The sequence below is a fragment of the Streptomyces olivochromogenes genome (assembly GCF_001514115.1).
Lineage (GTDB): Bacteria > Actinomycetota > Actinomycetes > Streptomycetales > Streptomycetaceae > Streptomyces > Streptomyces olivochromogenes.
Genome location: NZ_KQ948451.1, coordinates 573,502 through 800,578, shown reverse-complemented (window position 1 = coordinate 800,578; position 227,077 = coordinate 573,502). Strand labels below are relative to the sequence as shown.

The window sequence follows — 227,077 nt, the reverse complement described above, 5'->3', positions numbered from 1 at the left end:
CACGCCTTCCTCGGTCTCGCCCACCGCAGGCGAGGCCGCCTCAGGGACGCCGAGACCACCCTGCGCGAGTCGCTGCGCATCGCCGAGCGGGTCGGGCGCGGGCTGCCCCTGTACTGGTCTGCCACCTGCGGCCTCGTCGACACACTGCTCGCCCGCGGGGACGTCCAGGAGGCCTGGGCGATCGCCGAGCAGTACGGCTTCGCACCGCCGTACCCGTCCACCATCGTGCTGCCCGACACCCGTTCCGTACGCGGACGGCTGCTGCTCGCCGTCGGCCGCGTCAAGGACGGCATCAACGAACTCGAGGCCGCCGAGAAGGCCGCCGCCGCGCGCGGCCACCACAACACGGTGATGGGACCCTGGGCGCTCGACCTCGCCCGCGCGCTCGCCTCCGACGACCCGGCCCGCGCCGCCGCACTGGCCACCGACGCCCGCCGCCAGGCCGAGCGCTTCGGCACGGACACCGCGATCGGTGAGGCACTGCGCTGCGCGGCGGCCCTCGAATCGGGCCAGCGTGCGGTACGCCTGGCCGCCCAGGCCGTCACCTACCTGGAGGCCTCGCCCTGCCAGTACGAACACGCGGCGGCCCGCGTCGAGTACGGCATCGCGGCGCGCTCGGTCTCGGAGCTCGGCAAGGGCCTGACGCTGGCGCGCTCGTGCGGGGCGGACGGGCTGGTGGCGAGGGCGGAGGAGGTCCTGGCGACAGGGCGAGGGCTGAGGTAGCCGCCAGGCCGTGCGCGAGGACGAGGTGGCCGGAGCGGACCGGCAGGGTCACCCTGTGCTGTCGTCGCCCTCCTCCTCGGCGAGCACCCGCTGAGCCGTCGCGAACGCCGAGTTCGCCGCCGGGACACCGCAGTACACGGCCGTCTGCAGCAGTACGGCGCCGATCTCCTCCGGGGTCAGCCCGTTGCGGCGCGCCGCCCGGACGTGCATGGCCAGCTCGTCGTAGTGACCATGTGCGACCAGCGCGGTCAGGGTGATCATGCTGCGCTCGCGGCGTGAGAGCGTCGGGTCGGTCCAGATCTCGCCCCAGGCGTAGCGCGAGATGAAGTCCTGGAAGCGGGCGGTGAAGGGGGTCTGCCGGGCCTGTGCCCGGTCCACATGGGCGTCGCCCAGCACCTCGCGCCGCACCTCCATGCCCCGCTTGGCGCCCCCGTCGAAGTGGGCCCGCAGCGCCGTCAGGACCGCCGCGGGACACTGCGCGGGCGCCAGGTGCGAGGCTCCCGGAAGCTCGACGAGCGTGGCGCTCGCCACCGCGTCCGCGATCTCCCGCAGATGGGCGGGCGGCGTCGCCGGGTCCTGGCGGCCCGCGATCAGCAGGGTGGGCACGGAGATCTCGGGGAGCCGCTCGCGCAGGTCGAAGGCGGCGAGCGCGTCACAGCAGGCGGCGTACGCCTCCGGGTCCGCGTTCCGGTGGTCCTCGATCAACCGCTGCACGGTGAAACCGGGCGTGAACCAACGGGAGTTCGCGTTCTCGGCGAGCGCGGCCAGCCCCTCCCCGCGTACCAGCTCCGCACGCTCCTCCCACGGCTTGGAGCCGTTGAAGTGCGCCGACGAGCAGATGACGGCGAGGGACGACACACGCTCCGGGTGGTGGACTGCGAGGTGCAGACCGACCGCGCCGCCGAGCGAGACGCCCGCGTAGGCGAAGCGTTCGATGCCGAGCGAGTCGGCGAGGCCGAGGACCAGGGCGGCGAGGTCGCCGACGGTGGCTCCCGGCCCGATCAGGTCCGGCGCCGACCCTCCGTGCCCCGGCAGATCCCAGCGAACCACCCGGTGACCGGCGGACAGTTCGGGCGCGACCTTGTCCCACAGGGCGTGGGAGGTGCCGAGCGAGGGCCCGAGGAGCAAGGGGGGAGCGGTCTCGGGGCCCTCGGTGAGGTGGTTGAGCAGGGTGCGGGTCACGTTCGCTCCAGAGCACGGTCGGTGAGGGCTCCCGCGGAGCCCGTGTAGCGGGTGGGGTCGGTGAGTTCCACGAGGTCGAGCTCCTTGAGCTCCGGCTCCTCGCCGAGTACGTCCACGAGGGGCCGGTTCTTCGCCACGGCCCGCTCGGCGGCCCGGCTCAGCAGCTCCTTGGCGCGGGCCCGCCCGAGCACCGGAGCGAGTTCGACGGCCAGGCGCTCGGAGACGATCAACCCATGGGTGAGAGCGAGGTGATCGCGCATGGCGTCCGCGTTCACCCGAAGCCCTTCGACCAGCTCGGCGGCGTTGTGGGCGGCGCCCGCGACCAGCCTCAGCAGTTCGCGCAACGGCTCCCACTCGGCGTGCCAGGCACCGGCCGGCCGCTCGTCCTCGGCGACCATCGACCCGTAGAGCGTGGCGGCGAGCCCCGGCGCGCGCCGCGCGCAGGCGGCGATCACGGTGGCCGCCACCGGGTTGGCCTTGTGCGGCATCGCGGACGAGCCGCCACCGCTCCCCTCCGCGACCTCGGCGATCTCCGTGCGGGAGAGGGTGAGCACATCGGCCGCCATCTTGCCGAGGGCCCCGGCCGTGAAGGCCAGGCCGCCGGCCAGGTCGGCGATCGGTGTCCGCAGGGTGTGCCAGGGCAACGCCGGTTCCGCGAGCCCGAGTTCACCTGCGTACGCCGCCACGAGCGCGCCCGGATCCTCGGCGCCGAAGGCCGCGAAGGCGGCCAACGTCCCGGCGGCGCCGCCCAGTTGGGCCGGGAGCCGGAGACCCGCGAGCCGGTCCCGAGCGTCCAGCACGAGCGACCGCCACCCCGCCGCCTTCAGCCCGAAGGTCGTCGGTACGGCGTGCTGCGTGAGGGTCCGCCCCGGCATCACCGTGTCCCGGTGCGCGGCGGCGAGCCGGCCCAGGGCCCGCGCCGTCCGCTCCAGATCCGCCAGGACCAGGTCCAGCGTGCGACGGGCGACCAGCATCAGCGCCGTGTCCAGGATGTCCTGGCTGGTCGCACCCCGGTGGACGTAGGGCCCGTACTCCTTGCCGACCGCCGCAGTCAGATCCGCGACCAGCGGAATCACCGGATTGCCGCCGCCTCGGGCGCGCAGCGCGATCGACCTGACGTCGAGGTCCGCCGCGGCCACGGCGGACACCGCCGACGCCGCCGAGTCCGGCGCGAGCCCGAGCCCCGCCTGAGCGCGGGTCAGCGCCGCCTCCGCGTCGAGGAGCGCCCCCAGAAACGCGCCGTCCGAGGTTACGGACGCCGCGGGGGAGCCCGCCCACCCGGGGGCGAGCAGCCCGGCCTCGGCCTCGGCATCGGACTCGGAACGGACCGGGCCGGCAGCTGTCACTGGAACTCCAGGAAGACCGTTTCGCCTTCGCCCTGAAGGCGGATGTCGAAACGGTACGTCCGGTTCGCGCCCTCGGCCGCGATCAGCGTGGCGCGCCGGTCGGCAGGGAGCGAGTCGAGCAGCGGGTCGGCGCCGTCGGCGAGGTACGCGCGGGTGAAGAGGTGGTGCACCAGACCGCGCGCGAACACACACACGCTGAGGTACGGAAGCCCGGCGTTGCCCGGCGGCAGGGTGTGCAGCGCGTACCGACCGTCGGCGTCCGTGGCGACCCGGCCGAAGCCCGTGAAGTCGACGCCGCCCCGGCCGAGGAAGCCGCCCGTCGACGGGTCGCGGCGCATCGAACCGGGGGCACCCTCGAGGGAGCCGTCGGGAGCCGCCTGCCAGAAGTCCAGGAGGGCGTCCGGGATCACCTCGCCCGCGCCGTCGAGCACGTACCCGTGCAGGGTGATCGCCTCGGGGTGGCCCTGCGGCGCGACCCGGCCGCCGTCGGGAAAGGGCAGCGCGTGGCCGTAGAAGGGGCCGATGGTGTGGGACGGGGTGGGGAGCAACCGCTCGGTCATGGTCAACGGCCTTCCTCGATCCAGGTGGCGGAGGGACCGTCGAGGACGATGTCCCACTCGTAGCCCATGGAGAACTCGGGCTGGGAGAGATCGTGCTGGTAGGTGGCGATCAGACGGTCGCGGGCCGCCTGGTCCGTCACGGACTGCAGGATCGGGTCGTAGCGGAACAGCGGGTCGCTCGGGAAGTACATCTGGGTGATCAGCCGCTGGGTGAACGCCGTACCGAAGACCGAGAAGTGGATGTGCGCGGGCCGCCACGCGTTCGTGTGGTTGCCCCACGGGTAGGGGCCCGGCTTGATCGTGGTGAACCTGTACCGGCCCTGATCGTTCGTCAGGGTCCGCCCGACACCGGTGAAGTTGGGGTCGAGCGGCGCCGGGTGCTGTTCGCGCAGATGGGCGTAACGACCGGCGGCGTTGGCCTGCCAGATCTCGATGAGCTGACCGCGCACGGGACGCCCGTCGCGGTCGAGCAGCCGGCCCGAGACGGTCATGCGTTCGCCGATCGGCTCGCCCCGGTGCTGGATGGTCAGGTCGCTGTCGTGCTCGGTGATGTCGGTGACGCCGAACACCGGACCCGACAGCTCGACCGTCTCGGGGTCGCCGCCGTCGACGGCGACCAGCGGCTGCTTGGGGTGGCGCAGCAGGGAGCTGCGGTACGGGGGGTAGTCGCGCGACGGGTGGTTTCGAACCAGCGCTCCGCCGGCGACCGCCTTGTCGTACGCGTCCTGGAGATCCTTGATCTCGACGTCGATGTCCGACTGGGTGAGGGCCATGGTCGACTTCCTATCGTTCGAGGACGAGGGCGAGGCCCTGGCCGACGCCGATGCAGAGGGTGGCGATGCCGGTGCCGGTGCCCTGACGGGCGAGCTGGTGGGCGACGGTGCCGGCGAGGCGGGCGCCGGAGGCGCCGAGGGGGTGGCCGAGGGCGATCGCGCCGCCCTGGGGGTTGAGGATCGCGGGGTCGAACTCGGGCCATTCGGCGAGGCACCCGAGGACCTGGGCGGCGAAGGCCTCGTTCAGTTCGAGGACGGACAGGTCCGCGAAGGTCTTGCCGGCTTTGGCCAGGGCGCGGGTGACGGCCTCGACGGGGGCGAGGCCGAAGTACTGGGGGTCGGTCGCGGAGACGCCGGTGGCTCGGATGCGGGCGAGAGGTTCACGGCCGGTGGCCTTGAGGCCTTCCTCGTCGGTCAGGAGGAGGGCGGCGGCGCCGTCGTTGAGGGGGGAGGCGTTGCCCGCGGTGACCGTGCCGTCGGTGGTGCGGAAGGAGGGCTTCAGCCTGGCCATGGCGCTGAGGGAGGCGTCGGGGCGGACGGATTCGTCGGCGGCGAGGACGACCGGGTCGCCCTTGCGCTGCGGGATCGGTACCGGGGTGATCTCGCCGTCGAACAGGCCGTTCGCCTGTGCGGTGGCGGCCTTGCGGTGGGAGGCGAGGGCGTATGCGTCCTGCTGCTCGCGGCTGATCTTGTGTTTGTCGGCGATGAGTTCGGCGGACTCGCCGAGCGGGACGGTCCACTGGGGGTCCATCCTCGGGTTGACCATGCGCCAGCCGAGGGTGGTGGAGTACAGCTCGGTGTGTCCGGCGGGGAAGGGCCGGTCGTTCTTGGGCAGGACGTAGGGGGCGCGGGTCATGGACTCCACGCCGCCGGCCAGGGCGATGTGGGCATCCCCGACGGCGATCGCGCGGGCGGCCTGGATGACGGCCTCGAGTCCGGAGGCGCACAGCCGGTTGACACTCACCCCGGGTACCGAGGTGGGCAGGCCGGCGAGCAGGGCGGCCATGCGGGCGACGTTGCGGTTCTCCTCACCGGCGCCGTTGGCGTTGCCGAGGTAGACGTCCTCGATCCGGGCGGGGTCCAGGTCGGGGGTGCGGGCCAGGAGTTCCCGGATGGCGTGGGCGGCGAGGTCGTCCGGGCGGACGGACGCCAACGCCCCGTTGTAGCGGCCGATGGGGGTTCGTACGGCGTCGACGATGTACACGGTGTTCACTGCGGGCCCTCCGCGACGGTCAGCTCGGCGTCGGTTTTGGCGATGATCTCCTCGACCGTGACGCCGGGCGCGGTCTCGATGAGCACCAGCCCCTCGTCGGTGACGTCGAGGACGCCGAGGTCGGTGATGATCCGGTTGACGCACGCCTTGCCGGTGAGCGGCAGCGCGCACTCCCGAAGGATCTTCGCGGTGCCGTCCTTGGCGGTGTGGGTCATGACGACGATGACGGTGCGGGCACCGTGGACCAGGTCCATCGCGCCGCCGATCCCGGTGATCATCTTCCCCGGGATCGCCCAGTTCGCCAGGTCACCGCCCGCGGACACCTGCATCGCGCCGAGCACGGCCACGTCGATGTGCCCGCCCCGGATCATCGAGAACGACAGCGCCGAGTCGAAGAAGGAGGCGCCCGGCAGGACCGTCACGGTCTCCTTGCCGGCGTTGATGAGGTCCGGGTCGACCTGGTCCTCGGTGGGGTAGGGGCCGGTGCCGAGGATCCCGTTCTCCGACTCCAGGATCACCTCGACGCCCGCCGGGAGGTAGTTGGGGATCAGCGTCGGCAGCCCGATGCCGAGATTGACGTACTGCCCGTCCTGGAGTTCGCGTGCCGCACGGGCCGCCATCTCCTCGCGTGTCCACGCCATCAGCCGCTCACCGTCCGCTTCTCGATCATCTTCGCGGTGGCCTGTTCGGGGGTGAGGGCCACCACCCGCTGCACGAAGATCCCCGGCAGATGCACCGCGTCCGGGTCGATCCCGCCGGGCTCGACCAGCTCCTCCACCTCGGCGATCGTCACCCTGCCCGCCATCGCCGCGAGGGGGTTGAAGTTCCGGGTGGACCTGTTGAAGACGAGGTTGCCGTGCCGGTCGCCCTTCGCCGCCCGGACCAGCGCGAAGTCGGTGCGGATGCCGCGCTCCAGCACGTACTCGGTGCCGTCGAACTCGCGCACCTCCTTCGGCGGCGACGCCAGCGCCACCCCGCCGGAGCCGTCGTAGCGCCAGGGCAGGCCGCCGTCCGCGACCTGGGTGCCGACCCCGGCCGGGGTGTAGAAGGCGGGGATCCCCGCACCACCCGCACGCAACCGCTCCGCGAGCGTGCCCTGGGGGATCATCTCCACCTCCAGCTCACCCGCCAGATACTGCCGCGCGAACTCCTTGTTCGCCCCGATGTAGGAGCCGGTCACCCGCGCGATCCGGCCGGCGGACAGCAGCACCGCGAGCCCGGACTCCATCGCCCCGCAGTTGTTGGACACCACGCCCAGACCGCCGACTCCGCGTTCGTACAGCGCCTCGATCAGCACGTTCGGCACACCGCTCAGCCCGAAACCGCCGACCGCCAGGGTCGCGCCGTCCGGCACATCGGCCACCGCCTCCAGGGCTGTGGCGACCACCTTGTCCATCCGTGAAGCCCCATCTCTTCCAAGCGTCCAGACCCTCAATTACTCAGGGCACTGATTATTTCTGCGAGGTTTCACTCACGCTGCCATCAGCGGCCCTAGTCGTCAAGACTTCCATGAGATCGGTGGGTGTACGGCCCTGGACGCGCTTGTATGCATCCCGGTGATGCGCGGTATCGTTCAGTGCACCAACGAAATGACGGACTCACCCAGGGGGAGCGCACATGGCCGCGGTGGACCTCACCACCCACCCCGGGCACCTCGCCCGGCGACTCCAGCAGGCGCACTATCTGCTGTGGAACACGATGGTCTCCGAGCAGATCACCTCACCGCAGTTCGCGGTCCTGAACGCGCTGGTCGCGGAGCCGGGACTGGATCAGCGCACGGTGGGGGAGCGGGTGGGCCTGGACCGGTCGACCATCGCCGAGGTCATCAGCCGGCTCAGTCGTCGGGGCCTGCTCGACAAGGTGCGCGATCCGCAGGACGGCCGCCGCTTCCTGCTGCGCCTCACCGACGAGGGGACGCGTACGCACCGCAAGCTGACCGTGCGCACGGCGCGTATGAACCAGGTCTTCCTGGCCCCGCTCTCCGCCGAGGAGCAGACCGTGTTCTTCGACCTCATCCAGCGTGTCTCGGACGCCGCGGAGGGGCTGCGCAATCCGACGGAACCCCTCACCACGCAATGCTAGGCGTTCCTTCATCAGACGGCATCAGACGGCATCAGGCGGCATCAGGCGACAGCAGGCGACTCCAGGCGACTCCAGGCGAAAACATCTGACAGATCACGGTCAGGGGCGCTAGGCTCCGCGCGATGACCACTCACTCTGTCGGCAGAATGGGGGTCCCATCCGCGCAAGGTGAGTGCTGATGCTCACTCAGACCGCGAATGGGCATTCCCGCCTTTCCTTCTGGCTGCCCGTGCGACAGTTCGCCGTGCCGCCCACCATGATCGAGACTGCGACCGCCCGCCGCCGTGCCGGGGACTGGGCGGGGGCGTGCGCCGCCGCAGGCATCGATATCGATCTCAACCTGCGTTCCGTGGCGCGTACTTACGGCCACGACCTCGCCGCTCGGGTCCGGGCCGATCTCCGCCAGCTGGCTCCCGACCTGCTGCGCTGGCACATGCCGAGGATCGCTCCGCACGGGCTGCTGCGCCCGGGTCTGACCATCGCGCTGGCACGCTACGACAACCAAGAGCGTGACGGCGTAGGCCCGGTGCACCTCGTCGTGCGGACTCCACCGGCCTGGGCGGACGGCGGTCAGCGGATCAGCCTCGCCATGTGGGCCGCACCGCACGCCGGACCCCGGGACGGATCTCGGGAGGGATCTCGGGACGGACCGCACGACGGATCTCACGACCGCTCCCACTTCGAGGCCGCTGTCCGCCGGCATCCGCACCCCCGTCCCAGCCGCCGCTTCCGCCTCGACCTGCACCGCCATCTGTGGGACGCGCGCAGGGCCGATGAGCTGCGCGTGCGGTCCGGGGCCGACCTGGTGCCCGCCGACGGCCGCCCCGAGAACCCGGATCCGCCGGGAATCGCGCTGCGGGGGCGCGGGTGTGCCGTGGAGCGCTGGGCGGCCGAGGCGGGGATTGTGCTCCAGGCCCAGGGGCGGACGACCGGTACCGTCGCCGTGCGGCTCGGGGCCCGGGACCGGCTGATCCTGGACGTGCTCGCGGACAGGGACGGCGTCGGTTTGCACGGTGTGCGGATCGCGGCGGCGCCCACGGACGGCAGCGTCTCCGCGCTGCCCGTCCTGCCCGACGCGGCCACCTGGCTGCTGCCCGACCTGGAACTGATCCGCACCGGTTCGATCGAGGTCGATCGGCTGCATCCGCTGGTCGCCTCGGCCCTGGTACCGGATCACTCGCCGACCGCTTCCACTCGGGCGCTGGAGCATGGCCCGGCCGGTCCCTCCCTGACACCGGGCGGGGCCGGGCAGCCGCGCCTGGTGGACTGCCGGGGAGCCCAGCACCGTATCGGCCAGGTCGACGGGGTGCTGGCGCCGCTGGACCACGACCCGGCCGAGATCCGCCGGGAGGAACTGCTGGTCGCGCTGACCGGTACGCCGCTTCCCTGCCTGCGGGCCATCGACGAGGCCCACCGTCGTCCGGACTGCCTCACCGGGGTCCGCGAACGCCTGATCCATGGCGACATCGCCGGTGCGCTGGACGTCGTCGAGGGACTGCTGGGTCCGGACGCGGTGCTGCGCAGCGGCCCGCTACGGGACGAGCTCGAGGCGGCCGCGCTACGGCGGATCACGTACGGCCTGTTCAGGGCGGGCATGACCGGCCCTGCCCCCGGATCCGGCCGTCTGCTCCCAGGCCTCGACCGCCCCCGTTGGCACCGAGCGCACCCGCGCCACACGGCCGCTCGCTGACTCGGGGACCTTCCCCCCTGCGCCCACCTGGCCACCCATCACACCCACCGAGCGCCCATCGGGCACCCACCAAGCACCCATCGGACCACCCACCAAGCACCCACCCACCCGTTCCACCACGACCCAAAGGTGATGAAATATGCAGACATATGCACCGCTTGTTCCGACCGGCACTCCTGCCGACCCGGCCCCCGCCTCCCAGATCGAGGTAGCCGGCGCGTTGCTGGCGCTGCTGCGTGACGCCGGCACCGAACCGCGCCCCGACATCCAGCTGGAGGCACTGACGCTGGCCGTGGCCGCCGACCTGCCCGTGCTCCTGTGGGGTGAGCCGGGGATCGGCAAGACCGCGGCCCTGACCCAGCTCGCCGCGGCCCTGGACCTTCCGCTGACCACCGTGATCGCCAGCGTGCACGAGCCGTCCGACTTCTCGGGACTGCCCATCGTCGGCGACGACCCCGCGCAGCAGGGTGTCCCGATGGCTCCGCCGGACTGGGCGGTGCGACTGGTACGGGCGGGCCGAGGGCTGCTGTTCCTGGACGAGCTGTCCACCGCGCCACCGGCCGTCCAGGCCGCCCTGCTCCGCCTCGTCCTGGAGCGGCGGATCGGCGCCCTTCAACTGCCGCCCGAGGTCCGGATCGTGGCTGCCGCCAATCCGCGGTCCTCGGCCGCCGACGGCTGGGAGCTGAGCCCGCCGCTGGCCAACCGGTTCGTGCATCTTCAGTGGACCCACGACCACGAGGTCGTGGTGCGCGGCCTCGGGGGCACATGGCCGCGGGCGACACTGCCCCGGCTCGACCCGGAGCGGTTGCCGGAGGCCGTGGACTTCGCCCGCCGCGCGGTGTGCGGGCTCCTCTCCGCCCGCCCCGGGCTCGTGCACCGGCTGCCCAGCAGCGAGACGCGCCGGGGCGGTCCCTGGCCGTCGCCCCGAAGCTGGGAGATGACTCTGGGCCTCATCGCCTTCGCCACCGCGGCCGGCTCCTCCCGTGAAGTGCTTTCCCTGCTGGTCAGGGGCACGGTGGGGGACGGTCCCGGGCTGGAACTGCTGGCAAGCCTGGACCGGATGGACCTCCCGGACCCCGAGACACTGCTCGCCGACCCGGCGGGTGCCGACCTGCCCGAGCGGGGGGACCTCCGCCAAGCCGTGCTCGACGGTGTGGTGGCCGCGGTCCGCGGGCGGCCGGAGAAGTCCCGTTGGGACGCGGCATGGGCGCTCCTGGTGCGGGCGCTGGAGACCGGAGCCCCGGACCTGGTGGTCGTCCCCGCGACCACACTCGCCTCGCTGCGCCAGGAGGACTGGGACGTTCCGGCAGCGATCGAGCGGCTGGCCGGCGCGGTGTCCCTGTCCCGGCGGGCGGACCGGGCGGCGGTCCGGACCGCGGCCGCCACGAAGGCCCGACGATGACCGCGCCCGCACCGGGGACTCTGGACCTCGACAAGCTCTTCGCCGCCCGGCTGCACGCCGCCCGGGTCCGGCCCTACCTGGCCACGGCGCTGTTCGCCCTGCACACCGTGGAGTCGCGGCGCGTACCGACGATGGCCGTCGACCGGCACTGGCGCTGCTACGCCTCGCCGGCATTCGTGGACCGGACCCCGGTGGAGGAACTGGCCGGGGTATGGGTGCACGAGGTGTCGCACCTCCTGCGCGACCACCACGGGCGCGGGGACAGGGTCGCGCGGGAGCGCGGACTGACCGGCCCGGGGGAACGGCTGCGTATGAACATCGCCGCGGACTGCGAGATCAACGACGACGCGTTCGGCGACGGACTGCTCCGGCCCGAAGGCGCCGTCACGCCAGGGTTCCTGAAGCTGCCCGAGGGACAGCTCATGGAGGACTACCTGCGCCAGTTCCACCTCGGGACGCTCACCCACAGCCTGGCCTGGCTGGACTGCGGAAGCGGCGCCGACGGACTCGAACGGGAGTGGGACCTCGGCCCGGACGGCGCCCACGGCCTCAGCCCGCAGGAACGGGACGCGGTGCGGTTCCGGGTGGCGCAGGGGATCACCGCCCGTCCGGGAGACACCCCGAACGGGTGGCGGCGGTGGGCGGACGAAGCGTTCCACCCGCCGCAGCCCTGGCGCGAGTTGCTGGGCGCGGCGGTCCGCTCGGCGGCCTCCAGCTCCGGCGTGGGCGAGGACTACACGTACGGACGTCCGTCGCGGCGCTCGGCCGGGGTGCCCGGCGCCGTGCTGCCGAGCCTGCGGCGCAGGCCGCCGCGGGTCTGCGTCGTCATCGACACCTCCGGGTCGGTCAGTGACGCCGAACTGGGCAGCGCGCTTCTCGAGGTCACCGCCATCTCCCGCGCCGTGGGCGGCCGCCGCGACCTGGTCACCGTGGTGCCCTGCGACGCGGCGGCCCCGGTCGCGCACGCGCTGTGCCGTGCCGAGGGAATACCGCTGGTGGGCGGCGGGGGCACGGACCTGCGCACGGGTTTCGCCAAGGCACTCCGGGCGCAGCCCCGACCGGACGTCGTCGTGGTCCTGACGGACGGGCAGACGCCGTGGCCGGACCGGCCACCGTGCCGGACGGTGGTGGGTCTGTTCCCCCGGGAGTCGGCAGCGGGGTCGGGGGACGAGGACGATCCCGACTACACACCGGACGCACCGCCCGCGTGGGCACGAGTGGTGGTCATCGGGTAGCCCCCGCCGCCCTTCGAGCCCGACGAGCCCGACAGCCTGATGAGCCTGACAAGTCCCGTCGCCCGCCGCGGTCACGGTTTCGTCGTCACGGTTTCGTCGTCACGGTTGCGTCGTCACGGGTTCGCCGTCATGGCTTCGTCGTCATGCCTTGGCGAAGACCACCCACACCTGCCCCTTCGCGAAGTTCATCGGCGCACCGTCGGTGGTCGTGAAGTTCGTGCCGCCGCCGGCGGTCGGGCGCTTCCAGTCGACGTCGAAGACCTTGCCGTCGCGCAGCACCTTCGCCGTCCCCGAGCCCACCGTCTCCGTGTACGGCGTGTTGTTGCCGAGGACGTCGTGGTACTTGGAGTTGTGCACCTTCACGTACTGCACGACCACGGTCGCGGGCGCCACCCGCTTCCCGTCCGTCGTCACCGTCGGTGTCCCGTCCATCGACACCAGCCAGCGGTGCTTGCTCGCCGACCAGGCGAAGGTGAAGCGGGCCGCGGGGAAGCGCACCGTGCGCGAGGTCTCCGGGCTGCCGCCCGCCGGGGCGGCACCGAAGTGGAACCCGGTGGTGAGGGCGGCGGCCCCCGGCGCGGAACGCATGAGCTGCTTCGGGTGCAGGAAGAGGTTGTGGGGGGCGACCTTGGAGGCACTGCGGTAATACGCGCTGGAGCCCTGATCGGCCGACACCGCATGCAGGGGTGCCTTGGCGATGACCGGCAGCAGCTTGTGCTGGGCACCCGAGAAGGCGAGCGTCGGCATGTCGAACTGGCGCAGCAGCTCAAGGTCCGACTCGCGCGCACTGCGCACCGGCCCGACGGCCTTGGGCAGCTTGCTCGCGTAGATGGCCATGAGCCGGCTCAGACCGCCCTCGACCTGCTCTGCGTAGACGACGTCCGCCGCGTCGAGACCCGTCTGAGGGCGTGCCGCGCTCACATTGTCGATCTTCACGGCGAGTACGGGACCGGCGCCGACGGTACTGGAGGGGCTCTGGGCCGGCCCCGTCTCCTGCCCTTGGCTGAGGCTCGGCGCCGGGGCGCGTCCGTCGTCGGTGGCACTGCTGCCCGAGGAGCAGCCCGTCATCACGGAGCCCGCCGCGGCGACGGTCAGCAGCGCCGCCGTCATCGCGCCGCGCCGCGTCCGCGCCATCTGTCGCATGCTCAACGTGCCACCCTGTCCCGTGCCATCGATTGTGCGCTCGTAGGTTCATCGGTGGCCATACCCGCCCACTTCTGCTCGCGCGTGCCGAGTTGAGCCGATCAGCCCACTTGTTGGACCGATCGGGCCGCGGGTCGGTTGTGCGGGTGACAGCGTCAGTTCTGCGGGCCGAGGATCTCCGCGAGGTCGTACCCGACGGGCTCGTCCAACTGGCTGTACGTGCAACTCTCCGCGGTGCGGTCCGGGCGCCAGCGGCGAAAGCGGGCCGTGTGCCGGAACCGCACGCCGTTCTCCATGTGGTCGTACGCCACCTCCGCAACCCGCTCGGGCCGCAGCGGCACCCAGGAGAAGTCCTTCTTCGTCGACCACCGACTGGGCGCGCCCGGCAGCCGCGCGGACTCGTGCGCCGACTCCTGCGACCAGGCCGCCCACGGATGCCGCTCGACGTCCTCCATGCGCAGCGGTTCCAGCTCCTCCACCAGCTGTGCCCGCTGTTTCATCGGGAAGGCGGCGCTCACCCCCACGTGCTGGAGGGTGCCCCCGTCGTCGTACAGACCGAGCAGCAGGGAACCGACGACGGGTCCGCTCTTGTGGAGGCGGTACCCCGCGACTACGACGTCCGCGGTGCGCTCGTGCTTGATCTTGAACATGGCCCGCTCGTCCTGCCGGTAGCGCAGGTTGAGCGGCTTGGCGATGACCCCGTCGAGGCCCGCGCCCTCGTACTGCTCGAACCACCGCTGTGCCACCTCGCGGTCCGTCGTCGCCGGTGCCACGTGAACCGGGGCCGTCACCCCGGACAGTGCCATCGTCAGCAGGGCCCGCCGGTCGCCGAGGGCCACGTCGAGCAGCGACTCGTCGGCCAGTGCCAGCAGATCGAAGGCCACGAAGGAGGCGGGAGTCTTCTCCGCCAGCATCCGCACCCGGGAGTCCGCGGGATGGATGCGCTCGGTGAGCGCGTCGAAGTCGAGCCGGCCCTCCCTGGCGATCACGATCTCGCCGTCCATCACACAGCGCTCCGGCAGCCGCTCCCGCAACGCCGCCACCAGCTCGGGGAAGTACCTGGTCAGCGTCTTGCCGGTACGGCTGCCGAGCTCGACCTCGTCGCCGTCGCGGAACACGATCGCGCGGAACCCGTCCCACTTCGCCTCGTACTGCATGTCCGGCGGGATCTTCGCCACGGACTTGGCGAGCATCGGCTTCACGGGCGGCATCACCGGCAGATCCATGCTTCGATTCTGCGGCGACACGATGCCTTTCGCCCGGTGTGCGAGGTGTGCGGGCTGGGCCTACCGTGGCTCGCATGGCCGATGCGGTGGAACTCGACGCAGCCGGGAGGACCGTACGTCTGTCCAGCCCGGGCAGGATCTTCTTTCCGGAGCGCGGCTTCACGAAGCTGGACCTCGCCCAGTACTACCTGTCCGTCGGCGAGGGCATCCTGCGCGCCCTGCGCAACCGCCCCACCACCCTGGAGCGGTACCCGGAGGGCGTCACGGGCGAGAGCTTCTTCCAGAAGCGGGCGCCCAAGAACATGCCCGACTGGATCCCGACCGCGCACATCACCTTCCCCAGCGGGCGCACCGCCGACGAGATGTGCCCCACCGAGGTCGCGGCCGTGGTGTGGGCCGCGCAGTACGGCACCCTCACCTTCCACCCGTGGCCGGTGCGCCGCGACGACGTCGACCACCCCGACGAGCTCCGCATCGACCTCGACCCACAGCCCGGCACGGACTACGAAGACGCCGTGCGCGCCGCCCATGAGCTGCGCGAGGTCCTGCACGAGTACGGCGATCTGCGCGGCTGGCCCAAGACGTCCGGCGGCCGAGGGCTGCACGTCTTCGTCCCGATCGCGCCGCGCTGGACCTTCACCCAGGTCCGCCGGGCCGCGATCGCCGCCGGGCGCGAACTCGAACGCCGGATGCCCGACCAGGTGACCACCGCCTGGTGGAAGGAGGAACGCGGCGAGAAGATCTTCGTCGATTACAACCAGACAGCGCGGGACCGCACGATCGCCTCCGCCTATTCGGTACGGCCCCGCCCGCACGCCCCCGTCTCCGCGCCCCTGCGCTGGGACGAGGTGGCCGAAGCGCGTCCCCGGGACTTCGACCTGGCGACCATGCCCAAGCGCTTCGCCGAACTCGGCGACGTGCACGCCGACATGGACGACCACGCCTTCTCCCTCGAAGCGCTCCTGGAGCTGGCCAGCCGCGACGAACACGACCACGGTCTCGGGGACCTGCCGTATCCCCCCGAGTACCCGAAGATGCCGGGCGAGCCCAAACGGGTACAACCGAGCCGGGCCAAGCGCGAGGACGGCTAGGGCACGGCTAGGGTCTGTCCGCCGGATCGTCACCCGCCTCGGGGGCGGTCGATGGCTGGGCGTGGTGGCGCCGTGTCACCCGTCGAGCGCCGCCACCAGCCGGCGACAGTCCCTCAGCAGGGCCTCGTCGGAGGCGACGTCGTAGCGCATGTTCCCTTGGGAGTTGTCGTTGCGGTGGCGGCGCGGCGATGCCAACTCCCGGCGTATGAGGGGCAGTGCCGGTGCCGCGGCCGGACCCATCTCGACCAGGCAGGCCGCCGTTTCCGGGCGGCCGGCAGGGGTCGCCGTCCATGCCTCGATCAGCACCCCGTCGGCGTCGCCGGTCACTCTCCACAGGGCGACGGCCGCAGGGGCACCGCCGGCACCGGCTGCCATCAGCTCCCGCAAGCGCGGTGTCAGCGGGGCGGCCGCCGGGCCGAGCGCGGCTATGATCCGCAGCGCCGCGGACCTCCCGGACCACCAGTCCAAGTCGAGTCCCTCGCGTACGACGGGCAGCACGGGTCCGGATTCGCCGCTCACCGCCCAGAGCGCCTCCGCCGCGTCCAGCCGGGCGTCGGCCGAGAGGGCGGCGTCGGTCACCAACTCCCGTATGCGCGGAATCGCTCCGTCAGCCGACCGTCCGTACCGCGCGAGAACACGTAGAGCTCGCCAGTGTGTCGTGCGGCCCGACTCCTCTTCCAGCATTCCGAGGAAGAGCGGCAACGCCTCGGGCGGCGCGAGCACACGCAGCGCGTCGATCAGACGGTCCTTCTCACGGCTCCACTCACCGGGCGGCAGAGCGGACAGCCTGCGGTGCAGCACCGGCTCCAGTGCTGCCGCCGTGTCGGAACCGATCGCCTCGATCCATCCGGCCAGATACTCCGGGACGTCGCCGCCCTCCTCCAGCACCTCGACCAGCGCCGGAACGGCCCGCGCATCCCCCTGCCGGGCCAATGCCTCGAGCGTCCTGCCGAAGAGCGTCCACTGCCACCCCACGGGCTCCCACTCGTCGGCCCACACCTCTGCGCACGCCGCGAGCATGTCCCCGACGACCTGGGCGATCGGCGCCACGTACCCCAGCTCGCTCAGCGCGCTCTTCGAGAGGTGGTCGTCCTCCTCGATGACCTGGCGCGCGAGCAGGAACACCGGAAGATCGTTCGGCGCGCGCCAGCCCGTCAGCAGCATTCCGCCCATCCGGACGGCCGCCATGCGCTGGCCCCAGTCCTGGCTGCACAACTGCTTGTTGAGCAGCTCGAAGCGTGTCTCCGTGCGGTCGCCGAGTGCCCGGTGCAGGTCCTCCAGGAGATCGTCGGCGACATCGGCGTCGATGCTCTCGCGATGACCGGCCTCCAGCTCCCGCAGATACGACACCATCGTGTCCGTACGCGGCCGCTCCGGCTCCGCCTCCGTTTCCGCGTCCCCGTCGGGGCCGTGCTTGGCCTCGCAGGCCAGCCGCATCACCTCCAACGCCAGCTCCGTGGTGTTCCGCGGCAGCGAGTCCGGTGCGCTGAGCGCCAGTTGGGCCAAGGCGGTCATGCGCAGCTCGGGATCGGACGTGCGGTCCACGAGGTCCCGCAGCACCGGTCCCGCCTCGGCGCCGAGCGTCCTCGCGTGATCGACGGACAGTCTGCCGAGCGCGCGAGCCAGGCAGCGTGCGGCCTCGGGGTTCTCCTCGACGGGCAGCCGCCCGCGCAGCGCCGCGAACACCCGCACCGGGTCGGAGTGCAGATGCGCCAGCGCGCCCGGAAGCGCCGCACGCAACTGCGGATCGGGGTCGTCCAGCAGTTCGAGGAAGAAGCCGGCGCGCCCGCGGATCAGCTCCGACGCCTCGATGAAGGGCCGGATCCACGCGGCGTCCTCCTCCTCGTCCTCGAAGACGCCGCCCAACTCCTCCGCGTCCGGCTCCTTCTCTCCCGCGATGCTGCGCAGCAGTCCGACGATCGAGCCCCGGTCGGCCACCGTCGGTGTGGCGACCAGCTCGAAGAGGAACGGCACGCACGCGACCGTGCTGTCGTACACATCCCCCTGGTGGTGCACCGCCCCGTACATCCCGTCCAGCGCGATGTCCCGCCGGGCAGGGTCGTCCGAGGCGAGACCCCACAGCAGCTCAGGGACGTCCGTCGCCGAGTCCGTATAGGCGTGTCCCATCGACGCCCAGTCGACATCCTCGATCCCCGTGAACACATGAACCTCCCCCGTGGTCAGTGGCGTACGGCTGCCACTGATCACAGCATGCCGCACGCCACTGACAACGGGTCCCGCGGAACCGGGAGGGCGCTTCAGATGACGCTGATGTCCAGCACCGCCCAGTCGCTGGAGGACTCGTTCCGCACGTAGAGACGCGGGCCCCGGCAGACGATCCGGTGGTGGCTGCCGAGGTCACCGCCGTCGGGGCGGAGCAGGCGGCCGTGGGCGACCTGTTCCACCGTCTTCTCGGTCAGACGGCAGTCGACGATCCGGTCGGGTTCGCCGTAGGGGCCGAGGAACACCACGCGGTCGGCATGGACGGCGAACGCGTGCGCGCCCCGCACCGGGTTCGCGCGGGCGCGCACCACGTGGTTGTCGCGGATCTCCAGGAGAGGGAAGTCGGTGTAGGGACAGGCCCAGACAGCCCGGGTGCCGACGTTCAGGGCGTAGCAGTCGCAGATCTCGTCGTGGTCGGGACCGGGCTTGTACGCCCAGAGCGGTTCGCCGGCGCTGCTCCAGCGTCGCAGGCCCGGTCGGCTCAACTCGTCGTCACCGAAGACGCCTTCGTCGAAGTAGCCGACCCAGATGTCACCGGCCTCGTCGACCAGGAGATCCTCGATGGCGTCGCCCACGCGGAAGGTGTGCGAGGTGCGACCCAGGACGTCGAACACCTGGACATGCTCCTCATCGCGCCGACTGCGGGCGTTCGCGAGGACGAAGCCGCCGTCCGGCAGCGCGTCGAACCGGGCGAACCGTGCTCGTACCGCACTGAGTTGTGTCTCGTACGGCCGCCCGCCCTCCTCGACCGTGACGACGAGCGCGTCGTACGGATTCTCGCGGAGGGGGTCGGGCGGTCGCTCGGTGAGCAGCCAGTGGACGCGTCCGTAGGCGTCGACCGTGCTGTGCAGGACATGCCGGTCCCGGTAGACACGCGGGAGACGGGCGTACGGAGCCAGGCGGGTGGCCGGGCGGTCAGGCGACATGGGCCTTTCTCATGGTCATGGCGTGATCCTCGCCCGGGGAAACTGCCCGCGCAATGGACTTTCGGCGGAGTGGACGTCGGTCGGGGAGCGCTCTCATCGCGTGCTGCCTGGGGCTATCCTTCATGGCAACCGCCGAGGAGGAGCCCTGAGGTGACCGAGACAGCGTCGCGCCCCACGCTGGAGGCCGTGGCCGCGCGGGCCGGGGTCTCACGGGCCACCGCCTCGCGCGTCGTCAACGGCGGCGACGGAGTGCGCGAACCGCTCGTCGAGCGGGTCAGACGGGCCGTCGAAGAGCTCGGTTACGTCCCCAACCAGGCCGCCCGAAGCCTGGTCACCCGGCGCCACGACGCCGTCGCCGTCGTCATCGCCGAACCGGAGACCCGGGTCTTCGCCGACCCCTTCTTCGCCCTTCAGCTCCGTGGCATCAGCAAGGAGCTGACCGCGCACGACTCGCAGCTCGTCCTGCTGCTCACCGAGGGCCGTGACGACCACGCGCGCGTCGGCCGCTATCTCGCCGGCGGCCATGTCGACGGCGCGCTCGTCTTCTCGCTGCACCTCGACGACCCGCTGCCGCAGCTGATCCACGGCGCGGGCGTGCCGACCGTGTTCGGCGGGCGGCCCGGCTGGGGCGACGGCGCGCGGCGGGCCGTCTACGTCGACAGCGACAACCGGGGCGGCGCCCGCGAGGCCGTGCGCCATCTCGTCGGACTCGGCCGCACCCGCGTCGCGCACATCACCGGCGCCCTCGACCAGACCTCCGCCGTCGACCGGCTCGACGGTTTCCGGGACGTCATGGGCGACGCCGATCCGGGGCTCGTCGTCGAGGGCGACTTCACGCCCGCGGGCGGCGAGCGTGCGATGCGGGAGCTGCTGGAGCGCTGCCCGGACGTCGACGCGGTGTTCGCGGCGAACGACCTGACGGCCTCGGGAGCCCTGCGGGTGCTGCGCGAGCGGGGGCGGCGGGTGCCGGACGACGTCGCCGTGATCGGGTTCGACGACATGCTGCCGGTCGCCGAACAGACGGACCCACCGCTCACGACGGTCCGTCAGGACATAGAGGAAATGGGCCGGTTGATGGCCCGACTGCTGCTGCGGGACCTCGGTCGCCGCACGGGCAAGCAGGGGGCGGACGGTGGCCCGGCCGGCGTGGTGCTGCCGACGACGTTGGTGCGACGGGTCTCCGCGTAGGACCGCTCCTGGGTTGCGCCCGCCTACCGCGGTTCGCCCCCGTTTACCTCCGTTCGCCTCCGTCAGTCCCGGTGCGGTCCCAAGTTGCCGAGGAACGTGCCGAGTTGGGGCGGGGTGAGCGAGGGCTCGGGCAGCGGGGCGGCGGTGGGGGAGGCGCGCAGTCCGTCGAGGAGGAGGGCGAGGGGGCGGCGCCAGGCGTCCGGGGCGGTGCTCGTGAGGGCCGGGACGGCGCGGCCGAGTACGGCCAGCGCGACGAGGAGGTCCTCGGTGGTGAGATCGTCGCGGACCGTGCCCTGTTCGCGGCCGCGGCGCAGGAGCACCTCCACCGTCTCCCGGTTGTGGGCGTGCACGGAGTCGAGGGAGTGGACGCCCTCCAGGTGGGTGGTCATCAGATCGTTGGCACCGCGGTCGGTGGCGAGGCCCTCGAAGACCTCTTCGACGTAGCCCAGCAGACCCGCCCAGGCGTCCTCGGCGGTGCGGGCCCGGTCTCCGGCGTCCATGGTCTGCGTGAGCGAGTCGCTGAAGACCGCGTCGACCAGCGCGGCGCGGCTGGGGAAGTGCCGGTAGAGCGTGGCGTTTCCGACACCGGCCCGGCGTGCGATCACATCGAGCGGCGCGTCCAGGCCCTGCGCGGCGAACACCTCGCGGGCCGCCTCGACCAGCAGCGCGCGGTTGCGCCGCGCGTCGCGCCGCCGCACCGGATCGGGCCCGTTCACGTCGACCTTCATCGTGTCGCCTCTCGGAAGTTCCGGGGAGTGCTCCCCGGAACTGATGATATCGTCGAACCGAGAACTGGGGAGTATTCCCCGTTTTCCGGGCGGAGTGCAGCGGAGCAGGGCAGGACTGGAGAGGGGATGGTGGGGCCCACGTGCAGGAGCCCCACCGGCCTCGCTCGTACGCTCAGCTCTCCCGAACCGCGCTCTTGATGACCGCGAAGCGTGCCCCGTACGGGTCGGCGAGCTTCGCCATGCGGCCGACGCCCTCCAGGTCCGTGGCGGGCATGCGGACCGTGCCGCCCAGCTCCTGGGCCTTGCGGACGGTGGCGTCCGTGTCGGTGACCTCGAAGTACGGCAGCCAGTACGCGCCCGACTGGGCCTCGGTCGGGTCGTCGGCCAGCGGCACGACGCCGCCGAACATGTCCGACTCCTCGGCCCCGGCGGGGTTGATACAGGTGTATGTGCCCCCGGGGAACGCGGTGGCCGAGGTCTCCCAGCCGAACACGGAGTTGTAGAACGCCGCGGCCGCCGGCTCGTCCGGGGTGTAGAGCTCGACCCAGCACAGCGAACCCGGGTCACCCGCCACGTCGATGCCCTTGGTCAGGCCGGGCTGCCAGATGCCGAAGGGCACACCCGCCTCGTCCCCGAGGATCGCCATGTGACCCTGGCTCATGACGTCCATGGGCTGGACGATCACACTGCCGCCGGCCTGCTCGGCCGCCTTGGCCGTGGCCTGCGCGTCGGGGCTCTGGAAGTACACCGTCCAGGAGGGCGGGCCCTGCTCCTCGGTGGTCTGCATACCGCCCGCGGCGGTCTTTCCGGCGAGCTGGAAGAAACCGTAGCCGCCGGCGTCGGGCCCTGCGGACTGGAACTGCCAGCCGAAGAGGCCGCCATAGAAGGATGAGGCGCCGTCGATGTCGGGGGTGCCGACATCGAGCCAGTTCGGAGCGCCGGTGACAAAACGGGTGGTGAGCATGTTGTGCCCTCCTTTGAGGGGTCCCGTTGCCTGTACTGCCGAGTCTGGCACCGCCCACTGACAATCGCTGCCAGGACTCCCACCACGGACAGGAGAGACCATGGTGATTACCCTGGGTGATCGGTTATGTTTGTTTTGTTTTCATGCGCTGCGGCGAGCCGCCTGGCACTTCGGAACGTGGCGTTGATCCCACGTTGATCGAACGTTTTTCGCCGCGCGGCACGATCCTCCACATGCACACCGACACCATGACCCCGGCCGACTCCGCCTGGCAGGAGCAGGCGTTGTGCGCGCAGACCGGGGCCGATTTCTTCTTTCCCGAGCCGGGCAGCTCGGTGCGTGAGGCAAAGCGCATCTGCGGGATGTGCGAGATGCGCTCCGCCTGCCTCGAGTACGCGCTGAACAACGACGAACGCTTCGGCGTCTGGGGCGGCCTGTCCGAGAAAGAACGGCTCAGCCTCCGGCGCTCGGACCAGAACTGACCCCTACGACGCCGAGAACGGCCCCGACGACGCCGGGCTCCGCACCGGACGCCGTGAACAGCCGCGTCCGGGCGGCGCCTTGTCCTGGTCCGGCGCCTCGCCCCGGTGACCTGCCCCCGGTCCGGTGTCCTGCCCGGTCCGGTGTCCTGCTCGGTCCGGGACCCTGCCGTAATTCGGTGGGGCGAACCGGTGGCGGTGGCTAGGATCGCCGTGGCGCACCCGGGCGTAGAGCAGAGGCAGACTCGCCGCCTTGCCAAGGCGGATACGCCGGTTCGAATCCGGTCGTCCGGGCTGCGTCCGGCCGGAATGGATCGGGCCGGAATGGATCGGGACAGCAGGGTCCTGTAGAGCAGAGGCAGACTCGCCGCCCTCTCAAGGCGGATACGCCGGTTCGAATCCGGTCAGGACCACGGCGGCGCACACGCGGGGCGGGGACACATGGGTGACGGCGGCGCGATCACACAGGACGAACTGGCGGCGTTCCACCGTACGGTCGGCAAACTGCGGGCACTGCCCGTCGACGACCCGGTGAGGCTGCGCGCCGAACAGGTCGCCGCGTCCTTCGCGCGAGACGGGCGGATGCGCAGGCGCAAGGTGCGCGGCGCCGAACTCTCCGCCGCCGACGCGGCCGTGATGGCCGCGACCGCGACAGGAGCGCTCGACCGGCGGGAGGACGCACCGCTCGCCCGCCCCGGAGGCGGCGGCCTCTTCGTGAAGCCCCGCTCCTGCTATGTCTGCAAGACGTCCTATCGACAGGTCGACGCCTTCTACCACCGGCTGTGCCCCGACTGCGCCGCCGACAACACCGCCCGGCGTGCGCTCACCACCGACCTGAGCGGCCGTCGCGCGCTGCTCACCGGAGGCCGGGTCAAGATCGGCTTCCAGCTGGCCCTGATGATGCTGCGCGACGGCGCCGAACTCCTCGTCACCAGCCGCTTTCCACACGACACCATGCGTCGCTTCCGCGCCGAACCGGGCAGCGCGAAGTGGCTGGACCGACTGACGGTGCTGGCGGTGGATCTCCGTGATCCGCGCCAGGTACTGGGGATCTGCGAGCAGTTGAGGCAGGAGGGTGAGCCCCTCGACATCCTGGTCAACAACGCCGCGCAGACGGTACGGCGGCCCGCCGACTCGTACGCGCTGCTGGCCGCCGGGGAGCGCGCCGGACTGCCCGAAGGGGCCCGGGAGGCACCGGGGTTCACGCCGATGCGGGCGCTGGCCGGTGGTGGTCCCTCGGCGCTCCCCGCGGCGCTGCGGGAGGCCGACGAGGCAGGGCTGCTGCCCGACCCCTCCCCGGAGAACTCCTGGTCGGCCCGGCTGGGCGCACTCGACCCGGCCGAGGTCCTGGAGACCCAGTTGGTCAACGCGCTCGCCCCGGCGCTGCTCTGCGACCGGCTGCTGCCCCTGCTGCTCGCCTCGCCCCACCCGCGGCGATATGTCGTCAACGTCACCGCCGTCGAGGGCCGCTTCGCCGTACGCAACAAGACGGCCGGCCATCCGCACACCAACATGGCCAAGGCCGCGCTCAACATGCTCACGCGCACCAGCGCCGCCGAACTCGCCGAACAGGGCGTGCACATGTGCGCCGTCGACACCGGCTGGATCACCGACGAGAACCCCGCTCCCAAGAAGGAGCGGATGGCGGGCGCGGGGTTCCGCACCCCCCTCGACATCGTGGACGGAGCGGCCCGGGTGTACGACCCGATCGTGCGGGGCGAGGCGGGCGCACCCGTGTCCGGGGTGTTCCTCAAGGACTACCGGGAGGCGGAATGGTGACCGAGCCGGAGCGGAAGCGGGACCCGCGGTTCGCGGGCGTACCGGCGGTCGTAGCGCGCCCATTGACCGAACTCGCCCCGCTGCTCGACTGGTTGCGCGACGGCCGTCCGGCCGGTGAGCGGCTCGACTTCACGGCCGGTACGGCGCTGCCCGACGGGCGCCTCGACCTGTGCAAGCAGGGACTCGGAGCGCGGGGCGCGGCGCTGGTCGCCGAGGCCCTCTCCGACCTGTCCGCCGTCTCGGACAAGCCTTCTCCCGTACGGCATTTGCTGCTCGGCACCGACGGGCTCGGCGACGAGGGTGCCGCCGCGGTCGCCGCGCGCGCCGAGGTCGAGACGCTGTACCTCGGCTGCAACGGGATCACCGCGGGCGGCGCCTGCCGCATCGCCGACAACCTGCGCGCCTCGCCGTGGGTCGTCACGGGCGTCTGGCTCAAACGCAACCCGCTGGGCAGCGGGGGAGGGCGGGCCGTGGCCGAACTCGTCGAGGCCGCACGGTCGTTGCGCACACTGGACCTCGTGCAGACCGGGCTCGACGCGACGGGCGCCGTGGTCCTCGCCGACGCCCTCCTCGCCGCGACGGAGAACGGCCGCCGCATCGAGCGGCTGTTCGTGGGCGGCAATCCGCTCGGAGCGGCGGGTGCGGTGCCGCTGTCCGCGCTCATCGCCGAGGGCGCGCTCGACGAACTCTACGTATCCGCAGCGGGGTTGGGCGACGCGGGCGCGCTGCGCCTCGCCGACGCGCTGGCGCGGGCGCCGCACGGACGGCTCACCCGGCTCTCCGTCGCCAGCAACGGCATCGGGCCGAGCGCCGCCGCCCGACTGGTGGCGGCGGCGACCGCGGCGGGGGTCACCCTGCTCGACCTCGGGCGGGTGCGGGCGGCCGCGGTGCTCGGCGCCGCCGACAACCACGTCGACCTCACGGCGGCCACCGACATCGCGCACACCCTCGCGAGCGCCGAACACCGCCTCACCCATCTCGTCCTCGCCCACACCGGCATGCGCAGCCGCGAGGCCCACCGTCTCCTCGACACCGCCCCGCGCGCCGCTACCGCCACCCGGTTCGTGCTGGGGCAGTCCATCGCGACCAGTGTGAAGCGGCGTCTGGACGCGCTCAGCGCGCACATCCCGATGCCGTCCGTCCCGGCCGACATCGCCGCCGTACGCAGCGTCCACCGCACGGCGCCGCTACGCTCGGACTCAAGGGCGGGGCCGTAGCGCAGAGGCAGGCGCACCTGGTCTCCAAAACCGGAACACGCTGGTTCGAATCCAGCCGCCCCGCCCCCTTCCCCTCACGGTTTCCGACGATGGCCCCGGTTCGCCGGAGCGCACCGGGAAACCAGTACGCCGCGCGCGCCTCAGCAGGGCACAATCCCCGCATGGATCGCACCCCGCAGCGGCACGCCGAAAGTCTGCTCAACGCCCTCGACCCGCTGCCCTTCCCCCAGCGCATGCGCGAACTCGCCCTGCGGGTGAAGGAGCAGGAGCCGCTGCGGCCCGTGCTGGAAGAACTCGAATCACGCGGACCGTACGAACGGGGGATCGCCGTCGTCGCGGCCGCCGTCGGCCGCGACACCGAGTGGATCGCGGACCGCATCGCCGACCGGGACGCCTTCGTGCGCGGACAGGCTCTCCGGGTCGCGGACAGCCTCCAAGTGCCCGACTCCGCCTACGAGTCGGCGCTCGCCGACGCCCCGGAGGCGGTCCGCAGGGAGCTGTTGCGCGCGATCGTCGCGGGACGGCGCACGGCACTGGCCGACCGGCTGCTGCCGGGGCTGCGGCGGGACTGGGGCGACGCCGAGGCGGCCCGGCTGCTGCCGGGCTGCGCGCCGGAGACGGTCGCCCGCCTGCTGCCCGAACTCTTCCACGCCGTCACCGGCTGGAAGACCCTCGCCAAGCGGCATCCCGGCACCCTTCTCGACGTCGCCGAAGGCGAACTGGCGGCGCTCCCCGAGGCCCTGCGGGACACCTGGTGGGGCCGGTACGTCCCAGGTGTGGCCGCCACGGTCGCGACGCAGCCCCTGCGCGTGCTCGACCTTTTTGAACGCTTCGGGCCCGCCACCCTGCCCCTCCCGCTGCACGACCACTTCCCGCGGTTCGCGGCGGCCGACCCGAGCGGGCTGTTGCGCCTGCTGCTCACCCCCACCGGATTCGCCGCGCGCCGCTACAGGGCCCTGAGGCCCACCGTGCTGCGCAGGCTGGCCCGTTCCGACGCGCCCGAACTCCTGGCATTCAGCCGGGTCCTGGCCGACTGGGGTGATCTCGCGCCGCTCGTCAAGGCGCTGCCGCCGGCGCGACGCCACGCCTTCTACCGGGCCGCGCTGGAAGGCCGAGGAGCCGGACACGCCACCGTCGACGTGTTCATCCTCGCGGTGCTGCCCCGCAGTTGTGTCGCCGAAGAGGCCCGACGCATGGCGGCCGTCGCACGCGAGCACGGCGCCCTCTGGAACTCCCTGCTGCTCGCCGAGTCCTTCCTGCCCGTCGCGGAAGCTCGCGAACGGCTCGTCGAGGCCACCCGCCGCCCGGCCGCCGAAGACCGCGCCGAAGCCTGGCCGTTGCTCATCCGCAACGCCGCCCGCTCCGGCGACCACGCCGCCGTCACCTCCGTCCTGGAGGAGATGGCCCGGCTGCGCAACGAACACGACCCGGTGCGCTCGGCCGCGCTCGGCGCACTGTCCGGGGTGCGGCCCGCGCTGTTCACCGAGGACGCCGAGCCGCACCTCGACCGCATCACCGCGGACGCCGTCGAGGCCCGCGACTCCTCGCCCGCCACCCGGCAGAATCTCAGCGACCTCGCCCTGTCCGTACTGCGCGAGCACGCGGCGGGCGGACGGCGTGAGCTGGTGAACTGGGCCCTGCGCACCCTGGTCCGGATCTCCGGCAACACCGGTCGCGCCGACCTCGGCCGTCTCGACACGGCCCTGCGGCGCGGCCAGGAGCACCAGGTGTACGAGGCCCTGCGCCCCTGGATCGAGGCGGGCGCCGAAAAGGCCGACTACAGCCTCGCCTTCACGATCGCCCGCGCGGTCGGGCGGCGCGCCGCCGGCATGCCCGAACTTCAGGAACTCCTCTGGCAGGCCATCCGGTACGGCAACGACGCGACCATGCGCCACGCGGTCGAACTGTGGCTCGAGCCCCCCGCGACCCGCGACGAACGGGTGGCCCGCGTCCTCGCGTTCGAACCGTCCGCGGGCGCGCTGTGGCCCGTCCTGCGGATCGTCACCCGACGCCGCACCGACCTGCTCGACCCGCTGCTCGCCGAGACTCCCCCCTACGGCCGCTTTCTGACCAAGGGCACCCCCTGGACCGTACCGGTGGACCGTGACGTACGGCGCTGGGTGCCACGCCAACAGCGCGCGGTGGCACGACAGCTGGCGGACCAGGCCGAGGACGCCGCGCTGCCGCTCTTCGAACGGGCCGCCGCCGTCGCGCAGTGCGCCCTCGTCCCGGGCCGCGGCACCGATCTCGTACGCCACTGGACCGGGTCCCCGGACGTGCTGCTCGCCGAGGCGGCGCTCGCCGCACTCGCCCGGACGGACCGGCCCGCCGACGCGCTGCCCGAGCTGCTGGCGCACGCGGATGGCGAGCGGGCCCGGGTCGCGGTCTACGCGGCCACGCAGGCGTCCCGGTACGTGGCACCCTCGCTCCTGGCCGCGCAACTGCGCGCGGTGCTCTTCGCGCCGCGCGCCAAGGTGACCAGCCGCAAGGAGGCCGCCCGGCTCGCCGCCGTACGGCTCCCGATGCCACGGGCGGCGGCGCTGCTGACCGAGGCGTACGCGGCGCCGGGCACCCATGTCGACGTCCGCGCCGCCATCGTGGCCTTCGCGGGCGGTCTGCTCGCCGAGGAACCGGTCTGGGGCATGCTGCGCGACGCCGCGGGCGCCGAGCCGGTCCTGCGCACCGCGATCCTGCGCGTCACCCCGCTGGACCTGCCCGAGCCCCAACGCGAGCGGTACGCCGGGCTGGTTCGCGAGGTGTCGTCCACCGAAGACCCCGAGACCGCCACCCTCGCCTTCGACGCTCTGGCCCGCTGGGCGCCCTGGTCCCCCGAGTCGCCGACGGTCCTCGCCGACGCCGTCACCGATCTGACGGGACGCATCAGCTGGCACGCGGCGGCCAATGGTCTGGTGACCGCGGCGGCGGGCTCACCACGCGGCGGCCGGGGCCTTCAGCAGGCGCTGCGGACGTTGGCGGAGGCGGAGACGGCCGCCGCGACGGAGGAGATCGGCCGCGCCGATGCCGGCGAGCGTCGCGACCGACCGGCCAGGCGGCGCGTCGACCACCTCGTCGTGTACCTCGCCCAGCGGGCCAGAACGGCCCCGCGGCCCATCCGGCCGGCGGCCCTCGCCGCCGGCGAGCTGCTCGCCGGGTACGACGCCTTCGTACCGCAGGCGGCCGCGATCACGGCGTTCCACCTGGACCTGGACGGGGAACCGGGGGACCTGGAGCGCCTGGCCGCGCTCACCGAGGGACGCCCGGCGCTGGCCGCACGGACGGCCCAGGAGCTCGGGGAGCGACTGCGACGGCGGGCGCACGAGGGGGATCCCGACGTCCTGCTGGAGGTGGTGCGGCGGTTGGGCGCGCACGGCGGGCACGGCCAGGGGCTGCTCGCGGCGGCCGTCACCGGGGCGATCGGCGCCCGCACGGGCTGGGCCACGCCCTGGCGGGAGCAGCTGAGAGCACTGCGCCGCCACCCGGTGGCCGACGTGCGGGACGCGGCGCTCGACCAGGTGACGGCGTACGAGTGAGGCGGCTTCGACCGGAGAGGGTCAGCCGGCGGCGCGCGCGGCCATCCGCGCCTTGCGGGCCGCGAGCTTCTCGTCGAACTTCGAGGCCTCCGCGTCCAGGCCGCCCATGAAGAAGCCGAGCTCCTCCTGGGCCTGCAGGCCCTCGGGGCCGAGGCCGTCCATCTCCAGGACCTTCAGGTGGCGCAGCACCGGCTGCAGCACGTCGTCGTGGTGGATGCGCATGTTGTAGACCTCGCCGATGGCCATCTGCGCGGCGGCGCGCTCGAAGCCGGGCATGCCGTGTCCGGGCATCCGGAAGTCGACGATGACGTCGCGCACGGACTGCATGGTCAGGTCGGGGGCCAGCTCGAACGCGGCCTTGAGCAGGTTCCGGTAGAAGACCATGTGCAGGTTCTCGTCGGTCGCGATGCGCGCCAGCATGCGGTCGCAGACCGGGTCGCCCGACTGGTGACCGGTGTTGCGGTGCGAGACGCGGGTCGCGAGCTCCTGGAAGGCGACGTACGCGACCGTGTGCAGCATCGAGTGGCGGTTGTCCGACTCGAAGCCCTCGTTCATGTGCAACATGCGGAACGCCTCGAGCTTGTCGGGGTCGACGGCGCGCGAGGCGAGCAGGTAGTCGCGCATCACGATGCCGTGCCGGCCCTCCTCGGCGGTCCAGCGGTGCACCCAGGTGCCCCAGGCGCCGTCACGGCCGAAGAGCGCGGCGATCTCGTGGTGGTAGCTCGGCAGGTTGTCCTCGGTCAGCAGGTTGACGACCAGCGCGATCCGGCCGATCTCCGTGACCTTGGACTGCTCCTTGTTCCAGGCCTCGCCGTCCTCGAAGAAGCCGGGGAAGTTCCGGGCGTCGCTGAACGGCACGTACTCGTGCGGCATCCAGTCCTTGGCCACCTTGAGATGGCGGTTGAGCTCGGTCTCGACCACTTCTTCCAACGCGTAGAGCAGCCGAGCGTCGGTCCAGGCGGTGGCCGGGCTGCCAAGGTGGGGAGAAGTGATCGTCACGGGTGCTCCAGGGGGACGTGAAAATACTGAGCGAGTTACTGAGCGAGTTACTGAGGGTGTTGCCGGGTGTGTTGCCGAGCGTGTTGCTCGGCGGGTCACCGAGCGGGAGACAAAACCTACGGCATCGTAGGCTACGTATCCGTAGGTTACGAAACCGTAGGTTAAGTTCGCTGTAAAGAGTGCCTGATCAGTGGGGGTCCCAGCGGGGAGCGGGAGTGCTCAGACGTACAGCTCCCGAAGCCGTACCGAGAGGCATGTCACACACCCCTCGAGCTTCTCGAACTCGCTGATGTCCACGAGAACCGGGTCGTGACCGAGGCCCGCGAGCAGCTCCGCCGTCTTCGGGGCGCTCGCTGCCATCAGCAGCTTCCCGCCGCCGAGCAGCACGACATGCCCCCCGGACTCCTCGGGCACCGGCAGGAAGCGCGGGAACAGCGAGGGCGTGTCCACCAGGGACTCATGGCCGATCACCGTCCCGTCGGGCAGCGCGGTGACCGCCGACTTCAGATGCAGCACCTTGTTCACGGGTACGGCCACGACCCGCGCCCCGAGCGGTTCGAGGGCCGCTCGCAGCTGCTGGACCCCGGCCGCGTTGGTGCGCCCGCCGCGGCCCACGTACACCGTGTCGCCGACCTTCAGGACGTCGCCGCCGTCCAGGGTGCCCGGTTCCCAGATCCAGTTCACCGAGCAGCCCAGTCGGGCCACTGCCTCCTCGACCCCGGCTGTCTCGGCGCGACGGGACTCGGCGCCGGGGCGGGAGATCAGCGCGACATTGCGGAAGACGACCACGGCGTCCTCGACGAACACCGAGTCGGGGCAGTCGTCGGCCGGATCGACCTCGACGGTCTCCCAGCCGTGCGTGCGCAGCGCCTCGGCATACGCCTCCCACTGTTCGACGGCCAGGTCGACGTCCACCTTCTCGCGCTCGATGTGCGTCACCAGTCCCTCGGCGAGACGGGGACTGGGCCTGCGGATGAGGGCTTTCTGGCTGGGCACTGCGGTCTCCGAATCGGCAGGGTGCATCGGCGCACATCATGCAGCGCCGTTCGCGCGCACAACAGCCCCCGACTCGGCACCCTTCGACCGGACGCCGGGTGGACCCGCGTCCGAACGTGACGCGGGGCGGTGCCCGAAAGCGACGTTAGTCAGCCTCCGGGCCCGGCGCTATGTCGGATACCCGACAGCTTCCGCCGTGGTTTCTTTCAGTTCTCCTCCTTCCAGCAGCAGCCGGCGTGTGATTCCGATCGACTCCAGGAACGGCAGGTCGTGGCTGGCGACGATCAGCGCGCCCTCGTAGGACTCGAGCGCCGTGGTGAGCTGGCGGACGCTCGCCAGGTCGAGGTTGTTGGTCGGCTCGTCGAGCATCAGGAGCTGCGGCGCGGGCTCGGCGAGCATGAGCGCCGCGAGCGTCGCCCGGAAGCGTTCGCCGCCGGAGAGCGTCGCCGCCTGCTGGTCGGCCTTCGCCCCCTTGAACAGGAAGCGGGCGAGCCGCGCCCGGACCCGGTTGTTGGTCGCGGCGGGCGCGAAACGGGCCACGTTCTCGGCCACGGTCCGCTCCCCGTCGAGCACATCGAGCCGCTGGGGCAGGAACCGCAGCGGCACATGAGCCAGCGCATGGCCGGACACGGCCTCCAGCTCCCCGGCGATCGTCCGCAGCAGCGTCGTCTTGCCCGCGCCGTTGCGCCCGATCAGCGCGATCCGCTCGGGCCCGCGCAGATCGAACACGCCGTTCACGCGCGCGCCGTATTTCAGCTCCAGGTTCTCCAGCGTGAGCACGGTGCGGCCCGGCGGTACGGCCGTGTACGGCAGGTCGACACGGATCTCGTCGTCGTCCCGTACGGCCTCCACCGCGTCGTCGAGCCGGTCCTTCGCCTCGGCGAGCTTCTCCTCGTGCATGATGCGGTGCTTGCCCGCCGACTCCTGGGCGGCCCGTTTGCGCGCACCCATGACGATCTTCGGCTCGCGCTTCTGCTCGAACAACTTCTGCCCGTAGCGCTTGCGACGGGCGAGCTTGACCTGCGCGTCGACCAGTTCGCGTTTCTGCTGCTTCAGATCGGCCTCGGCGACGCGCACCATGCGCTCCGCCGCCTCCTGCTCGCCGGCGAGGACCTCCTCGTACGCGGAGAAGTTGCCCCCGTACCAGGTGACCTCGCCCGAGCGCAGATCGGCGATCTGGTCGACCAGGTCCAGCAGTTCGCGGTCGTGGCTGACCACGACCATGACCCCGGACCAGGCCTCGACGGCCGCGTACAGCCGCCGGCGCGCGTACAGGTCGAGGTTGTTGGTGGGCTCGTCCAGCAGCAGGATGTCGGGTCGGCGCAGCAGTAGCGCGGCCAGGCGCAGCAGTACAGACTCGCCGCCCGAGACCTCGCCGATGGTGCGGTCCAACTCGACGTGCCCGAGTCCGAGTTCGCCGAGCATGGCGAGCGCCCGCTCCTCGACGTCCCAGTCGTCGCCGACGACGTCGAAGTGCTCCTCGGCCACGTCGCCCGCCTCGATGGCGTGCAGCGCGGCACGCGTGGCGGCGATGCCGAGCGCCTCGTCGACCCGCAGGGCGGTGTCGAGCGTGACGTTCTGCGGCAGATATCCGACCTCGCCGGCGACGCGGATCGTGCCGTCGGCCGGGGTCAGTTCGCCCGCGATCAGCTTCAACAGGGTGGACTTCCCTGATCCGTTGACGCCGACGAGCCCGGTCCTGCCAGGGCCGAAGGCGATCTGAAGGTCTTCGAAGACGGTGGTTCCGTCCGGCCAGGCGAAGGAGAGGGAGGTGCAGCTGAGGGAGGTGGGGAAAGAAGACATGAGGGCCTCGCGATTACTGGGTGCGGTCAGGGGCACGCGTTCGGGACACCGCGAGGTGACGACGATCCAGTCAGGAGGGCGGGCAAAAGGCCCCGTAGACCGGAGGACGGCTCATACGCCGAGGTCGCACGCTGCGCACACGGGGGCGACGAAAGCCCACTGTGTGACGCGGTGTCTCAGACCTCAGACGAGCAACGTCCTTCTCCAATCGACGACAACAGGACCGCTGTACACCGTAGGAACGGCCCTGAACGCTGTCAACGCATTAACGTGGCCCCGACCTCGACCCCGAAGGAGATCTCGTGCCCAACGGCTCGCTGTCGCTGCCCGCCCGGCTCTATCTGCTGGCCTGGGACACCACGAGGCTCAAGGTCACGGGGGCGACCCACCTCCACCATCTGGTGCGCGCCGGCGCCCTCACGGAGCTCGCCCAGCGCGGACTGCTCGCCGACGTGGACGGCATCGCCACACCGGTCGACGCCGACGCCCATACGGGGGACCTGGTCCTCGACGGGCTCCTGGAACTGGTGGAGGAGTCCCGGCCCCGGAAATGGAAGGCGTGGGTGACCCTGCGGGCACGCGTCACCCTGGACGCGGTCCGCGCGCAGCTCGCCGCCGAGGGATACCTGCGGGCCGAGAAGAAGCGGGTGCTCGGGCTCTTCCCGTCCGTGGAGTACGAGCTGGAGCGAGTGTCCGCGGTGGAGGCGCTGCGGGAGGAGGCACGGACCGTGCTGCAGGGGCCCCTGCCCGTCGAGGACGTCTCCGACCGCGACGCGGCCCTCGTCGCCCTCGCCGCCGCGGCCGAACTGCGCACGCTGGCGTCCGGCAAGGACCGCAAGCTCTACAGGCAGCGCATCGAGGAGCTGACGGACCGCAGCGGAGCGGCGGCCCCGGCGCTGAAGAAGGTCATCCAGGAGGTGCGCACCGCGATCGTCGTGGCGGCCACGGCGGCATCGACCTCGGGCGCGGCAACGGGGGGCTGAGGCGCCCGGGAAGGAGCGCGGAGAACTGCGCGAGCAACCTCCGGGCGAACCCGCACCCGACCGTGCTTCCCGGCCTCTCACGCACACGTCGCATTCCTGCCAGCCCCTGCCCCGCCACCGGTGATGGGATCGTCCCCATGACGAACCAGAACCCCACCCACGAAACCGCCCTCGTCTTCCGCGCCCTGCACACTCCCGGCCGCCCACTCGTCCTCCCGAACGTCTGGGACACGGCGAGTGCGCGCCTGGTCGAGGAGGCGGGCGCGGCCGCCGTGGCGACGACCAGCGCGGGGCTCGCCTGGGACCTGGGAACGGCCGACGGGGACCGGCTGGACAGGGACCGGGCCCTCGGCGCGGTCGCACGCGTCGCCGCCGTGGTCCGGGTCCCGGTGAGCGCTGACATCGAGAGCGGCTACGCGAAGGACGCCGCGGGCGTCGGGGACACGATCCGCGCGGTGCTCGCGGCCGGCGCCGTGGGCGTGAACATCGAGGACGCGCTGTACGACGGCGAGGGTGTCGGCGACGGCAACGGCGGCCGCGGTCCGCTGCGGCCGGTCGCCGAGCAGGCGGAGCGTATCGCCGCGGCCCGTGCCGCAGCCGATGCGGCGGGTGTCCCGCTGTTCATCAACGCGCGCATCGACACTGTTCTGAGGGGCGCGGGAGGGATCGAGGAGACCCTGCAGCGAGCCGCCGCCTTCCTTGCCGCCGGAGCCGACGGGATCTTCGTTCCCGGGGCCGTCGACCCGGGGACGGTGAAGTCGCTCGTGGCGGGTGTCGAGGGCCCGCTCAATGTGCTGGTCGGCCCCGGCGCACCGTCCGTCGCCGAGCTGGCCGCGCTCGGGGTCGCCCGGATCAGCACGGGCTCGAGCATCGCGCAGGCCGCGCACGCCGTGGTCCGCCGTGCCGCGCGGGAGCTGCTGAGCGCGGGGACCTACGACTCGCTGACCGGTGGACTCGACTACGCCGAGCTCAACACCCTGCTGGGCGGCGCTCGCTGAGGGCGGGGGCGCCGCTCAGCAGGTGCCCCGCATCAGCTCCTCCAGGTCGTGGTCCAGGTCGACCTGGAGATGCTCGAGTCCGACGGGTACCAGTTCGGTCGTGAGCTGGAGGAACTTCCGCACCTCGCCCGAGCGCACATGCACCACGGCGGTGCCCTCGGGGGCGTGGAACTCCAGAACGGTGCGGTCGTAGCCGTACGGCCGCACCCGTACGTCGCCGTACCCCACGGAGTCCTCCATGCCGGACGCGAGCAGCTCGCGCGCGAACGTCCAGCAGACCTCCACGCCCTCCAGCGTGGCCGGGGCGGGGAAGGTCATACGGACGGCGAAGGGGTCGCTCCGGTCGTAGTGGAGCGTTGCGGGAATGCTCGGCATCCGCGGGGCGGCGGCGACGAGGCGGGCCTCTACGGGCTGCTCGATGACGGTGGACAACGCCTTGCTCCCTTGTGACGGCTGGACGAACTCCGGGCGGATGAGGCCGGGCAATGTATGAGACGACGGAATGAGCCATTCAGTGCACCTGAAACGCAAGTGACCTCCGTCACCGAGTTCATTCACCTCGGTGACACGTAGTGATCCATTTCTCGTTCCGACATGCCCGCGATACCGGAGAGGACACCAACCGGGGCCCCCGGGTTCCCGCGGAGGGCATCTGGACGGCGCCCGGGGAGTGGGCTAGCTTCGCCCGCCATGAGGGGCTTGGGGAAGTCGAGACGTACGAGTCGGGCGGTCACCGTGGGACTGTGCGCGGCGGCGTTCGCCGCCGCGCTGACGGCGGCGCCCGCGCAGGCACACGAGGCGGGGAAGGCGGCCCACTGGGCGCTCAAGGACAGTGGCAGTGACGTGCGTTTCCGGGGGCTGTCGGCCGTCAGCCGGGACACCGCCTGGGTGGCCGGCGCCAAGGGCACCGTCCTGCGCACCACCGACGGCGGCGCGAGCTGGCGGAACGTCTCGCCGCCCGGCGCCGCCGACCTGGAGTTCCGCGACATCGAGGCGTTCGACGCGCGGCGCGCGGTGGTCCTCGCCATCGGTGAGGGCGAGGCCTCCCGGGTCTTCAGGACCGACGACGGCGGCGCGACCTGGACCGAGTCCTTCCGCAACACCGACGCGAAGGCCTTCTACGACTGTCTGACCTTCTTCGACCGGCGCCACGGCCTGGCGATGAGCGACCCCGTGGACGGCAGGTTCCGCATCCTGTCCACCAGCGACGGCGGACGGTCCTGGAAGGTGCTGCCCAGCGACGGGATGCCCGCCGCGCAGGACGGCGAGGCGGGCTTCGCCGCCAGTGGGCAGTGCCTCGTGAGCGCGGGATCGCACGATGCCTGGCTGGCCACCGGCGGGGGCGCACACGCGCGTGTGCTGCATTCCACCGACCGGGGACTGACCTGGAAGGCGGCCGAGACGCCGATTCCGGCGGGCGACCCGGCGCGTGGCGTCTTCGCCCTCGCCTTCCGGGACCGCGCCCACGGCCTCGCGGTCGGCGGCGACTACCGCGCCGACCAGGCATCGCCCCAGGCGGCCGCCCTCACCCCCGACGGCGGCCGCACCTGGGCCCCCGCCGCCCAGCCGCCGCCCGCCTACCGCTCCGGTGTCGCCTGGCTCCCGCACAGCCGCACCTCCGCGCTCGCGGTGGGCCCGACCGGCACCGACCTCACGACCGACGGCGGCCGCACCTGGCGCACCCTGGACACCGGCTCGTACGACACCGTGGACTGCACCCCCGACCTGGGCTGCTGGGCCTCCGGGGAGAAGGGCCGGGTGGCACGTCTGGAGCGCTGACCGCCGCGTGGCCCGTGGCGAGTGGGGTACCCGTGTCGCCGACGCGCAAGCGAGCGATCGGCGACACGGAAGGAAGTGAGCCGCCATGCCCCGTGGCTCCAGCCCCAAGCGCGAACGCCAGTACGAGCACATCAAGGAGAGCGCTCTCGACCGGGGAGAGAGCAGGGAGCGCGCCGAGGAGATCGCCGCGCGCACCGTCAACAAGGAGCGCGCCCGGGCCGGCGAGTCGAAGACCGCGAGCCGCACGTCCACCGAGGACATCTCCTCCGGCAGACGTGGCGGCCTGCGCTCCCACCAGGGCGCCCAGGGCCCCACGTACGACCAGCTGTACGAGGAGGCCAAGCGCCGCGACATCCACGGCCGGTCGGACATGAACAAGGAGGAGCTGAGGCGCGCGCTGGGCGACAAGTGACCGCCCCAAGGCCCCTTCCGGTGCTGTGGGCTTAGGCTCGTCGGCACCATGAACACCTCGTTGAACACCGTACCGATTCCCGCGGGTTGGCCCGCGACCGAGGAGCAGGCCCGCGCCGTGCAGGACGAACTGCGGGGGCGCGTGGTGCTCGACGAACCCGGGCCGCCGCCCGGCACCGGCAGGGTGACGGGCGTCGACGTGGCGTACGACGACGAGCGGGACGTCGTCGTGGCCGCGGCCGTCGTGCTCGACGCGGCGACCCTCGCCGTCGTCGCCGAGGCCACCGCCGTCGGACAGGTCTCCTTCCCCTACGTCCCCGGGCTGCTCGCCTTCCGTGAGATCCCGACCGTGCTGGCCGTGCTCGACGCGCTGCCGTGTCCGCCGGGCCTCGTGGTCTGCGACGGCTACGGTCTCGCCCACCCCCGGCGTTTCGGCCTCGCCAGCCACCTCGGCGTACTCACCGGGCTCTCCACGATCGGGGTGGCCAAGAACCCGTTCACCTTCTCCTACGAGGAGCCCGGCGCCCGGCGCGGCAGCGCCTCCCCGCTGCTCGCGGGCGAACCGACGGGCCCGGAGGAGGTCGGTCGGGCACTGCGCACCCAGGACGGCGTCAAGCCGGTCTTCGTCTCGGTCGGCCACCGGGTGAGCCTCGACAACGCCTGCGCGCACACCCTCGCGCTCACCCCGAAGTACCGCCTCCCGGAGACCACCCGCAGCGCGGACTCCCTGTGCCGACGGGCCCTGAAGGAGACAACTCCCTCAGGAGCCTCACCCGTTGACTGAGTGTGTGCCCTGAGTACGTGTTCTGAGTACCTGTACGGATGCGGGGGCGCCGTCATGATCGGCAGGCTGTTGCGCATGACGACGCACCGTTCCCCGAAGCCCGCCACCGGCGCCACCCAGCCCGTCGAGCGCACCGTGATGGCCGCGCTCGTCCTCTCCGTCCTCGCCGGGGTCGGCTGGATCGGCGGGATGATCTACACGGTGCTGGGCTGGCCGCTCTAGGGGGCGGACCTTCCGGACGGTCCTACCGGGACGCGGCCACCCTGAAGGTGATCCCCGCCCCGCGCAGCCGCTCGATGAGCGCGTCGCCCATCGCCACCGCCGTCGTGACCTGTCCGGCCGTTTCCGGCAGGTCGTCGAAGGCGAGGGACAGCGCGGACTCCGCGAACATCTTGGCGGTCTCGCCGTAGCCGGGGTCGCCGCCCGCGACCTCCGTGAACACGCGGCGCCCGCCGCCCTCGCCCACGAACCGCACCGAGAACCAGCTCTTCGCCCGCCGCGAGGCACTGGGTCCCTCGCCCGGCTTGATCCGGTCGGACAGCCAGCGCCGCGCGGGCGGCACCTGGGCCGCCGCGAACACCGCGCCGACGGCCGTGACCCCGCCCAGCGCGACCGGCAGCCGTTCGACGGCCGCGTAGTGGCGGTAGCGGAAGTCGGGCCCGTAGCGCTCCAGCACCCGCGCCGAACGCTGCACGATCTGGGCGTCGATGGTGGGCAGCGGCAGTGCCCATGCCCCGACCTCCTTGGCGAACCGCGGAGTGCTCAGCGGCGCGTGTGCCCGCCGCCCGACCAGCCGTGGTTCGTGCCGCCCGCGATCCCGCGCCGCGGCCAGGATGTGCCGCCCGCGCGCGAACTGGGTGAGCGCGGAGGCGAACGTGCCGCCCGAGAACATCGCCTGCGCGCGGACGAAACCGTCGACCCGCAGCGGCACGTCCTCGGGCAGCTGCCGCACCGTGAAGTAGGCGCCCAGGTCGTGCGGAATCGAGTCGAAGCCGCAGGCGTGCACCAGGCGGGCCCCGGTCTCCCGCGCGCGTGCGTCGTGCCGGACGTACATCAGGTCCACGAACTCGGGCTCGCCGGTGAGGTCCAGATAGTCGGTGCCCGCGTCGGCGCAGGCGGCGACCAGCTCCTCGCCGTGCAGTATGTACGGCCCTACGGTCGTCGCCACCACGCGCGCGCCGCGGGCGAGTTCACGCAGCGACGCCGGATCGGCGACATCCGCCAAGAGGATGTCGGGGGCGCCGGAGAGCCGCTCCCGCAGCCGCGCCAGCTTTGCCTCGTCGCGGCCCGCGATCGCCCAGCGCAGCCCCTCGGGCGCGTGGGCGGCGAGGTACTCCGCGGTGAGAGCCCCGACGAACCCGGTGGCTCCGAAGAGCACGATGTCGTACGTGCGAGCGGTCCCGTTCAGCCTGCTCATGACACCCCATCTGTCGTGCGCGAAGCGCCGTTGTCGGTGGCTGAGGCTAGCGTGAGGTACGAGCAGCCGAACGACGAGGTCGAATTAGAGGTCGGAGGTGGCCGTGGCCGTGCAGGGGAACGCGCGCCGGCCGTGCGGCGGCATACGCCGCTGACGTGCCCTGTTTCATGACGTTTCGGCATGATCCGACACCCGGGATTTAACTAAGCGCTTGCTCGCTGGGGGCTTGCCCGGCGTGGAACACGTTCTTAACATCTCTGATGTCACATCAGTGGTGTCACAGTGCTGGGGGCTCGATGGCAGTGGCAGGGACGCCGGCGTACGGCCCGCTGGCCGGAGTGCGGGTGGTGGAGCTGGCGGGCATCGGCCCCGGCCCGTTCGCCGCCATGCTCCTCGCCGACCTCGGCGCGGACGTCGTCCGCGTGGACCGGCCCGGCGGCACAGGGCTCGCCGTCAACCCGGAGTACGACATCACCAACCGCAACAAGCGGTCGGTCGTGATCGACCTGAAGGCCGAGGACGGCCCCGCCCGCGTCCTCGATCTGGTCGAACGCGCGGACATCCTCGTCGAGGGCTACCGCCCCGGCGTCGCCGAGCGTCTCGGCGTCGGCCCCGAGACCTGTCACGCCCGAAACCCCCGGCTCGTCTACGGCCGGATGACCGGCTGGGGCCAGCAGGGCCCGCTCGCCTCGCGTGCCGGGCACGACATCGCGTACATCGCGCTCACCGGCACCCTCGGCATGATCGGCAGGCCGGACGAGCCGCCCACGGTCCCCGCGAACCTCGTCGGCGACTACGCGGGCGGCTCGCTCTACCTCGTCGTCGGCGTCCTCGCCGCGCTCCACCACGCACGAGCCACCGGCGCAGGGCAGGTCGTGGACACGGCGATCGTCGACGGCGCCGCGCACCTCGCCTCGATGATCCACGGCATGCTCGCCGCGGGCGGCTGGCAGGACCGGCGCGGCGCCAACCTCCTGGACGGCGGCTGCCCGTACTACGGCACGTACGAGACGGCCGACGGGAAGTACATGGCGGTGGGCGCCCTGGAGAAGCAGTTCTACGCCGAGTTCGTGGAACTGCTCGGCATCGAGGAGTACGCCGACGCCCGCAAGGACCTGGCCCGCTGGGGCGAGCTGCGCGAGGCGGTCGCCGCCCGCTTCAAGACCCGCACCAGGGACGAGTGGACCGCGGTCTTCGAGGGCTCCGACGCCTGCGTGGCCCCCGTCCTGTCGCTGCGGGAGGCGCCGGCCCACCCCCACCTCGCCGCCCGCGGCACTTTCACCGACCACGGCGGCATCACCCAGCCCGCCCCCGCACCCCGTTTCTCCCTGACCCGCACCTCCGTCCGCACCGGCCCCGCCCTGCCGGGCGCCGACACCGCGGACGTGGCCCGCGACTGGGACGTACCACGGCTGACGCGGCACGACCTCGTGAAGGACGACTCGATGAAGGACGGCGACTGATGGAGCTCTCCCTCCCGCTCGACTACGCGGGCGACCCCCGGCAGGCCGCCGACGAGGTCGCCGCGCTGGAGTCCGCGGGTCTGGACGCCGTCTGGGTCGCGGAGGCCTACGGCTTCGACGCGCCCACGATCATGGGCTATCTGGCCGCCCGCACCGAGCGCATGAAGATCGGCTCCGGGATCCTCAACGTCTACTCGCGCACCCCGGCGCTGCTCGCGCAGACCGCCGCCGGACTCGACGCGATCTCGGGCGGCCGCGGCATGCTGGGGCTCGGTGCCTCGGGCCCGCAGGTCGTCGAGGGCTGGCACGGGAAGGCGTACGACAAGCCACTGGGCCGCACCCGCGAGGCCATCGAGCTGACCCGCCGCATCCTGCGCCGCGAGGTCATCGACCACCACGGCATCACCGACATGCCCCGCCCCGGCGGCCTGGGCAAGCCCCTGAAGCTCCTCACCAAGCCGGTGCGCCCCGACATCCCGCTGTACGTGGCGTCCCTGGGGCCCGCCAACGTCCGGATGACCGCCGAACTCGCCGACGGCTGGCTGCCCACCCTCTTCATCCCGGAGAAGGCCCACCAGATGTGGGGCGGCCCCCTCGCGGAGGGCGCCGCACTGCGGGACCCGGCGCTCGGCCCCTTGCGGACCGTCGCGGGCGGCCTGCTCGCCATCGGCGAGGACGCGGCGGCCGTACGGGAACTCGCGCGACCCAAAATCGCCCTCTACGTAGGCGGCATGGGCGCCCCCGGCAAGAACTTCTACAACGACCTCGCGGTGGCCTACGGCTACGAGAAGGAGGCCCGGCTCATCCAGGAGCTGTACCTCTCCGGTCGGAAGAAGGAGGCCGAGGCCGCCGTACCGGCCGAGCTCTGCGAGCTGATCTCGCTGTGCGGGCCGGAGAGCTATGTGCGCGAGCGTGTCGAGGCCTTCCGGGAGGCGGGGGTCGACATGCTCAACATCACTCCCGTGGGGCCGGAGCCGGCCCGACTGGTCGAGACCGTCAAGAGCTGGCTCTAGGAGGTCGTTCGCGCATGAAGCGGCAGATTTTCGGCGCCGAGCACGACGCGTTCCGGGCGACCGTGCGCACCTTCCTCGCCAAGGAGGTGACGCCGTACTACGAACAGTGGGAGAAGGACGGCATCGTCTCGCGCGAGGCCTGGCGCGCCGCCGGGAAACAGGGGCTGCTCGGCCTCGCCGTACCGGAGGAGTACGGGGGCGGCGGCAACGCCGACTTCCGCTACAGCGCCGTACTCGCCGAGGAGTTCACGCGCGCGGGGGCCGCCGGTCTCGCCCTCGGGCTGCACAACGACATCATCGGGCCATATCTGACGGACCTGGCCACCGAGGAGCAGAAGCGGCGCTGGCTGCCGGGGTTCTGCGACGGTTCGCTCATCACGGCGATCGCGATGACCGAGCCGGGCGCCGGATCCGACCTCCAGGGCATCAGGACGCACGCCGAGGACCGGGGCGACCACTGGCTGCTCAACGGCTCCAAGACCTTCATCTCGAACGGGATCCTCGCCGACCTGGTGATCGTCGTCGCGAAGACGACCCCGGAGGGCGGCGCCCACGGTCTGTCTCTGCTCGTCGTCGAGCGCGGCATGGCAGGCTTCGAGCGTGGCCGCAATCTCGACAAGATCGGGCAGAAGGCGCAGGACACGGCCGAGCTGTTCTTCCACGACGTACGCGTCCCCAAGGAGAACCTGCTCGGGGAGCTCAACGGCGCCTTCGTGCACCTCATGACGAACCTCGCGCAGGAACGCATGGGCATCGCCGTCGCCGGGATCGCGGCGGCCGAGTACCTGCTGGAGATCACCACCCAGTACGTCAAGGAGCGCGAGGCCTTCGGACGGCCGCTGTCCAAGCTCCAGCACATCCGCTTCGAGATAGCCGAGATGGCGACCGAGTGCGCCGTCACCCGTGCGTTCCTCGACCGCTGCGTCGTCGACCACACGAACGGCGAACTCGACGCCGTGCACGCCTCGATGGCCAAGTGGTGGGCCACCGAACTGCAAAAACGCGTCGCGGACCGCTGCCTCCAGCTGCACGGCGGCTACGGCTACATGACGGAGTACCGCGTCGCCAGGGCCTTCACGGACGGCCGCATCCAGACCATCTACGGCGGGACCACAGAGATCATGAAGGAGATCATCGGCCGCTCCCTGCTCGGCTGATCCTCCGCACCCTCCCCGAAAGGCTTATCAGTGAGCACCGAAGCGTACGTGTACGACGCGATCCGCACCCCGCGCGGGCGCGGCAAGGCGAACGGCGCCCTGCACGGCACCAAGCCCATCGACCTGGTCGTCGGCCTCATCCACGAGATCCAGCGCCGCCTGCCGGGCCTGGACCCGGCCGCGATCGACGACATCGTGCTCGGTGTCGTGGGCCCGGTCGGCGACCAGGGCTCCGACATCGCCCGTATCTCCGCGATCGCCGCCGGACTGCCCGACACGGTCGCAGGCGTCCAGGAGAACCGCTTCTGCGCCTCGGGCCTGGAAGCCGTCAACCTGGCCGCGATGAAGGTCCGCTCAGGCTGGGAGGACCTGGTGCTCGCGGGCGGCGTCGAGTCGATGTCCCGCGTGCCCATGGCCTCGGACGGCGGCGCCTGGTTCGCCGACCCGATGACCAACATCGCCACCAACTTCGTGCCGCAGGGCATCGGCGCCGACCTCATCGCCACCATCGAGGGCTTCTCCCGGCGGGACGTCGACGAGTACGCGGCCCTCTCCCAGGAGCGCGCGGCCGCCGCCTGGAAGGACGGCCGGTTCGAGAAGTCCGTCGTCCCCGTGAAGGACCGCAGCGGGCTCGTCGTCCTCGACCACGACGAGCACATGCGCCCCGGCACCACCGCCGACTCGCTCGGCAAGCTGAAGCCCTCGTTCGCGGACATCGGCGAGCTGGGCGGCTTCGACGCCGTGGCGCTGCAGAAGTACCACTGGGTCGAGGAGATCGACCACGTCCACCACGCGGGCAACTCCTCCGGCATCGTCGACGGCGCCTCCCTGGTCGCCATCGGCTCCAAGGAGGTCGGCGAGCGCCACGGCCTCACCCCCCGCGCGCGGATCGTCGCCGCCGCCGTCTCCGGCTCCGAGCCCACCATCATGCTCACCGGCCCCGCGCCCGCGACCCGCAAGGCGCTCGCCAAGGCCGGGCTGACCATCGACGACATCGACCTCGTGGAGATCAACGAGGCCTTCGCCGCGGTCGTCCTGCGCTTCGTGAAGGACATGGGCCTGTCCCTCGACAAGGTCAACGTCAACGGCGGCGCGATCGCGCTCGGCCATCCGCTCGGCGCCACCGGCGCGATGATCCTCGGCAGCCTCGTCGACGAACTGGAGCGCCAGGACAAGCGCTACGGCCTCGCCACGCTGTGCGTGGGCGGCGGCATGGGCATCGCGACCATCGTCGAGCGCCTGTAACCCCCGGCGGGACCCCCAGACTTCCACGGCTTAAACGGCTTCTACGGAGACCCTCCTCATGACCGAGAGCACCACCATCCGCTGGGAACAGGACGAGACCGGTGTCGTCACCCTCGTCCTCGACGACCCCAACCAGTCCGCCAACACCATGAACCAGGCCTTCAAGGACTCGATCGCGGCGATCGCCGAACGCGCCGAGGCCGAGAAGGACTCCATCCGGGGCATCATCTACACCTCCGCCAAGAAGACCTTCTTCGCGGGCGGCGACCTCAAGGACATGATCAAGGCGGGGCCGGAGAACGCCCAGGAGGCCTTCGACACCGGCACGGCCATCAAGTCCTCCCTGCGCCGCATCGAGACCCTGGGCAAGCCGGTCGTGGCCGCCATCAACGGCGCGGCCCTCGGCGGCGGCTACGAGATCGCCCTCGCCTCCCACCACCGCGTCGCCCTCGACGCCCCCGGCTCCAAGATCGGCCTGCCCGAGGTCACCCTCGGCCTGCTGCCCGCGGGCGGCGGCGTCACCCGCACCGTCCGCCTCATGGGCATCACCGACGCGCTGCTGAAGGTGCTCCTCCAGGGCACCCAGTACTCCCCGCAGCGGGCCCTGGAGAACGGGCTCGTCCACGAAGTGGCGGCCACCTCCGAGGAGATGCTCGCCAAGGCGCGCGCCTTCATCGACGCCAACCCCGAGTCGCGGCAGCCCTGGGACAAGCCCGGCTACAAGATCCCGGGCGGCACGCCGTCGAACCCGAAGTTCGCCGCCAACCTGCCCGCCTTCCCGGCCAACCTGAGGAAGCAGCTGAACGGCGCCCCCTACCCGGCCCCGCGCAACATCATGGCGGCCGCCGTCGAGGGCTCCCAGGTCGACTTCGAGACCGCGCTGGTCATCGAGGCCCGCTACTTCACCGAGCTGGTCACCGGGCAGACCTCGAAGAACATGATCCAGGCGTTCTTCTTCGACCTCCAGGCGGTCAACTCCGGCGCCAACCGCCCCCAGGGCATCGAGCCGCGCAAGGTCCGCAAGGTCGCCGTCCTCGGCGCCGGGATGATGGGCGCCGGCATCGCCTACTCGTGCGCCCGCGCGGGCATCGACGTCGTCCTGAAGGACGTGTCGGCGCAGGCGGCGGCCAAGGGCAAGGCCTACTCCGAGAAGCTCTGCGCGAAGGCCGTCTCCCGGGGCCGTACGACGCAGGAGAAGGCCGACGAGCTGCTCGCCCGCATCACGCCGACCGCCGACCCGAACGACCTGGCCGGCTGCGACGCCGTGATCGAGGCCGTCTTCGAGGACACGGCCCTCAAGCACAAGGTGTTCCAGGAGATCCAGAACATCGTCGAGCCCGACGCGCTGCTGTGCTCCAACACCTCGACCCTGCCGATCACCGTGCTCGCCGAGGGCGTGGAGCGGCAGGACGACTTCATCGGACTGCACTTCTTCTCGCCCGTCGACAAGATGCCGCTCGTCGAGATCATCAAGGGCGACCGGAGCGGCGACGAGGCACTGGCGCGCGCCTTCGACCTCGTACGGCAGATCAAGAAGACCCCGATCGTCGTCAACGACTCGCGCGGCTTCTTCACCTCCCGCGTCATCGGCCACTTCATCAACGAGGGCGTCGCGATGGTCGGCGAGGGCATCGAGCCCGCCTCCGTCGAGCAGGCGGCGGCCCAGGCGGGCTACCCGGCCAAGGTCCTCTCCCTGATGGACGAGCTGACGCTCACCCTGCCGCGCAAGATCCGCAAGGAGTCCAAGCAGGCCGTCGAGGAGGCGGGCGGCACCTGGCAGACGCACCCGGCGGAGGCGGTCATCGACCGCATGGTCGACGAGTTCGGCCGCACCGGGCGCAGCGGCGGCGCGGGCTTCTACGAGTACGGTGCGGACGGCAAGCGCGGCAAGCTCTGGCCCGGCCTGCGCGAGCACTACACCAAGCCCGGGCACGAGATCCCGTTCAAGGACATGCAGGAGCGCATGCTCTTCTCCGAGGCGCTGGACACCGTTCGGCTCCTGGAGGAGGGCGTGCTGACGTCCGTCGCCGACGCCAACATCGGATCCATCTTCGGGATCGGCTTCCCGGGCTGGACCGGCGGTGTGCTCCAGTACATCAACGGTTACGACGGAGGTCTGCCCGGATTCGTGGCACGCGCGCGTGAACTCGCCGAGCGCTACGGGGAGCGGTTCACGCCGCCCGCGCTGCTCGTCGAGAAGGCGCAGAAGGGCGAGAGGTTCAGCGACAGCTGACGTATCGCCGAGCAGGAGGCGTGCGGGTGTGGCCCAGGAGTCCTCAGCGGCTCAGGACTCCTTGAGCCACTCCCGCAGCTCCGCCTTCAGCGAGCGCTGGAACGTGGTCAGCAGCGCCTGCACCACCAGCGGCTGCATGTGGGCCGAGAGGGACTTCACCGCCGCCACCGACTCGTGCTCGCCCACCGCCTCGCGCAGCAACGCGGACAGCTCGCGTGCCGCCGCGCGGGAGTGCTCCAGCAGGACGCCGCGCGCGGCGAGGATCGACTCGTGCGCGAGCGGTACGTCGAGGAGCTGGACGCCGAGCGCCAGCAGCGCCGGGTCCACACGGAAGGAGTCCGAGGAGGCCAGGGACTCCGGGGACTCCGGGGAGGCCAGGGAGTCCGGAGAGTCCGAGCCGTCCAAGCTGCCGGATGTGCCCTCGGTCCGCTCGATGATGTTCATCGCGACCAGCCGCTCCAGGGCCTCCTCGCCCAGGGGGCGGCCGGCCCGCCGTTCCAGTTCCTCGCGTGTCACGTCCTCCGCCGCGTCCGGCGCCCAGGAGGCGACCACGGCACGGTGAAGGGCGAGATCCTGGGCGCTCAGGTCGGCCGGCAGCCGCTGAAGATGGCGCTCGATCGCGGCCAGCGTCATGCCCTGGCGCTGCAGCTCCTCGATGAGCGCGAGCCGGGCCAGATGCTCCTGGCTGTAGTGCCCCACCCGGCGGGGTCCGATCACGGGCGGCGGGAGCAGCCCCTTGGAACTGTAGAAGCGGACCGTACGGACCGTGACGCCCGCGCGTGCGGCCAGCTCGTCGACCGTGAGCGTCGGCTCCTCGGTGTCCGTCGTCATGGCAGGTCCTCGCCTCTTCGATGGTGCAGCGATGGTGCAGCGATCAGGTGCAACAGTATTGCTGTCTCACCGGTCCTGTGAAAGCGCTCTCGAAGAGTTCTGCACCCTTTGATCACCATGTGAGATGTTCCGCGGTGTGAGCTGTGCCATCGCATCCCGGGGATCCCTCGGGGAAGGTGGCTCCTTGGTCTGTGCCGCGTCAGGGGCGGTGCGGGCCGAGGCACATCCGGAAACCCGCGCACTCGGTGCGTGGGCGCACCAGAGAGTAGATCCACGCGTGAGCAAGGACGCCGTAGACACGGCCAAGGCCGCATCCCGCACCGACGCGGCCCGCACGCCCGCGGACGCGGGCGACGCCGGTTACAGCAAGGACCTCAAGGCCCGCCACGTCAACATGATCGCCATCGGCGGCGCGATCGGCACCGGGCTCTTCCTCGGCGCCGGCGGCCGCCTCCACAACGCGGGACCCGCGCTGGCGATCGCCTACCTCGTCTGCGGAGTCTTCGCCTTCTTCGTCGTGCGGGCGCTCGGCGAGCTGGTCCTCTACCGGCCCTCCTCCGGGTCCTTCGTGTCGTACGCGCGCGAGTTCCTCGGCGAGAAGGGTGCGTACGTCGCCGGGTGGATGTACTTCCTCAACTGGTCGACGACCGGTATCGCCGACATCACCGCGATCGCGCTCTACACGCACTACTGGAGCTTCTTCACCGACATCCCGCAGTGGGTGCTGGCGCTGATCGCCCTCGCGGTGGTCCTGGCCGTCAACCTGATCTCGGTGAAGATCTTCGGCGAGATGGAGTTCTGGTTCGCGATCGTCAAGGTCGCCACCCTCGTCTCCTTCATGCTGGTCGGCATCTTCCTGCTGGCCACGCACCACGACGTGGGCGGCCAGAAGCCCGGCCTGAGCGTCATCACGGACCACGGCGGTCTGCTCCCGCACGGGATCATGCCGGTCGTCCTGGTGATGCAGGGCGTGATCTTCGCGTACGCGGCCCTGGAACTGGTCGGCGTCGCCGCGGGCGAGACCGCCGAGCCGGAGAAGGTCGTCCCGCGCGCGGTGAACTCGATCATGTGGCGTGTGGGCCTGTTCTACGTCGGCTCGGTCGTCCTGCTCGCGCTGCTGCTGCCCGGGTCGGTCTACTCGGCCGACGAGAGCCCCTTCGTCACCGTCCTGTCGAAGATCGGCGTCCAGGGTGCCGGTGACGTCATGAACCTGGTCGTCCTCACCGCGGCCATGTCGTCCCTGAACTCCGGCCTGTACTCCACCGGCCGCATCCTGCGCTCCATGGCGATGGCGGGCTCCGCGCCCCGGTTCACCGCGAAGATGAACCGCAACCAGGTCCCGTACGGCGGCATTCTGCTCACCTGCGCGGTGTGTGTGCTCGGCGTCGGCCTGAACTACCTCATGCCCAGCCAGGCCTTCGAGATCGTCCTGAACGTGGCGTCCCTGGGCATCATCAGCACCTGGGTGATCATCATGGTCTGTCACCTGGTGTTCGTCCGCCGCGCCAAGGAGGGCCTGGTCAGCCGCCCGTCCTTCCGGCTCCCCGGCAGCCCCGTGACCGAGATCGTCACCATCGCCTTCCTGTTGGCCGTGCTCGGCCTGATGGGCAACGACCCCGAGGTCGGCCGCAAGACCCTGCTCCTCATCCCGGTGATCGCGGCCCTGCTGGTCGGCGGCTGGTTCGCGATCCGCCACCGGGTCTCGAAGACCACGGACCAGGAACTGAGCGAGCTGACGAAGTAGCAGGTCGGACGCTGTTGTCAGTGGCGGCGCCTACGGTGGCGTCATGTCGGAGATCACGTATGTCCGGGGTGACGCCACCGCTCCGTCGGTCAAGGGCGTCAAGCTGATCGCCCATGTCTGCAATGACATCGGGGGCTGGGGGAAGGGCTTCGTCCTCGCCCTGTCCCGCCGCTGGCCCGAGCCGGAGGCGGCGTACCGGGCATGGCACCGGGACCGGGCGCACAACGACTTCGGACTGGGCGCGACCCAGTTCGTCCAGGTCGAGAAGTACGTGTGGGTGGCGAACCTGATAGGCCAGCGGGGCATCAGGACGGGCAGCAAGGGGGTCCCCGTCCGCTACGAGGCGATCGACACGGGCCTCGCCCACCTGGCGACCAAGGCCGCCGAACTCGACGCGTCCGTCCACATGCCCCGCATCGGCTGCGGTCTGGCCGGTGGCAACTGGTCCCGGGTGGAGCCGCTCATCATGCGACGGCTGGTGGAGCGGGGGGTGGCGGTGACGGTGTACGACCACGGAGAGTGAGCGGGGCCCAAGGCTGGGCGCGCGCCTTCTCGCGCCGATGGCGGACCAGCGCGGTCGGTCAGAGGGGTCGGCCGGAGGGGCTGTTTTCGGTCAACTCTGGCGCAGATGCGCGTTGGTTCGCACGCATGAGCGGGTAAGTCACGGCCATGGAACTCATCCCCTACCCGATAGGTCCACTCAACCCGAAGGTTCAGGACCTGGGCTACGCCCTGGCGCTGTTCGCCTTCATCTACGTGCTCGTCGCCCGCGTGCTCCCGCGGATGAACCGGGCGCTCGAACTGCGGGACGACGCGATCAACGGCGCCAAGGAGCGCGCCGAAGCCGTGCGTGCCCGCGCCGAGAGTGAGCGTCTCGGAACCGAGGCCCTGTTGGCCGAGGCCCGCCACGAAGCCGCCCGCATCCGCCAGCAGGCCCTCGAACAGGGCTCCGCCCTGATCGCCGAGGCCCGCGCGGACGGGCAGCGTGAACGTGACGCCGTGGTGGCCGACGGTCGCGCCCGCATCGAGTCCGAGTGCGCGGCGGCCGACGCCGAACTCCGCATGTCCGTGTCGGAGTTGGCCTCGGAGCTGGCGAGCCGCATCGTGGGCGAGCGGATCGCGGCCCCGGTGGAGCAGGGCAACTGACGCCCGTACGTGAACGGCCCCCACTCGCCCGCCCCTGAAAGGGAGAGGGACGGGCGAGTGGGCGAGGGCCCCGCTCAGGGACCCGGGCTACCGGTTCAGCCGGAGTGGACGGAATCGGTCGCCGCGATCTTCTTCCACGACCGGGGTCGCGCCGGAGCCCCAGCCGTGGCCGGAGCCACCGCGATCGACGCACCCCGCGCCGCGGCCGTCGCCGGCTTCGACGGCTCGAACAGCCAGGTGTCGAAGAGCGTGGCGAGCGACTTGCCCGACACCTTCTCCGCGTACTTCTGGAAGTCCCCGACCGACGCGTTCCCGTACGCGTGCTCCCGCGGCCACCCCTTCAGGATGGCGAAGAACGTGTCGTCCCCGACCTCGTTGCGCAGCGCCTGCACCGCCACCGCCCCCCGGTCGTAGACCGCGGTGTCGAACTGGTTGTCCGGACCGGGGTCACCCGGCGCGACCTTCCAGAAGGCGTCGTCCGCCGGATGCAAGGCGTACACGTAGTCCGCGAGCTCCTGCGCCGTCCCCTCGCCCTCGTGCTCGGACCACAGCCACTGCGCGTACCGCGCGAAGCCCTCGTTGATCCAGATGTCCTTCCAGCCCTTCAGGGACACGTCGTCGCCGTACCACTGGTGCGCCAGCTCATGGACGACCACCGAGGTGTTGGAGCCGTTCGCGAACTGCCGGGGGCTGTAGTAGACGCGGGTCTGGGTCTCCAGCGCGTACCCGGTGGTGGTGTTCGGCACGTATCCGCCCACCGAGCTGAAGGGGTACGGGCCGAAGTAGCCGGTCAGCCAGTCGACGATCTCCCCGGTCCGCTCGACGCTCGCCCGCGCGGCCCCGTCGTTGTCGCCGAGGTCCTTGCTGTACGCGTTGACGACCGGGACGCCGCCGGCCGTCGTGCCCGTCGTGATGTCGAACTTTCCGATGGCGAGTGTGGCGAGATAGGTCGCCTGTGGCTTGTTGGACCGCCAGTTGTAGCGGGTCCAGCCGAGCCGTGAACTCGTGGACTGGAGCGTGCCGTTGGAGATCGCCTGCGTACCGTCCGGCACGGCCACCGAGACGTCGTACGTGGCCTTGTCGCTCGGATGGTCGTTGCTGGGGAACCACCACCAGGCCGACTCGGGCTCGTCCGCCGCGACGGCCCCGTCCGGAGTGCGGTGCCAGGTCGAGAAGCCGTACGCGCTCTTCGTCGAGGGCACCCCGCTGTAACGGACGACGACCGTGACGGGCGTGCCCTTGGGTAGCGGAGTCGCCGGGGTGATCTCCAGCTCGTGCTGGCCCGAGGTGGTGAAGGAGGCCTTCGCCCCGTTGACCCGCACCTCGCTCACGTCGAGCAGGAAGTCGAGGTCGAAGCGTGAGAGGTCCTGCGTGGTGGTGGCCAGGAGGGTCGCCGTTCCCTGCAACTCGTCGGTGGCCGGCTGGTACTGGAGCCGCAGGTCGTAGTGCGAGACGTCGTATCCGCCGTTGCCGTAGGCCGGGTAGTAGGGGTCGCCGATACCGGGCGCCCCGGGGGTGTAGTCCGCCGCCGATGCCGGGATCGCCAGCAGCAGGGAGGCGGCGAGCGCGCCCGGGGCGATGAGTCTGCGGTGCACGAAGAGCTCCAAGTCGTGGGGGAACGAGGACGGTTCGGAGCCTATTGACTCCCGGTGCCGTCACCCTGTCCATCGCCCCTCCTGTCACACGATCGCCATTCGGCCGACATGACCGATTCGGACCCGGCTGCCTCCACGGACCCTCTTTTGCACCGGAGTTGACCGGGGTACCTTCCGCGCATGCCGAAACCAGCGCGCCGTATGCGCTTCACGACCTGGAGATCGCTCGCGACGGCGGCCACCGCCGCCCTGGTGGCCGTCTTCCTCGCCCCCGCCGCCGCACACGGCGTGCCCCGGGAGAGCACCCCGGTCTACTCGTACGAGAACGCGATCCGTGAATCCGTCTGGGTGGACACCGGCCTCGACGGCGACGGCGACGGGAAGACCGACCGCGTCGCCGTCGACATCGTCCGGCCTCGCGAACTCGCCCAGCAGGGCCGCAAGGTTCCCGTGATCATGGACGCCAGCCCGTACTACTCCTGCTGCGGGCGCGGCAACGAGAGCCAGCTCAAGACGTACGACGCGAACGGCGACGTCGTCCAGATGCCGCTGTTCTACGACAACTACTTCGTGCCGCGCGGCTACGCCTTCGTCGGCGTCGACCTGGCCGGAACCAATCGCTCCGACGGCTGTGTGGACGTCGGCGGCCGCTCCGACATCCAGTCCGCGAAGGCCGTGGTCGACTGGCTCAACGGCCGGGCCAAGGGCTACACGACGCGCACCGGCGCGGACCGGGCCAAGGCGACCTGGACCAACGGCAGAACCGGCATGATCGGCAAGAGCTGGGACGGCACCATCGCCAACGGTGTGGCCGCGACCGGCGTCAAGGGCCTGAAGACCATCGTGCCGATCAGCGCCATCTCCTCCTGGTACGACTACTACTTCGCCAAGGGCGCCCCGCTCTACGACTCGGGCCCGGACTGGCTCTCCGGCTACGTCGACAGCCCCGAGGCCACCGCCAAGTGCGCCGCCGTGCAGCAGAAGATCGTCGACGGGGCCCCGCGCACCGGTGACTGGACCAAGTTCTGGACCGAGCGCGACTACGTGAAGGACGCGAGCAAGGTCAGGGCGAGCGTCTTCCTGGTGCACGGTATGCAGGACCTCAACGTCCGCACCAAGAACTTCGGCCAGTGGTGGAGTGCCCTCGCCAAGAACGGCGTCGAGCGCAAGATCTGGCTCTCCCAGACCGGACACGTCGACCCCTTCGACTTCCGCCGCGCCGCGTGGGTCGACACCCTGCACCGCTGGTTCGACCACGAACTCCTCGGCTACGACAACGGCATCGACGACGAGCCCATGGCCGACATCGAGCGCCACCCCGACCAGTGGGCCACCGCCGGCGTCTGGCCGCCCCGCGGGACGCAGACGACGACACTGCGCCCCGGCACCGGCACCCAGACGGGCGTCGGCACCCTCGGCCTGCGTACGGGCTCCGGAACCGAGGCCTTCACCGACGACCCGAAGCTGAGCGAGACCGACTGGGCCGCGCACATCGACCGGTCCACCCCCGAGAAGGCCGGGTTCGTCACCAAGCCGCTGACCCAGGACCTGCGTCTGTCCGGCTCCTCCAAGGTGACCGTCACCGCCACGCCGACCACCTCGACCGCCCACCTCTCCGCGGTCCTGGTCGACCTGGGCCCGGACACCATCCGCGACTACGCCGACGGCGGCGAGGGCATCACCACCCTCACCGACCGCACCTGCTGGGGTCCGAGCACGACCGGCGACAGCTCCTGCTACAAGGTCACCCAGGCGAAGAAGACCGACGTGGCCGCCACGGTCCTCAGCCGCGGCTGGGCCGACCTCGGCAACTACGCCTCCGACCTCAAGGGCGTCCCGCTCACCCCGGGCAAGGCGTACACGATCACGCTCGACCTGGCCGCCACCGACCACGTCGTCCCGGCGGGCCACCGGCTCGCCCTGATCGTCGCGGGCACCGACAAGGACCTCATCGACCCCCCGTCGACCACTCCGACCCTCACGCTGGACCTGTCCCGTACGTCGGCCCGCGTGCCGTTCGTCGGCGGCGCCAAGGCCTTCGCCAGGGCGACGGCGGGCTCCGCCGCCGCCGCGAGCACGGCCGGCCTCGACGGCGTACGCGATCCGAGCAGTGCCCTCCGGGTCCCGGGGGAGACCCGCTGATCCACTGACCCCCTTCAAGGGCGCACGGCGGCCGGTTCCTCGCCCAGCGCGAGCCCGGCCGCCTCCCGCGCACAGCCCCAGGCCACCGTGACGCCCGCGCCGCCATGGCCGTAGTGGTGCACCAACACCCGCCCGTCGGGCAGTACTTCACGCTCCAGCCGGACCGTGTCGCGCACCGGCCGCAGCCCCACCCGATGGCCCAGCACGCGCGCCCCGGCGATCTCCGGCCGCAGCGCCACACACCGTTCGACGATCGCCTCGGCCGCCGCCGGATCCGGCGTGAGCGACCAGTCATCGTCGTCGGTCGTGCCACCCAGCACGAGCCGGTCCGGGTGCGGGAAGACATAGGTGGTCGTCCCGGCGTCCGAGTCCGTCGACACGAGCCAGGTATGGACCCCGGGGTTCTCCACGATCACGAGCTGCCCGCGCACGGGCCGTACGGACGGATCCGGTACGAGCGTGTGGGCGCCAAGGCCCGTGCAGTTGACGACGACCGGCGCCTCGACCTCCGCGAGATCCGTCACCGTCCGTGTCTCGATCGTCCCGCCCGCCCGCAGAAACCGCTCGCGCAGCCAGCGCAGATGCACCGGCATGTCGATCAGCGGCAGCCGCGCCCACAGCCCCGTACCCGCGTACTCCTCGACCGTCGCCGCGCGCAGCCCGGGCACCCGGGCGGCCCACGGCTCCAGCGCGTCCAGTCGTGTCTCGCCCTGTACGCCCTCGACCACGCGTACGCCCGTTTCCCGGGGCCGGGCCGCCAACTCCTCGTACACGGAGAGTGATTGCAGGGCCCATTCGCCCGCGAGCGCCTTCGGCCGGATGCGGTACGGCCACCACAGCGCGCCGGCAACGGCCGAGGTGGTCAGCTCGCCGGACTCCCGCGCCCACACCCGTACCCGCCGGCCGCGCTCGGCCAGGACGAGCGCCGTCGTCAACCCGACGACACCGCTTCCGACCACGATCACGTCATCGCTGCGCGCGTTGTCCATGCCGGGACGTTAGCGGAATATGTCATGCCGTGCTCACATCACTCCCAGTCTGGGGATACTCACAGCATGTCTGCCGAGTACGCGACCTTCGGCCTGGCACCGGCGATGCGTGCCGGTGGAGTCCTCGCCAACGGTGACTACCAAGTGCACCGGGACTTCGTCGACTTCATCGTCGACGGCCGCCCGCTGCTGTACCAGCTCTCCGACCTCGACGCGGTGTCCCCGCTCGCCTCCGACGTACCACCCGCCATCTTCACCGCCCAGGTCCGAAGCCTCCTCCTGGAGGCCGAGGCGCCGCTCGACGACGGCCGCTACGTGATCTACGGCTGTCCCGAGTGCGAGGGCATCGAATGCGGTGCCGTGACCGCCGTCATCGAGAAGGACGACTCCTGCGACGACTACGTGTGGCGCGACTTCGCCTGGCAGACCGGCGAACACGCCGATCTGGAACTCAACGGCTATCACGGGATAGGGCCGTTCCGCTTCCAGGGCGCCGAGTACCGCAGCGCCCTGAACTCGCTGCTCCTCGGCGACCCCGGGGCGCGCCGCCGGGTCCTGCTCATCGGCGCCCGGGTCGCCGTGCTCGCCAAGCTCGCCGCCGCCCTGCGCTCCATCGGCATCGGCGCCGACATCACCCGCGACGCCACCGACGTCCCGGCCGAGGAACTCCGCGGGTACGGCGCGGTGGCCTTCGGGCGCGCCATCGGCGAACAGGAGCGCGCGGCCGTACGGCGGTCCTTCGAGCGGGCCGGGGTCGAGGTCGCCCACGTCGACGGACTGGCTCCGATCGTCCCGCTCCTCGTCGCGCAGATCGAGCACGCCCTGGACCGCAGTCCCCACGAGCTGCGCCGCCTCACCCGCCTGGTCGCCGCCGACGGCGAGGCGGGCATCGAGGTCACCTCCACCTGTCGGGTCCAGATCACCGCGTACCGCCTCGACCGGTTGTACCGCACGCATACACAGGAGGTCTTCGACGGGATTCTGGAGGCGGGCAGACACCGGATCACCCTGGACGCCAAGGCCGTGAAGGGGGAGTCGTTCCTCGTGGCCCGGACCTCGGGGAGTGTGCTGGTGGAGGCGATGGTCCACTGAGCGGGCCGCACCGGGACGGGGGTGCGGCCCCGCACGGAAACCGGGACGTGGCCCCGCAGGGAAACGGGGACGCAGCCGGGGCGGCCGGGCCGTTAGGATCGGCCTCCTGATGACTGCCACTCTCGTCGCCAAGAACCTCGCCGCCGGACACGGCGACCGCTCGCTCTTCTCCGGGCTCGACCTCGTGGTCGCGCCCGGCGATGTGATCGGACTCGTCGGTGCCAACGGCGCGGGCAAGTCCACCCTGCTGCGGATGCTCGCCGGACTGCTCACGCCCGAGGAGGGGGAGCTGCGGCTGTCCCCGCCGTCGGCGAGCGTCGGCCATCTGCCGCAGGAGCCGGAGCGGCGGGAGGGCGAGAGCGTCCGGGAGTTCCTGGCCCGGCGCACCGGTGTGGCCGAGGCCCAGCGCGTGATGGACGAGGCGACGCAGGCGCTCGTCGACGGCGCGCCGGGCGCGGACGACGCGTACGCGGAGAGCCTGGAGCGCTGGCTCGACCTCGGCGGCGCCGACCTCGACGAGCGCGCCGAGGAGGTCGCCGACACCCTCGGGCTCGGCGTCGACCTCGACCAGCCGATGACGTCCCTGTCCGGCGGCCAGGCGGCCCGCGCCGGACTCGCCTCCCTGCTCCTGTCCCGCTACGACGTCTTCCTCCTCGACGAGCCCACCAACGACCTGGACCTGGAAGGTCTGGAGCGGCTCGAACGCTTCGTCTCCGGGCTGCGCGCGGGCACCGTCGTCGTCAGCCACGACCGCGAGTTCCTGACCCGCACGGTCACCAAGGTGCTCGAACTCGACCTCGCCCAGCAGCAGATCACCCTCTACGGCGGCGGCTACGAGGCCTACCTGGAGGAGCGCGACACCGCCCGCCGGCACGCCCGCGACGACTACGAGGAGTACGCCGACAAGCGCTCCGCCCTCGAAGGCCGCGCCCAGATGCAGCGCTCCTGGATGGACAAGGGCGTGAAGAACGCCCGGCGCAAGGCGAACAACGACAACGACAAGATCGGCCGCAAGTTCCGCAGTGAGGCCAGCGAGAAGCAGGCGTCCAAGGCCCGGCAGACCCAGCGCATGATCGAGCGCTTGGACGTCGTCGACGAGCCGCGCAAGGAGTGGGAGCTGCGGATGGAGATCGCGGCCGCACCGCGCTCCGGCGCCGTCGTGGCCACCCTGCGTGACGCCGAGGTGCGGCGCGGTGACTTCACCTTCGGCCCCGCGACCCTCCAGATCGACTGGGCGGACCGGGTCGCCGTCACGGGCGCCAACGGCGCGGGCAAGTCGACCCTGCTCGGCGCCCTGCTCGGCCGCGTCCCGCTGGACGCCGGTCACGCCACCCTCGGCTCCGGCGTCGTCGTCGGCGAGGTCGACCAGGCCCGCAAACTCTTCCACGGCTCCGAGTCCCTGCTCGACGCGTTCAGCGCCGCCGTCCCCGACACCGAACCGGCCGAGGTCCGCACCCTGCTGGCCAAGTTCGGCCTCAAGGCGGAACACGTCCTGCGCCCGGCGGCCACCCTCTCTCCCGGCGAGCGCACCCGCTCGGCCCTCGCCCTCCTCCAGGGCCGTGGCGTCAACCTCCTCGTCCTCGACGAGCCGACCAACCACCTCGACCTCCCCGCGATCGAACAGCTGGAGGCGGCGCTCGACTCGTACGAGGGCACCCTGCTGCTCGTGACCCACGACCGCCGCATGCTCGACGCGGTCCACACCACGCGCCGGCTGGAAGTGGCGGCGGGCAAGGTGACGGAGCGCTGACCTACGCCGTGGCCAGCCGGCGGGCCATCGTGGGGTAGTCCACGACGTACCCCTCCGCGTCGAACTCCAGATCGCTGCGGTAGTCACCGGACGAGAAACGCACGCGCCCGCCGTCCCCGGTGCGCCCGAGATGTGTGTATGTCTGCTGTGACGCCCGCACGGCCAGGTCCGGCACCGACACCCAGGCCATCAGGAACTCCCGCTCACCCGGGCCGCGATGCAGCCCGTGGCGCAGCACCGGCATCGTGTTGGTGAGCGGGCACAGGCCCAGGTCGCAGTCGAGGGCGCCACCGAGGTCGGGCAGCCAGTCCCCGTCCGCCGTCCAGTGCCCCTCACCGTCGTGCCGCAGGTCCAGCGAGCGGGCGCCCGAGGCCGTCTCGGCGCTCACACACAGCCGCCGGGTCACGAACCCGTCTACGGTGTCGAGCTCGTACGAGATCCAGTACGGCTCGGGAACCGTCCCGACAGCACGCCCGCGCGCCCGCAGAGAGCGGGCGCCGGACGTGATCCAAGAGGTCTCGAGCCCCTTGCTCTCCGTGACTTCCCAGGTGATCACACGCGAGCCGACCATACGGACACTTTAGGGAGCGGGGCTCGTGCGGCGCCCCGAAAGGGGCGCGGGGCTGTGACATATATGCGGCTCCGCCGCGTGGGCGCGCTCAGCCACGAACGACCCGCAGTTCCCCGCGTACCTTCAGCCGCTCAGCGCCTGCCCTTCTTGGGATCGACAAGCCCGGCGCGCCTCAGCGCGTCGGCCATCGCACTGTTGGCCGGCGGCGGAGCGGCCTGCCGCGAACCGCCGCCACCACCGCCTCCGCCCGCCCCGCCCCGCGCCTGACGCTGCTGCTGGCGCTGCTGCGGAGGCCGCCCGCCTCGCTGCGGACGCCCACCCCCACCCTGCTGATCCGACGCAGTCGCCTCGTCGTCGAGCCGCAGCGTGAGAGAGATCCGCTTGCGCGGGATGTCGATCTCGAGCACCTTCACCTTGACGATGTCACCCGGCTTCACCACGTCGCGCGGGTCCTTCACGAACGTCTTCGACATCGCCGAGACATGCACCAGACCGTCCTGGTGGACGCCGATGTCCACGAAGGCCCCGAACGCGGCCACATTCGTGACGACCCCTTCGAGCACCATCCCGGAGGCCAGGTCGGCGATCTTCTCGACGCCCTCCTTGAAGGTGGCCGTCTTGAAGGCGGGCCGCGGGTCGCGCCCGGGCTTCTCCAGCTCCTTCAGGATGTCCGTGACGGTCGGCAGACCGAACGTCTCGTCCACGAAGTCGGTCGGCCTGAGCGAGCGCAGCACACCGGTGTTGCCCATCAGGGAGGCGACCTCGCTGCCCGCCGTCTTCACCATCCGCCGCACCACGGGGTACGCCTCCGGGTGCACGCTGGACGCGTCCAGCGGGTCGTCCCCGCCCCGGATGCGCAGGAAGCCCGCGCACTGCTCGTAGGCCTTCGGGCCGAGCCGCGCCACGTTCTTGAGGGTGGTACGGGACGTGAAGGGGCCGTTGGCGTCGCGGTGCGCCACGATGTTCTCCGCGAGCCCGGAGGTGATGCCGGAGACGCGGGCGAGCAGCGGGGCGGAGGCCGTGTTCACGTCCACGCCCACGCCGTTCACACAGTCCTCGACCACCGCGTCCAGGGACCGGGAGAGCTTCACCTCGGACAGGTCGTGCTGGTACTGCCCGACGCCGATGGACTTCGGGTCGATCTTCACCAGTTCGGCCAGCGGGTCCTGGAGGCGGCGCGCGATGGAGACGGCGCCGCGCAGCGACACGTCCATGTCGGGCAGCTCCTGCGAGGCGAACGCGGACGCCGAGTACACCGACGCCCCCGCCTCGGAGACCATCACCTTGGTGAGGTTCAACTCCGGGTGCTTGGTGATGAGTTCACCGGCGAGCTTGTCGGTCTCGCGGGACGCCGTGCCGTTGCCGATCGCGATCAGCTCGACCGCGTGCTCCTTGGCGAGGCGGGCGATCTTGGCGATGGCCTCGTCCCACCTGTTGGCCGGGACGTGCGGGTAGATGACGTCCGTCGCCACGACCTTGCCGGTCGCGTCGACCACGGCGACCTTGACACCCGTACGGAATCCGGGGTCGAGTCCGAGCGTCGCGCGGGTGCCCGCCGGGGCGGCGAGCAGCAGATCCCGCAGGTTCGCCGCGAAGACGTTCACCGCCTCGTCCTCGGCGGCCGTGCGCAGTCGGAGGCGCAGGTCGATGCCGAGGTGCACGAGGATGCGGGTCCGCCAGGCCCAGCGGACGGTGTCCGTGAGCCACTTGTCGCCGGGACGACCGCGGTCGGCGATCCGGAAGTGGTGGGCGACGATCCCCTCGTACGAGGAGGGACCGGGCTGCTCGGAGGGCTCCTCGGGCTCCAGGACGAGGTCGAGGACCTCCTCCTTCTCGCCGCGCAGCATGGCGAGGATGCGGTGCGAGGGCAGTGCCTTGAAGGGCTCGGCGAAGTCGAAGTAGTCGGCGAACTTGGCGCCCGCCTCCTCCTTGCCGTCCCGCACCTTGGCGGCCAGGCGCCCGCGCACCCACATGCGCTCGCGCAGCTCGCCGATCAGGTCGGCGTCCTCCGAGAACCGCTCGGTGAGGATCGACCGGGCGCCGTCCAGCGCGGCCTGCGGGTCGGCGACGCCCTTGTCCGCGTCGACGAACGCCGTCGCCGCGGCGAGCGGGTCGACCGACGGGTCGCCGAGCAGGCCCTCGGCCAGCGGCTCCAGGCCCGCCTCGCGCGCGATCTGCGCCTTCGTGCGCCGCTTCGGCTTGAACGGCAGATAGATGTCCTCGAGCCGCGCCTTCGTCTCGGCGCCCCGGATCTGCGCCTCGACCTCCTCGGTGAGCTTGCCCTGCTCGCGCACCGATTCGAGGATCGCCGTGCGCCGCTCCTCCAGCTCCCGCAGATAGCGCAGCCGCTCCTCGAGGGTGCGCAGCTGCGCATCGTCGAGCATCTCGGTCGCTTCCTTGCGGTAGCGGGCGATGAAGGGCACCGTCGACCCGCCGTCGAGCAAGTCGACGGCGGCCTTGACCTGCCGCTCCCGTACGCCGAGCTCCTCGGCGATCCTGCCTTCGATGGACCCTACGAGGGGTGTCGTCACGATCCCGTACCGCCTTCTCCACTGAGGTTGCGCGGCAATTGTGGCAGGTGACACCGACAACGGGGGATCAGGGCGCCGATCGGCGCTGTCAGCCCTTGCCGGTCATGCCCTCGGGGAACGCGCCCGCCGCCAGCGCCCGCATGAGGATGCCCCGGGCCAGCTCGGTGAGGCGCTCCACGCCCGCGGCGCCCAGATGCTCGTACGGGGCACGGTCCAGCCGGTCCGTGCGGCTCTCGATCTCCTGGCGCAGGGCCACTCCCGCCTCGGTCAACTCGCCCTCCGCGTCGAGCAGTCCGCGCTCGCGCAGCCGTTCGACCGCCGCGTCCCAGTGCGCCCGCGACCAGCCGCGCGTGCCCAGTGCCCACTTCGGGGCCATACCCTTGCCGGTCGCGGTGTGGCTCACCAGAGCCTCGACCGGGTCGAGCTCCGCGTCGAGCAGCGCCGCGAGGTGACCGTCGCCCCGGTGCTCGCGCAGCAGCGTGGCCCCGTGCCACAGGGCCAGGTGCGGCGCGTCGGGCACGGGCAGGTCGGCGTGCGCCGCGTACAGCGGCCGCGCGGTCCTGGTGCAGGCCTCCGCGGCCCGCAGGGCGAGCTCCGCCGCCTCGGCGACCTCCTTGGAGGCGAGGACGTCCTCGCCGAGGAGCCGTCGCCAGGTCGCGTCGACGGCACGCGCGCGTGCCGCGAGGACGGTCTCCGGGGAGGCCTTCTTCCACACCTCGGGCACATGCCGGGCCACCAGCTCGTGGCGGAAGTTGTAGAACGTCGCCGTCACCGTGCCGGGACCCACCGGCCCCATGGCGGCGGCCCGCACGGCGAAGTACGCGCCGTTGCTGTCCTCGATCCCGATGTCGGCCAGCTCCCGTCCCAGATCCGGCGAGAAGTAGTGCGTCGAGTGCAGGGGGTTGAGGACGTTGTGGCAGCGCCGCCCGGCGCGCTCCGGCAGAGGTGTGGTCATGCCCGAAGGTTACCGACTAGTCGGTACGCCGGGAAGGCGGGACGGGCGAGGGCACAGGAAAGGCGGGAGGGGCAATGGCAGGAAAGGTGGGGTACTCGTCATTGCGGCCATCACCCCGCCCGCCAAGAATCGAGACCATGCGAACCGTCCTGGTCGTTCTCTTCGACGATGTGCAGAGCCTCGACGTCACGGGCCCCGTGGAGGTCTTCGCGGGCGCCGAGGCCTTCCACGGCGGCTCGTACCGCATCCACACCGCCTCCCTGGACGGCGCACCCGTGCGTACCACCAGCGGCCTCACCCTCGTCCCGGACCACACCCTCGCCGACGCGCCCGCCCCGCACACCCTGCTGGTCCCGGGCGGCCGGGGCACCCGGCGCCCCGACCCCCGGCTGACCGACTGGCTGCGCGCGCACGGGCCGCGCGCCGAGCGCCTGGTCTCCGTCTGCACCGGCGCCATCCCGCTCGCCGAGGCGGGCCTCCTGGACGGCCGCCGCGCGACGACCCACTGGGCGTACTGCGACAAGCTCGCCCGCGACCACCCGGCCATCGAGGTCGACCCCGACCCCATCTACGTGCGGGACGGACAGGTGTCCACCTCGGCCGGCGTCACCTCCGGCATCGACCTCGCCCTCGCGCTCGTGGAGGAGGACCTCGGCCGCGAGGCCGCCCTGACGGTCGCCCGCCACCTCGTCGTCTTCCTGCGGCGCCCGGGCAACCAGGCCCAGTTCAGCGCCCAGCTGGCCGCGCAGACGGCACGGCGCGAACCGCTCCGCGAGGTCCAGCAGTGGATCACCGAGCACCCCGGCGGCGACCTGTCCGTCGAGTCGCTCGCCGTCCGCGCCCGGCTCTCGCCCCGGCACTTCGCCCGCGCCTTCCAGACCGAGACGGGCATGACCCCGGGCCGGTACGTCGACCGCGTCCGCCTCGAACACGCCCGGCGCCTCCTGGAGGACACCGCCGACGGAGTCGAGGAGATCTCCCGCGCCTGTGGCTACGGCACCCCCGAGGCGATGCGCCGTGCCTTCGTGAAGACGCTCGGCACGGGTCCGGCGGAGTACCGGCGCCGCTTCCGCCCCGCCCCCACCGGGTGACCGGCCTCCACCCGTCGACCAGCCCGTACCTGACGTCCCCGCCCCACCCAGCCCTGGAAAGGAACCCGATGCAGATCGCCATCGTCCTCTTCGACCGCTTCACCGCCCTGGACGCCGTGGGACCCTACGAGACCCTCGGCCGCCTGCCCGACGCGGAGACCGTCTTCGTCGCCGAGCACACCGGCCCCGTCCGCAACGAGAGCGGCAACCTGGCCTTGACCGCCGACAGGACCCTGGCCGAGGTGCCGCACCCGGACATCGTCGTGGTCCCCGGCGGGCCGGGCCAGACCCCGCAGATGGACAACCCGGTCCTGCTGGACTGGCTGCGCGCCGCCGACGCCACGAGCACCTGGACGACCTCCGTGTGCACCGGCTCCCTGCTGCTGGCCGCCGCGGGGCTGCTCGGGGGCCGCCGGGCCACCTCGCACTGGCTGGCCCTCGACCACCTCGAGCGGTTCGGTGCCGAGCCGACCGGGGAGCGGGTGGTGTTCGACGGGAAGTACGTGACCGCGGCCGGCGTGTCGTCCGGCATCGACATGGGGCTCGCTCTGCTCGGACGGATCGCGGGCGACGAACACGCACAGGCCGTACAGCTGCTGACGGAGTACGACCCGCAGCCGCCCTACGACGCCGGGTCCCCCCAGAAGGCTCCCGCACATCTCGTGGCGGAGTTCCGGGCGAAGAGCCGCTTCATCATGGAGTAGTCGCGGTGGACGGCGATTTAGTCGCGGTGGACGGCGGAGCGGTCGCGGTCGACGGCTCAGCGGTCGCGGTGGACGCCGGCGTGGTCCAGGTGAAGCGCGGCGGCCGGCGCTCCAGGAACGCGGCGACGCCCTCCGCGGTGTCGTCGCTCCCGCGCGCCTGCTCGGCCCAGTACGCGTCCCGATCGGTCCGCCCATGGGCGAATTCCTTGGCGGACGCCTGCGTCAGCAACGACCGCGCGGCCAGCACACGGGTGAACTCCCCGACCCGCTTGTCGAGTTCGCCCTCGGGCAGCACCTCGTCCACCAGACCCGTGCGCAGCGCCCGTTCGGTGTCGATCAGCTCGCCCGAGAACAGCAGGTACTTGGCGGTCGCCGGACCCACCAGCGACACCAGCCGCCGGGTGGCCGAGGCCGCGTAGACGATCCCCAGCTTCGCCGGCGTCACTCCGAACCGAGCACCCTCCTGCGCGAACCGCAGATCGCAGGCCGCCGCGAGCTGGGACCCGCCCCCGACGCAGTACCCGCGGATCGCCGCGAGCGTCGGTCTGGGGAACGCGGCGAGCGCCTCCTCGGCGTTCACGGCGAGCCCCTGCGCCTCGTCCGAGGAGCCCCGCAGCGTCGAGATGTCGGCCCCCGCGCAGAAGGTGCCGCCTTCACCGGTGAGCACGAGGACGCGGACGTCCGGGTCGGCGGCGAGCCCGTCGAGCAGGGGCGGCAGCGCCCTCCACATGTCGGCCGTCATGGCGTTGCGCTTGGCCGGGTGGTGAATGACGACGGTGGCGACCCCGTCGCCCACGCTGTGCAGCAGCTGCGGCTCCATACGCCGGATGCTATCCGCAACCCTCGAACGTACGATCAAGAAGGGGCCGGGCGCGAGGAGGCGCTGATGGCCAGGACCACAGACGGGGCGCCGAGCGACGCGACCACGAAACTGAACCGCGGCTTCAGCTGGACCGCCGCGTTCGGCGTGATCCTGGTGCTCGCGGGGCTCGTCGGGCTCGTCTACACCGGTGTCGCGACCCTGACCTCGATGATCCTGTTCGGCTGGCTGCTGCTGATCGGCGGCGCGGTCGGACTGCTGCACGCCGTGCAGGCCCGCGGCACCAACTTCTTCTGGCTCGGGGTGGTGGTCGCGGCCCTGAACATCGCGGCCGGAGTGGTGGTGATCCGCCGCCCGGACGCGGCGGCCGAGGCGCTCACCATGTTCGCGGCCCTGCTGTTCCTGACCGGCGGGGTGTTCCGGCTGGTCGGCAGCCTCGTGGTGCGCGGCGCGCAGTTCGGCTGGACCCTCCTGCAGGGCGCCTTCGACCTGCTCCTCGGCATCCTGGTGCTGGACAACTGGCCGAGCAGCAGCAAGTACGTGATCGGCTGCTTCTTCTCGCTCGCGCTGCTCTTCGACGGGCTGGGCCTGTTCGCCACCGGCTTCGGCGGGCGGCGCATCGTACATCTGGTCTCGGGGCGCGACCGCTGACGGACGAATCGGGCGAGCCCGGCGCCCAACCCGTACAACCCGAATAGTTCTCGAAACAGACACCACACGGACAGGAGTGGTCGCGCGGCCGACCGTGCCATGCGTCAACGGTCGGAAGCCGTCGATAGTCGCTGACTTCTGTTCAGGGATGCGGTCCGGACCAGTGCGTTACCAACACTCGACGTGTGGTGACAATCGAGCGCAAGGGTGGCGACCGGACGATGGAGAACCACGGGCGGGGGTTCGACTCCCGCCCTGAAGGCGCCGGGGATGTGCCTCCCGATCGGAGACCGCCGGGTCCGCTGCCGTACGAGGGGGTGTGGCGGTTCACCGCTCCCGCCATCGACGCCTCGGTTCCGCAGGCACGACACGCCGTTCGTGACCTGCTCTTCCGTCAACAAGTGCCCGTCTCGGACGACCTCGTCCACGGGCTTTTGCTGATCGTCTCCGAACTGGTCACGAACGCCGTGCGGCACGCGGCACTGCTGTCCCCGATGCTCGCCGTGGAGGTGGCCGTAGGAGCCGAGTGGGTGCGGGTCTCGGTGGAGGACAACCACCCCTACCGTCCCACCGCCCTGGAGGCCGACCACGGCCAGACCGGCGGCCGTGGGCTGCTGCTGGTGCGGGAGGTCGCCAGGGAGTCGGGCGGGGTGTGCGACGTCGAGCACACGGCGAGTGGCGGCAAGGTGATCTGGGCCGCCCTGCCGCTCACTGCGAGCATCGTCTAGGGCTTGGCGCTCTCGGGGAGTCTTCGCGGGGACGGGTCCGTCACCAGCCGGCGGACGGGCCCGTCAGCTCCCTGATCGCCGGACGGGCCGCGTCCAGGACCGTCAGGAACCACGCCGAGAAGGGGTCCTTCGCGTGCCGCTCCATGAGCTCGGCGGCGGTCACGAACGCGGTGTCCCCGACCTCCTCCGGATCGGGGTGCAGCGACGACTGCACCATGCCGACGAAGAGGTGGTTGTACTCCTGCTCCACCAGGCCCGACTCCGGGTCCGGGTGGTTGTAGCGGACCGTGCCCGCCTCCGCGAGCAGCGAGGGCGAGACGCCGAGCTCCTCGTACGTCCGCCGGGCCGCCGCCGCGAAGGGCGCCTCGGCGGGGTAGGGGTGGCCGCAGCAGGTGTTGGACCAGACACCGGGGGAGTGGTACTTGCCCAGGGCGCGCTGCTGGAGCAGCAGCCTGCCGTGCTCGTCGAAGAGGAACACGGAGAAGGCCCGGTGCAGTTGTCCCGGTGGCTGATGGGCGGCGAGCTTCTCCGCCGTGCCGATCGTGTTGCCGTCCTCGTCGACCAACTCGAGCAAGATCGCTTCAACGGTGCCGTTCGACGAACTGTGCGTCGCGGTGGCAGGTGTGATCGGCATACCCATCCTTCGCATCGGTCTTCGAGCCCCAAGTCTGCCGTACGAAACCGGCACTCCCGGCACTTCGCGGCTCCCCGCATGTCCCGCTCCGGGAGCCCGGAGCGGGACACGCGGCCGACGTCCGTCGGTCACCGAAAGCGGCCGGACACTTGATCGTGCCCGGTGCCACGGACGGGGAACCGTCCAGGACAGGGGCCATCAGATGTTCGCCCGGCGCCCCGGAGCCGGTGCTCGTCCGGCCCGCCGAACCCGGGCCGGATGCCGTAGTCCGCGGCCGGTTCACCGCGGTGCGCGGCGCACCCGCCGTACGGCGACGGACGCGCACCGGGGCGGACGGGACGCGTCAGGCGCCGACGGCGACCGGACGCAGGACATAGCCCACGTAGCCGTACTCCCTCCCGTGCTCGCGGCGCATGGCGATCTCCGCCCGGGCGCCCGCCACCGCCTCGGCCATGCCGGGCCGGGTGACATCGGCCACGTCGGCGTGGACGCCGAGCGCGTCGTAGTACTCGTCCCAGTCGGACTCCGGCTGGAGGTACACCCCCAGCACGGAGTACCCGGCGTCGCGCGCGACCCGGGTGTCCTGGTCGGTCGTGCGCAACGCGTCGTCCTCCCAGAACGCGCGGGCCTGGTCGGACGGCGTGTCGGTGGTCCACACGCAGTGGGTGAGGACCAGCGTGCCGCCGGGGGCGAGCAGTCGCCGCCAGTGGCGCAGGGCGGTGTCGAAACCGATCAGATAGGCCGAACCCTCGGCCCAGACCAGGTCGAACGAGCCGTCGGGGTGGGTGAGATCTCCCATGTCCCCGTTGACGGTGTCGATCGAGGCGGTGAGCCCTCGGGCCTCGGTGGCCGTCCGCAGCTCGTCGAGGAACGGTTCGTGCAGGTCGACGGCCGTCACCTCGGCCGCGGCCTCGGCGGCCAGGAGCAGCGCCGAGCGGCCGGGGCCGCAGCCCAGGTCGAGCACGCGGGGGCGGGCGGGCAGCGGGCCCGCGAGTGAGAGCAGGTGACGGGTGGTGGCGTCGGAGCCGGGGCTCTGCCTGGGCAGTCGGTGGCGCAGGCTGAAGAAGGCCTCGTGGCGGGCGTTGCGGTCGGACGAGTCGTGATGCTCGGACAACGTGGGAAACCTTTGGATGCGGGGGCCCGGGCCGCCGCGCACGCCGCTCGGCGTGGGTCAGCCGTGGACCCGGAGGATGGGGACGCACCTGTCGCCGCGCGCAGCGGCACCGAACACGACAGTCATCAACCCACCTCTTCCTGGAATCGGCGGCCACGTTAGCACCGGAGCCACCGACCGCACCCGCGAATTAAGAACCTGCTGTCTGCTGGATCAGGAGCCCCTTGAGAGCTCGCCGGATCCAGACCCTCTTGAGGGCCCACCGGATCACGAGCCTCCCCATGGAGCCTCTCAGTGGCAGAGCTTCGCCTCGTGTTCCGCGTGCCCGCTCGGTTCCAGCTGGAAGGTGCAGTGCTCCACGTCGAAGTGGTGGCCCAGACAGCCCTGGAGCTCGTGGAGCATCTTCTCGTGGCCGATGGCGTTCAGGACCTCGGAGCTGACGACCACATGGGCGGACAGGACCGGCATGCCCGACGTGATGGTCCAGGCGTGCAGGTCGTGCACGTCCTCGACGCCGGGCAGGGCCAGGATGTGGGCGCGCACCTCCGCCATGTCGACGTTCTTGGGCGCCGCCTCCAGGAGCACGTCGAGCGTCTCGTGGAGCAGCTTCCAGGTACGCGGGACGATCATGATGCTGATGAGGATCGAGGCGATCGGGTCGGCCGCCTGCCAGCCGGTGGTCATGATCACCACGGCGGAGATGATCACCGCCACCGAACCCAGCGCGTCCGCGACCACCTCCAGGAAGGCGCCGCGCACGTTCAGACTGTCCTTCTGACCGCGCAGCAGCAGCATGAGCGAGATCGTGTTCGCGACCAGACCGATCAGACCGAAGACGATGGTCAGACCGCCCTCGGTGTCCGCGGGTGTCACGAAGCGGTGGATCGCCTCGTACAGGACGTAGCCGCCGACACCGAGCAGCAGCAGACAGTTGGCCAGCGCGGCGAGGATCTCGGCCCGCGCGTAGCCGAAGGTGCGGTTGCCGCTGGGTGGGCGGTTGGCGAAGTGGATCGCGAGGAGCGCCATGCCCAGCCCCACCGCGTCCGTCGCCATGTGTGCCGCGTCGGCGACGAGCGCGAGGGAATCGGCCATGAGGCCGCCGATGATCTCGACCACCATCACGGTGAGCGTGATCGACAGCGCGACCCGCAGCCTCCCGCGGTACGCGGCTGCCGCCGTGCCGGTGGTGGGCGCGCCGTGGGCGTGCCCGTGATCGTGTCCAGCCCCCATGGAAACCCCCTCCTGTGCTCTGCCCGGGATCACAGTCAACTACGGGTGGGGGGTATCGGGCAACGCGGTACTGAACACCGTTGTCATATGCTCTGACCTGCGGAAACGATCCGCAGGTCAGAGCGCTCTCAAGATCATTAATCCTGTGCCCGAGGGTGATGCAGCACCCACCCCTGCCACGCCGACTCCACCATCTCCCGGACCCCGCGCCGCGCGCTCCAGTCGAGTTCCCGCGCGGCCAGGTCGGCCGAGGCGACCGCGCGCGGCGCGTCCCCCGGCCGGCGCGGCTCGACGACCGGCCGCCGGGCGTCCCCGCTGACCTCGCCGATCAGCGTGAGCAGTTCACGTACCGAGACGCCTTCGCCACGGCCGATGTTCGCCGTGAGGTCGCCCGTCGCGCCGCCGGCCAGCCGCCGGGCCGCCGCGAGGTGCGCCTCGGCGAGGTCGGCGACGTGGATGTAGTCACGGACGCAGGTGCCGTCCGGCGTCGGGTAGTCGTCGCCGAAGATCCGCGGGGCCTCGTCACGGGTGAGGCGGTCGAAGACCATCGGGATCACGTTGAACACGCCGGTGTCGGCCAGCTCGGGCGTGGCCGCACCCGCCACGTTGAAGTAGCGCAGGCACACGGTCGCGATGCCGTGGGCCCGGCCCGTCGCGCGGACCAGCCACTCCCCGGCGAGCTTCGTCTCGCCGTACGGGCTCATCGGCGCACAGGGGGTGTCCTCCGTGATGAGGTCCACATCCGGGTTGCCGTAGACGGCGGCGGACGAGGAGAAGACGAAGCGCTTGACGCCGGCCCCGGCGACCGCCTCCAGGAGCGTCGCGAGCCCGCCCACGTTCTCCTGGTAGTAGCGCGTCGGCTGGGCCACGGACTCGCCGACCTGCTTGCGCGCGGCGAGATGCACCACACCCGTCACCGCGTGCTCCGCGAGGACCCGCTTGAGCAGGTCCCCGTCCAGCGACGAACCCTGCACCAGCGGAATGCTCTCCGGAAGCCGGTTCGGAACCCCGGCCGAGAGGTCGTCGAGGGCGACGACGCGCTCCCCGGCCTCCGCCATCGCCCGCGCCACGTGTGCCCCGATGTATCCGGCCCCGCCTGTGATCAGCCATGTCATGGACGACCACCCTATGTCGGTCCGCCGCCGGTGACGCCGCCGCCGGCCACCGATCCGACCGTCCTGCCCCACTACGGGACGATCTGGAGGGGTGTCGCGATCAATGACGCGAATCATGCGTTCTGCGAGTGCGGGTTTGTGGCACGGCCCCCGGATCACCGATGATGATCGCGGCGGAGGCGGCATGCAGATGGGGTTGATCACGCAGTGAACGGGCGATGAACGCCTGCTTCTCATCATCCGATAGCCTCTGCCGACATGCCGCCCAGCGGCCTGAGCCCCCTCGGGCCTGGGGCCGGGGCCTTCCCACCACGTACACGCCCGGCGCGAGGCCGCGTCGGCACCCAGGGAGTGAGTTCGCTGTCGACCGCCATCCTCACCGGCCAGCCGGTCCCCGGATCGTCGCTCGAGGGCGATCTGCGGTCGCTCGGCTTCGACGTGCGGCTCGCCGGCGAAGCCGGTGACGCCGAGACACTGCTGGCCGCCGTACCGGCGGACCAGCGGGTCGCCGTCGTCGACGCCCGCTTCGTGGGGCACCTGCACGCACTGCGCCTCGGCCTCACGGACCCACGGTTCGCGGCCTCCGCGCTGCCCGGCGCCGTATCGGTACAGCCCGAGGCCCGCCGGGCGCTGACCCGTGCCGTGGCCCGTGAGAGCTCCGCCTCCGGCGGCCTCGCCGTCGCCACCGACAACCTCGCCGAACGCCTCACCGCGGCCCTCGACGCGGACGGCGTCGCCGTGTTCCGCCCCGAGCTCGGCACGCTCGTCGCCACGGTCCCCACCGACCCGCAGGAGCGCAACGAGGCCCGGCAGGCCGTCTCCGCCGTGGACGACGAGGCCGTACGCCTGCGCAGCGCGGTCAAGGCCCGTGACGGCTTCTTCACCACGTACTGCATCAGCCCGTACTCGCGCTACATCGCCCGCTGGTGCGCCCGCCGCGGCCTGACCCCGAACCAGGTCACCACCGCCTCCCTGCTCACCGCGCTGATCGCCGCGGGCTGCGCCGCCACCGGCACCCGCGCCGGATTCGTCGCGGCCGGGCTGCTGCTCCTGTTCTCCTTCGTCCTGGACTGCACGGACGGGCAGCTCGCCCGCTACTCGCTCCAGTACTCGACACTCGGCGCCTGGCTGGACGCGACCTTCGACCGCGCCAAGGAGTACGCCTACTACGCGGGCCTCGCCCTCGGAGCCGCCCGCGGCGGCGACGACGTATGGGCCCTGGCGCTCGGCGCGATGATCCTCCAGACCTGCCGGCACGTCGTGGACTTCTCCTTCAACGAGGCGAACCACGACGCCACCGCCAACACCAGCCCCACCGCCGCCCTCTCGGACAAGCTCGACAGCGTCGGCTGGACGGTCTGGGTGCGCCGGATGATAGTGCTGCCCATCGGCGAACGATGGGCGATGATCGCCGTCCTCACGGCGCTGACGACCCCCCGTATCACCTTCTACGCGCTGCTCGCCGGCTGCGCCTTCGCGGCGACGTACACCACGGCGGGCCGGGTACTGCGCTCGCTGACTCGCAAGGCGCGGCGGACCGACCGCGCGGCGCAGGCGCTGGCGGACCTGGCCGACTCGGGCCCCATCGCCGAGGCTGTGGCCTCGGGACCGGTCCGCCGGGCGAAGGCCCGCGCCTGGTCCGCGCCGCTCTGGGCCGCACTGGGCACCGTGATCCTGCTGGTCGACGTGTCGTTCCGGCCGTTCGGAAACTGGCAGTTGATCGTCGGAGCCCTCGTCTACGCGGCCTGCGCGGGTCGCGCGGTCGCGCGCCCTCTCAAGGGCCCCCTCGACTGGCTCGTGCCGCCACTCTTCCGGGCAGCGGAATACCTCACCGTGCTGATACTTGCCGCTCGCTCGGAGGTGAACGGGGCCTTGCCCGCGGCTTTCGGCCTGGTGGCCGCCGTCGCCTACCATCACTACGACACGGTGTACCGCATCCGCGGCAACGCCGGAGCCCCCCCGCACTGGCTGGTGCGGGCGATCGGCGGGCACGAAGGCAGGACTCTGCTGGTCACCGTCCTGGCCGTGCTGCTCACCGCCGCACAGTTCAAGGTCGCGCTCACGGCGCTCGCCGTGGCCGTGGCACTGCTGGTGCTCGTCGAGAGCATCCGCTTCTGGGTGTCCTCCGGGGCCCCCGCCGTACACGACGAAGGAGAACCCGCATGATCGGCCTCGTGCTGGCGGCCGGCGCCGGTCGGCGTCTGCGTCCCTACACCGACAGCCTCCCAAAGGCTCTCGTGCCGGTGGGCCCCGCGGGCATAGAGGACAGCATCACGGTCCTGGACCTGACCCTCGGCAACTTCGCCGAGATCGGTCTGACCGAGGTCGGGATCATCGTCGGCTACCGCAAGGAAGCCGTGTACGACCGCAAGGACGCCCTGGAGGCCAAGTACGGCCTCAAGATCACCCTCATCGACAACGACAAGGCCGAGGAGTGGAACAACGCCTACTCCCTGTGGTGCGGCCGTGACGCACTCAAGGACGGTGTGATCCTCGCCAACGGCGACACCGTGCACCCGGTCTCCGTCGAGAAGACGCTGCTGGCCGCCCGCGGCGACGGCAAGCGGATCATCCTCGCCCTCGACACGGTGAAGAAGCTCGCCGACGAGGAGATGAAGGTCGTCGTGGACCCCGACAAGGGCGTCCGGAAGATCACCAAGCTGATGGAGCCCGCCGAGGCCACCGGCGAGTACATCGGCGTCACCCTCATCGAGGGCGCCGCCGCCGCCGACCTGGCCGACGCGCTGAAGACGGTGTGGGAGACGGACCCGCAGCAGTTCTACGAGCACGGTTACCAGGAGCTCGTCAACCGCGGTTTCAAGATCGACGTGGCGCCGATCGGTGACGTCAAGTGGGTCGAGATCGACAACCACGACGACCTCGCCAAGGGACGGGAGATCGCGTGCCAGTACTGACAAGGCTCATTCCCTCACCGGTCGTCGTCGACATCCGCCCGGGTGCCCTGGACGACCTGGCGAGCGTGCTCTCCGACCAGCGGATCTCACACTCCGGCAAGCTGGCCGTCGCGGTGAGCAACGGCTCCGGCGCGAAGCTGCGCGAGCGGATCGCCCCGGCCCTGCCCGGCGCCACCTGGTACGAGGTCGGCGGCGGCACCCTCGACGACGCGATCCGGCTGGCCGGTGCCATCAAGGCCGGTCACTACGACGCGGTCGTGGGCCTGGGCGGCGGCAAGATCATCGACTGCGCGAAGTTCGCCGCGGCGCGCGTCGGCCTCCCACTGGTCGCCGTGCCCACCAACCTCGCGCACGACGGCCTGTGCTCGCCCGTCGCGACCCTCGACAACGACGCGGGCCGCGGCTCCTACGGTGTGCCGAACCCGATCGCGGTCGTCATCGACCTCCATGTGATCCGCGACGCCCCCGCGCGGTTCGTGCGCTCCGGCATCGGCGACGCCGTCTCCAACATCTCCGCGATCGCGGACTGGGAGCTGGCCAACCGCGTCAACGGCGAGAAGATCGACGGTCTCGCGGCCGCGATGGCACGCCAGGCCGGAGAGGCCGTACTGCGCCACCCCGGCGGCATCGGCGACAACGACTTCCTCCAGGTGCTCGCCGAGGCACTGGTCCTCAGCGGGATCGCCATGTCGGTGTCGGGCGACTCACGGCCCTCGTCGGGCGCCTGCCACGAGATCAACCACGCCTTCGACCTCCTCTTCCCCAAGCGCGCGGCCAGCCACGGCGAGCAGTGCGGTCTGGGCGCGGCCTTCGCGATGTACCTGCGGGGGGCGCACGAGGAGTCGGCGTACATGGCCGAGGTGCTGCACCGGCACGGGCTGCCGGTGCTGCCCGAGGAGATCGGGTTCACCGTGGACGAGTTCGTCCAGGTCGTGGAGTTCGCTCCGCAGACCCGGCCGGGCCGATACACGATCCTCGAACACCTCGACCTGAAAACCAACCAGATCAAGGACATCTACTCCGACTATGCCAAGGCCATCAGTAGCTGAACTCCGCCCCGTCGTTCATCCCGCAGGGGTGAAGGACCGGCGCAGCGGTGAGCATTGGGCGGGACGCCTGTACATGCGAGAGATCTCGCTGCGCTGCGACCGCTACCTGGTGAACACCAGGATCACGCCCAACCAGCTCACGTACCTGATGACTGTCTTCGGCGTGCTCGCCGCCCCGGCCCTGCTGGTGCCGGGGATCCCGGGCGCCGTGCTCGGCGTGCTCATGGTCCAGCTCTACCTGCTGCTCGACTGTGTCGACGGTGAGGTGGCGCGCTGGAAGAAGCAGTTCTCGCTCGGCGGGGTCTACCTGGACCGGGTCGGTGCCTATCTGACCGACGCCGCGGTGCTCGTGGGCTTCGGCCTGCGCGCCGCCGATCCCTGGGGTTCCGGGCGGATCGACTGGCTCTGGGCCTTCCTCGGCACCCTGGCGGCCCTCGGCGCGATCCTGATCAAGGCCGAGACCGACCTCGTCGGCGTCGCCCGTCACCAGGGCGGCCTGCCGCCGGTCAAGGAGTCGGCGTCCGAGCCGCGCTCCTCCGGCATGGCGCTGGCCCGCAAGGCCGCCGCCGCGCTGAAGTTCCACCGGCTCGTCCTCGGCATCGAGGCGTCCCTGCTGATCCTGGTGCTGGCCATCGTGGACTCGGTGCGCGGAGACCTGTTCTTCACCCGCCTCGGCGTCGCGGTCCTGGCCGGCATCGCCATCCTCCAGACCGTGCTGCACCTCGTGTCCATCCTCGCCTCCAGCAGGCTGAAGTGAGTACGGCGATGAAGGTCGGCGCGGTCATCATCACCATGGGCAACCGCCCCGACGAGCTCCGAGCCCTGCTGGACTCCGTCGCCAAGCAGGACGGCGACCGGGTCGAGGTGGTCGTGGTCGGCAACGGCTCGCCCGTCCCGGACGTCCCCCACGGCGTACGCACCGTAGAGCTGCCCGAGAACCTCGGCATACCGGGCGGCCGCAACGTGGGCATCGAGGCCTTCGGCCCCGGTGGCACGGACGTCGACATCCTGCTCTTCCTCGACGACGACGGCCTCCTCGCCACCCACGACACCGCCGAGCTGTGCCGCCTGGCCTTCGCCGCCGACCCCGAGCTCGGCATCATCAGCTTCCGGATCGCGGACCCCGAGACCAAGGAGACCCAGCGCCGTCACGTGCCGCGGCTGCGCGCCTCTGACCCGATGCGCTCCTCGCGCGTGACCACCTTCCTCGGTGGCGCCAACGCGGTCCGTACGAAGGTCTTCGCCGAGGTCGGCGGACTTCCGGACGAGTTCTTCTACGCCCACGAGGAAACCGACCTGGCATGGCGGGCCCTCGACGCGGGCTGGATGATCGACTACCGGTCCGACATGGTGCTGTACCACCCCACGACCGCCCCTTCGCGGCACGCGGTGTATCACCGCATGGTGGCCCGCAACCGTGTCTGGCTCGCGCGCCGAAACCTTCCCGCGCCGCTCGTCCCCGTCTACCTCGGCGTCTGGATGCTCCTGACCCTGGCCCGCCGCCCCTCGGGACCTGCACTCAAGGCGTGGTTCGGCGGTTTCAAGGAGGGCTGGACCAGTCCCTGCGGACCCCGGCGGCCCATGAAGTGGCGTACGGTGTGGCGGCTGACCCGCCTCGGTCGTCCTCCTGTCATCTGACAAGCGGCTACACCATCTGACAAGCTCGTTCCCGGGAGCACGTTCGCCGTACCCCGGTGTCCCGTGCCCTCAGCCCCTGCCCGACCAGGCCGTGCGCATCATGAAGACGAAAGTTTCCATTTGTGAGTGAGACAACGCATGACGGAACTGTCGCGCTGAGCGACCGTCCGTCCCCCGATGACGGGCTCTCCGCGGCCGACCTGGCCGACAAGTACGGGCTCGCGGTGAGCGGCGCCCGGCCCGGACTCGTCGAGTACGTGCGTCAGCTGTGGGGGCGGCGGCACTTCATCCTCGCCTTCTCGCAGGCGAAACTCACCGCGCAGTACAGCCAGGCCAAGCTCGGCCAGCTGTGGCAGGTGGCGACGCCGCTGCTGAACGCGGCCGTGTACTACTTCATCTTCGGCGTGATCCTCAAGGCCAGCCGGGGCATGTCGCACGACACCTACATCCCGTTCCTCGTGACCGGTGTGTTCGTCTTCACGTTCACGCAGAGCTCGATCATGGCGGGCGTCCGTGCGATCTCGGGCAACCTGGGGCTGGTGCGCGCGCTGCACTTCCCGCGCGCCTCGCTGCCCATCTCCTTCGCGCTCCAGCAGCTCCAGCAGCTGCTGTTCTCGATGATCGTGCTGTTCGTCGTGGTGATCGGTTTCGGCAGTGTGCCGGGTCTGTCCTGGCTGCTGATCGTCCCGGTGCTGGTGCTGCAGTTCCTCTTCAACACCGGCCTCGCGCTGATCGTGGCGCGCCTGGGCGCCAAGACTCCGGACCTCGCCCAGCTGATGCCGTTCATCCTGCGGACCTGGATGTACACCTCGGGCGTCATGTTCTCCATCAGCAACATGCTCGTCGGACGGCCCGAGTGGTTCATCCGCGCGCTCCAGGTGAACCCGGCCGCGATCTACATGGACCTGATGCGCTTCGCCCTCATCGACGGCTACGGCGCCTCGAACCTGCCGCCCCATGTGTGGGCCATCGCCACCTTCTGGGCCGTGGTCGTCGCCGCCGGCGGGTTCGTGTACTTCTGGAAGGCGGAAGAGAGGTACGGCCGTGGCTGAGCAGACATCCCACATCCCGACCGTGATCGCGGACGAGCTGCACATCGTCTACCGCGTGAACGGCGCCAAGACCGGCAAGGGCAGCGCCACCGCCGCCCTCAGCCGCATCATCAAGCGCGGCGAGGAGCGGGGCGTACGCAAGGTGCACGCCGTCAGGGGCGTCTCCTTCACGGCCTACCGCGGCGAGGCCATCGGCCTGATCGGCTCCAACGGCTCCGGCAAGTCCACGCTCCTGCGTGCCATCGCCGGTCTGCTGCCCGCCGAGAAGGGCAAGGTCTACACCGACGGTCAGCCCTCGCTGCTCGGCGTGAACGCGGCCCTGATGAACGACCTCACGGGCGAACGCAACGTCATATTGGGCGGGCTCGCGATGGGCATGTCCCGCGAGCAGATCAGGGAGCGTTACCAGGAGATCGTCGACTTCTCGGGCATCAACGAGAAGGGCGACTTCATCACCCTGCCGATGCGCACCTACTCCTCCGGCATGGCGGCGCGGCTGCGCTTCTCCATCGCGGCCGCCAAGGACCACGACGTCCTCATGATCGACGAGGCCCTCGCCACCGGCGACCGCTCCTTCCAGAGGCGCTCCGAACAGCGGATCCGCGAGCTGCGCAAGAGCGCGGGCACGGTGTTTCTGGTCAGCCACAACAACAAGTCGATCCGCGACACCTGCGACCGCGTGCTCTGGCTGGAGCGCGGTGAGCTGCGGATGGACGGTCCGACCGAAGAGGTCCTCAAGGAGTACGAGAAGTTCACGGGCAAGTAGCTCGTAGTCTCCAGGGCCCCGCCGCAACGATTCGGCGGGGCCCTGCGTCTGCAAAGGAAACGCCAACTCCTGCTGGCCTTAGGAATCTTGACACCAATCGGTGTGTTGTTGTGATGTGCAGGACACCCCGACGAACCTTGCTGCGTTGTACAACGTAAGCTGTACCGGTGCTGAATCGCGGCAAGTGGGGCGATACTGCGCGACACCCGGCACCGGCGCGCCGCGCGGAGTCCCGGGCGGCGTGTCCGAAATGGGCACTATTGGGTCGGCAGTGTAGAACGGGAGATGTGACGGCAATGGCTACGGAAACTCTCCAGCTCCGCGACGCGTGTGCCGTCCCCGCGCCGGGCGGCGAGCGGTGACCCAAGCCGGTACGGCGCGCACTGGTGAGACGGAGCGCGGAACGCTCGACAAGGCCGCGGGCGAGAACTTCCCCGTGGCACCCTTCTTCCTGCCCCAGGCCTGGCGCGACGATCTGATGGCCGTCTACGGCTTCGCCCGCCTCGTCGACGACATCGGTGACGGCGACCTCGCCCCGGGTGGCGCGGACGCCAGGCTGCTCGGCGTGTCGCCCGAAGAGGCCGAGGACCGTCTCGTACTCCTGGACGCCTTCGAGGCCGACCTGCACCGCGTGTTCGACTCGACGCCGCACCACCCGCTGCTGCGCCGCCTGCAGCCCACGGTCCGCCGCGCGGACCTCACCCCCGAACCCTTCCTCGGGCTGATCGCGGCCAACCGCCAGGACCAGCTGATCAAGCGTTACGAGACCTATGACGACCTCGTGGCCTACTGCGAGCTGTCCGCCAACCCCGTCGGCCGCCTGGTGCTGTCCGTCACCGGCACCTCCACGCCCGAGCGGATCCGCCACTCGGACGCGGTGTGCACGGCACTGCAGATCGTCGAGCACCTCCAGGACGTCGCCGAGGACCTCGGCCGCGACCGCATCTACCTGCCGGCCGAGGACATGAAGCGCTTCCATGTCCAGGAGGCGGATCTCGCCACGGCCACAGCGGGCGCATCGGTGCGCGCGCTGGTTGCATACGAAGCAGAACGCGCGCTCCACCTCCTGAATGAAGGCACCCCCCTCGTGGGTAGCGTCCACGGCAGGTTGAAGCTGCTGCTCGCGGGGTTCGTGGCAGGGGGAAGGGCGGCGATCCGCGCGATCGCCGCCGCCGAATACGACGTACTTCCCGGCCCGCCCAAGCCCGGCAAGCTCCAGTTGCTGCGCGAGGTGGGAGTGACTCTGCGAGGAGAGGGGTGATCCGGACCGTGGAGTCGGAACAACACGTGTCCGCACCGGTACTCGCCGCTTACAGCTACTGCGAGGCAGTGACCGGTCAGCAGGCTCGTAATTTCGCCTATGGCATCAGACTTCTGCCGACGCCCAAGCGTCGTGCGATGTCGGCGCTCTACGCGTTCTCACGGCGTGTCGACGACATCGGCGACGGCGCGCTGGCAACGGATGTGAAGGCGGCGCGGCTCGAGGACACCCGGGCTCTGCTCGCCCGGGTCCGCGAGGGCCGGGTGGACGAGGACGACACCGACCCGGTCGCGGTCGCCCTCAGCCACACCGCCGCGTACTTCCCGGTGCCGCTGGGCGGCCTCGACGAACTCATCGACGGCGTCCTGATGGACGTACGCGGTGAGACGTACGAGACCTGGGACGACCTGAAGGTGTACTGCCGGTGCGTGGCCGGGGCGATCGGGCGGCTCTCGCTCGGCGTGTTCGGTACGGAACCGGGGGCGCGCGGCGCCGAGCGCGCGCCGGAGTATGCGGACACGCTCGGGCTCGCGCTCCAGCTCACCAACATCCTTCGGGACGTACGGGAGGACGCCGCGGGCGGGCGCACCTATCTGCCCGCCGACGACCTCGCGAAGTTCGGCTGCTCGGCCGGGTTCAACGGCCCGACCCCGCCCGAGGGCTCCGACTTCGCGGGCCTCGTCCACTTCGAAGTACGACGGGCCCGCACCCTTTTCGCCGAGGGCTACCGGCTGCTGCCCATGCTCGACCGGCGCAGCGGCGCCTGTGTCGCGGCCATGGCCGGCATCTACCGGCGGCTTCTCGACCGCATCGAGCGCGAGCCGGAGGCCGTGCTGCGCGGCCGCGTCTCGCTGCCGGGGCGCGAGAAGGCGTACGTCGCCGTGCGCGGCCTCTCCGGTCTGGACGCCCGGCATGTCTCCCGGCGTACCGTCAGGAGGCGTACCTGATGGACAATATGGGCCAAGGTGATTCGACCGGAGAAAAGCGGCACGCAACCCTCCGGCGTCAGGTGGCGTCCCTGACTGCGATGGCCTGCCGTGCACCGTTCAATCACCGCGGCACGGCCGCTGGGGAGGGTGCACGATGAGCGAGGACACGCAGCCCACGGGGGCTTCGGGCCGCCCGGAAGGGGCCGGCGCCGTAGTGGTCGGCGGCGGGCTGGCCGGAATCACCGCCGCGCTCGCACTGGCCGACGCCGGGGTGCGTGTCACCCTGCTCGAAGGCCGGCCGCGGCTCGGCGGGCTCGCCTTCTCCTTCCAGCGCGGCGAACTCACCGTGGACAACGGACAGCATGTGTATCTGCGCTGCTGCACCGCCTACCGCTGGTTCCTCGACCGCATCGACGGGGCCTCGCTCGCGCCCCTGCAGGATCGTCTCGACGTGCCCGTTCTCGACGCCGAGGCGAAACCCGGGCGGCGGCTCGGCAGAATCGGCCGCACCGCGCTGCCCGTACCTCTGCATCTCGCGCGCAGCCTGGCGACCTATCAGCATCTGTCGCTCGCCGAGCGCGCCAAGGTCGGCCGTGCCGCACTGGCGCTCAAAGCGCTCGATCTCGACGATCCGGCCCTCGACGACCAGAACTTCGGCCAATGGCTCGCCGAACACGGTCAGTCGGAGCGTGCCGTCGAGGCACTGTGGGACCTGGTGGGGGTCGCCACCCTCAACGCGGTGGCCGGCGATTCCTCGCTCGGGCTCGCCGCGATGGTGTTCAAGACCGGTCTGCTGTCCGACCCGGGCGCGGCCGACATCGGTTGGGCACGCGTCCCGCTGGGCGAACTGCACGACACGCTGGCCCGCAAGGCGCTCGACTCCGCGGGCGTGCGTACCGAAGTCCGTACACGCGTCACCTCCATCTCCCCTAACGAGAACGGGCGTTGGAGCGTTCAGGTTCCCGGCGAGACGCTCGACGCCGACACCGTCGTCCTCGCCGTACCCCAGCGCGAGGCCCACGATCTGCTGCCCGAGGGAGCGCTCGACGCCCCCGAACGGCTGCTGGAGATCGGCACCGCGCCGATCCTCAACGTCCATGTCGTCTACGACCGGAAGGTGCTCGCGCGACCGTTCTTCGCCGCCCTCGGCTCCCCGGTGCAGTGGGTCTTCGACCGCACCGACGCGTCCGGGCTGCGGGAAGGGCAGTACCTCGCCCTGTCGCAGTCGGCCGCCCAGGACGAGATCGACGAACCTGTCGCCGTCCTGCGCGAGCGCTATCTGCCGGAGCTGGAGCGGCTGCTGCCCGCCGCGCGCGGCGCGGAGGTGAAGGACTTCTTCGTGACCAGGGAGCGCACCGCGACGTTCGCCCCCACCCCAGGCGTCGGGCGGCTGCGGCCCGGCGCTCGCACCAGAGCCCCCGGCCTGTATCTGGCCGGCGCGTGGACCGCCACAGGGTGGCCCGCGACCATGGAGAGTGCGGTCCGCAGCGGCGTCGGTGCGGCGCGAGCCGCACTGGGCGCCCTGGGCCGGCCCCGCGACCACCTCCTCACGTTCGAGGAGGCGGCCTGATGCTCGACGAGCGCGCGGCGGACCCCCGCACCCCCGGTACCGCAACAAGAGGAGAGACTGTGCCCACTGTGCCCCCGGCCGACAAGGCTGCCGACGCGGTGGACGTGACCGCGCTCCTGGAGCGCGGCCGGACCCTGGCCACACCGGTGCTGAAGGCGGCCGTCGACCGCCTGGCGTCGCCCATGGACACCGTCGCCGCCTACCACTTCGGCTGGATCGACGCCCAGGGCAACCCCGCGGACGGCGACGGCGGCAAGGCCGTGCGCCCCGCGCTGGCCGTGCTCTCCGCGCAGGCCGCCGGTGCCGCCCCCGAGGTCGGCGTGCCCGGCGCGGTCGCGGTCGAGCTGGTGCACAACTTCTCCCTGCTGCACGACGACCTGATGGACGGCGACGAACAGCGCCGCCACCGCGACACCGTCTGGAAGGTGCACGGCCCCGCCCAGGCGATCCTCGTCGGCGACGCCCTGTTCGCGCTGGCCAACGAGATCCTCCTCGAACTCGGCACCGTCGAGGCCGGCCGCGCCACCCGCCGCCTGACCAGCGCCACCCGCGCCCTCATCGACGGCCAGGCCCAGGACATCTCCTACGAGCACCGCGACCGCGTCAGCGTCGAGGAGTGCCTGGAGATGGAGGGCAACAAGACGGGCGCCCTGCTCGCCTGCGCCTGCTCCATCGGCGCGGTCCTCGGCGGCGCGGACGACCGCACCGCGGACACGCTGGAGAAGTACGGCTACCACCTCGGCCTGGCCTTCCAGGCCGTCGACGACCTCCTCGGCATCTGGGGCGACCCGGAGGCCACCGGCAAGCAGACCTGGAGCGATCTGCGCCAGCGCAAGAAGTCCCTGCCGGTCGTGGCGGCGCTCGCCGCGGGCGGGCCCGCCTCCGAGCGGCTCGGCGAACTGCTCGCCGAGGACGCCAAGGCCAGCGACTTCGAGAACTTCTCCGAGGAGGAGTTCGCGGTGCGCGCCGCGCTCATCGAGGAGGCGGGCGGCCGCGAGTGGACCGCCCAGGAGGCACGCCGCCAGCACACCATCGCCATCGAAGCACTGGACGCCGTGGAGATGCCCGACCAGGTGCGGGCCCAGCTCGTGGCGCTCGCCGACTTCGTCGTCGTACGGAAGAGATGATCACTATCGGTCGAATAAACCTCGCGTAGTCGCCGGCCGGTGCCGCGGAGGACACACGCACCGGCCGACGGCGGACCCAGCAGAGTCGTACCACTGCACGAAGGGGAAGCCATGACAGCGACGACCGACGGAAGCACCGGGGCACTGCCGCCCCGCGCTGCCGCGGCCAGCGAAATCCACCCAGAGACGACTCCCGTGGCGGCCGGGACAGTCGAGACCCGAGACGTCGCCACGCACGCCATGCAGCGCGCCACCGACTTCCTGCTCTCACGGCAGGACGCGGAGGGCTGGTGGAAGGGCGACCTCGAGACGAACGTCACGATGGACGCCGAGGACCTGCTCCTCCGTCAGTTCCTGGGAATCCGCGACGAGACGACCACACGCGCCGCAGGACTGTTCATCCGCGGCGAGCAGCGCGAGGACGGCACCTGGGCCACCTTCTACGGCGGCCCGGGCGAACTCTCCGCCACCATCGAGGCGTACGTCGCCTTGCGGCTGGCCGGGGACGGCCCGGACGAGCCGCACATGGCGAGGGCGGCCGCCTGGATCCGTGAGCGGGGCGGCATCGCCTCGGCCCGCGTCTTCACCCGGATCTGGCTCGCCCTGTTCGGCTGGTGGAAGTGGGACGACCTGCCCGAACTCCCGCCGGAACTCATCTACTTCCCGAAGTGGATGCCGCTCAACATCTACGACTTCGGCTGCTGGGCGCGGCAGACGATCGTGCCGCTGACCATCGTCTCGGCGAAGCGCCCGGTGCGGCCCGCGCCGTTCCCGCTCGACGAGCTGCACACCGACGCGGGCGACCCCAACCCGGTCAAACCCCTCGCTCCCGTGGCGAGTTGGGACGGGGCCTTCCAGCGTCTCGACAAGGCCCTGCACCAGTACCGCAAGGTCGTCCCGCGCAGGGTGCGCCGGGCCGCGATGAACACGGCGGCGCGCTGGATCATCGAACGGCAGGAGAACGACGGCTGCTGGGGCGGCATCCAGCCGCCCGCGGTGTACTCGGTCATCGCGCTGCACCTGCTCGGCTACGACCTCCAACACCCCGTGATGCGCGAGGGGTTGGCGTCGCTGGACCGGTTCGCCGTCTGGCGCGAGGACGGCGCCCGGATGATCGAGGCCTGTCAGTCGCCGGTCTGGGACACCTGCCTCGCCACCATCGCGCTCGCCGACGCGGGCCTGCCCGCCGACCATCCGCAGCTGGTGAAGGCCGCCGACTGGATGCTCGGCGAGGAGATCGTGCGGCCCGGGGACTGGGCGGTGAAGCGGCCCCACCTTCCGCCCGGGGGTTGGGCCTTCGAGTTCCACAACGACAACTACCCCGACATCGACGACACCGCAGAGGTCGCCCTCGCGCTGCGCCGCGTCCGCCACCACGACCCGGAGCGCGTCGAGCACGCCATCGGGCGCGGGGTGCGCTGGAACCTCGGTATGCAGTCCAAGGACGGCGGCTGGGGCGCCTTCGACGTCGACAACACCAGTGCCTTCCCCAACCGGCTCCCGTTCTGCGACTTCGGGGAGGTCATCGACCCGCCGTCCGCCGACGTCACCGCACATGTGGTGGAGATGCTCGCGGTCGAGGGGCTCTCGCACGACCCGCGCACCCGCCGGGGCATCGAGTGGCTGCTCGCCCACCAGGAGCCGGACGGCTCGTGGTTCGGGCGCTGGGGCGTCAACTACGTCTACGGAACGGGGTCGGTGCTCCCGGCGCTCGTGGCCGCCGGACTGCCCGCCTCGCATCCGGCGATCCGACGGGCCGTCGCCTGGCTGGAAACCGTCCAGAACGACGACGGCGGCTGGGGCGAGGACCTGCGCTCCTACCACGAGGCCGCCGAGTGGAGCGGACGCGGCGCCTCGACCGCCTCCCAGACCGGCTGGGCGCTGCTCGCCCTGCTGGCCGCGGGGGAGCGGGACTCCAAGGCGGTGGAACGCGGGATCGCCTGGCTCGCGGAGACCCAGCTGGCGGACGGCTCCTGGGACGAGCCGTACTTCACCGGCACCGGGTTCCCGTGGGACTTCTCGATCAACTACCACCTCTACCGGCAGGTCTTCCCGCTCACCGCGCTCGGCCGCTATGTCCACGGCGAACCGAGCTTCGTCCACGGCGAGTCGTTCGCCGAGGTCAAGGGGGGTTGATGAGCACAAAGCCCGACCCGGCCCCGCTGCTGATCGCCTGCGCGCTCGGCATCGAGCACCTCGCCCTGCGCATCGGCGACCGCACCGGGGCCGACGGGCCCGTCACCGTGCTGCGCACCGGCATGGGGCCCAAGGCCGCCGAACGCTCGCTCACCCGGATCCTGGCCGACCCGGCGCTGAGCGAGGCCGCCGTCCTGGCCACGGGTTTCTGCGCGGGGCTCGCCCCGGGCATGCACCCCGGTGACCTGGTGGTCGCCGAGGAGACCCGGGACCCACGCGGCAGCACCCCGTGCGTGGGCACCGAACTGCTCGTCAAGGAACTCGTGCGTACCGTGCCCGGGCGCACTGTCCACACCGGGCCACTCACCGGCTCCGATCACGTCGTCCGAGGTCACGAGCGGTCGGAGCTGCTCGCGACCGGCGCGATCGCGGTCGACATGGAATCCGCGGCCACGCTCCACAGCGCCGTGCGGGCGGGCCTGCGCCCGGTTGCGGCCGTACGGGTGGTCGTGGACGCTCCAGAACATGAACTCGTCCGAATCGGCACAGTGCGCGGTGGAATATCAGCTTTCCGTGTTCTTCGTGCCGTCCTTCCCGCTTTCTTTGAATGGCACCGTTCTTTGTTGCTCCCCCGGAGGTGAGCCAGATGGCCATGCCGCTTCGGCAGTCCATGAAGGTCGCTGCGTACCTGTTTGAACAGAAGCTCAGGAAGCGGGACAAGTTCGCGCTGCTGGTCGAGTTGGAACCCCTCTTCGCCTGCAACCTCAAATGCGAGGGCTGCGGCAAGATCCAGCACCCCGCGGGGGTGCTCAAGCAGCGCATGCCCGTTGCCCAAGCCGTGGGAGCGGTCCTCGAATCCGGCGCGCCGATGGTGTCCATCGCCGGCGGCGAGCCGCTGATGCACCCGCAGATCGATGAGATCGTGCGGCAGTTGGTGGCCAAGAAGAAGTTCGTCTTCCTGTGCACGAACGCGCTGTTGATGCGCAAGAAGATGGACAAGTTCAAGCCCTCGCCGTATTTCGCCTGGGCCGTGCACATCGACGGGCTGCGCGAGCGGCACGACGAGTCGGTGGCCAAGGAGGGCACCTTCGACGAGGCGGTCGCGGCCATCAAGGAGGCCAAGCGACGCGGCTTCCGGGTCACCACCAACTCGACCTTCTTCAACACCGACACCCCGCAGACCGTCATCGAGGTCCTCAACTTCCTCAATGACGACCTGAAGGTGGACGAGATGATGCTCTCGCCCGCCTACGCCTACGAGAAGGCGCCCGACCAGGAGCACTTCCTCGGCGTCCAGCAGACCCGGGAGCTGTTCAAGAAGGCCTTCTCGGGCGGCAACCGGCGCCGCTGGCGGCTCAACCAGAGCCCGCTCTTCCTGGACTTCCTGGAAGGCAAGGTCGACTTCCCGTGCACCGCGTGGGCGATCCCCAGCTACTCGCTGTTCGGCTGGCAGCGGCCCTGCTATCTGATGAGCGACGGGTACGTGCAGACGTACAGGCAGCTCCTGGAGGAAACCGACTGGGACTCCTACGGGCGCGGCAAGGACGAGCGGTGCGCGAACTGCATGGCGCACTGCGGCTACGAACCGACGGCTGTGCTCGCCACCATGGGCTCCCTCAAGGAGTCGATCAGGGCCGCCCGCGAGACCTTCACGGAAAGCCGCGGGTGACGACATGACCGCCGTTTCCTTGGGCCTCCCCGAGGTGCCGGTCCGACCGATCGCCGAACGCCGTGTCTCGCGGCGGATCCAGGTCGGAGCGGTGGCGGTCGGGGGCGGAGCACCCGTTTCGGTGCAGTCGATGACGACGACGCGTACGTCGGACATCGGTGCCACCCTGCAGCAGATCGCGGAACTCACCGCGTCCGGCTGCCAGATCGTCCGCGTCGCCTGCCCCACGCAGGACGACGCGGACGCTCTCGCGACCATCGCCCGCAAGTCCCAGATCCCGGTGATCGCGGACATCCACTTCCAGCCCAAGTACGTGTTCGCGGCCATCGACGCGGGCTGTGCGGCGGTGCGGGTGAACCCGGGCAACATCAAGCAGTTCGACGACAAGGTCCGCGAGATCGCGCGGGCCGCCTCGGACGCCGGGACCCCGATCCGGATCGGGGTCAACGCCGGGTCGCTCGACCGGCGGCTGCTGCAGAAGTACGGCAAGGCGACTCCCGAGGCGCTGGTCGAGTCGGCGTTGTGGGAGGCGTCCCTCTTCGAGGAGCACGGGTTCCGGGACATCAAGATCTCGGTGAAGCACAACGACCCGGTGGTGATGATCAACGCGTACCGGCAGCTCGCCGCCCAGTGCGACTATCCACTGCACCTCGGTGTGACGGAGGCCGGTCCGGCGTTCCAGGGCACGATCAAGTCCGCCGTCGCCTTCGGGGCGCTGCTCAGCGAGGGCATCGGGGACACCATCCGGGTCTCCCTGAGCGCCCCGCCCGCCGAGGAGGTCAAGGTCGGCCTCCAGATCCTGGAGTCGCTGAACCTGAAGCAGCGCCGCCTGGAGATCGTCTCGTGTCCGTCCTGCGGACGCGCCCAGGTCGACGTCTACAAGCTGGCCGACGAGGTCACGGCCGGTCTGGAGGGGATGGAGGTCCCGTTGCGCGTCGCGGTCATGGGCTGCGTCGTCAACGGCCCCGGCGAGGCGCGGGAGGCGGACCTGGGGGTCGCCTCCGGCAACGGCAAGGGGCAGATCTTCGTCAAGGGCGAGGTCATCAAGACCGTGCCCGAGTCGAAGATCGTCGAGACCCTCATCGAGGAAGCGATGAAGATCGCCGAGCAGATGGAGAAGGACGGCGTCGCCTCCGGCGAACCCGCCGTCACCGTGAGCTGATCAGCACGGACCGAGAGGGGGCCCGAGCGTGACGATTCTGGAGAGCATCCGGGGACCACGCGACCTGAAGGCGCTGTCCGAGGCGGACGTCGGTGAACTGGCGGATGAGGTCAGGGAGTTCCTGGTGCACGCGGTCGCCAGGACCGGCGGTCACCTCGGACCCAATCTGGGGGTGGTGGAACTATCCATCGCGCTCCACCGGGTCTTCGAGTCACCCGTCGACCGCATTCTGTGGGACACCGGCCACCAGAGCTACGTACACAAGCTGCTGACGGGACGCCAGGACTTCTCCAAGCTGCGCGGAAAGGGTGGCCTGTCCGGCTATCCCTCGCGTGAGGAGTCCGAGCACGACATCATCGAGAACAGCCACGCCTCCACGGCGCTCGGCTGGGCGGACGGGCTCGCCAAGGCCCGCCAGGTGCAGGGCGAGAAGGGCCATGTCGTCGCGGTCATCGGCGACGGCGCGCTGACCGGCGGCATGGCGTGGGAGGCGCTCAACAACATCGCCGCCGCCAAGGACCGCCCGCTGATCATCGTCGTCAACGACAACGAACGCTCGTACGCGCCGACCATCGGTGGCCTCGCCAACCACCTCGCGACCCTGCGGACGACCGACAGCTACGAGAAGGTCCTCGCCTGGGGCAAGGACGTACTGCTGCGCACCCCCGTCGTCGGACCCACGATCTACGAGTCGCTGCACGGCGCGAAGAAGGGGTTCAAGGACGCCTTCGCACCGCAGGGCATGTTCGAGGACCTGGGGCTCAAGTACGTCGGGCCGATCGACGGGCACGACCTCAGGGCCGTGGAGTCCGCGCTGCGCCGCGCGAAACGTTTCCACGGGCCGGTGCTGGTGCACTGCCTGACCGAGAAGGGGCGCGGTTATGAGCCCGCGCTCGCGCACGAGGAGGACCACTTCCACACGGTCGGTGTGATGGATCCGCTGACGTGCGAGCCGCTCGCGCCCTCGGGCGGGCCGTCCTGGACCTCGGTGTTCGGGGACGAGATCCTCCGGATCGGCGAGGAGCGGGACGACGTCGTGGCGATCACGGCGGCCATGCTGCACCCGGTGGGGCTCGGGAAGTTCGCCGAGCGGTTCCCCGACCGGGTGTGGGACGTCGGGATCGCCGAACAGCACGCCACGGTGTCGGCGGCCGGGCTCGCCACCGGCGGTCTCCACCCGGTCGTCGCCGTCTACGCGACCTTCCTCAACCGGGCCTTCGACCAGCTCCTCATGGACGTCGCGCTGCACCGCTGCGGAGTGACCTTCGTGCTGGACCGGGCGGGGGTCACCGGCGTCGACGGGGCCTCGCACAACGGCATGTGGGACATGTCGATCCTGCAGGTCGTGCCGGGCCTCAGGATCGCCGCGCCGCGCGACGCCGACCAGCTGCGGGCCCAGTTGCGGGAGGCGGTCGCCGTCGACGACGCGCCGACGCTGATCCGCTTCCCGAAGGAGTCGGTGGGCCCCGCGATCCCCGCGGTCGACCACCTGGGCGGACTCGACGTCCTGCACCGCTCCGACGACACCCCGCAGGTGCTCCTGGTCGCTGTCGGCGTCATGGCGCCGGTCTGCCTCCAGGCCGCCGAACTGCTGGAGGCCCGGGGGGTCGGCTGCACGGTCGTCGACCCGCGCTGGGTCAAACCCGTCGACCCCGCGCTGCCCGGCCTCGCAGCCGAGCACCGGCTCGTCGCGGTCGTCGAGGACAACAGCCGGGCGGCCGGCGTCGGCGCGGCGGTCGCGCTGGCGCTCGGGGACGCCGAGGTCGACGTACCCGTACGGCGCTTCGGCATCCCGGAGCAGTTCCTCGCGCACGCCAAGCGCGGGGAGGTGCTGGCCGACATAGGTCTCACGCCCGTCGAGATCGCCGGGCGGATCAGCGCCGGTCTGGCCGTCAAGGACGCGCTGTCGAAGGACGTGCCGTTCGAGGATGAGTTGTCCAAGGAGAAACAGGAATGACCGACCCTGCGGAGAAGGGGGAGTTCGACCTCGGCGCGCTCCTCGCCGAGCGCGGAGCCGAGCGCTACGAGCTGCACACCAAATACCTGAACCACCAGCTCCCGCGCATGCTGCACACCATCGGCTTCGACAAGGTGTACGAGAAGGCCGAGGGAGCGCACTTCTGGGACGCGGACGGCAACGACTACCTGGACATGCTCGCCGGGTTCGGGGTGATGGGGCTGGGCCGCCACCACCCCGTCGTCCGCAAGGCGCTGCACGACGTCCTGGACGCCTCGCTCGCCGACCTCACCCGCTTCGACTGCCAGCCGCTGCCCGGGCTCCTCGCCGAGAGGCTGCTCGCCCACAGTCCCCACCTGGACCGGGTGTTCTTCGGCAACAGCGGTACGGAGGCGGTGGAGACCGCGCTCAAGTTCGCCCGGTACGCCACCGGGAGGCCGAGGATCCTCTACTGCTCCCACGCCTTCCACGGGCTGACCACCGGCTCGCTGTCCGTGAACGGCGAGGACGGCTTCCGCGACGGCTTCGCCCCGCTGCTGCCCGACACCGCCGTTCCGCTCGGTGACCTGGACGCTCTGGCCCGGGAGCTGAAGAAGGGGGATGTCGCCGGGCTGATCGTCGAGCCCATCCAGGGCAAGGGCGTGCACGAGGCCCCACCCGGATATCTGCGTGCCGCGCAGGAGCTGCTGCACCGGCACAAGGCGCTGCTCATCGCGGACGAGGTGCAGACGGGCCTCGGGCGGACCGGGGACTTCTACGCCTACCAGCACGAGGAAGGCGTCGAACCGGACCTGGTGTGCGTGGCGAAGGCGCTGTCCGGCGGCTATGTGCCGGTCGGCGCGACGCTCGGCAAGGACTGGATCTTCAAGAAGGTCTACTCGTCCATGGACCGGGTCCTCGTGCACTCGGCGAGCTTCGGCTCGAACGCGCAGGCCATGGCGGCCGGCCTCGCCGTGCTCTCCGTGATGGAGAACGAACAGATCGTCGCGAACGCCCGGGCCACGGGAGAGCAGCTCAAGTCCCGGCTCGCGGCGCTCATCGACAAGTACGAGCTGCTGAGCGACGTACGCGGCCGGGGCCTGATGATCGGCATCGAGTTCGGTCGGCCCAAGTCGCTCAAGCTGCGCAGTCGTTGGACGATGCTGCAGGCCGCGCGCAAGGGCCTGTTCGCGCAGATGGTCGTCGTCCCGCTGCTCCAGCGGCACCGCATCCTCACCCAGGTCTCCGGCGACCACCTGGAGGTGATCAAGCTCATCCCGCCGCTGATCATCGGCGAACGGGATGTGGACCGGTTCGTGGAGGCCTTCACCGCCGTGATGGACGACGCGCACAGCGGCGGCGGCCTGATGTGGGACTTCGGAAAAACCCTGGTCAAGCAGGCGGTCGCCAACCGCTAGCCCCGCGGCACGAGGAGGTTGGGCGGGCTCGAAACAGGGGTCCGCCCGGATCGGGGCGGGTTCGAAGTACGGATCGGGGCGGGTTCGAAGTGCGGGCCCGCCTCGACCGGGCCCGCCGGTTTTGCCTCTGGGGCAAGAAATTTGCCCGAGAGGCAAGGGTGCGGCTCAATGGAGTGCATGAGCCCTGTCGAGTCGGGGGCGGCCGCCACGCCGCCCGAGTCCGCAGCAGCCGAGGCGCTGCCCGCCGTCGCACCGCAGCTACGTGCGCTGCGCCGCCGGGCCTCGCTGACCCTGGAGGCCGCGGCCCGCACCGCCGGCCTCTCGGCTGCCCACCTCTCCCGACTGGAGACGGGACAGCGCCAGCCCTCGCTGCCGATGCTGCTCGCACTCGCTCGTATCTACGGTACGACGGTCTCGGAGCTGCTGGGCGAGACGGTCGCCGAACGGGACGCGATCGTCCGGGCCGCCGACATGGAGCCGACGAAGGCGGGCGGCTGGACCTACTGGCAGGCCGGTTCCCCGGGCCGCGGAATGCAGGCCCTGCGGGTGCACGTCCCCTACGGCTCGCAGGGCGACATCGTGCGCGTCCACCCCGGCGAGGAGTGGCTCTACGTCCTCCAGGGGCGGCTGCGGCTGCGCCTCGGGGACACCGCCCAGGTGCTCGCGCCCGGGGACAGCGCGCACTTCGACTCGCTGACCCCGCACCGCATCGCGGCCGCCGATCAGGCGGGGGCCGAACTCCTCTTCGTACACACCCTGCTGCAGAGCCCCACCGCCGCGCTGTGCCTCGGCCCGGCGGCAGGGCACCCGACCATGGGAGAGCTGTCATGACGGAATCCACGCAACCCCCGGAGCCCACGGAATCCGCCGACCCCGCCACTCGGCGACGCATGGTCGAGAAGTTCCCCCGCGCCCTGTGGGTACGTCTCTTCATCTACATCGCCGTCGGCCACCTCTTCGCGGCCTTCATCTATCTGCTGTTCGAGCTGGGCGGGCAGAACCAGTAGCCCAGGGTGCAGGTCCCCAGGCCGGCCGCCGGGGTTCAGTCCAGCAGGCGCTCGCGCAGCAGCTCCCGCTGCTCGGGCGTGACCCCCAGCCCCCGCTCCAGGTAGGTGTCGATGCCGCCCCAGGTCTCCTCGATCGTCTCGAAGGCCGCGGTCAGATACTCGGCGCGGGCGTCGAACAGAGGGCTGAGCAGCTCCATGACCTCGGGGGAGCGGGCCGTTTCCGAGGAGCCGTTGCGGCGCACCTTGTAGCGGCGGTGCGTCGCGTTCGACTCCAGGTAGTCGGCCACGATCGCGTCGCGCTCGACGTCGAGGGCGAGGAGCGTCACGGCTATGGAGAGGCCCGCGCGGTCCTTGCCCGCCGCGCAGTGCATCAGCGCGGGCACGCTGTCCTCGGCCAGGGCGTGCAGCACGTGCGAGTGCTCGGCCGTGCGCTCCTTGACGATCGTGCGGTAGGAACCGATCATCCGGTTCGCCCCCTTGCCGTCGCCGAGGTGCCCGCGCAGCTGTTCGATGTCGCCGTCGCGGACCATCTTCCAGAACTCGCCGCCGTCGGCAGGGTCGGTGAGCGGAAGGTTCACGTTCCGTACACCCGGCAGCTCGACGTCCGGCCCCTCCAGCTTCTGGTCGGCGGCATTGCGGAAGTCGAAGATCGTGTGCAGCCCGAGAGAGGAGAGGAACGCGGCGTCCTCCTCCGTGGCGTGCGCGAGATGACCACTGCGGAACAGCCGTCCGTAGCGCACCCGCCGGCCGTCCACGGTGGGCAGGCCGCCCACGTCTCGGAAGTTGCGCACTCCGGCCAGCTCCGGCTCGGTCGACGGGACCTGCTGCGTCACGGGGGCTCCTCCCATTGGACCGCCGGCGCTGCTCGGCGACGCTCGCCGACGGGAATCGCGCTTTCGACGATACGACATGGGTTCCTCAGGCAATGAAGTTGTCCACAGCCGTTGCCTCCCGGGTGAGACGCCGTTGATGATGTTGGTGATTGAGCGCGGCTGTTCGAATCTGCGAGGGTTTGATGATCGAAATCGGCGAAGATGGTCGTACGTGGCTTCTTTCGGGTCCCACGAGCAGCTACGCACTACGGCTGACCGACCTCGACGAACTGCTCCATCTCCACTGGGGGCCGCGCATCACCCGCGCCGACGCCGAGTCGCTCGCCGCCCTGCCCGGCCCGCCGTACCGGCCCTTCGAGTCCCGGCTCGACGGGCGCGAGGAGTATCCCGTCGAGGGCGGCCCCCGCTTCGTGCGTCCGGCGCTGTCCGTACGGACGCAGGAGCGGCGCGGCACCGAATGGCGTTTCGAGGCGTACGAGGCCGACGGTGACGAACTGCGGCTGCGCTTCGCGGACGACGGGCTCGGCATCACCCTGCACTACCGGATGCGTGGCGACGTCGTCGAGCGCTGGGTGACCCTGGCCAACGAAGGACCTTCCCTGGAGCTGCTGCGCGCGGACTCCGCGACCTGGACGCTGCCCGAGCGCGACGGCTGGCTCCTCTCCCAGCTGCACGGGCGGTGGGCGGCCGAGTCCCGGCTCGCGCGCTCCCCCCTCACCTACGGTGAGAAGGTCATCGGCAGCCGCCGCGGGCACACCGGGCACCAGCACCTGCCATGGGTCGCGCTGGACAGCGGGGCGAATGAGGAGAGCGGCGAGGTCTACGGGTGCGCGCTCGGCTGGTCGGGCTCGTGGCGGATCTGCGTGGCCCAACTCCCCGACGCGCGCGTGCAGATCTCCGGCGGCGCGGGGTACGACGACTCCGGACTGTTGCGCCTGGAGCCGGGGGAGTCGTTCACCACCCCGGTCTTCGCGGGGCTGTGGAGCGACGGCGGCTTCGGCGCGGCGAGCCGGACATGGCACGCGTACCAGCGGGCGTACGTGATCCCGGACGCGGACCAGGACCGGCCGGTGCTCTTCAACTCCTGGGAGGCCACCCACTTCGACATCTCCGAGGAGCGGCAGCGGGAGCTGGCCCGGCGGGCCGCGGAGATGGGCGTCGAGCTGTTCGTGGTCGACGACGGCTGGTTCGGGGCGCGGACGAGCGACCGCGCCGGGCTCGGCGACTGGACCCCCAACCCGGAGCGCTTCCCGCAGGGACTGAAGCCGCTCGCCGACGACGTGCACGCGCTCGGCATGCAGTTCGGGATCTGGGTCGAGCCGGAGATGGTCAATCCGGACAGCGAGCTGTACCGCGCGCACCCCGACTGGGTGCAGTTCCAGCCGGGGCGGACCAGGACGGAGTTCCGCAACCAGCTCGTACTCAACCTCGCCCGCCCGGATGTCCAGGAGTACCTGTGGGAGCAGCTCGACGGTCTGCTCTCGAGCGCCCCGATCGACTATGTGAAGTGGGATTTCAACCGCTGCTTCACGGACGCCGGTTGGCCCGGTGAGCCGTACCCCCAGAAGCTGTGGGTCGAACATGTGGAGGCCCTGTACGGGCTCCTGGACCGGCTGCGCGCCGAGCACCCCGGGGTCGCCTTCGAGTCCTGCTCGGGCGGCGGCGGCCGGATCGACCTCGGCGTCATGGCGCGTACGGACCAGGTGTGGACCTCCGACAACACCGACCCGCTCGACCGGCTCGCCATCCAGCACGGCTTCAGCCAGATCCACCCGGCCCGGATCATGGCCGCCTGGGTCACGGACAGTCCGAACGCGCAGCTCAACGGGCGGATCAGCTCGCTGCGCTTCCGGTTCGTGAGCGCCATGGCCGGGGTACTCGGGGTCGGTGGTGACCTGGCCGACTGGAGCGAGGCGGAGCTCGTCGAGGCGCGGGAGTGGGTGGAGCTCTACAAGGAGATCCGGCCGGTCGTGCAGCGCGGCGACCTCTACCGGCTGCGGCCTCCGGAGGGCGGGCTGAGCGCGGTGCAGTACGTCCACGGCGACGAGACCGTCGTCCTGGCCCTGCTCCAGGCCCAGCATCACGGCGAGCCGGTCGCCCCGCTCCGGTTGCGCGGACTCGATCCGAGCGCCGCGTACGAATGCCGGGAAACGGGCGAAACTCATCGAGGTGCGGTGCTGTTGCATCACGGGTTGCGGACGGGGCTGCGCGGGGACTTCGATGCGGCAGTTGTCCGACTGCGTCGTATCTGAGCGTTCTGCCGGTATTGGTGCCTTAATTCCAACTGGCCCTGGAATAAGGGACCGTGGTGTGACGGGCGTGAGCAGCGTCATATTCGTGACGATGCGTTGCGGCCCCGCTTTCTCGATCCGCCCGAATTTCCGGGCGGATCGAGGGGCGGGGGAGATCATTGTCCACGGAGGGTGACCGGAATTCCGGCATGGATCACGAATGGAATGCGCAGAGAAAAGCCACATGGTTGGCGATGCGCCCCCATGTCGCTTACGTTCGCCCTCAATCCGGACGGACGCCCAATCCTGCCGCCGCCCGGTATCCGCACACCCACCGGTATCCGGCAGGAGCGGGGGACCCACAGGTACCACGCCTGTTCCGGTCTCCGGAACGGCTAGGGGTATAGCCGCGCAGCCGCGTGGCCGGGCATCTCCAGCCCGCACCCGACAGCTCACCTCGCAGGCGCCGGAGAGGAATTCTTCATGCCCGCGAAGGGTAAGCACCGCCGACCCAAGTCCCAGCGTTTCTCACGCTCGATCGCCGTGGCCGGAACCGGTGGCGCCGCGCTCGCGCTGCCGCTGATGGGGGCCGCCGGTGCCCATGCCGTGACGCCGACGGCCGCGGTTTCGTCCACTCCGGAAAAGACCGTGACGATTTCCGGCGCGACGGTTTCCGAAAAGACCGCGACGGTTTCGGAAAAGACCGCGACGGCCTCCATGGCCTCGACGAAGACCTATTCGGTGAAGGCCGGCGACTGGCTCGCCAGGATCGCCGAGCGGCAGCACCTCAGCGGCGGCTGGCAGAAGCTCTACTCCGACAACCGCCAGGTCATCGGCAGCGACCCCTCGCTGATCCACCCCGGCCTGAAGCTCACGATCGGCGAGAGGGCCACGTCGACCGACGACACGAAGCCGTCGACCAAGCCGTCCACGCAGTCGTCGGCCAAGACGTCCACGCGATCGTCGGCGCAGTCGGCCACCGGGTCGTCCGGCGCGGCGGAGGCGTCCAAGGCCCAGGCCACCGCCACCGGCTACACCCTGCCGGTCGAGGGCGCCACCATCGGCACCGGCTACAAGGTCGCCGGCAGCATGTGGTCCAGCGGCTACCACACCGGCGTGGACTTCGTGGTCCCGACCGGCACCACCATCAAGGCCGTCGCCGCCGGCACCGTCGTATCGGCCGGCTGGGGCGGCGCGTACGGCAACCAGGTCGTCATCCAGCACGCCGACGGCCGGTACTCGCAGTACGCCCACCTGTCCGCCCTGTCCGTCTCGGCGGGCCAGACCGTGACCCCTGGCCAGCAGATCGGCCTCTCCGGCGCGACCGGCAACGTCACCGGTCCGCACCTGCACTTCGAGATCCGCACCACCCCGAACTACGGCTCGGACATGGACCCGGTCGCGTACCTGCGCTCGCACGGTGTCGCCGTCGGCTGACGCCCGCCGCGCCTCTCACGTCTCCCAGGGCCGGACCCCGCGATCGCGGGGTCCGGCCCTGGGCGTTTCGCCACGCGTCCCGGCGTGGTCCTTTCATGATCGGCACATTGCGGTCTTGTGGCACCGGCGCACGAGGTCTCGACACGGTGCGGCAGTGGCTCCACAGTGATCTCCGTAAGCGCTTTCTATGTCTCGACGGCGGCATCGCGGCCGTCGTCGCCACCGCAAGGAGCACGCCATCGTGAGACCTCGAAGACTCGGCGTCGTCACCGCCGCCGTGCTGCTGGCCGGTCTGGTCGCCGCGCCCTCACGCGCCACCGAACAGCATCCGCCGCCGCGCCGGATCGTGGAGAACCTGGATCGCGGCCTGGTCGCCGTCCCCTCGGGCAAGGGCACCTTCCTGAGCTGGCGGTTACTCGGCACGGAGTACGCAAGGTACGGGGACGCGATCGCGTTCAACGTGTACAAGGGCGGACGGCGGCTCAATCAGGCGCCGGTCACCCGGTCGACCACGTACCAGGACGACAGCCGGGGCACCGGCACCTACGCCGTGCGTGCCGTCATCAACGGCCATGAACAGAAGCCGAGTTCGGCGGCGCTCGACTTCGCGCGGGGCTACGCCGAGATTCCGCTGGCCGCCGCCGACGGATACACCGTGCAACACGCCTGGCCCGGCGACCTCGACGGCGACGGACGCTACGAACTCGTCGTCAGCCGACTCGCGCAGACCCGCGACAAGCCCGACCTCCTGGAGGCGTACACGCTCACCGGCGCGCGGCTGTGGCGCGTCGACCTCGGCCCGGGCTCGTACACCCAGGTCGGCGGGAACGGCGCCAACGACCCCGCACCCGCCGCGATCAGCGGCTCGACGCCGATCGGCGGCTACCGCAACGACGACAACGTCACCGTGTACGACCTCGACGGCGACGGCAGGGCCGAGGTGCTGGTGCACACGGCCGACGGGACCACGTTCGCGGACGGCGCGAAGGTGACCGCCGACTCGCCCGCCGACCAGTTCATTTCGGTGATCGACGGGGAGACGGGCACCGAGCGCACCCGGCAGCCCGTGCCCGACGACCTCGTCGCCGACGGCCCCTCCGGCGGACACTTCGGCATCGCGTACCTCGACGGCGTACACCCCAGCCTCGTCACGAAGTTGGTCACCCGGGTCGGCGCCAAACGCGGAGCCTTCCGGATCCTCTTCCAGACCTGGGACTTCAACGGCACTGCTCTGAACCGGCGTTGGAAGTACGTCGTCCCGGCCGGCAGTGGCGCCACCAGCTTCCACCAGATCCGGACCGTCGACGTCGACCAGGACGGCAAGGACGAGATCGCCGACGGCAACTACGTCGTGGGCAGCGACGGCACGCTGCGCTATGTCGTCGACGGCGCCGGACACGGCGACCGTTTCGACATCGCCGACCTCGACCCCGACCGGCCCGGCCTGGAGGGCTTCGCGATCCAGCAGTCGGAACTGGGCGTCGTATCGAGGTTCCCCTGGTACTACTACGACGCCGACACCGGTCAGCGCCTGGTGACCGGCGAGCACCCGGCCGACCCGACGAGCGAATCCGACCTCGACGTCGGCAGGGGCAGCGCCGCCGACATCGACCCCGGCCACCCCGGCTACGAGTACTGGACCTCCACCGCCGACGTCGCCCGCCCCGGCGCGGGCGTCTTCAACGTCCAGGACGGAAAGGTCTCCACGACCACGCCCAGCGTCAACTTCCGTATCTGGTGGGACGGCGACAAGGGCGCCGAACTCCTCGACTACACGCATGTCGACAAGTGGGACCCGAAGGCCGAGACCAGCACGCGCCTCTTCGACCCGGCCGGTGTCGTCTCCGGCGCCCGCAACGCGACCCCGTTCTACGGCGACCTTCTCGGTGACTGGCGCGAGGAGATCCTCGCCGAGACCGGCGACCACACCGCGCTGCGCCTGTACACCACCACCGAACCGACGAAGACCCGTATCTACACGCTCGCCCAGAACCCCGGCTACCGCCTCGGCTGGACCGTGCGCGGCTATCTCCAGTCGACGTACACGGACTACTACCTGGGCACCGAGACCCGGCGGGTGCCGAAGCCCGCCATCACCACCGCCGCTCGCACGGAAGGAACCTCATGACCACCCGCAGAGCCTTCGCGACCCTCGCCGCCGGTGCCGCGCTGTCGACACTCGTCCCGGCCACCACCGCGAGCGCCTCGCCGCGCCACCGTCGTGGCCGGCTCATCGCCCGCGACGGCTTCCGCCGCGGTCTCGGTCAGTGGGTCACGGAACTGCAGGACGGCGGCACGGTCACCGCCTCGCACGGCGTCCTGGAGATCGACGTACCGAGCGGTGCGACGGTCTGGTTCAAGCAGCGCTTCGAAGGGCCCTACGTCATCGAGTACACCGCCACACCGGTCTCCGAGGGCGGCGTGAACGACCGGGTCTCCGACCTCAACAACTTCTGGAACGCCGTCGACGTCCGCTCCCCGGACGACCTCTTCGCCACACCCCGGGGCGGCGCCCTGGCCGAATACGACTACCTGAAGACGTACTACGTCGGATACGGCGCCAACACCAACACGACCACGCGGCTGCGCCGGTACGTGGGGGAGCCGGGCGTCCGCCCGCTCGTCTACGACTACACGGAGCCGCTGCTCACGGCCAACGAGCCGCACCGCGTCCGGATCGTCTCGGACGGCTCCACGGTCCGCTGGTGGAACAACGGACGGCTCGTTTTCGACTACGGCGACCCGGAGCCGTACACGAGCGGGCACTTCGCGTTCCGGACCACATGGAGCCACTTCCGGATCGAGGGCTTCCAGGCGTGGCGGCTGTTCAACCACTCCTGACAGGGCCTTATTCCGGGTTCGGTCACACTTTACGAGTGGCTTATCTCACCACCCGTCAACCCCTTCCTACGGTCGCGTAGCTCACATCGAAAGGTGAATCATGGGCCGATGTGGCAGACGATTCGAAGAGTGACAACAGATCAGTGATCGGGTCGTACGTGGCGGTGGGGGACAGCTTCACCGAAGGCGTCGGCGACCCCGGCCCCGACGGGGCCTTCGTCGGGTGGGCCGACCGGTTCGCGGTGCTCCTCGCCGACCGGCGGCCCGAAGGCGACTTCACCTACACCAACCTCGCCGTACGCGGAAAGCTGCTCGACCAGATAGTCGAGGACCAGCTCCGGGGGGCCAAGGAACTCGCCCCCGACCTGGTCTCCTTCTGCGCTGGCGGCAACGACATCATCCGGCCAGGCACCGACCCCGACGAGGTCGCCGAGCGCTTCGAGCGCGCGATCGCCGACCTCACCTCCGCCGTCGGCACCGTCATGGTGACGACCGGCTTCGACACCCGTACCGTCCCCGTGCTGAAGCATCTGCGCGGCAAGATCGCCACGTACAACGGGCACGTAAGGGCCATCGCGGACCGGTACGGCTGTCCGGTCCTCGACCTGTGGTCCCTGAAGACGATCCAGGACCGCCGCGCCTGGGACGGCGACCGCCTGCACCTCTCGCCCGAGGGCCACACCCGGGTCGCGCTGCGCGCCGGCCAGGTCCTCGGCCTCGAAGTGCCCGCGGACCCCGACCAGCCCTGGCCTCCACTGCCGCCCCGCGGCACGCTCGAGGTCCGGCGCGACGACATCCACTGGGCACGCGAGTACCTCGTCCCGTGGATCGGGCGCCGACTGCGCGGGGAGTCCTCCGGCGACCACGTGGCCGCCAAGGGCAGCCTCTCGCCGGACGACATCAAGATGCGGATCGAGTCCGTGGCCTGAACGACGGGTCTCCGACGTGCCGGTGGCTCGGAGGGACTGGGCGCGGGGGCCGGAGACGTGATGTGCGGGGAGCGGGGCCGTCGTCGGTGCCGCCTTCGCCTTCGCCCTCGTCTTTGGTGTGCGTGTGCGGGGGAGTCCGTGTCCGTTTTGTCGTCAGTGCGTCAGTGCGTCAGTGCGTCAGTGCGTCAGTGCGTCGGCAGCCGGCGGACCGGGCGGCGGGAGATGCCGCCGCTCACCGACCCGCCTCGACGGCGTGCCCGCCAGGCGGGTCCGGGCCGAACTCGCCGCCGCGCCTGCGGCCATCGCGGCGCGGCGGCGTCGTCGTGCGTCGACATGGCGCGGCGGCTGTCGCCGGGCCGCGTCGGGTCGGCGTGGTCGACTGAACTGTCCGGGCGTGCGCCGCGGCGCACGCCTCAGCGCACCGCGGCCGTCAACGCCTCCCGCGCGAGCCCCAGTTCCCGGGCGAGCGCCTCGTCCACCCACTCCTGGGCCCGCGCCCGCGACACCGCTCCCGTGTAGGCGGTCATCTGCACGGCGAGCCCGTCGAGCAGCGCCGTCAGCCGCAGGGCGGTGCCCGTGGGATCCGGGCACTCGAACTCGCCGCCCGCCACTCCCTCCGCGATCACCTCGGTGATCGCGGCCTTCCACTGCTTGTCGAGATCACGCGTGACCTCCTGAAGCGCGGGCTCGCGCAGGGCGGCCGCCCAGCCCTCGATCCACAGCCGCCAGCCCTTGGCCTGGCCGGTCGGCGCGTACCAGCGCACGGCGGCGCGCAGCCTGCGCAGCGCCGACGTACGACGGCCGAGCAGCTTGCGCAGATGGGCGAGGTCGTCCTCGGCCGCGTAGGTGAACGCGGCGGCGACCAGCTTCTCCTTGGTGGAGAAGTGGTACAGCACCAACGCGTTGCTCACGCCGAGCACCGAGGCCACGTCGGCGATCCGCACCGCCGCCACGCCCCGCGCCTCGATCTGCTCGATGGCGGCGCGCAGCAACTCCTCGCGCCGTTCCGCCACACTCAACCGCACCCTCGCCACGCGGTAACCCTAATGCTCGACGGGGTCAGTCGACGAACTGGTAGTCAAACCGGATGCGGCCGTCCTCGTCGAGGACCAGGAACTCCCGGCCACCGCCCGTGGCCCGTCCCTCCCCGGTGTGGAAGGACTCCCAGCGGAACGTGATGACGTCCCGCAGCTGTTGGGCGGGTTCCTGGATCCGGAAGACGTAGGTCCCCGGGGCGACGAATTCGTCGTGGGCACGGGTCACGCGCGTGTGCAGCTCGTCGTGGCCACGGGCCTCCAGGGCGGCGGTGGTGAAGCCGAGGCCCACCGCGGCGTCCCGCATCTGCTGGGGCGGCCGGAGGACGTGCAGACCGTCCTGAGCCCAGAGTTCGTCCACGGTCTTGCGGCGGATCTCGGGATCGGGCTCGTTCCAGACGCCGATGTAGCGCTCGATCAGGTCCTGCGGGTCGATGCTGGACATGGATGCTCCCGGTGCGAGTCGGACTTCGTGTGGGGAGGGGCGGTCACTCGCGCTCGCGCGCCCTCGCTGCACCGACTCTGCTGTCACCGGCCCCGCGCCTCAATTCCCCAGGAGGAATGACGGGAGGGCCACGAGGCGGGTGCCCGTCAGCGGTACCACCCGAACCGCTCCGCGATCACCGGCAGCCGGTCGGCGACGATGGCGTGCGCCGCGGCCCGTGGCGTCGTCCCGTCGGCCTCCGCGCGGGCCAGCATCCGGTCGATCAGGTCGCGCATGGAACGCCGGGTGTACGCGAACGCCTCGTCCGCGTCCGCGCCGATGTCGCCGAAGAGCGTCCACCACCACCAGGCGTTCGTCCCGGAGTTGACCACGACGTCCGGCAGCACGACGACCCCGCGCGCGGCGAGCAGTTCCTCCGCCTCGGGCAGTACGGGCATGTTGGCCGCCTCTACGATCCAGCGGGCGCCGATCTGCCGCTGGTTCTCGGTGTCGATGGCGTACGAGACCGCCGCGGGAACCAGCACCTCCGCGTCCATGGACAGCCAGGCATCGCCCGGGAGTTCCTGGTCGGCCGGGCGCAGCGCGCCGCGGTCGACCGTGCCGTAGGCGTCCCGCGCCGCGAGCAGCGCGTCGATGTCCAGCCCGTCCGGGTTCGCGATCGTGCCCTTGACGTCCGCGACGGCGACGATGGCGAGGCCCGCGCGGGAGAGGAAGCGGGCCGTGGCTCCGCCCATGGTGCCCAGGCCCTGCACGGCCACGCGCGTCCCCGCGTGTGCCACCCCGGCCCGGTCCAGGGCCGCGAGCACCGACTCGGCGACACCGCAGCCGCCGACCAGTTCGTCGAGCCCGATCCCGTCCACGTCGACCGCGAAGGCGTCCGCGAGCCGCCGACGGGCCGTCGTCTCGTCGTCGAGCAGCGGGTACACGGCCTGGATGGACGAGACGAGCCCCGCCTCCTCGGCGGCCCGGTCGACCAGGTCCTGGGTGAGCCCGAGGTCCTCACCCGTGGTCCAGAAGCTCTCGATGTAGGGGCGCATGGCGCGCAGGTAACGCACCAGCAGGCCGTACGCCGCCGGGTCCTGGGGATCGCAGTCGATGCCGCCCTTGGCGCCGCCCAGCGGGATGTAGCGGCCCTCGGGGTTGTAGTGCAGGGCCTCCTTCATCGTCATCCCGCGGGCGAGCCCGGCGACCTCGTCCAGGGTGCAGCCCGCGCGCATCCGCAGACCGCCGCTGGAGACGCCCCGGACGAGCCGGTCGACCACGAGATAGCCCGGTCTGCCCGTGACGTGGTCGGTCCAGGTGAGCGTGATCAGGGGCGCGGTCGAAGGCGGGGTGAGCGGCGCGGCCGACGGTGCGGCCGGGGGCGTGGTCATGGGCGTGGTCATCGGGTCTCCTCGGGGACGGCGATCAGGGTGGGACCAGGCGTGCGCAGCGCCTCGGTGAGCGCGAGGGCCAGCTCGTCGGGGTGGCACACGCGTGTGCCCTGTCCTCCGTAGGCGCGGGCCAGGGCGGGCAGATCGACCGGAGCGAGGTCCACCGCGGTCGGGCGGTCGCCACGGGCGGCCATCTCGTCGCGGATCTCCCCGTAGCCGCCGTTGTCGAACACCACGACGGGCAGCGGGAGTCGCAGCTGCGCGGCGGTCGCCAGCTCCTGCACCGTGAACTGGAGGCCGCCGTCCCCGCTCAGCGCCACCACCTGGCGCTCCGGGCACGCCACCTTGGCGCCGAGCGCCGCGGGCAGCGCGTAGCCGAGCGTGCCGAAGCCGGTCGGGTGAAGATAGCGTCCCGCGGGGCCCAGCGGGAGGTGCGGGAGCGCGCCGTAGTAGCAGCACTGGGCACTGTCCGAGGTGATGACCGCGTCGTCGGCCAGGACGGCGCGGATCGCCCGCAGGTACGGGATCCAGCGCGCGTCGCGCTCGGCACTCCCGGCGTACCGCGCGTCCCGCACCGCCGCGACCTCGTCGCCGTCGATGCCGCCTCGTGGGTCGGGGATGTCGTGTCGCACGCGCGCGTGGAGGCCCATGTCCGACAACAGCGCCTCCAGGCAGGCCCGCGCGTCGCCGACGAGCGCGATGTCCGTGGGCAGCCCGGAGTGCATCTGGTCCGGGTCGAGGTCGGCCCGGACGAGCGTGCCCCCGAGGGCGGTCGGCGGCGACCAGAAATCGGACTCGGCCAGCTCCGTGCCCACGGCGAGGACGACATCGCGACCCGCCAGCCACTTCTGCACCGACTCAGTGTGCAGCGAGACGCCGAGCGAGAGCGGATGCCGCTCGGGTACGACGCCCTTGCCGTTGGCGGTCGTCACGACGGGCGCGCCGCACGCCTCCGCGAGGGTGAGACAGGCGGTCGCGGCGCCGCGCGCGCCACCGCCGAGCACGAGTGCGGGCCGTCGCGCCTCCCGCAGGGCGCGCGCGGCCCGTCGTACGGCCTCGGCGTCCGGCAGGGTCGGCGCGGTGGCCGGGGCGAGCCGCACCGGGCCTGCGGTCTCGGCCGCCGTCAGCAGGTCCAGCGGCACCTCGAGGTGCACCGGCCGCGGTCGCCGCGTACGGAAGAGGGTGAACGCGCGCGCCACGGCGGCGCCGATCTCGGCCACCGAGGAGACCCGGTGGCTGAACGCGGCGACGCCCCGCAGCGCCTCGGTCTGGCTGCGCATCTCGTGCAGCAGCCCGGTCGACAGGCGGGGGTGGCGAAGCGGCATACCCGGGGAGACGACGAGCAGGGGCACGCTGTCCGAGTAGGCCTGCCCGACGGCGGCCGTGACGTTGAGGAGCGCGGGACCGGTGGTCGTGATCACGACACCGGGGCGGCCCGTCACGCGCGCGTACCCGTCGGCGGCGTACCCGGCGCCCTGTTCGTGGCGCGGGGTCGTGTGCCGGACGCCGTACGCCGCCAGGTGCCGGTAGATCTCCAGGTTGTGCGTGCCGGGGATGCCGAAGGCCTGCGTCACGTCGTGCGCGGCGAGCGCCCGGACGAGCGCCTCGCCACCGGTGAGCACGCCGGTGCGCGAGTCGGTGCGCCGGTCGGTGTGCCGGTCGGCCTCCATGGCGCCTCCAGGTGCGGAACGAGCGGCGCGACCGAAGACCCACCGGTATCTTTACTGAATCACCATTCAGTATCGGGAGCGACTCCGAAGTCTGTCAATTTACTGAACGGATCATCAGTAGTGGGTCTGCGGTGCACCGCCCGTCCGGCCCGCCGCACCCGCTCCACGGAAGCGGGTGCGCCCTGGGCGCGTTCGGCGCCGTCACCGGAATCGCGTCCGTCACGGGATCGGCCGGACAGCCCCGAGGCCGGCCCCTCGGGGTCCCCGCCGGTGTCCGCCAATTCGCCGGAGGCAGCCGGCGCGCGGCGGCCGGCGGGTCGCACGAGTCATTGAAGCCCTGGCTGGTCGGCCCGGTGCGGAGTTGATGCGCGAGCCCGGGTTCTCCGCCGCCACCATGGCCGTCGGTTCGACGAAGGCGGGCTCGCCCAGGCGGTCGCGCCCCCGGCCGGCCGGTTCGTCCGGCACCGCGGGCGGGGTGGCCGTCGATTGAAGGACGGAAAAGGTAGAAAGGACAGATCGGACCGCAGGACACGCGGGTTGTGGGCGAGCGCCCGGCCGGGGGCGAGGACCTTTCCGTAGGTGTGTTTCGAGTACCACACCATGACGCGGAAGAAGATCCTGCGTCGCGGGGTTAGGGAAACGCGGGCCATGGGGGTCACCCACGGACGTGACATCGGGTCCCGGGCGTGTCACCCCCAGACGTGACGCACCAGGGCCCGGACCTTGCGGTGTGTACCGGGGACATCGCGCTGTGACACCGTCGACCCGGCGCTGTCAGAGGGGCCGACCATAATGGGAGGCCTGACCGACTCCACTTGGAGGTACCGTGACCGGTTTCCGTACGTTGAGCTCCGGGCTCCGCGCGTTGCAGCCCGCCGCCTTCGGCGCGGACCCCGGCGGTGAGCGCCTGGAGCGCATCCGTAGATCGCCGAATTTCGCGGACGGTGTCTTCCAGAACCCGGTGAGTGCCCGGACCCGCCCCGACGGCTCCATGCTCGAGTTCGCGAAGGTCTTCTTCCGCAAGGAGGAGCGCGCCCACCGTGCCCCGGCGGGCACGGTGCCGGTGTACCCCACCACGCTGGCCGACCTCGCCAAGCCCGCGGCGAGCGGGTTGCGCATCACCTGGATGGGGCACTCCAGCGTGCTCGCCGAGATAGACGGGCACCGGGTGCTGTTCGACCCCGTATGGGGCGAGCGCTGTTCCCCCTTCAACTTCGTCGGGCCCAAGCGGCTGCACCCGGTGCCCCTGCCGATTGCCGCGCTCGGCCCGGTGGACGTCGTCGTCATCTCGCACGACCACTACGACCATCTCGACCTGCCCACCATCAAGGCCCTGGCCGACACGGACACGGTCTTCGCGGTGCCGCTCGGCGTCGGAGCCCACCTGGAACACTGGGGCGTCTCGCCCGACCGCGTGCGCGAGCTGGACTGGAACGAGAGCACCAAGGTCGGCGGCATCTCCCTGACCGCGACACCCGCCCGGCACTTCTGCGGCCGCGGCCTGCGCAACACCCAGCACACGCTCTGGGCCTCCTGGGTGGTGACGGGTGACGAGCACCGGATCTACCACAGCGGGGACACCGGCTACTTCGAGGGCTTCAAGGAGATCGGCGCCGAGCACGGCCCGTTCGACATCACGATGATCCAGATCGGGGCGTACAGCGAGTTCTGGCCCGATATCCACATGACGCCCGAGGAGGGCATGCGCACCCACCTGGACCTCCAGGGCGGGCGCCCCACCGGAGTGATGCTGCCCATCCACTGGGCCACGTTCAACCTGGCGACCCACCCGTGGGTGGAGCCCGGCGAGGGCACGATGGCAGCCGCGCACGCGGTGGGCGCCCGCGTCGCGCTGCCCCGCCCCGGCCAGCCCTTCGAGCCCACCACCGAGACCGTCCCGTCCGAGCCCTGGTGGCGCGGTGTGGCCGTGCCGCCGAAGGGTGGCTGGCCCGCCGTCGAGAATTCCGGAGCGGATGTCTCCGCTTCCAATACTCCGGGTGATGTCGTGGGTGAAGCTTCCGAAGGCACCGGAGAGCCGGAGACGGTGCCCGCGAGCTGAATTTCCTGAATGTCCGATCGACGGCGAGGGTCGGGGAGCGAGCTGCTCCCCGACCCTCGCCGTTTGTTCGCGACCGGTTCTGACCAGCTCTGATCGGATCGGTGACGCAAGGGAACGTGCGTCCGAAGGGGATATCGGTCTGTCGTGCGAGGCCTCATACCAGAGCGGGACGCCTTCCGGGGGAGTTTGTCAACTGCCCACCGCACATGATGGGTTGGCGACTACTGTCAGTTGCCGTCGGGCGACGCGGGGCCGAATTTTTCGGCTCTCTCGACCGGCATCGCGATGGCGCACGCCCGAGTCGCGCAGACCCGCGGGAGTCCCCGTGGCCCCCGACGCACCAGTACGAGGACGCAGATGTCTCACCTCCGCGCACCGGCCGCACGCGCAGACCGCCGTGAGGGCGGGCGGCACGGGCGGCCGGTCGCCCGCACGGTCCACCCGCAGCCCGAGACCCGCCTACGGCCCCAGTTGCTGCGCCTGGCGGTCCTGCCGCCGATCGCGGTGGCGCTCAGCGGCTGTGCGGCCGTGCTGTTCACCGTCCGCTCCACCGGCGTGCGCCCCGGCGTCGTCCTGTGGGCGGTGCTCGCCGGCGCCGGGTGCGTGGCCCTCTCGGGCATCCTGATCGCCGCCGTGGGCGCCGACCGGGCCGCCACGTCCGTGCGGGAACGCATCGGTGCCCTGCGCCGCGGCAGCGCCCGTACCGAGGCCGACCTGCGCGCTGTCGTCGAGGGCCTGCGCCGGGGCGAGAGCCCTCCCACGCCCAAGCCGCGCCAACGGCCCAAGCCGGACGCCGACGAGTTCGAGCTGCTCGCCGCCGACCTCTCCCGCGCGCACGACGGCGCCGTCACCGCCGTCGTGCAGGCGGCCCAGCTCTCCAGCCAGGCGGGCAGCGAGCAGAAGGTCGAGGTCTTCGTCAATCTCGCGCGGCGGCTTCAGTCCCTCGTGCACCGCGAGATCTCGATCCTCGACGAGCTGGAGAACGAGATCGAGGACCCGGACCTGCTCAAGGGCCTCTTCCACGTGGACCACCTCGCCACCCGCATCCGCCGGCACGCCGAGAACCTCGCCGTGCTCGGCGGCGCCGTCTCACGCCGCCAGTGGAGCAACCCCGTCTCCATGACCGAGGTGCTGCGGTCCGCGATCGCCGAGGTCGAGCAGTACTCGCGGGTCAAACTGGTGCCCCCGATCGACGGCACCCTGCGCGGGCACGCCGTCGCCGACGTGATCCACCTGCTGGCCGAACTCGTCGAGAACGCCACGGTGTTCTCCGCCCCGCACACCCAAGTCCTGCTGCGCGCCAACCTCGTCACCTCCGGCCTCGCGGTCGAGGTCGAGGACCGGGGCCTGGGCATGCCCCTGGGTGAACAGAACAAGATGAACGCGCTGCTCACCGACCCCGATCAGGTGAATGTCGCCAGCCTCCTCCAGGACGGCCGGATCGGTCTGTTCGTGGTGTCCCAGCTCGCCCGGCGGCACGGCATCCACGTACGGCTCCAGACCAACATCTACGGCGGTGTCCAGGCCGTACTCGTCGTACCGCAGGCGCTGTTGGGCGCGGCGCCGGGCGCCCCCGGCGACGTATCGGAAGCACAGGCACAGCAGGCACAGCAGGCACAGCAGCTCAAGGCCGGTGGCCCGCGTCCGCCCGCCGGGCCACCGGCAGGGCCGACCGCGCCCGTGCCGTCCGCCGGTGCGACGGTGGCCTCCGTGCCGCGGCAGGCGCAGCGGGACCAGATGCCGCCCGCCGCGCTCGGCACGGGCGCCGGCGGCCCGGCGCCGCTCCCCGTGCGCGGCGCCCGCGCGGAGCGGCCCAACCCGGCCGAGGCCCTGCCCGGTATCCGCCCCGACGACCGGCCCGTGGTCGCGGAGAACGCGGCCATGCCACCCACCCCCCGCAACGGCGCGGTGCGCGGCACCATGGGCAAGCCCCAGCTGCCCAAACGACGCGCCCAGGAGCACATCGCACCCCAACTGCGCGACGGGCCCGTGCCCCGCCAGGACTCGGAGCAGGTCGTCGGCCACGACCCCGGCCTGATGGCGGCGTTCCAGCGGGGGATCGGGCTCGCGGAGGCCCAGCATGCCGAGGAACGGCGCACGGAGGCACCGCGCGGCGGAGCACCGCACATGGAGCGGCCGCACCCCGATCTGCCGCACTCCGACCCGCCGTACCCGGACCTGCTGCACCGGGACCCGCCGCACCCGGATCTGCGGCACCTGGACCCGCTGCCGCCGCTCGATGTGATCCGCGTCGACCAGACCTCCACGGGCGCGCCCCGCATAGCCGACACCCCCACGGCGCACGCGCCCGCCCCGCACGAGGCGCCCGGGAGCCGCGACAACGCACCCGCGCCCGGACACGACCACACGGCCCGGCACGACGGGAGCACAACGGCCGGATGACCACCCCCCTGACGACCCCCACCCGCACGCCCTCCCACACCCCCACACCCTCCGCTCCGGCAGACCTTCGTACTTCAAGGAGTCGATCCACCATGGCGAGCGACGCGCCGACCGCCCACGCCCATGTATCCGATCTCGACTGGCTGATGAGCGGCCTCGTACAGCGCGTACCGCACACGAACAGCGCGGTACTCCTCTCCTGCGACGGACTCGTGAAGTCGGTCCACGGACTCGACCCGGACAGCGCCGACCACATGGCGGCGCTCGCCTCCGGCCTCTACTCGCTCGGCCGCAGCGCGGGCCTGCGCTTCGGCGACGGCGGTGACGTACGCCAGGTCGTCGTCGAACTCGACTCGACCCTGCTGTTCGTCTCCACCGCGGGCTCCGGCACCTGTCTCGCCGTGCTCGCCGGCCGCGAGGCCGACGCGGCGGTGCTCGGGTACGAGATGGCGATGCTGGTCAAGAGCGTCCGTCCGTATCTGATGACCGCGCCCCGGCAGGCCGCCGTGGAACCGCCGGCGATGAGGCCTTGAGCGTGGCCGCGGCCGGCGACGGGCCCTGGCTCGACGACGCGGCCGGACGGCTGGTGCGCCCCTACACGGTCAGCAACGGCCGGACCCGGCCGACCACCGCCCTCGACCTGCTGTCGCAGGTGATGGCCACCGGGGCAACACCTCTGGGCTACCTCGGCCCCGAGCACACCCAGGCACTCGAACTGTGCCGGGCGCCCGTCTCGGTCGCGGAGATCGCGGCACACCTGAAGCTGCCCGCGGCGGTCACCAAGGTGCTGCTCTCCGACCTCGTCGACTGCGGGGCACTGACCACCAAGCCGCCCGAGTTCCACCACAACCCCACTGACCGGTCTCTTCTGGAGGCAGTGCTCGATGGACTACGACGACAGCTCTGATCCCTTCCCCACCGCGCTGAAGATCCTGGTGGCCGGAGGGTTCGGGGTCGGCAAGACGACCTTCGTGGGCGCGGTGAGCGAGATCGCGCCGCTCAGCACGGAGGAGCTGCTCACCACGGTCAGCGCCGCGACCGACAATCTCGACGGCATCGAGAACAAGGTCGAGACCACCGTGGCGATGGACTTCGGCCGCATCACCCTCGATCCGGAACACGTCCTGTACCTGTTCGGCACACCCGGACAGCAGCGGTTCTGGTTCATGTGGGACGAGCTGTCCGAGGGCGCGCTCGGTGCGGTGATCCTCGCCGACACCCGTCGCCTGGAGGACTGTTTCGCGGCCGTCGACTTCTTCGAGCAGCGCGGTCTCGGCTTCATCGTCGCGGTCAACGAGTTCGACGGTGCCTACCGCTACGACCCCGAGGAGGTGCGCGCGGCCATCGACCTCGACCCCGAGATCCCCATCGTGCGCTGTGACGCCCGGATCTCCAGTTCGGGCGTGCAGACCCTGCTCACCCTGGTCCGCCACCTCCTCGCCCACGCACCGACGCACGCACCCATCCGCTGAGCCCGCACCCGGCGTACGCCTTCGACCGCTGAGCCCGCACCCGACCCACGTCCCCCGCCACGGAGCCCACACCATGACGCCCGCCCCACACCAGGGAGCCCGTAGATGAGTTACGACCCGCCGCGCCCGGCCGGTCGTCTGCTGCTGACGCCGGAGGACAAGGACGCCCCCGCCCGGGTCAGCCGGCTGCGCCGACTCGGCCTGGGGGAGCACACGGAACCCGCCTTCGACGCCTTCGCGGACCGGCTCGCCGAAGTCGCCGCGGTGCCGTATTCGATGGTCAACTTCATCGACGAGAACCGGCAGTTCTTCGCGGGCCTGCACACCCCGGACGGAAACGTCTCGGTCACCCGGCCGCTCCCGGCCGCCCCGGACGGCACGGTGAAGGTCGTCGGGCGCTACATGACCCGCGACTACGGTTTCTGCCCCCATGTGGTGGTCCGCCGCAGGGCGCTGGTCCTCGAAGACGTGTGCGACTACCCGCGTTTCGCCGGCAACCCGGTCGTCGACGAGATCGGCGTCCGTTCCTACCTGGGAGCCCCGCTCATCGACCACACCGGCATCGCCCTCGGGACGATCTGCGTCGTCGACCTCGAACCGCGCCCGTGGGGGAAGGCGGGCCTGGAGACCATCAAGTCGATGGCGGCGGAACTGGTCGAGCAGATCGAGCGCAGACAGGACACCGGGGGGATCTGACGCCCGCGGCCGCAGGCGTGAAGGAAAGCCCTGGCCGGAGGCGTGAAGGAAAGCTGCGGCCGCGCTTAAGAAATCCTCGATGGACCGATGGCGCACCCGTGCGGCAGATTTCTCCGGGAAATCACCCCTCTCCCCGGTACGGGCCCCTTCGGCGTGCCCTGCTCCGGGACCTCACCACGGGAGCCGTAGCTTGAAGGCGCTGGTCAAGGAGAAGGCGGAGCCCGGGCTCTGGCTGACGGACGTCCCGGAACCGGAGATCGGCCCCGGCGACGTACTGATCAAGGTCCTCAGGACCGGGATCTGCGGCACCGACCTGCACATCCGCAACTGGGACGGCTGGGCGCAGCAGGCCATCCGCACGCCGCTCGTCCTCGGCCACGAGTTCGTCGGAGAGGTCGTCGAGACCGGCCGCGACGTCGCCGACATCAAGGCGGGCGACCGCGTGAGCGGCGAGGGCCACCTCGTGTGCGGCAAGTGCCGCAACTGCCTGGCCGGGCGCCGCCACCTGTGCCGTGCCACCGTCGGCCTGGGCGTCGGCCGCGACGGCGCGTTCGCCGAGTACGTGGCCCTGCCCGCCGCCAACGTGTGGGTGCACCGCGTCCCGGTCGACCTCGACGTCGCCGCGATCTTCGACCCGTTCGGCAACGCCGTGCACACGGCGCTGTCCTTCCCTCTGGTCGGCGAGGACGTCCTCATCACGGGCGCGGGCCCGATCGGTCTGATGGCCGCGGCCGTGGCCCGGCACGCGGGTGCCCGCAACGTCGTCATCACCGACGTCAGCGAGGAGCGCCTCGACCTCGCCCGCAAGATCGGCGTCAGCCTCGCGCTGAACGTCGCGGAGTCGACCATCGCCGACGGGCAGCGCTCCCTCGGCCTGCGCGAGGGCTTCGACATCGGCCTGGAGATGTCCGGCCGTCCCGAGGCGATGCGCGACATGATCGCCAACATGACGCACGGCGGCCGGATCGCGATGCTCGGTCTGCCCGCCGAGGAGTTCGCGGTCGACTGGTCCCGGATCGTCACCTCCATGATCACGATCAAGGGCATCTACGGCCGTGAGATGTTCGAGACCTGGTACGCGATGTCCGTCCTCCTCGAAGGCGGCCTCGACCTCGCGCCGGTCATCACCGGCCGCTACGGCTACCGCGACTACGAGGCGGCCTTCGCGGACGCCGCGAGCGGCCGCGGCGGCAAGGTCATCCTCGACTGGAGCGCGTGAGCGTCCGCAAGAGCCACTCCGACCGCGTAACCCCCTAGGAGCCCTTCCATGTTCGACTCCGTGCGCGACGACCTCCGCACCACCCTCGACGAGATCCGCGCCGCCGGTCTGCACAAGCCCGAGCGCGTGATCGGCACCCCGCAGTCCGCGACCGTGAACGTCACCGCGGGCGGCCGCCCCGGCGAGGTCCTCAACTTCTGCGCCAACAACTACCTCGGCCTCGCCGACCACCCCGAGGTCGTCGCCGCCGCCCACGCGGCCCTCGACCGCTGGGGCTACGGCATGGCGTCCGTCCGCTTCATCTGCGGTACGCAGGAGGTGCACAAGGAGCTTGAGGCGCGGCTGTCCGCGTTCCTCGGACAGGAGGACACGATCCTCTACTCCTCCTGCTTCGACGCCAACGGCGGCGTCTTCGAGACCCTCCTCGGCGCCGAGGACGCGGTCATCTCCGACGCCCTCAACCACGCCTCGATCATCGACGGCATCCGCCTCTCCAAGGCGCGCCGCTTCCGGTACGCCAACCGCGACATGGCGGACCTGGAGGCACAGCTCAAGGACGCGTCCGACGCCCGCCGCCGTCTGATCGTCACCGACGGCGTCTTCTCGATGGACGGCTATGTCGCGCCCCTGAAGGAGATCTGTGACCTCGCCGACCGCTACGACGCCATGGTCATGGTCGACGACTCGCACGCCGTCGGCTTCGTCGGCCCCGGCGGCCGCGGCACCCCCGAGCTGCACGGTGTCATGGACCGCGTCGACATCATCACCGGCACCCTCGGCAAGGCGCTCGGCGGCGCCTCCGGCGGCTATGTCGCCGCCCGCGCCGAGATCGTCGCGCTGCTGCGCCAGCGCTCCCGCCCGTACCTGTTCTCGAACACGCTCGCCCCGGTGATCGCGGCGGCCTCCCTGAAGGTGCTCGACCTGCTGGAGTCGGCCGACGACCTGCGCATCCGCCTCGCCGAGAACACCGCGCTGTTCCGCTCCCGGATGACCGCGGAGGGCTTCGACATCCTCCCCGGTGACCACGCGATCGCCCCCGTCATGATCGGCGACGCGTCCGTCGCGGGACGCATGGCCGAGCTCCTCCTGGAGCGCGGCGTCTATGTGATCGGCTTCTCCTACCCGGTCGTCCCGCAGGGCCAGGCCCGGATCCGGGTCCAGCTCTCGGCCGCGCACTCGACGCAGGACGTGAACCGGGCGGTCGACGCGTTCGTGTCAGCCCGTGCGGAGCTCGAGGGCTGAAAGACGCCTGTGACCTGAGAGAATCGGTCACATGATCGAAGCGCGGCGGCTCCACATCCTCCGTGCGGTGGCCGACCACCGCACGGTCACGGCGGCGGCCGCCGCGCTCTATCTCACCCCCTCGGCCGTCTCCCAACAGCTGACCGCGCTGGAGCAGGAGACCGGCCACCGACTCGTCGAGCGCGGCGCCAAGGGCGTACGGCTGACTCCGGCCGGCGAGATCCTGCTCAGTCACACCAACGAGGTGCTGGCCCAACTGGAGCGCGCCGAGGCGGAGTTGGCCGCGTACAGTGCGGGCTCGGCGGGCACGGTCACCGTCGCCTCCTTCGCGACCGGCATCGGCCTGGTGGTGGCCCCCGCGCTGGCCCGCCTCGCCCGCACGGCACCCGGCATCCACGTCCGCGTCCAGGACGCCGAGGGCGACGCCAGTCTGCCGATGGTGCTCGACCGGCTGGTCGACATCGCGGTCGCCGTCGAGTACCGGGGCGCCCCGGACGCGGACGACCCGCGCCTGACCCCCGTAGCCCTGTACGCCGAGCCCTTCGACGCGGTCGTCCCGCTCGGACACCGGCTCGCCGACGCCACCGAGGTCCCGCTCGCCGAGCTGGCCAAGGACCCGTGGATCGGCCCGTACCCCGGCAACCCCTGCCATGACGTGGTCGTCCTGGCCTGCGAGAACGCCGGATTCCAACCCCGTCTCGAACACTCCTCTGACGACTTCCGGGCCGTCGTGGCCCTTGCCTCGGCCGACGCGGGTGTCGCCCTGGTACCCCGTTCCGCCCTGCGCGGGATGGATCTCACGGGCGTGCTGGTCCGACCGGTCGACGGCGTCGCGCCCACGCGCCGGGTCTTCGCGGCCGTACGCCGGGGCGCGGAGGGGCATCCGCTGATCCGCCCGGTGCTGGACGCGCTGGCGGAGGCCGCGACGGTGGACTGAGGTGAGTGGCGGGAGGGGGCGGCCGGCGGGGCACCCTGCTGTGTTCATATCTGGGATAGCATCCCGAATATGGGAAACAATGGGGAGCTCGATGTCGTCGATGTCCGGCTCGGGGCCCGGCTGGCCGAGCTGCGCTCCGAACGTGGCTGGTCCCTGGGGGAGTTGGCGGAGCGCAGCGGGGTCAGCCGCTCCACGCTGTCCCGTGCCGAGCGGGCCGAGATCAGCCCCACGGCCTCGCTCCTGAACCGGCTGTGCGCCGTGTACGGACGCACCATGTCGCAGCTGCTCAGCGAGGTCGAGGCGGAACCCGTTCCGGTGGTGCGGGCGGCCGACCAGACGGTCTGGGCCGACGAGGCCTCCGGATTCGTACGGCGATCGGTGTCCCCGCCGCACGCAGGGCTGCGCGGCGAACTGGTCGAGGGGCGGCTCAGGGCCGGCGCCGACCTCGCCTACGACCGGCCTCCCGTGCCCGGCCTGGAGCAGCACGTCTGGGTCCTCGACGGAACGCTGGAGGTGACCGCGCAGGACGTCGAACACCGGCTCGACGCCGGGGACTGTCTGCGGCTGCGGGTCTGGGGGCCCACCCGCTTCCGGTGTCCCGGCCCCGAGGACGTGCGGTACGCGCTGGTGGTGGTGCTGCCGTGACCACCGTCTCCCGGCTGGACGCCCAGCGCCTTCGGGCCTCGGCGGGCGAGTTGGCCGAACTGCTGGTCGACACCGTGGAGGGCGGGGCCTCGATCGGCTTCCTCGCCCCGTTGGAGCGGGCGAAGGCCGTCGCCTGGTGGGAGGAGCGCGTGGACTCGGTGTCGGCCGGACGCCTCGCCGTGTGGGTGGCGCACACCGCGGACCGGATCCTGGGCACCGTCAGCCTCGTCTTCCCCGACAAACCCAACAGCCGCCACCGCGCGGAGCTGGTGAAGCTGATGGTGCACCGCGACGGCCGCGGACAGGGCCTCGGCCGGGTCCTTTTGACCACCGCCGAGCACGCGGCCGCCACCGCCGGAATCACCCTCCTGCACCTGGACACCGAGACCGACAGCCCCGCCGAGTCCCTCTACCGCTCCGCGGGCTGGACCCGGCTCGGGGCGATACCCGACTACGCGGCGACTCCGTCGGGAGAGCTGTGCCCGACGACGATCTTCTACAAGCGGGTGGGAGCGACGGTCCCCGGCGCGTGACGAGCCGCCGCTCCCGCCGCGGCTACAGCAGGGAGGTCAGGTGGCGCAGCTCCTTCACGAGAGGCGGCCGGGGGAGCGGGACGATGCCGATCTCCGGGTGGTGCGGGCGGGCGATGTGCGGGTGGACGTGGTCGATGAACGCCGGATTGACCAACGGCGCGGTGACGCGGTCGCCGCACATGTAGGTGGGTTCGAAGTGCTCGCGCACCAGTTGGGTGCGCCAGTGGTCGGCGTCGTGGTACTCGCCGCTGTGCGCGTGTTCGAGGAACAGGCAGTACTCGGCGACCTGGTGGCCGACCCCCGCCGCGAAACGCCACCAGAAGCGTGCCCCGCTGCTGTCGCCCGCCACGTGCAGCAGGCACGCGAAGACCAGGGCGCCGGTCTTGTCCGCGTACTGGCTGTCGATGAACTCGCTCAGATGACGGTCGGCGTCCGGCCCGAACAGCACCAGCAGGCTCACGGCGTTCAGGTCCCACCAGGCGCGGTCCGCGTCCGGGGTGCGGTCGTCCTCTGGGGTGGTCCACACGGCTCGGACGAGCGCGGCATCGGGGTTGCGCGGGCGGTGCCGGGCCGCCTGACGGCTGCGCAGACGGGCTTCGGAGGCCGCGAGGTCGTAGTCGGCGTAACGATCCCGCGTACGCGCTTTGGCCAACAGTTCGTCGATGGTGCGGCGGTCGGACGGCAGGGTGCTCATCAGGGGTTCTTCCCGTCGGAGTGCTCCGGGCAGCGGAGTTTGAGCAGGGTGGCGAGGCGCCGCCGGCCGGTACGGAGCTGGGAGCGGACGGTGGCCTCCTCGTTGCCCATGAGTACGGCGGCTTCGGCGGCCGTGAAACCTATGCCGTAGTAGAGGAGGATCGCGTCCCGCTGCCGCTCGCTCAGGGAGCCGACCGCGACGTACAGGGCGATGGCGTCGGTGAGCGTGTCGTACGGATCCTCGGCCGGATCGGCGAGCGCCGCCTCGAAGGCGGCGATCTCCATCAGCTCCGGGCGGCGTCGGCGCTTGCGGTGCATGTCGATGATGCGGCGCTTGAGGATCGTCCAGGCGTAGCCCTCCAGGTTCTCCATCCGCAGCATCCGCGGCCAGCGGTCCATGACCTGGTCGAAGGTCAGGTCCACGGCCTCCTCCGCGTCGGCGTCGGAGCCGAGCTGGAGATAGGCGTAGCGCATGTAGTCCTGGCGGCGCTGATGGTGGAACCCCCAGTACGCCATCTGCACGGTGGGGTCCCACTGGTCGATGGGCACCACCCGCGGTGTGCCGACGGCCCCGCCGGTCTCCTCCGGCCCGCCGTCGCCGTTCACGGGACGTCCCGGGTCGACTCGGCGGAGCGGGACGGGGCGCGGGTGCCGGTCAGTCCGGTGATGCCGATCCGTACGCCGGCCGTCAGCAGCCGACGGCAGCCACGGACGACGTCCGGGCCGAACACCCTCATGCCAAGCGCGATCTCGAACAACCACGCGGCAGCGCTCTGCTGCACGGGGTCCTCCCCTGTACCTGTGCTGATCGAAGGTGCCGTGTCCCCACCCCGGCACCAGAGGCACCATCCGCCTCCACCCATGAAGCGTCCGGGGCGACCCGAACGTGCAGCCGGTGCTCGAAAAATATTACGTTCAGTATCGATCCGATTGCAGCTGGTTCAATCATCGACCATCTCGGGCGGGGAGCCGGGAGCGACCGAACCCGCCGACGCCTGTCGATGTCAGTGCCTTTGGCTACCGTGCCTCCCATGCCGGATGCCGACGACGTACGCCGTACCGCCCTCTCCCTGCCGGACACCACGGAGAAGATCGCCTGGAGCATGCCCACCTTCCGGGTCGCGGGGAAGATGTTCGCCACGCTGCCCGAGGAGGAGACGTCCATCGCGGTGCGCTGCCCGAAGGAGGAGCGCGACGAACTCGTCCAGGCGGAGCCCGGCAAGTTCTGGATCGCCGACCACGAGGCGGGTTTCGCCTGGGTCAGGGTCCGGCTCGCCGCCCTGGAGGACGGCGACGAACTCCGTGACATCCTGGCCGACTCCTGGCGCCAGGCGGCTCCGCCCCGGCTGCTCGACGCCTACCCGGAGCTGGGCCTTCCGAAGGCCGACTGACACGCGGGTCCGCGCGGGTCCGCGCGGGGCGGACTCAGGGGCGCGGTCGGCCCGAGGCGCTCAGGAAGCCGCCGATCCGCTCCCGCAGGGATCCCGCGTCGAGGCCGTGCGCGGTCAGGTGCTCGTCGACGGTTCCGTACCGGCGCAGCTCACGCCGGCGGACGCCGAGGCCGAGGACACGGTGGGGTACGTCGGCGAGCGCGTCGCCCGCGGCGGCCGTGGACGTACCGGCCAGATACGGCTCGACGAGGACGACGTCGGTGCCCGCGGCCTCCGTGGCGCGGCGCAGGGCCTGCCCGTCGAAGGGCCTCACGGTGGCCGCGTACAGGACGGTGACGTCGAGTCCCTCCGTGGCGGCGAGTACGGCGTCGAGCATCGGCCCGACGGCGACGACGACCCCTGCGCGCCCTTCCCGGACGGTACGGAAACGGGCCCCGTCGACCGGCAGACCCTGCGCGTTGGACTGCACGGACAACCGCACGTACACCTTGTCGTCCCCGGCGGCGACCGCCTGCCGCAGCAGCTCCTCGGCCTCGTCCGGATGGCCGGGAACGTGCACGGTCCAGCCGTCCAGCGTGTCGAGCAGGGCCACATCGCCGGGTGCCATGTGGGTGAAGCCCCCGGCGGGCCAGTCGAAGGACGCGGCCGCGCTCACCAGCACCGCGCCCACGTCCTGGTGTCCGAGGTCCAGCTTGACCTGCTCGAACGGCCGCTCGACGAGGAAGCTGGCGAAGGTGTGCACGACGGGCCGCAGACCGGTCAGTGCCAGGCCCGCGCCCGCCCCGACCAGGAGCTGTTCGCGGATCCCGATGTTGATCACCCGATCGGGATGCCTGCGCCGGGCTTCCGTGAAACCGTCCTTGCCGATCTCGGCGAGGACGACAGCGACCCGGGGGTCCTCGTCGAGCAGCCGCGTCATGACGGGGGCGAAACGATCACGCATGGTGTCCACGGAAGGGGGTCCTTTCAGGGGCGTACGGGATGAGGAGACGGGGTGAGGGGAGGGGGAGCGTCCGGAGCCGCAGATGCCTTACGTGCCTCGGATGCCTCAGGTATCTCAGGTACCTCAGAAGGCGCATATGCCTCAGATGCCTCGGGTGTCTCAGGCGGACTTGGGCTCGACCCGGGCGACCACCACGTGCGGGCGACCCGGGTGGGGCGCGGTGAAGGCGGCGTACAGCGCCTCGTGGTCACGGCCGTCGACGGTCAGGGCGGACCAGCCCGCGGCCTCGAACCGGGCGGCGATACCGCCGGGCCGGGCATGGCTGGCGGAGGAGTTGTCGATCACCACGGTGTGCAGCCGGTCGAGACCGGCCGGCCCGGCGTACGCGATCGCCTCGTGGTTGCTGCCCTCGTCCAGCTCCGCGTCGCCGATCAGCACCCACACACGGGGCTCGCCCAGCCCCTGCGCGCGCAGGCCGAGCGCGGTGCCGACAGCGATCGGCAGCCCGTGCCCCAGCGACCCGCTGCCGATCTCGGCGCCGGGTACCAGCACCCGGTCCGGGTGGTGTCCGAGCGGCGAGTCGTACGCGCCGAAGTCCGGCAGCCACTCCACGGGCACGAAGCCCTTGGCCGCGAGCACCGCGTAGTACGCCATGGGCCCGTGACCCTTGGAGAGCAGGAACCGGTCCCGCTCCGGATCGTCCATCCGCTCGGGCCCGACCCGCAGCACCCGGTCGTAGAGCACCCACAGCGCGTCCAGCGTGGACGTCGCCGCGGGTCCGTGCTTCTCGTCGCCGGTCATCAGCCCCATCAGGCGGGGCAGGTCCTGGTACTGGTGGTGGCGTTCCGCCTCGATGATCGTCATGCCGACGATCGTGCAACCTCAATCAAACTTCAGGTCAAGTGTCGCCTCGAAGTCTTCCCCCGCGCGGCCCCGTGGCCCGCGCCCCGGTCGGCCCCGAATAAACGGATGCGCGACCATCGCCCCGAGTGCGGTATTGTTTCCGTGCGCGTTCAGCCAGGGGAAACCCCAGGTCAGACGGGCAACGGGACGTGGCGCAGCTTGGTAGCGCACTTGACTGGGGGTCAAGGGGTCGCAGGTTCAAATCCTGTCGTCCCGACCAGCTTCACAGCAGGTCGGAGGCCGTCTTCTCGGCGATGAGAAGACGGCTTTTTCGTGTCCGCTCCTTTGCGGACCTCCAGGAGCTACCAGGTGACGGGCAGCGCGTAGATGCCGTACGCCTGCGAGTCCTCCTTGAACTTCAGCTCCGAGACGTCGACCGCGAGCCGCGGGGTCGGCACCCGACGGAACGGCGTGCTGAACACGATGTGGAGTTCGCTACGGGCCAGCGGCAGGCAGGGCCGCGAGCTGGTCGGGGTTCCGGAGCAGCAGCGCGGTGCCCGGAGTGATCATGTTGGCGCTGGTGTCGTGGCCGGCGACGAGCAGGATGTGCTCCAGGGGAGCGGCCTCCGCCAGGCTGAGATCGCCTCCTTGACGCGCGCGCCGAGGTCGGACAGGACGTCCTCGGCGGGGTCGTCCATCTTGGCCTCGATGAGCCCGGAGACGTAGCGGCGCAGCTCCCTCGTCGTCGCGGCGGCCGCTTGCGGTGTCTTGAACCGCGCGTTGGTGACGCCGGCGTGCTCCTGGAAGAACTCGTGGTCCTCGTAGGGCACTCCGAGGATGGTTCACACCGGCCGACGCCGTGTCATGGACGGCGGGAACAGGGGGTCGGCGACCCGGCGCTCGACGAGCACGAAGGCGACCAGTGTGATCAGCGCCCCGGCGATACAGGCGGCGAACCTGGCACTGACCGAGCCCCACTGCGATCCCTCGCCGACGGCCGGGACGATCGCCGTGATCCCTCCGCCGAGTAGGAGTCCGCCGCCCCAGTCCGTCCGGCCGCCCGCCTCACGGACCGGGCTCCCCGGCACGAAGGCGGCCACCAGCACGAAGCTCGCGGCGGTGCTGATGGCCATGAACCACAGCACACCGCGGAATCCGTAACTGTCCAGGAGCCAGCCGGCCAGGAACGGCCCGCCGAAGGCGACGAGGCCGACCCCGCCGGCCAGGAGCCCGCTGGCGAGTCCCACCCAGCGGCGGGGGAACACGTCCCGGGTGATCGCGTAGGCGATCGGGGCGGTGGCCGCGTAGACACCCGCGATGCCGCGCCTGATCAGCAGCGCGCGGTAGTCGGTGGCGACGAGCAGGACGCGCTTCGTGCCGAAGAGGGCCGGGGCCTTGACCGCGAAGGGCAGGAAGAAGGTCCCGGTCAGCAGGGTCATCAGGGTGAACCGGGTGATGTCCGTGGTCCGGAAGTGGATGGCGATGTCGGCCCGTGCGATGCCGGACAACGCGGGGACGAGTGCGACCAGTTGGCCGGTCCACACGAGCGCGACGACGACGAGCACGTTGCGCGTGGTGGAGCGGGATCTCTCGTGGGCCTGCGGGGGAATTGCGCGGACAGAGACCGCGCGGAAAGAGACGCCCGGGCGCATCGAGGCGGGGGTGATCGGGCTGCCTCGGCTCAGGGGCACACGCCTGTTCGGCTGGGGTCGCGCAAGCGTGCGACGTGCGCCGTTGGCCGATAAAAACGCTTGGACTGCGCGGGAGCCCTCGCGGGACACTGCGATTCCTGGCCCGCCGTACTCGCACGTGGGTGTCGCCGCGGGCCCGTCGTCGTACCCCGCCCATCGGAGGACGACCCGAGCGAACGCGCTCACTCGAAACCGAAGCTCCACACGGCCACTGAGGCAACGGAAACTCCCCGGAGAAGCACGCGGCAGGCTGCCGCACGACCACACAGGGTTGGGATGGGATCGCCTGAATCGCGCGAGGGTTCACCGGGCAAAGGCTCGGTGCTCCTCGCCCTTCGCTATTACGGACGGGAGTTGGCCCGGCTCCGACGGCTGACCGCCCCCGCGATGCTGCTGCCGGCGCTCGGCAACATCGGCATCAACTACATCGCGCCTCTGATCATCGCGAAGCTCGTCGGCCGGATCGCCGGCGACGTCGGCGTCTCCATCGGTTCGACGCTGCCGTACGTCCTCGGCTTCGCCGGCGTCCTGCTGCTCGCGGAGATGCTGTGGCGCCTCGGCCTGCACTGCCTGAACCGTCTCGACGCCCTCGGCATCGAGCAGTTGTACGTCATCGGCATGGACGAGCTGTTCGCCAAGGACGCCGCGTTCTTCCACGACAACTTCGCCGGGTCACTGACCAAGCGGGTGCTGAGCTTCGCCTCCCGCTTCGAGGAGTTCGTCGACACGATGACGTTCCAGGTCGTGGGCAGCTTCGTGCCGCTGGTGTTCGGGGCGGTGGTGCTGTGGCGCTACGAACCGCTGCTCGTCGTCGGACTCCTGGCCATGATCGCACTGACGGGGCTGTGCGTGCTGCCCCTCATCCGCCGCCGTCAGGCGCTCGTCGCTCAGCGCGAGGAGGCGATCGCCCGGGTGTCGGGCCATGTCGCCGACAGCCTGATGAACATGGACACGGTCCGGGCGTTCGCCGCCGAGGAGCGCGAGGCCGCCGAGCACCGGTCGCGCGTCGCGGCCTCGCGGCGGCTCATGCTGAGGTCGTGGGACTACGGCAACCTGCGCATCGACACACTGGTCGCGCCGATGTCCGTACTGACCAACGCGCTGGGCCTGCTGCTCGCGGTCGCGCTCGGCGGAGGCAGCCACGGCGTCGAGGCGGTCGTGGTCGCCTTCACGTACTACAGCAACGCGACGCGGATCATGTTCGAGTTCAACCAGATCTACCGTCGCCTGGAGAGCTCGATGACGGAGGCCGCGCAGTTCACCGAACTGCTGCTGAAGCCGCCGACCGTGCTCGACCCGAAGGCGCCGGAAGCGCTGCTGTCCCGGGCCGCCGACGTCCGCTTCGAGCAGGTGACCTTCGCCCACGCGGGCGCGCAGCCGCTCTTCGAGGGACTCGACCTGGCGGTGCCCAGCGGGGCGAAGATCGGTCTCGTCGGCCGGTCCGGCGGGGGCAAGACCACGCTGGCCCGGCTGCTGCTGAGGATGACGGACATCGACTCCGGCCGCATCCTGATCGGAGGGCAGGACATCAGCAGGCTGCGCCAGGCCGACCTGCGCGGCCTGATGGCCTACGTGCCGCAGGACCCGGCGATGTTCCACCGCACCTTGCGGGACAACATCGCCTTCGCCCGGCCGGACGCCACCGAGGCCGAGATCCGTCGCGCGGCCGAGGCGGCGCATGTCACGGAGTTCGCCGACGCGCTGTCGGACGGCTTCGACACCATGGTGGGCGAGCGCGGGGTCAAGCTGTCCGGCGGACAGCGCCAGCGGGTCGCACTCGCCAGGGCGATCCTGCGCGACGCACCGATCCTGCTGCTCGACGAGGCGACCAGCGCGCTGGACTCCGAGAGCGAGATCCTCGTACAAGAGGCGCTGTGGCGGCTCATGGAGGGCCGGACGGCGCTCGTCGTGGCGCACCGGCTGAGCACGGTCGCCACCATGGACCAGCTCGTCGTCCTCGACCGCGGACGAATCATCGAGCAGGGCACGCATCAGGAACTGCTCGCGTCGGAAGGCGCCTACGCGAAGCTGTGGCAGCACCAGTCGGGCGGTTTCCTCGACGACAGCCAGGAGCCGGCCGACCTGCACTGAACGCGAGCCCGGCGGGCGTGGGGTCCCCCCGCGCCCGCTCGGCGGCACCCGCTCCCCGATGTCCACTCCGGGCACTGATTGACGAAAGCCGCAGAGCCCCCTTTTCGGATGTCGTTGAGGATCTGACTACTCATCAATGTTCGCAAGTACTCCCCATATTGATGGTCCGTCATGAGATGTGGCGATGATACGATCGCCGCACTTGCCGAGCGGGCTATGTGCACAAAACGACTCTTCCGGCCAAACGACTCTTCTGGCCAACTGTCCGGCCCGGACGGTAAACCCTGCGCAGTGGGCTGTCGGCCCACCGCGCTGACGGAATTCAGTAGCTGGCTGTCAGTCGCTTGAAGAGAGTCTTATGACGCAATACATGCAGGACCCGGCTCTCTGGGCTCTTATCGCTGGTACTCCGCTTGCAGCTACCGCCATTATTCGCGGAAAGCGGTCTGCGCGGAGTTTAAGGCAGGGAAATCAAGAACTCAGGGATCACTACGCTGAGCTTGAGAATCAATATTCGGCCTCGGTGAAGAAGGCTCAGGAGCAAGCCGAAGAAGCAACGAGAACCGCGCTCAAATCGGCGATGCGGACGCTTCAGGGTCTCGCCGCCGAACAGCAGTTGGCCATTTCCAAACTGCAGAGCAAGTATGGCGAGTCGGTGATTCTCCAGGACCTCCTGGAAATCGACCACATGAACTCGCAGTTCGGGCGGCGCGCCCAGTCCATCGCGGTGCTCTGCGAAGGCTGGCTGGGACGGCAGCGTGACGTCGCGTCGGTTTACGACGTGGTCCGCAGCGCGCAGGGCAGGATCCGGCACTTCCAGCGGGTCGAAATTCTTTCCCAGGTCGATTTCGCGGTCACCAACCGGGCCGTCGAACCGGTCGCGCTGGCCCTTGCCGAACTGCTCGACAACGCCACGAGCTACTCGGCACCGGAAACCAGTGTCGAGATCAATGTCCGTGCCGTACCCAAGGGCATCTGCATCGTCGTCGACGACGCCGGTGTCGGCATGAACGAGGAGGAGAAGGCCCGAGCGGCGAAACTCCTTTCGAGTGAGCGGGCCTCGGGTGTCTCCGGGCTCGGCAATCCTCCGCAGTTCGGCTTCGCGGTGATCGGTGTGCTCTGTGAGCGCTACGGCTTCACGGTGTCCGTCGACTCGACCTCTCCCTACGGGGGTGTGCGAGCGGTGGTCCTGCTGCCGGACGAGCTGCTCACCAGCATGCCGCAACCAAAGGAGCGAGCACAGACTGTGAGCACTGTTCCCTCGCTGAACCCCAGCGGCCCGGAACCCGCCGCGGCCGCGTCCACGACCGCCGACGGTCTTCCCAAGCGCCGCCGCAGGCGGGCCATGGCCATCGTGCCGCCGAGTTCCGAAACCACGGGCGCCCCCATGACCACGGGCACCCCGATCCGCTCCGAGGAGGAGACCGCCTCGATCATGGGTGCCTTCCAGCGCGGCACGCAGTCCGGTCGAGCCGCGCTCCCGGAGCCCGCGGGCCGCACGAGCAACGCACATGACGCAAGCAGCGAAGGGCATGAGGTTTCGTGAACAACGATCTGTCATGGATGCTTGACGGCGTCCTGGAGATTCCCGGGGCTCTGCACGCGGTCCTGGTCTCCGCCGACGGGCTCTTGATGGCGTCCTCGAAGGGGGTCGGGAGGGACCACGCGGACACCGTCGCCGCCGCGATGAGCGGTGTGCAGTCACTGAGCCGCTCGATCGGGTTCTTCTGCGACGGGTCCGATCTGAAGTGGCGGCAGACGCTCGTCGAGTTCGACGGTGGCTGGGTCTTCCTGATCTCCGCCGGTGACGGCGCGTACCTCGCGGTCTCGGCCTCTCCCGACGTCGAGATGGGGGAGATCACCTTCCGTATGCAGCAGCTCGTCGGCCAGCTGGGCAAGGCGCTGACGACTCCGCCGCGCGAGAACATCGGCGCACGCCAGTGACCGATTCCGAGCGGCAGGAGCCCGAGGCCGCGGAGTTAGTGCGGCCCTACGTCATCACCAATGGCCGGGACCTTCCCGACGGCGACCAGTTCTCCCTGATCACGCTGGTCACGGCGGCCGCCGACCACCAGCAGCGGCCGGCCCGGCTCTCCCCGGAGGAACAGAGCCTGCTGGAGATGTGCTCCGGCGGCTACCTCTCGGTCGCCGAGATCGCGGGACACCTGCGCCTGCCCATGGGCGTGGTGAAGATCCTTCTCAATGCCCTCGCCGAAGGCGGTTACCTCATCACGCGCGCGCCGGTGGCGCGCGCCCGCCTGGTCGACGAGCAGATTCTTCAGGAGGTGCTGGATGGTCTCCGGGCCCGTTTTGGATGAGAAGGCGTACGTCCGTGGTGGAGCGGCGCAGACCGCCGTGAAGATCCTGATCGTCGGGCACTTCGCGGTGGGCAAGACCACCTTCGTCGGGACGATGTCCGAGATTCCTCCGCTGACCACGGAGGAGACGATGACGCAGGCCGGCGAGGACATCGACGACCTCAAGGGCGTCCGCGGCAAGACCACCACCACGGTGGCCATGGACTTCGGACGCCTCACGATCAGTGATCACGTCGTGCTGTACCTGTTCGGTACGCCGGGCCAGCAGCGGTTCGTGCAGATGTGGGAGGACATGGCGCGCGGCGCTCTCGGGGCGCTCGTGCTGGTCGACCCCGAGCGGCTGGCGGATTCCTTCGCCGTCATCGACCTGATCGAGCAGTACGGACTCGCCTACGCCATTGCCGTGAACCACTTCGACGGCACGCCGATTCGTGGCGAAGAGGCGCTGCGTGAGGCGCTGGACCTGCTCCCCGACACCCCGGTCGTCACCTGCGACGCTCGCGACGAGAATTCATCAGCAAGCGCCCTGATCACCCTCGTTCACTATTTGCAGGACCGTGTCCGCTAGGAGCAAGCATGAACACTGAATCCACCGCCCCCGTGCCACCACCCGGCTGCCCGGCTCATGCCACGGGCGAGCCGGTGCCGTTGCACGGGGCGGAGTTCGCGGCCGATCCGCAAGCCTATTACGAGTACATGCGTCACTACGGGCCGACCGCTCCGGTCGAACTCGCCCCCGGTGTCGAGGCGACTCTTGTCACGGATTACTCGGCGGCGCTCCAGCTGCTCCAGAACGCGGGTGCCTTCCGGAAGGACTCGCGCCGCTGGCGGGATTTCAACGAAGGTGAGATCAGTCCGGACAGTCCGGTGCTTCCGCTTCTGGTGTACCGGCCCAACGCCATGTTCACTGACGGGGCCGACCACATGCGGCTGCGGCAGGCGATCACGGACAGCTTCGCGCGTGTCGATTCGCATTGGCTGAGCCAGAGCGCCGAGCGGGTCTCCAATTACCTCATCGCCCAGTTCCACACCCGTGGTTCGGCCGATCTGCTCAACGACTACGCCAAGCTGCTGCCGCTTTTCGTGTTCAACGAACTCTTCGGCTGCCCCGCGGAGATCGGCGACCGGGTCCTCTTCGGTATATCCGGCATTTTCGACGGTGTGAATGCCGAGAAGGCGAACGAGGTACTGGGTCAGGCCGTGGGCGAGCTGGTGGCCCTCAAGCGGTCCCGGCCCGGCGACGACGTCACCTCCTGGCTGATGCAGCATCAGGCGCGCCTGACCAACGAGGAGATGGCCCACCAGCTCGTCCTGCTCCTGGGCGCCGGTGCGGAGCCGCTGCGCAACCTCATCTCCAACACCCTGCACCTGCTGCTGACCAACGACCGTTACGCGGCAGGCGGGTTGATCGAAGAGGCCATCGACACCACGCTGTGGAAGAACCCGCCCATGGCGAACTACGCGCCGCACTACCCGGCGGCCGACATGGAGTTCGGGGGACAGAAGCTGGCGGCGGGCGACCTCGTGCTGGTCAGCTTCGCGGCCGCCAACACCGACCCGGCGCTCGCGGCGTCCCGTCACGCGTCGAGCAACCGCTCCCACCTGGCGTGGAGCGCGGGACCGCACGCCTGCCCGGCCAAGGACCCCGCCCGGCTCATCACCGTGACGGCCATCGAGAACCTCTTCAACCGGCTGCCCGACGTCGAACTGGCCGTACCCGAGGACAGTCTGACCTGGCGTCCGGGTCCCTTCAACCGGGCGCTGGCCGCGCTTCCGGCCCGTTTCACCCCCGTACGGGCCGCCCGGCAGCCCGACCCGCAGCACCGCCCGGAGACCACGGCGCGCAGCGACCAAGGAGGTGGGCAGGGCCGGCAGCAGGAGCGTGGCGGGCTGTGGAGTTCGTTCCTGTCCTGGTGGAAAGCGTGAGATACGCAACAGCCGCCAACATCCTCGCACTGCATCAATATTCAACCGGGGGGGTAGGGAAGAGCGCGGCAATCGTGTTGATCACAAGTTAAGGAGGTGTCGTGGAGCCCTCGACCACAGACGCCACTTCAGCACAGCACTCCGCAGCCACGCTCCGCCCCCGACGGCAGACCTCCCAAGGGAGCTTCGACCCCCGCGCCATACCCGTCGCACCACACAAGCCGGATGGCGAGATACCCGCCCGCACAGGCGGGTATCTTTTTGCCCTCCTTCCCGGGCCCACCCGCCGGGAGGGCCGATGATCACCTCCCGTACTGGGGGTGGACCGGTCACGGAAACGCAACCGCTCGGCGGTTACGTGGCCGACCAGTTACTCCGACTGTGCCAAGCCACGGGTCTCGAACCGTCCGACGGCGAGATCTACGCGCGTGTCCTGACCGACTGTCTCGGTCCCGTCGCGGAGCGTCCGTTGGACGAACCGCCGACCTACCCGAGTTTCCTGTCCGACGACCACACGCCGGTGGAGTACTCCCTCGCCTTCGTGCCGGACGCGCCCCCGAACCTGCGCGTGCTGCTGGAACCGGGGTACGGCGCGGAAGGCCTGGCGGAGAACGGGCGCGTCGGACTGCGTGTGGTCCGGGCCATGGCGGACCGCTGGGGCTTCGCCACCGACCAACTCGACCGGCTGGAGGACCTGTTCTTCCCGCCGGTACCCGAGGGCCCGCTGGCGCTGTGGCTGGCCCTGGAGTTGCGGCCCGGCGGAGTCCCCAAGGTCAAGGTCTATCTGAACCCGGCGGCGTCCGGGGTGGACCGGGCCGCCGAGACGGTGCGTGAGGCACTGGACAGGCTCGGACACCGGCAGGCGTTCGCCGCGCTGCCCCGGGCCGACGGCTATCCGTTCTTCGCCCTCGACCTCGGGGACTGGGAGACACCCCGGGTGAAGGTCTACGTCACCCATCGGAACCTGGCCGCCGCCGACGCGGGTGAACTGCCCCGCACGGACCCCGGGCCACGGCCCGAGACCGTACGGGAGTTCCTGCGGATCGCGGCGGGTCTCGACAGCTCGCCGCAACACTCCGGCGCCGGGAAAGGCGTACGGCTGGAGGGGCGCCCCGTGCTCTCCTGCCACTCCTTCACGGAGTCCGGGACCGGCCTGCCGAGCGGTTTCACCCTCCACGTGCCGGTCAGGGACTACGTCCGGCACGACGGGGAGGCCTATGCGCGAGCGGTGGCCGTGCTGCGCCGACACGGCATGGACACCGCGGCGCTCGACCGGTCGCTGGCCACCGTCACCTCACGGCTGCTGCACGACGGCGTGGGGCTCATCGCCTATCTGGCGCTGGTGTACGAGCGGGGCCGACCGCCCCGTGTGACCGCGTACATCTCCTCGGAGGCGTACGCGGTACGGCCGCCGCTGCCGGCCCAGCCGCCCCCTCAGACGTTCTTCCCCCATCGCACGGCGGGTACCGAGCCGTGCGAGACCCTCCACTCAGTAGGAAACGGAAAGGCAGGAGCAGAAATCAGGATGGAGCCGTACAGGATCAAGGTCGTCGAACCAATCCCGCTCACGACCCCCCAGCAGCGCAAGGCGGCACTCGAACGAGTGCACTACAACCTGTTCGATCTGCGCGCGGAAGAGGTGACCATCGATCTGCTGAGCGACTCGGGGACCGGTGCGCTGTCCTCGGCGCAGCTCGCCGTGGGCATGGCCGGTGACGAGTCCTACGCGGGCTCGCGATCCTTCTACCGTTTCCGGGACACGGTGGCGGAACTGACCGGCTTCAGCCACATCCTGCCGGCCCACCAGGGGCGTGCGGCGGAACGACTCCTGTTCTCCAACCTCCTCAAGCCCGGCGACACCGTCCTGTCCAACACGCACTTCGACACCACCCGCGCCAACGTGGAGCTGGCGGGCTGTGTGGCCCGCGACCTGCCCTGCGCCGAGGCGCGGAACCTGGACAGCTCGGAGCCCTTCAAGGGGAACATCGACCTCGAGGCCCTGGAGCGGGGACTGACCGAGACGACCGGCTCGCGTGTCGCCGCGGTCGTCATGACCATCACCAACAACGGCGGTGGCGGTCAGCCCGTCTCCATGGAGAACCTGAAGCGGACCTCCGAACTCTGCCGCCGGCACGGTGTCCCCCTGATCCTGGACGCCGCCCGGTTCGCCGAGAACGCCTGGCTGGTCACCCGGCACGAGGCGGCCTACAAGGACCGCACCCCGCGCCAGGTCGCCGAAGAAGCGTTCCGTCTGGCCGACGGCTGTGTGATGAGCGCCAAGAAGGACGGCATCGTCCACATCGGCGGCTTCATCGGACTGAACGATTCGGAACTCGCCCAGAAGTGTGAACTCCTCCTCATCGCCACCGAGGGGTTCCCCACCTACGGGGGGCTGGCCGGACGTGACCTCGACATGATCGCCCAGGGCCTCCAGGAGGTGACCGAACCTTCTTACCTCGCCGAGCGGGCGGAGAGCGCCGACCACCTGGCCCAGCGGGTCCGCGCAGCCGGCGTGGACATCCTCGAGCCGCCCGGTCTGCACGCCATCTACCTCAACGCGGGCCGGCTGCTGCCCCACATACCGCCCCACCAGTACCCCGGCCACGCCCTCGCGTGCCGGCTCTACCTGGAGGGCGGCATCCGGTCGGCCGAACTGGGGTCGCTGTACCTCGGCGAGGAGGACGAGGACGGGAACCCCGTGAAGAGCCCGCCGTACGAGCTGGTGAGGCTGGCGCTGCCGCGGCGCGTCTACACGCGCAGCCATTACGACCACGTCGGCAGAACCCTGGAGACCATCGCCAAGAACGCGGAGTCCGTGCACGGCTACCGGATCGTGGAACAGTCCCCGATCCTGCGGCACTTCCGCGCCAAGCTCCAGCCGGTGACCGTCTAGCGGGCGGGGGAAACGCCGTCCTGAGGCCGCTGCCCGGTCACGTCGTTCACGACGCGACCGGGCAGCGGCTCGTCGTAGGCCCTGTCGTCACATTCCCGTCCGCCCCGCGACGCCATGCACGCGCCCCCAAGTTCTCGGCTTCGCTCGAACAGGGAGGGACCCCCTTCGCCGCACCGGGCACAGACCCAAGTACATCCAGTACGAGGGCCTGTGCCCGGCACGCCGAGAGCACGCTCCCCCAAGCTCTCGACTCCGCTCGAGCAGGGGGGGACCCCCATGACGCCGCAGGGCCCGCCCTCCGGGCGGACGACGGGAATTTGACGACAGGACCTAGCCGAAGTGGCTGTCGGTGATCTCCCCGTCCTCCGTGGCCGCGTGGGCGACACAGCGGAAGGCGCGCAGTCCGTCGGACCACTGCTGGGCGGTCGGCGGCAGGATGTCCGTGCTCCACCGGCCGGTGACGGCCCGTCCGGTGGCCGTCCTGGACTTCAGCATGACCTCCTGCGAGCACAGCGCCTTGACGGTGGGGTGCTTGATCAGGTCCCGGGCGTTGTTCGTCATCCCGTCCTTGGGCAGCGGGGCGATGGCGAAGGTCTCCCACACGTGCTTCACCCGGCAGTCCGCGAGGCTGACGGTGATCGTCCCCGAGATGTCGGTGATGCCGCTCCAGCACTCGGGGGTCGTGACGCACCGGCCGCCCGAGCCGTCGACCTCGGCGCCGGGGCAGTCCCGGGTGGTGGTCGACACCCCACCGAACCCCGTGTTCACGGCGGACGGGGTGACGGACGGCCGGGACGCGGTCGAGGGGGACTTGGGGGTGCCGGACCCCCCGTCCCGGTAGGTGATCACGGCGACCGAGACGCTCACCGAGACCGCCACCGCCGCCACCGCGGCGATCAGTCGGGGGCGCCGCGTCTTCTTCTCCCGGTCCCGCGGCGCCGGGGCGGTGGTCGTGCCCGGCGGACCGGGCTCGGGCGGCGGCGTGGTGTCCCGCCACGCGGGGACGGTGGTGGTCCGGCCGGCGGGTACGGGACCGGAGCCGACCCGGTCGGCGCTGTCCACGTCGACGGCGGCGAGCGCGTCACGCAGCGCCCCGGCGTCGGACAGCCGGCGCGCCGGGTCCGCCACCAGGGCCCGCCCGAGCACCTCGTTGAGGGCCGTAGGCACTCCCGGCAGGTCGGGGTAGGGCCAGGTGTGCCGCACGATGAGTTCCGCGAGACTGAGCTGGGTGCCGTCCTCGGGGAAGTGCGGCGGGCGGCCCCGCAGCAGGGCGTAGACCGTGGCGGCGAGCGAGTACACATCGCCGGCCGGGGTCGGCTCGGCCAGGTGGAACGCCTCGGGCGGAGCGTAAGCGGGGGTCAACGCCTCCCGGGTGACCGACAGTTCCCGGTCCGGCCGGGGCATGGCCGCGAGGCCGAAGTCGGCGAGCGCGACACCGCCGTACCGGTTGATCAGGATGTTGCCGGGTTTGATGTCCCGGTGCAGCACCCCGGCGGTGTGCGCCGCGGCCACCGCGTCGGCTATGCCCACGCCGATGTCGCGGGCCTCCTTCACGGACAGGGGGCCCTGGAGGTGCAGACGATCACCCAGGGAGCCGCCGGGGCACAGTTCCAGCACCATGTACGGGCGGTTGTCGCCGAATACCCCGGCGTCGTACACCGGGACCACGTGCGGATGCCCGGACAGCTGCCCGGCGGCGGTGACCTCCCGCATGAACCGCTGCCGGTCGCGGGGCGAGTCGAGCACCCTGCTGTCCACCTTGAGCGCCACCTCGCGGCCCACGGCCAGCTGTCGCGCCCGGTACACCGTGGCGAACCCGCCCTGGCCCAGGACCTCCTGGATCTCGTACCCGGCCAGTTGCATCCGCTCGAACCGCATCGTGCCCGTCATCCCCCAGCGCAGGACCACCCCCGCGGCAGCAGGTCTGACCGGGGACGGCGCCGACTCTAGCGGAGGCCTTCGTCAGGACAGCCGGCCCACATGGGCCAGGGCCTGCTTGAGGAGGGCTCCGTGGCCGCCCGGCATCTCGCCCAGGACCGCCGGCGACGAGGCCTCCTCGGGGCTGAACCAGACCAGGTCGAGGGCGTCCTGCCGGGGGCGGCAGTCGCCGGTCACCGGGACGATGTAGGCGAGCGAGACCGCGTGCTGGCGGGGGTCGTGGAACGGCGTGACGCCCACCGTGGGGAAGTACTCGGCGACGGTGAAGGGCTGGAGCGAGGTCGGGATGCGGGGGAGCGCCACCGGGCCGAGGTCCTTCTCCAGGTGGCGTAGGAGGGCGTCCCTGACCCGTTCGTGGTGCAGCACCCGGCCCGAGACGACGGTGCGGCTGACCGTCCCGTCCGGCCCTATGCGCAGCAGCAGTCCGATGCTGGTGACTTCGCCGTTGTCGTCGACGCGGACCGGCACGGCCTCGACGTACAGGATCGGCATGCGTGCGCGCGCGCTTTCGAGTTCGTCGGGCGTCAGCCAGCCCGGCGTGGTCTCGGTCATGTCAGACATTGGGTGATCATACTTTCAACCCTTCCGGATCCGCGCGCAGTGCTCGCCGTGGAGTCTGGTGGCCATTGTCATCACCCACAACGTGCGCGCGGTGGAACGGATACGCCGACTGGCCGGATCGTTAGGGAAGGCCGTCGGATGAGCAGGGCAGCCGTCGGATCAGGAGGGCAGCCGTCGCGTCAGTAGGGCAGCAGGCGACCCGACGGTGTCCTGCGGTCGATCGTCACCTCGCGCCCGGTGGCGGGGCGACGGCTGGGGCGAATGCGGATCTGGCGGTTCATGGCGGCCTCCTCGGACTCGTACAACCAGCTTCCACGCCGCCGCGCTCACGCGCGTCGTGCTCACGGGTCACCCGCACCTCTCCCTGAGGAGCAGACGCGCGACCCGGTCGTACTACCAAGGAGGGATGCCGACCCTGGGGCACGGTCCGGCGCGATGCCGTGCTCTCCGGGCTTATCCCCATTCCGTCTTCGCGTACTCCGTCGTCACGCCACCGGCGAAGTCGCGGCCGGTGAGGTGGACGCACCCGAGGTGGCCGCGAGGTCCGCCAGGCGCCGCCATCCGAGTGAAGGCGCTCTCCCGTGCGCCCCGGGTGAACCTCGTCCGTGCGCCCCACGTGAACGTCGTCGAGGGTTAACCCTCGATTGCCTCCGGTCTGCATGACATGTCTAGGTCAAGCTGCCATTCTTCTTCCTCACCTGCCGGACAGGCCTCACACGGTCTGCGCAGGGGCCCCGCACTGCTCAGCTCGTCCCGGTCAGCACATCCCGTCTGCCCGGGTCTGTCACCGGCCGTCGACGCGCGGCCGCAGCAGTAGGAGTACGAGTGAGACGAATACCCCGTCAGGCGGTCGCGGCCGGAGCGCTGGCGGCCACCGCCGCGTTCCTGGCCGTCGGCATACAGGCGGTCCCCGCGACCGCCAAGCCTGCCGCCCCCCACCCCAGTCCGCTGCGCGCCGGAGGCCTGGAGGCCAAGCTCACCCCTGCCCAGCACTCGGCACTGCTGAAGAGCGCGGCACAGAAGACCACGGCGACCGCCGGCACCCTGGGCCTCGGGGCCAAGGAGAAGCTGGTCGTCAAGGACGTCGTCAAGGACCAGGACGGCACGCTCCACACCCGCTACGAGCGCACCTACGCCGGCCTGCCGGTGCTGGGCGGCGACGTGATCGTCCACACCCCGCCGGCCTCCCTCGCCGCCGGCACGGTGAGCAGCACCTTCAACAACAAGCGGACCATCAAGGTCGCCTCCACCACCGCGACCTTCACCAAGTCCGCCGCCGCGAGCAAGGCGCTGAAGGCCGCCAAGTCCCTGGCCGCCGAGAAGCCCACCACCGACAGTGCCCGCAAGGTGATCTGGGCCGGCAGCGGCACCCCCAAGCTTGCCTGGGAGACCGTGATCGGCGGCCTCCAGGACGACGGCACCCCGAGCCAGCTGCACGTCATCACCGACGCCACCAGCGGTCAGGAGCTCTACCGCTACCAGGGCATCAAGACCGGCACGGGCAACACGCAGTACAGCGGCACGGTCACGCTGAACACCACGTTGTCCGGATCGACGTACCAGCTGTACGACACCACGCGCGGCGGCCACAAGACGTACAGCCTCAACAACGGCACGTCGGGCACGGGCACGTTGATGACCGACTCCGACGACACGTGGGGCACCGGATCCGGCTCGAACACCCAGACCGCCGGCGCGGACGCCGCCTACGGCGCCCAGGAGACCTGGGACTTCTACAAGAACACCTTCGGCCGCAGCGGCATCAAGAACGACGGCGTCGCCGCCTACTCGCGCGTCCACTACAGCACGGCGTACGTCAACGCCTTCTGGGACGACGACTGCTTCTGCATGACGTACGGCGACGGCACCAGCAGCACCCATGCCCTGACCTCGCTCGACGTCGCAGGGCACGAGATGAGCCACGGCGTCACCTCGAACACCGCGGGCCTGGACTACACCGGTGAGTCCGGCGGCCTGAACGAGGCCACGTCCGACATCTTCGGCACCGGCGTGGAGTTCTACGCCAACAACTCCAGCGACGTCGGCGACTACCTCATCGGCGAGAAGATCGACATCAACGGCGACGGCACGCCGCTGCGTTACATGGACAAGCCGAGCAAGGACGGCGGCTCCGCGGACAGTTGGTACTCCGGCGTCGGCAACCTGGACGTCCACTACTCCTCGGGCCCGGCGAACCACATGTTCTACCTGCTCTCCGAGGGCAGCGGCACCAAGGTCATCAACGGCGTCACGTACACCAGCACGACCTCCGACGGAGTCGCCGTCGCGGGCATCGGCCGGGCCGCGGCCCTGCAGATCTGGTACAAGGCGCTGACGTCGTACATGACGTCCAGCACCAACTACGCGGGCGCCCGCACCGCCGCCCTGAACGCGGCCACCGCCCTGTACGGTGCCAGCTCCACCCAGTACGCGGGGGTGGCGAACGCCTTCGCGGGCATCAACGTCGGCAGCCATGTCACGCCGCCGTCGAGCGGGGTGACCGTCACCAACCCGGGCAGCCAGTCCTCCACCGTCGGCACCGCGGTGAGCCTGCAGATCTCCGCCAGCAGCACCAACACCGGCACGCTGACCTACGCCGCGACCGGGCTGCCCACCGGCCTGTCGATCAGCAGCTCCACCGGAGCGATCACCGGGACGCCGACCACCGCCGGGACGTACAGCAGCACGGTCACCGTCACGGACAGCACCGGAGCCACCGGAACGGCGTCCTTCACCTGGACCGTCAGCTCCTCCGGAGGCGGCGGCACCTGCACCTCGACCCAGCTGCTCGGCAACCCGGGCTTCGAGTCGGGCAGCACCACCTGGACCGCGACCAGCGGCGTCATCACCAACTCCAGCAGCCAGGCGGCGCACGCCGGTTCGTACAAGGCCTGGCTGGACGGCTACGGCTCGACGCACACCGACACGCTCTCCCAGTCGGTGACGATCCCGTCCGGCTGCAAGGCCAGCTTCACCTTCTACCTGCACATCGACAGCGCCGAGACGACCACCAGCACCGCGTACGACAAGCTGACGGTCACCGCGGGCACCACCACGCTGGCGACGTACTCCAACCTCAACAAGGCCACGGGGTACACACAGAAGACCTTCGACCTGTCCTCGTTCGCCGGTACCACCGTCGCCCTGAAGTTCAGCGGGGTCGAGGACTCCTCGCTCCAGACCAGCTTCGTCGTCGACGACACCGCCGTCACGACCAGCTGACCGATCCGATCGACACCGTCTGACGCCTCCCCGGCAACAGCCGCGACGTGGGTCACCCGCCAGGGTGGCCCACGTCGCGTCGGTGTGTCGTCGTTCCCGAGATGTCCGTCGTTCCTGTGAAGTCGTCGTTTCCGTGAAGTCGTCGTTCCTGTGGTGTCGTCGTTCCCGTGCCGGCTCAGGCGAGGGCGAGGAAGAGCTTCTCGAGTTCGGCCTCGGACATCGGGGGCGTCTCGCCGTCGGCCGCGGCCATGCACTGGCGCATCCCGCTGGCGACGATCTTGAATCCGGCGCGGTCGAGAGCGCGGGAGACGGCGGCGAGTTGGGTGACCACGTCCTTGCAGTCGCGGCCGGCCTCGATCATGGCGATGACGCCGGCGAGCTGCCCCTGGGCGCGGCGCAGGCGGTTGAGGATCGCGGTACTGGCTTCCTCGTCGACGGACATGGCCATGGGGTGGGTCCTCCTCGGGGTGGTGCTGTTCAGTTTACCCCCTGGGGTATCAGTGGGGCGGCTGTCCGATCGCCTCCACCCGTCGGCCCGCCCGGTCCGATGACCTTCTTTATCGCGGGATCGTCAACCGGGCGGTTCGCGCGGGCGACCGCTGGGGGGCGCCGCCGAGGGGGGCGAGGGCGTCGAGCCCGGCGGCGAGAACGAGCCAGGCGGCCGCGACGACTTTCGGGGTGGCGGTAGCCCCTCGCGGCGGCCCGGCCCGTGCCCGGGCCCTCACCGTGGTCCGAGGTCGGCCCCGGGTGTCCGTCCGCGGTCGGGGAATTTGGCGCGATCGCCCCCCGTGCCGCTGAAACGGATGTGATTTCGGCCCCCTTTTGATGCGGCCCCGCTCATGGCGTGACGTTTCCGCAGACGTGAGGTGCCGCAGATGCATCCATGAAATGTGTAGCACGGTATGGGGTACGCCGGAACGCAGTCCTCCGTTTTCCATGCGGATGAGTGGTCCGTATTCCCTATGGTTTGTTGGTGTGTTGACTCGGAAAAGAACCTTCGCGACGGGTGGGGATAAGCCGTGCGAATATTCCGATTCGCACCAGGGAATCAAGCTCGGGGTCATGAATCACAGGGAATTGCTAGACCACTTAGATGAGCGCGGAATCGGCGATCCAGGGATTGATCGAGCGGGCCGCGAGTCCCAGGAAGAGGTGCGGCGCGAGTTCTCCTGGGGTGTGATCGCCAGTCACCGGGAGCGACTGATGAGGCTGGTCCGCCGCCGGCTGCCGAATGCCCAGGACGCGGAGGACTGCGTTCAGGAAGCGATGCTCAGAGCGGCGGCCCACGGCAATCTCGACCAGGACCGGATCGGTCCCTTTCTGACCTCGGTCGCCCTGCGTCTTTGTGTGGACCACTACCGCGAACTGGAGCGGAGACGGCGACTGTTGCGCCGCGCGGCGGACGTCGGCGGACCCGAGCTGCCGGACGAAGGCGTGTGTGACCAGGACTTCGGGCGCTGGCTGCTCGGCCAGGTGCACCTGCTGCGGGGCCGGGAGCGACAGGTGGTCCTCGCCCGCGCCCATGGGATCTCCACGCTGGAATTCGCCCGCATGCACCAGATCTCGGTCAAGGCGGCCGAAGGCGCGTTCACCCGGGGGCGGGCTCGGCTGCGGCTGGTCTGCGCCAGGGCCCTCGACGGCGCCGCGGCATAACGGATTTCCGCCTTCCTCCCGCGTCCGGCGCAGGCCGGGAGCGGGGACGAAAACGGCTCCCGAATTCCGGGAGTGCGGATGAGATGGAAAGGGTAGTGACCGTGAGCAAGAATAACACCCAGGACACCATCAAGGATTTCATCGGTGATATCGCCGACAGCACCAAGAAGGCATTCGACGAAATTCTCGACCGGAAAGGCGATGATTCGCATTCCTCGGACTGGCTCACCCCGGGGAATCCGTATCAGGCGCTGAACGGGCTCCCCGGCGATGTGCTGCGGACGGTCAGCGCGCTGTCCGCCCTCGGCGGTGTGGCCAACCCCGTGGCCGCACTCGCCAACGCGGCCAACGCCGCGGCCGGCCTCGGCGCCGCCAACCCGCTCGCCGCTCTCGCCGGCGCGGCCCCCAACCCGCTGGCCGCACTGGGCGGTGGGGCGCCCAATCCACTCGCGGCCCTGACCGGCGGCGGCGCGAACCCGCTCGGCGCCCTCGGCGGTGCCAATCCGCTGGGCGCGCTCGGACAGGTCGCCGGCGGGGCGGCCTCGGCCGTCACGGGCGCGGCCGACATGGCGGAGGGCCTGGCCGCGCTGCCCCGGCAGATCGCCCAGCTCTCCGAGCTCGTCGCCTCCCTGGTGAACGTGCTGGAGGGCGTCCAGGGGGTGGCCGGCGCCATGGCGGGCGCCGGGCGGGCACCGGCGGCGAGGAAGAGCGGCTGATCCGCCGCTGAACCGGGGCTCACCGGGCGCGTACCGCCTCACCTCGGGTGAGTGATCGCGCCGCATGACCCACGTGCGTGGGCGATCGCACGGATGACCGACGGAACTCGTCAGGCACAGGAGGTTGTGACACATGGGTGCCATGCTCGGCAGTCGGCTCCGGCTGGTTGTGAAGGTGCTGGGAAGCCTCGTCGCCGACGAGGTCGGCCAGGTGACGCGGGAGCGCCGGCGGTCCCGGCACGACGCGAACTCCCCGGCGGAAGGCGAGACCTCCGCCGGGGACGGGACCACCTCCGTGGACGGGGCACGCCGTGCGAAGGCGGTGCGGCACGCCCTGGAAAGCCTCGGCCCGTTCTATGTGAAGCTCGGCCAGATCCTCTCCACCCGGCCCGACATGGTGCCCGCCTCCATGATCGGCGAACTGCAGAACCTCCACGACCAGGTCGACGTCCAGCCCTTCGCCCTCTTCGAGCCCGTGCTCCAGGAGGAGCTGGGACTGGACTGGAAGCGCCGCTTCGACGACATCGAGACGGTCCGCCCGCTCGGGGCGGCCTCGCTGGCCCAGGTCTACCGGGTGACCCTGCCCGGCGGCCGGTCCGCCGTGGTGAAGATCCAGCGGCCCGGGATCCGGGACACCGTCCGCGCGGACATGGCCCTGATGCGCAAGGCGTCCCGGATCGTCGCCCGTACCGCACCCCGATTCAACGAGGTCATCGACGTCGAGGCGATGCTCGGCTCCATCTTCGACGCGATGGAACCCGAACTGGACTTCACCGGCGAGGCCCGCAACATGGACGAGGCCCGCGAGAACATCCGCCGCTACCCGTCGCTCTCCGTGCCCCGGGTCGTCCACGCCACCCCCAAGGTGCTGATCCAGTCACTGGCACCGGGCACCTCCGTGCGCCATCTCGACCGCCGCTCGTTCAGCGACCGGGAGCGCACGGACATCGGCAAGGACCTGCTGCGCTTCATGTACCGCGGGTACTTCGTCGACCGGATGTTCCACGCCGACCCGCACGCGGGCAACGTCTTCGCACTGCCCGGCGGCCCGGCCACCCTCATCGACTGGGGCATGGTCGGCCGCCTCGACCGGCGCACCAGCCTCCAGCTGCTGCCTCTGCTCATGGCCATCGCGCAGAACGACGGCCACGGTCTCGCCCACGCGTGGGCCGACATGGGCCGGGTCACCGCCTGGTCGAACCTGCCCGCGTTCGCCGCCGACATGGCCGCGCTGGTCCCCAAGGTCGCCACCGCCTCCCTGGAGGACATCAACTTCGGGGTGTCCCTGACCACCGTCCTGGAGAAGGCGACCCGGCGGGGCATCGGCTCGGCGCCCGCCATCTCCCTGCTCGGCAAGTCCTTCGCGAACCTGGAGGGTTCGGTGCGCTGTCTCGCGCCGGACATCGCCCTCGCGGAGGTCTTCAAGGCGGAGGCGCGCGGGATCATCCTGGCCCTGATCCGCGAGTACTTCTCCGTGGACCAGGCCGCCCGCAACACGATGGACCTCCTCTCGGCCGCCGCGTCCGCCCCCGAACAGTGGCGCGGGCTGCTCTCCGACGCGGCCAACCGCCAGTTCGCGCTCCAGCTCCACGAGCCGCACACGCCCTCGTCCATGGGCGGACAGCGGCCCTGGTCACCCTCGCGCGGGCTCATGGCGCTGGGCGCCGCGGCCCTGTTCCTCGACCGCCGCCGCACGCCCCGCTGACCCGCCCGCCATCCGATCCACCCTCAGCGATCCGCCCCATCCACAGCCCATGTCAACCGCACGCACAAAGGAATCACCCATGCCCATGCAGCAACACGACGCTCAGCGCGAAGCGGCTCCCGGCGCCCTGGACGGGGTCTCGGAGACGGCCCTGTGGACCGTCCGCATGCGGGCCCATGAATCCACGCGGGCGGACGCCCTCTTCGACGACCGGCTCGCGGGCGAGTTCCTGAACGCCGCCGGGGCGGCCGGCGCCCCGCCGGGAGCCGGCGTCCTGCAGAAGGTGCTGCCCGACTGGCTGGCCGTCCGCACCCGCTTCTTCGACGACCACCTGCTCGCCACGACCCGGGAGGGACGCGCGCAGGTCGTCCTGCTGGGAGCGGGGCTCGACACCCGTGCCTTCCGGCTCGACTGGCCCGCCGGAACCCATGTCTTCGAGGTCGACCTGCCGGCCGTACAGACCTTCAAGGCACGGGTCGTCGACGGACGTACGCCGGACACCGCCCGGCGCACCACGGTCGCCGCCGACCTGCTGGGCGACTGGCGCGGCGCGCTGCTCGCCGCCGGGTTCGACCCCGGCAGGCCCACCGCCTGGCTGTGCGAGGGGCTGCTCTTCTACCTGGCACCGGAGGCGGTGGAGCGACTGATCGGCACGGTGAGCGCGCTCTCCGCACCGGGCAGCAGCCTCGGCGCCGAGTGTCTCAACGCCGACACCGCCGACTCGCCCTTCGTGAAGCCCTGGCTGGAGGCCCTGTCCGGCACGGGGACACCCTGGGTGTGGCACCTCGCGGACGCGGAGCGGTGGTGGAGCGGCTACGGCTGGCAGGCGCGCGTCGCGGACCTGCTGGCCCTGCCGTACGCCGTCGAGCGCTTCGCCCCGCATCTGGCCGCGTTCTCGGGGGGCGAGAAGGACAGCATGATCCTGGTCACCGCGACGATTCCGGACGGCGGCGCGACCTCGGACGGCGGGGTGACCCCGGACGACGGGACGGCCTCGGACGGCGGGACGAACCCGGTCGGCGGGCGGTGACCGTGGACGGCCACAATCTCTGCCAGACCCCCACCACCTACCGGCTGCTGCGCCTGGAATACCTGCTCGGGCTCCTGGTGGCCGCGGGATTCTTCCTCGCGCACCTGGCCGAGGTGCGCTGGTGGGTCGCCGTCGTCCTGTTCGTCTACGTCGACGTCATCGGCTATCTGCCGGGCGCGCTCGCCTACCACCGCAGTCCCGACCAGCAGGTCTCCCGCGTCTACTACGTGCTCTACAACACCATGCACAGCCTGAGCGTGCAGGGCGCGGTCCTCGGTGCCTGGGTCCTGGCGTACGGCTGGGAGTGGGCGCTGCTGGTCCTGCCCATCCATCTCTTCGGGGACCGGGCGCTGTTCGGCAACTTCGCCAAGTCCTTCACGGTGTCCTTCGAGCCGGTTCCGCACCCCGCCGTGCAGGGACCGCTGCGGGACTTCGCCACCGTCCCCTGGCACCAGGCGGCGGTGCGGTGAGCGCCGCACAGGCGCCGGCCGACACGGAGGCGTACGAGATGCTGCGCCGGTACGGCAGCCACAGCAGCGCCTTCCTCGCGATGAACAGCGGGAACCGCCGCTTCCGCACGGACGGTGTCGACGGCTTCGTCCCGTACCGGCAGGCCGGCCGACGGCACCTGTTCCAACTGGGCGGGCCCGTATGCGCGGTGGAGGACCGGCCGAGCCTGCTGACCGCGCTGCTCGCACGGGCCGGCCGCGAGCGACGCCGGGTCGCCGCCGTCCAGCTCTCCCGCCCGCAGGCCGAACTGCACGCCGGACACGGCTTCGTCGTCAACCAGTTCGGCGCCTCCTTCAGCATCGCGCTCGACGGATACAGCCTCGGCGGACAGCGCATGGTCAAGGTGCGCAACATGGTCAACCGGGCCCGCAGAGAAGGGGTTTCGGTCACCGAGGTGCCCGCCGAGGAGCGGGACGGCGCGAAGGTCACCGCGGCCCTCGACGCCGTGGACACCGCCTGGCTGCGCGCCAAGGGCCGGCACGTCAAGGAACTCGAGTTCCTGATCGGCGAACGCGGCGGCCCCGGCGCACCGCACCGGCGCCTGTTCACCGCCGTCCACGAGGGACGGACGGTCGGCTACGTGTCGTACTCACCGGTCTTCGGCGAACACGCCGGCTGGCTGTACGACCTCACACGAAGGCTCCCGGACGCACCGCCCGGCACGGTGGAGCTGCTGTTCGCCACCGCCCTGCGCCAGTTCCAGGACGAGGGCTGCGGCTGGCTGCACCTCGGCTTCACCCCGTTCGTCCAGCTCGGCCCGGACACGGCCGCACCCGGCCCGACCAGCGCCTTCCTGCACCGCTGCGTCGAGGTGCTGGCGGCCAAGGGGCGCGCCGTCTATCCGGCGGCCGCCCAGGAGTCCTTCAAGCTCAAATGGCGCCCACAGCTCATCGAACCGGAGTACCTGGCCTTCCAGGGCCGGGTGAGCCCCGGCGCCGTCTGGCAGCTGATGCGCCTCACCAAGTCGGTCTGACCCGCTCCAGGGTCCCGGCCGTTCCCCATGACTCAGAAAGGCTGAAATGACCACATCCGTTGAGAAGTTCCCGGTGGAGGCCGACCGGCACCGCGCCCCGGGTCTCCTGGAAGGCGCGCTGCGCACCGAACTGACACCGGAGGGCTGCGACCTCGGCTACTGGTTCCGCGCCGTACCGGAAGGCACCCTCGGCGGCGATCCCCTGGGCCGCTCCGCGGACGTGCCGGTGCCGGACCACATGATGGTGGACGGGCCGTTGCGCCAGGCCGTCATGCAGGAGCTCGCCTTCCGCTCGATGGCGGAGGAGAAGGCGGCCCGCGCCATCTCCTTCCTCGTCGCGTACGCCCCCGACCTCGCCGGGATGGACTTCTACACCTCCCAGCTGATGGACGAGGCCCGCCACGCCTACGCCTTCCGCGGCCACCTGCTCGAACTGGGCGTACCACAGGACGAGTTGGCGGCCACCATGGAGTCGCTCGCCGGGGTCGACCGGGACGCCGTCCTGAACCCCCTGGAGGAGTTCGGGCTCGCCGTCATGGAGAAGGAACGCGACTACATCGGCGGCGTGATCACCCTCACCGTCCTGGTGGAGGGGGTCCTCGCGCCCACCGCGGAGCTGAGTGAGCGCAAATGGCGGCCCTTCGACGCGCCCGCCGCCGAGATCGAACGCGCCGCGGGCATCGACGAGATCCGGCATCTGTCCGTGGGCACCACGATCGTCCGCCGTCACGTCCGGCGACACCCCGAGGACCTGGAGCGGATCGGCGAACTCGTCGCGCGCGGGATGCGGTTGTGGTCCGAGCTTCCGGTGCAGCAGATGACCTTCCGCCGCGAACGGCTCTATCAGCAGGGGCTGGACCAGCACCGCGACCTCGTCGGCGACTACGAGCTGTGGCCGGGCCGCCGCCTGGTCGACACCACCGCCGAGGAACGGATGCTCGCCGCCGCGGAATGGTCGCGCGTCACCCAGGAAGCGCGCCTCACCGACATGGGTCTGACCCCGTGAACAGGCCGCGCACACCCGCCCGCATCGCGGGCGTCCAACAACGGAAGGGTCGGTGGCACACCGATGACCGACAGCCCGGCAGTCAACTCCTCACCGTATGAACCGGCCGCGCAGGACGAGGACTTCCGCGAACTGACCCGGCGCGTCCAGGCCGCCGGGCTCATGCGGCCCCGCACGGGCCAGTACGTGACCGGGATCGCGGTGGTCTGGCTGATGAACGCCCTCGGCTGGGCCGCGCTCGCGTACTCCGGCGGCTCCTGGTGGAAGGTGGTCCTGGCCGCGGTCTGGCTCGCCGTCTGGCACGAGCAGCTCGCCTTCATCGTGCACGACGCGGGACACCGTCAGATCACCCGGTCCCGCAAGGTCATCCAGGCCCTCGGCCTGGTCCATGGCAACCTGATGCTCGGGGTCTGCTTCGGCTGGTGGGTGCAGCACCACAACCGGCACCACAACCACCCCAACCACCTGGAGCTCGACCCCGACATCCTGCGGCGCGTGGCCGTCTTCGCGCCCGAACAGGCCCAGGACCGCAAGGGATTCGCCCGCTTCCTCGCGGCCAACCAGCGCTATCTGTTCTTCCCGCTGCTGGGCCTCGAAGCCCTGGTGCTGCGGATCGCCGGCGTCATCGCCCTGCGCCGCCGGGCGCTGCGCAAGCCGCTCCTGGAGGGCGGCCTGATGGTGCTGCACGCGGTGCTGTTCTTCGGCGGGCTCTTCGTGCTCCTGCCCTGGCCGTCCGTCCTGCTCTTCCTCGCCGTCCACCAGGTCCTCCTCGGGTATCTGCTCGGCCTCGGTTTCGCCGTCAACCACAAGGGCCTGCCGACCCGCGTGGGCAAGGAGTGGAGCTGGCTGGAGCGCCAGGTCCTCACCTCGCGCACCCTGCCCACCGGATACATCGGCGACTTCTTCTACGGCGGCCTCAACTACCAGATCGAGCACCACCTCTTCCCCGGCATGCCCAGGGCGGCGCTGCGCCGCGCCTATCCGCTCGTCAAGCAGTTCTGCGTCGAGCGGGAGATCCCTTACGTCGAGACGGGCGTCCTGGAGTCGTACCGCGACCTCGCCGAGCATCTCGGCTCCGCGAGCGAAGTTCTCCGTGGAACCACGGCCACGGCCTGAAGGAAAGGAAACCGGACGCAATGACGTTCTCAGCCAAGACGAAATCGAAGATGTCCCCGCTGTCCCGCCTCGCCAGGAGGTCGGTGCCGGCCGCCGCCCTCCTGGCGGGCACGGCCCTGGCCGCCCCCACCGCCCAGGCCGAACCGGCCGCGGTACGGGCGGCACCGGTCCCCGACCTCGTGTGCCGCCTCGACGCCGAGGTGAACTTCAGCCCGCCGCTCAGTGTGCGGGTCAAGGAGGCCGAGGTGACCGGGCACATCGGATACCTGGACTGCCGCTCGCCCAGCGGAGCGGCGCCGGAGCTGACCGACATCGTCTTCGGTGTCGACGGCACCGGAAGATTCGGTGTGCTCCCGCCGACCTTCTCCGTGGAGGGCAACGGCGTGGGCACCTGGAACACGGGTGAGGTCGGAAGTCTCTACTTCAAGGGAGATCTCAAGCAGGGCAGCCCCGTGCCGGACCGCACCGTGACGAGCGGACCGCTCGCCGGCGACGGAATCAACGGGCTGCAGATCCCCACCCCCCGGCTCGACAAGATCACCCCGGACGGGGTCGCGGGCTTCGACGTCATCGGCCAGGTCTGCTTCTGGCCCGGTGAGAAGGGCCGCTGCACGGCGTTCTGAGCCGACCACATGAGGGAGGGGGTGGTGCGGGCCCGGTCGGCCCGCACCACCCCCTCCCTCGCGTCCTCTCCTTCGCCGTACGGGCACTTCGTCGTCGTACGGGACTCAGCCGGCCAGCGCCTTGAGCGTCTCCCGCACCACGAGCGGGTCGTACGGCATGGCCAGGTGGGTGGTCCGGTTCTGCGGGGCGAGAAGCTGTAAGCAGGTGTTGGTGACCGGGTGTTCCGGCCGGGCGGGCTTCAGCTGCTGGGCTTCCGGAGGCTGGACCAGCTCGTCCCGGGTCGACCAGATGACGGTGTAGTCGACCCCGTCCACCGTGTCCCCCGGAGCCACCAGCTCCCCCACGAACTCCGAGTCGTGCAGCAGCTGGGTGAAGGCCGGGCTGATCCGGAAGAGCACCTTGTCCTCCACGACCGCCTGCACGCCCGGGACTTGGCGGACCAGCTTCGTCAGGCCCGCCACCTCGACCCCGTGGTTGCTGGGCGCGATCCCGACGACACGGCGCACCTTCCCCGTCCCGCCGAGGTACTTGAGGTAGTAGTGCGGGAGCATCCCGCCCTGCGAGTGGCCCACGAGGTCCACCTTCGACGCCTTGGTGTCCACCAGCACCCGGTCCACGAACTCCGCGAGTTCCTGGGAGGACTTCCGCAGGTCCCCGAGACCGTACAGACGGGGGAGCGTGGGCAGTTCCCCGTAGTTGAGGCGGAAGACGCGGTGCCCGGCCGTCCTGAGGGCGGGCGCCAGCGTCCGCCAGACGGACTCCCGGTCGCCGAGCGTGCCGTGCACGAGGACGACCGGGTGAGGACGCTCCGGTGTCGGGGGCAGGCCCCAGTCGTCCGTCTCGGGGTCGCCGTCGAGTCCGGCGACCAGCCGGTGCGCGGTGGACTGGGTGTTGCCGGCCAGCCGCTCGGGCGTCCTGAGCAGTTCGGCCGCGGCGCTCTCGGAGTTCACGCCGGGAATGCGGGGCAGGGACATGGGGCCTCCTTGGCCTCGGTTGTGTGTAGGGAGTGGTACGGAGTGGTCGTGGATACGAGGGAGGCCCGGCCGGGGCGAACCCCGGCCGGGCCTCCGTCCTGACTTCTGGTGGGCTCAGTCGGTGGTCGCCGTGGGCAGCGCGTGGAATGCCCGGTCGTGCCAGAGCAGCGGCCGTCCGCCGTTCACCTCCACCGCCATCACCCGTCCGACGACGGCGTGGTGATCCCCGTACGGTCGTACGTCCTCGACCAGGCACACCGACCACGCGAGCGCGTCGGCGAGGACCGGCAGGCCGAGCACCCGGCGCACCGGGCTGTTTTCGAACCGCCTGGCGGGCGGCACGGAGGTGTCGGCGAAGAGTTCCGCGACCGACCGCTGATGATCCGTCAGGAGACTTACGGCGAAGGCACCTTGTTGCTTCAGGGCGGTCAGCGTGCGGGAGGTGCCGCGCAGACACGCGAGGACCAGCGGCGGGCGCGCCGACAGGGACGTGAGCGCGGAGACCGTCATCCCGGTCGGCTGGCCCGTTCCGTCCAGTGCCGTGACGACCGTGACGCCGGCCGTCAGCTTGGCGTAGAGGCCGAGACAGCGGACCGTGTCGGGGCCGGGCTCGTCCCGCAGGGTGTCCCAGCCCGCGGTGGACGGGCCGTCGGGACGGGGCTGGCGGGGCACGAGGGTGAGGTCAGCCATGCGCGGGGGCGACGCTGTCGGCGAGTTGGGCCGGGGCGGGCGTGACCCTGCCGAGCAGCCCGCGCAGGATGCGCTCGATATTGCTGCGCAGCGTCGAGTCGGCGACCGGGTCGAGGAGTTCCGCCAGCGTGGGGATCCCGAGGTCGAAGACGGCGTCGAAGGTCACCGCCGTACCGTCCTCGCCGGACGCGCACCGCCAGGTGCCCTCGAACAGCTCGAAGTCGCCCGTGAGCTGGGTGAAACCGATGGTCCGCGTCTGCGGGAAGAACGCGTCCCGTTCCGACCAGCGCATCAGACCGTTCCTGAAGCGCACGGTCCAGTCCGACACCACCGTGCCGTCGTCATGGGGTGGATGGACCACGACCTCGCGGACGGTCTCGGTGACTTCGGGATACCGGCGGAAATCACGGATCCGCTGGTAGGCGGTCTCGGGGTCGACGTCGTGGGCGGTCAGCCGTACGGTCACGTGACGCATGGGAGGTGTTGCCTTTCCACGGTAGGGACGGGTCGGCGATGGCGGACGGGTCAGCCGAGGCGGGTCGCGACGACGCGCAGCGCCTCGGCCAGGGCGGTGAGGAACAGCCGTAGCTCCTCCTCGCCGACGATCGCGGGCGGTGTCAGCCGCAGTACCCGGGTGGCGTTGAGGGAGTGGTTCACCAGGACGCCGCGCCCGACCAGCTCGAGGATCAGTTCACCCACGGCCTGCTCCTCGGTGAACTCCAGGCCGATCAGCAGCCCCCGCCCGCGCACCTCGCGCACCAGGCCGCCGGCGTACGGGGCGCAGGCGGCCCGGACGCCCGCGAGCAGCCGCTCGCCCAGGGCCTTGGCACGCGGGACGACGCCCTCCCGGTCCAGGGCCTCGACCGCGGCGAGCGCGGCGGCGCAGGCGATCGGGGAGGCCGCGAAGGTGGAGGTGTGCAGATAGGGGTCGCGGGAGAAAGGTCCGTAGGCCGCCGCGGTCGCGACCATCGCCGCGACGGGCACGACACCGCCGCTGAGTCCCTTTCCGACGAGCAGTACGTCGGGCTGTGGCGGCGGGCCGTCCTGGGCGTCGGCGTCCATGCCCCACCACGAACCCAGCCGGCCCAGGCCCGTCTGGATCTCGTCGACGATCAGGAAGGCCCCGTACGTCCGGCACAGCCGGCTCACCTCCGCCAGATGGCCCGGCGGTGGAATGCGTACGCCGCCCTCGCCCTGCACCGGCTCGACGATCACGCAGGCCCGGCGGCCGAGTTCGGCGAGCGTGGCGTCCAGCGCGGCCGTGTCCCCGTACGGGATCGCCGTGCTGTCCGGCAGCAGCGGCTGGAAGGGCTGCTGGTACTTCGGGTTGGCGGTGGCGGTCAGCGCGCCCAGGGTCTTGCCGTGGTAGCCGCCGAGGGTGGAGACGAGGGCGGTGTGGCCGTGCGCCCGGGCCAGTTTCAGACCGGCCTCGGTGGCCTCCGCGCCGGAGTTCACGAAGTGGACGTGGTCGAGGCCCGGTGGGGTCCGTGCGGCCAGTGCCTCGGCGGCGAGGGCCGCGACGGGCTCGAGGAAGACCCGCCCGGCCAGCGGATGGGTGTCCACCTGGCGGTGCACCGCCGCGGTCACGTGGGGATGCCGGTGACCGAGGATGAAGACCCCGTAACCGCCGAAGTCGAGGTAGCGGCGGCCGTCCTCGGTGAACACCCACGCGCCGTCGGACGCCGTCTCCAGCATGCCGCCGAGCACCGTGCCGAGGACGGAGCGGCCGGAGGAGAGGTGCTCGCGGTAGAGCCGGGCGATGTGCGCACGGTCCGTGGCGGGGTCGGCGACCGGTGCCACGGATCCGGCGGCCGGTGTCGCGGTTCCGTTGATCGGTGTCGCGGTTGCGGTGTCCGGCGTCTCGACAGGGGCGGGGGCGGGGGCCGCGGTCATGAGGCCAGTTCCTGGGTGTGCGTGGCCGGCGAAGGCTGGGACCTCGCCGCCGTGTCCTGCGCGGTCCCCGGACGCAGGCGGGTGCGCATGCCGCCGCGCCCGGTGGACCAGGCTGCCAGGTTGCGTACGAGCGCCCGCCGGAGGTCGTCCTTCGAGGGGGCCGTGCCGCAGTGCGGCGACCCGAGGGACGATTCGAAGGGGAGGGCCCGCTGGAAGACCAGCAGCAGTTCCGCGTACGTCTGGAAGCGGCGGCGCAGTGACTCCGGGAACGTGGGGCCCTCGATCAGCGGCAGCAGCAGCCGGTGCACCGACTCCAGCGGGATGAGCCGGGGCGGATGCGGCCGCGGTCCCCACTGGTCGGCGAACTCCAGGCAGGTGTCCACCACTTCACGCTGGAGCAGCGCCTCGGTGCCGGCCGTCAGCCAGTACTCGCCGCCCGTGACACCGGCCCTCATCAGGTCACCCACCGCGCGCGCGACGATGTCCTGGGGCACCATGTCGATCCGTGCGTCCGGCGTTCCCGGCAGCACCGGCACCTGCCCCTTCACGATGGAGCCCAGTGCCCGCGTCAGCCCCTGCATCCCGGCGATCCGACCGGTGACGGAGTCTCCCATCACCACCGACGGGCGCATGATCACGCCCGGCACCGGGGCGTCGCGCACGACCTGTTCGGCCGCCGTCTTGGAGGCGAGGTACGCGGCGGCACCCGGGAAGCGCTCCTGCTCCTCCGGCGCCAGCGGGTTGGCGACGAAAGCGGTGCTCATGTGGAAGAACGGAGCCTCGGCACGGGCGGCGAGGCCGAGCATCGCGATCGTGCCGTCGAGGTTGGCCCGCCGGATCTGGGCGGGCTCCGCCTTCCAGTTGGTGGCGGCGGCGGAGTGCACCACCAGGTCCACTTCGGCGATGAGCCGGGTGAAGTCCGCCCGGGTCAGGCCGAGTCCGGGTTCCAGCAGATCGGCGCGGACCTCACGGACCCGGTGGTCGTTCACCGGCGTGCGGTGGCGCAGGCAGACGATTCCGAAATCCGGCGACAGCTCCTCGATCAGGGCTCTGCCGAGTACCCCGGCGCCGCCGGTGAGCAGAATCGTGGGGCGTTTCGCGGGCGGTTGCGAGCTGGTCGGAGCGCTGGGCCGGGGCCGGGACAGAGGCATGGCGGTGATCCCCTCGGTCGAGTGAGCGTAGGTGTTGCCGGACGGACGGGCGGGCGGGTGTCCGGGCGGGTGGGTGTTGGGGTGCTGGGGTTTTGCGCGTGCGGGGCGCCTATGAGCTCGGTTCTTGTTGTGCGGCGGCGACTGCGGGTTGTCTGTGGCTTGTCGCGCCGTTCCTCGCGCACCCTTCGGGGCGCTCGCGCCGGCTGGGGTTACGCGATGGTCAGCGGCTCGTCGGCGAGGTATGCGGACAGTGGGCCGGTCATCCGTGAGCGCGACGGCGGGTGCAGGGCGAGACCGTTGGCGCAGGCGGCGAGGTATCCGACCTCGTCCGAGGACATGAAGTTGAGGCCGCCGAGCAGTTCGACGGACCGGGGCACGATCCGGGCGAGTGCGTCCTGCACGGTGTAGCGCGCGTAGAGCGAGTCGGCGAGCGCGGACTCGTCGGGCACGCCCTCGTCCACCCGGCGGGCGAGGCCCTCGACCGCCGCCGTCGCGCCCTCGATCTCCACCAGCAGCCGGACCCGTTCGGCGTCGGGCACCCGGTCGTTGAGCAGCACCCGCTCGACGAGGGCGCTCGCGGCGCCGAGGTAGCTGCCGGTCATCAGCAGCTCGAACCAGACCAGGCCGGCGGTCTGCACCTCGTCGAGGCGGGCCCCGGCCGGCGAGGCCGTGCGCACCAGGAGTTCCTTGGGAACCAGTACGTTGTCCAGCGTCACCTGGTCGCTCTCGGCGCCCGCCAGGAAGGTGCTCGACCAGAAGCCGCTGACGCTCAGCCCCTCGCTCTCGGCGGGAACCAGCGCCACGGCCAGCTCCTCTCCTTCGCCCTCCTCGCACGGCACCATCACGCTGGCGGTGAGCAGATCCATGGAACGGGCCAGGCTGCACGGCCGTTTCACACCGGTGATCCGCACCCCTTCGGGCGTCACCGTGGCGGACATGGAGGGCGACAGGATGCCGGTGCCGCTTCGCCCCTCGGCGAAGCCGGACGCCATCAGCCGGTTCTCGGACGCGACGCCCTGCACGAGCATCCACTCCAGCCCCTCGCCGGAGTCGCTCAGCCCGACCAGCGTGGCCATCGAGAAGTGGTGCATCGTCGTCGCCACCGCGAGCGACGGCGAACGACTGCCCAGCGCGCGCTGCACCCGCAGGGTCTCCAACGCGGTGGCGCCCCGGCCCTGGAAGGCGGTCGGGGCCAGCAGACCCGGCCCGCCCGCCTCCCGGAACAGCCCGATGCCGGGGCTTTTCGGCCCCTCCAGTGTCATCAGCGGTACGGCCCTCAGACTCTCGTCGAGGCCGGGCAGCAGTTTGGCGAGGGCCGCGCGCTCACGCTCCAGGAATCTCATGTCGTCCCCTGCTCCTTGATCCTCAGGTGTCGCCGGCAGCGTCGTTTCTGTTTACGCGCGAACCGGCGGAACCCCTCGGGGCAAAAAGGATGTTGGAACGTTCGACGGTCAGCGGTTCGGCTGCCGGGCCGAGTCCCGTACGACGACGAGGCGGGTGGGTCTGGCCTGGGTCAGTTCCACCCAGCGGGCGAGCTCCTGCTCATGCGAACCGCTGCGCGTCGCCCGCGCCACGACGGTCGCCGCCGCGTCGTCGGGGCGGCCGTCGCGGGTCAGGAGACTGAGCGGCCAGGCGGGTTCGGAGGGCTCCTGACCGTCGAACGGATGCCAGTCCCACGGCGCGTCGAACCGCCAGGCGCGCCCCGCGGCGTCCGCGACCTCGTCACCCGCCACGAGGCAGGCGTACGGGCGGAACAGCAGGTCGAGAGCGATCGGGATCCCGTCGTCGGGAGCGATCCCGTAGCCCTGCCACTCCAGGTCGGGATCGTGCGACTGCCCCGTGCGCAGCACCATCACCTGCGTCTCCAGACGAGGGAGACGTCCTGTCTCCAGCGGTGGATCCATCCGTTCGACGCTCATCACATGCACCACCGTGGGAGGGATGCCGACCTTGCACACCGCGCCGACCTCGAGGTGCCGGGGCGGCGGCTCGGTGCGGAACAGCTCCAAGTCCCAGTCGTACGAGGCCGGATCGCCGGCCAGGGCCACCTGGCCGTTCCACTCGATCCAGTCGCAGTCCGGGTCCACCTCCCACCACGGCCACTCGACGACCACTTCCCGTCGGGTGAGACGGGTGACCCGTGCGTCGGTGTACGGGCACGAGACCAACAGGACATCCCCCACACGGTGATCCGCTCCCACAGCCCGCCTCCCGCTTCCCCGGTCGCCACCGCCCGCACGGTACAAGCTCAAGGTCAGCGGCGGTCTATCGGGTGGGGTGGTCGCGGACGCCGGCTGCACCGCGGGTTCCTTCAGGCCTCAACCCGTCGGCGAGGAACAGAAGTTGATCCTGGTCCCCGCCGAGCGGGTCGGCCCGCGCGAGCGGCGGGCCGGGACCTGGGCGCGATGGCCGAGTGCCTCAGGAACGGGGGGGCTTGAAACCGACCGCGCCGTACAGCGGGACGGGCGCGTCACCGATCTCGTCCTCGTCCAGCGCGAGCTCGGGATGCCACTTCGACAGCGACACCACCCCGGGGTCGACGAGGTCGAGTCCCCGGAAGAAGTGGCTGACCTCGCTGTGCGAGCGGGCCACGAGGGTCACACCGCCCGCCGCGTACGCCGCGATACCGGTCGCGACCGTCACGGGGTCGTAGTCGCCGGTCAGCGCGGACAGCACCAGACAACTGCCCGGCGCCAGGGCGTCGACCAAGGTGTCCACCAGGTCGTACGCACCGTCCTCCTCGGCTATGAAGTGCATCAGCGCGATCAGCGACAGCGCGACGGGCCGGTCGAAGTCGAGAACCTGGGCGGCCTGTTCGAGTATCTTCCCCGGTTCCCGCGCGTCGGCCTGCACGTACTCCGTCACACCCTCGGGGGTGCCGCGCAGCAGGGCCTCGGCGTGGGCCAGGACGATCGGGTCGTTGTCCACGTAGACGACCCGCGCGTCCGGGACGGCGGCCTGGGCGATCTGGTGGAGGTTCGGCTCCGTGGGGATGCCGGTGCCGATGTCGAGGAACTGGCGGATGCCGGTCTCCCGGACCAGCCAGCGGGTGGCGCGCTGCATGAACCAGCGGTTGCTGCGGGCCGAGCGGGGGGCGCTCGGGTCCGTGGACATGATCCGCCGCCCGAGCTCCTCGTCGACCGGGTAGTTGTCCTTGCCGCCGAGGAACCAGTCGTACATCCGTGCCGGGTGCGGCCTGCTGGTGTCGATCCGCTGGGCGGAAGGCCCGGTCGCGGTCATGCGGCACTCCTCTGCTCACGCTCGTGTTGATGTTCGAGCAGTCTGCCACGGGAGTTGGGCCGGGCGGGGGCATTCTCCGAGGCCCCGATCCACGGGCCCACCCGCCGCCGCAGGGGTCACCTGGCGAGACGGTCCTTACGCCGGGACATGCGTGCGCCTAGCATCGGTTCCCGCATGAACACGATGACGCTCTGGCACATATCCATCTGGGAGTTCGCGGCGCTCGCCGCCGCGGCCCTGCTCGTCGGCTTCTCGAAGACCGCCGTGAGCGGCGCCAACACGGTCAGCCTGGCGATTTTCGCCGCCGTGCTGCCCGCCCGCGCCTCGACCGGCGTGCTTCTGCCCCTCCTCATCGTCGGGGACGTGCTCGCCGTGCTCACCTACCGGCGGCACGCCCACTGGCCCACGCTGTGGCGGCTGTTCCCGGCGGTCGCCGCGGGCGTCGTCTTCGGCACGCTGTTCCTGGTGTGGGCCGACGACGGGATGGTACGGACCTCCATCGGCGCGATCCTGCTGCTGATGGCGGCGGTGACGATGTGGCGCCGCCGGGCCGCCGCCCAGGACGAGGAACCCGACTCGGTCTCGACCCGGGCCGGCCGGGTCAAGGCCCGCTCGTACGGCGTCCTCGGCGGCTTCACCACGATGGTCGCCAACGCGGGCGGCCCGGTGATGTCGATGTACCTCCTGTCGGCCGGCTTCCGCAAACTCGGCTTCCTGGGCACCTCGGCCTTCTTCTTCCTGATCGTGAACGTCTCCAAGGTGCCCTTCAGCGTGGGCCTCGGTCTCATCGACTGGCATTCGCTGCTCCTGGACGCGGCACTCGCGATCTTCGTCGTACCGGGGGCGTTCCTCGGGAAATGGGCCGTGCACCGCATCAACCAGATCCTGTTCGAGCGGCTGGTCATCGGGGCGACTGTGGTGGGCGGGGTGCAGCTCCTGCTGCGCTGACCGCCTCGTAGGCTCGACGCCATGTCCTCCCACGTCCTGGTCCTCGGCGGCACCACCGAGGCACGCCGACTCGCCGCCGAACTGGTGGCGCGCCCCGGTGTCCGCGTGACGACCTCCCTGGCGGGACGCGTCTCCCGGCCGGGAGCGCTCGACGGGGACGTCCGCGTCGGGGGCTTCGGCGGGGCGGACGGGCTGGCGCGGTGGCTGCGCGAGCACCGCGTGGACGCCGTGGTCGACGCCACCCACCCCTTCGCCGCCGCGATCACGGCGAACGCGGCGCGCGCCGCCGCGGCCACGGGAATCCCGGCCGTGGTGCTGCGCCGGCCCGGCTGGACCCCCGGTCCCGACGACCGCTGGCACTGGGTCGACTCCCTCCCCGAGGCCGCCGCGCTCCTCCCGTCCCTGGGCCGCCGTGTCTTCCTCACCACGGGCCGCCTGGGCCTTGCGGCCTTCGCCCACCTCTCCGAGCTCCACTTCCTCGTCCGCACGGTGGAGCCCCCCGAGCCGCCGATGCCCCAGGACATGGAAGTGCTGCTCACCCGGGGACCCTTCGCACCGGACGACGAGCGGACCCTGCTGCGCGCACACCGGGTCGACGTGCTGGTGACCAAGGACAGCGGAGGAGAGGCGACAGCCGCCAAACTGACCGCCGCACGCGACCTCGCCCTCCCCGTGGTCGTCGTACGCCGCCCCCCGCTCCCCGCGGACGTGACCACCGCGCCGGACGTGCCGTCGGCCCTGGCCCTGCTGGATCTCGGCCCCTGCTAGCCGCGCGGATGTCTGCGCAGCAGATACGTGTCCATGATCCAGCCCTTGCGATCCCGTGCCTCGGCCCGCAGCCGCTCGATGCGCGGTGCCGTCTCGGCGATCGGACCGGAGGCCAGGATCTCGTCGGGCGTACCGATGTAGGCGCCCCAGTAGATGTCGATGTCCTCGTCGGCGTACTGCCGGAAGGTCTGATGGGCGTCGAGCATCACGACCACGTCGTCGACCCCCTCGGGGAAGCCCTCCGCGAGCCGCCGCCCCGTGGTGATCTGGACGGGACGTGCCACCCGGTTCAGCCCGGTCCGATGGCGGGCGACCAGCGCGGAGACGCTGCTGATGCCGGGCACGACCTCGTACGTGAACGCCACCGCGCCCCGCTCCAGGATCTCCTCCAGGATTCCGAGCGTGCTGTCGTACAGCGCGGGATCCCCCCACACCAGGAACGCGCCGCTCTCGTCCTCGCCCAGCTCCTCCGCGATCAGCCGCTGGTAGATGTCGGCGCGGGCACTGCGCCAGTCCCCGACGGCGGGGGAGTAGGCGGCGCCCCCGGCGGCCCGGTCGCGGTCCGGGTCGCGCGCCTCGACCAGGCGGTAGGACCCCTCCGGTATGTGTGCGTCGAGGATGTCACGGCGCAGCTGGACGAGGTCCGACTTCACCTCGCCCTTGTCCAGGATGAAGAACACGTCCGTGCTCCTCAGCGCCTTGACCGCCTGCAAGGTGAGCTGGTCGGGGTCGCCCGCGCCGATGCCGATGACATGAATCTTTCGCACACCCCGAGTCTGCCGCACGCCACTGACAGCGCACGCACCGCACCCGTCAGTCCCGGCGCCCCCGCAGCCGGGGCGCCCATGCCACCGCGCTGATCGCGGCGCCCTCACGCTCCACGACCGATGCCAGCTCACGCGCCCAGGAGGCGAGTTCGGCGAGGTCCAGCTCATGCGGACGGGTCCGGCCGGCCGCCCCCGCCGCCCACTCCTCGACCGCCCCGGCCCCGCGCCGCAGCAGCCGGGCACCGCCCGTCGTGTTCCCACGGGCCGCGTGGGTGAGCCCCACCGCGAGCTGTGCCAGGCCCCGCCAGAGCGTGCGCTCACCCTCGGGGCCCGACTTCCAGGCGTCCTCGAAGACCTCGTGCGCGTGGAACGGCTTCCCCGCGTCCAACAGCGCCTGCGCCTCGGTGACCGTCTCCCCGGGGCTGCGGACGAGTCCCTCCGGCTGCCGCTCCACGCCGTCGGCGCCGTACGGCAGCGGCCGTCCCAGTCCGTCCCGCGGCCGGGCGTTCCGCGCCCGCCCCGTCGTGTCCCGATCCCGCCCGTCGCCCCGCCGACCTCCGGATGCTGCGTTCATGCCCCGATTGTCGCGCGCCCCGCGCCCCCTTCGGAGCAGCCCCCGACGTGGGGTAAAGTTCTGTTCGCACGATCACGCGGAACACCGCGGGTGAACGCACCGGGACGTGGCGCAGCTTGGTAGCGCACTTGACTGGGGGTCAAGGGGTCGCAGGTTCAAATCCTGTCGTCCCGACTGGAGACAGTCGCAGGTCAGGGCCGGTTTCGGAGGTATCCGAAACCGGCCCTTGACCGTTCTTGGGGACCAGTTGGGGGACCAGCCTCCTTGACTGAGGTCAGCGGGTCACGACGATCGGACTCGGCAGCGTGCGCGGTGCGCGCAGCTCGCTGAAGTGTGCGGAGAGCGCCGCCCCGGCGGCCGTGATCTTGTGTACGTCCGGGTGCAGGTAGCGCTGGGTGGTGGTCAGCGACCCGTGGCCGGCGATCCTGTGTAGAACGTGCACTTGGACTCCGGCGTCGGCGAACCAGGTCGGTCCGGTGTGCCGGAGGTCATGGCGGCGCAGGTGCTCGTAGCCGAGTTTGGTGACCACGTCGTCCCAGTGTGTGGCGTCGCGCAGGACGGCGGTGGGGCTGCGTCCGTCGCGCGGGCCGGTGAACAGGCGGGCGTCGGGATTGGGGCCGACGGACAGGATGCGCTGGGCGACGAGGGGGCGGATCTCCTCGACGATGGGAACCTTGCGGGCCCGCTTGCCCTTGGTGGCGTTGTCGGTCAGCCCGTCGGGTGCGGGTGTGGTCTGGCGCCGCACGGTCCAGATCCACTGGGTGGTGTCGATGTCTTCGACGCGGCAGCCTGAGACCTTGCCGATGCGTGCGGCGGTGCACGCGGCGAAGATGACCACGTCTCCCCAGCCGCGGTACTGGTCGTGGGAGGCGGCCACGAGCGCGTGGGCCAGTGCGACGAGGGTCTCCCAGTCGGGCAGGGCCAGCGCGCGTGGGGCGAGGAGTTCGTCCTCGGCCTGCTTGCGGAGTTTCTGCCGGCCGGTCACCCGGGCGGGGTTGACCTTATCTACCAGCCCACGATCTTGCGGCTGAACGCGTCCAGGACCGCCGCGCAGTACACCCACCCTTCTCTGGTGCGGTGTTGCGTGATGTCGGTGACCCACAGCTCGTTGGGACGCAGCCGATGGAACTTCCGGTTGACCAGGTCATCGGCGGTGACGACACCCCGCAGGCGCTTGATCCACACCGGTCCGGGCAGTCCGTAGATCCCGGCCTGTGTCATCAGCACCGACACAGTCCTCGAGCACACCTGGATGCCCATGCCCAGGGTGAGCTCGGCGTGGACGCGGCGGTAGCCGTAGGTGCCGCGTGAGGCGACGTGGACCTCCCGGATCAGCCCGGTCAGCCACTTCCGTCGCAGCTGCCGCGGTGTGGTCGGGGTGCGCTTGTGTTTGTAGTAGTTCTGCCGGGCGACCCCGAGGATCCGGCAGCATCGGTCGACCGGTGTCCCGGCATCGACGAGACGGGCGATCACCGGGTAGAGCCTTTTGGGGCCGGCTTGTCCTCGCCGAGGAACTTGGCGGCCTTGCGGACGATCTCGAGCTCGGTTTCCAACTCGCGGATCCGCCGCCGTGCTGCACGCAGCTCTGCGGACTCCTCCGAGACCCTGCCGGGCCGTCGACCGTTGTCGATGTCGTCCTGGCGTAACCACTTCGACAACGTGACCGGATGGATGCCGAGGTCAACGGCGGTCTGCTTCTGTTCTTTTCCTGCCCGCACCAGCGCGATGGCGCGGGCGCGGAACTCAGCGGGGTAGGCGCGGGGCATGTCCGGCAGCCTTCCAGGACGGGCGTCTGGAAGTCTTCGCACGCGGGGCGAACGACTGGCTGTTCCACAAGTGGCAGCAAATGTGACCCTGTTGAAAGGTCGCAGGACGGACGCACGAGTGCGCCGCACGAAGGTGAATCAGTGAGCCTCCGCCAACTTGAAGTCGCAGGTTAAAGGGCTGGTGTGACCGGTACTCAGGGTGCTCACGCTGGTCGTGGGCGGGAGCCTGTGGAGTAGATCGTCTGTCAGCGGTTGACTTCGAGGTTCGTCAGAACGACCAAGGCTCGCAGGAGGCGGGTGGCGCGGGGGTCGGTGCGGAGCTTCGTGAGGGTCCGCCAGTTCTTGAGGTGCGCGAAGCCGTGTTCGACTGGCGCGCGTCCGACGGCGAGGACGCGGTTGGCGTCCTTCTGGCCTGGGGTGAGCTTGTGGGTGCGGCTGGCGTGGAAGCCGGTGACGATCACGGGGTCGAGTACGTCGTTGTCCAGGCGGGTTGAGGTGCGGTAGTAGCCGCATCCGCAGGTGGCGCAGGCTGCCAGGCCTTGCAGTAGGGCGGGGACCTTGGTGTTGCGGGAGGCGAAGCGTTTGTTGTCCGCCAGTCGGCCCGCGACGCGTTCGAAGGTCGCGGGGTGATGAGCGCGGGAACGGGGATGGCGATCCATTCCTCGCGGGGCCTGTCGATGGTCTTGACCGGGCGCGGGGTGGCTCGGCCTTCCAGGCGTGACCGGCGGTTGTGGCGGTCAGCCCGGCGATGGAGGCGCCCTCGTCGGCATAGCGGCGGAAGAGCCCCGCATCCCGACACGCATCCAGACCACAAGACGCCGAAATCGGATAGGCGAGGACGGACCTCGCGCATCTCCTCAGGTGTCACACCTGATACAGGATCACACGCTGCCCGATGGAGGGAAGTCGGGGTACCCGACGAGGCCCAACTAGTAACTCCTAATTTAGGAATTATTATTGACGCCTGTCGGCAACCGCTGCAAGATCCTGGAAACAAACAGCAGGCGCACAGGCATTGCCTGGTCCGAAGACCGACCGCCGCACCCTCCGCGAGGGAGAGGCGCCTCAGACTCGCGACCAGGACGGGTCGGCACGCCTGATCGATCGGACAGCGAAGGTCCCGATGTGAAACGACATCTCACCGTCCTCCTCGCCCTCCTGACCGGCTTGCTGGTCGTGCCGGCATCCGCCCACGCCAGCCCAGCGGCCGGCACTGCCGCCGTCACGGCGCCAGCACCTCAGGAGGCGCTGAGCCCGACGCCGTACATGGGCTGGAACACCTACTACGCGCTGGGTGGCGACCCGACCGAGGCCGAGGTCAAGTCAGTAGCCGACTACCTGGTCAGCAGCGGCCTGCGCGACGCCGGCTACCAGTACGTCTGGATCGACGGCAACTGGGCGGCGCCGACCCCGCGCAGCTCGGCCGGCGACCTGGTGCCCAACCCCGACCAGTTTCCGAACGGGCTGAAGCCGCTGGTCGACTACATCCACTCCAAGGGACTGAAGGCCGGCATCTACACCGACGCCGGCCCGTACATCCCGGGCAAGTGCGGTCTCGGCAGCCACGGCTACTACCAGCGCGACGCGGACCAGTTCGCCTCCTGGAAGTTCGACGCGGTCAAGGCGGACTACCTCTGCGGGATCGCCGCGAACCTCGACCCGAAGACCGTCTACACCGAGTTCGCGCAGGCGTTGCGGAACAACGCCAGCAAGCGCCCCATGATCTTCAACCTCTGCAACCCGGTGACCTCCCCGGACTGGGGCAACTACCCCGAGGAGCAGCAGTCGACGCACTCCTGGACCTATGCACCGGCGATCGCGCAGTCCTGGCGGACGTACACGGATGTGGGTTTCGTCGGCGAGATCAAGTACAAGGACGTGCTGCGGAACTACGACGCGAACGCGCGGCACCCCGAGGCCGCCGGGCCGGGGCACTTCAACGACCCGGACTACCTCGGACCTGAGCTGGGGATGACCGACGAGGAGTTCCGTACCCAGATGACGCTCTGGTCGGTGGCGGCCGCGCCGCTGATGATCGGCAGCGACGTCCGCAAGCTCAGCAAGACCTCGCTCGACATTCTCGAGGACCGCGACGTCGTCGCGATCAACCAGGACTCCGCCGGTGTCCAGGCCGTCCGCGTCGGGCCCGCCGGTACGACGGAGACCTGGGTGAAGCGTCTTGCCAACGGTGACCGTGCCGTGGTGCTGCTGAACCGGGGCGACAGCCCGGCGACCCTCACCACGAAGGCGTCGTCGGTCGGGCTGTCCGGCCACCGGTTCACCCTGAAGAACGCCTGGACCGACCAGGTCACCGAGAGCGCCGGCACCATCAGTGCCGCCGTCCCCGCCCACGGCGCGGCCCTGTTCCGGGTCCGACCGGCCACGGGCAAGCCCGGTGTTCCGCACGTCGTCGCCGGCCTGCCGCAGGTGACGCAGGTCGGTGGCGACGCGGTGCCGGCCGGCACCGCCCCGCTCGTCGCCGGCGGCGACCAGGCCCGGGTCGAGGTCACCGTCCGCAACGACGGTGCGCAGCCGGTCTTCGCGCCGCGGGTCGAGCTGACGGTGCCCGACGGCTGGACGGCCCGTCCGCTCGGCAAGGCGCCGAAGCTGCTGAGCTCCAACCACTCCGCGACCTTCGCCTTCACCGTGACCCTGCCCGGCACCGCCGCGCCGGGAAGCGCCGCGCTGACCGCCAGCACGTCGTACGAGGTGATCGGCAAGAGACGGCTGCGGCAGGAGACGACCACGGCGGTAGTTGTCGCGCCGGCGGCGCCGGACGGCGACGTCGTACTGTCGCACCACCAGTGGATCAGCGGCACCAGCGGGTGGATGAGCCCGACGGTCGACCAGAGCGTCGGTGGCTGGTCGCCGATCAGCATGCTCGGCAAGGTCTACCCGACCGGTATCGGGGTCGCCTCGCCCTCCACGGTCCGCTACTACCTTGGCGACCAGTGCAGCCGGCTGACCGCGACCGTCGGCATCGACGACGCGGTGCGCAACGTCGGCCCGGAGGGCGGCACGTCGGCCTTCCAGGTGATCGGTGACGGCCAGGTGCTGTTCGACAGCGGTGTGCTGACCCGCGACGACATCCGCCAGGTCGACATCGACCTGACCGGTGTCCGGGTGCTCGACCTGGTGGTCGGCGACGCCGGCGACGGCGGCTACAACGACCGTGCCAACTGGGCCGGTCTGAACGCAACCTGCTGATTCGGCTCGGCCGCACTCGGGTGACACCTCACCTGAGTGCGGCCGATTCGCCAAGACTGTCGGACATACCGAAACGGCCTCTTCCTCGTTTCAGGGGGTCGGACGGGAACTCAGCGGTAGTAGGAGGCGACGGCCGGCTGGCCCGTGTAGTTGGGGCCGGCGTGCGGGTCGGCGCCGAGGTAGGCGAAGGGCAGCGTGACGGGGCGGCCGCCCCGCAGGCTGAGGCGGTGGTGGCGGGCCGCGTACTGGAAGCCGGCGGCCCGCAGTGCCGCCAGGACCGGTCGGGACGCGTCGCTGCCGTCCGGGCGCCGCAGCGTCGAGGGATCGAGATGGGCGACCAGCAGGCCGGTGCCGGTGAGCCAGGAGGCGGCCCGCTCCAGCAGGGCGAGCCGGTCGCCGATGTAGTGCAGTCCGTGGACGCAGGTGATGAGGTCGTAGCGGCGATCCGGCGACCACCGGCCGAGGTCCGCGGTGACGAGTTCGAGGCCGTCGGGCAGGGCCGTCCGCAGCAGCGGGCCGACCAGGTCCACGCCCGTGATGACGGCCTGCGGGAGTTGCCGCGCCGCCTCGCGGAGGGCGAGTCCCTCTCCGCTGCACAGGTCCAGCCAGGACGGGTCGGGTCCGTGGTCGTGCAGGAACTCGGCGGGGGAGAAGCCGAGTTCGCGGGCGTAGCTGTTGACGCCCGTCAGGACACGTTCGCGGTTCATGGTGCTGTTGGCCACCACGACATGGCCGGTCAGCTCGTCGTCTTCGACCAACTCGGGTGGCGGTGGGGCGGTTGTCGGCGAAGTACCGTCGATCATCGCCCCATTGTGCGACAGGTCGGACGCGCGGTGGGGCCGCGCGGACGGATGCGCCGGCTTCGAACTCCGGGCCACCGGCGCGTACCGGCCCGTCGTGGCCGGACGTTTCGAGCGTCGTCGAAAGAAGTTCCGTCCCCGGGTGTCGACCCGGCAGGGTGGGCCCGGGCGTGACCGGGTGGGTCGCACGGCCCGGCCCGGGAACACGTCCGGACTCCACCACGGGGAAGGACCGTATGACCATGAGGATGAGGACCAAGGCGTTCGCCACGGCGGGGGTCGGCGCGCTGGCCACCGGACTGCTGCTGACCGGCGCGGCCGGGGCGCAGGCCGCGGCGGCGGGACTGCCGTACGCCGTCACGCCGTATGTGAACGTCAACGTCCGCTCCGGGCCCTGGACCACCACCGACATCACCGGGCACGTCGCCGCCGGGCAGCCGCGCGGCGCCTCCTGCTGGACCCACGGCGAGACCATCCGCGACAACGGCTACGTCAACGACGTCTGGGTGCGACTGGCCGAAGGCTATGTGAGCGCCGTCTACCTCAAGGGCGACCAGTACGGCGGCCTTCCGGCCTCCGCCACCTGCTGACCGACCCACACGCGGTGCCCGACCCCGATCCGGGGTCGGGCACCGCGTCGCGTTCAGGCCACCGTCGACCGCTCGAGGTGCCGAAGGATCTCCCACCGGGTAGAGATCGAGTGGGGCCTCGGGTATGGAGTCGCGGATCAGCATGATGGTGGGATGCCACAGGGCGCGGGCCCTGCGAGCGGAGGCGTCGGCGTGCGGGAGCACGGCGCCGCCGGTCTCCTGGTTCCCGGCCACCGCGCCCAACCGGACGCTCGGTCCCGTCGATTTCGACGGCTGCCGTGGCACGTGTCATGTCCCCGATCGCCTGCGTCCGCCGGGCCGTCACTCCGGTCCCCGTCCGCCGCCTTCGTCGCGTGCCGACGGTATCCTGCACCACACGACCCGGAGTGCCCCATGAACACACCCTCACTCGCGGTGCGCGACCGCATCCTGACCCTGCCGCCCACGGAACTTCCCGCTTATGTGTACGACTTGGCGGCACTGCGCGCACACGCCGCGTCGGTGCGGGCCGCACTGCCCGAGCGCGTCGAGCTGTACTACGCGACCCAGGCCAACCGGGAACCGGAGATCCTGACCGCGCTCGCCCCGTACGTCGACGGCTACAAGGTCTCCACCGACAGCGAACTGGCCCACGTCACCCGGGCGGCGCCGGAGCATCCACTGGCCTTCGGCGGCCAGGACAAGACTCCGACGGAGCTCCTGGACGCGCTGGAGCGGGGCGTGACGCGTTTCCTCGTGGAGAGCGAGTACGAGCTGTACATGCTGGCCGGGCTGGCCCAGCGGCACGCTCCGGACGGCCGGGTGGCGGTCCTGCCGCGCTTCGACCTCCGGGTGGCCGACCACCTGCTCACCGACGGCGACCGTGCCCGCAGTACCTCCGGCCTCGCCCCGGCACAGGCGGACACGATCGTCGGTCTGCTCACCGACGGCAGCTACCCGAACCTCGAACTGCGCGGTGTGTACGCCCACTTGGCCAACGGCCTGCAGGCCCCCGAACACCTCGCGGTCGCCGAGAGCGTCGTCGCCTGGACGGGGGAACTCGCCGCGCGACACGGCCTGCGCCTCACCGAGGTGGACGTCGGGGGCGGCATGGCGGTGGACTACGAACACCCCGAACGCCGTTTCGACTGGCAGTCGTACGGCGAGGGACTCGCCCGACTCGTCGCCGCGCACCCGGAACTGACCCTGAGTATCGAGCCCGGTCGCGCGCTGACGGCGTACTGCGGCTGGTACGCGAGCGAGGTGCTGGACGTCGAGCACGGCGCAAGCGAGGACTTCGCCGTCGTCCGCGGTGGCGGGGTGAACCTGCGCACATCGGCGTCCAGGAGGCCCGACCAGCCGTGGCCCGACCAGCCCTGGTCCGTACTCGAGGTGGACGTGTGGCCCTACTCCTGGCCGCGGCCCGTGGTACGCCGCGAACGGGTCACGCTCACCGGCCAGTTGAGCACCTCCAGGGACATCCTGGTCCGGGACGTCCGGGCGCCGGGGCTGCGGGCCGGCGACCGCGTGGTGTCCTCCCTCGCGGGTGCCTACACCTCGTCCGTGCCCCACCGGGCGTTCGCCAGGTTTCCCGAGCCCGGCTTCCACTTCGTGGACCCGGGCGCCGACGGCGATCAGTCCCGATAGCACCACGAGGAGCGGCATGACAGACGAACCCAACCGTTCGACGACGGCCGATGCCACGGCCGATGCCACGGTCGAGGCCCCGACCGACTTCACGCACGGCATCACCGACGCCGTCGTCGACAGTTTGCGCGGCACGGCCGATCCGCGTCTGCGTGAACTGCTCGGCGCGCTCACCCGCCATCTGCACGATTTCGTGCGCGAGACGGAGCCGACGATGGCGGAATGGGAACGCGCGATCGGATTCCTGACCGCGACCGGGCAGCGGTGCACCGACACCCGTCAGGAGTTCATCCTGCTGTCGGACGTGCTCGGCGTCTCCATGCTCGTGGAGACCCTGGGCGGCCACCGCGACCCGGGCGCCACCGAGTCGACGGTCCTCGGCCCGTTCCACCTGACCAGATCGCCGATCCGCGCACTCGGCGCGAACATCGATCTGGTGGGCAGGGGCGAGCCGTGCGTGGTCAGCGGCCGGGTACTGGGCAAGGGGGGCACCCCGCTGCCGGGCGCGGTCCTCGACGTGTGGCAGGCCGACTCCGAGGGCTACTACGACGTACAGCAGCCGGACGTCCAGCCGGCCGGCAACGGTCGGGGACTGTTCACCGCCGACGCCGACGGCCGCTTCTGGTTCCGCACCTGCGTACCGAGCCCGTACCCGATCCCCACCGACGGCCCGGTCGGCGAACTGCTGCGCGCCACGGCCCGGCACCCCTACCGCCCCGCCCACATCCACTTCATCGCCTCGGCCGAGGGCCACGCCCCGGTCACCACGCACATCTTCGTCGCGGGCAGCGACTACCTCGACTCCGACGCGGTGTTCGCGGTCAAGAAGAGCCTGGTCCAGGACTTCACGGAGACCGACGACCCGTCCCTGGCAAGGGAGTTCGGCCTCCCGAACCCCTTCCGCCACGCCCGCTTCGACCTCGTACTCGAACCGGAATGAGCACCATGACCGACACGAACACCCCGCTCGACTTCTCGTACGAGACCCAGCCCGCGCGGATCGTCTTCCGGCCCGGCGCCGCCGTCTCCGCGACCCCCGACGAGGCCGCCCGGCTCGGGCTGCGCAGGGTGCTGGTGGTCTGCGGCAGCAGGGGCGAGGGCACGGCACGCGCGGTCGCGGACGCCCTGGGCGAGGCCTGCGCGGGGCTGCACGCCGAGGCCCGGATGCACGTACCCGTCGAGGTCGCCGACCGGGCCGTCGAGGCGGCGCGCGCGGCCGGCGCCGACGGGTGTGTCGCGGTCGGCGGCGGCTCGGCGATCGGCCTGGGCAAGGCGATCGCGCTGCGCACCGGCCTGCCCCTGATCGCCGTGCCCTCCACCTACTCAGGCTCCGAGATGACCCCGGTCTGGGGACTCACCGAGCACGGCGCCAAGCGCACCGGCCGCGACCCCGCCGTCCAGCCCCGCAGCGTCGTCTACGACCCCGAACTCACCCTCTCGCTCCCCGTCCCCCTCACCGTCACCAGCGGCGTCAACGCGCTCGCCCACGCCGTCGAGGCCCTCTACGCGCCCGACGCCTCGCCCCTCGTCTCGCTCATGGCCGAGGAGGGCGTACGGGCGATGACGCAGGCCCTGCCGCTGGTGGCCGCCGCCCCCGGCGACCTCGACGCGCGCGGCTGGGCCTTGTACGGCGCCTGGCTCTGCGGCGCCTGCCTCGGCGCCACCACCATGGGCCTGCACCACAAGCTGTGCCACGTCCTCGGCGGGACCTTCGGCCTGCCGCACGCCGAGACGCACACGGTGGTCCTCCCGTACGCCCTCGCCTACAACGCGCCCGCCGCGCCCCGGGCCCTCACAGCGCTCGCGCGCGCCCAGGGCGGCGCCGAAGACGTCCCCCATGCCCTGTGGGCCCTGGCCGGAAGCCTCGGCGCCCCCCGGAGCCTCGCCGAACTCGGCCTCAAGGAGACCGACCTGGCGGTGGCCGCCGAGCAGGCCGCCGGGCAGCCGTACCCGAATCCGCGCGAGGTCACCGCGGACGGTGTACTGGCGCTGCTGACGGCGGCGTACGAGGGCAGGGAGCCGAGCGTCGACGCGTAGCCACGGGGCCGTACGGCCCCGCGCGGACCCCTCCCCCTGGGGCAGACCGCGCCCGCCGGGCTATCCTGACCGCCGAACCGGACACGGGGTGCCCCGCACGAGGGCTGAGATCACACCCGTCGAACCTGAACCAGTTAGGACTGGCGGAGGGATGTCTCATGTCGTTGCCGTATGCCCGTAACGCTCGCGGCGAGGTGGCCGTCGGAGGCCCGCAGGGCGTTTTCGACGGGCGGATGCCCACCGCCCCGGGGGATCTGCACGTCGAGGCGCGCGGAATCGCCCCGGTTCCGGAGGACCACCGCTATGGCGGCCCCGGCCGCCTGTTCACCGTGTGGTTCGCCCCCAACCTGACCATGACCGGCGTGTTCACCGGCACCGTCGGCATCGCGCTCGGCCTGGACTTCTCCACCGCGCTCGTCGCCGTCGTGCTGGGCACCCTCCTGGGGGCGGTACCGACCGCGTACCTCGGCACCTGGGGGAGCCAGACCGGCGCCGGACAGCTGCCGCTCGCCCGCCTCGCGTTCGGCCGGGCCGTGGTCGTCCCCGGCGCCCTGCAGTGGCTGTCGTCCATCGCCTGGGACGCGCTGATCGGCCTCTTCGGCGGGGACGCGCTGGCCCAGCTGTGCGGCTGGCCGTTCTGGCTGGGCGTGCTCGTCATGATGGCGGCGCAGGGGGCGCTCGGCATCCTCGGCTACGAGGTGATCCACCGGCTCCAGACCGTGATGACCTTCGCTCTCGCCGCCGCGTTCGTGGCCCTGACCGTGAAGCTCCTGAGCGGTGCCCACACCACCCCCGCCGCCACCGCGCACGGCGCCGACCGGGTCGGGGCCTTCGTCCTGACCTGCACGATCGCACTCAGCCTCGCGCTGTCGTGGGCGCCGTACGCGAGCGACTTCAGCCGCTATCTGCCGCGTACGGCGTCCCGCCCGCGCATGTTCTGGTACACCCTGGCCGGCATCGGCGTGTCCTTCGTGGCCGTCCAGGCCCTCGGACTGTGGGGCGCGGCCGTCTTCACCGACCAGACCGCCCGAGGCGTCGACACCCTGCTCGGCGGCGGCGCCCTCGGCGCGTTCGGCCTGCTCGCCGTGGCGCTCGCCGCGCTGAGCAGCAACGCCATGAACGACTACAGCGGCTCGCTCGCCCTGCAGACCATGGGCGTACGGCTGCCGCGCCCGGCCGCCGCCGCGCTGGCCGCCGTCCTCGGCTTCCCGCTCGTGCTGTGGATGCACGCCGCCGATACCACGGCCCGCTTCCAGAACGTCCTGCTGTTCGTCGGCTACTGGATTCCCGGGTTCGTCGCGATCGTCGCCGTCGACTGGCGCGCCCGGGCCAGGGCCCGCGGCGGCGCACCCGTCGACCTGGCCGCCGAGAGCGCCCGCCGGTATCCGTGGTGGCCCGCGCTCGTGGCGTTCGCCGCCGCCTTCGCCGCCGCGGTGCCGTTCATGAGCACCAGCCTGTACGTCGGCCCGGTCGCGCACGCCCTGCACGGCGCCGACACCGCCTACGGCGTGGCGTTCCTCGCGGCCCTGCTGGTCTACGCCCCGCTGCGCCTGCGCCGCTGACCCCGCCCCCCCACTCACCCCCTTCGTACGGAGTGACACCCACCATGCCCGCGAACACGCCGACCACCCCGCCCCGTGTCCTGACCATCGCCGGATCGGACTCCGGGGGCGGCGCCGGCATCCAGGCCGACCTGAAGACCATGCTCGCGCTGGGCGCGCACGGGATGAGCGTGCTCACCGCCGTCACCGCGCAGAACTCCCTCGGCGTACAGGGAGCCTGGGAGCTTCCCGCCGAGGCGGTGCGCGCGCAGTACCGCAGCGTCGTGGACGACATCGGTGTGCAGGCCGTGAAGACCGGCATGCTCGCCTCGCCCCTGCTGGTCGAGACCGTCGCCGAACTGCTCTCGGACGTCGGCGCGCCCGTGGTGGTGGACCCGGTGAGCGTCTCCAAGCACGGCGACCGGCTGCTGGCGGACGACGCGCTGGACGCCGTACGGACCGCCCTGCTGCCGCTCGCGACGGTGGCCACCCCGAATCTCGACGAGACCGCCGAGCTGACCGGGATCAAGGCCACCGGCGAGCGCGACATGTGCCGGGCCGCGGAACAACTGCTGTCGTACGGGCCCCGCTGGGTCCTGGTGAAGGGCGGCCACCTGCCCGGCGAGGCCGTCGACCTGCTGACCGACGGCACCGAACAACACTGGTTCCGGGCCCCGCGCCACGACAACCGCCATACGCACGGCACCGGCTGCACCCTGGCCTCGGCCATCGCGGTGGGTCTGGCGCAGGGGCGGGCGGTGCCGGAAGCGGTGCGGCTGGCGAAGGAGTACGTCACCGGCGCGATCGCCGCGGGATTCGCCCTGGGCGCGGGTCTCGGACCGGTCGACCACGGCTGGCGGACGCGCGCCTGAACCCCGCGGATCCGTCCGCACGGCGGACGAGGCCGCCGTCCGCCGCGACTGACGGGGAACCCGGACGTCAGCCGGCCGGTGCGATCGTTGTCTTCAGGAAGTCCGCCAAGGCCGTGGTGGGTCGGCCGAGCAGGCGGCCCAGCGTGGGGTCGACCGGCGTGAACTGTCCCTGCCGGCTCGCGGCGAACAGGCCGAGGAACAGGTCGGCGCCCGCCTCGGGCAGACCACGGGCGAGCAGGCTGGCGCGGTAGTCGGCGTCGGAGACGACCACCTGGCGGACTTCGCGGCCCGTGAGCCGCGTGGCGATCGCCGCGATGTCGGCCAGGTCGAGCGCCTCGGGGCCGGTGAGCGCGGGTGTCGTCCCGTCGAGGCCCTCGCCGGTGAGCGCGAGCGCCGCCGCCTCGGCGAGGTCGGCGTGGGCCGTTCCAGGCGACCGGTCCGTCCTCCGGTGCGGCCAGTTCGCCCGTCTGGAGCGCGTGGCCCAGCAGCATCGCGACCGAGGAGGCGTAGAAGCCGTTGCGCAGTGCGGTGAACGGGACCCCGGACTCCCGGAGCGCCGCCTCGGTCGCGGCGTGGTCGCGCATCGGAGCGAAGGGGGAGGACGGGTTCGAGCCCATGTGGCTGGTGTAGAGGATGCGCTTGGCTCCGGCGCCGATCCGCTCGGAGGGGACGCGCTCCAGCAGCCGCTCGGTGATCAGCCGGCCGAGTCCGCCGTTGGCTCCGGTGACGCTGACCAGCAAGACCGCCCGGAAACCCACCGATGACCCGGTCGAGGACCATCGTGCCGGCTGGGATCTGCACGTAGGCCTCGGCCTGGCCAACCCGGCGCTGTACACCCTGATGTACGGCCGGTACCGCCCCGGCACGCCCTCGCCCGCGGCGCTCGCCGCCTTCGAGGTCCTCGCCGAACACGTACGGCGTATCGCCGAGGCGGGCCGGCTGCGGTACGACGCTCACGCTCATCGCCACCCCCGAGGACCGCCGGGACCAGGAGCTGTCCCGCACCGCCCGCGAGGCGGTCATCGCGGCGATCGCCACGGACGTCCCTGCCGTGCCCGCTCCCGGGCCCGTCGCGGCCGCCGTCACCCTCCGGGCCGTACTCCCGCAGACCGACGCCCTGACGGCGCCGGAACGCGGTCTCATGGAGCAGTGGCTCAACCGAATCGCCGATCCGGGCCGAGGGTGACCCAGGCCGAGGGGGGCTCGGCCTGAGGCCGGTTCGGTCTGAGGGTGGCTCGGTCGGGTGGGGGTGGTCGCCCCCGTGCCTACGCGGAATCGGGTACGACGGCCCACCGCATCCGAGTACGCGTACTCATGATCGATTTCCTTGTCTCGCGCAGGCTGGTCCCACAAGCCGTCCAGAGGGAGCCATCGTGCGTATGACAAGCCGAGTTCACCGACCGTCGTCCGTGATCAGCGGGGGCCCGTCGCGGTCCGTCCTGGGCCTCGCGCTGGCCTGCGTGACCCTCGCGATGCTGACCGGCTGCTCCATCGAGGACGCGAGCTGCGGTGGTGGCGAGTACCCGGTCATGACGGTGGGTGGCACCGGCAGCGCCTGCGTGTCCAACGGCGACGAACCGCCGAAGGGGTACGTCCGCTATCCCGAAGGGAAAGTCCCGCAGCACGTCGGCGACAAGTGGGACACCTACTGGAGCACCCACACCATCGACGAGAACGGCAAGATCATCAAGGCTCCCGACGCCGGGATGTGACCGCCGGCTGCGCGCGTGACGAGTGGCCGTGCGCTGGAAATCGAACACGTGCTTGAATTCGGGTATGACGTACCCACACTTCCAGGGCCGGGATGCAGGCCGGGACCGGAGAGGCGAGGCTGGATCCATGTCCGAACCGTTGCCTGTCATCGTGGCTCCGCCGAGTGACACCGGTGGCCGCCGAGTCCGAGTGCACGGCGAGAACCTCGGGTTGGCCTACAACCTGGAGGACCTGTCCGAATTCCTGCGACGCGCGGGTCTCGACGTGGACCCCGTGACCGCGGCCGTGTCCCCCCTCATCGACTGGCGCGGTCTGGGCCCGGAGTACTGGGGGCCCGAGACCCGCGGATGAGGGGGCCCCTGTGGCCGTCCTCTGTGGCCGCCCCGCGCGGACGGCCGCTCGTGCCACCGTCGTGCGTCCGTCCGACGGCGCTCAGCGGTGCCGTCGATCGCGCGTCCTGTCGTGCCGATCGGTGACCGCTACAGCGGAGGTGACCGGTACAACGGGAGCGTGACCGACCCGTTCGCGCCACCCCCGGAGACGGGGTCCACCACCGTCACGTGGGAACGGCGGCGGTGGACCAAGGAGTCGGCCGGGGGCTTCTTCGCGGCCACCGCCGCCTTCGTGGTCGTGCAGGCCCTGGTCCTCGAACCCGTCAGCCGGTCGCTTCCCGACTACGCGCCCCGTGTCACCGCCCTGGCGGGAATCCCGGCCGCGACGCTCGCCCACCCACTCGCCACCCGGTGGCTCAAACGCCTGCCCTCGTCGGCTCCGCCGAGGTGACGTCCGGGGCGTAGCCGTGTCCGCGGGGGCGCCTTCGAGCAAGACGTGCTGGGTGCGGCCGATTTGGTGTTGATCGGTTGGTTGGTCGGTCGGAGCGGCGCTCGATCGCGGGTACTCACCGGGCTCAGGTCCCGTGAGGCAGTCGCCGTGCAGCTGCCGTGCTGCCATCGGGTGGCCTTGCAGTAGGCGTCCTGCGCGCCCTACCCGCAACGCCGATTCCTCGCGCGCGCCTCGCGTCCCGGCGGCCGGGCGGGGAGCCGTCGCTCAACTCGGCCTCAGTATCCGATGGTTGGCCCTTCATCATTCATCACTCGGACACCCCCTGACGCATGCGTTGTCGACGAGAAGGGGAATGGTGATCTGGGCATGCCAAATCGACCGGGTGTGCCCTGCCCACCCCCACATCGCGGTCGATCAGGAGGACGCAGTGAAGAGAAGCTCGCGCATCCGCAAGGTCTCGCTCATCCTCGGCAGTGCGGTCGCCCTTGTCGTCGCCTTCCCCGGCAGCGCCCTCGCCGCTCCGCCCCAGGCCCTGCCCGCCAACGCGGACGGACTGGAGCAGACGTTCCAGCCGGCCTTCGACTACGACACGGACGGCTGCTACCCCACCCCCGCCATCGGCCCCGACGGGACGATCAACCCCGGCCTCAACCCGTCCGGCGCCCTCAACGGCCAATGCCACGACGCGTCGGACCTCGACAACACCAACGGCTACTCACGCGAGAAGTGCAACAACGGCTGGTGCGCCATCATGTACGGCCTCTACTTCGAGAAGGACCAGGCCGTGCTCGGCAGCGGCCTCGGCGGGCACCGCAACGACTGGGAACACGTCGTGGTGTGGGTGCAGAACAACGAGGCGCAGTACGTCTCCACCTCCGCCCACGGAAACTTCAACATCTACGGCCGTGACCAGATCCGTTGGGACGGCACCCACCCCAAGGTCGTCTATCACAAGGACGGTCTGAGCACCCACTGCTTCCGCCCCGCGAACTCGAACGACGAACCGCCGGAGAACCACTACCACGCCTGGCAGTTCCCCGACCTGGTCGGCTGGAACGGCTACCCCGCCGGTCTGCGCGACAAGCTGAGCGCCTACGACTTCGGCAGTGCCGTCTTCGGTCTCAAGGACGGCAACTTCAACTACCACCTGGAGAAGGCGAAGCCGGCCGGCATCCCGTTCGACCCCAACGCGTGATGCTTCATCAAATGACGTGACGTTCACGCGAGTTGGTGGGGCCGTTGGCGGCTCTCGACGCGTGATCGTGGCGTACATCACCCTGGAGGGGGTGGAAACGTGAAGCAGCGCTTCACGTCTTCATGGCATGCTCACATCTAGTTACTCGCTGGTAATCGCATGCCACCCCCACCCCCCTCAGGACTGATCTTGCGCATCCGCAAGCGGCCCTCGCGCGCCCTCGTGCCCGCGCTCGCCGCCTCCGCCCTCTTCCTCGCCGCCGGCTGCTCCGCGGACCCCGGCCAGAGCTCCGCCGCCGCACGGACCCCGGACGCCGGCACATCCGCGACCGCGACCGCGAACGGCGACCAACCGCTCGCTGTCGCCGCCGCCCCCGCGGCGGCTGCCACCTCGACCGCCGTCGCGCGCCCCGGTTCGGCCGGCGCGAAGGCCCGCAAGAGCTCGCTCAAGGTGAAGTCGTACGACAGCCACACCCGACGAGCCGTCATATCCACGGTCGGCAAGGGGACTTCGTCGCCGTCCCCGACCGGGACCCCGACCCCCGCAGGCACCGCGACGCCGGGCCGTACCGCCGTCGGCGACGTCATCGCCAGTGCCCCCGCGCCCGGCGCCCCTGACGGACTCCTCGCCAAGGTCACCAAGGTGATCGGTGAGACGGCCGACGGCACCGAGGTCCAGACCGCGCCGACGACCCTGGACGCGCTGCTGGGCGACGACGACGCGAAGGGCACCGTCCCGGTCGACCCCGCCTCCTTCGACGTCGAGCGGCTGCTGCCCGACGTGAAGGTCTCCTGGGCGAAGACGGGAGACATCCACTCCGGTCCCGAGGGGACGAAGGTCCCGCTGGGCAGCCTGCGGGTCGATGTCGCGACGAAGGTCGCCACGGCCGAGGGGGCACCGGCCTCGGCGGCCGCATCCGTGTCCGGCTTCGTCCAGGTCAAGCCCGAGGTGGACTTCTCCTACGGAGGCGGAGCCTCCGCCGCCTCGACGACCTCGACCGCCTCGACCGGTTCCACCGCTTCCACCGCTTCCACCGCTTCCGGACCGGGGGCGGCCTACCTCGGTGTCTCCGGCGACTGGACCTCGCAGTGGGCGCTCAAGGGGCGTGCCGGTGCCACCGCCAAGCCGGTCCGGCTGCCGTTCGCGAAGCTGCACGCCGACCCGGTCCTGCAGGTCGGCCCCGTCCCCGTCGTCGTGAACCTCGACCTGACCTGCTACTTCGAGATCAGCGGCGACGGCCGGGTCACCGTCGACGTCGAACAGGACCTCAAGGGCGACTTCAAGGCGGGCGGCACCTTCGGCACGGCGGCCGGCTGGACACCGGTCAACGAGTCCCACATGGACAGCTCTCCGGTCCGTACGTCCGTCACGACCGCCGGAAGCGTGAAGGCGGCCCTCGGCGCACAGGCCACCGTCGGCCTGTACGGCGCCGTGGGCGTCACCGCCGACCTGGCCCCCTACCTGCGCGGTGAGGCCGCGGGCACGGTCACCGCGACCACCCCGGTCGGCTCCGGAGCCAAGTCCGACGTCGCGGCGAGTGGTTCCTGGGCCCTCTACGGCGGCCTCGACCTGAGCGGCACCCTCCAGATCCAGCTGGCCATTTTCGGCACCCCCGTCATCCAGCACGCCATCCCCCTGGGCACACTGCACCGGGAGTGGAAGCTCGCCGACGGCAAGATGTAGGTCCGGCGAACGCGGCGCGCACCGCGCCCGGCACCCCCGCACCCGCCGTACCTCCACGTGTGCGGGCCCGCCCCCTCACGTGCGGTAGGGTTTACCTGCAGGATCACGCGGAACACCGCGGGTGAACGCACCGGGACGTGGCGCAGCTTGGTAGCGCACTTGACTGGGGGTCAAGGGGTCGCAGGTTCAAATCCTGTCGTCCCGACGGTGCGAAGGGTCTTCGCAGGCGAGAGCCTGTGGGGGCCCTTTTCGCGTGGAATTCTCCGGCTTCGGGTCGAGCGTGCCGCTCATCGGCACGGTGCTGCACCGCCTTGAGCTGCTGGCGGAGCAGAGCCTCCAGCTCGCCGACGGTACGGACGGCCGGCACGCCCGTTTCGTCCTCGCAGCGGATCCATGCCGGCTGTGCGCCACCGTCGTCTGTCACACGAGCCTGCCCCGCCCTGTCTATGTGGTGTCGACCCATGTGGTGTCGACCAACAGGCAGAGGGAATCATGCGTGAGATTGTGATCATCGGTGGCGGCTACGCGGGCTTCTACACGGCATGGGGTCTGGAGAAGAGGCTGCGCGCGGGTGAGGCTCGGGTGACGGTTGTCGATCCCCGTCCCTACATGACCTATCAGCCCTTTCTGCCGGAGGTGACGGCCGGATCGGTCGAAGCGCGTCATGCCGCGGTGTCCTTGCGGCGGCATCTGCGCCACACCCGGCTGATCGCGGGGAGCGCGATCGAGATCCGTGACGCGGACCGGAAGGTCGTCGTCCGACCTGCGAACGGAGCCGACCACGAACTGAGTTACGACATCCTCGTGGTCACCGCCGGCGCCGTGACCCGCACCTTCCCCATCCCCGGGCTTGCACAGCAGGCGATCGGCCTGAAGCACGTGGAGGAGGCGGTGGCCATCCGCGATCGCCTCATGACGGCATTCGATCAAGCAGCGTCACTGCAGCCCGGCGCCGAGCGGCGGAGGCTGCTCACCGTCACGTTCGTGGGCGGCGGGTTCTCCGGCGTCGAAGGCTTCGGTGAACTGCTGTCCCTGGCGACGGCGATGCTCAGGTCGTATCCGGAGCTGAGCATCGACGACCTGTCCTTCCACTTGGTGGAGGCTCGCGGCCGCATCCTTCCCGAGGTGGGCGACAAGCCCGGCGCTTGGGTGGTGCGCTCCTTGGAACGCCGTGGCGCGCACGTCCACCTGAACACACAACTGGTCTCCGCCGCAGACGGGCACGTCGTGCTCTCCAACGGCGAGGAGTTCGACTCGGCGCTGATCGTCTGGGCTGCCGGCAACGCCTCGAACCCCGTCGTGCACAACCACACCGATCTCCCGGTCGACGAGCGGGGACTGCTCGTGGTCCGGCCCGACCTTCGAGTCGGCACCGACAGCGAGCCTGTGCCGGATGTGTGGGCGGCCGGTGACGACGCGGCCGTTCCCGATCTGGCCTCGCCCGTGCCGGAGGCTCGCACGGTACCGAACGCCCAGCATGCCGTGCGGCAGGGCAGGCTCCTTGCCAAGAACATCGCGGCCGACCTGCACGGGGGAAGGATCCGAAACTACCGCCACAGCAGTCTCGGAGTGGTGGCGACACTGGGGCTGGGGCAGGGCGTCTTCCAGTACAAGAGCCTTGTCGTCAAGGGACTTCCCGCCTGGCTGATGCACCGGGGCTATCACGTCCTGGCCGTGCCTTCCTGGGAGCGCAAGATCCGGGTTCTCACGGTCTGGCTCACCGCTGCCGTGTTCGGCCGGGATCTTGTCTCCCTCGCCTCCGTGCAGCACCCCCGGGACGCGTTCGTCACGAGCGCGAATCCGGAGCGTTCCGGCGAGAGCCGGGCGAGTGACAACGCGGCCGTATGAAGGAACAACGGGCCGTTGATCGAACGGCTCCCAACGGCGGATGTCACAGATGGATGAGCTGTCCCGTCCATGTGAAGTGACGGCAGCAAGAGGGAAAGAGTCCCCCATGAAGGTGTCGTGGTCGACGACGGTGGGCGCATGGGGGTCGAGACCGCTGCAAGGGTCAGAGACCACGGGCACGAGGCCGCCGTCGTGTACTCACCGACTCCCGCGTGTATCGCGCGTCCACTACTGGGATTGGCGCAACCACCTGCCCGACTCCGTATCGCGGTGACTGGTCCTCTTAACCCTCTTCTGGAGGTACGCCATGGACGCGAGCAAGGCGGCCGCACGCGGTCTGAACGACATCGAAAACTTCCTCTACCGACAGGCGCATCTCGAAGCGGCTCATCGGCGCGTGGCAGATTTCACCGCGCGAACGGAGGGGCTGACCGATGGGCAGAAGAGGGATATCGAGCGGTGGTATCTCGAAGAGCAAAAATACGTTGCCGGCATGGTGACTGATCACATTGCCGCTCGCATCAGCGTGGTGGAAGGGCAACATCACATCCGCTTCGGCCGATGGCTGCGGGGAACGCTGATAGCCATGGTCCTGGTCACCGTGGCAATGACCACGGTGTGCGTCGCCGTGATCTTGGGGACGTCGGGCTGACCACCGCCGCCCTGCGCTGCGACCCGCGGGACACCGCTCAGGAACGCGGGGCGCGGTAGAGGCCTCGGCCGGTTCGCTGGACGCGGTACGTGCCGACAAGGCGATCGAGTGTGCTGCGGACCGCGTTGATGCTCCCGCTGTCGCTGTCGCTGTCGCTGTCACGGCCGAGAGCCGCGGCGACATCGCGGGCCCGCACGTCGCGGTCGCCGACTTCGGTGAAGTACTCCATGATCTGTTCGGTGAGCTTGCCGTACTGCTTCGGCCCGTCCGTGTCCGTGTCGGTATCGGTGGAAACGGGACGTTCGGTGGTCTTGCCGCTCCTGGCCTTCCGAGCGGTGGGTGCCGCGGAGGGGGTCGCGGCGTCCGTGGACTCGGGGGAGGGGACGGCTGCCTGCGGGGCGGCCGGGGCACGCAGCAGCGGCTCGAAGGCGCTGAGGGTCCGCCGCACCGAGCCGAGATGCGCCACGACCGCGGCCAATTCCCTTTCCAACGCCTCCTTCTGAAGCTCCAGGCGGGCCAGTTCCTCTTGAAGTCCCTCAGCGGTGATCTCGATGTTGAGCGCCGCGTGGGTTTGATCACACGGTTGTGTCATGGGCCGCGAAAGCACCGTGTCTCCACCCGAGGCCGGCTGCTCCGACATCGGCCGGCCGGTATTTCCCTGCCCAGTCCTGTCACAGGGACGGGCTCACCTCGGTCTATGAAGGGGATGCGATGGGAGCAGTCGTGACCTGCGACAGCCACGTGGCCCCGACAGTGGACAGCCGCAGGCGGAGGAACGGAGACCGAGGATCATGCAAGACGAGCCGTCCCCCAGGGCCAGTGACCTTGACGAGGCTGTTTCGGTCTTTGTGCAGCACAGGGCACGTCTCTTCGGTATCGCCTACCGTGTACTCGGCAGCGCGGCCGAGGCCGAGGACGTGGTCCAGGAAGTGTGGCTGCGTTGGCAGAGGACCGAGCGCTCGGTGGTGGTGAGCCCGGTGGCCTTCCTGTCGAGCACTGCGACCCGACTGGCCATCAACGTCGCGCAGTCGGCGCGCGTGCGGCGGGAGACCTACATCGGACCGTGGCTGCCGGAGCCCATCGACACGAGCTCGGACCCGGAGGTGGGCGCGCAGCGCGCCGAGGCCCTGGAACTGGCTCTGCTGCTGGTGTTGGAGAAGCTGAACCCCACCGAGCGTGCCGCATACGTACTGCGCGAGGCATTCGACTACAGCTATCCCGAGATCGCTCACATGCTTCAGCTCAGTCTCGTCAATGTACGGAAGATCGTGAGCCGTGCTCGCAGGCATCTGTCGGACGAGCAGCGGGAGAGCGTGGACACGGTCGAGCACCGGCGTCTTCTGAACGCCTTCGTCTCCGCGGCTCGAACGGGGGACGTGGCGTCGCTGGAAGCTCTGCTCACCCCCGATGCAGTCAGTCTGTCGGACGGGAACGGTATCCGGGGCGTCGCTCGTGTGCCCCTGCTGGGCCGTGCCCGCGTGGCCAATCTGGCGACCGCGTATCCGCGGTTCTGGGGGAACGTGGGTGTCGAGTTCGTCGCTGCCAACGGCCGTATGGGCGCGATGATCCACCGAGAGGGCGAGCCCTCCACGTTCATGACCATAGCGGCGGAGAGGGAAGGCATCTACAAGGTGATGTGGGTGTTCAACCCAGGAAAGATCGCCGCGTTCCTCAGTTCACGGTCCCGCTCCACAACTCCCCTCAGGCCTGCGCCGGGTGGAGTGTGAGTGCGGCAACCGCATGGCTCAAGGCCGGTTCCAGGAGCGTAGTTTGTCGGGGTTGAGGATGACCCACACCTGTACGACACAGTGGTCGGCTACGTCGAGGCTGATGACCGCGGCGACCTGACGGCCGTAACGGGCGACCAGGCCGGTACGACCGTTGACGGACTGAGCCGTCAGAGCGAGGCGCGGCCGGCGGGCCAGCAACGTCACCAGACTCCGCGCCACCTGCCGACTCCCGTGCACCGGCCTGGTCAACGCCCGCAACTTGCCTCCGCCGTCGAAGAACGCCGTGACGTCCGGACACAACAGTGACATCAAATGCCCGGTATCTCCGCCGAGGCAGGCCCGACCCACCCCGCGGACCAGGACATCGTGCTCCCACGGCGCTACGGGATCCGAACGCCGCACCCGAAGGCTGGCGCGGGCCCGCTCGTCCGGCGACAGGCAACCCAACGCGTCCAGCAGAACCCGACTCACCTCCACCCCCACGTCCGCCTCGACCTCCTCGGCCCCCGCCTCGAAAGCGGTGTCACCGGACCGCTCGACCAGGGCAAGCCGGGTCAGGCAACTCCTGCCCGTACTCCTCGCAAGCCAGGACCGTGGCCGCGCGATCTCCCGGCGCGCCGCACCCGACAACCCGTACCACCGGCGGTAGACCTCATCGACCACACACTCCGCCTCACCGGCACTTCCCAACATCCAGAAAGCCACATCCAGGAGATATCGACGCTCGTCCAGCAACTCCGCGATCGACACCACGTCGGCCTCGTCCATACGTCATCCCTCCTCCCACGCAACCCCGGCCGATCGAGCCTTTCGTCGTCTCGACTCATTCCGATTGACCAGGCACACAAGGGTCTTGTGACAGCGCGCTCCTGTGGATCACGACCTGCAGTGACGGCTGAACTCGGCGGCGTGTCACACACGCGCCGGTTGTCCGGTCTTATGTGACAGCGTCCGGTACCACTCTTCACGTACTCGGAGGTGTTCTTTCCATGACCGCTGAACGAGGAGGCCCACCGTGTATTGGCATGAACGGGCAGCTTGCCTACGTGTGGACCCTGATCTGTTCTTCCCCGTAGGCAACAGCGGCCCGACGCTTGTGCAGATCGACGAGGCCAAGGCCGTCTGTGGCCGTTGCCCTGTCGCGCAGCAGTGCCTCAGCTGGGCCGTGCAGACGGGACAGGTGGACGGCATCTGGGGTGGCATGACGGAGAGCGAACGCCGGGCGGTGAGCCGACGCGAGGTCCGTCGGACGAAGGACACGGTCGTCACGGCGGCATGACACGGGCAGACCGAAGCGGCTCTTTCGGACAATTCAAGGAATGGTGGTAGGGGTGTGGGTGGCGCGAGTCAGGAAAACGAAGTACGGCCACGACATAAAGGCGAGCGGATAGCGGAATGGGCTGATGGGCGCCTGGGTCTCTACGGTCTGGTGAGGGAAAAGGCGCGAAGAGCGTTTCCGGACCACTGGTCGTTCACGCTGGGAGAGATCAGCCTCTACAGCTTCGTCATCGTCATCGTCACGGGTATATATCTGACGCTGTTCTTCCACCCATCCATGAACGTGGTGGAGTACAACGGCAGCTACTCACCGCTGCGCGGTCAAAGGGTGTCGGAGGCATTCAATTCGACGATGCGCATCTCCTTCGATGTCCGTGGCGGCCTCCTGATCCGGCAGGCCCACCACTGGGCCGCGCTGGTCTTTGTCGCCGCCATGCTCGTCCACATGATGCGTGTGTTCTTCACAGGTGCCTTCCGTAAGCCTCGCGAACTCAACTGGATCTTCGGATTCCTGCTGCTGATCCTCGGGATGTTCGGTGGTCTGACGGGGTACGACCTTCCGGATGACCTGTTGTCCGGGACCGGACTCGCGGTCGTGAACGGAACGATCCTTTCCGTCCCGATCGTCGGAACGTACCTTTCCTTGTTCCTCTTCGGAGGCGAGTTCCCGGGAGAGGATCTGGTGGCGCGCTTCAACACCATCCACGTTCTGCTCATCCCCGCCCTCATGGTGGGACTGCTTGCCGCTCACCTGATCCTGGCCCTCCACCACAGGCACACGCAGTATCCAGGTCCGGGGCGGAGCAACAAGAACGTCGTGGGTCTGCCGCTCAAGGTGCGTGCCGTGAAGTCCACAGGATTCTTCTTCCTGGTCGCCGGCGTCATCTTCGCCGCCGCGGCGGTCGCACAGATCAACCCCGTCTGGCGGTACGGCCCCTACCGGGCCGACCAGGTTTCGGCCGGATCGCAGCCCGACTGGTACATGGGCGTTGCGGACGGTCTCTTGCGGGTCATGCCCGGCTGGGAAATCACCTTCTGGGGCCACACTCTGGCTCTGGACAACCTGATCCCGCTGTCGGTGGGCGTGGGTCTCTTCCTCGCCATGGGCGTGTATCCGTTCGTCGAAGCCTGGGTGACCGGTGACGGCCGCGAGCAGTACCTTCTCGACAGACCGCGCAACCGCCCGGTGCGAACGGCACTTGGTGTCTCGTGGATCAGTTTCTATCTGGTGGCTTTGATCGGCGCCGCGAACGACATCATCGCCATCCGCTTCCATGTCTCGGTCGAATCAGTGACGTGGGCCGTGCGCGTCAGTCTTGTCATCGTGCCTCCCACGGCTTATGTCATAACGAAGCGGTGGGCACTCGGCCTGCAGCGGCAAGACCGGGACAAAGTGCTGCACGGCCGTGAGACCGGCATCATCAAGCGTTTGCCGAACGGCGCATTCATCGAGGTGCACGAGCCGCTCGGTCAAGACCGACTCCACGTCCTCACACAGCACGAGCAATACCAGGCGATCGGTCCCGGTCCCGCGGCCGACGGGGAAGGCCCGGACGGCGGATTCCGCTTCGCGCGCCGCCTGCGTGCCGTGCTCAGCCGGAACTTCTACGGCGAGGGCACGCAGATCACCAAGCCGACCGCGCGTGAGTACCAGGAGATCACCAGCAGTCACCGGCCCTGATACGCGTACAGGCGTTCTTGAACCGGAAGCGCAGAAGCTCGCGGACGCGACGAGCAACCCGCTGTTCCTCTACGCACTCGGCCCGGAGGGTGCCCGGAAGGTCCTGGACGACCTGCAGGCGGCGCCCGTGGAAAAGCCCGACGTGGACGAGAAGTGGATCACGGTGACCGCCGAGGTCGGCGATGCGCGGGTACGCATCGTCAAGCCCGTCGGCAGCCGGGGCACGCTGCCGGTTGTCCTCTACGTGCACGGCGGCGGTCGGGTCGTCGGCAATGCCGGCACTCACGACCGCCCGGTGCGCGAGCCGGCCGTCAGGGCGAATGCCGCTGTGGTGTTCGTCGAGTACGCCCGTTCGCCCGAGGCCCGGTACCCCGTCGCCATCGAGCAGGCGTACGCGACCGCTCGCTGGATCACCGCGAAGGGTGCGGAGGAAGGTCTGGACGCCTCCCGTCCGGCCGTCGCGGGTGACTCCGTCGGCGGCACCGGCACCATGACCGCGGCGCTGACACTCATGGCCAAGGCGATGGCCTGGTTCTGGGACTGCCGCCCGCGCTCGTCATCGTCGACGAGAACGACGTGCTGCGGGACGAGGGTGAGGTGTATGCCCGCAAGCTGACCCAGGTCGGCGTTCCCACCACGAGTATCCGCGTCAACGGCACCCCGCACGACTTCATGATGCTCACCCCCATCCGGCCCGCGCAGTCCCCAACCGCCGCGGTCGAGCAGGTCATTCACGCCCTGCGTACCGCCCTCCGCGGCGACTGGGAGTTCAGACGGTTCGAGGGAGTCGCTCGCGGCGAGCCCCGCGACGAGCAGTTCGGGAAGGCCGGCAAGAACCTCGCCGGAAGTGGGCTGACGGCGAAGACCAGCACGGTCGATTCCGCGAGCAGGCTCAACGCGGCCACGCCCACGAGGAACCGATCAGGCGCATCGCCGCTTTGCGGCCCGAACGCCGTGCAGTGGGCGTCGCGTTGAGGCCCGGGAAGACTGCGCAGATACTCGGAAACGCGAGCGACGCCGAAGACGTCATCCAGGAGACCTGGCTGCGGTGGCAGGGTACGGACCGCACGGTCGTGCTGCGCCCGTTGGCGCTGCTCGGGACGACAACCGTTCGTCGGGCCATCAATGTGGTCCAGTCCGCCCGGAGGTGTCGAGAGTCCGGCGCCGGTCCCTGGCTCCCGGAATCGGTGGACAGCCGCGCGACCCCGGAAGCGGTGTCCGAGGAGCAGGACGCTGTCTGCTCCATTCGAGGTTCTTGATCCGAAGGTGTCCGGCCATACGGAACCGGTCGTCGCCGCAGTGCCGGACTTCCATGAAGGAGCCGAATCGCCATGTTGAGTCGCGCAGAAATCGCGGCTCCCGTGCTTCCTGTCGTGAACGCGGAAGCCGGGCCCGTGACCCGTGACCCGTGGCCGGAGAAAAGAGGTGGCCCCCGCCCGCTGACAGGGGCCACCAGTGGGACCTACTGCTGCTGTGCGAGCCAGTCGGTGAAACGGGTTTCGGCGATGTGCGCGTCGGGGCCCGGCAGAAGCGTGGTCTCCTCCAGTGCGACACCCCAGTACGTCGCGTGCGCGTCCGTGACCACCGCGCGGGGATCGTTCGTGGCGGCGAGCCCCGTGCGGATGAACTCCTCGAGCTGGAACGCCTCGGGGCCCGCGACCTCCACCACGCCGTTGACCGGAGTGCCGACGGCGGTGCGGCCGACGGCAGCGGCCACGTCGCCGGAGTAGATGGGCTGGATCTTGCCGGGAGAAAGACGCACGGTGTCGCCGTCAGTGGCCGAGTCGGCGATCCCCTTCATGAACTCGAAGAACTGGGTGGCGTGGACGATGGAGAAGGGGGCGCCGGACGCCTTGATCAGCTCCTCCTGGACCTGCTTGGCGCGGAAGTAGCCACTGTCCTGGAGACGCTCGGTGCCGACCACGGACAGCGCCACGTGGTGCTGCACGCCGGCGTCGGCCTCCGCCTTCAGGAGGTTGGCCGTGGAGGTGCGGAAGAAGTCCATGACGGCCTCGTCCTCGAAGGAGGGGGAGTTGGACACGTCGACGACGACCGAGGCGCCCTCCAGGACCTCGGCCAGACCCTCGCCCGTCAGGGTGTTGACACCGGTGTTGGGCGAGGCCGCGACCGCGTCGTGCCCGTGCTCGTTGAGCTTGCCGACCAGATGCGAGCCGATGAGCCCGGTTCCACCGATCACTACGACCTTCATGACGGATCCTCTCGGAAGTCTTCCTGGTGCGGCGCGCACCCTGTGACGAGCTGCTCACCGGCACCCGAACAAATTTCGTCTGCATCAGAAGAGACAGGGCAGCGGCTCTCTTTGTGACAGCTGGTTCGGAGGAATCGAGAAGATTGCCCCTGTCAGCCCTCAGCGGCCCGGTTGGACGGGGCCGGTCATTCGGCAAGCTTTCCGTCGGTCGAGACCTCCTCCATCAGCGCGGAAATCTCGTCCGGGACGGCCGGAATGCTTTCGCGAGTGATGCCCGTCGTCGGGGACCACACGAGATTGACCTGCAGGGCGGGATCCTGTTCGGGGTAGTCGCTGCGGTTGTGACAGCCACGCGTCTCACGACGTTCCAGAGCCGCCTCGAGAGTGGCCCGGGCCGCCAGGGCGGCGGATTTGAGATCAAAGGTGTGCGCGAGGTCCTGATAGCCGGCGATGTCCGGGTGGACGCCGATGTCCGCCATCCTCTTCTCGATCACCGAGAGCTCCGCCAGCCCGGCGCGCAGGCCCTCTTCGTCGCGTACGACTCCCGCATGCTCGGTCATGGTGTTGCGGATGGCGCGCTGCAGGGCACGGACGTTCTCCGGTCCGTCGGCGGCGAGAAGATCGTCGATCTCCGCGCGGGCCTCCGCGATGGCCGACGCCGACCGCGGCTGTGCGGTCAGCGACTGAGAGTAGGCGGCCGCCGCCCGGCCCGTGATGCGGCCGAAGACCAGCAGCTCGATGAGACTGTTCCCGCCGAGGCGATTGGCGCCGTGCAGCCCGCTCGACGCCTCACCGATGGCGTACAGGCCACGCACATCGGTGCTGTGGTCCTCCGGACGTACCCACACCCCGCCCATCGAGTAGTGCGCGGTGGGAGCGATCTCGATCGGTTCGCGGGTGATGTCCAGCATTTGCAGGTCCAGAAGCGTCTGGTAGACCCGGGGCAGCCGCGTCATGATCGTCTGCCGTGGCAGGTGCGAGACGTCGAGCCACACGCCTCCCTTGGGCGTGCCGCGCCCTTCCTTGATCTCCGTGTAGGAGGCCAGCGCCACGCGGTCGCGGGTGGACAGCTCCATCCGGACGGGGTCGTAACGGCTCATGAACCGTTCCCCGAGCGCGTTGCGCAGGATCCCGCCCTCACCCCGGGCGGCCTCGCTGACCAGGGTTCCGGCCGCGTTCTCCGGCTCGATGATCCCTGAAGGATGGAACTGCACCAGCTCGGCGTCGCGCAGGCGGGCTCCGGCCTCCACCGCCAGGCGGAAGGAATCACCCGTGTTCTCGTCGCGCCGTGAGGAGGTACGCCGCCAGATACGCGTATGGCCGCCCGCGGCAAGAATGACCGCGTCCGCGTGGATCAGGTAGCGCTTTCCGTTCGCGAGGTCGAACCCGTAGGCGCCGAAGACAGTGCCGTCGTGTACCAGGAGCCGGGTGATGTAGACGCCGTCGAGCACCGGAATGTCGAGCTGGTCCGCCCGCCTGAGCAGCGTGCGCTGGATCTCCAGACCGGTGTAGTCACCGGCGAAGGCGGTCCGCCGGAACTTGTGCGCGCCGAAGAAGCGCTGGGAGATCCGGCCGTCCTCTTCCCGGGCGAAGGCCATGCCGTAGCGGTCCAGGTCCTCGATGCCTCGGGCGGCGCCCTGGGTGACGATCTCGACCGTGCGAGGGTCGGCCAGCAGATAACTCTCCTTGAGAGTGTCGGCGGCGTGCTGCTGCCAGCTGTCCTCGGGATCCATGGTGGCCAGCGCCGCATTGATTCCCCCGGCTGCGAGCGCGGTATGCGCGTCCTCCTTCGGACGCTTGCCGACCGCCAGGACGTCGACGCCGGCCTCAGCCAGCTCGATCGCCGCTCGCAGCCCGGCTCCTCCGGTGCCGATCACCAGCACCATGGTGGCAAGACGTTGTTCGGTGATAGCCACGGTCTACTCCGATCGCCAAGGTTGTCACTCACTACGACCGGGGCGCCGAGGTATCTGTGACACGCTCGGCGCCATCGAGATGTCATGGCGGGACGCGGTCCAGAACCATGTCCGAGTCGCATCGAACCGGTCGCCCACCAGAACGCGCGGCGGCTGTCACAACACCATGGGTCTCTTGGTCATATCTCCTGCCGGAAGACGGCACGCCGCAAGTCGGCCGAGCGCTGATCTACGAGGGCAATGAGACGCTGTACGTCAACCCCACGGAGTGGCGAACCCCTGGTCATCGAGGGCGATCACCGTCTGGTCGTTCAGCTGCCGCCAGCGTGATGGTGGTCGGCGTTCCCTGCCGTGCCATCCTCGCGTAGGGGCACAGCGAATCCGCCTTCTCCAGAACGGGAGCGGCGACCTCGGGATCGATGTCCGGCCATGTGACCACCAGGTCGACATGCAGCACATAGCCGCCGTCTTCCGGATCCCGCCCGAACGCCACGGTCGCCTCGACGGAGATCGGGGTGGGGTCGAGCGCGGCCTGTCGTGCCACGAGGGTGACGGCGCCATGGAAGCAGGCCGCGAAGCCGGCGGCGAACAACTGCTCGGGATTCGTTCCGTGGTCGTCTCCGCCCAGTTCGGCAGGCATGCGCAGGTCGAGATCCAGGACTCCGTCGTCCGAGCGGGCCCTCCCGGAGGCTCGGCCATGAGCCGCTGTCCCACCGCTCACCGTGACCGTCGTGGTGTAGAGCGGTGCGAAGGAATCGCCCTCGAAGTCCTTGTCGGTGGACAGACCGGGCAACCGGAACTGGTCGTTCACCACGCGACTCCGTCAGTGCTCCAGGACAGGGACGGGCGGGGAGAGGCAACTGCGGAAAGCGTCATGTTGGTGAGCTACCTTCGCGTCTCAGAGAATCCGAGATTCCGGACAACGAGTTGACCGACAAGTCGCTCCTCTTGTGACGCCTGCGGGCAGTCCAGGCGCAGCACGGACCGCCGAGTTGCCTCAGCTGTCCAGCGAGGCCACGTAGGGTTCCAGTTTCGCCGGATTCATGACCCACATGAGGCGTTCGATGCCGCGCTCCGACACATCGACGCACAGCAGAGCCACGCTGTGTCCATCGGCCGAGACAAGGACGGCCGGCATGCCGTTGGCCTCCACCCAGCGAACGTCCGCCTGAGGCCAGAAGCGTGGGGCGAAGGCGGCGAGGTACCTGGAGACATGAGAACGTCCGACGACCGGAATCCTGGATGCTCCGCGAATCCCTCCGCCGTCGCTGTAGCTGACCACGTCCTCAGTGAGAACGTCCTCGAGGACCGACAGGTTGCCGGTCTGCGCTGCGGAGAGGAACACCTCCAGCAGCCGCCGGTGAGCGGCAGGACTCACGGGCTCCTTGCGTTCCGCCGACAGACGTTTCCGGGCACGGCTCACCAACTGGCGCGTATTGGCTTCGCTCGTCTCCAACATGTCCGCGATCTGCTTGTACGGGTAGTCGAAGGCTTCCCGCAGAACGTAGGCAGCTCGTTCCACAGGGTTCAATCTCTCCATGAGGTGAAGAACCGCCAGGTCGAGCGCCTCCGCTCGTTCCGCACCCAGCTGCGGATCCACACGTGTGTCGACCGGCTCCGGCAGCCACGGCCCGACGTACGACTCACGGCGCTTCGGTGCCGACTGGGCCAGGTTGATCGCCAGACGGGAAGTGACCGTGGCCAGAAACGCGGTCGGCTCCACGATGTCGGCACGGTCGGTGTTCTGCCAGCGCAGCCACGCGTCCTGGACGATGTCCTCGGCTTCGACGACACTCCCCAGCACGCGGTAGGCGATGCCGAAGAGGTGGGGACGCGCCGCCATGAATTCCCTCGTTGCCTGGTCGAGAGAGTCTGCGTCATCCCGGGCGCGCATAGGTGTCCTCCAGAAGTGCAGCACCATGCTACAAGCTGCCGCAGCGGTGCGCGCCTCCTCCGGAGGATCTTGAGCGAGGGGAGAGTGGCTGCCGACCTCGGGCGATGGTCACCGCTGTCGCGCGCATCGGCGCCCGTGCCGTACGGCCAGGACGGCGGGCTCGGCCTGCTTTGCCCTCGAGGTGGTACTCCTCCAGGCCGGCGACCTCGAGCACGCCGAACAGCGGCACTCCCAGGGCGACATGAGCGAGCGCGGCGATGTCGTCCGTCGACACAGATCGCATCAGTACGGGCGCAACATGCACGCCCTCGCCGTACGTCGCCGATCGCGACATGTCCTCCACCGACTCGAAGAACGGTGTGACCCGCACGACGGAGTAGGGGACTCACTACACCTAGGACAGCGTTGGCGCCGATGTTGTGACACCGCTCGACAACCTCCGTCCGCCGAGCGGTCCTCCCGAGGGTCGGATACGGTCGCTCATGTCACAGATCCACCGTGCGTCTGGTCATGTCTGGTCATCAGTTGGGAAACGGCCATGGGACCTGGATGCGCGAAAACGCGTCGGCCCGACGGTATGCCGATCCCATGGCGTGATGGATGCGTGGAGGTGCACCACAGTGTCGAACCAGGACTCAGCGCACGGGACCGGCCGGCGGACACCGTCGGAGGGGTGGAAGACGGCGGTGACGATGCTGCAGGACGCCGCGCCGATCTCCGTCCCGGAGGGTGCCTCGGCGATGACCATTTACGTCGAGTGGGAGCCCGGAGACCCGGGAACTCCGCCGCACCGCCACTCGGGGCCGGCGTTCGGGTACGTCATCGAGGGCGCGGTCCGTTTCGAGCTCGAGGGCGAGCCCGAGCGCGTGGTCGAGGCCGGTGGGACGTTCTGGGAACCGGGTGGTGACCCGATCCACTACCAGGACGGCAACGCGCTGGCCGATGCGCGGACCCGGTTCGTCGTGACCATGATGTGCGCGCCGGGCAAGCCCATGCTCGAACTGGTCGACGAGGAGGAATTGGAGAAGCGGGCCCACCTGCGGGCCCCGCGCCCCACCGACTGACCTGCCGCCTGCCAGCCGTACGCGGCCGACATGGCCGCGACAGCAACGTGTGCCACGGCGGGCACTACGAACGGGGCACTTACTTCACGCGCGGTGCGCCCGGGGTGAACGTCACGCTCATCGGCTGAACAATTCGAAGACGACGGCCGGCTCCCCGCCGAACCGCGCACTGTGCTCGCCGGTGCTGTCCATCAGGAAGCGGCGCGCGTACGTCTCGGGATCCTCGTCGCTCAATGCCTCGATGTACGTACGGTGCTGAAGCAGCGACAGCACCGCCTGTTCGAGGCCTCGGTCCGCACGTACCGCGTGGGTGGGGTTCGGGGAGTTGGCGACGGCGACCCATCGCACGCCGTTCCAGGGCCGCAGCTCCTGCTCGGCCAGTTCCGGGAAGATCCAGCGGTTGCCCGCGTCCGCCGCCGCGTCAAGGGCGGCGCGCCCGACGGCCACGTGATCCGGGGTGTTCCAGACACCCGAACCCCAGGTCGCGTGGTGGTTCAAAGTGATCAGCAGCTCGGGCCGGTGACGGCGGACGGCAGCGGCGATGTCGCGGCGCAGGGAGATGCCGTACTCGATGGTGCCGTCCCGGTGGTCGAGGAACTCCACTGTGGAGACCCCGACGGCGGCGGCACTGGAACGCTGCTCCCGTTCCCTCAGCGGTCCGGCTTCGGCCGGTGCCAGCGTGTCGATGCCCGCTTCGCCGCGGGTGGCGAGGACATAGGCGATCTCACGGCCGTCCTGGATCCAGGACGCGACAGCGGCCGAGCACCCGTACTCGAGATCATCAGGATGGGCCACCACGGCCAGTGCACGGTGCCAGTCGGTCGGCATCGGCCGCAGTTGCGCGAGAGGCGAATCGGTCACAGCGCCTGCTTTCATGGATGGTTCCCGTGGTTGAAGAACCCGCCCAAACCCGCAGAGACGCAGAGGGCGATCCGGTTTGCCAGGAAGGGCTCCGCCGACGCCCAGGAGCAGGCCCGCGGTGGCGGTCCGTCTCCGCGCCCATGGGTCGGGGTGCGCGGAGGCGGACTGTGCGGGGCGGGGGTCGGTCAGCCGAACTGGCCGGGCTGGTAGTCGCCGGCCGGCTGCTGGACGATGACATTCACACGGTTGTAGGCGTTGATGACAGCGATGAGGGAAACCAGCGCGGCGAGCTGATCCTCGTCGAAGTGCTTGGCGGCGTTCTCCCACGCGTCGTCCGTGACCCCACCGGCCGCGTCGGCGATGCGGGTGCCCTGTTCCGTCAGCTCCAGGGCGGCGCGCTCGGCGTCGGTGAACACCTTGGCCTCCCGCCAGGCCGCGACCAGGTTGAGGCGCTGCGGGGTCTCCCCGGCGTGCGTGGCGTCCTTGGTGTGCATGTCGGTGCAGAACCCGCAGCCGTTGATCTGGCTGGCGCGGATCTTCACCAGCTCCTGGGTCGCGACCGGCAGTGTCGAGTCCGCAATCACCTTGTTGGCAGAGTTGATGTGCTTCAGCACCTTCCCCGCGAGAGGGTGGCCGAAGAAGTTGAGACGCGATTCCACGGTGATCTCCTTGCTGTGTTGTGGATACACAACCATTGACCGGGGTGACCGAAGACGTGTGACAGCGCCCCCGCGTGACCTGGGTCTCATCCGTTCGGTTGTGGACAGCCGCGGCCGCGTCGCCGCGGAGCACATGCCACTCTCGCTGGCGGCAGCACACCTCGCGTTGTTGATCAGCAGGTCGACCGGCCTGCCTTCTGTCAGCAGCGTGTCAAGTGTGCGCGCTGAGGAACAGGCGGGCGCCGATGTCCCGCTTGGTGAGGTGTGCAGCCGACCGCTGCGCTCCGAGGCAACGATGCGCTCCATGCGGACGTGGGCCGCGGCACGTGCCGCCGTGTGGTCCAAGAGAGCGGTCTTGCCGACGTGGGCCGCGCCGGAGACGACCAGCGCGCCGCGCACGGCCATGCCACCGCCCGCGCCAAGGCTCGTAGCACCCAACGGGGGGGCTTCACCGGCGCGTTCGAGGACACGGAGTCGAGGGTGTTGCGCGGGGTGGTCGGCGGGGACCTGGAGGGTGTGTCGGGGTGGAGCGTGCGCCCGCACGGGACCGGCAGCCGGGCGGTCCTCGAGCAGGACATGGTGGCGCGCAAGGCACTCATCCGCCGGCTCGAGGTGCCGTTTCGCCCGCTGTTCCGCGCCAACCACTATCTCCTGACGTACCGGGGACACCGTGGTCTGAAGGCATGGCTGGACGGCGGTCAGGAGGCTCACCGCGCACGCGAGGAGGACCGGCGGTCCGGTACCCGTTCCGAGTGAGAGCCTCGGCTCGCCCGAAACGGGTACCGGCGCGCCGCGCCGACGCGGACGTCGGGATCACGGTGTGACCGGAGCCGTCAGCCCCGGTCCAGGATCGCCGTGAGTGCCTCCCTCAGTGCCGTCTCGGGGCTCGCCGACGGACCCTCGGAGCGCCAGGCGACGAATCCGTCGGGGCGGACCAGCACCGCTCCGTCCTCGGTGACCCCGTGCACCTCCGCCCAGTCCGTGTCGCTCGCGGGGGAGAGCTCCGCGTCGGCGCCGCTGCCGATCCGGTACGCGTCGAGCGGGACGGACAGCCGCTGGGCGACGTCCTTCGCCGCGCTGTGCCACTTGTCCGACGAGGTCAGGAGCACCATGGACCGCTCGTACAGGTCGAGGGTGGAAACCCGGGTGCCGGCGCGGTTCAGCCACATGTGCGGTGCCCGGCTGCCGGGCTCGCCGGTCAGGCGCATGCCGTCGGGGACGATCGGCGCCGACTGGTCGGCACCCAGGACCGCGCCGCGCGGATAGCGGTAGGCCAGCGCCACGTTGAGGATCCCGCCCTTCTTGCCACCGGGGCCGGCGGCTCCAGGGGCGGGGATGTACCCGGGGTGGCTGTGCTCGACCGAACGCGACGAGGCGCGGGCGCTGGTCGCCTCCGCGACCGGGCGGCGCTCGGCGTCGTAGGACTTCAGCAGTCCGGGGCCGGCCCAGCCGCCCAGCACGGCGGCCAGTTTCCAGGCGAGGTTGTGCCCGTCCTGGATACCGGTGTTGGAGCCGAACGCACCGGTGGGGGACATCTCGTGGGCCGAGTCGCCGGCCAGGAACACCCTGCCGTCCGAGTAGCGTTCGGCGACCCGCTCGGCGGCGTGCCAGGCGGCCCTGCCGGTGATCTGCACATCGAGATCGGCCACGCCCACGGCGCGTCGGATGTGGTCCGCGCACCGCTCGTCGGTGAACTCCTCCAGGGTTTCGCCGTGTTCGGGGTGCCAGGGCGCGTGGAAGACCCAGTGCTCCTTGTTGTCGACCGGCAGGAGCGCCCCGTCGGCCTCCGGATCGGTCAGGTAGCAGACGATGAAGCGCCGGTCACCGACGACGTCGGCGAGAGCCCGCGAGGTGAACGTGACGCTCACGTTGTGGAACAGGTCGCCCGGGCCGCTCTGCCCGATGGCGAGCCGCTCGCGGATCGGGCTGCGCGGGCCGTCGGCCGCGACCAGGTAGTCCGCGCGGACGGTGCTGTGCTCGCCCGTCTCCCGGCTCTTGAGCTGCGCGGTGATCCCCTGCGCGTCCTGCTCGAACGACAGCATCTCGGTGGAGAAGCGCAGGTCTCCGCCCAGCTCCCGGGCGCTCTTCAGCAGCACCGGCTCCAGGTCGTTCTGGCTGCACAGGCACCACGCACCGGGGCTGAAGCGGGCGAGCCCGCCGCCCGGGTCGATCTCCTTGAACAGCCACTCACCGGCGTCGCCCACCAGTGTCGGGGTCTGCATGATGCCGTGGTTCTCCGCCAGGACCGAAGCGGCCTCCTCGATGCGCCGCTGCACTCCGGCCACCCGGAACAGCTCCATCGTGCGCACGTTGTTGCCGCGCCCACGCGGATGGATCGAGGTGCCCGAATGGCGTTCGACCAGCAGGTGCGGCACACCGAGTCGGCCCAGGAACAGCGAGGTGGACAGGCCCACCAGGGAGCCGCCGACGATGAGGACCGGCGTGTGCTGACCGACCTCGCCGGCCTCTTCCAATCGGTTCATTGATTGCCTCCAGCGTCACCCGCGAGGTGAGTCAGGTATGGGATGCCGGCCGCTTTGAACGGCCATCAGTTTCCATGCCCTGTGCGGAGCGGATCGCGCGCTTCGGGCACCCGGATGGCACACAGTTCACTCGTCCGCACCGGCGGGCTCGCGCGCCTCGGGGGTCGAGTCAACGATCGGCACATGGCGACCCCGGTCTTTGGGACACGGCGGTCGTTCCTGACCTTCCGTGAAGAAGAGAAGAGGTGTGCCGGATGACTACTTCGGGACGTATATCGCAATCGGCCTTCGACGGTTCCAGGCTTCGGGTGATCCTGCTGCTCGACCTGTACGAAGGAGCCCAGGAGCAGTTCCTCGACGCGTACGAGCACATGCGCAATCAGGTCGCGTCCGTCCCCGGACACATCAGCGACCAGCTGTGCCAGTCGATCGAGAACCCCTCGCAGTGGCTCATCACCAGCGAATGGGAGAGCGCCCCGCCCTTCCTCGCATGGGTGAACAGCGAGGAGCACGTCGAGACGGTCCGGCCGATGCACAACTGCGTCCGGGACACCCGCTCGATGCGCTACAGCATCCTTCGGGAGACCAGCCCCGCCCAGCCGCACGCCCAGAAGTCGGCCAAGGCGGGTATGCAGGTCGAGGCCCGGGTGGGCGAAGGTGTGGCACGCCATGCCCTCACCTTCACCGTCAAGCCGGGTACCGAGTCGAAGGTCGCCGAGATCCTCGCCGGGTACGAGTCCCCCCAGGCCCAGGTCGACGACACCACGCGGCTGCGGCGCACCTCCCTCTTCATGCACGGCAACCGTGTCGTGCGTGCGGTGGAGGTGGAGGGCGACCTCATGGCGGCACTGCGTCACGTCGCCCGTCAGCCCGAGGTACGGGCGGTCGAGGAGGCCATCAACCCGTACCTGGAGCAGGACCGGGACCTGAGGGACCCCGACTCGGCGCGGGTCTTCTTCACCCGGGCCGCGCTGCCGTCCGTGCACCACGTGACGTCCGGCCGCAAGGAACCCGAGGACGTGCGCCGCCACGCGCTCTACTACCCGGCCAAGCCAGGCCGTGGGATGGAGCTGGCCAGATTGCTCGCCCACCAGGACGAAGCCGCGGCGGAGGACCCGAAGAGCCCGGTGTACCGGAGCACGGTCTTCCAGCGTGACGACATCGTGGTGCGTCTCATCGACGTGACGGGCGAGCTGGACGCGGACCCCGTCGCCGCGCTCGGAGTCAAGGGCGCGAAGAAGGCCGCGGAGCTGGAGCGTCTCCTCGACGGCGCCGCGATCGGCGTCGAGGGCTCCCTGGAGACGGAACGCAACATCAACCGCCTCCTGTCGCACGTCGACATGATGCCCGTCACCGACCGCTCGGCGGATTCCTGACAGAGGGCCGCGGCTCCGTCCGCGGCCCTCCCTCCCCGGACGTCACTGCCCCACCCGGAGGTATCAAGCATGTTCAAGAAGCATCCACGCATCGTGGACCTGAGCGAGACGGAACCCAACCGCAGGCGCGGAGGCGACATCCGGGCCATGCTCACGCCCGCCACCGCGGGGTCCACCAGCGGCTTCATGGGCCTGGCCCTCATCCAGCCCGGCGAGCGCATCGGTGAGCACTACCACCCGTACTCCGAGGAGTTCGTGTACGTCGTCAACGGCGCCCTCGAAGTGGACCTGGACGGCGACTCCTTCGCCCTGCGGCCCGATCAGGGTCTGCTGATCCCGATCAACATGCGGCACCGCTTCCGCAACGTCGGCGACACGGAAGCCCGCATGGTCTTCCACCTGGGCCCGCTCGCTCCGCGTCCGAGCCTCGGCCACGTCGACACGGAGGTGACCGACGACACCGCGCCCGGCCCCGAGTTCGCCACCGCCGGGGCGGACCTGTCCGCGCCGGACCACGGACAGCCGTCCGAGCGAAGTGGGGCCATAAAGTGACCCGGCGGGTGGCCGTCACCGGTATCGGTGTGGTCGCTCCGGGCGGCACCGGGGCGACGGCGTTCTGGGACCTCCTGTCCAACGGCCGCACCGCGACCCGCGGCATCTCGCTGTTCGACCCGGCGGGCCTGCGTTCCCGCATAGCCGCCGAATGCGACTTCGACCCGCTCGCACACGGCCTCGACCCGGAGCTGAGCCGGCACGCCGATCGGTACATCCAGTTCGCCGTGGTCGCGGCCGGGGAAGCCGTCCGCGACTCCGGACTCGACACCGGCAAGGAGGACCCCTGGCGGGTCGCGGTCTCCCTGGGCAGCGCCGTCGGCGGCACCACCCGCCTGGAACACGACTACGTCCAGGTCAGCGAACGGGGCCGGCGGTGGGACGTGGACCACCGCGCGGCCGACCCGCAGCTGCACCTGGCGTTCTCGCCCAGCACGCTGGCCTCGGTCGTCGCCGAGGAGTTCGGTGCCCAGGGACCCGTGCAGACCGTATCCACCGGCTGCACCTCCGGACTCGACGCGGTCGGCTACGCCTTCCACACCATCGAGGAGGGCCGGGCGGACGTCTGCATAGCCGGGGCGTCGGACTCTCCGATATCCCCGATCACCATGGCCTGCTTCGACGCCATCAAGGCCACCTCACCCGACAACGACGACCCCGAGCACGCCTCCCGGCCCTTCGACGTCCACCGCAACGGCTTCGTCATGGGCGAGGGCGGCGCGGTACTGGTCCTGGAGGAGTACGAGCACGCCCGAGCCCGCGGCGCGCACATCTACTGCGAGATAAGCGGCTACGCCACCTACGGCAACGCCTACCACATGACCGGTCTGACCAGCGAGGGGCTGGAGATGGCCCGGGCGATCGACACCACGCTCGACCAGGCACGCCTCGACCCCACCCTGATCGACTACGTCAACGCGCACGGCTCGGGCACCCGACAGAACGACCGGCACGAGACCGCCGCGGTCAAGCGGTCCCTGGGCGAGCACGCCTACAAGACGCCCATGAGCTCCATCAAGTCCATGGTGGGGCACTCGCTGGGCGCGATCGGCGCGATCGAGGTCGTCGCCTGCGTCCTCGCCCTGAAGCACCAAGTGGTGCCGCCCACGGCGAACTACGAAACTCCCGACCCCGAGTGCGACCTGGACTACGTGCCGCGCACCGCACGCCCGCGGAAGCTGAACAACGTGCTCTCCGTGGGCAGCGGATTCGGCGGATTCCAGTCCGCGGTGCTCCTGACCGGGCCGGGTGGGAGGAACCGATGACCACTCAGCGCACTCAGCGCCCCCGGCGCGCGGCCATCACCGGCATCGGTGTGATCGCGCCCAACGGACTGCGCGCCGACGCGTACTGGAAGTCCGTCAGAGAAGGCCTCGTCGTCCTGGACCGGATCACCCGCGAGGGATGCGAGCATTTGCCGCTTCGTATCGCGGGCGAGGTCCGGGCCTTCGACGCCGCGGCCCTCATCGAGGAGCGGTTCCTCGTCCAGACGGACCGCTTCAGCCACTTCGCGATGGCAGCGACCGTGCTCGCCCTCGACGACGCCGGCCTCGGCCACGGTGACCCCGCGGACCCGTACGACATCGGCGTGATCACCGCCGCCGGATCAGGTGGCGGCGAGTTCGGACAGCGCGAGCTCCAGAAGCTGTGGGGCCAGGGATCCCGGTACGTGGGCCCGTACCAGTCCATCGCCTGGTTCTACGCCGCCAGCACCGGCCAGATCTCCATCCGGGGCGGCTTCAAGGGACCGTGTGGCGTGGTCGCGAGCGACGAGGCGGGTGGCCTGGACTCCATCGCGCTCGCCGCCCGGGGTGTACGGCGCGGCACCGGCGCGGTGGTCGTCGGATCCGCGGAGGCCCCCCTCGCCCCGTACTCGATGGTGTGCCAGCTCGGATACCCCGAGATCAGCACCGCCGAGGATCCCGGTCAGGCCTATCGGCCCTTCACCGCGGGAGCCTGCGGCTTCGCTCCCGCGGAGGGGGGAGCCATGCTCGTCGTGGAGGACGAGACCCGCGCCCGTGAGCGCGGGGCGGCCGTCCGGGCCACCGTGGCCGGCCATGGGGCCACGTTCACCGGAGCCTCCCGTTGGGAGCGGTCCAGAGAGGGTCTCGCCCACGCGATCCGTGGCGCCCTCGACGAGGCCGGCTGCGCTCCGGAGGAGATCGACGTCGTGTTCGCCGACGCCCTGGGCGTTCCGGAGGCGGACCGCGCCGAAGCCCTGGCCATTGCCGACGCCCTCGGCAAGCACGGCACCCGGGTCCCCGTCACGGCGCCCAAGACGGGCATCGGACGGGCCTACTGCGGGGCACCCGTGCTGGACACCGCGGCCGCGGTGCTCGCCATGGAGAACGGTCAGGTACCCCCCACCCCCAACGTGTTCGACATCTGCCACGACCTCGACCTGGTGATGTCGAGCGCTCGCCCCGCCGAGCTGCAGACGGCCCTGGTCCTCAGCAGGGGACTGATGGGCTCCAACGCGGCGCTGGTAGTGCGCCGCGGCGGTGACTCCGCCCGATAGGACCGGGCGGGAAGGAGAACAGATCCATGATCACCACCGAAGTGACCCTCATCGAACTGGCCTCGCTGATGAAGAAGGCGGCCGGTGTCTCCGTCGATCCCAAGGACCTCGAGAAGTCGTCGGACTCCCCGTTCGGCACCCTCGGCCTCGACTCCCTCGGCCTGCTCGGCATCGTCGGTGAGCTGGAGAACCGGTACAGCCACCCGCTGCCCCCCGACGCCGAGCGCTGCAAGACCCCCCGTGAGTTCCTCGACCTCGTCAACAACACCCTCAAGTCTGGAGCCTGAAGTGGCAGGACACACCGAGAACAGCATCACCATCGACGCCCCTCTCGACCTCGTCTGGGACATGACCAACGACATCGAGAACTGGCCTCAGCTCTTCAGCGAGTACGCGTCCCTGGAGGTGCTCTCCCGCGACGGCGACACGACGAAGTTCCGCCTGACCATGCACCCGGACGAGAACGGCAAGGTCTGGAGCTGGGTCTCGGAGCGGACCGTGGACCGTGTCAGGCGGACGGTCCGCGCCCGCCGCGTCGAGACGGGCCCCTTCGACCACATGAACATCCGGTGGGAGTACGAGGAGACCCCCGAGGGCACCCACATGCACTGGGTGCAGGATTTCGCGATGAAGCCCGAGGCCCCGGTCGACGACGCCTGGATGACGGACAACATCAACCGCAACTCCCGCGTCCAGATGGAGCTCATCCGGGACCGGATCGAGAAGGTCGCCCGCGACCGTCAGAACGCGCCGTTGCCCGGCTGACAGCCGGAGCTCAGGAAGGACATCCGATGCACCACGCCCTCATCGTCGCGCGCATGGCGCCCGACTCGGCCCCGGCGATCGCCGATGTGTTCGCCGCCTCCGACCGCGGTGAACTGCCGCACCTGATCGGCGTCAAGCGGCGCAGCCTCTTCCAGTTCGGTGATGTGTACATGCACCTCATCGAAGCCGACAAGGACCCGGCGCCCGCCATCGCGAAGGTGGTCGGGCACCCCGAGTTCCGGAGCGTCAGCGAGCAGCTGTCGGCGTACGTCAGCGCGTACGACCCGCAGACGTGGCGCAGCCCCAAGGACGCCATGGCCCAGTGCTTCTACCGCTGGGAGCGGGACGCCATCTCCTGAGGCGAACGCCCGGACACAACCCGAGGCCGCCGACCCCGCGATGGACGCGGAGCCGGCGGCCTCGGGTTTTTCCCGGTGCGCCGGAAAGGCCGGATCAGCTGGGGATCGTGCACTCGAAGGCGTGCAGATACGCGTTGACCGGACGGAACTCGTTGATGACGAGCCCCGCGTCCGTCAGCCGGTCGACCATGCTCTGCCGGGTGTGCTTCGCACCGCCGACATTGAGGAGCAGCAGCAGGTCCATGGCCGTGGTGAACCGCATCGACGGGGTGTCGTCCACGAGGTTCTCGATGACGACGACGCGGGCACCGGGCCGCGCCGCCTTGCGGATGTTGGCCAGCGCCCTGCGGGTGCTGTCGTCGTCCCACTCCAGGATGTTCTTGATGATGTACAGGTCCGCCTGGACCGGGATGTCCTCACGGCAGTCCCCGGCCACGACGCGCACCCGCTCGGCCAGCGAACCGCCGCCGTGCAGCCGGGGATCGGCGTTCTGCACCACTCCCGGCAGGTCGAGCAGCGTGCCGTGCATCCCGGGGTGCTTCTCCAGCAGGCTGACCAGGACCTGGCCCTGACCGCCGCCGATGTCCGCGACCGAGGACACGCCTCGCAGATCGAGCAGGTTCGCCACGTCCCGCGCCGACTGCTCGCTGGACGTCGTCATGGCCCGGTTGAACACGTACGCCGATTCCGGAGCCTCTTCGTTGAGGTAGTCGAAGAACTCCCGCTCGTACACGTCCTCGAAGACGTTGCGGCCGGAGCGCACCGCCTCGTCGAGCTTCGGCCAGACGTTCCACGTCCACGGCTCGGTGCACCACAGGGCGATGTAGCGGAGGCTGTGCGGGTCGTCCTCGCGCAGCAGCCGGGACATCTCCGTGTGCGCGAAGGTGCCGTCCGGGAGTTCGGTGAAGACCCCCTGGCAGGACAGCGCGCGCAGCAGCCGCCGCAGGGTCTTCGGCTGGGCCTTCACCGTCGCCGCCAGGTCCTCCACGCGCGTGGGCGTGTCGCCCAGGGCGTCCGCCACGCCCAGGCGGGCGGCCGCGCGTACGGCGGCGGCGCACGCGGCTCCGAAGGCGAGCTCCCGCAGCCGCATGGACGGTGGCGGGGGAGCCGGATCGACCGTGGTCGGGGGAGCCGGATCAACAGTGGTCATGGTGGTGCCTCGCTTCTGGGGTCGTGCTGGTGGGGGGAGGGGGGTCAGCACAGTCCGGCGGGCTCGGAGTGTGCGCAGGTGTTGTCGTGGAAGGTGTTGCCCTTGCCCTTGACGCGGTCGCGGTTGGCGAGGTCGGCCTTGCCGTTGCGCTGCACGACGTTGTCGCGGATCTCGTTGTCCTTGTTGACGGCTCCCACGAAGCTCTTGTAGAGCACGATGCCGCCGGACAGCGGGGAGGTGCCCACGTTGTCCTCGACCCTGTTCTCCGCCACCAGTGTCTTCTCGGCGCCGGTGAGGACGATCCCGGAGCCCTGCAGGAAGGGCAGACGGGGGGTCTTGGGGCAGTACTTGTTGTTGGCGTGGACGTAGTTGCGGACCACGCTCAGCGCCCCGACGCGCGGCTTGTTCTCGTCGCCCACGACGAACACCGCGGCGCAGTTGCCGGTCGCCTCGTTGTGATCGACGGTCAGGTTCCGCAGCCGTCGGACCGTGACGCCGATCCGGTTGCCGGCCAGACGGTTGTGACTGACGACCGTCCCCAGGGTGTCCCGGGCGCCCTCCTCGGTGCTGACCGTGTTGGACAGGAACAGTCCGGCGTCGCCGTTGTTCTGGGCGACGTTGTTGCGGAACACCCCGCGCACGGAGCGCTCCTGGGCGATGCCCCACTGGCCGTTCTTCTCGGCGACCACTCCCTGGACCGTCAGCCGGTCGGTGCCCGACGCCCACAGCCCCTGCTTGGCGAAGCCTCTGAGGGTCAGTGAGCTGACGGTGACGCCCTTGACGCGCTTGCTGTCCGTTCCGGTGACACAGATGCCGTTGCCGGCCTTGGCGCAGCTGCTTGCGGAGGCCTTGCCCGGCACGATGACGGTGGAACGGGCACTGGAGCCGCGCAGCGTCAGGTTCGCCACCGTGACGCGGACGCTCTCGTGGTACGTGCCGGGGGAGAGGAGGACGGTGTCCCCCGGGTGTGCGGAATTCACGGCCTTCTGGATCGACTCGCCGGGGTGGACCCGGTGCACCGAACGGTGGTCGGCGGACGGGGCGGCACCCAGCACCGACGCCGTGACGGCCGCGGTGCAGGCGAGGTAGGCCATTTGTCGTTTCGTCATAGGCCGAAGCTAAGAGCGGGTGTTCCGGCCCGCCACCGGTGATCACCCAGGTGGACCGCCGATGTCACCTGCCTGCGCGCGTAAGGGTGAGCCGTCGCAGGCAGCGGCGTCGGCGGACACGCGACCGCCCCGGCCGGAGAACCCGGCCGGGGCGGTGCGGTGGTGACGCGTGGGCGCCGACGGTGTGTCAGGCGAGGGTCGCGAGCGTCGCGTTCCAGGTGGCCGAGGGGCGCATGACGGTCGCGGCCTTGGCCGGGTCGGGCTGGTAGTAGCCGCCGATGTCGGCGGGCTTGCCCTGGACCGCGAGCAGCTCGTCGACGATCGTCCGCTCCTGCGCGGTCAGCGTCTCGGCGAGCGGGGCGAACGCCTTGGCGAGGTCCGCGTCGTCGGTCTGCTTGGCCAACTCCTGCGCCCAGTACAGGCCCAGGTAGAAGTGGCTGCCGCGGTTGTCGATGCCGCCGACGCGACGGGTCGGCGACTTGTCCTCGTTGAGGAAGGTCGCCGTCGCGCGGTCGAGGGTGTCGGCGAGCACCTGGGCGCGCGCGTTGCCCGTGCTCTGCGCGAGGTGCTCGAAGCTGGCCGCGAGGGCGAAGAACTCGCCCAGGCTGTCCCAGCGCAGGTAGTTCTCCTTGACCAGCTGCTGGACGTGCTTCGGGGCGGAGCCGCCGGCACCCGTCTCGAAGAGGCCGCCACCCGCCATCAGCGGAACGACGGAGAGCATCTTGGCGCTGGTGCCCAGCTCCAGGATCGGGAACAGGTCGGTCAGGTAGTCACGCAGGACGTTGCCGGTGACCGAGATGGTGTTCAGGCCCTTGCGGATGCGCTCCAGGGAGAACTTCGTCGCCTCGACCGGGGACAGGATCTTGATGTCCAGGCCCTCGGTGTCGTGCTCCGGCAGGTACGCCTTGACCTTCTCGATCAGCTGCGTGTCGTGGGCGCGGGTCTCGTCCAGCCAGAACACCGCCGGGTCGCCGGTGGCGCGGGCGCGGGTGACGGCCAGCTTCACCCAGTCCTTGATCGGGTCGTCCTTGGTCTGGCAGGCGCGGAAGATGTCGCCCGCGCCGACGGCCTGCTCCAGGACCACGTTGCCGGCCTGGTCGACGAGGCGGACCGTGCCGGTGGTGGGGATCTCGAAGGTCTTGTCGTGGCTGCCGTACTCCTCGGCCTTCTGCGCCATGAGACCGACGTTCGGCACCGAGCCCATGGTGGACGGGTCGAAGGCGCCGTGGGCGCGGCAGTCGTCGAGGACGACCTGGTAGACGCCGGAGTAGCTGCTGTCCGGGAGGACGGCGAGGGTGTCGGCCTCCTGGCCGTCCGGACCCCACATGTGGCCGGAGGTGCGGATCATCGCCGGCATGGAGGCGTCGACGATCACGTCGGAGGGGACGTGCAGGTTGGTGATGCCCTTGTCCGAGTCGACCATCGCGAGGGCCGGGCCCTCGGCGAGCTCGGCGTCGAAGGACGCCTTGATCTCGGCGCCCTCGGGCAGCGCCTCCAGGCCCTTGAAGATGCCGCCCAGACCGTCGTTCGGGGTCAGACCGGCGGCGGCGAACGTCTCGCCGTACTTCGCGAACGTCTTGGGGAAGAAGGCGCGCACGACGTGGCCGAAGACGATCGGGTCGGAGACCTTCATCATCGTGGCCTTGAGGTGCACGGAGAACAGCACGTCCTCGGCCTTGGCGCGGGCGATCTGCGCCGTGAGGAACTCGCGCAGCGGCGCGACGTGCATGACGGACGCGTCGACGACCTCGCCCGCGAGGACGGGTACGGACTCGCGCAGCACGGTGGTGGAGCCGTCGTCGCCCGCCAGCTCGATGCGGAGCGAGCCCGCCTCGGAGATCACCGTGGACTTCTCGGTGGAGCGGAAGTCGTCGGCGCCCATGGTGGCGACGTTGGTCTTGGACTCGGGGGTCCAGGCGCCCATGCGGTGCGGGTGGGTCTTGGCGTAGTTCTTGACCGACGCGGGGGCCCGGCGGTCGGAGTTGCCCTCGCGCAGGACCGGGTTCACGGCGGAGCCCTTGACCTTGTCGTAACGGGCGCGGATGTCGCGCTCCTCGTCCGACTTCGGGTCGTCCGGGTAGGCCGGGAGCGCGTAGCCCTGCTCCTGGAGCTCGGCGATCGCGGCCTTCAGCTGCGGGATCGAGGCCGAGACGTTCGGCAGCTTGATGATGTTGGCCTCGGGCGTCTTGGCCAGGTCACCGAGCTCGGCGAGGGCGTCGGGAACGCGCTGACCCTCCTCGAGGAACTCGGGGAAGAGCGCGAGGATGCGCCCGGCCAGCGAGATGTCACGGGTCTCCACAGTGACACCCGCCTGCGAGGCGTACGCCTGGACCACCGGCAGGAACGAATACGTCGCCAGGGCCGGGGCCTCGTCAGTGTGCGTGTAAATGATGGTCGAGTCAGTCACCGGGTGCTCCGCTCCACGTCTGCAACATTGCTCGACATCAAGATATCTCGTGAGCGACCCCGACTCGACAGGGGTCCGCCCGCCATCGTCGTGAACAAGAGGTGGCGCGCCGCAGGCACCCGCCTCGACGCCCTCGCACTCCTGCCGGACGAACGCCCACCTGGACCGGCCCGTCCTTCCGAACGACCGCGAATCATGGGATATCGCACGAGAGTGACGGCCTCCGCGGCCGCGTCGGTCGACGTCACCGCGATCCGCACATGGGTGAAAAGTTGCGGGTCGCCCCGGCGCGCCCGCTGCCGGAGCACGCCCGGGTGACCGTCCGTGTCGAGTGCTCCGCCGAGTGTCACCGGGGCTCCTCCGTGAGCACCGAGGACCACATCGCCTCAGCCTCCGAGGTCTCGGGGCAGGGCTACCTCCCCGACGTGGCCTCGCGCTGGTGCGGTATGCCCGCCTCCAGCAGCTCCGCCCCGCCCGGCTGCAGCGCCACCGTCCGCGTGGGCGCCGGAATCCGGATGCCCTCGTCCCGGTACCGCTTGTGCAGGCGCTTGATGAACTCGTGCTTGATCCGGTACTGGTCGCTGAACTCGCCGACACCGAGGATGACGCTGAAGCTGATGCGGGAGTCGCCGAAGGTGTGGAAGCGGACGGCGGGCTCGTGGTCCGGGACGGCGCCGGTGATCTCGGTCATCGTCTCGGCGACGACCTCGGTGGTCACGCGCTCGACATGGTCCAGGTCGCTGTCGTAGCCGACACCGACCTGGACGATGAGGGTCATCTGCTGCTCGGGGCGGTTGAAGTTGGTCATGTTGGTGCCCGCGAGCTGGGCGTTGGGGATGATGACCAGGTTGTTGGAGAGCTGACGGACCGTCGTGTTGCGCCAGTTGATGTCCACGACGTAGCCCTCCTCACCGCTGCTGAGGCGGATGTAGTCGCCGGGCTGGACCGTCTTCGAGGCGAGGATGTGGACGCCCGCGAAGAGGTTGGCGAGGGTGTCCTGAAGCGCGAGCGCCACCGCGAGACCGCCCACACCCAGGGCCGTGAGCAGCGGGGCTATGGAGATGCCCAGCGTCTGCAGCATGACGAGGAAGCCCATCGCCAGCACCACGACCCGGGTGATGTTGACGAAGATGGTGGCCGAGCCCGCGACACCCGAGCGGGACTGGGCCAGCGACCGCACGAGACCGGTGATGACCCGGGCCGCGGTCAGGGTCGCGACGAAGATGAGGACGACGGTCAGGACCTTGTTGACGTTGCGTCCGACCGGAGCCGTGAGCGGAAGTACCGCGCCCGCCGCCGAGACACCCGCGGCGATCGCTCCCCAGGGGACGAGCGTACGCAGCGCGTCGACGATGAAGTCGTCACCGCTCCACCGGGTGCGCGAGGCGTGCTTGCCGAGCCAGCGCAGCAGTATGCGCGACAGGAACGCGGCCAGCAGACCCGCCACCACGGGAATCCCGGCCATCATCAGGTCGTCCAGCGTGAGGGAGTGTTTCACCGGCCGCCTCCCGTGTGACGGAGAGGAAGGCCCGCGGGCCGGATGTGCTGTGTCGTCACTTGCCACCTGCTCGAATCCGGGAATGCACGATCACGCCCGGACGCGTGTTCGTCGTCCGGGGCGACCTCTCATCCTGCCGTACTCACGGGTACGTCCGTTACCGGGCCCACACGCTTCCGGCACACCCGCAGACCGTTCCTGCCGACCGCGCCTGCCGGCCACACCTGTCGGTCCGTCACCAGGGTCTCGGCCGGGGCCGATCCGGTCGAGAGCGCTCCGATCGAGCCGAGGGGCCGCGGCACGGTACGGGACCCGGCCCGCTACCTCGCCGTGAACGAGCCGTGCCGCCCGGCTCCCGACGCGAAGCGGGCGGCGCCCTCCATGCCCTCGGCCAACACATCCATGCCGTAACGGAGTTCGACGCGCATGGCCGCCTCCTCGACCAGGCCCTCCTGGTCGAGGACCGACGCGCGGTCGCTGCGCAGGCAGGACTGGGGGAAGTCGGCGATGGCCGCGGCGAGTTCCTCGGCCTCGGCCCGGGCGCGGCCGGTCGGGACGAGCCGGTTGGCGAGACCCATCTCGTACGCCTCGGCGGCCGGGACCGCGCGGCCGGTGAGGATCATGTCCATCGCACGGCTTGCGCCGATGAGGCGGGGGAGTCGTACGGTGCCGCCGTCGATGAGCGGGACGCCCCAGCGGCGGCAGAAGACGCCGAAGACGGCGTCCTGCTCCGCGACCCGCAGATCGCACCAGAGCGCCAGTTCCAGACCGCCCGCCACGGCATGCCCCGCGACCGCCGCGATGACCGGCTTGGACAGCCGCAGCCGGGTGGGACCCATGGGCCCGTCACCGTCCTCCGCGACCCGGTTGCCGTACTCGGTGCCGATCGCCTTGAGGTCCGCGCCGGCGCAGAACGTGCCGCCCTCGCCCCAGAGCACCGCCACCCGGGCCGTCTCGTCCGCCTCGAACTCCCGGAAGGCTTCGGCGAGTTCGGCGGCCGTCGGTCCGTCCACGGCGTTGCGGGCGGCGGGGCGGGAGAGGACGACCGTGGTGACGTACCCCTGGCGTTCGATCCGGACCGACATCGTGCTGTCCCCTTCTCCCGGCCATGTACGCCTTCGCCTGAGCGGCGTACGGGGAGGTTACTCCGGAGCTTCCTGCGGCGCGGATCCATGGCGCGGATCCGTGGCGCTCAGATCACCTTCAGACGGACCAGCGCCCCCAGCGTCAGCGCCCCGGGCAGCAGCGGCACCCACACCGTGATGATCCGGTAGGCCAGCACGACCGCCGTCACCACGGCCACCGGGCCGCCCGCCGCGACCAGCGCGACGATCAGCGCCGCCTCCACCGAACCGATGCCGCCCGGCGTGGGCACCATCGCGACGGCCGCCGTCGCCGCCAGATACGCGAGAGCCATGTGCAGGGGCGGCACCGCCAGGTTCATCGCCTGACCCACCGCGGTCAGCCCGGCGGCCTGCAGCAGCGGGAAGGCGAGCGATCCGCCCCACAAAGCGAGCGCGCGCGCCGGACGGGTGTGCACGGAGCGGGCCTCGCCGAGCGCGGTGCGCAGGAACGACAACACGGCCCCGCGCAGCCGTCGCACGAGAAGAAGCGTGGCCACCGTGGCCAGCAGGACCACTCCCGTGGCGAGCAGCAAGGGGCCGATCGCGCCCGAGGGGAGGAGGGATCCGATGTGCAGGGCTCCCGGGAACGCGATGAGCAGGCCCACCAGGAGGGTCAGCCGGGCGATCGACTCCGCGAGCATGTAGAGCGCGAGCGCGGCGGAGGAGCGGGCGAGCGGGACGCCACACACGGTCATGAAGCGCAGATTGACCGCGCCGGCGCCGAGACCGGTCGGCAGCAGGTGGTTGGCCGCACCCGCGGCGAACTGCGTCGCGAGCAGGCGACGCGCGGGCAGTCGCTGCATGACCGCGCCCTGCCGGGCGGAGGCCGCGGCGACCCAGGTCAGGCAGGTCGCGACGGCGGCCGCCAGCAGCCAGGGCCACTCGGCCGAGCGCAGATGGCCGAAGCCCTCCATGAGGACGGACCGATGCCGCACCGCGACCACCAGGACGAGGGCGAGCGGGATCACGCACAGGACCGACCTGAGCGGGAAGCGTCGGGATCCTTGGGGGAATCCCTGGGGAAGCTTCTGGGGAAGTCGAACCGCTGTCACATCGGGAGAGGTTCTCCACGCCGCGCCAACGGGGGGTTGCGGGCGCGCGTCCGGCGGACGACGTGCCGGGCAAGGTGCGGGAGGTGTCGTCGCCGTCGTGGGTGCCGTCATGAATTCCTAACCGTGTTCTTCACCGTGTTCTTGACTGTGTTCTTCGTGGACTTCGTCCGGGAATCATTGACCTCAACGATGCTTGAGGTCCTACGGTCACTCCCATGAGCATGGAGAGCACAGCCTGGACCCAGCTGTACAGCGTCATGAACGCGCAGCAGGAGCGCCGTCCCTTCGCCCGCGCGACCCTGCGTCGCATCGCCGCCTTCGCCCGTCCGCATCGCCGCCGTATCGGCCAGTTCGTGGTGCTCAGCGTGCTGACCGCGCTGCTGGCCGTCGCGACGCCGGTGCTCGCGGGGCGCGTCGTGGACGCCATCGTGTCCGGCGGCGACGAAGGCACCGTCATCCGCCTTGCCGTGCTCATCGCACTCATCGCGCTCGCCGAGGCGGCGCTCGGGCTCCTCGGCCGCTGGCTGTCGGCGACGCTCGGCGAGGGGCTCATCCTCGATCTGCGGACGGCTGTGTTCGATCATGTGCAGCGCATGCCGGTCGCGTTCTTCACACGTACCCGTACGGGCGCGCTGGTCAGTCGACTCAACAACGACGTGATCGGCGCCCAGCGAGCCTTCAGCAACACGCTGTCCGGAGTCGTCAGCAATCTCGTCACGCTGCTGCTCACCCTCGCCGTCATGCTCACCCTGTCCTGGCAGATCACTCTGCTCGCGCTGGTGCTGCTGCCGGTGTTCGTGGTGCCCGCGCGGCGGACCGGCAGCCGGATGGCACGCCTGCAACGGGAGGCGGCGAACCTGAACGCGTCGATGGGCACCCGGATGACCGAGCGGTTCTCCGCGCCCGGCGCCACGCTGATCAAGCTCTTCGGACGGCCCGAGGACGAGTCCGCGGAGTTCGCGGCGCGGGCCCGGCGGGTGCGGGACATCGGGGTGCGTACGGCGATGGCGCAGTCGGCCTTCATCACGGCCCTCACGCTGGTCTCCGCCCTGGCCCTCGCGCTCGTGTACGGGCTCGGCGGCTGGTTCGCGCTGCGCGGCAGCCTGGAGCCGGGCGCCGTCGTCTCGCTGGCGCTGCTGCTGACCCGCCTGTACGCGCCGCTCACCTCGCTCGCCGGGGCGCGCGTCGAGGTCATGAGCGCCCTGGTGAGCTTCGAGCGCGTCTTCGAGGTGCTCGACCTCAAGCCGCTCATCGAGGAGAAACCGGACGCCCGTACGGTCCCGGAAGGCCCGGCGGCCGTGGAGTTCCAGGACGTCCGCTTCGCCTACCCCTCCGCCGACAAGGTCTCCCTCGCCTCCCTCGAGGAGGTCGCCGCCCTCGACACCCGGGGCGGCGCCGAGGTCCTGCACGGCGTGTCCTTCCGCGCCGAGCCCGGCCAGACCGTCGCCCTCGTCGGCTCCTCCGGCGCCGGCAAGTCGACCATCGCCCAACTGCTGCCGCGCCTGTACGACACCGACGAGGGCACCGTCCGCATCGGCGGCGTCGACGTCCGGGACCTGAGCGCCGAGTCGATGCGCGAGACCCTCGGCATGGTCACCCAGGACGGTCACCTCTTCCACGACTCGGTACGCGCCAACCTGCTCCTGGCCCGCCCCTCCGCGACGGAGGACGACCTGTGGGACGTACTGCGCAGGTCCCGCCTCGAAGACCTCGTACGCTCCCTGCCCGACGGCCTCGACACCGTGGTCGGCGAGCGCGGCTACCGGCTGTCCGGCGGCGAGCGCCAGCGCATGACCATCGCCCGGCTGCTGCTCGCCCGCCAGCGTGTCGTCATCCTCGACGAGGCCACCGCCCATCTGGACAACACCTCGGAGGCTGCTGTCCAGGAGGCGCTCACCGAGGCGTTGGAAGGGCGCACGGCCGTGGTGATCGCGCACCGGCTGTCCACCGTGCGGACCGCCGACGTGATCCTCGTCGTGGAGGCCGGACGGATCGTGGAGCGGGGCACGCACGAGGAGTTGCTCACGGCGGATGGCCGGTACGCGGAGCTGTACCGGACTCAGTTCAAGAAGGACCGCGACGTCACGAAGGACCGGGAGATCAGCAAGGACCGGGAAGTCGGCAAGGACCGGGACGGCGTGGCGGAGGTCGCCGTCGCGGCGGAGGCGATCCCGTAGGACCGTCGGCCGACGCTCCGTCCCGCCGTCCCGCCGTCCCGCCGGATCTCCGGATCACCGGATCCGGCGGGACGGAAGTGAGGTGTCGTCAGTCGGCCGTCGACGGGGTGAGGGGTACGGATTCTGGTACGGCGGGGGCGGGTGCGGGGCCGAGCCGGTCGCCCTCGATGTCGAGGGCGGGAAGGCGCCGCTCCAGCCACTTCGGCAGCCACCAGGCCGCGTGCCGGGTCCGTGTGAGTGCGAAGGCGATCTGTTTGAGCATCCAGGAACTGCGACAGCCCGATCACGACGGCGGCGAAGGGGATCAGCGCCGAGTTGAGTTTCGCGGCGACGTCGACGCTCACGGGGGTGCTGCCGGTGACCTGGACGGTGGCGCCCGTGTCGCGCAGGATCGCCGCCCGGTCGTCGCGGATGGTGTTGACCAGCGTCTAGGTCGCCGGGTCGCTGGGCGCGCTGTCCGGTATCACCTGGATGAGCGCGGTGCGGGTGGCCGGGTTGGCCACGGGTTTGCCGACGGCTGCTCTCTCACGTGCCCCAGAGCGTGACGTACACCGGGGGCCGGAACCGGGAGGGTGGGACGCCGGTGCCGGGCGCGCGCATGATGCGGGTCGCTGCGGGCGTGTGCAGGAAGTGCAGGAACGCGGCGGTGGCCGGGGAACGATGTTCGGGCTGCAGTACGGTGGCGTGCCACGTGGCGTCCGACGGCGTGGCAGGAGTCTCGAGTATGCGCAGCTCGTCACGCCGGATGCGGGGCGACACCAGGTGAGCCAACGCCGGTGCCACCCCCGCGCCCTCGGCGGCGGCCGCCCAGGTCGCGGCCTGGTTGGGGAACACCCGCACGTGTCCTTCGACCACGCCGAGCCGACGCAGCAGTCGCCCGGAGTCCGCGTCCGGATCGGTCCCGGAGGAATCGACCAGCCACGACCACTGCGGCGGCGGACCGGGCGGCCGCGGCGACCCGGCGCCGATCACCACGACCAACCGGGTGCGGAACAGCGGCTCGCTGACCAGTTCGCCCCTTCGGGCGGCGCCAAGACACGGCCCGAGCGCGACGTCGGCCAGCCGGTTCTCCACCAGCACGCGTATCTCGTTGCCGGCGGCCACCCCGAACGAGGTCTCGGTCCTGCGCCCCGAGCGACAGGCGAAGGCCTCCACGAGCGACGGGAGCACGAACTCGGCCAGCGCGCTCGTGGCGACGACCCGCAGTTCGTCGGGCGCGCCCCGGGCCGCCCGTACCGCAGCCTCGGCTTCAGCGCTCAGTGCGACCATCCGCGACGCGACCGGCAGCAGCCGCGCCCCGGCGGGTGTCAGACGCATCCCACCACCGCCGGTGCGCCGGATGAGCGGATCGCCGAAGTGGGCGCGCAGCGCGGCGAGCGCCTGTGACACCGCGGACTCGCTCACGTTCAGAGTCCGCGCCGCGGCGCCCACCGAACCGAGCCGGGCAACCAGCACGAAGGTGCTGAGCTGCGTAACGGTCACTATCCGATTTTCTCGCATTTAGGGTGATAAGTGAATGCTTATACAGCCATTGCGCGACCGGTGTGGAAGGGCGCAGCATCGATGCAGCGACGGGCACAGCGTGTGAGGAGGGCCCGATGCAGGTACCAGCTGCCTTCCAGTACGAGACGGCCACCAGCCTCGAGCAGGCGATCGAGCTGCTCACACGGTACGGCCCCGAGGCCCGGGTGGTGGCGGGCGGACACAGCCTGCTGCCGATGATGAAGTTGCGGCTGGCCCAGCCCGAAGCCCTGATCGACATCAACGGCCTCGGCGAGCTGGCGTTGATCCGGGTGGACGGGCACGACCTGGCCGTCGGAGCGATGGTCCGCCACGCGGAGCTGCTCGCCTCACCGGTCGTCGGTGAGCACTTCCCCATCCTGCGGGACGCGGAACGGGTCATCGCCGATCCGCTCGTACGCAACCGCGGCACCGTGGGCGGCTCGCTGTGCCAGGCCGATCCCTCGGAGGACCTGTCCGCGGCGTTCTCGGCACTGCGGGCGACCCTGGTCGCCCAGGGCCCGGGAGGCAGGCGCACCATCGGGATCAGGGAGTTCTTCCGCGGGCCGTACGAGACCGCGCTGAACGAAGCGGAGCTCTTGGTGGAGGTCCGCGTGCCCATCCGTTCGCACGCCAGCGCCTACCGCAAGGTCGAGCGCCGGGTCGGCGACTGGGCGGTCGTCGCCGCGGGAGCGGTGCTGGAGATCGCCGGAGGGGTCATCACCGAGGCCGGGATCGGGCTGACCGCGGTGGGTGCCCCACAGTTCGTGGCCGAGCAGGCCGAGGACTTCCTGCGCGGTGGACGGCCGGACGACGAGGGCTTCGCCGAGGCGGGCCGGATCGCCTCGCGGGAGTGCAGACCGACGGCCGACCAGCGCGGCCCGGTCGACTACAAGCGGCATCTGGCCGGGGTGCTCACCACGCGGGCGCTGCGCGCCGCCGCCGCACGTGCCCAGGGGCAGGAGGCGTGACATGCGGATCACCGTGACCGTGAACGGCGAGCAGCACACGAGGGACGTGGAACCCAGACTGCTGCTCGTGCACTTCCTGCGCGACGAACTCGGACTCACCGGAACCCACTGGGGCTGCGACACCTCCAACTGCGGGGTGTGCGCCGTCTGGCTGGACGGGACGCCGGTCAAGTCCTGCACCGTGCTCGCGGTGATGGCCGACGGCCATGAGGTGCGGACCGTGGAAGGCCTGGCGCACGGGGCCGAACTCGACCCGGTGCAGCAGGGATTCGTCGCCTGCCACGGGCTGCAGTGCGGTTTCTGCACGCCGGGAATGATGATGACCGCCCGCTGGCTGCTCGACCACAACGCGGATCCGTCCGAGGAGGACATCCGCGAGGCCATCTCCGGACAGATGTGCCGATGCACCGGTTACGAGAACATCGTGCGCTCCATCCGCTGGGCCGCCGAGCACGGCGGTGGGGCGCGGACCGCGGACGCGGCCGCGGACACCGAGTCGGCGCCCGGCCGCGAGGAGGTGCGGGCATGACGACCACCGAGGAACGGCCGGTCGGCTTCGGACGGATGACCCGCAAGGAGGACGCGCGGTTCGTCCGCGGCCACGGGACCTACGTCGACGATGTCCGGCTGCCCGGGATGCTGTACGGCGCGATCCTGCGCAGCCCGCTGGCGCATGCCCGGATCGTGTCCGTCGACACCAGCGCCGCCGAGGCACACCCGAAGGTCAAGGCCGTGATCACCGGGGAGACCCTGGCCGGACTCGGGCTGGCCTGGATGCCCACGCTCTCGTACGACACCCAGGCGGTGCTCGCCACCGACAAGGTGCGCTTCCAGGGCCAGGAGGTCGCCTTCGTCGTCGCCGAGGACCGCTACGCCGCCCGGGACGCCCTCGAACTGATCGACGTGGAGTACGAACCGCTCCCGCCGGTCGTCGATGCCCTCCGGGCGCTCGACCCGGACGCGCCGGTGATCCGCGACGACAAGGAACATCAGAGCGACAACCACATCTTCGACTGGTCGGCGGGTGACAAGGAGCGCACCGACGAGGTCTTCGCGGCCGCCGACGTCGTGGTGGAGCAGGACATGCTGTACCCGCGGGTGCACCCGGCGCCGCTGGAGACCTGCGGCACCGTGGCGGACATGGACGCCATCACCGGGAAGCTGACCGTGTGGTCCACCACCCAGGCCCCGCACGCCCACCGCACGATCTACGCGATGGTGGCCGGCATCCCGGAGCACAAGATCCGGATCATCTCCCCGGACATCGGGGGCGGCTTCGGCAACAAGGTCGGCATCTACCCCGGTTACGTGTGCGCGGTCGTCGGCTCGATCGTCACCGGCAAGCCGGTCAAATGGGTGGAGGACCGCTCGGAGAACCTCATGAGCACCTCCTTCGCCCGCGATTACCACATGCACGGCGAGATCGCGGCGACGAAGGAGGGCAAGATCCTGGGCCTGCGCGTCCGTGTGATCGCCGATCACGGCGCGTTCAACGCCACCGCACAGCCGACGCAGTTCCCCGCCGGCTTCTTCGGCGTCTTCACCGGCTCGTACGACCTGGCCGCCGCTCACTGCACCGTGACCGGCGTCTACACCGACAAGGCCCCCGGCGGCGTCGCCTACGCCTGCTCGTTCCGTGTCACCGAGGCCGTGTACCTGGTCGAGCGGATGGTCGACGTGCTCGCGGACAAGCTCGGCACGGACCCGGCCGAGCTGAGGATGCGCAACCTGCTGCGGCCCGGGCAGTTCCCGTACAAGACGCAGACGGGGTGGGAGTACGACTCCGGCGACTACCCGCGCGCCCTGCGGCTGGCCATGGACATCGCGCACTACGAGGACCTGCGCCGGGAGCAGGCCGAAAAACGCGAGCGCGGCGAGCTCATGGGCATCGGGGTCAGCTTCTTCACCGAGGCCGTCGGCGCGGGCCCGCGCAAGCACATGGACATCCTCGGTCTTGGCATGGCCGACGGCGCCGAACTGCGCGTTCACCCGACCGGCAAGGCCGTCCTGCGGATCTCCGTACAGACCCAGGGGCAGGGCCACGAGACGACCTTCGCGCAGATCGTCGCCGAGGAACTGGGCATCCCGCCCGACGACGTCGAGGTGGTGCACGGCGACACCGACCAGACCCCGTTCGGGCTCGGCACCTACGGATCCCGCTCGACACCGGTGTCCGGAGCAGCGGCCGCGATCGTCGCCCGCAAGGTGCGTGAACGCGCGAAGATCGTCGCCTCCGCGATGCTCGAAGTGGGTCCGGACGACCTGGAATGGGAGAAGGGCCGCTGGTTCGTCACGGGCGACCCCGACCAGGGCAGGACCATGACCGAGATCGCGCTCGCCGCGCACTCCAACCTGGAACTCCCGGAGGGCGTCGAGGGCCACTTGGACGCGACCTGTGTCTACAACCCGCCGAACCTCACCTTCCCCTTCGGTGCGTACATTTGCGTCACCGACGTGGACGCGGACACCGGCCAGGTGAAGGTCCGCCGGTTCATCGCCGTGGACGACTGCGGCAACCGGATCAACCCCATGATCGTCGAGGGGCAGGTGCACGGCGGACTCGCCGACGGCGTCGGCATGGCGCTGATGCAGGTGATCGCCTTCGACGAGGACGGCAACTGCCTCGGCGGGTCGTTCATGGACTATCTCCTGCCCACCTCGGTCGAGTGCCCGTCCTGGGAGCTCGGCGAGACCGTCACCCCCTCCCCGCACCACCCCATCGGAGCCAAGGGCGTCGGCGAGTCCGCCACGGTGGGCTCGCCCGCCGCGGTGGTCAACGCCGTGGTCGACGCGCTGAAGCCGCTCGGCGTACGCCATGTCGACATGCCGCTGACGCCCGCCGCCGTGTGGCGGGCCACGCAGGGTCGGCCGCTGCGCACCGACCTGGCGATCACCTGAGGCCCACGCGATGACGAACACCGAACTGCTGACCCGCGCGGACGTGCTCCGGCACGGCCGGACCCCGTTCGTCCTGGCCACTGTCGTCCATGCGGAACGGCCCACGAGTGCCAAGCCCGGGGACAGCGCGTTGGTACTGCCCGACGGCACCGTCGAGGGCTTCGTGGGCGGCACATGCGCCGAGACGACGGTGCAACTGCAGGGCCTGCGGGTGCTGGAGACCGGCGAATCGCTGCTGCTGAGGATCACGCCCGCCCCGGACAGCGGGGCCGACGGCGCGCAGGAGCCGGGCGAAGGCCTGGTCACGGTGGCCAATCCCTGCCTGTCGGGCGGGACGCTCGACATCTTCCTGGAGGCCAACCTCCCGCCGGCGCTGGCGTACGTCTACGGACACGCCCCCATCGCCCGGGCTCTGCTCGACGTCGGTCGTGTGCTCGGCATCGACGCCCGGCCGGCCTCGCCCGGGGAGCCGCTGCCGCCCGATCTGGACCTCGTCGTCATCGCCACGCACGGCCGCGACGAGGAGACCGTACTGATCGAGGCCGCACGCGCCGGGATCCCGTACATCGGGCTGGTGGCCAGTCCGAAGCGCGGCGCGGCGGTGCTCACCGGGCTGGGGCTCACCGAGGAACAACGCACGCGCGTCCACACCCCGGCCGGCCTGGACATCGGCGCACGGACCCCGGCGGAGATCGCACTGTCGGTGTACGCCGAGATCATCGCCTTGCGGCCGCAGGCGGCGCGAGCCGCGCGCCACGGAGCCGACTCCGCCGCACCCCAGGCCGTGGCCGAGGGCATGGATCCCGTGTGCGGCATGACCGTGGTGATCACGCCCGCCACCCTCTCACTGGACCGGGCCGGCAGCCCGGTGTACTTCTGCGGGCCAGGGTGCCAGCACGCCTTCGCCGACGACCCCTCCCGGTACGCGCATGCCTGACCTCGACCCCCTCGTACCCGATGTCCCCGCCCTGCGCGCGCGTCTGGACACGGTCGGCTACCTGGCCGACGACGCCCTGGCCACGGCGCTGCTGCTGGCCGTGCGCATGCGGCAGCCGATCCTGCTGGAGGGCGAGCCCGGCGTCGGCAAGACCGAGGCGGCCCGTGCCCTCGCCGCCGTGCTCGACACGCCGCTGATCCGGCTGCAGTGCTACGAGGGACTGTCCTCGGCCGAGGCACTCTACGAGTGGAACTATCCACGGCAACTGCTGGCCATCCGGCTGGCCGAGTCCCGCGGGGAGCCCCTGCGGGACGCCGACCTGTTCTCCGAGGACTACCTGCTGCCACGGCCGCTGCTCGCCGCGATCTGCCACCCGGGACCACGGCCGGCGGTGCTGCTCATCGACGAAGTGGACCGCGCCGACGACGAGTTCGAGGCGTTCCTGCTGGAACTGCTCGCCGATGCCGCGGTCACCATCCCCGAGCTCGGCACCCGGACGGCCGCGGTACCGCCGGTGGCCGTACTGACCTCCAACCGCACCCGGGATCTGCACGACGCGCTCAAACGGCGCTGCCTCTATCACTGGATCGACTACCCGGACACCGCACGGGTCGCCGCGATCATCCGCAGACGGGTGCCGGAGTCGGCCGAGTGGCTGGCCGCGCGCGTGGCGATCGGGGTGGCGCGCCTGCGCGCTCGGCAGGAACTCACCAAGCCGCCCGGCATCGCCGAAGCGATCGACTGGGCGGGCGCGCTGCACACGCTGGGGCTCTCCGTGCTCGACGCCGACGCCGCCGACCGGACGCTGGGGGCGGTACTCAAGTACGCCGAGGACCTGGAGGCCGTGCGCCGGGCGGGCCTGGCGGAGCTGATCGACGCGGAGGCCGGCTCCGATGCCTGACCTGCCGGAGCTGGCAGCCTCGTTCACCGCCGCCCTGCACGACGCTGGGATCGCGGTGGGCCCCGACCGCACCCGGAGCTTCGCCCGGGCGCTCACCCTGCTGGCACCGTCGACGACGCGCGAGCTGCGGCACTGCGCGCTCGCCACCCTGGTGTCCGACCCGGAGCAGATCGAGCCGTTCGACGCGGTCTTCCGCGAGGTCTTCGGCGGCCCGGCCGACCGCGGAGCACAGCGCGGGCAACCCGGCGACCCGCCCCGAACGCTCCCGAACACCGTTCCCGGCCGCGTCCCCGGCATCCGGAGGGACACCGCCGACGGACGAGACCGGGATGCCGACGCACCGCCGCGGAAGGCTCCCGTACCTGTCGCCGCCAGTCCGCTCGACCGTCTCGCGGGCCGCGACTTCGCGGACCTGTCCGCCGAGGAACTGGCGCGGCTCTCCGAGGTGATGCGCACCCTCGTGCTTCGCACCCCGACCCGGCCGTCCCGCCGGCGCCGCACCGCGCACCACGGTGCGCGCATCGACGTGCGCCGCACCCTCTCCGTCAGCCGGCGCACCGGCGGATACCCGCTGCGGCTACGCCGCTTCGTGCCCCGCGCCCGCCCCCGCGACCTCATCGTGCTCTGCGACATCTCCGGATCGATGGAGCCCTATGCCCGCGCGATGCTCCAACTGCTCTACTGTGCCGCCCGCGCCGCCCACGCCGAGGTCTTCACCTTCGCCACCCGGCTCACACGCCTCACGCCCGTTCTCCGGCGGGCCGGGCCGGACGACGCCCTGGCGCGGGCCGGACAGGTGGCCCCGGACTGGTCCGGGGGCACCCGGATAGCGGACTGCCTGGCGGAGTTCAACGAGCGGTTCGGCCGACGCGGCATGGCGCACGGCGCCGTGGTCGCCATCATCTCCGACGGCTGGGACACCGGAGCGCCCGCCGACCTCGCCACCCAGATGGCACGGCTGTCCCGGGTCGCCCACCGCGTCGTATGGGTCAACCCGCGCACGGCAAGCCCGCGCTACCGTCCGCTCGTGGGCGGCATGGCTGCGGCACTGCCCTACTGCGACGCCGTCGTCAGCGCCCACAACCTCGCGGCCCTGGGCGACTTCACCGCCGTTCTGTCCACCCCGCGCCGCCGCCGATGACCCTGCCCGTACCCTGGTTCCGCCTGTCGACCCCGAGGGCGGAGCGGAGCAGTAATCGGTCGGTGTCGATGCCTGAACAGCAGGCGGCAAATCAGTGGGAAGCCAGCCGTTGTAGAGTGAAAACCGCCCTTGACCTGCACAAGCAGGCAGGGAGCCGAACAGCAGGAGCACCCAAATGCTGCGTACTCTATTCAAGTCCAAGATCCACCGTGCCACCGTCACCCAGGCCGACCTGCACTACGTCGGATCCGTCACGATCGACGCCGATCTGCTCGACGCCGCGGATCTGCTGCCGGGTGAACTCGTGCACATCGTCGACATCACCAACGGCGCCCGCCTGGAGACGTACGTCATCGAGGGCGAGCGCGGTTCCGGGGTCGTCGGGATCAACGGGGCGGCGGCCCATCTCGTACATCCCGGAGATCTGGTGATCATCATCAGTTACGCTCAGGTCTCCGACGCCGAGGCGCGGGCACTGCGGCCGAGGGTCGTGCACGTGGACCACGACAACCGGATCGTGGCCCTCGGCGCCGATCCGTCCGAACCGGTGCCGGGCTCGGACCAGGAGCGCAGCCCGCAGGCGGTCACCGTCTGAACCCCGGGTCCGGGGCAGCGGCTGAGCAAGCAGACGACCCGAGGACGCGAGGAGTTGCCCATGAGCGACATGGAGATCCGCGACGACCGTGCGGGCGGCCGCCTCGAGGCGATCGCCGGGGGCGAAGTGGTCGGCCACATCGAGTACTTCGTCCTCGAGGCCCCCGCGCGCGCCCTCGTCCCCGTGCACACCATCGTGGAACCCGAGCACGAGGGGAAGGGCATCGCGGGCTCCCTCGCCCGTGAGCTGTACGGCATCGCCGCGCGCGAGGGCATCGTGGTCGCGCCCCTGTGCCCGTACGTCGTGAAGTGGGCGGCGCGCCACCCCGAGGAGGCTCCGGCGGCCGACCCGGAGTTGCTCGGGGCGGCGGTGGAGTGGCTCGAGACGCACCCCGGGCGCTTCTGATGAACCGATCGGGTCCGCTCGCCCTGCTGCACACCTCACCCCTGCACATCCCCGTCTTCGACGCACTGCGCGACGAGGACCACGAGGGGCTGGAACTGCGGCACATGGTGGACGAGGAACTGTTGGCCCGGGCCCGGCGCGAGGGCCCGGCCGCGGTGGCCGGCGAGGTGCGGGCGGCACTCGACCGGGCCGTCGCCGACGGGGCGCGTGCCGTCCTGTGCACCTGCTCGACCATCGGCGCCGTCGCCGAGGAGGCGGGCGCCGGGGTACCCGTGCTCCGGGTGGACCGTCCGATGGCCGCCGCCGCGGTCGCCGCGGGCCCCCGTGTGGTGGTCGTCGCGACGTCGGAGAGCACCTTGGAGCCGACGGTCGCCCTCGTCGAGGAGGAGGCCCGCGCCGCCGGGCGCTCCGTACAGGTCCGAACGCTGCTGGTCGACGGGGCCTGGGCCCGTTTCGAGGCGGGCGACATCGACGGGTACGTCCGCAGCGTGGCGGCGGCCGCCGACTCGGTCACCGACGCCGACGCGATCGTCCTCGCCCAGGCGTCCATGACCCCGGCCCAGCGGCTGACCACGACCGCGGTCCCGGTACTGTCCAGCCCCCGCCCGGGGCTCGCGGCCGGCGCGGACGCGGTGCACCACGCGTAGACGCTCCGCGGGTGGATGCGTCATGGGCGGGCGCGCCGATCGGTGGTCGTGCCATCGGTGGACCGGCCGGATCCGTCTGGTCCAACTGGTCCGCACGCCCTGCGCGACGGGGTGACTGGGGGAGCGGTGGACGGGTACGCGTGGGACAAGTCCAGGGCCGACGTATCGACTGGCTGGAGGACACCATGACGCATCCGAACCCCGATCCGGTGCAGCCGGGTCCCACGCCGGGGCCGGGCCCCGACCGCCCACAGCCCTTCCCGGACCCGCACCCCTTCCCGGACCCGACCCCGGATCCGGGCCCGCACCCGCCACCGAAGCCCACCCCTCCGCCGACCCCGGTGCCGAAGCCGCCGGGGCCCGAGCCGACCCCACCGGGCCCCGGGCCGACCCCGCCGAGCCCCGGCCCGGTGCCGCCCGGCCCCGAGCCGGTACCGAACCCCGAACCGGGCCCCCCGCTCACGTGAACAGCCGGGTGAATGGGTGAACGGCAGAGGCCGTCACCCCCCCGGGGTTCCAGGGATGGGACGGCCTCGGTGGCGCGGGATACCCGTAGGTCTGGTACCCGTACGCCTGGTACCCCTACGTCTGCCTACGCCTCGACCTCCGACCGGTCGCCGCCCCACAGCGTGTGGAACGAGCCCTCCCGGTCGACGCGCCGGTAGGTGTGTGCTCCGAAGAAGTCCCGCTGCCCCTGCGTCAGGGCGGCGGGCAGCCGGTCGGCGCGCAGTGCGTCGTAATAGGCGAGGGCCGCGGAGAAGCCGGGTGCGGGCACGCCCTGGCGGGTGGCGGCCACCAGGACCTCACGCCAGTCGTCCTGCGCCGCCGCGATCTCCTGCGCGAACGTCTCGTCGGACAGCAGGCTCGGCAGATCGGGCCGGGCGTCGTACGCGGCGCGGATCCGGTCCAGGAACGCCGCCCGGATGATGCAGCCGCCGCGCCAGATCGCGGAGATGGCACCGAGGTCGATGTCCCAGTCGTACTGGTCGCTGCCCGCACTGATCTCGTGGAAGCCCTGCGTGTACGACACGATCTTCGACGCGTACAGCGCCTGCTCCACCCGGTCCGCGAAGGCCGCCGCCTCGGACTCCCCGAGCGGCTTCGCCTGGGGGCCCACGAGCTCCCGGGAGGCGGCGCGCAGGTCGGCGTGTCCGGACAGCGAGCGGGCGAAGACCGCCTCCGCGATGCCGGACACCGGAACGCCCAGGTCCAGCGCGATCTGCACGGTCCAGCGGCCCGTGCCCTTCTGCTCCGCACGGTCCTGGACCACGTCCACGAACGGCTTGCCCGTCGCCGCGTCCACGTGCGACAGGACCTCCGCCGTGATCTCGATCAGGTAGGAGTCGAGCCGGCCGGTGTTCCAGGTGCGGAAGATGTCGGCGATCTGCGCGGGGGAGTACCCGGCGACATCACGCAGGAGCTGGTAGGCCTCGCCGATCAGCTGCATGTCGGCGTACTCGATGCCGTTGTGCACCATCTTCACGAAGTGCCCGGCCCCGTCGGGACCGCAGTGGGTCACACAGGGAGAGCCGTCCGGCGCCTTCGCGGAGATCTTCTCCAGCATCGGACCGAGCGACGCGTACGACTCCTTCGAGCCACCCGGCATGATGCTCGGCCCGTTCAGCGCGCCCTCCTCACCGCCGGACACGCCCGTGCCGACGAAGTGGATGCCCTGGCCCCGCAGGTCGCGCTCCCGGCGCCGGGTGTCCTCGAAGTGCGCGTTGCCACCGTCGATGATCATGTCGCCGGGCTCAAGGAGCGGGGCGAACTCCTGGATCACCGCGTCGGTCGGTTCACCGGCCTTCACCATGATCATCAGACGTCGCGGCCGCTCCAGTGCCTCGACGAACTCCTTCGCGGTCTCCGTGGCCACGAAGTCGCCCTCGTGGCCGAATTCCTCCACCAGCGCGTGCGTCCGGGCCGCGGTCCTGTTGTGCAAGGCGACCGTGTAGCCGTTGCGGGCGAAGTTACGGGCGAGATTGCGCCCCATGACCGCGAGACCCGTGACGCCGATCTGGGCTGAGTTGCTCATACGGTTGGCTCCTAAGAGATCCGGTAAGAGGTCCTGGTATTGGTCGGTATGAGTCGGTATCGCCGCTGCCGGTGATCCTGTCGTTCCTGTTCGTCAGTACTCCTCCGGCCATCCTGACGTGTCGGAGACGTGTACGCAGAAGAACGACCCGCCGCCTCCCCGGGCGAGGGAGCGGCGCCCGGGGCGCGCAGCACGGCCGATTGCGCTCTTGTCATGGCCTGTTCGCAGCGCTTACTTTTGCCGCTCCTGACGCATGTCGAGGGGGCTCCCACATGGCCGTACGCGGCCGGCACCGCCGGTATCAGCCGAACAGGATCAACCGCGCCTCACTCACCGTCACGGCGGGCGGCGCCGGAATGGCACTCCCGCTGATCGGCACCGGCGTCGCACACGCGGCCGACGTGGACACCTGGAACAAGGTCGCCGCCTGCGAGTCCACCAACAACTGGAGCATCAACACCGGCAACGGCTACTACGGCGGACTGCAGTTCACCCAGTCCACCTGGGAGGCCTACGGGGGGCAGGTCTACGCCCCGCGCGCGAATCAGGCCACCAAGGACCAGCAGATCGCCATCGCCGAGAAGGTGCTCAAGGGCCAGGGACCCGGTGCCTGGCCGGTCTGCTCGGTGCGCGCCGGTCTCACCCGGGGCGGGGACACCCCCGACATCACCCCGGCCGCCGAGCGGACCGCCACCAGATCCGCTACGTCGCCCCAGACCACCAAGCGCTCCGTGCGCGACGTCCAGCCGCAGACCACACCCCAGTCGCGGGCCGGCACCGCCGAGATGTACACCGTCGTCCACGGCGACACGCTCTCCGGCATCGCGGGATCCCGCCATGTCCAGGGCGGTTGGCAGCGGTTGTACGACGCGAACCGCACCACCGTCGGCTCCGACCCGGACCTGATCCTCCCGGGCCAGCGGCTGAATCTGCGGGGCAAGGGCCAGACCCCGGCGCACACCGAGAGCACTCCCTCGTCCGCGTCGAAGAAGCAGAAGACCCCTGACAGGCCGTCCACGCACAAGACGTCCCCGCACCGGACCTCCTCGCACAAGACGTCCTCGGACACCGCCAAGAGATCCGACACGCTCGTCGCCCCCGTGCACGCCGCGACCGGCACGCCCTACCGCGCCGCCGGTGCCTCGTGGTCGAAGGGCTACCACACGGGCGTCGACTTCCCGGTGCCCACCGGCACCTCCGTGAAGGCGGTCGCCGCGGGACAGGTCGTCAGTGCGGGCTGGGGCGGCTCGTTCGGCTACCAGGTGGTGATCCGGCACGCCGACGGCCGCTACTCCCAGTACGCCCATCTGTCGGCGATCTCGGTGAAGGACGGGCAGAGCGTGGTGGGCGGCCAGCGCATCGGCCGCTCCGGTTCCACGGGCAACAGCACGGGCCCGCATCTGCACTTCGAGGTGCGGACGGGGCCCGGTTTCGGCACGGACATCGACCCGGTCGCCTACCTGAGGGCGGGCGGCGTCAGGATTTGACGCGGGTGCGGTGGTGGTGGTCCAGCAGAGGCGTCGCCACTACGTAGGGCCCGCACAGGGGGCCGAAATAGGTCAGCGCGGGCAGCGCGTCCTCCTCGGCCGACTCGGGTGAGTCGGCCGGGTCGGGCGCGCTCTCCGCGGCCCCCACCATCGCCGGAGCCGGTACGAAGAGATCCTCGCCGCGGTCCGCGCCGAATCCGTCTCCGAGCCCGGCGTCGAACGCCTCCCCGAGTCCGTTCCCGAGCCCGGCTCCGAGTCCGGCGTCGAACGCCTTCCCGAGCCCCGCGCCGAGTCCGCTTCCGAGCCCCGCGTCGAATCCGTCTCCGAGCCCCGCGCCGAGTTCGTTCCCGAGCCCGGCGTCGAACGCTTCCCCGCGCCCGGCGTCGAACGCCTCCCCGAGTTCTGCGTCGTACGCCTCCTCGAACCCCGCGCCGAACGCCTCTGCGCGGCCCGCGGTCGGCTCGTCCTCGTGGCGCGGTCCCGCGGACTGCTCGGGCAGTGCCGCGAGCAGCAGCGCCTCCAACGCGGAGTCCGGCGTGGCGCCTTCCGGCGCGGGCTCGGTCTCCGCGGCGGCGGGTGCGGCGACCTCCGCGGTGTTCCGGGCGCTGCCGATCTGCTCGGTCGTGAGCAGGATCAGACCGCCCGCCGCGACGACTCCGCAGGCCAGCGCGAGCACGGTGCCCGTCTCGCCGTAGCGGAAGGTTTCGCCGAACATCGTGATGCCGACGGCGGCCGCCACGACGGGGTTGACGACCGTCAGCGTGGCCAGCGGCGCCGCGAGGCCGCCGCCCCGGTAGGAGGCCTGCGACAGCAGCATCCCGGCCGTCGCGAAGACACCTATGAGGGCGAGGCTCGGCAGGTCGGAGAGCGAGGCCTGGTGCGACCAGTCCACCGCGACGGTCTTGGTGAACACCGAGGACATGCTGAAGGCTATGCCGGACCCCACCGCGAGCATCACGCTGCGCACGGCCGGGTGCCGGTGCGCGGCGCGGCCCGCCACCATGAAGGCCGCCACCGCGCCGCCCGACACCACGGCCAGCACCGTGATCTGGGTGTCACTCAGGGACTGCGAGTCGGCCGAGCCGACCAGCGCGAGCAGGACCGCGAGGCCCACCGTGGCCATGATCGCGCCACGCCAGGCGGTCGCCCCGGCCTTGCGGCCGACGAAGACGGCCGCCATGGGGAGCGCGAACACGATGGTCAGCGCGCCCAGCGGCTGCACCAGGCTCAGCGGGCCGTAGGCGAGCGCCACCACGTGCAGCACCCCGCCGACGCCGCTCAGGGCGACCGCCGCCCACCAGCCGGGGCGGCGCAACGGCGCGTACGTCTGGTCGGGAGAGGTCAGCGCGACCTGCTCCTGGACGATCGCGCCGCCCGCGTACGCAACGGCGGAGACGAACGAGAGCAGGACGGACAGCGCGAGCGCGCTCATGAGTCCCTCCTCTGCGTGCGGCGGGGGCGCTGTGCCCGGCGCGGCGAACGATCGGCCTTCATACCCACTACGATGCCTCGCGCATCCGTTCACGTCGTCGTACCTGAGCAGGCAATGAGTAGTACTGCCGATGGAGTACAACTCGCCCCATGTCCTCCCCTGGGTGGGCGACATGAGAGGGGGACCCTCCGGTGAGAACCCCTAGGGGGCTTGGTACTACTGCTGTTCGTGGACCTCGACCCGGAACTCGCGGCGCTCGGCTCGCTCGGCGGCTTCTTCGTACTACGCACCGGCGTACCGCCGCGTGCCCCGCTGCCGACGCTCGCACAGGCGTACGCGTCTCCCCGGGACGATGATCCCAGAGATGTCTGGTCGGATCCTCTGAATTTTCGCGTCCGGAAGGTCGCGGCGAGTCTGCGGGCGCCCGAGCCCCGGATCGCTGTCTCGGTGGCGCAACAGGGCCTCGCGGCCCGTCTGTGGTCGGTCTCGCTCGGTGCCGCCGCGCTGTACGGGCAGCTGCCGGACCTCGACCCGGGGCTGCTGCGGTGGGATCCGGACGGCAGCGCTCCGGACGACCTGTGGCTGTCCGAGGTGCGCGCCCTGCCGGCGGCGGCGATCGGCGAGGTCGTACGGGACGGCCACCTGGCCCCGCTGACGGCGGCTCTGCGCACCCGACACCGCGTGTCGGAGGGCCTGTTGTGGGGGAACGCGGGCTCGGCGCTCGCGGGTGCCTGGCGCCAGCTGCACCGCTGGGCCGAGGCCAACGGCCGTACGGACGTGGCCGATCGGGCCCGCGCCCTCGCCGCCGACCTGTTCACGCATCCCGACCTGTCCGCGACCGTCGACCCCCGTACCCTGCGCCGCCGCAGCTGCTGCCTCTACTACCGGCTCCCCGGCGGCGGCCTCTGCGGCGACTGCTGCTTCGACCGCCCGCCGGGCCGGACGCCGGGCGGGGCTCGGGGCCGCCGCTGAGAACCGCGGTCTTCCCCAAGCGTCCCTTCTGGGTGACCATGAAGGGCACCAGCCGGTATCCGGTACGACGGGGGGCTCTGCGTGCGAGTGGGACTGCTGACCCGGGAGTACCCGCCGGACGTGTACGGCGGCGCGGGCGTCCATGTCGAGTTCCTCGCCCGGGAGTTGCGGACCCTCACGGACCTGGACGTGCACTGCTGGGGAGAGGGCGCCGCGGGCGGCGTCGTGCGTCACCGGTCCTGGTCCTCGCTCGACGGCGCCAACGACGCGCTGCGCACCTTCTCCGTGGACCTCGCCATGGCCGCCGCCCTGGAAGGCCGCGAGCTCGTCCACTCGCACACCTGGTACGCCAACCTCGCCGGCCACTTCGGCAAGCTCCTGTACGGCATCCCGCACGTCATGACCGCCCACTCCCTGGAGCCGCTGCGCCCCTGGAAGGCCGAGCAGCTCGGTGGCGGCTACGCCCTGTCCAGCTGGGCCGAGCGCACCGCCGTCGAGGCCGCCGACGCCGTCATCGCCGTCTCCGGCGCCATGCGCGAGGACATCCTCACCTGCTACCCCGCCCTGGACCCGGCCAAGGTGCGTGTCGTGCACAACGGCATCGACACCGCCCTCTACCGGCCGGACCACGGCACGGACGTCCTGGAGCGCATCGGCATCGACACCGCCCGCCCCTACGTCCTGTTCGTCGGCCGCATCACCCGCCAGAAGGGCGTGCCCCACCTGCTGCGGGCGGTACGGGACCTCGACCCGGCCGTGCAGGTGGTGCTGTGCGCGGGCGCCCCCGACACCCCCGAGATCGACCGGGAGTTCCGTGATCTCTTCCAGGAACTGAGTGCCGTACGCCAGGGCCTGTACTGGATCCCGCAGATGCTGCCCCGCCCGGACGTCGTCCAACTCCTCACGCACGCCGCCGTCTTCGTCTGTCCCTCGGTGTACGAGCCGCTCGGCATCGTCAACCTGGAGGCGATGGCCTGTGGAACGGCCGTGGTGGCGTCGCGGGTCGGAGGGATACCCGAGGTGGTCGAGGACGGCGTGACGGGTGTCCTGGTGCCGGTCGAGGAGAACTTCGAGGCGGGTCTGGCGCTCGCCCTCGACTCCGTGCTCGCCGATCCCCGGGCCGCCCGGCGGATGGGTGAGGCCGGACGGGAGCGCGCGGTGCGGGAGTTCGGATGGGACGCGGTGGCCCGGCGGACCGTCCAGCTTTACGAGGAAGTCCTCAAACCGGGGTAACCATCGAACAGGTGCAGTTCAAGCAACGGGGCCGGCCCGGCACAGCGGGCGCGGCCCGACCGGGCTCAGAGGGGCGGCGGCATGCGGCGCGGTGGACCTTCGGTACTGGGAATCGTCCTTGCGGGTGGAGAGGGCAAACGGCTCATGCCCCTCACCGCGGACCGCGCGAAACCCGCGGTCACCTTCGGCGGGACGTACCGCCTGGTGGACTTCGTACTCTCCAATCTCGTCAACGCCGACATCCTGCGCATCTGCGTCCTGACGCAGTACAAGTCGCACTCGCTGGACCGCCATGTGACGACGACCTGGCGGATGTCGAGCCTGCTCGGCAACTACGTCACACCGGTCCCGGCCCAGCAGCGGCTCGGCCCGCGCTGGTACCTGGGCAGCGCGGACGCGATCCTGCAGTCCCTCAACCTCGTGCACGACGAACGGCCCGACTACATCGCGGTGTTCGGCGCCGACCACGTCTACCGCATGGACCCCCGGCAGATGCTCGCCCAGCACATCGAGGGCGGCGCGGGTGTGACCGTCGCCGGGATACGGGTGCCGCGCGCCGAGTCCTCGTCCTTCGGGGTCATCAGCCCCGGCTCCGACGGGCAGACCGTGGAGGGCTTCCTGGAGAAGCCCGCCGACCCGCCGGGCCTGCCCGACGACCCCGAGTGCGTCTTCGCCTCGATGGGCAACTACATCTTCACCACCAAGGCTCTGGTGGAGGCGCTCCAGCGGGACGCCGAGGACGTGCACTCGGTGCACGACATGGGCGGATCGATTCTGCCCATGCTCACCGACCGCGGCGAGGCGCAGCTCTACGACTTCAGCGACAACCACGTGCCCGGCGAGACCACCCGCGATCAGGGCTACTGGCGTGACGTGGGCACCCTCGACGCCTACTACGACGCCCACATGGACCTGATCGCCGAACGCCCCGCCTTCAACCTCTACAACCGCAGCTGGCCCATCTACACCAGTTCCGGACAGCTGTCCCCGGCGAGATTCAACGCCGGGGGCATCGCGAGCGAGTCGATCGTCAGCGCGGGCAGTCTCATCCGGGGCCAGGTCACGCGGTCCGTGCTCTCGCCGGGTGTCGTGGTCGACCCGGGAGCCGTCGTCCAGGGCTCGATCCTGCACGACAACGTCCACATAGGGCGGGGTGCGGTGGTGCGCGGCGCGGTTCTCGACAAGAACGTCGAGGTGCCGCCGGGCGCGACGATCGGCGTCAACCCCGAGCGGGACGCGGATCTCTACACGGTCTCCAAGGGCGGGGTGATCGCACTGGGCAAGGGCCGGATCGTGCCGTAGCGGCCGACGGTGACCGACGACGGCCCCGGTGCGTCCGTGCCCACCGGGGCCGTTGTCATGTCCCTGGACAGAAAGTGGAACCCCGTGTTGTCATGCCAACTGTCGTTGGTGACAACGTTGTTCCATCTGAGCAAGAGCCGCGCCACCCGCCCACGCCCATCCTCAAAGAGGAGGATCCGTGCGTTTCGGACGACTCAGAGACCGACTCGCGTTACTGCTCGCCGCGGCCCTCGGCGCCGCGGGACTCGCCTCCGTGCCCGCCGTGGCCGACGATCCCGTCGCGGTCCACGGACTGAAGGGCGACTATTACACCCAGTCTGCCCCCGGCGCTTTCGACTTCCATGAACTCAAGGCCACCGGCTTCGACCCGCAACTCGACTTCGGCGACCTGGAACCCCGGCTGCGCTTCGCCACGGGCCAGGACAACGATGTCAGTATCCGCTGGACCGGCAAACTCGTACCGGACAAGAGCGGCCCCACCACCTTCTCGATCATCGGCGACAACGGTTTCCGCCTCTGGATCGACGGCCGCCCCGTCATCGACCACTGGGTG

General features: G+C 70.7%; 206 protein-coding genes, 6 tRNA genes, 7 pseudogenes and 2 riboswitches (2 of these 221 running past the window's edge). Of the genes and pseudogenes, 140 read left to right on the top strand and 79 right to left on the bottom strand.

Annotated features, from left to right (window positions below; translation table 11 throughout):
- Positions 1 to 723, top strand: the 3' end of a protein-coding gene (locus AQJ27_RS03670) for an ATP-binding protein (protein ID WP_067361469.1). The gene continues 1,959 nt to the left of window position 1, outside the view; 723 of the gene's 2,682 nt are visible here — the last part of the coding sequence; its start codon lies beyond the left edge, outside the window; it ends in the stop codon at positions 721 to 723.
- Between the two features lie 48 nt (positions 724 to 771).
- On the opposite strand, the gene pcaDC is transcribed toward AQJ27_RS03670, so the two are convergent.
- The 7 genes from pcaDC to AQJ27_RS03635 are packed head-to-tail and all read right to left on the bottom strand — an operon-like array spanning position 772 to position 7,193.
- The gene (gene pcaDC, locus AQJ27_RS03665) at positions 772 to 1,905 is read right to left on the bottom strand and encodes a bifunctional 3-oxoadipate enol-lactonase/4-carboxymuconolactone decarboxylase PcaDC (RefSeq protein ID WP_067361468.1); all 1,134 of its coding nucleotides are present in this window, start codon (positions 1,903 to 1,905) and stop codon (positions 772 to 774) included.
- Positions 1,902 to 3,251: a 3-carboxy-cis,cis-muconate cycloisomerase gene (pcaB, locus tag AQJ27_RS03660; protein ID WP_067361466.1), complete on the bottom strand. Its 1,350-nt coding sequence runs from the start codon at positions 3,249 to 3,251 to the stop codon at positions 1,902 to 1,904. Before pcaB ends, pcaDC begins: the two co-directional genes overlap by 4 nt.
- On the bottom strand, positions 3,248 to 3,811 hold the full coding sequence (gene pcaG / locus AQJ27_RS03655; protein WP_067361464.1) for a protocatechuate 3,4-dioxygenase subunit alpha: 564 nt from the start codon (positions 3,809 to 3,811) through the stop codon (positions 3,248 to 3,250). Before pcaG ends, pcaB begins: the two co-directional genes overlap by 4 nt.
- A 2-nt stretch (positions 3,812 to 3,813) precedes the next feature.
- A complete protein-coding gene (pcaH, locus tag AQJ27_RS03650) occupies positions 3,814 to 4,584 on the bottom strand; it encodes a protocatechuate 3,4-dioxygenase subunit beta (protein WP_067361462.1) in 771 nt (256 codons plus the stop codon).
- A gap of 10 nt (positions 4,585 to 4,594) precedes the next feature.
- Positions 4,595 to 5,797 carry a thiolase family protein gene (locus AQJ27_RS03645; protein ID WP_067361459.1) on the bottom strand — a complete coding sequence of 401 codons (1,203 nt, stop codon included), beginning with the start codon at positions 5,795 to 5,797 and terminating at the stop codon, positions 4,595 to 4,597.
- Positions 5,794 to 6,438: a CoA transferase subunit B gene (locus AQJ27_RS03640; RefSeq protein ID WP_067361456.1), complete on the bottom strand. Its 645-nt coding sequence runs from the start codon at positions 6,436 to 6,438 to the stop codon at positions 5,794 to 5,796. The genes AQJ27_RS03645 and AQJ27_RS03640 overlap by 4 nt, the downstream gene beginning before the upstream one ends.
- On the bottom strand, positions 6,438 to 7,193 hold the full coding sequence (locus AQJ27_RS03635) for a CoA transferase subunit A (RefSeq protein ID WP_067361454.1): 756 nt from the start codon (positions 7,191 to 7,193) through the stop codon (positions 6,438 to 6,440). The genes AQJ27_RS03640 and AQJ27_RS03635 overlap by 1 nt, the downstream gene beginning before the upstream one ends.
- A gap of 221 nt (positions 7,194 to 7,414) precedes the next feature.
- Here AQJ27_RS03635 and AQJ27_RS03630 point away from each other — a divergent pair, with 221 nt between their 5' ends.
- From AQJ27_RS03630 to AQJ27_RS03615, 4 genes are all read left to right on the top strand, one after another.
- Positions 7,415 to 7,879 carry a MarR family winged helix-turn-helix transcriptional regulator gene (locus AQJ27_RS03630; protein WP_067361451.1) on the top strand — a complete coding sequence of 155 codons (465 nt, stop codon included), beginning with the start codon at positions 7,415 to 7,417 and terminating at the stop codon, positions 7,877 to 7,879.
- 178 nt (positions 7,880 to 8,057) lie between these two features.
- A complete protein-coding gene (locus AQJ27_RS03625) occupies positions 8,058 to 9,569 on the top strand; it encodes a hypothetical protein (RefSeq protein WP_067361448.1) in 1,512 nt (503 codons plus the stop codon).
- A 139-nt stretch (positions 9,570 to 9,708) separates the two neighbouring features.
- Entirely contained in the window at positions 9,709 to 10,971 is a 1,263-nt protein-coding gene (locus AQJ27_RS03620; protein WP_067361444.1) for an AAA family ATPase, read from the top strand.
- On the top strand, positions 10,968 to 12,206 hold the full coding sequence (locus AQJ27_RS03615; protein ID WP_067361442.1) for a vWA domain-containing protein: 1,239 nt from the start codon (positions 10,968 to 10,970) through the stop codon (positions 12,204 to 12,206). The genes AQJ27_RS03620 and AQJ27_RS03615 overlap by 4 nt, the downstream gene beginning before the upstream one ends.
- A gap of 141 nt (positions 12,207 to 12,347) precedes the next feature.
- Here the strand turns inward: AQJ27_RS03615 and AQJ27_RS03610 are convergent, their stop codons facing one another.
- Both AQJ27_RS03610 and AQJ27_RS03605 read right to left on the bottom strand, forming a co-directional pair.
- Positions 12,348 to 13,349, bottom strand: coding sequence for a DUF3048 domain-containing protein (locus tag AQJ27_RS03610; protein WP_067361439.1), 1,002 nt, complete (start codon positions 13,347 to 13,349; stop codon positions 12,348 to 12,350).
- A gap of 155 nt (positions 13,350 to 13,504) precedes the next feature.
- Positions 13,505 to 14,575 (bottom strand): ATP-dependent DNA ligase, encoded by a 1,071-nt coding sequence (locus tag AQJ27_RS03605; protein WP_067361437.1) that lies wholly within the window; start codon positions 14,573 to 14,575, stop codon positions 13,505 to 13,507.
- A 74-nt stretch (positions 14,576 to 14,649) separates the two neighbouring features.
- On the opposite strand from AQJ27_RS03605, the gene ligD reads away from it, so the two are divergent.
- A complete protein-coding gene (gene ligD / locus AQJ27_RS03600) occupies positions 14,650 to 15,666 on the top strand; it encodes a non-homologous end-joining DNA ligase (RefSeq protein WP_067361434.1) in 1,017 nt (338 codons plus the stop codon).
- A 75-nt stretch (positions 15,667 to 15,741) separates the two neighbouring features.
- On the opposite strand, the gene AQJ27_RS03595 is transcribed toward ligD, so the two are convergent.
- Positions 15,742 to 17,829, bottom strand: a complete 2,088-nt coding sequence (locus AQJ27_RS03595) for a HEAT repeat domain-containing protein (RefSeq protein WP_067361433.1) — start codon at positions 17,827 to 17,829, stop codon at positions 15,742 to 15,744.
- 95 nt (positions 17,830 to 17,924) lie between these two features.
- Complete coding sequence (locus tag AQJ27_RS03590) at positions 17,925 to 18,815, bottom strand: hypothetical protein (RefSeq protein WP_067361430.1); 891 nt, start codon at positions 18,813 to 18,815, stop codon at positions 17,925 to 17,927.
- Positions 18,816 to 18,965: 150 nt separating this feature from the next.
- Between AQJ27_RS03590 and AQJ27_RS03585 the strand changes: the two genes are divergently transcribed.
- On the top strand, positions 18,966 to 20,003 hold the full coding sequence (locus AQJ27_RS03585) for a LacI family DNA-binding transcriptional regulator (RefSeq protein WP_067361427.1): 1,038 nt from the start codon (positions 18,966 to 18,968) through the stop codon (positions 20,001 to 20,003).
- 62 nt (positions 20,004 to 20,065) lie between these two features.
- Here the strand turns inward: AQJ27_RS03585 and AQJ27_RS03580 are convergent, their stop codons facing one another.
- Both AQJ27_RS03580 and AQJ27_RS03575 read right to left on the bottom strand, forming a co-directional pair.
- Positions 20,066 to 20,731 carry a TetR/AcrR family transcriptional regulator gene (locus tag AQJ27_RS03580; RefSeq protein WP_067361421.1) on the bottom strand — a complete coding sequence of 222 codons (666 nt, stop codon included), beginning with the start codon at positions 20,729 to 20,731 and terminating at the stop codon, positions 20,066 to 20,068.
- 172 nt (positions 20,732 to 20,903) lie between these two features.
- Positions 20,904 to 21,695, bottom strand: coding sequence for a VOC family protein (locus AQJ27_RS03575; RefSeq protein WP_067361419.1), 792 nt, complete (start codon positions 21,693 to 21,695; stop codon positions 20,904 to 20,906).
- Between the two features lie 233 nt (positions 21,696 to 21,928).
- On the opposite strand from AQJ27_RS03575, the gene AQJ27_RS03570 reads away from it, so the two are divergent.
- The 7 genes from AQJ27_RS03570 to AQJ27_RS03540 all read left to right on the top strand — a co-directional run bounded on the left by AQJ27_RS03570 (position 21,929) and on the right by AQJ27_RS03540 (position 28,700).
- Positions 21,929 to 22,177 carry a WhiB family transcriptional regulator gene (locus AQJ27_RS03570; protein ID WP_179436804.1) on the top strand — a complete coding sequence of 83 codons (249 nt, stop codon included), beginning with the start codon at positions 21,929 to 21,931 and terminating at the stop codon, positions 22,175 to 22,177.
- Between the two features lie 219 nt (positions 22,178 to 22,396).
- Positions 22,397 to 22,468, top strand: a tRNA-Gly gene (locus AQJ27_RS03565).
- Between the two features lie 47 nt (positions 22,469 to 22,515).
- A tRNA-Glu gene (locus AQJ27_RS03560) sits at positions 22,516 to 22,587 on the top strand.
- A gap of 28 nt (positions 22,588 to 22,615) precedes the next feature.
- On the top strand, positions 22,616 to 23,953 hold the full coding sequence (locus tag AQJ27_RS03555; protein WP_067361413.1) for an SDR family NAD(P)-dependent oxidoreductase: 1,338 nt from the start codon (positions 22,616 to 22,618) through the stop codon (positions 23,951 to 23,953).
- Positions 23,947 to 25,170, top strand: a complete 1,224-nt coding sequence (locus AQJ27_RS03550) for a leucine-rich repeat domain-containing protein (protein ID WP_067361409.1) — start codon at positions 23,947 to 23,949, stop codon at positions 25,168 to 25,170. The genes AQJ27_RS03555 and AQJ27_RS03550 overlap by 7 nt, the downstream gene beginning before the upstream one ends.
- A tRNA-Trp gene (locus AQJ27_RS03545) sits at positions 25,159 to 25,235 on the top strand. Before AQJ27_RS03550 ends, AQJ27_RS03545 begins: the two co-directional genes overlap by 12 nt.
- 96 nt (positions 25,236 to 25,331) lie before the next feature.
- On the top strand, positions 25,332 to 28,700 hold the full coding sequence (locus tag AQJ27_RS03540) for a hypothetical protein (protein ID WP_067361403.1): 3,369 nt from the start codon (positions 25,332 to 25,334) through the stop codon (positions 28,698 to 28,700).
- 21 nt (positions 28,701 to 28,721) lie between these two features.
- Here AQJ27_RS03540 and AQJ27_RS03535 read toward each other — a convergent pair whose 3' ends face one another.
- From AQJ27_RS03535 to AQJ27_RS03525, 3 genes are all read right to left on the bottom strand, one after another.
- Positions 28,722 to 29,699 (bottom strand): acyl-ACP desaturase, encoded by a 978-nt coding sequence (locus AQJ27_RS03535; protein WP_067361399.1) that lies wholly within the window; start codon positions 29,697 to 29,699, stop codon positions 28,722 to 28,724.
- A 219-nt stretch (positions 29,700 to 29,918) separates the two neighbouring features.
- On the bottom strand, positions 29,919 to 30,695 hold the full coding sequence (ddaH, locus tag AQJ27_RS03530; protein ID WP_067362715.1) for a dimethylargininase: 777 nt from the start codon (positions 30,693 to 30,695) through the stop codon (positions 29,919 to 29,921).
- Positions 30,696 to 30,863: 168 nt separating this feature from the next.
- Entirely contained in the window at positions 30,864 to 32,498 is a 1,635-nt protein-coding gene (locus tag AQJ27_RS03525; protein WP_067361397.1) for an ABC-F family ATP-binding cassette domain-containing protein, read from the bottom strand.
- A gap of 302 nt (positions 32,499 to 32,800) precedes the next feature.
- Here AQJ27_RS03525 and AQJ27_RS03520 point away from each other — a divergent pair, with 302 nt between their 5' ends.
- Positions 32,801 to 33,481: a GOLPH3/VPS74 family protein gene (locus AQJ27_RS03520; protein ID WP_067361395.1), complete on the top strand. Its 681-nt coding sequence runs from the start codon at positions 32,801 to 32,803 to the stop codon at positions 33,479 to 33,481.
- A 137-nt stretch (positions 33,482 to 33,618) separates the two neighbouring features.
- Positions 33,619 to 34,479: an isocitrate lyase/PEP mutase family protein gene (locus AQJ27_RS03515; RefSeq protein WP_067361394.1), complete on the top strand. Its 861-nt coding sequence runs from the start codon at positions 33,619 to 33,621 to the stop codon at positions 34,477 to 34,479.
- Positions 34,480 to 34,494: 15 nt separating this feature from the next.
- Here the strand turns inward: AQJ27_RS03515 and ssgD are convergent, their stop codons facing one another.
- Positions 34,495 to 34,911 (bottom strand): spore wall synthesis regulator SsgD, encoded by a 417-nt coding sequence (gene ssgD / locus AQJ27_RS03510; RefSeq protein ID WP_067361393.1) that lies wholly within the window; start codon positions 34,909 to 34,911, stop codon positions 34,495 to 34,497.
- A 258-nt stretch (positions 34,912 to 35,169) separates the two neighbouring features.
- Between ssgD and AQJ27_RS03505 the strand changes: the two genes are divergently transcribed.
- The 4 genes from AQJ27_RS03505 to mmpA all read left to right on the top strand — a co-directional run bounded on the left by AQJ27_RS03505 (position 35,170) and on the right by mmpA (position 37,675).
- A complete protein-coding gene (locus tag AQJ27_RS03505; protein ID WP_067361392.1) occupies positions 35,170 to 36,258 on the top strand; it encodes a WD40/YVTN/BNR-like repeat-containing protein in 1,089 nt (362 codons plus the stop codon).
- Between the two features lie 85 nt (positions 36,259 to 36,343).
- Positions 36,344 to 36,670 carry a plasmid stabilization protein gene (locus AQJ27_RS03500; protein WP_067361390.1) on the top strand — a complete coding sequence of 109 codons (327 nt, stop codon included), beginning with the start codon at positions 36,344 to 36,346 and terminating at the stop codon, positions 36,668 to 36,670.
- Between the two features lie 48 nt (positions 36,671 to 36,718).
- Positions 36,719 to 37,453: an endonuclease V gene (locus tag AQJ27_RS03495; protein ID WP_067361388.1), complete on the top strand. Its 735-nt coding sequence runs from the start codon at positions 36,719 to 36,721 to the stop codon at positions 37,451 to 37,453.
- Positions 37,454 to 37,528: 75 nt separating this feature from the next.
- Positions 37,529 to 37,675: a morphogenic membrane protein MmpA gene (mmpA, locus tag AQJ27_RS57240; protein ID WP_162489330.1), complete on the top strand. Its 147-nt coding sequence runs from the start codon at positions 37,529 to 37,531 to the stop codon at positions 37,673 to 37,675.
- A 22-nt stretch (positions 37,676 to 37,697) separates the two neighbouring features.
- Here the strand turns inward: mmpA and AQJ27_RS03485 are convergent, their stop codons facing one another.
- Positions 37,698 to 38,870 (bottom strand): saccharopine dehydrogenase family protein, encoded by a 1,173-nt coding sequence (locus tag AQJ27_RS03485; RefSeq protein WP_067361381.1) that lies wholly within the window; start codon positions 38,868 to 38,870, stop codon positions 37,698 to 37,700.
- Between the two features lie 296 nt (positions 38,871 to 39,166).
- Between AQJ27_RS03485 and AQJ27_RS03480 the strand changes: the two genes are divergently transcribed.
- The 5 genes from AQJ27_RS03480 to AQJ27_RS03460 are packed head-to-tail and all read left to right on the top strand — an operon-like array spanning position 39,167 to position 45,981.
- On the top strand, positions 39,167 to 40,333 hold the full coding sequence (locus AQJ27_RS03480) for a CaiB/BaiF CoA transferase family protein (protein WP_235613399.1): 1,167 nt from the start codon (positions 39,167 to 39,169) through the stop codon (positions 40,331 to 40,333).
- Positions 40,333 to 41,346, top strand: a complete 1,014-nt coding sequence (locus tag AQJ27_RS03475; RefSeq protein ID WP_067361377.1) for an LLM class F420-dependent oxidoreductase — start codon at positions 40,333 to 40,335, stop codon at positions 41,344 to 41,346. The genes AQJ27_RS03480 and AQJ27_RS03475 overlap by 1 nt, the downstream gene beginning before the upstream one ends.
- Before the next feature lie 14 nt (positions 41,347 to 41,360).
- Positions 41,361 to 42,503, top strand: coding sequence for an acyl-CoA dehydrogenase family protein (locus AQJ27_RS03470; RefSeq protein ID WP_067361374.1), 1,143 nt, complete (start codon positions 41,361 to 41,363; stop codon positions 42,501 to 42,503).
- 30 nt (positions 42,504 to 42,533) lie between these two features.
- Positions 42,534 to 43,748 carry an acetyl-CoA C-acetyltransferase gene (locus AQJ27_RS03465; protein WP_067361371.1) on the top strand — a complete coding sequence of 405 codons (1,215 nt, stop codon included), beginning with the start codon at positions 42,534 to 42,536 and terminating at the stop codon, positions 43,746 to 43,748.
- A gap of 58 nt (positions 43,749 to 43,806) precedes the next feature.
- Entirely contained in the window at positions 43,807 to 45,981 is a 2,175-nt protein-coding gene (locus AQJ27_RS03460) for a 3-hydroxyacyl-CoA dehydrogenase NAD-binding domain-containing protein (protein WP_067361363.1), read from the top strand.
- Positions 45,982 to 46,032: 51 nt separating this feature from the next.
- Here the strand turns inward: AQJ27_RS03460 and AQJ27_RS03455 are convergent, their stop codons facing one another.
- A complete protein-coding gene (locus AQJ27_RS03455; RefSeq protein WP_067361360.1) occupies positions 46,033 to 46,812 on the bottom strand; it encodes a MerR family transcriptional regulator in 780 nt (259 codons plus the stop codon).
- Positions 46,813 to 47,089: 277 nt separating this feature from the next.
- On the opposite strand from AQJ27_RS03455, the gene AQJ27_RS03450 reads away from it, so the two are divergent.
- From AQJ27_RS03450 to AQJ27_RS03440, 3 genes are all read left to right on the top strand, one after another.
- On the top strand, positions 47,090 to 48,556 hold the full coding sequence (locus tag AQJ27_RS03450; protein ID WP_067361357.1) for an amino acid permease: 1,467 nt from the start codon (positions 47,090 to 47,092) through the stop codon (positions 48,554 to 48,556).
- Between the two features lie 43 nt (positions 48,557 to 48,599).
- Positions 48,600 to 49,079 (top strand): macro domain-containing protein, encoded by a 480-nt coding sequence (locus tag AQJ27_RS03445; RefSeq protein ID WP_067361354.1) that lies wholly within the window; start codon positions 48,600 to 48,602, stop codon positions 49,077 to 49,079.
- A 146-nt stretch (positions 49,080 to 49,225) separates the two neighbouring features.
- The gene (locus tag AQJ27_RS03440; protein WP_067361351.1) at positions 49,226 to 49,702 is read left to right on the top strand and encodes a F0F1 ATP synthase subunit B family protein; all 477 of its coding nucleotides are present in this window, start codon (positions 49,226 to 49,228) and stop codon (positions 49,700 to 49,702) included.
- 95 nt (positions 49,703 to 49,797) lie between these two features.
- Here AQJ27_RS03440 and AQJ27_RS03435 read toward each other — a convergent pair whose 3' ends face one another.
- Positions 49,798 to 51,297, bottom strand: coding sequence for a M1 family metallopeptidase (locus tag AQJ27_RS03435; RefSeq protein WP_067362712.1), 1,500 nt, complete (start codon positions 51,295 to 51,297; stop codon positions 49,798 to 49,800).
- 180 nt (positions 51,298 to 51,477) lie between these two features.
- Between AQJ27_RS03435 and AQJ27_RS03430 the strand changes: the two genes are divergently transcribed.
- Positions 51,478 to 53,439, top strand: a complete 1,962-nt coding sequence (locus AQJ27_RS03430; RefSeq protein WP_067361347.1) for a Xaa-Pro dipeptidyl-peptidase — start codon at positions 51,478 to 51,480, stop codon at positions 53,437 to 53,439.
- Between the two features lie 14 nt (positions 53,440 to 53,453).
- Here the strand turns inward: AQJ27_RS03430 and AQJ27_RS03425 are convergent, their stop codons facing one another.
- A complete protein-coding gene (locus AQJ27_RS03425) occupies positions 53,454 to 54,428 on the bottom strand; it encodes an FAD-dependent oxidoreductase (RefSeq protein ID WP_067361344.1) in 975 nt (324 codons plus the stop codon).
- Between the two features lie 66 nt (positions 54,429 to 54,494).
- Here AQJ27_RS03425 and AQJ27_RS03420 point away from each other — a divergent pair, with 66 nt between their 5' ends.
- Both AQJ27_RS03420 and AQJ27_RS03415 read left to right on the top strand, forming a co-directional pair.
- Positions 54,495 to 55,520 (top strand): oxidoreductase, encoded by a 1,026-nt coding sequence (locus AQJ27_RS03420; protein WP_067361340.1) that lies wholly within the window; start codon positions 54,495 to 54,497, stop codon positions 55,518 to 55,520.
- Between the two features lie 109 nt (positions 55,521 to 55,629).
- Positions 55,630 to 57,270 carry an ABC-F family ATP-binding cassette domain-containing protein gene (locus AQJ27_RS03415; protein WP_067361337.1) on the top strand — a complete coding sequence of 547 codons (1,641 nt, stop codon included), beginning with the start codon at positions 55,630 to 55,632 and terminating at the stop codon, positions 57,268 to 57,270.
- 1 nt (position 57,271) lies between these two features.
- Here the strand turns inward: AQJ27_RS03415 and AQJ27_RS03410 are convergent, their stop codons facing one another.
- The 3 genes from AQJ27_RS03410 to AQJ27_RS03400 form a co-directional block, all read right to left on the bottom strand.
- Positions 57,272 to 57,841: a putative glycolipid-binding domain-containing protein gene (locus AQJ27_RS03410; RefSeq protein ID WP_067361335.1), complete on the bottom strand. Its 570-nt coding sequence runs from the start codon at positions 57,839 to 57,841 to the stop codon at positions 57,272 to 57,274.
- A gap of 131 nt (positions 57,842 to 57,972) precedes the next feature.
- Positions 57,973 to 60,372, bottom strand: coding sequence for a Tex family protein (locus tag AQJ27_RS03405; RefSeq protein WP_067361334.1), 2,400 nt, complete (start codon positions 60,370 to 60,372; stop codon positions 57,973 to 57,975).
- 88 nt (positions 60,373 to 60,460) lie between these two features.
- Positions 60,461 to 61,327: an SCO6745 family protein gene (locus tag AQJ27_RS03400; RefSeq protein ID WP_067361330.1), complete on the bottom strand. Its 867-nt coding sequence runs from the start codon at positions 61,325 to 61,327 to the stop codon at positions 60,461 to 60,463.
- A 137-nt stretch (positions 61,328 to 61,464) separates the two neighbouring features.
- Between AQJ27_RS03400 and AQJ27_RS03395 the strand changes: the two genes are divergently transcribed.
- Entirely contained in the window at positions 61,465 to 62,418 is a 954-nt protein-coding gene (locus AQJ27_RS03395) for a GlxA family transcriptional regulator (RefSeq protein WP_067361324.1), read from the top strand.
- Between the two features lie 68 nt (positions 62,419 to 62,486).
- A complete protein-coding gene (locus AQJ27_RS03390) occupies positions 62,487 to 63,122 on the top strand; it encodes a DJ-1/PfpI family protein (RefSeq protein ID WP_067361321.1) in 636 nt (211 codons plus the stop codon).
- On the opposite strand, the gene AQJ27_RS03385 is transcribed toward AQJ27_RS03390, so the two are convergent.
- Entirely contained in the window at positions 63,112 to 63,942 is an 831-nt protein-coding gene (locus AQJ27_RS03385; RefSeq protein WP_079064754.1) for an enoyl-CoA hydratase/isomerase family protein, read from the bottom strand. The genes AQJ27_RS03390 and AQJ27_RS03385 overlap by 11 nt on opposite strands.
- Positions 63,943 to 64,008: 66 nt before the next feature.
- Between AQJ27_RS03385 and AQJ27_RS03380 the strand changes: the two genes are divergently transcribed.
- Entirely contained in the window at positions 64,009 to 64,593 is a 585-nt protein-coding gene (locus AQJ27_RS03380) for an HdeD family acid-resistance protein (RefSeq protein ID WP_067361313.1), read from the top strand.
- A gap of 221 nt (positions 64,594 to 64,814) precedes the next feature.
- The gene (locus AQJ27_RS03375; protein ID WP_067362711.1) at positions 64,815 to 65,321 is read left to right on the top strand and encodes an ATP-binding protein; all 507 of its coding nucleotides are present in this window, start codon (positions 64,815 to 64,817) and stop codon (positions 65,319 to 65,321) included.
- A gap of 40 nt (positions 65,322 to 65,361) precedes the next feature.
- On the opposite strand, the gene idi is transcribed toward AQJ27_RS03375, so the two are convergent.
- From idi to galE, 4 genes and pseudogenes are all read right to left on the bottom strand, one after another.
- Positions 65,362 to 65,955 (bottom strand): isopentenyl-diphosphate Delta-isomerase, encoded by a 594-nt coding sequence (gene idi, locus AQJ27_RS03370; protein ID WP_067361311.1) that lies wholly within the window; start codon positions 65,953 to 65,955, stop codon positions 65,362 to 65,364.
- A 361-nt stretch (positions 65,956 to 66,316) separates the two neighbouring features.
- Positions 66,317 to 67,069 (bottom strand): annotated as a pseudogene (locus tag AQJ27_RS03365) (class I SAM-dependent methyltransferase); the annotation flags it as partial.
- A gap of 291 nt (positions 67,070 to 67,360) precedes the next feature.
- Positions 67,361 to 68,299 carry a cation diffusion facilitator family transporter gene (locus AQJ27_RS03360; RefSeq protein WP_067361309.1) on the bottom strand — a complete coding sequence of 313 codons (939 nt, stop codon included), beginning with the start codon at positions 68,297 to 68,299 and terminating at the stop codon, positions 67,361 to 67,363.
- 137 nt (positions 68,300 to 68,436) lie between these two features.
- Positions 68,437 to 69,414: a UDP-glucose 4-epimerase GalE gene (gene galE / locus AQJ27_RS03355; protein WP_067361306.1), complete on the bottom strand. Its 978-nt coding sequence runs from the start codon at positions 69,412 to 69,414 to the stop codon at positions 68,437 to 68,439.
- 360 nt (positions 69,415 to 69,774) lie between these two features.
- On the opposite strand from galE, the gene AQJ27_RS03350 reads away from it, so the two are divergent.
- The 20 genes from AQJ27_RS03350 (at position 69,775) to AQJ27_RS03260 (ending at position 91,049) form a co-directional block, all read left to right on the top strand.
- The gene (locus AQJ27_RS03350; RefSeq protein ID WP_067362708.1) at positions 69,775 to 71,580 is read left to right on the top strand and encodes a DUF5941 domain-containing protein; all 1,806 of its coding nucleotides are present in this window, start codon (positions 69,775 to 69,777) and stop codon (positions 71,578 to 71,580) included.
- Complete coding sequence (locus AQJ27_RS03345; protein WP_067361303.1) at positions 71,577 to 72,329, top strand: phosphocholine cytidylyltransferase family protein; 753 nt, start codon at positions 71,577 to 71,579, stop codon at positions 72,327 to 72,329. Before AQJ27_RS03350 ends, AQJ27_RS03345 begins: the two co-directional genes overlap by 4 nt.
- Positions 72,317 to 73,378 (top strand): iron-containing alcohol dehydrogenase family protein, encoded by a 1,062-nt coding sequence (locus AQJ27_RS03340; protein ID WP_067361300.1) that lies wholly within the window; start codon positions 72,317 to 72,319, stop codon positions 73,376 to 73,378. Before AQJ27_RS03345 ends, AQJ27_RS03340 begins: the two co-directional genes overlap by 13 nt.
- Positions 73,356 to 74,135 (top strand): CDP-alcohol phosphatidyltransferase family protein, encoded by a 780-nt coding sequence (locus AQJ27_RS03335; RefSeq protein ID WP_067361297.1) that lies wholly within the window; start codon positions 73,356 to 73,358, stop codon positions 74,133 to 74,135. The genes AQJ27_RS03340 and AQJ27_RS03335 overlap by 23 nt, the downstream gene beginning before the upstream one ends.
- 8 nt (positions 74,136 to 74,143) lie before the next feature.
- Positions 74,144 to 75,016, top strand: a complete 873-nt coding sequence (locus AQJ27_RS03330; protein WP_425275185.1) for a glycosyltransferase family 2 protein — start codon at positions 74,144 to 74,146, stop codon at positions 75,014 to 75,016.
- Between the two features lie 122 nt (positions 75,017 to 75,138).
- Positions 75,139 to 76,068 (top strand): ABC transporter permease, encoded by a 930-nt coding sequence (locus AQJ27_RS03325; protein ID WP_067361291.1) that lies wholly within the window; start codon positions 75,139 to 75,141, stop codon positions 76,066 to 76,068.
- Positions 76,061 to 76,834: an ABC transporter ATP-binding protein gene (locus AQJ27_RS03320; protein ID WP_067361289.1), complete on the top strand. Its 774-nt coding sequence runs from the start codon at positions 76,061 to 76,063 to the stop codon at positions 76,832 to 76,834. The genes AQJ27_RS03325 and AQJ27_RS03320 overlap by 8 nt, the downstream gene beginning before the upstream one ends.
- Positions 76,835 to 77,192: 358 nt before the next feature.
- Positions 77,193 to 78,095: a squalene synthase HpnC gene (gene hpnC, locus AQJ27_RS03315; RefSeq protein ID WP_067361286.1), complete on the top strand. Its 903-nt coding sequence runs from the start codon at positions 77,193 to 77,195 to the stop codon at positions 78,093 to 78,095.
- Positions 78,092 to 79,042 carry a presqualene diphosphate synthase HpnD gene (gene hpnD / locus AQJ27_RS03310; RefSeq protein ID WP_067361282.1) on the top strand — a complete coding sequence of 317 codons (951 nt, stop codon included), beginning with the start codon at positions 78,092 to 78,094 and terminating at the stop codon, positions 79,040 to 79,042. The genes hpnC and hpnD overlap by 4 nt, the downstream gene beginning before the upstream one ends.
- The gene (locus tag AQJ27_RS60730; protein WP_425275180.1) at positions 79,042 to 79,182 is read left to right on the top strand and encodes a DUF6380 family protein; all 141 of its coding nucleotides are present in this window, start codon (positions 79,042 to 79,044) and stop codon (positions 79,180 to 79,182) included. The genes hpnD and AQJ27_RS60730 overlap by 1 nt, the downstream gene beginning before the upstream one ends.
- Complete coding sequence (gene hpnE / locus AQJ27_RS03305) at positions 79,179 to 80,594, top strand: hydroxysqualene dehydroxylase HpnE (RefSeq protein ID WP_067361275.1); 1,416 nt, start codon at positions 79,179 to 79,181, stop codon at positions 80,592 to 80,594. Before AQJ27_RS60730 ends, hpnE begins: the two co-directional genes overlap by 4 nt.
- On the top strand, positions 80,594 to 81,721 hold the full coding sequence (locus AQJ27_RS03300) for a polyprenyl synthetase family protein (protein ID WP_079064752.1): 1,128 nt from the start codon (positions 80,594 to 80,596) through the stop codon (positions 81,719 to 81,721). Before hpnE ends, AQJ27_RS03300 begins: the two co-directional genes overlap by 1 nt.
- A 111-nt stretch (positions 81,722 to 81,832) precedes the next feature.
- Positions 81,833 to 83,857, top strand: coding sequence for a squalene--hopene cyclase (shc, locus tag AQJ27_RS03295; RefSeq protein ID WP_067361272.1), 2,025 nt, complete (start codon positions 81,833 to 81,835; stop codon positions 83,855 to 83,857).
- A complete protein-coding gene (locus AQJ27_RS03290; RefSeq protein ID WP_067361269.1) occupies positions 83,857 to 84,498 on the top strand; it encodes a phosphorylase family protein in 642 nt (213 codons plus the stop codon). The genes shc and AQJ27_RS03290 overlap by 1 nt, the downstream gene beginning before the upstream one ends.
- A gap of 5 nt (positions 84,499 to 84,503) precedes the next feature.
- Positions 84,504 to 85,526, top strand: a complete 1,023-nt coding sequence (gene hpnH, locus AQJ27_RS03285; protein ID WP_067361266.1) for an adenosyl-hopene transferase HpnH — start codon at positions 84,504 to 84,506, stop codon at positions 85,524 to 85,526.
- A gap of 4 nt (positions 85,527 to 85,530) precedes the next feature.
- Complete coding sequence (ispG, locus tag AQJ27_RS03280; protein WP_067361262.1) at positions 85,531 to 86,688, top strand: flavodoxin-dependent (E)-4-hydroxy-3-methylbut-2-enyl-diphosphate synthase; 1,158 nt, start codon at positions 85,531 to 85,533, stop codon at positions 86,686 to 86,688.
- 28 nt (positions 86,689 to 86,716) lie between these two features.
- Entirely contained in the window at positions 86,717 to 88,645 is a 1,929-nt protein-coding gene (gene dxs / locus AQJ27_RS03275; RefSeq protein WP_067361258.1) for a 1-deoxy-D-xylulose-5-phosphate synthase, read from the top strand.
- Positions 88,642 to 90,042: an aspartate aminotransferase family protein gene (locus tag AQJ27_RS03270; protein WP_067361255.1), complete on the top strand. Its 1,401-nt coding sequence runs from the start codon at positions 88,642 to 88,644 to the stop codon at positions 90,040 to 90,042. Before dxs ends, AQJ27_RS03270 begins: the two co-directional genes overlap by 4 nt.
- Positions 90,043 to 90,219: 177 nt before the next feature.
- Positions 90,220 to 90,873, top strand: coding sequence for a helix-turn-helix domain-containing protein (locus AQJ27_RS03265; protein ID WP_067361251.1), 654 nt, complete (start codon positions 90,220 to 90,222; stop codon positions 90,871 to 90,873).
- A gap of 59 nt (positions 90,874 to 90,932) precedes the next feature.
- On the top strand, positions 90,933 to 91,049 hold the full coding sequence (locus AQJ27_RS03260; protein WP_054232722.1) for a DUF6126 family protein: 117 nt from the start codon (positions 90,933 to 90,935) through the stop codon (positions 91,047 to 91,049).
- Between the two features lie 35 nt (positions 91,050 to 91,084).
- Here the strand turns inward: AQJ27_RS03260 and AQJ27_RS03255 are convergent, their stop codons facing one another.
- Entirely contained in the window at positions 91,085 to 91,882 is a 798-nt protein-coding gene (locus AQJ27_RS03255) for a tyrosine-protein phosphatase (protein WP_067361248.1), read from the bottom strand.
- A gap of 182 nt (positions 91,883 to 92,064) precedes the next feature.
- On the opposite strand from AQJ27_RS03255, the gene AQJ27_RS03250 reads away from it, so the two are divergent.
- From AQJ27_RS03250 to AQJ27_RS03230, 5 genes are all read left to right on the top strand, one after another.
- Positions 92,065 to 94,134, top strand: coding sequence for an alpha-galactosidase (locus AQJ27_RS03250; RefSeq protein WP_067361245.1), 2,070 nt, complete (start codon positions 92,065 to 92,067; stop codon positions 94,132 to 94,134).
- Between the two features lie 301 nt (positions 94,135 to 94,435).
- Positions 94,436 to 94,594: riboswitch (cyclic di-AMP (ydaO/yuaA leader) on the top strand.
- A gap of 2 nt (positions 94,595 to 94,596) precedes the next feature.
- Complete coding sequence (locus AQJ27_RS03245; RefSeq protein WP_067361242.1) at positions 94,597 to 95,550, top strand: M23 family metallopeptidase; 954 nt, start codon at positions 94,597 to 94,599, stop codon at positions 95,548 to 95,550.
- A gap of 241 nt (positions 95,551 to 95,791) precedes the next feature.
- Positions 95,792 to 97,678, top strand: a complete 1,887-nt coding sequence (locus tag AQJ27_RS03240; protein WP_235613400.1) for a rhamnogalacturonan lyase family protein — start codon at positions 95,792 to 95,794, stop codon at positions 97,676 to 97,678.
- Positions 97,675 to 98,391, top strand: a complete 717-nt coding sequence (locus AQJ27_RS03235; protein WP_067361239.1) for a DUF6250 domain-containing protein — start codon at positions 97,675 to 97,677, stop codon at positions 98,389 to 98,391. Before AQJ27_RS03240 ends, AQJ27_RS03235 begins: the two co-directional genes overlap by 4 nt.
- Before the next feature lie 143 nt (positions 98,392 to 98,534).
- Positions 98,535 to 99,320 (top strand): SGNH/GDSL hydrolase family protein, encoded by a 786-nt coding sequence (locus tag AQJ27_RS03230; protein WP_067361236.1) that lies wholly within the window; start codon positions 98,535 to 98,537, stop codon positions 99,318 to 99,320.
- A 413-nt stretch (positions 99,321 to 99,733) separates the two neighbouring features.
- Here the strand turns inward: AQJ27_RS03230 and AQJ27_RS03225 are convergent, their stop codons facing one another.
- From AQJ27_RS03225 to AQJ27_RS03210, 4 genes are all read right to left on the bottom strand, one after another.
- Positions 99,734 to 100,333 carry a TetR/AcrR family transcriptional regulator gene (locus AQJ27_RS03225; protein ID WP_067361233.1) on the bottom strand — a complete coding sequence of 200 codons (600 nt, stop codon included), beginning with the start codon at positions 100,331 to 100,333 and terminating at the stop codon, positions 99,734 to 99,736.
- A 46-nt stretch (positions 100,334 to 100,379) separates the two neighbouring features.
- Positions 100,380 to 100,799 carry a hypothetical protein gene (locus tag AQJ27_RS03220; protein WP_067361230.1) on the bottom strand — a complete coding sequence of 140 codons (420 nt, stop codon included), beginning with the start codon at positions 100,797 to 100,799 and terminating at the stop codon, positions 100,380 to 100,382.
- Between the two features lie 146 nt (positions 100,800 to 100,945).
- A complete protein-coding gene (locus tag AQJ27_RS03215; RefSeq protein ID WP_067362701.1) occupies positions 100,946 to 102,172 on the bottom strand; it encodes a Glu/Leu/Phe/Val dehydrogenase dimerization domain-containing protein in 1,227 nt (408 codons plus the stop codon).
- Positions 102,173 to 102,180: 8 nt separating this feature from the next.
- A complete protein-coding gene (locus tag AQJ27_RS03210) occupies positions 102,181 to 103,842 on the bottom strand; it encodes a 5-guanidino-2-oxopentanoate decarboxylase (RefSeq protein ID WP_067361227.1) in 1,662 nt (553 codons plus the stop codon).
- Between the two features lie 826 nt (positions 103,843 to 104,668).
- On the opposite strand from AQJ27_RS03210, the gene AQJ27_RS03205 reads away from it, so the two are divergent.
- The 11 genes from AQJ27_RS03205 to AQJ27_RS03155 all read left to right on the top strand — a co-directional run bounded on the left by AQJ27_RS03205 (position 104,669) and on the right by AQJ27_RS03155 (position 115,048).
- On the top strand, positions 104,669 to 105,901 hold the full coding sequence (locus AQJ27_RS03205) for an MBL fold metallo-hydrolase (RefSeq protein ID WP_067361224.1): 1,233 nt from the start codon (positions 104,669 to 104,671) through the stop codon (positions 105,899 to 105,901).
- A 357-nt stretch (positions 105,902 to 106,258) separates the two neighbouring features.
- Positions 106,259 to 108,304: a sensor histidine kinase gene (locus AQJ27_RS03200; RefSeq protein ID WP_067361221.1), complete on the top strand. Its 2,046-nt coding sequence runs from the start codon at positions 106,259 to 106,261 to the stop codon at positions 108,302 to 108,304.
- Between the two features lie 92 nt (positions 108,305 to 108,396).
- A complete protein-coding gene (locus AQJ27_RS03195; RefSeq protein ID WP_067361219.1) occupies positions 108,397 to 108,837 on the top strand; it encodes a roadblock/LC7 domain-containing protein in 441 nt (146 codons plus the stop codon).
- Positions 108,838 to 108,839: 2 nt separating this feature from the next.
- Positions 108,840 to 109,211: a DUF742 domain-containing protein gene (locus AQJ27_RS03190; RefSeq protein WP_054232708.1), complete on the top strand. Its 372-nt coding sequence runs from the start codon at positions 108,840 to 108,842 to the stop codon at positions 109,209 to 109,211.
- Complete coding sequence (locus tag AQJ27_RS03185; RefSeq protein WP_067361216.1) at positions 109,189 to 109,776, top strand: GTP-binding protein; 588 nt, start codon at positions 109,189 to 109,191, stop codon at positions 109,774 to 109,776. Before AQJ27_RS03190 ends, AQJ27_RS03185 begins: the two co-directional genes overlap by 23 nt.
- Positions 109,777 to 109,881: 105 nt before the next feature.
- Complete coding sequence (locus tag AQJ27_RS03180; RefSeq protein ID WP_067361213.1) at positions 109,882 to 110,472, top strand: GAF domain-containing protein; 591 nt, start codon at positions 109,882 to 109,884, stop codon at positions 110,470 to 110,472.
- A 190-nt stretch (positions 110,473 to 110,662) separates the two neighbouring features.
- Positions 110,663 to 111,691: an L-threonine 3-dehydrogenase gene (tdh, locus tag AQJ27_RS03175; RefSeq protein ID WP_067361209.1), complete on the top strand. Its 1,029-nt coding sequence runs from the start codon at positions 110,663 to 110,665 to the stop codon at positions 111,689 to 111,691.
- A 48-nt stretch (positions 111,692 to 111,739) separates the two neighbouring features.
- Positions 111,740 to 112,933 (top strand): glycine C-acetyltransferase, encoded by a 1,194-nt coding sequence (locus AQJ27_RS03170; RefSeq protein ID WP_067361206.1) that lies wholly within the window; start codon positions 111,740 to 111,742, stop codon positions 112,931 to 112,933.
- 31 nt (positions 112,934 to 112,964) lie between these two features.
- Complete coding sequence (locus AQJ27_RS03165) at positions 112,965 to 113,870, top strand: LysR family transcriptional regulator (protein ID WP_067361203.1); 906 nt, start codon at positions 112,965 to 112,967, stop codon at positions 113,868 to 113,870.
- Between the two features lie 69 nt (positions 113,871 to 113,939).
- Complete coding sequence (locus AQJ27_RS03160) at positions 113,940 to 114,515, top strand: helix-turn-helix domain-containing protein (RefSeq protein WP_067361200.1); 576 nt, start codon at positions 113,940 to 113,942, stop codon at positions 114,513 to 114,515.
- A complete protein-coding gene (locus tag AQJ27_RS03155; RefSeq protein WP_201264230.1) occupies positions 114,512 to 115,048 on the top strand; it encodes a GNAT family N-acetyltransferase in 537 nt (178 codons plus the stop codon). Before AQJ27_RS03160 ends, AQJ27_RS03155 begins: the two co-directional genes overlap by 4 nt.
- A gap of 22 nt (positions 115,049 to 115,070) precedes the next feature.
- Here AQJ27_RS03155 and AQJ27_RS56265 read toward each other — a convergent pair whose 3' ends face one another.
- Genes AQJ27_RS56265 through AQJ27_RS03140 form a run of 3 tightly spaced genes read right to left on the bottom strand, consistent with a single transcriptional unit; the run spans position 115,071 to position 116,523 of the window.
- Complete coding sequence (locus AQJ27_RS56265) at positions 115,071 to 115,742, bottom strand: hypothetical protein (protein WP_067361194.1); 672 nt, start codon at positions 115,740 to 115,742, stop codon at positions 115,071 to 115,073.
- Positions 115,742 to 116,347, bottom strand: coding sequence for an RNA polymerase sigma factor (locus AQJ27_RS03145; protein ID WP_067361191.1), 606 nt, complete (start codon positions 116,345 to 116,347; stop codon positions 115,742 to 115,744). The genes AQJ27_RS56265 and AQJ27_RS03145 overlap by 1 nt, the downstream gene beginning before the upstream one ends.
- Positions 116,344 to 116,523, bottom strand: a complete 180-nt coding sequence (locus AQJ27_RS03140) for a hypothetical protein (RefSeq protein WP_054232698.1) — start codon at positions 116,521 to 116,523, stop codon at positions 116,344 to 116,346. Before AQJ27_RS03140 ends, AQJ27_RS03145 begins: the two co-directional genes overlap by 4 nt.
- A 249-nt stretch (positions 116,524 to 116,772) precedes the next feature.
- Here AQJ27_RS03140 and AQJ27_RS03135 point away from each other — a divergent pair, with 249 nt between their 5' ends.
- Entirely contained in the window at positions 116,773 to 117,132 is a 360-nt protein-coding gene (locus tag AQJ27_RS03135) for an MmcQ/YjbR family DNA-binding protein (protein WP_067361189.1), read from the top strand.
- 34 nt (positions 117,133 to 117,166) lie between these two features.
- Here the strand turns inward: AQJ27_RS03135 and AQJ27_RS03130 are convergent, their stop codons facing one another.
- The gene (locus AQJ27_RS03130; protein WP_067361186.1) at positions 117,167 to 118,084 is read right to left on the bottom strand and encodes a transketolase family protein; all 918 of its coding nucleotides are present in this window, start codon (positions 118,082 to 118,084) and stop codon (positions 117,167 to 117,169) included.
- Between the two features lie 150 nt (positions 118,085 to 118,234).
- A complete protein-coding gene (locus tag AQJ27_RS03125; protein WP_067361183.1) occupies positions 118,235 to 118,939 on the bottom strand; it encodes a thiamine pyrophosphate-dependent enzyme in 705 nt (234 codons plus the stop codon).
- Positions 118,940 to 119,121: 182 nt separating this feature from the next.
- Here AQJ27_RS03125 and AQJ27_RS03120 point away from each other — a divergent pair.
- Positions 119,122 to 119,198: transfer RNA gene (locus tag AQJ27_RS03120), tRNA-Pro, on the top strand.
- 286 nt (positions 119,199 to 119,484) lie between these two features.
- On the opposite strand, the gene AQJ27_RS58415 is transcribed toward AQJ27_RS03120, so the two are convergent.
- A complete protein-coding gene (locus AQJ27_RS58415) occupies positions 119,485 to 119,748 on the bottom strand; it encodes a hypothetical protein (RefSeq protein ID WP_067361180.1) in 264 nt (87 codons plus the stop codon).
- Between the two features lie 12 nt (positions 119,749 to 119,760).
- Positions 119,761 to 120,483 carry an MFS transporter gene (locus AQJ27_RS03110; protein WP_235613401.1) on the bottom strand — a complete coding sequence of 241 codons (723 nt, stop codon included), beginning with the start codon at positions 120,481 to 120,483 and terminating at the stop codon, positions 119,761 to 119,763.
- A gap of 402 nt (positions 120,484 to 120,885) precedes the next feature.
- Here AQJ27_RS03110 and AQJ27_RS03105 point away from each other — a divergent pair, with 402 nt between their 5' ends.
- The 7 genes from AQJ27_RS03105 (at position 120,886) to AQJ27_RS51730 (ending at position 129,837) form a co-directional block, all read left to right on the top strand.
- Positions 120,886 to 122,700, top strand: a complete 1,815-nt coding sequence (locus AQJ27_RS03105) for an ABC transporter ATP-binding protein (protein ID WP_079064750.1) — start codon at positions 120,886 to 120,888, stop codon at positions 122,698 to 122,700.
- 358 nt (positions 122,701 to 123,058) lie between these two features.
- On the top strand, positions 123,059 to 124,246 hold the full coding sequence (locus tag AQJ27_RS03100) for a sensor histidine kinase (RefSeq protein ID WP_067361177.1): 1,188 nt from the start codon (positions 123,059 to 123,061) through the stop codon (positions 124,244 to 124,246).
- The gene (locus AQJ27_RS03095) at positions 124,243 to 124,644 is read left to right on the top strand and encodes a roadblock/LC7 domain-containing protein (protein ID WP_054232692.1); all 402 of its coding nucleotides are present in this window, start codon (positions 124,243 to 124,245) and stop codon (positions 124,642 to 124,644) included. The genes AQJ27_RS03100 and AQJ27_RS03095 overlap by 4 nt, the downstream gene beginning before the upstream one ends.
- Positions 124,641 to 125,018, top strand: a complete 378-nt coding sequence (locus AQJ27_RS03090; RefSeq protein ID WP_054232691.1) for a DUF742 domain-containing protein — start codon at positions 124,641 to 124,643, stop codon at positions 125,016 to 125,018. The genes AQJ27_RS03095 and AQJ27_RS03090 overlap by 4 nt, the downstream gene beginning before the upstream one ends.
- Positions 124,993 to 125,586: a GTP-binding protein gene (locus tag AQJ27_RS03085; protein WP_067361174.1), complete on the top strand. Its 594-nt coding sequence runs from the start codon at positions 124,993 to 124,995 to the stop codon at positions 125,584 to 125,586. Before AQJ27_RS03090 ends, AQJ27_RS03085 begins: the two co-directional genes overlap by 26 nt.
- A gap of 8 nt (positions 125,587 to 125,594) precedes the next feature.
- Entirely contained in the window at positions 125,595 to 126,944 is a 1,350-nt protein-coding gene (locus tag AQJ27_RS03080; protein WP_067361171.1) for a cytochrome P450, read from the top strand.
- A gap of 298 nt (positions 126,945 to 127,242) precedes the next feature.
- Positions 127,243 to 129,837, top strand: a complete 2,595-nt coding sequence (locus AQJ27_RS51730; RefSeq protein WP_079064748.1) for a tryptophanase — start codon at positions 127,243 to 127,245, stop codon at positions 129,835 to 129,837.
- A gap of 330 nt (positions 129,838 to 130,167) precedes the next feature.
- On the opposite strand, the gene AQJ27_RS03070 is transcribed toward AQJ27_RS51730, so the two are convergent.
- A complete protein-coding gene (locus AQJ27_RS03070; protein ID WP_244313860.1) occupies positions 130,168 to 131,715 on the bottom strand; it encodes a serine/threonine-protein kinase in 1,548 nt (515 codons plus the stop codon).
- 84 nt (positions 131,716 to 131,799) lie between these two features.
- Positions 131,800 to 132,327: an NUDIX hydrolase family protein gene (locus tag AQJ27_RS03065; protein ID WP_060899080.1), complete on the bottom strand. Its 528-nt coding sequence runs from the start codon at positions 132,325 to 132,327 to the stop codon at positions 131,800 to 131,802.
- 834 nt (positions 132,328 to 133,161) lie between these two features.
- Here AQJ27_RS03065 and AQJ27_RS03060 point away from each other — a divergent pair.
- Positions 133,162 to 135,558, top strand: coding sequence for a M4 family metallopeptidase (locus AQJ27_RS03060; protein WP_067361168.1), 2,397 nt, complete (start codon positions 133,162 to 133,164; stop codon positions 135,556 to 135,558).
- A 175-nt stretch (positions 135,559 to 135,733) separates the two neighbouring features.
- On the opposite strand, the gene AQJ27_RS03055 is transcribed toward AQJ27_RS03060, so the two are convergent.
- Positions 135,734 to 136,000 (bottom strand): metal-sensitive transcriptional regulator, encoded by a 267-nt coding sequence (locus AQJ27_RS03055; RefSeq protein ID WP_067362692.1) that lies wholly within the window; start codon positions 135,998 to 136,000, stop codon positions 135,734 to 135,736.
- Positions 136,001 to 136,710: 710 nt separating this feature from the next.
- Here AQJ27_RS03055 and AQJ27_RS60725 point away from each other — a divergent pair.
- The 9 genes from AQJ27_RS60725 (at position 136,711) to AQJ27_RS03010 (ending at position 144,890) form a co-directional block, all read left to right on the top strand.
- Positions 136,711 to 137,211 (top strand): RNA polymerase sigma factor, encoded by a 501-nt coding sequence (locus AQJ27_RS60725; protein WP_257036914.1) that lies wholly within the window; start codon positions 136,711 to 136,713, stop codon positions 137,209 to 137,211.
- Positions 137,212 to 137,312: 101 nt separating this feature from the next.
- Positions 137,313 to 137,927, top strand: a complete 615-nt coding sequence (locus AQJ27_RS03045) for a hypothetical protein (RefSeq protein ID WP_235613403.1) — start codon at positions 137,313 to 137,315, stop codon at positions 137,925 to 137,927.
- Positions 137,928 to 138,060: 133 nt separating this feature from the next.
- A complete protein-coding gene (locus AQJ27_RS03040) occupies positions 138,061 to 139,632 on the top strand; it encodes an ABC1 kinase family protein (protein ID WP_067361163.1) in 1,572 nt (523 codons plus the stop codon).
- Positions 139,633 to 139,711: 79 nt separating this feature from the next.
- Complete coding sequence (locus tag AQJ27_RS03035; RefSeq protein ID WP_096239640.1) at positions 139,712 to 140,662, top strand: SAM-dependent methyltransferase; 951 nt, start codon at positions 139,712 to 139,714, stop codon at positions 140,660 to 140,662.
- Between the two features lie 2 nt (positions 140,663 to 140,664).
- A complete protein-coding gene (locus AQJ27_RS03030) occupies positions 140,665 to 141,132 on the top strand; it encodes a hypothetical protein (protein WP_067362687.1) in 468 nt (155 codons plus the stop codon).
- On the top strand, positions 141,129 to 142,145 hold the full coding sequence (locus AQJ27_RS03025; RefSeq protein ID WP_341866057.1) for a bifunctional lysylphosphatidylglycerol flippase/synthetase MprF: 1,017 nt from the start codon (positions 141,129 to 141,131) through the stop codon (positions 142,143 to 142,145). Before AQJ27_RS03030 ends, AQJ27_RS03025 begins: the two co-directional genes overlap by 4 nt.
- Before the next feature lie 46 nt (positions 142,146 to 142,191).
- Entirely contained in the window at positions 142,192 to 143,151 is a 960-nt protein-coding gene (locus AQJ27_RS03020) for a ferritin family protein (protein ID WP_067361160.1), read from the top strand.
- A gap of 63 nt (positions 143,152 to 143,214) precedes the next feature.
- A complete protein-coding gene (locus AQJ27_RS03015) occupies positions 143,215 to 144,267 on the top strand; it encodes a fatty acid desaturase family protein (protein WP_067361157.1) in 1,053 nt (350 codons plus the stop codon).
- A 20-nt stretch (positions 144,268 to 144,287) separates the two neighbouring features.
- Positions 144,288 to 144,890, top strand: a complete 603-nt coding sequence (locus tag AQJ27_RS03010; RefSeq protein ID WP_067361154.1) for a hypothetical protein — start codon at positions 144,288 to 144,290, stop codon at positions 144,888 to 144,890.
- Positions 144,891 to 144,995: 105 nt separating this feature from the next.
- Here AQJ27_RS03010 and AQJ27_RS03005 read toward each other — a convergent pair whose 3' ends face one another.
- The 8 genes from AQJ27_RS03005 to AQJ27_RS02970 all read right to left on the bottom strand — a co-directional run bounded on the left by AQJ27_RS03005 (position 144,996) and on the right by AQJ27_RS02970 (position 152,839).
- On the bottom strand, positions 144,996 to 145,865 hold the full coding sequence (locus tag AQJ27_RS03005) for an esterase/lipase family protein (RefSeq protein WP_067361151.1): 870 nt from the start codon (positions 145,863 to 145,865) through the stop codon (positions 144,996 to 144,998).
- 114 nt (positions 145,866 to 145,979) lie between these two features.
- Complete coding sequence (locus AQJ27_RS03000) at positions 145,980 to 146,555, bottom strand: flavin reductase family protein (protein ID WP_067361149.1); 576 nt, start codon at positions 146,553 to 146,555, stop codon at positions 145,980 to 145,982.
- The gene (locus AQJ27_RS02995) at positions 146,548 to 147,030 is read right to left on the bottom strand and encodes a type II toxin-antitoxin system RatA family toxin (protein ID WP_067361146.1); all 483 of its coding nucleotides are present in this window, start codon (positions 147,028 to 147,030) and stop codon (positions 146,548 to 146,550) included. Before AQJ27_RS02995 ends, AQJ27_RS03000 begins: the two co-directional genes overlap by 8 nt.
- 50 nt (positions 147,031 to 147,080) lie before the next feature.
- Positions 147,081 to 148,448, bottom strand: coding sequence for an aspartate aminotransferase family protein (locus tag AQJ27_RS02990; RefSeq protein WP_079064747.1), 1,368 nt, complete (start codon positions 148,446 to 148,448; stop codon positions 147,081 to 147,083).
- Entirely contained in the window at positions 148,445 to 149,599 is a 1,155-nt protein-coding gene (locus AQJ27_RS02985) for an SDR family oxidoreductase (protein ID WP_096239643.1), read from the bottom strand. Before AQJ27_RS02985 ends, AQJ27_RS02990 begins: the two co-directional genes overlap by 4 nt.
- 209 nt (positions 149,600 to 149,808) lie before the next feature.
- Complete coding sequence (locus tag AQJ27_RS02980; RefSeq protein WP_067361144.1) at positions 149,809 to 150,942, bottom strand: acyl-CoA dehydrogenase family protein; 1,134 nt, start codon at positions 150,940 to 150,942, stop codon at positions 149,809 to 149,811.
- 108 nt (positions 150,943 to 151,050) lie between these two features.
- Positions 151,051 to 151,782: a hypothetical protein gene (locus tag AQJ27_RS02975; RefSeq protein WP_201264232.1), complete on the bottom strand. Its 732-nt coding sequence runs from the start codon at positions 151,780 to 151,782 to the stop codon at positions 151,051 to 151,053.
- 235 nt (positions 151,783 to 152,017) lie between these two features.
- Complete coding sequence (locus AQJ27_RS02970; protein WP_067361138.1) at positions 152,018 to 152,839, bottom strand: SAM-dependent methyltransferase; 822 nt, start codon at positions 152,837 to 152,839, stop codon at positions 152,018 to 152,020.
- 174 nt (positions 152,840 to 153,013) lie between these two features.
- Between AQJ27_RS02970 and AQJ27_RS02965 the strand changes: the two genes are divergently transcribed.
- Together AQJ27_RS02965 and AQJ27_RS02960 are read left to right on the top strand one after the other, a co-directional pair.
- Entirely contained in the window at positions 153,014 to 153,787 is a 774-nt protein-coding gene (locus AQJ27_RS02965; protein ID WP_067361135.1) for a sulfite exporter TauE/SafE family protein, read from the top strand.
- A gap of 21 nt (positions 153,788 to 153,808) precedes the next feature.
- Entirely contained in the window at positions 153,809 to 154,555 is a 747-nt protein-coding gene (locus AQJ27_RS02960) for a cobalt-precorrin-6A reductase (RefSeq protein WP_067361131.1), read from the top strand.
- Here the strand turns inward: AQJ27_RS02960 and cobF are convergent.
- Both cobF and AQJ27_RS02950 read right to left on the bottom strand, forming a co-directional pair.
- Positions 154,552 to 155,322, bottom strand: coding sequence for a precorrin-6A synthase (deacetylating) (gene cobF, locus AQJ27_RS02955; protein ID WP_067361128.1), 771 nt, complete (start codon positions 155,320 to 155,322; stop codon positions 154,552 to 154,554). The genes AQJ27_RS02960 and cobF overlap by 4 nt on opposite strands.
- A gap of 46 nt (positions 155,323 to 155,368) precedes the next feature.
- Positions 155,369 to 155,896 carry a DUF309 domain-containing protein gene (locus AQJ27_RS02950; RefSeq protein WP_067361125.1) on the bottom strand — a complete coding sequence of 176 codons (528 nt, stop codon included), beginning with the start codon at positions 155,894 to 155,896 and terminating at the stop codon, positions 155,369 to 155,371.
- Positions 155,897 to 155,996: 100 nt separating this feature from the next.
- On the opposite strand from AQJ27_RS02950, the gene AQJ27_RS02945 reads away from it, so the two are divergent.
- A tRNA-Pro gene (locus AQJ27_RS02945) sits at positions 155,997 to 156,070 on the top strand.
- Between the two features lie 100 nt (positions 156,071 to 156,170).
- Here AQJ27_RS02945 and AQJ27_RS02940 read toward each other — a convergent pair.
- From AQJ27_RS02940 to AQJ27_RS58410, 3 genes and pseudogenes are all read right to left on the bottom strand, one after another.
- Positions 156,171 to 156,899, bottom strand: a pseudogene (locus tag AQJ27_RS02940) (tyrosine-type recombinase/integrase); the annotation flags it as partial.
- Positions 156,900 to 156,904: 5 nt separating this feature from the next.
- A pseudogene (locus AQJ27_RS54555) lies at positions 156,905 to 157,662 on the bottom strand (IS3 family transposase); the annotation flags it as partial.
- A gap of 245 nt (positions 157,663 to 157,907) precedes the next feature.
- Positions 157,908 to 158,321 (bottom strand): transposase family protein, encoded by a 414-nt coding sequence (locus AQJ27_RS58410; RefSeq protein ID WP_235613405.1) that lies wholly within the window; start codon positions 158,319 to 158,321, stop codon positions 157,908 to 157,910.
- Between the two features lie 466 nt (positions 158,322 to 158,787).
- Between AQJ27_RS58410 and AQJ27_RS02920 the strand changes: the two genes are divergently transcribed.
- Positions 158,788 to 160,869 carry an NPCBM/NEW2 domain-containing protein gene (locus AQJ27_RS02920; RefSeq protein ID WP_067361119.1) on the top strand — a complete coding sequence of 694 codons (2,082 nt, stop codon included), beginning with the start codon at positions 158,788 to 158,790 and terminating at the stop codon, positions 160,867 to 160,869.
- 110 nt (positions 160,870 to 160,979) lie between these two features.
- Here the strand turns inward: AQJ27_RS02920 and AQJ27_RS02915 are convergent, their stop codons facing one another.
- Complete coding sequence (locus AQJ27_RS02915; RefSeq protein WP_067362672.1) at positions 160,980 to 161,672, bottom strand: class I SAM-dependent methyltransferase; 693 nt, start codon at positions 161,670 to 161,672, stop codon at positions 160,980 to 160,982.
- 239 nt (positions 161,673 to 161,911) lie between these two features.
- Between AQJ27_RS02915 and AQJ27_RS02910 the strand changes: the two genes are divergently transcribed.
- The 6 genes from AQJ27_RS02910 to thiD all read left to right on the top strand — a co-directional run bounded on the left by AQJ27_RS02910 (position 161,912) and on the right by thiD (position 168,335).
- Positions 161,912 to 162,259, top strand: a complete 348-nt coding sequence (locus tag AQJ27_RS02910) for an SH3 domain-containing protein (protein ID WP_235613406.1) — start codon at positions 161,912 to 161,914, stop codon at positions 162,257 to 162,259.
- Positions 162,260 to 162,652: 393 nt separating this feature from the next.
- Complete coding sequence (locus AQJ27_RS02905; protein ID WP_067361116.1) at positions 162,653 to 163,885, top strand: type III PLP-dependent enzyme domain-containing protein; 1,233 nt, start codon at positions 162,653 to 162,655, stop codon at positions 163,883 to 163,885.
- A 16-nt stretch (positions 163,886 to 163,901) separates the two neighbouring features.
- Positions 163,902 to 164,825: an intradiol ring-cleavage dioxygenase gene (locus AQJ27_RS02900; protein WP_079064744.1), complete on the top strand. Its 924-nt coding sequence runs from the start codon at positions 163,902 to 163,904 to the stop codon at positions 164,823 to 164,825.
- A 5-nt stretch (positions 164,826 to 164,830) separates the two neighbouring features.
- The gene (locus AQJ27_RS02895) at positions 164,831 to 165,922 is read left to right on the top strand and encodes a maleylacetate reductase (protein ID WP_067361113.1); all 1,092 of its coding nucleotides are present in this window, start codon (positions 164,831 to 164,833) and stop codon (positions 165,920 to 165,922) included.
- A gap of 74 nt (positions 165,923 to 165,996) precedes the next feature.
- A riboswitch (TPP riboswitch) is annotated at positions 165,997 to 166,091 on the top strand.
- A complete protein-coding gene (locus AQJ27_RS02890) occupies positions 166,081 to 167,484 on the top strand; it encodes a purine-cytosine permease family protein (RefSeq protein WP_067361111.1) in 1,404 nt (467 codons plus the stop codon). It overlaps the preceding riboswitch by 11 nt.
- 44 nt (positions 167,485 to 167,528) lie before the next feature.
- Positions 167,529 to 168,335, top strand: coding sequence for a bifunctional hydroxymethylpyrimidine kinase/phosphomethylpyrimidine kinase (gene thiD / locus AQJ27_RS02885; protein WP_067361108.1), 807 nt, complete (start codon positions 167,529 to 167,531; stop codon positions 168,333 to 168,335).
- Positions 168,336 to 168,402: 67 nt separating this feature from the next.
- Here the strand turns inward: thiD and AQJ27_RS02880 are convergent.
- Positions 168,403 to 169,072: pseudogene (locus AQJ27_RS02880) on the bottom strand (Rossmann-fold NAD(P)-binding domain-containing protein).
- Positions 169,073 to 169,386: 314 nt separating this feature from the next.
- On the opposite strand from AQJ27_RS02880, the gene AQJ27_RS60110 reads away from it, so the two are divergent.
- From AQJ27_RS60110 to AQJ27_RS02835, 10 genes are all read left to right on the top strand, one after another.
- The gene (locus AQJ27_RS60110) at positions 169,387 to 169,521 is read left to right on the top strand and encodes a hypothetical protein (RefSeq protein WP_268814571.1); all 135 of its coding nucleotides are present in this window, start codon (positions 169,387 to 169,389) and stop codon (positions 169,519 to 169,521) included.
- Between the two features lie 193 nt (positions 169,522 to 169,714).
- The gene (locus AQJ27_RS02875; protein ID WP_067361105.1) at positions 169,715 to 170,047 is read left to right on the top strand and encodes an SCO0607 family lipoprotein; all 333 of its coding nucleotides are present in this window, start codon (positions 169,715 to 169,717) and stop codon (positions 170,045 to 170,047) included.
- Between the two features lie 127 nt (positions 170,048 to 170,174).
- Entirely contained in the window at positions 170,175 to 170,399 is a 225-nt protein-coding gene (locus AQJ27_RS02870) for a hypothetical protein (protein ID WP_067361102.1), read from the top strand.
- A 159-nt stretch (positions 170,400 to 170,558) separates the two neighbouring features.
- The gene (locus AQJ27_RS02865; RefSeq protein ID WP_159064318.1) at positions 170,559 to 170,831 is read left to right on the top strand and encodes a hypothetical protein; all 273 of its coding nucleotides are present in this window, start codon (positions 170,559 to 170,561) and stop codon (positions 170,829 to 170,831) included.
- Positions 170,832 to 171,258: 427 nt separating this feature from the next.
- Complete coding sequence (locus AQJ27_RS02860; protein WP_067361097.1) at positions 171,259 to 172,026, top strand: NPP1 family protein; 768 nt, start codon at positions 171,259 to 171,261, stop codon at positions 172,024 to 172,026.
- Positions 172,027 to 172,221: 195 nt separating this feature from the next.
- A complete protein-coding gene (locus AQJ27_RS02855; RefSeq protein ID WP_201264253.1) occupies positions 172,222 to 173,709 on the top strand; it encodes a hypothetical protein in 1,488 nt (495 codons plus the stop codon).
- 131 nt (positions 173,710 to 173,840) lie between these two features.
- Positions 173,841 to 173,914, top strand: a tRNA-Pro gene (locus tag AQJ27_RS02850).
- Between the two features lie 48 nt (positions 173,915 to 173,962).
- Positions 173,963 to 174,217, top strand: coding sequence for a hypothetical protein (locus tag AQJ27_RS57835; RefSeq protein ID WP_067361082.1), 255 nt, complete (start codon positions 173,963 to 173,965; stop codon positions 174,215 to 174,217).
- Positions 174,202 to 175,557, top strand: coding sequence for an NAD(P)/FAD-dependent oxidoreductase (locus tag AQJ27_RS02840; RefSeq protein ID WP_067361080.1), 1,356 nt, complete (start codon positions 174,202 to 174,204; stop codon positions 175,555 to 175,557). Before AQJ27_RS57835 ends, AQJ27_RS02840 begins: the two co-directional genes overlap by 16 nt.
- Before the next feature lie 307 nt (positions 175,558 to 175,864).
- On the top strand, positions 175,865 to 176,209 hold the full coding sequence (locus AQJ27_RS02835) for a hypothetical protein (RefSeq protein ID WP_067361077.1): 345 nt from the start codon (positions 175,865 to 175,867) through the stop codon (positions 176,207 to 176,209).
- 37 nt (positions 176,210 to 176,246) lie between these two features.
- Here AQJ27_RS02835 and AQJ27_RS02830 read toward each other — a convergent pair whose 3' ends face one another.
- A complete protein-coding gene (locus AQJ27_RS02830; protein ID WP_067361074.1) occupies positions 176,247 to 176,801 on the bottom strand; it encodes a hypothetical protein in 555 nt (184 codons plus the stop codon).
- Between the two features lie 199 nt (positions 176,802 to 177,000).
- Here AQJ27_RS02830 and AQJ27_RS02825 point away from each other — a divergent pair, with 199 nt between their 5' ends.
- A complete protein-coding gene (locus AQJ27_RS02825) occupies positions 177,001 to 177,936 on the top strand; it encodes a sigma-70 family RNA polymerase sigma factor (RefSeq protein WP_067361071.1) in 936 nt (311 codons plus the stop codon).
- An 18-nt stretch (positions 177,937 to 177,954) separates the two neighbouring features.
- Here AQJ27_RS02825 and AQJ27_RS02820 read toward each other — a convergent pair whose 3' ends face one another.
- Entirely contained in the window at positions 177,955 to 178,707 is a 753-nt protein-coding gene (locus tag AQJ27_RS02820; RefSeq protein WP_067361068.1) for a sigma-70 family RNA polymerase sigma factor family protein, read from the bottom strand.
- Positions 178,708 to 178,954: 247 nt separating this feature from the next.
- Between AQJ27_RS02820 and AQJ27_RS02815 the strand changes: the two genes are divergently transcribed.
- The 4 genes and pseudogenes from AQJ27_RS02815 (at position 178,955) to AQJ27_RS51715 (ending at position 182,157) form a co-directional block, all read left to right on the top strand.
- On the top strand, positions 178,955 to 179,218 hold the full coding sequence (locus tag AQJ27_RS02815) for a WhiB family transcriptional regulator (RefSeq protein WP_067361065.1): 264 nt from the start codon (positions 178,955 to 178,957) through the stop codon (positions 179,216 to 179,218).
- A gap of 54 nt (positions 179,219 to 179,272) precedes the next feature.
- Positions 179,273 to 180,898, top strand: coding sequence for a cytochrome bc1 complex cytochrome b subunit (qcrB, locus tag AQJ27_RS02810; protein ID WP_067361062.1), 1,626 nt, complete (start codon positions 179,273 to 179,275; stop codon positions 180,896 to 180,898).
- Positions 180,861 to 181,660: pseudogene (locus AQJ27_RS51720) on the top strand (alpha/beta hydrolase); the annotation flags it as partial. The gene qcrB and the pseudogene AQJ27_RS51720, both read left to right, overlap by 38 nt.
- 197 nt (positions 181,661 to 181,857) lie before the next feature.
- The gene (locus tag AQJ27_RS51715) at positions 181,858 to 182,157 is read left to right on the top strand and encodes a sigma factor (protein WP_067361053.1); all 300 of its coding nucleotides are present in this window, start codon (positions 181,858 to 181,860) and stop codon (positions 182,155 to 182,157) included.
- A gap of 203 nt (positions 182,158 to 182,360) precedes the next feature.
- Here AQJ27_RS51715 and AQJ27_RS02790 read toward each other — a convergent pair whose 3' ends face one another.
- The 5 genes from AQJ27_RS02790 to AQJ27_RS56260 all read right to left on the bottom strand — a co-directional run bounded on the left by AQJ27_RS02790 (position 182,361) and on the right by AQJ27_RS56260 (position 187,287).
- Entirely contained in the window at positions 182,361 to 183,107 is a 747-nt protein-coding gene (locus tag AQJ27_RS02790) for an SDR family oxidoreductase (RefSeq protein ID WP_067361050.1), read from the bottom strand.
- Positions 183,108 to 183,292: 185 nt separating this feature from the next.
- Complete coding sequence (locus tag AQJ27_RS02785; protein ID WP_067361047.1) at positions 183,293 to 184,993, bottom strand: FAD-dependent oxidoreductase; 1,701 nt, start codon at positions 184,991 to 184,993, stop codon at positions 183,293 to 183,295.
- Positions 184,994 to 185,306: 313 nt separating this feature from the next.
- Positions 185,307 to 185,834, bottom strand: a complete 528-nt coding sequence (locus AQJ27_RS02780; protein ID WP_067362663.1) for an Ohr family peroxiredoxin — start codon at positions 185,832 to 185,834, stop codon at positions 185,307 to 185,309.
- A gap of 186 nt (positions 185,835 to 186,020) precedes the next feature.
- Positions 186,021 to 186,917: an RNA polymerase sigma-70 factor gene (locus AQJ27_RS02775; protein ID WP_067361044.1), complete on the bottom strand. Its 897-nt coding sequence runs from the start codon at positions 186,915 to 186,917 to the stop codon at positions 186,021 to 186,023.
- 28 nt (positions 186,918 to 186,945) lie between these two features.
- Positions 186,946 to 187,287, bottom strand: a complete 342-nt coding sequence (locus AQJ27_RS56260) for a hypothetical protein (RefSeq protein WP_159064317.1) — start codon at positions 187,285 to 187,287, stop codon at positions 186,946 to 186,948.
- A gap of 322 nt (positions 187,288 to 187,609) precedes the next feature.
- Between AQJ27_RS56260 and AQJ27_RS02770 the strand changes: the two genes are divergently transcribed.
- Positions 187,610 to 187,981 (top strand): cupin domain-containing protein, encoded by a 372-nt coding sequence (locus AQJ27_RS02770; RefSeq protein WP_079064811.1) that lies wholly within the window; start codon positions 187,610 to 187,612, stop codon positions 187,979 to 187,981.
- A gap of 117 nt (positions 187,982 to 188,098) precedes the next feature.
- Here the strand turns inward: AQJ27_RS02770 and AQJ27_RS02765 are convergent, their stop codons facing one another.
- On the bottom strand, positions 188,099 to 188,857 hold the full coding sequence (locus tag AQJ27_RS02765) for a PIG-L deacetylase family protein (RefSeq protein WP_425275179.1): 759 nt from the start codon (positions 188,855 to 188,857) through the stop codon (positions 188,099 to 188,101).
- 170 nt (positions 188,858 to 189,027) lie between these two features.
- Positions 189,028 to 189,501 (bottom strand): carboxymuconolactone decarboxylase family protein, encoded by a 474-nt coding sequence (locus AQJ27_RS02760; RefSeq protein ID WP_067361035.1) that lies wholly within the window; start codon positions 189,499 to 189,501, stop codon positions 189,028 to 189,030.
- Between the two features lie 336 nt (positions 189,502 to 189,837).
- Between AQJ27_RS02760 and AQJ27_RS02755 the strand changes: the two genes are divergently transcribed.
- Positions 189,838 to 190,257 (top strand): SRPBCC family protein, encoded by a 420-nt coding sequence (locus tag AQJ27_RS02755; protein WP_159064316.1) that lies wholly within the window; start codon positions 189,838 to 189,840, stop codon positions 190,255 to 190,257.
- Between the two features lie 77 nt (positions 190,258 to 190,334).
- On the opposite strand, the gene AQJ27_RS02750 is transcribed toward AQJ27_RS02755, so the two are convergent.
- A complete protein-coding gene (locus AQJ27_RS02750; protein WP_067361029.1) occupies positions 190,335 to 191,984 on the bottom strand; it encodes an FAD-dependent oxidoreductase in 1,650 nt (549 codons plus the stop codon).
- Positions 191,985 to 192,238: 254 nt separating this feature from the next.
- Between AQJ27_RS02750 and AQJ27_RS02745 the strand changes: the two genes are divergently transcribed.
- From AQJ27_RS02745 to AQJ27_RS02715, 7 genes are all read left to right on the top strand, one after another.
- Positions 192,239 to 193,360, top strand: a complete 1,122-nt coding sequence (locus AQJ27_RS02745; RefSeq protein ID WP_067361027.1) for a SchA/CurD-like domain-containing protein — start codon at positions 192,239 to 192,241, stop codon at positions 193,358 to 193,360.
- A gap of 69 nt (positions 193,361 to 193,429) precedes the next feature.
- Positions 193,430 to 193,912, top strand: coding sequence for a cupin domain-containing protein (locus AQJ27_RS02740; protein WP_054232643.1), 483 nt, complete (start codon positions 193,430 to 193,432; stop codon positions 193,910 to 193,912).
- Entirely contained in the window at positions 193,909 to 195,177 is a 1,269-nt protein-coding gene (locus tag AQJ27_RS02735; RefSeq protein WP_067361023.1) for a beta-ketoacyl-[acyl-carrier-protein] synthase family protein, read from the top strand. Before AQJ27_RS02740 ends, AQJ27_RS02735 begins: the two co-directional genes overlap by 4 nt.
- A complete protein-coding gene (locus AQJ27_RS02730; RefSeq protein ID WP_067361020.1) occupies positions 195,174 to 196,430 on the top strand; it encodes a ketosynthase chain-length factor in 1,257 nt (418 codons plus the stop codon). The genes AQJ27_RS02735 and AQJ27_RS02730 overlap by 4 nt, the downstream gene beginning before the upstream one ends.
- Before the next feature lie 26 nt (positions 196,431 to 196,456).
- A complete protein-coding gene (locus tag AQJ27_RS02725) occupies positions 196,457 to 196,717 on the top strand; it encodes a phosphopantetheine-binding protein (RefSeq protein ID WP_067361017.1) in 261 nt (86 codons plus the stop codon).
- Position 196,718: 1 nt separating this feature from the next.
- Complete coding sequence (locus tag AQJ27_RS02720; protein WP_067361014.1) at positions 196,719 to 197,195, top strand: SRPBCC family protein; 477 nt, start codon at positions 196,719 to 196,721, stop codon at positions 197,193 to 197,195.
- Positions 197,196 to 197,221: 26 nt separating this feature from the next.
- Complete coding sequence (locus tag AQJ27_RS02715; RefSeq protein WP_067361010.1) at positions 197,222 to 197,554, top strand: TcmI family type II polyketide cyclase; 333 nt, start codon at positions 197,222 to 197,224, stop codon at positions 197,552 to 197,554.
- A gap of 94 nt (positions 197,555 to 197,648) precedes the next feature.
- Here the strand turns inward: AQJ27_RS02715 and AQJ27_RS02710 are convergent, their stop codons facing one another.
- The 6 genes from AQJ27_RS02710 to AQJ27_RS02685 form a co-directional block, all read right to left on the bottom strand.
- Entirely contained in the window at positions 197,649 to 198,704 is a 1,056-nt protein-coding gene (locus tag AQJ27_RS02710) for a methyltransferase (protein ID WP_067361007.1), read from the bottom strand.
- A gap of 44 nt (positions 198,705 to 198,748) precedes the next feature.
- The gene (locus AQJ27_RS02705) at positions 198,749 to 199,813 is read right to left on the bottom strand and encodes a right-handed parallel beta-helix repeat-containing protein (protein ID WP_067361004.1); all 1,065 of its coding nucleotides are present in this window, start codon (positions 199,811 to 199,813) and stop codon (positions 198,749 to 198,751) included.
- A gap of 187 nt (positions 199,814 to 200,000) precedes the next feature.
- Positions 200,001 to 202,220, bottom strand: coding sequence for an NADP-dependent isocitrate dehydrogenase (locus AQJ27_RS02700; protein WP_067361001.1), 2,220 nt, complete (start codon positions 202,218 to 202,220; stop codon positions 200,001 to 200,003).
- A 412-nt stretch (positions 202,221 to 202,632) separates the two neighbouring features.
- The gene (locus AQJ27_RS02695; RefSeq protein ID WP_096239653.1) at positions 202,633 to 203,718 is read right to left on the bottom strand and encodes a mechanosensitive ion channel family protein; all 1,086 of its coding nucleotides are present in this window, start codon (positions 203,716 to 203,718) and stop codon (positions 202,633 to 202,635) included.
- Positions 203,719 to 204,038: 320 nt separating this feature from the next.
- The gene (locus AQJ27_RS02690; protein ID WP_067360998.1) at positions 204,039 to 204,803 is read right to left on the bottom strand and encodes a crotonase/enoyl-CoA hydratase family protein; all 765 of its coding nucleotides are present in this window, start codon (positions 204,801 to 204,803) and stop codon (positions 204,039 to 204,041) included.
- Between the two features lie 107 nt (positions 204,804 to 204,910).
- Entirely contained in the window at positions 204,911 to 205,894 is a 984-nt protein-coding gene (locus AQJ27_RS02685; RefSeq protein ID WP_235613407.1) for a lysylphosphatidylglycerol synthase transmembrane domain-containing protein, read from the bottom strand.
- Positions 205,895 to 206,115: 221 nt separating this feature from the next.
- Between AQJ27_RS02685 and AQJ27_RS02680 the strand changes: the two genes are divergently transcribed.
- On the top strand, positions 206,116 to 208,071 hold the full coding sequence (locus AQJ27_RS02680; RefSeq protein ID WP_235613442.1) for an ABC transporter ATP-binding protein: 1,956 nt from the start codon (positions 206,116 to 206,118) through the stop codon (positions 208,069 to 208,071).
- An 88-nt stretch (positions 208,072 to 208,159) separates the two neighbouring features.
- Here the strand turns inward: AQJ27_RS02680 and AQJ27_RS56255 are convergent, their stop codons facing one another.
- Together AQJ27_RS56255 and AQJ27_RS02675 are read right to left on the bottom strand one after the other, a co-directional pair.
- Entirely contained in the window at positions 208,160 to 208,333 is a 174-nt protein-coding gene (locus AQJ27_RS56255) for a hypothetical protein (protein WP_159064315.1), read from the bottom strand.
- Between the two features lie 263 nt (positions 208,334 to 208,596).
- Positions 208,597 to 209,553 carry a LysR family transcriptional regulator gene (locus AQJ27_RS02675; RefSeq protein WP_067360992.1) on the bottom strand — a complete coding sequence of 319 codons (957 nt, stop codon included), beginning with the start codon at positions 209,551 to 209,553 and terminating at the stop codon, positions 208,597 to 208,599.
- Between the two features lie 116 nt (positions 209,554 to 209,669).
- Between AQJ27_RS02675 and AQJ27_RS02670 the strand changes: the two genes are divergently transcribed.
- From AQJ27_RS02670 to AQJ27_RS02630, 9 genes are all read left to right on the top strand, one after another.
- Positions 209,670 to 210,542, top strand: a complete 873-nt coding sequence (locus AQJ27_RS02670) for an FAD binding domain-containing protein (protein ID WP_067360989.1) — start codon at positions 209,670 to 209,672, stop codon at positions 210,540 to 210,542.
- 1 nt (position 210,543) lies between these two features.
- Complete coding sequence (locus AQJ27_RS02665) at positions 210,544 to 211,071, top strand: (2Fe-2S)-binding protein (RefSeq protein ID WP_067360987.1); 528 nt, start codon at positions 210,544 to 210,546, stop codon at positions 211,069 to 211,071.
- Complete coding sequence (locus tag AQJ27_RS02660) at positions 211,068 to 213,440, top strand: aerobic carbon-monoxide dehydrogenase large subunit (protein ID WP_067360983.1); 2,373 nt, start codon at positions 211,068 to 211,070, stop codon at positions 213,438 to 213,440. The genes AQJ27_RS02665 and AQJ27_RS02660 overlap by 4 nt, the downstream gene beginning before the upstream one ends.
- 10 nt (positions 213,441 to 213,450) lie before the next feature.
- Positions 213,451 to 214,377 (top strand): XdhC family protein, encoded by a 927-nt coding sequence (locus AQJ27_RS02655; protein ID WP_067360980.1) that lies wholly within the window; start codon positions 213,451 to 213,453, stop codon positions 214,375 to 214,377.
- Positions 214,370 to 215,278 (top strand): AAA family ATPase, encoded by a 909-nt coding sequence (locus tag AQJ27_RS02650; protein WP_067360973.1) that lies wholly within the window; start codon positions 214,370 to 214,372, stop codon positions 215,276 to 215,278. The genes AQJ27_RS02655 and AQJ27_RS02650 overlap by 8 nt, the downstream gene beginning before the upstream one ends.
- Positions 215,271 to 216,419, top strand: a complete 1,149-nt coding sequence (locus tag AQJ27_RS02645; protein ID WP_067360970.1) for a vWA domain-containing protein — start codon at positions 215,271 to 215,273, stop codon at positions 216,417 to 216,419. The genes AQJ27_RS02650 and AQJ27_RS02645 overlap by 8 nt, the downstream gene beginning before the upstream one ends.
- A 175-nt stretch (positions 216,420 to 216,594) precedes the next feature.
- Complete coding sequence (panD, locus tag AQJ27_RS02640; protein ID WP_067360967.1) at positions 216,595 to 217,014, top strand: aspartate 1-decarboxylase; 420 nt, start codon at positions 216,595 to 216,597, stop codon at positions 217,012 to 217,014.
- Positions 217,015 to 217,074: 60 nt separating this feature from the next.
- Complete coding sequence (locus AQJ27_RS02635; protein WP_067360963.1) at positions 217,075 to 217,419, top strand: GNAT family N-acetyltransferase; 345 nt, start codon at positions 217,075 to 217,077, stop codon at positions 217,417 to 217,419.
- Entirely contained in the window at positions 217,419 to 218,066 is a 648-nt protein-coding gene (locus tag AQJ27_RS02630) for an aspartate/glutamate racemase family protein (RefSeq protein WP_096239655.1), read from the top strand. Before AQJ27_RS02635 ends, AQJ27_RS02630 begins: the two co-directional genes overlap by 1 nt.
- Before the next feature lie 592 nt (positions 218,067 to 218,658).
- Here the strand turns inward: AQJ27_RS02630 and gndA are convergent.
- Positions 218,659 to 220,098, bottom strand: coding sequence for an NADP-dependent phosphogluconate dehydrogenase (gene gndA / locus AQJ27_RS02625; protein ID WP_067360960.1), 1,440 nt, complete (start codon positions 220,096 to 220,098; stop codon positions 218,659 to 218,661).
- Positions 220,099 to 220,370: 272 nt separating this feature from the next.
- Between gndA and AQJ27_RS60720 the strand changes: the two are divergent.
- Positions 220,371 to 220,661 (top strand): annotated as a pseudogene (locus AQJ27_RS60720) (transglycosylase family protein); the annotation flags it as partial.
- 525 nt (positions 220,662 to 221,186) lie between these two features.
- A pseudogene (locus tag AQJ27_RS60715) lies at positions 221,187 to 221,585 on the top strand (M23 family metallopeptidase); the annotation flags it as partial.
- Here AQJ27_RS60715 and AQJ27_RS55465 read toward each other — a convergent pair.
- Entirely contained in the window at positions 221,575 to 223,017 is a 1,443-nt protein-coding gene (locus AQJ27_RS55465) for a DMT family transporter (RefSeq protein WP_107120665.1), read from the bottom strand. The pseudogene AQJ27_RS60715 and the gene AQJ27_RS55465 sit on opposite strands and share 11 nt — an antisense overlap.
- A 210-nt stretch (positions 223,018 to 223,227) precedes the next feature.
- Here AQJ27_RS55465 and AQJ27_RS02610 point away from each other — a divergent pair, with 210 nt between their 5' ends.
- From AQJ27_RS02610 to AQJ27_RS02595, 4 genes are all read left to right on the top strand, one after another.
- A complete protein-coding gene (locus tag AQJ27_RS02610) occupies positions 223,228 to 223,989 on the top strand; it encodes a (2Fe-2S)-binding protein (protein WP_201264233.1) in 762 nt (253 codons plus the stop codon).
- Between the two features lie 81 nt (positions 223,990 to 224,070).
- Positions 224,071 to 225,222, top strand: a complete 1,152-nt coding sequence (gene glgA, locus AQJ27_RS02605) for a glycogen synthase (protein WP_067360954.1) — start codon at positions 224,071 to 224,073, stop codon at positions 225,220 to 225,222.
- Positions 225,223 to 225,303: 81 nt separating this feature from the next.
- Positions 225,304 to 226,524, top strand: a complete 1,221-nt coding sequence (gene glgC, locus AQJ27_RS02600; protein ID WP_054234963.1) for a glucose-1-phosphate adenylyltransferase — start codon at positions 225,304 to 225,306, stop codon at positions 226,522 to 226,524.
- A gap of 178 nt (positions 226,525 to 226,702) precedes the next feature.
- Positions 226,703 to 227,077, top strand: partial view of a glycoside hydrolase family 2 gene (locus AQJ27_RS02595; RefSeq protein ID WP_067360951.1) — the beginning only. It continues 2,232 nt past the right edge of the window; the window shows 375 of its 2,607 coding nt (coding positions 1-375); it begins with the start codon at positions 226,703 to 226,705; its stop codon lies beyond the right edge, outside the window.

Excerpts from the sequence above, each read along its gene's own strand:
- pcaG (WP_067361464.1), bottom strand. The coding sequence starts at position 3,811 with ATGACCGAGCGGTTGCTCCCCACCCCGTCCCACACCATCGGCCCCTTC.
- pcaH (WP_067361462.1), bottom strand. The coding sequence starts at position 4,584 with ATGGCCCTCACCCAGTCGGACATCGACGTCGAGATCAAGGATCTCCAG.
- AQJ27_RS03640 (WP_067361456.1), bottom strand. The coding sequence starts at position 6,438 with ATGGCGTGGACACGCGAGGAGATGGCGGCCCGTGCGGCACGCGAACTC.
- AQJ27_RS03635 (WP_067361454.1), bottom strand. The coding sequence starts at position 7,193 with ATGGACAAGGTGGTCGCCACAGCCCTGGAGGCGGTGGCCGATGTGCCG.
- AQJ27_RS03630 (WP_067361451.1), top strand. The coding sequence starts at position 7,415 with ATGGCCGCGGTGGACCTCACCACCCACCCCGGGCACCTCGCCCGGCGA.
- AQJ27_RS03625 (WP_067361448.1), top strand. The coding sequence starts at position 8,058 with ATGCTCACTCAGACCGCGAATGGGCATTCCCGCCTTTCCTTCTGGCTG.
- AQJ27_RS03620 (WP_067361444.1), top strand. The coding sequence starts at position 9,709 with ATGCAGACATATGCACCGCTTGTTCCGACCGGCACTCCTGCCGACCCG.
- AQJ27_RS03615 (WP_067361442.1), top strand. The coding sequence starts at position 10,968 with ATGACCGCGCCCGCACCGGGGACTCTGGACCTCGACAAGCTCTTCGCC.
- AQJ27_RS03610 (WP_067361439.1), bottom strand. The coding sequence starts at position 13,349 with ATGCGACAGATGGCGCGGACGCGGCGCGGCGCGATGACGGCGGCGCTG.
- AQJ27_RS03605 (WP_067361437.1), bottom strand. The coding sequence starts at position 14,575 with ATGGATCTGCCGGTGATGCCGCCCGTGAAGCCGATGCTCGCCAAGTCC.
- ligD (WP_067361434.1), top strand. The coding sequence starts at position 14,650 with ATGGCCGATGCGGTGGAACTCGACGCAGCCGGGAGGACCGTACGTCTG.
- AQJ27_RS03590 (WP_067361430.1), bottom strand. The coding sequence starts at position 18,815 with ATGTCGCCTGACCGCCCGGCCACCCGCCTGGCTCCGTACGCCCGTCTC.
- AQJ27_RS03580 (WP_067361421.1), bottom strand. The coding sequence starts at position 20,731 with ATGAAGGTCGACGTGAACGGGCCCGATCCGGTGCGGCGGCGCGACGCG.
- AQJ27_RS03575 (WP_067361419.1), bottom strand. The coding sequence starts at position 21,695 with ATGCTCACCACCCGTTTTGTCACCGGCGCTCCGAACTGGCTCGATGTC.
- AQJ27_RS03570 (WP_179436804.1), top strand. The coding sequence starts at position 21,929 with ATGCACACCGACACCATGACCCCGGCCGACTCCGCCTGGCAGGAGCAG.
- AQJ27_RS03555 (WP_067361413.1), top strand. The coding sequence starts at position 22,616 with ATGGGTGACGGCGGCGCGATCACACAGGACGAACTGGCGGCGTTCCAC.
- AQJ27_RS03550 (WP_067361409.1), top strand. The coding sequence starts at position 23,947 with ATGGTGACCGAGCCGGAGCGGAAGCGGGACCCGCGGTTCGCGGGCGTA.
- AQJ27_RS03540 (WP_067361403.1), top strand. The coding sequence starts at position 25,332 with ATGGATCGCACCCCGCAGCGGCACGCCGAAAGTCTGCTCAACGCCCTC.
- AQJ27_RS03525 (WP_067361397.1), bottom strand. The coding sequence starts at position 32,498 with ATGTCTTCTTTCCCCACCTCCCTCAGCTGCACCTCCCTCTCCTTCGCC.
- AQJ27_RS03515 (WP_067361394.1), top strand. The coding sequence starts at position 33,619 with ATGACGAACCAGAACCCCACCCACGAAACCGCCCTCGTCTTCCGCGCC.
- AQJ27_RS03505 (WP_067361392.1), top strand. The coding sequence starts at position 35,170 with ATGAGGGGCTTGGGGAAGTCGAGACGTACGAGTCGGGCGGTCACCGTG.
- AQJ27_RS03500 (WP_067361390.1), top strand. The coding sequence starts at position 36,344 with ATGCCCCGTGGCTCCAGCCCCAAGCGCGAACGCCAGTACGAGCACATC.
- AQJ27_RS03495 (WP_067361388.1), top strand. The coding sequence starts at position 36,719 with ATGAACACCTCGTTGAACACCGTACCGATTCCCGCGGGTTGGCCCGCG.
- mmpA (WP_162489330.1), top strand. The coding sequence starts at position 37,529 with ATGACGACGCACCGTTCCCCGAAGCCCGCCACCGGCGCCACCCAGCCC.
- AQJ27_RS03485 (WP_067361381.1), bottom strand. The coding sequence starts at position 38,870 with ATGAGCAGGCTGAACGGGACCGCTCGCACGTACGACATCGTGCTCTTC.
- AQJ27_RS03480 (WP_235613399.1), top strand. The coding sequence starts at position 39,167 with ATGGCAGTGGCAGGGACGCCGGCGTACGGCCCGCTGGCCGGAGTGCGG.
- AQJ27_RS03475 (WP_067361377.1), top strand. The coding sequence starts at position 40,333 with ATGGAGCTCTCCCTCCCGCTCGACTACGCGGGCGACCCCCGGCAGGCC.
- AQJ27_RS03470 (WP_067361374.1), top strand. The coding sequence starts at position 41,361 with ATGAAGCGGCAGATTTTCGGCGCCGAGCACGACGCGTTCCGGGCGACC.
- AQJ27_RS03460 (WP_067361363.1), top strand. The coding sequence starts at position 43,807 with ATGACCGAGAGCACCACCATCCGCTGGGAACAGGACGAGACCGGTGTC.
- AQJ27_RS03455 (WP_067361360.1), bottom strand. The coding sequence starts at position 46,812 with ATGACGACGGACACCGAGGAGCCGACGCTCACGGTCGACGAGCTGGCC.
- AQJ27_RS03445 (WP_067361354.1), top strand. The coding sequence starts at position 48,600 with ATGTCGGAGATCACGTATGTCCGGGGTGACGCCACCGCTCCGTCGGTC.
- AQJ27_RS03440 (WP_067361351.1), top strand. The coding sequence starts at position 49,226 with ATGGAACTCATCCCCTACCCGATAGGTCCACTCAACCCGAAGGTTCAG.
- AQJ27_RS03430 (WP_067361347.1), top strand. The coding sequence starts at position 51,478 with ATGCCGAAACCAGCGCGCCGTATGCGCTTCACGACCTGGAGATCGCTC.
- AQJ27_RS03425 (WP_067361344.1), bottom strand. The coding sequence starts at position 54,428 with ATGGACAACGCGCGCAGCGATGACGTGATCGTGGTCGGAAGCGGTGTC.
- AQJ27_RS03420 (WP_067361340.1), top strand. The coding sequence starts at position 54,495 with ATGTCTGCCGAGTACGCGACCTTCGGCCTGGCACCGGCGATGCGTGCC.
- AQJ27_RS03415 (WP_067361337.1), top strand. The coding sequence starts at position 55,630 with ATGACTGCCACTCTCGTCGCCAAGAACCTCGCCGCCGGACACGGCGAC.
- AQJ27_RS03410 (WP_067361335.1), bottom strand. The coding sequence starts at position 57,841 with ATGGTCGGCTCGCGTGTGATCACCTGGGAAGTCACGGAGAGCAAGGGG.
- AQJ27_RS03400 (WP_067361330.1), bottom strand. The coding sequence starts at position 61,327 with ATGACCACACCTCTGCCGGAGCGCGCCGGGCGGCGCTGCCACAACGTC.
- AQJ27_RS03395 (WP_067361324.1), top strand. The coding sequence starts at position 61,465 with ATGCGAACCGTCCTGGTCGTTCTCTTCGACGATGTGCAGAGCCTCGAC.
- AQJ27_RS03390 (WP_067361321.1), top strand. The coding sequence starts at position 62,487 with ATGCAGATCGCCATCGTCCTCTTCGACCGCTTCACCGCCCTGGACGCC.
- AQJ27_RS03385 (WP_079064754.1), bottom strand. The coding sequence starts at position 63,942 with ATGGAGCCGCAGCTGCTGCACAGCGTGGGCGACGGGGTCGCCACCGTC.
- AQJ27_RS03380 (WP_067361313.1), top strand. The coding sequence starts at position 64,009 with ATGGCCAGGACCACAGACGGGGCGCCGAGCGACGCGACCACGAAACTG.
- AQJ27_RS03375 (WP_067362711.1), top strand. The coding sequence starts at position 64,815 with ATGGAGAACCACGGGCGGGGGTTCGACTCCCGCCCTGAAGGCGCCGGG.
- idi (WP_067361311.1), bottom strand. The coding sequence starts at position 65,955 with ATGCCGATCACACCTGCCACCGCGACGCACAGTTCGTCGAACGGCACC.
- AQJ27_RS03360 (WP_067361309.1), bottom strand. The coding sequence starts at position 68,299 with ATGGGGGCTGGACACGATCACGGGCACGCCCACGGCGCGCCCACCACC.
- galE (WP_067361306.1), bottom strand. The coding sequence starts at position 69,414 with ATGACATGGCTGATCACAGGCGGGGCCGGATACATCGGGGCACACGTG.
- AQJ27_RS03345 (WP_067361303.1), top strand. The coding sequence starts at position 71,577 with ATGATCGGCCTCGTGCTGGCGGCCGGCGCCGGTCGGCGTCTGCGTCCC.
- AQJ27_RS03335 (WP_067361297.1), top strand. The coding sequence starts at position 73,356 with ATGCCAAGGCCATCAGTAGCTGAACTCCGCCCCGTCGTTCATCCCGCA.
- AQJ27_RS03330 (WP_425275185.1), top strand. The coding sequence starts at position 74,144 with ATGAAGGTCGGCGCGGTCATCATCACCATGGGCAACCGCCCCGACGAG.
- AQJ27_RS60730 (WP_425275180.1), top strand. The coding sequence starts at position 79,042 with ATGGACAATATGGGCCAAGGTGATTCGACCGGAGAAAAGCGGCACGCA.
- hpnE (WP_067361275.1), top strand. The coding sequence starts at position 79,179 with ATGAGCGAGGACACGCAGCCCACGGGGGCTTCGGGCCGCCCGGAAGGG.
- AQJ27_RS03300 (WP_079064752.1), top strand. The coding sequence starts at position 80,594 with ATGCTCGACGAGCGCGCGGCGGACCCCCGCACCCCCGGTACCGCAACA.
- shc (WP_067361272.1), top strand. The coding sequence starts at position 81,833 with ATGACAGCGACGACCGACGGAAGCACCGGGGCACTGCCGCCCCGCGCT.
- AQJ27_RS03290 (WP_067361269.1), top strand. The coding sequence starts at position 83,857 with ATGAGCACAAAGCCCGACCCGGCCCCGCTGCTGATCGCCTGCGCGCTC.
- hpnH (WP_067361266.1), top strand. The coding sequence starts at position 84,504 with ATGGCCATGCCGCTTCGGCAGTCCATGAAGGTCGCTGCGTACCTGTTT.
- ispG (WP_067361262.1), top strand. The coding sequence starts at position 85,531 with ATGACCGCCGTTTCCTTGGGCCTCCCCGAGGTGCCGGTCCGACCGATC.
- AQJ27_RS03270 (WP_067361255.1), top strand. The coding sequence starts at position 88,642 with ATGACCGACCCTGCGGAGAAGGGGGAGTTCGACCTCGGCGCGCTCCTC.
- AQJ27_RS03265 (WP_067361251.1), top strand. The coding sequence starts at position 90,220 with ATGAGCCCTGTCGAGTCGGGGGCGGCCGCCACGCCGCCCGAGTCCGCA.
- AQJ27_RS03260 (WP_054232722.1), top strand. The coding sequence starts at position 90,933 with ATGGTCGAGAAGTTCCCCCGCGCCCTGTGGGTACGTCTCTTCATCTAC.
- AQJ27_RS03250 (WP_067361245.1), top strand. The coding sequence starts at position 92,065 with ATGATCGAAATCGGCGAAGATGGTCGTACGTGGCTTCTTTCGGGTCCC.
- AQJ27_RS03245 (WP_067361242.1), top strand. The coding sequence starts at position 94,597 with ATGCCCGCGAAGGGTAAGCACCGCCGACCCAAGTCCCAGCGTTTCTCA.
- AQJ27_RS03235 (WP_067361239.1), top strand. The coding sequence starts at position 97,675 with ATGACCACCCGCAGAGCCTTCGCGACCCTCGCCGCCGGTGCCGCGCTG.
- AQJ27_RS03220 (WP_067361230.1), bottom strand. The coding sequence starts at position 100,799 with ATGTCCAGCATCGACCCGCAGGACCTGATCGAGCGCTACATCGGCGTC.
- AQJ27_RS03215 (WP_067362701.1), bottom strand. The coding sequence starts at position 102,172 with ATGACCACGCCCCCGGCCGCACCGTCGGCCGCGCCGCTCACCCCGCCT.
- AQJ27_RS03210 (WP_067361227.1), bottom strand. The coding sequence starts at position 103,842 with ATGGAGGCCGACCGGCACACCGACCGGCGCACCGACTCGCGCACCGGC.
- AQJ27_RS03200 (WP_067361221.1), top strand. The coding sequence starts at position 106,259 with ATGTCTCACCTCCGCGCACCGGCCGCACGCGCAGACCGCCGTGAGGGC.
- AQJ27_RS03195 (WP_067361219.1), top strand. The coding sequence starts at position 108,397 with ATGGCGAGCGACGCGCCGACCGCCCACGCCCATGTATCCGATCTCGAC.
- AQJ27_RS03185 (WP_067361216.1), top strand. The coding sequence starts at position 109,189 with ATGGACTACGACGACAGCTCTGATCCCTTCCCCACCGCGCTGAAGATC.
- AQJ27_RS03180 (WP_067361213.1), top strand. The coding sequence starts at position 109,882 with ATGAGTTACGACCCGCCGCGCCCGGCCGGTCGTCTGCTGCTGACGCCG.
- AQJ27_RS03170 (WP_067361206.1), top strand. The coding sequence starts at position 111,740 with ATGTTCGACTCCGTGCGCGACGACCTCCGCACCACCCTCGACGAGATC.
- AQJ27_RS03165 (WP_067361203.1), top strand. The coding sequence starts at position 112,965 with ATGATCGAAGCGCGGCGGCTCCACATCCTCCGTGCGGTGGCCGACCAC.
- AQJ27_RS03160 (WP_067361200.1), top strand. The coding sequence starts at position 113,940 with ATGGGAAACAATGGGGAGCTCGATGTCGTCGATGTCCGGCTCGGGGCC.
- AQJ27_RS56265 (WP_067361194.1), bottom strand. The coding sequence starts at position 115,742 with ATGAGCACCCTGCCGTCCGACCGCCGCACCATCGACGAACTGTTGGCC.
- AQJ27_RS03135 (WP_067361189.1), top strand. The coding sequence starts at position 116,773 with ATGCCGGATGCCGACGACGTACGCCGTACCGCCCTCTCCCTGCCGGAC.
- AQJ27_RS03125 (WP_067361183.1), bottom strand. The coding sequence starts at position 118,939 with ATGACGATCATCGAGGCGGAACGCCACCACCAGTACCAGGACCTGCCC.
- AQJ27_RS03105 (WP_079064750.1), top strand. The coding sequence starts at position 120,886 with ATGGGATCGCCTGAATCGCGCGAGGGTTCACCGGGCAAAGGCTCGGTG.
- AQJ27_RS03100 (WP_067361177.1), top strand. The coding sequence starts at position 123,059 with ATGACGCAATACATGCAGGACCCGGCTCTCTGGGCTCTTATCGCTGGT.
- AQJ27_RS03085 (WP_067361174.1), top strand. The coding sequence starts at position 124,993 with ATGGTCTCCGGGCCCGTTTTGGATGAGAAGGCGTACGTCCGTGGTGGA.
- AQJ27_RS03080 (WP_067361171.1), top strand. The coding sequence starts at position 125,595 with ATGAACACTGAATCCACCGCCCCCGTGCCACCACCCGGCTGCCCGGCT.
- AQJ27_RS51730 (WP_079064748.1), top strand. The coding sequence starts at position 127,243 with ATGATCACCTCCCGTACTGGGGGTGGACCGGTCACGGAAACGCAACCG.
- AQJ27_RS03070 (WP_244313860.1), bottom strand. The coding sequence starts at position 131,715 with ATGCGGTTCGAGCGGATGCAACTGGCCGGGTACGAGATCCAGGAGGTC.
- AQJ27_RS03065 (WP_060899080.1), bottom strand. The coding sequence starts at position 132,327 with ATGACCGAGACCACGCCGGGCTGGCTGACGCCCGACGAACTCGAAAGC.
- AQJ27_RS03055 (WP_067362692.1), bottom strand. The coding sequence starts at position 136,000 with ATGTCCGTCGACGAGGAAGCCAGTACCGCGATCCTCAACCGCCTGCGC.
- AQJ27_RS03040 (WP_067361163.1), top strand. The coding sequence starts at position 138,061 with ATGGGTGCCATGCTCGGCAGTCGGCTCCGGCTGGTTGTGAAGGTGCTG.
- AQJ27_RS03035 (WP_096239640.1), top strand. The coding sequence starts at position 139,712 with ATGCCCATGCAGCAACACGACGCTCAGCGCGAAGCGGCTCCCGGCGCC.
- AQJ27_RS03020 (WP_067361160.1), top strand. The coding sequence starts at position 142,192 with ATGACCACATCCGTTGAGAAGTTCCCGGTGGAGGCCGACCGGCACCGC.
- AQJ27_RS03015 (WP_067361157.1), top strand. The coding sequence starts at position 143,215 with ATGACCGACAGCCCGGCAGTCAACTCCTCACCGTATGAACCGGCCGCG.
- AQJ27_RS03010 (WP_067361154.1), top strand. The coding sequence starts at position 144,288 with ATGACGTTCTCAGCCAAGACGAAATCGAAGATGTCCCCGCTGTCCCGC.
- AQJ27_RS03005 (WP_067361151.1), bottom strand. The coding sequence starts at position 145,865 with ATGTCCCTGCCCCGCATTCCCGGCGTGAACTCCGAGAGCGCCGCGGCC.
- AQJ27_RS03000 (WP_067361149.1), bottom strand. The coding sequence starts at position 146,555 with ATGGCTGACCTCACCCTCGTGCCCCGCCAGCCCCGTCCCGACGGCCCG.
- AQJ27_RS02995 (WP_067361146.1), bottom strand. The coding sequence starts at position 147,030 with ATGCGTCACGTGACCGTACGGCTGACCGCCCACGACGTCGACCCCGAG.
- AQJ27_RS02990 (WP_079064747.1), bottom strand. The coding sequence starts at position 148,448 with ATGACCGCGGCCCCCGCCCCCGCCCCTGTCGAGACGCCGGACACCGCA.
- AQJ27_RS02985 (WP_096239643.1), bottom strand. The coding sequence starts at position 149,599 with ATGCCTCTGTCCCGGCCCCGGCCCAGCGCTCCGACCAGCTCGCAACCG.
- AQJ27_RS02980 (WP_067361144.1), bottom strand. The coding sequence starts at position 150,942 with ATGAGATTCCTGGAGCGTGAGCGCGCGGCCCTCGCCAAACTGCTGCCC.
- AQJ27_RS02970 (WP_067361138.1), bottom strand. The coding sequence starts at position 152,839 with ATGACCGCGACCGGGCCTTCCGCCCAGCGGATCGACACCAGCAGGCCG.
- AQJ27_RS02965 (WP_067361135.1), top strand. The coding sequence starts at position 153,014 with ATGAACACGATGACGCTCTGGCACATATCCATCTGGGAGTTCGCGGCG.
- AQJ27_RS02960 (WP_067361131.1), top strand. The coding sequence starts at position 153,809 with ATGTCCTCCCACGTCCTGGTCCTCGGCGGCACCACCGAGGCACGCCGA.
- AQJ27_RS02950 (WP_067361125.1), bottom strand. The coding sequence starts at position 155,896 with ATGAACGCAGCATCCGGAGGTCGGCGGGGCGACGGGCGGGATCGGGAC.
- AQJ27_RS58410 (WP_235613405.1), bottom strand. The coding sequence starts at position 158,321 with ATGGATCGCCATCCCCGTTCCCGCGCTCATCACCCCGCGACCTTCGAA.
- AQJ27_RS02915 (WP_067362672.1), bottom strand. The coding sequence starts at position 161,672 with ATGATCGACGGTACTTCGCCGACAACCGCCCCACCGCCACCCGAGTTG.
- AQJ27_RS02910 (WP_235613406.1), top strand. The coding sequence starts at position 161,912 with ATGAGGATGAGGACCAAGGCGTTCGCCACGGCGGGGGTCGGCGCGCTG.
- AQJ27_RS02905 (WP_067361116.1), top strand. The coding sequence starts at position 162,653 with ATGAACACACCCTCACTCGCGGTGCGCGACCGCATCCTGACCCTGCCG.
- AQJ27_RS02900 (WP_079064744.1), top strand. The coding sequence starts at position 163,902 with ATGACAGACGAACCCAACCGTTCGACGACGGCCGATGCCACGGCCGAT.
- AQJ27_RS02895 (WP_067361113.1), top strand. The coding sequence starts at position 164,831 with ATGACCGACACGAACACCCCGCTCGACTTCTCGTACGAGACCCAGCCC.
- AQJ27_RS02890 (WP_067361111.1), top strand. The coding sequence starts at position 166,081 with ATGTCGTTGCCGTATGCCCGTAACGCTCGCGGCGAGGTGGCCGTCGGA.
- thiD (WP_067361108.1), top strand. The coding sequence starts at position 167,529 with ATGCCCGCGAACACGCCGACCACCCCGCCCCGTGTCCTGACCATCGCC.
- AQJ27_RS02875 (WP_067361105.1), top strand. The coding sequence starts at position 169,715 with ATGACAAGCCGAGTTCACCGACCGTCGTCCGTGATCAGCGGGGGCCCG.
- AQJ27_RS02870 (WP_067361102.1), top strand. The coding sequence starts at position 170,175 with ATGTCCGAACCGTTGCCTGTCATCGTGGCTCCGCCGAGTGACACCGGT.
- AQJ27_RS02840 (WP_067361080.1), top strand. The coding sequence starts at position 174,202 with ATGCGTGAGATTGTGATCATCGGTGGCGGCTACGCGGGCTTCTACACG.
- AQJ27_RS02835 (WP_067361077.1), top strand. The coding sequence starts at position 175,865 with ATGGACGCGAGCAAGGCGGCCGCACGCGGTCTGAACGACATCGAAAAC.
- AQJ27_RS02830 (WP_067361074.1), bottom strand. The coding sequence starts at position 176,801 with ATGACACAACCGTGTGATCAAACCCACGCGGCGCTCAACATCGAGATC.
- AQJ27_RS02825 (WP_067361071.1), top strand. The coding sequence starts at position 177,001 with ATGCAAGACGAGCCGTCCCCCAGGGCCAGTGACCTTGACGAGGCTGTT.
- AQJ27_RS02820 (WP_067361068.1), bottom strand. The coding sequence starts at position 178,707 with ATGGACGAGGCCGACGTGGTGTCGATCGCGGAGTTGCTGGACGAGCGT.
- AQJ27_RS02790 (WP_067361050.1), bottom strand. The coding sequence starts at position 183,107 with ATGAAGGTCGTAGTGATCGGTGGAACCGGGCTCATCGGCTCGCATCTG.
- AQJ27_RS02785 (WP_067361047.1), bottom strand. The coding sequence starts at position 184,993 with ATGGTGCTGGTGATCGGCACCGGAGGAGCCGGGCTGCGAGCGGCGATC.
- AQJ27_RS02775 (WP_067361044.1), bottom strand. The coding sequence starts at position 186,917 with ATGCGCGCCCGGGATGACGCAGACTCTCTCGACCAGGCAACGAGGGAA.
- AQJ27_RS02770 (WP_079064811.1), top strand. The coding sequence starts at position 187,610 with ATGCTGCAGGACGCCGCGCCGATCTCCGTCCCGGAGGGTGCCTCGGCG.
- AQJ27_RS02765 (WP_425275179.1), bottom strand. The coding sequence starts at position 188,857 with ATGAAAGCAGGCGCTGTGACCGATTCGCCTCTCGCGCAACTGCGGCCG.
- AQJ27_RS02750 (WP_067361029.1), bottom strand. The coding sequence starts at position 191,984 with ATGAACCGATTGGAAGAGGCCGGCGAGGTCGGTCAGCACACGCCGGTC.
- AQJ27_RS02745 (WP_067361027.1), top strand. The coding sequence starts at position 192,239 with ATGACTACTTCGGGACGTATATCGCAATCGGCCTTCGACGGTTCCAGG.
- AQJ27_RS02740 (WP_054232643.1), top strand. The coding sequence starts at position 193,430 with ATGTTCAAGAAGCATCCACGCATCGTGGACCTGAGCGAGACGGAACCC.
- AQJ27_RS02730 (WP_067361020.1), top strand. The coding sequence starts at position 195,174 with ATGACCACTCAGCGCACTCAGCGCCCCCGGCGCGCGGCCATCACCGGC.
- AQJ27_RS02725 (WP_067361017.1), top strand. The coding sequence starts at position 196,457 with ATGATCACCACCGAAGTGACCCTCATCGAACTGGCCTCGCTGATGAAG.
- AQJ27_RS02715 (WP_067361010.1), top strand. The coding sequence starts at position 197,222 with ATGCACCACGCCCTCATCGTCGCGCGCATGGCGCCCGACTCGGCCCCG.
- AQJ27_RS02710 (WP_067361007.1), bottom strand. The coding sequence starts at position 198,704 with ATGACCACTGTTGATCCGGCTCCCCCGACCACGGTCGATCCGGCTCCC.
- AQJ27_RS02705 (WP_067361004.1), bottom strand. The coding sequence starts at position 199,813 with ATGACGAAACGACAAATGGCCTACCTCGCCTGCACCGCGGCCGTCACG.
- AQJ27_RS02690 (WP_067360998.1), bottom strand. The coding sequence starts at position 204,803 with ATGTCGGTCCGGATCGAACGCCAGGGGTACGTCACCACGGTCGTCCTC.
- AQJ27_RS02680 (WP_235613442.1), top strand. The coding sequence starts at position 206,116 with ATGGAGAGCACAGCCTGGACCCAGCTGTACAGCGTCATGAACGCGCAG.
- AQJ27_RS56255 (WP_159064315.1), bottom strand. The coding sequence starts at position 208,333 with ATGCTCAAACAGATCGCCTTCGCACTCACACGGACCCGGCACGCGGCC.
- AQJ27_RS02670 (WP_067360989.1), top strand. The coding sequence starts at position 209,670 with ATGCAGGTACCAGCTGCCTTCCAGTACGAGACGGCCACCAGCCTCGAG.
- AQJ27_RS02665 (WP_067360987.1), top strand. The coding sequence starts at position 210,544 with ATGCGGATCACCGTGACCGTGAACGGCGAGCAGCACACGAGGGACGTG.
- AQJ27_RS02660 (WP_067360983.1), top strand. The coding sequence starts at position 211,068 with ATGACGACCACCGAGGAACGGCCGGTCGGCTTCGGACGGATGACCCGC.
- AQJ27_RS02655 (WP_067360980.1), top strand. The coding sequence starts at position 213,451 with ATGACGAACACCGAACTGCTGACCCGCGCGGACGTGCTCCGGCACGGC.
- AQJ27_RS02650 (WP_067360973.1), top strand. The coding sequence starts at position 214,370 with ATGCCTGACCTCGACCCCCTCGTACCCGATGTCCCCGCCCTGCGCGCG.
- AQJ27_RS02645 (WP_067360970.1), top strand. The coding sequence starts at position 215,271 with ATGCCTGACCTGCCGGAGCTGGCAGCCTCGTTCACCGCCGCCCTGCAC.
- panD (WP_067360967.1), top strand. The coding sequence starts at position 216,595 with ATGCTGCGTACTCTATTCAAGTCCAAGATCCACCGTGCCACCGTCACC.
- AQJ27_RS02635 (WP_067360963.1), top strand. The coding sequence starts at position 217,075 with ATGAGCGACATGGAGATCCGCGACGACCGTGCGGGCGGCCGCCTCGAG.
- AQJ27_RS02630 (WP_096239655.1), top strand. The coding sequence starts at position 217,419 with ATGAACCGATCGGGTCCGCTCGCCCTGCTGCACACCTCACCCCTGCAC.
- gndA (WP_067360960.1), bottom strand. The coding sequence starts at position 220,098 with ATGAGCAACTCAGCCCAGATCGGCGTCACGGGTCTCGCGGTCATGGGG.
- AQJ27_RS55465 (WP_107120665.1), bottom strand. The coding sequence starts at position 223,017 with ATGAGCGCGCTCGCGCTGTCCGTCCTGCTCTCGTTCGTCTCCGCCGTT.
- glgC (WP_054234963.1), top strand. The coding sequence starts at position 225,304 with ATGCGGCGCGGTGGACCTTCGGTACTGGGAATCGTCCTTGCGGGTGGA.